This is a genomic window from Ensifer sp. Root558 (assembly GCF_001427045.1).
GTDB classification, from domain to species: Bacteria; Pseudomonadota; Alphaproteobacteria; order Rhizobiales; family Rhizobiaceae; genus Ensifer; species Ensifer adhaerens.
Window position 1 is genome coordinate 286155 of record NZ_LMGC01000033.1, and the last position, 186346, is coordinate 472500.

Genomic DNA, 186346 nt, shown 5'->3' on the forward strand with positions numbered 1-186346 from the left:
ACGGCCAGCGCCAATGCGCCGAACAGCGCAAAGCCCGCCAGCGACGCGATCTGTCGCCAAACGAAGGTGGTTAGCACGAACCGGTTGGAACGGCTGTCAAGCGCTGCCGGATTGCTTCTGCTCATGTTGCCTGCTGCCCGTCTCGATCTTCACGGCGCATTGCGCGCCATGGAATCAACCTAAGCGGTGTACGGTTAATGCGACATTAACCATGCGTAGTTGGCGCTAAAATAGCAGTCGCAGCCGGACCGATCGGCACGAAAAAGGCCCGGAGCTTCCGATCCGGGCCAAGGGCGATCCGCGTGGGGCGGATCGCGACGGGACTGTAGGCGGCGCCGGATTGCCGGCGCCGCGATCCGCTTAGCTGTGGTAGGCGGCTTCACCGTGCGACGAGAGGTCGAGGCCCTCGCGTTCGGCTTCGACGGAGACGCGCAGGCCGACGATCGAGTCCACCAGCTTGTAGAGGATGACGGAGACGACGCCGCACCAGACGATGGTGATGGCAACCGCGGTCAGCTGGGTCATGAACTGGCCGCCCATGGTGACGCCGTCGGCATAACCGATGCCGCCGAGCGACGAGGAGGCGAAGATGCCGGTGGCAAGCGCACCGAAGAAGCCGCCGACGCCGTGGACGCCGAAGACGTCTGCCGTGTCGTCATAGTGGAACTTGTTCTTCACGACAGAGACGAAGAAGTAGCAGAGCGGCGAGACGAGCACGCCCATGACGATCGCGCCCATCGGGCCGGCAATGCCGGCGGCGGGCGTGATGGCGACGAGACCGGCGATCATGCCCGAGGCGGCGCCCAGCATCGAGGCCTTGCCGCGGGTGAAGGTTTCGACGGCCGACCAGGAAAGGATGGCGGCTGCGGTTGCAAGGAAGGTGTTGACGGTCGCGAGCATGGCGCCGCCCGAGGCTTCGAGGTTCGAGCCGGCGTTGAAGCCGAACCAGCCGAACCAGAGCATGGCAGCACCAACCAGCGTCAGCGTCATCGAGTGCGGTGCCATCATGTCGCGGCCGTAGCCGGTGCGCTTGCCGACCATGATCGCGCCGATCAGGCCAGCCACGCCGGCATTGATGTGAACGACGGTGCCGCCGGCGAAGTCAAGCGCGCCCATGCCGAAGAGCAGGCCGTTGCCGTCCCAGACCATGTGGGCGATCGGGAAGTAGACGAAGGTCGCCCAGAGTACCGAGAAGAGCACGGCTGCGGAGAACTTGATGCGCTCGGCAAAGGCGCCGACGATCAGCGCCGGGGTCAGTGCCGCGAAGGTCATCTGGAACAGCATGAAGATGTATTCCGGAATGACGACGCCTTCCGAGAAAGTGGCCGACGTGCTCTCAGTGGTGACGCCGGCGAGGAACATCTTGGCGAAGCCGCCGAAATAGGGGCTGGTCGAGCCGCCGAAGGCGAAGGAGTAACCGTAGACGACCCAGACGATCATCATCGTCGCGCCGATCACGGTGCACTGCATCAGCACCGAGAGCATGTTCTTGGCGCGCACCAGGCCGCCGTAGAACAGCGCGAGGCCCGGGATCAGCATGAAGAAGACGAGAAGCGTCGAGATGAACATAAAGGCGGTATCGGCCTTGTCCGGCACCGGTACAGCTGCGGCCGCCGCCGGTGCCGCTTCCTGCGCGAAGGCCACGGCCGGCGCAAGCAGGGCGGCGGTCATTGCGCCCAGGCGTCCAAGAGAGGTGGAAAGCTTAAGTGATGACATCGAGGTAGTGCTCCCTGAACGGCGTGGTTTACAACGCTTCTGAATCGGTTTCGCCGGTGCGGATGCGCACCGCATGGTCAATGGCGTAGACGAAGATCTTTCCGTCGCCGATCTGGCCGGTCTTGGCGGCTGCGGCGATCGCTTCAACGGCCTTGTCGACGAGTTCTGAAGGAACGGCGATCTCGACCTTCAGTTTCGGCAGGAAGCTCACGGCATATTCGGTACCGCGGTAGATTTCGGTATGTCCCTTCTGGCGGCCGTAGCCTTTGACTTCGGTCACGGTCAGGCCCTGGATGCCGACAGCAGTGAGGGCTTCGCGAACCTCATCGAGCTTGAACGGCTTGATAATGGCCATCACAATTTTCATCTGGTTTCATCCTTGTTCGCCTCCGGCGGAGGCCGTCTCTCCTTGCTGCGGAGCGCCAGAGCGCCGTGCAACCGAACCATGACATTCAAGGGGCGTGCCAGATTCTGACGCTCGACTTAAAGTAATGAAAACAAATAGAAAAAAAGAAAGCCGCAGCACGATTGCTGCGGCGCATCAAAAAATCGTCACTTTAGAAGATTAAAAAATAGGCAGAACGAAGATTCTGCTTATTTCCTATTCAGATGCCTTTTTCCGGATCAACCCTTCCTGGGCGACGGAGGCGATCAGCACACCGGAACGCGTAAAAAGGCTGCCTCTGGTCATCCCGCGGGCACCATGCGCACTCGGACTGTCCTGGGTATAGAGCAGCCAGTCGTCCATCTTGCAGGGCCGGTGGAACCACATGGCGTGATCCAGGCTCGCCACCTGCAGGTTCCGGTCGAAGACCGAAGTGCCGTGCGCATAGAGCGAGGTGTCGAGCAGGGTCATGTCGGAGAGATAGGCAAGGATCGCTGCCTGGATATGGCGCTCGTCCGGAACCGTGCCGACGGCCTTGACCCAGACATCCTGGATCGGCTTGCCGTCGTTGCGGGTAAAATAGTGCTGCAGCGACGCCGGCCGGATCTCGATCGGCCGCGGCCTTTCCCAATAGCGCCGGATTGCTTCGGGCGCGTGGACGAGAAACTTCTCTTTGAGTTCCTGTTCGCCCGGAAGCGTCTCGGGCATGGCGAGATCAGGCATGTCGATCTGGTGGTCGAAACCATCTTCGTCATACTGGAAAGAGGCGGACATCGAGAAGATCGCCTTGCCGTGCTGGATGGCGACCACCCGCCTGGTGGCGAAGCTCGAACCGTCGCGGATGCGGTCGACTTCATAGATGATAGGTACGGAAGGATCGCCCGGCCGCATGAAATAGGCGTGCAGCGAATGCACGTAACGCCCCTCATCAACGGTTCGCTGCGCGGCGACCAGCGCTTGGCCGATCACCTGGCCGCCGAAGACGCGCTGCCAGCCGACCTGCGGGCTACGGCCGCGGAACAGGTTTTCCTCGAGCTTTTCGAGATCGAGAATGGCCAGCAGCGCATCCATGGGGGTGGCGGTCTCGGTGGGGCGCGACATTTCGGCTTTCTCCGATGGTAGGAACGTCGATGGCATTGATCTATATAGACATAAAACGATGCTCAAGTGCGACGGAGAAAGCCGATGCTCGATGTCTTGATTGCCGGTGGCGGCTATGTCGGCCTTTCGCTCGCGGTTTCGCTGAAGAAGGCGGCGCCTCATCTCGACGTGATGGTGATCGACGGCGCGCCGGAAGGCGCCTGGAAGAAGGACCAGCGCGCTTCCGCCGTTGCGTCCGCGGCCGAGCGCATGCTCGACGTGCTTGGCGTCTGGGATGAGATCGCGCCGGAGGCCGAGCCGATCCGCCGCATGGTGATTACCGATTCGAAGGCGGCCGATCCGGTGCGGCCTGTGTTCCTGACCTTCGACGGTGACGGCGGCGAGGGTCGTCCGTTTGCCCATATGGTGCCTAATACGGCGATGGTCGGCGCACTGCGCGGTGCCTGCTCGGCGCTCGGCGTGGTCAATCGCCAGTCGACCATGGTCGAGAGCTTCAAGAGCGGCGACCACGCAGTTGCCGTTACGCTTGCCGGCGGCGAAGAACTGGAGGCCCGTCTTTTGGTTGCCTGTGACGGCGTGCGCTCCAAGCTGCGCGATGCCGCCGGCATCAAGACCGTCGAATTCGACTATGGCCAGTCCGGCATCGTCACCACCGTCGAGCATGAGCGGCCGCACGAGGGCACGGCGGAGGAGCATTTCCTGCCGGCCGGGCCTTTCGCCACCCTGCCGCTCAAGAACAATCGCTCGTCACTGGTCTGGACCGAGCGCACCGAGGACGCCGAACGCCTGGTCAAGGGCGACGATTTCCTGTTCGAGGAAGAACTGGAGCGCCGCTTCGGCCACAAGCTTGGTCACCTGAAGGTGGTCGGCGGACGGCGGGCCTTTCCGCTCGGCCTGACGCTTGCCCGCGATTTCGTGAAACCACGCTTCGCGCTTGCCGGTGACGCCGCCCATGGCATTCACCCGATCTCGGGGCAAGGGCTCAATCTCGGCTTCAAGGATGTGGCAGCACTTGCCGAAACCATCGTCGAGGCGGATCGTCTCGGGCTCGACATCGGTTCGCTCGCGGTGCTTGAGCGCTACCAGAGCTGGCGGCGTTTCGACACGTTCCGCATGGGTGTTACGACCGACGTGCTCAACCGGCTGTTTTCCAACGACATCACCCCGGTCCGGATCGCCAGGGATTTCGGCCTGGGCCTCGTCGACCGGCTGCCATCTCTCAAGAGCTTCTTTATCCGCCAGGCGGCCGGTATTGCCGGGGAGACCGATCCGCGGTTGTTGTCGGGTCAGCCGATCTGAGGCTTTACGGTTGGGGTTGCCCCTCTCCTCGGGTTAAACCCGAGGACTAGCCCTCTCCTCGCAGGATGGGAGAGGGGACGCCTCGCTGCGTTTGCGGGGAGAAGGTGGCCGGCAGGCCGGATGAGGGGCAGTCGAGAACTCTACGGGTAACGGGCCGACGCGGCCCTCAATCCTCGATCTTGCGTGCTTCCGAGATCAGCATGATCGGTACGCCGTCGCGGATGGGATAGGCGAGGCGCGCCTTTTCCGAGATCAGTTCATTGGCTTCGGCGTGATAGCTGAGGCGTCCCTTGGTCAGCGGGCAGACGAGCAGTTCGAGCAGTTTCGGATCGACCTTGCTGGCGTTGATATCCATCTATCCGTTGCTCACTGCAAAATGCTGTCCATATCGCCGAAGTCGCGCGCAAGCACGATTTCGGTGATGGCGATCAGGGTTTCGGCGCGGGTCTTGAGATCGGGAGCCTCGAGCAGCGCCTGTTTCTCCGCCGGGCCATAGGGCGACATCATCGCCATGGAGTTCACGAGCGTGCGGTTGCTCGCCCGCTCGACGCTTTCCCAGTCGGCTTTCAGCTTGTTGGCTTCGAGATAGGCCTTGAAGGCGGCCAGAAGCGCTGCCCGGTCGACGAGGGTCTCGTCGTCGCGGTTTTCGAGATCTGCCGCAAAGGGGCCGATACGGAAGCGACGGTAGCCGCGGGTGCCCCCGACTTCCGAAAACAGCCGGTAGCGGCAGACGCCTGTGAGCGAGGTGATGTAGCGGCCGTCGCCGGTCTCGGCAAAGGAGGTGATGCGGCCGATGCAGCCGACCTCGCAGAGCGCCTGCATCGGTCCGGTGGCGGTGTCGTTGCGGCCCTCGCAGAAGGACGGCTGTACGATGCCGATCAGGCGGTTGCCGGAAAGGGCGTCATCGAGCATGGCGAGGTAGCGCGGCTCGAAGATGTTGAGGGGAAGCTGGGCGCCGGGAAGCAGCAATGCACCGGTCAGCGGAAACACCGGAATGATCTCCGGCAAGTCCTTCGGACCGAGATAGCGTGCATTTCCGACGTGCATTTCCGATAGACCCTGCCGGTATTCGCTTTGCCCCGCCAAGGAAGCGTGGTCAACCAGATCAAAAGATGGTGCGCTGCTTGAAAATCTCAAGGGACGAGCCCGTCGATCTTCACAGGTGAAGATGGATCGTGATCGGATCCGCTTACGAAAAGGGGCGCAGATAGCGCCCCTTTCAAAAACATGTCTGACGGCTCAGGAGAACAGGATCGACGAGAGCTTGCGTCGCGCGGCGATGGTTGCCGGATCCTTCGGGCCCCAAACCTCGAAGAACGAAAGCAGCTCGCGCCGCGCGCCGTCGTCGTCGTAAGCCCGGTCGCGCTTCATGATCGTGAGCAGATGGTCGGCCGCAGCCATCCGGTCGCCCTCGACGTTGCGGATTTTGGCGAGCAGCACGCGCGCCTCGTGATCATCGGGGTTTGCGGCGAGGCGCCGTTCGAACTCGTTGGGATCGCCGAGCTTGCGGGCTTCCTCGATCTGGTCGAGCTTTTTGCCGATGGCGGCAATGCCGGCATCCTTGGCAAGATCTTCCGGTAGGCTGGACAGCGCCTCGCGGGCCTCGGCAAGCTGGCCGAGCGCGATCATGCAATCGACCATGCCGGCGATCGCCAAGACATTTTCCGGGTCGGCCTGCAGCACGGCGCCATAGAGGCCGGCGGCGTTCTCGGCATCGCCGGCATCGATGAGCGCCTTGGCGTCGGCGAGAACCGCCTCGATCTCGGCCTTGCTGTCGTCAACGGCGGGACCGGCGATCTTTTCGATGAACTGCTTGATCTGGCTTTCCGGAACTGCGCCCATGAAGCCGTCGACCGGGCGTCCGCCGACGAAGGCGATGACGGCCGGGATCGACTGGATGCCGAGCTGGCCGGCGATCGAGGGATGATCGTCGATGTTCATCTTGACGAGCTTGACGCGGCCTGCGGCTTCCGTGACCACCTTTTCGATGACAGGGGTCAGCTGCTTGCAGGGACCGCACCAGGGCGCCCAGAAATCGACGAGAACGGGCTGCTGCCTGGAGGCTTCGAGCACGTCCTTGGTGAAGTTGGCAGTGGTGGTTTCCTTGATCAGGTCACCGCCCGACGCGGCCGCCGGCGCCGGCTGGCCGAAGGAGGCCGAAGCCGTCATCTGAGTGCCGAAAGACCCTGCATAGGGATTGTCGCTGCCCGTCATTCTTCTCTCCTCGCCGGCTCGTCCGCCAGCTTACTGCATTCGCGCCAAAGATCGTATGTCAGGCCGTGACTTTCAAGACAAGCGGTTCGTGTCCGGTCGCTTCCATGAAGCGCAACAGATCCTTCGAAGCGATCGAGGTCGTTGCGTCGTTGGAAAGCGGGTGGCAGTTGACGATATCGAACGTCATCAGCGCCTCGTCGAGGATGACCTTGACGTTGCCTCCGGTGTCGTTGATCGCGCCGAAGGCGGTTACGGCCCCCGGAATGACGCCGAGATACTCCATCAGCTTCTCCGGCTTGCCGAAGGATACCTTGCTTGCCGCGCCGATCACCTGGTGCACGGTCTTCAGGTCCACCGTCGCGTGCTCCTCGACGGTGAGCAGGAAATAGTTGTCCTTCTTGTCCTTCACGAAGAGGTTTTTCGTGTGGCCACCGGGCATCTCGTCACGAAGCGCCACCGATTCGGCCACGGTGAAAACCGGAGCGTGGTTCTTCGTCTTATACTCGATTCCAAGTCCATCGAGAAAATTGAAGAGGTCTTCGGCGGTTTTCGGCTGTGATTCACGCATGATTCTCATCCCCACGGCGTTCGTTTCGTCTCTGCTTTAGGGGAGAAGGCCGTCAGGACGCAATCTCACAGGCGGCGAGGCCGGCCGAAAACGCGGCATTTCCGGGCTTTGCGAAGGGTGTCCAAAAAAATATTCGATTTCTCGTCATTTCCCTGTTGCATTCCAAAATCGCTTAGGCCATATACCGCCCGTCGCCGCAAGACAGCGCCGACGCCACGGTCCACCGACTACCCCCGGACCTTGGATGATGAGCGGGTGTAGCTCAGGGGTAGAGCACAACCTTGCCAAGGTTGGGGTCGGGCGTTCGAATCGCCTCACCCGCTCCAATTTCTCCCAACCACTTCATTTCACAGTCATTTCTGGAATGAAACGGCATTTGCCGTCAGGCATTCCATGCGCCGATAGTGCCGTCCGCACCATGTGGTTCGGACCGCCGAGACGGCTCCTTTTGCATTTTGCCTTTGTTGGTAAAGCCGGTCGCCGTTTCCGCGCTCAGCTCTTCATGAACACGTAGTCCGTCTCCTGCCGGCGGATCTCGGCGGGGCGAAGTACCGCGTTCGGGAAGCCGGCGTGGTTGGCCGCATCCGGCCAGATCTGGGTTTCGAGACAGAAGCCGGCAAAGGCGCCGTAACGGCGGCCCTCGAGGCCGGGGACGGGGATGTTCAGCTTTGCGCCGGTATAGAGTTGCACGCCGGGCTCGGTCGTCAGCACTTCCATCGTGACACCCGAATCGATGCTGCGAGCAAGCGCCACCGAATGTTTCGCCATGCGTTCGTTCGAAAGGCAGAAATTATGGTCGTAGGCGATACGCTCGCCTTCGGTCTGGCGGCTGAGCCGCGTCATTTCCCGCAGATCGAAGGCAGTGCCCTCGACCGGGCGGATCTCGCCCGTCGGCACCTGGCGTTCGCTGGTGGGCAGATAATGGTCGGCAGCGATCATGATGTCGTGGCCGAGGGCGTCGGCGCTGCCGTCGAGATTGAAATAGCTGTGCTGGCAGACATTGGCGAGCGTCGCTTGGTCGGTTTCGCTCTCGTAGACGACGCTCAAGACGCCGCCGGGCTTCAGCTGGTAGGTGCAGGTGACCTTGCAGTTGCCGGGATAACCGGCGCGGCCATCCGGGTCGGTAATGGCGAGCGTGATGCTGTCGGGCGTCTGCTTTAGGATCGTCCAGTTGCGCTTGCCGATATTGTCGCTGCCGCCGTGCAGATGCGTGACGCCCTTCTCGTTCAGTTCGAGCTGGTAGGCCTCGCCATCGAGCGTGAAGCGGCCGTTGCCGATGCGATTGGCGCAGCGTCCAGGCGTGGCGCCGAGATAGGGCGAATGGGCGAGATAGCTTTCGAGATCGGTGAAACCGAGCACCAGCGGCGGCTCATGGCCTTCCAGGCGCAGGTCCTGGATCACCGAGCCCCAGGTCAAGACATGGGCGGTGAGGCCGCCACCGGAGAGCACCACACGATGGACCGGCTCGCCGGATGGCAGGTGGCCGAAGATTTCCGTGTTCTGATGCATATTCACCGCTGGCTCCCACTACAGCGCTGCGCGTCTCCCCAGACGCACAAAGGTCGCCGTACACTTTTGAATTGCTGCATGTTTTGTCCTTGGCTCGGTTAGGATCCAAGGAAACATGCAACGGTGCGATCGCAGCAACCTGCGTCATTTCCAAAGGCACGGCAACCGGAAAATCATACTAAATGCGGCCTGGCGCCGTCTCCGGCCTGAGAGCGAAAACATCCAGCTATTCAAGGTGCTACAGCGACCTCTCGGCAGACATGTCAGCGCGACAGCTGCTTGGTGGCCTCCTGCAGGCCGGCGAGCGTCAAGGGGAACATGCGTCCCTCGAACAGGCTCTTCACCATCGTGATCGACTGGGTATAGCCCCAGTGCTGCTCGGGCACGGGATTGAGCCAGATGGAGCGCGGAAAATGAGCCGTCAGACGAGAGAGCCAGAGGGCGCCCGCCTCATCGTTCCAGTGCTCCACCGAGCCGCCGGGGTGGCTGATTTCATAGGGGCTCATCGAAGCGTCGCCGACGAAGATGGCGCGATAGTCGCCGCCGTAGGTGCGCAGCACTTCCGTCGTACGGGTAATGTCGACACGGCGGCGGCGATTGTCCTTCCACAGGCCCTCGTAGACGCAATTGTGGAAGTAGAAATGCTCCATATGGCGGAACTCGCTGCGGGCCGCTGAAAACAACTCCTCGACGATGCGGATATGATCGTCCATCGATCCGCCGATATCGAAGAACATCAGAAGCTTCACCGCATTGCGGCGCTCCGGCCTCGTCACCACGTCGAGATAGCCGTGTTCGGCGGTGGCGCGGATGGTGCCGGAGAGGTCGAGTTCGTCGGCGGCACCCTGGCGCACCCAGCGTCGGAGCCGCTTCAGCGCAACTTTGATGTTGCGCGTGCCGAGCTCGATCGTGTCGTCATAATCCTTGAACTCGCGCCGGTCCCAAACCTTGACGGCGCGGCGGTGGCGCGACTGGTCCTGGCCGATCCGCACACCCTCGGGATTGTAGCCATAGGCGCCGAAGGGCGAGGTGCCGGCGGTACCGATCCATTTTGAGCCGCCCTGATGGCGGCCCTTTTGCTCCTGCAGCCGCTGGCGCAAGGTCTCCATCAGCTTGTCGAAGCCGCCGAGTGCCTCGATCAGGCGTTTTTCTTCCTCGCTCAGATGCTTCTCTGCGAGCTTGCGCAGCCAATCCTCGGGGATGACCGCCTCTTCGCTCGCTTCCATCGGGTTGACTGCTTCGAGACCCGAAAAGCAGTGCTGGAACACCCGGTCGAAGCGGTCGATATGGCGTTCGTCCTTCACCAGTGCCGTGCGCGCCAGATAGTAGAAGGCTTCGACGTCGAAGGTGGCGATGCCCGCCTCCATCCCCTCGATCAAGGACAGGAATTCCCGGAGCGTGACCGGGACCTTCGCTGCCTTGAGTTCGAGGAAGAAGGGAATGAACATCTGACCTCAGCTTTTCCCGGTGCCGATCTCCGCGAGATCGTAGGGCGTCGTCTGGTACATCTCGTTGATCCAGTTGCCGAAGAAGAGATGTGCATGGCTGCGCCAGCGGTTCTGCGGCGGCAGGGTCGAATCGTTGTGCGGGAAGTAGTCGTGCGGCATCTTGATCGGCACGCCCGCATCCACGTCGCGGAAGTATTCGTCCGACAGCGAGGTCGAATCATACTCCACGTGGTTGAACATGTAGAGCCGGTTGCCCTTTTTCTCGTGCACGAGGCAGACGCCCATCTCCTTCGATTCCATCAGGATTTCGAGGCTCGGCACCTTGTCGATGTCGGCGCGGCGCACTTCGGTCCAGCGCGAAACGGGGACGGCGAAATCGTCGGAGAAGCCGTTGAGATAGACGGAGGAGCGGTTGAGGTTCTGGTGACGATAGACGCCGAAGGCTTTTTCCTTCAGCGGATACTTCGGCACGTCGTGGAAGTGATAGATTGCCGCCATCGCGCCCCAGCAGACGTTGAGCGTCGAATGCACGTTGGTCTCGGTCCAGTCGAGGATGCGCTTCAGCTCGTCCCAATAGGTGACGTCTTCGTATTCGAGCGTCTCGACCGGGGCGCCGGTGATGATGAAACCGTCGAACTTGCGGCCCTGCACTTCTTCCCAGGTCTCGTAGAAGGAGAGCAGGTGATCTTCCGAGGTGTTCTTGGCGCGGTGCGCGCCGATGCGCACCAGCGACAGTTCCACCTGCAGCGGCGAAGCGCCGATCAGGCGCGCCATCTGGATCTCTGTCTTGATCTTGTTCGGCATGAGGTTCAGGAGCCCGATCTGGAGCGGGCGGATATCCTGACGGATCGCCACGGTCTCGGTCATCACCCGCACGCCCTCATGCGCGAGGGTTTCGAAGGCGGGCAGCGTATCGGGAATCTTGATGGGCATGGGCTTCCACTCGATCAATACAAAAAAACCGGCAGCGATTGATCGCGACCGGTCCTCGGAAATCCAACTTTCCTCGGCCCTTTAGCGACTTGTTTAACGTGGCTGCAAGCCGGCCGGCCAAATCACCACGGAGAATTTGATAGCGCGAGTGGGCCGCGGGGGTCAAGAAAAACGATTCGCGTTGGGGGCGGCTGCCCCTCATCCCGCTGCTGCGACTTCTCCCCGCTGGCGGGGAGAAGTGGCCTTGCCGCACCCGATCGTTCCACGAGTTAAGCTCAGCGGCCGTTCGGCCCATCTTGGTAGCCGGGTTCGCTGTCGGCACGTCTCGGCTTGGGGGCAGCCGTCGTCCTCGTCCCCTCTCCCCGCCTGCGGGGAGAGGGTCAGGGAGAGTGGCTGGTCTGCAGCAGGCGTAGAGCATCCCGCATGCCATAACCCAGCCGGCGGTCAGCCTGATCGATACCGAGCCAAAAGAAACGAAAGCGGATCGGGTCACCGCCGCCAAAGGGCGTCATTTCCTGATGTATCCAGGTCTGCCGTTGCTCGCCGGCAAGGGCGATGTGGAAGTAGTGCCGCCGATGACAGATCGTCCTGCCGTCCTTCGGGTAGTGGTAGTCCTGCGTGACGAGATGGGTGAGTGCTTCCGGCGGCGTCAGCCCGGTTTCCTCGATGAATTCCCGCTGAGCCGATGTCTCCGGGCTTTCGCCTGGTTCCATCGTACCGCCGGGCACCTGCAGCTCGATGTCTGGGAAATCCGGCTCGTCGAAGACCAGCAGGCGGTCCTGCCAGGTGGCGTAGATCAGGACCTTGTGCGCGTCCGGCCTCATCCGTCGCGGCGGGCCATGAAGGCGAGGCGCTCGAAGAGGTGCACGTCTTGTTCGTTCTTCAGGAGCGCACCATGCAGCTTCGGCAGCATGGTCTTGGCATCGGCCCTGAGGTCGGCCGGATCGACCTCGTCGGCGACGAGCAGGCGGATCCAGTCGAGCGCCTCTGACGTGGAGGGCTTCTTCTTCAGGCCCGGCACCTGGCGGATGTCGTAGAAGGCGGCGAGCGCCGCCGAAAGCAGCGTCTTGCGGATGCCGGGATAATGCACCTCGACGATGCGGGCGAGCGTGTCTGCATCGGGGAAGCGGATATAGTGGAAGAAGCAGCGGCGCAGAAACGCGTCCGGCAGCTCCTTCTCGTTGTTGGAGGTGATGATGACGATCGGCCGGTGACGCGCGCCGATCATCTCGCCGGTCTCGTAGACATGGAATTCCATGCGGTCGAGCTCCTGCAACAGGTCGTTCGGAAACTCGATGTCGGCCTTGTCTATCTCGTCGATCAGAAGCACCACGCGGCGATCGGCCTCGAAGGCCTGCCAGAGCTTGCCCTTGCGGATATAGTTCCGGACCTCGTTGACACGCTCGTCGCCGAGCTGGCTGTCGCGCAGCCGCGACACGGCGTCATATTCATAGAGGCCTTGCTGTGCCTTGGTCGTCGACTTGACGCTCCATTCGATGAGTTCGAGGCCAAGGGCGGCGGCGATCTGGCGGGCAAGCTCGGTCTTGCCGGTGCCGGGCTCGCCCTTGACCAGCAGTGGGCGCTCCAGCCGGATCGCGGCGTTGACGGCGATCATCAGGTCCTTGTCGGCGATATAGTCGGCGGTGCCTTGAAATTGCATGGGCGTCTTCCGGTTCAGCGTAAGTCAGGCGAAGTCATGCCCTATGGACTATCGCATAATGGCTTAAATCGGAATCGTTTTGAGGGTGGGCGCGATCAAGGGGTCAGCCGCGAAGCGCGGTGACCTCGATCTCGATCAGCATTTCCGGGCGGATCAGGTCGCAGACGATCATCGTTGCGGCCGGGCGGATTTCGCCGAAGACTTCGCCGAAGATCGGGAACACCCGGTCGGCGAAGCTGGCATCAGTGACGTAATAGTGGTTGCGCACCACGTCCTTCATCGAGAAGCCCGCTTCCTTCAGCGCGCCCTCGATCGTCTTCAGGCAATTGCGCGCCTGCTCTTCCACCGTCTCGGGCATGGTCATGGTGGCGTAGTCATAGCCGGTCGTGCCGGAGACGAAGCACCAGTCACCCATCGCGACGGCACGCGAATAGCCTGCCGTCTTTTCGAAGGGCGAGCCCGAGGAGATGAGCTTGCGCGCCATATCTTCGTTTTAAGCCCAGGGGCGCGCGGCGCCGACCGTCTTTTCGAAGCTGTCGATGGCGGTTGCCTTTTCCAGCGTCAGGCCGATGTCGTCGAGGCCGTTCAGCAGGCAGTGACGCTTGAAGGCGTCGACCTCGAACTTGACCGAACCGCCGTCCGGACCGGTGATTTCCTGGGATTCCAGGTCGACCGAGAGGATGGCGTTGGAGCCGCGCGAGGCGTCGTCCATCAGCTTGTCGAGGTCAGCCTGGCTGACGACGATCGGCAGGATGCCGTTCTTGAAACAGTTGTTGTAGAAGATGTCGGCAAAGGACGTGGAGATCACGCAGCGGATGCCGAAGTCGAGCAGCGCCCACGGAGCATGCTCGCGCGAGGAGCCGCAGCCGAAGTTATCGCCGGCAACGAGAATGCTGGCGTTCTGGTAGGCCGGCTTGTTGAGCACGAAGTCGGGGTTGACCGAGCCGTCTTCATTGTAGCGGGCTTCGGCGAAGAGGCCCTTGCCAAGGCCGGTGCGCTTGATCGTCTTCAGGTAGTCCTTCGGAATGATCATGTCCGTGTCGATGTTGACGACGGGGAGGGGGGCAGCGACACCGGTGAGCTTGACGAATTTTTCCATAACTTCAGGCCTTCGATTTCAGAAGAATGTTGCGCTAGCGTTTAGATGAGTTTTGCGCCGAAATGAAGGAAAATCTGTTCAAATACGCTTCGCCGGGCGGGTGAAAATGCCCGCCCGGCGAGAGCTTCGTCCGGATCTCGATTGTCTGCAGGGACTTAGCTTGCCTTCACCGGGCTGTTCATGGCCCAGAGAACGCCGAAGGGATCGCGGAGCTGGCCGTAGCGGTCGCCCCAGAACATCACCTCGATCGGCATCACGACCTCGGTGCCGGCGGCAACCGCACGGTCCCACCAGGCATCGATGTCGTCGACGGTGAGCGTCAGGGTGAAGGCCTGCGGCTTTTCCAGCGGATGGCCGTATTCCGGATAGGCATCGGCGAGCATCAGCGAGCTGCCGTTGACATAGAGGTGGATGTGCATCGTGCGGCCCTGCTCGTCGAGCGGGTGCCGGCCCACTTCCTTGGCCCCGAAGGCGCGCTGGTAGAATTCGGACGCCTTGGCGGCGCCATCGACCTGAAGATAGGGCAGAAGGCCGTTGAGGACCGGTGCCGGCTGCTGCGTCTGGGTATCCATATCGTTCTCCATCCTGTTCGAAGAGCCAGGACCGTGCTGGCCTGCCTCAAGGACGGACATGGAATCTCCGATCCGACATGGGGTCGAAAAAAAATCGCGGCCGGCTGCATGACGGTTTTTGAAGGCCACCAACAGGGTTCGAGCCGATCACGGATCGGCCCGATTGCAATGATCGCCGGGGATCGATTCCGACGCCCGGGGATCGATTTCGACACCCAGGGGGATCAGAGGTCGATGATCGTGCCGCGGCCGTCGTTCCAGATGCGCATCTCGCGCTGGCTCTGGGTCGCACCTGCGGCAGCCGGGCGCGCGGTGGCGCGGGCAGGCCTGAAATTCAGCCGGGTGGCAATGGCGCTGCCGACCACGACGACGGCGGCGATGCCGGCCAGTGCCAGCGCCAGCGAGGCGGTAAGCACAAAGGCCGCGAACGTGATGGTCAGGGCTGCGGCCGTAAAGAGAACAGAGCGAATGCTTTGCATAATCGTCACCTTTCTGATGGCGATGTGGGGGCGCGCCTTCGGACTTGCAAGAGGCGGGCTTTCGAAAGGGGTGCGGCGGTTCGCCTCGTCTTGCGGAACGCGGCAAAGGCGGGCACAACTGAAGCATGAACAAATCGAGCGAACATCACCCTGTACGCCTGCGCCGCTCGGTGCTTTGCGTGCCGGCCGACAATGCCCGCGCGCTTGCCAAGGTCGCGGAACTCGCGACGGATGTCGCGATCTTCGATCTCGAGGATGCGGTAGCGCCCGAGCGCAAGGTGGAAGCGCGTGCGGCGCTTGTGCAGTATCTGACGGCGAGCCGGCCGGATTGCGAGATTGTCATTCGCATCAATGCGATCGGCTCCGACTATGGTCAGGGCGATCTTGCTGCGGCGCTTGCGGCCAATCCCGACGCCATCCTGTTGCCGAAGGTCGAAAGCCCGGCGGATATCCAGGCGGCGGCCGACTGGCTCGACGAGAACGATGCGCCGGAGACGCTGCGCCTCTGGGCAATGATCGAGACGCCACGCGGGGTGATCAACGCGCCGGCAATCGCCGAGGCCGGCCGTACCTTCAGTGGCAGGCTCGATTGTTTCGTCGTCGGCCTCAACGACCTGCGCAAGGAGACCGGCGTTCCGGATCGTCCGGGCCGGCCCTATCTCATCCCCTGGCTGATGCAGATCCTGCTTGCCGCGCGCGGCGGCGGGCTCGATGTCATCGACGCCGTGTTCAACGATTTCCGCGATGGTGCCGGTTTCGACGAGGAATGCCGGCAGGGCCGCGACATGGGCTATGACGGCAAAATGCTGATCCATCCAGCGCAGATTGGCCCGGCGAACGAGCGCTTCGGCGTCGATCAGATCGCCGTCGACGAGGCGCGCGCGATCATCGCCGCCTTTGCGCTGCCCGAAAACGTCGGCAAGGGCGTCATCAACCTCAGCGGGCGGATGGTCGAGCGGCTGCACCTCGACCAGGCCGTCACGCTTGCCGCCAAGGCGGACCTCATCGAAAAACGAAAGACAAGATCTTGAAACTCTTCTGCTTCCTGACCGGCCCTGACGACGCTTCCTTCTGCCACAAGGTGACGGCGGCGCTAAACCAGGGCTGGAGCCTGCATGGCTCGCCCACCTATGCTTTCAATGCCGACACGCAGCACATGCAGTGCGGCCAGGCGGTGGTCAAGGAGGTCGAAGGCAAGGAATACACCCCGGATATCAAGCTGTCGGAGCAGTAGTCGAGGCTGTTTGCCGTCGTGCAGGTTTGCCCCTCTCCTCGGGTTTAGCCCGAGGACTAACCCTCTCCCTGCAGGCGGGGCGAGGGGACGCGGTTGATGCTCACAATCGGCGTGTGAGGCCTGCTTTCTGGAATCGGTCGTGCTCCGATTGGGATGCGTATCGCGAGTTTCCTTCGCCCCGCCTGCGGGGAGAAGGTGCCGGCAGGCGGATGAGAGGCTTCCTCACCGCGCGATGATAGGCAAATGAAGTGTCAGCCGCCGACGTGCTCGACGCTGGCCTCGATCCGTTCCATGTCGTCGTCGGAGAGGCCGAAATGGTGGCCGATCTCGTGGATCAGCACGTGGGTGATGATGTCGCCCAGCGTCTCCTCGTTCTCCGCCCAATAGTCGATGATCGGGCGGCGGTAGAGGGTGATGCGGTTCGGAAACTGGCCGGTTTCCATGGTGAAGCGTTCGCTGATGCCGCGGCCTTCGAAGAGGCCGAGCAGGTCGAAAGGCGTTTCCAGCGCCATGTCCTCGAAAACGTCGTCGCTCGGGAAGTCGGCAACTTCGATGATAAGGTCGGTCGTCAGCTGGCGGAATTCCTGCGGCAGGTGGCCATAGGCCTCCAGCGCAAGCTGCTCGAAAGTGGTAAGCGTCGGTGCGTGGCGTTCCCGCCAATCATCGGTCTGGTCAATGCGGGCCATAGGCACTCCTTGTTGCCCTCCATATAGCGATTTTGCCTTTGTTTTTCGAGTGTTGAATTCCTTGACCACAGGGACAGGAATAAATTCTTAGAATTGGCTGTTGACTCATTTAGGAAGCTCTGGAATCTAATAGAACATAACATGAACATTCTGATGGGAGTTGACCGTCATGGCCGACACAGCCGTGCAGCGGGAGACGGTACTTTCGCTCCGAGAAACCATAGCCAGGATCGAAAACCGTCGGCTTCCGGGCGTCGTGCGCGCCGCCAAGGCGGCCGATCCCGGCGGCTTCCGTCAACGGGAAGAAGACGAGCCTGGCCGCAAGGCGCTGGCGCTCGGCGTTCCCGATCTGGACGATCTTCTCGAAGGCGGCCTGCCGCTCGAAGGCATGACGGAAATCCGCAATGCCGAGACGCGCGATGCCGGTGCAGCCGCCGGTTTTGCCGCAGCACTCAGCGTGCTCTGTCAACGGGCGCGGCTTGAAAAGGGCGAGCCGGCCGCCCCCGTTCTCTGGATCAGCCAGTCGATGGCTTCCACCGAGGCGGGCATGCCCTATGGGTTGGGTCTGAAGGCCTTTGGTCTCGATGTCCGCGGCCTCGTCTTCAGCCTGCCACGCACGATAAAGGATGCGCTCTGGATCGCCGAGGCCGCGCTTTCCGTGCCGAGCTTCTGTGCCGTCATCCTTGAAATTCGCGGCAACCCGGCTGCCCTGGCACTCAGCGAGAGCCGACGCCTGCATGTGCGCTCGCGCGCTGGCCACGTCCCCCTTCTGCTTCTGCGCCAATCCGGACACGAGGAGGCGAGCAGCGCCTTCTTCCGCTTCCTCGTCGAGCCGGCACCGGCGCGTGAGCGACCGCTACCGGATGGATCGATGCTTCGCGGCAGCATCGGCCATCCCGTCTTTCACGTCATTGCCGAGAAGAGCAGGGCTCCTGCGCCGCTCGGCTTCTTCCTGGAGTGGAACCCCCATGACCGCCGCCTTTACCCCGTCGAGCCCCTACCAGCCGCTGCTGCGGCAGATCCAGAATCAGCGCATTCTGTCGCTCGCCTTTCCGCATCTTCCGGCCGATCGGGTCGCGCGCAAGCGCTGGGGGAACTCGTGGCTTTCCCGCGGGCGTCCTGAGCATCCGCCCGTCGTCTTCGCCGACAAGGTGAAGAGCGCAATGCGTCTCGTTGCGCTCGATGGTTTCGCTGAAAAGCGTGGGTTTCATATCGGCCAGGGTGTCGCCGAAGCGCGGGCCATGTGTCCCGAGATCGACGTGCTGCCGGCCGATCCCGCCGCCGACCGGGCGCTGCTTGCAGGGCTGGCGGCCTGGTGTTGCCGCTACACGCCGCTCGTCGCGCTCGATGGCGACAGCGGCCTCTTTCTCGACATCACCGGCTGCGCCCATCTTCTCGGCGGGGAAAAAGCGCTGCTCGACGATCTGCTCGCTCGCCTCTTTCATCTGGGGGTCGAGGCCCGGGCGGCGATCTCTTCGTCCGCCGGGCTCTCCTGGGCGGTGGCGCGTTTCGGCTCCGACGCTATCCTTGCCGAGGACGAGGCGGTGCGAGCGCTGGCACCCTTGCCGATGGCGGCGCTGCGGCTGCCGCAGGAAACGATCGAAACACTCGGCCGGGTCGGGCTCAAGCAGATCGGCGACCTGATCGAGGCGCCGCGCGCACCGCTCGCCCGCCGGTTCGGCGCAACCCTGCTTCTGCGTCTCGACCAGGCGCTCGGGCGCGAGGACGAGCCGCTGTCGCCACGGTTGCCCGTCGCTGCCCTTTCGGCAGAGCGGCGGCTCGGCGAGCCGGTCCAGGGTGAAGACGATATTTTGGGCCTGACGGAAGAACTGGCGTTGCGGCTGAAACCGGAACTGGAGAAGCGCGGCGAGGGCGGGCGCCTGTTCGAACTGCTGCTTTTCCGCGTCGACGGTGCGGTCTTTCGCATCGCCGCCGGCACGTCCTCGCCGCTCAACGAGCCGCGTCGCGTCGCGGGTCTCTTCCGCGAACGCCTGCAGGCGGTGCACGAAGATCTCGATGCCGGCTTCGGCTTCGAAATCCTCAGGCTTTCGGTGCCGAAGAGCGAAAAATACGAGGTGATGCAGGAGGATTTCTCTGGCACGCCGGATCGCGAGCGTCCGCTTGCCGCCTTCGCCGACCGGGTCATGGCGCGCTTCGGCGCAGAAAGCCTCATGGTGCCGGCGCTCTCGGAAAGCCATGTGCCGGAGCGGGCGGCAAGCTTCCGGCCGCTCACGGATCTGGCGCTGATCGGCAAGGCAGAGGAACCGGGTAACAACATCCCGGCGCCCCTGCTTGCTGCCGCCGCCCGGCCGCAGCGGCTCTTTCCAAGTCCCGAACCGGTGGAGGCGGTGGCCGAAGTGCCGGAGGGGCCGCCGAGAAGCTTTCGCTGGCGGCGCACATTGCACCGTATCGCGCGCGCTGAGGGGCCGGAGCGGATCGCCGGCGAATGGTGGCTTGATGGCGAGCCGGCGCTGGAGCGTGATTATTTCCGGGTGGAGGACGATAGCGGCCGGCGGTTCTGGCTGTTTCGCGAGGGGCATTATGGCGCGAGCGCTCCGCCGCGCTGGTTCATGCATGGAGTCTTCGCATGAGCGACGCTACCCCCTATTTCGAGATCGGTGCCTGGTCGAATTTCTCCTTCCTCGAAGGCGCTTCCCATCCGGGTGAGATGGTCGTTGCGGCGAGCCGCCTCGGTATTGGCGGCCTCGGCATTGCCGATCGCAACACGGTCGCCGGCGTGGTGCGCGCCCATGCGCAGGCCAAGGTGGAGAAGTCGGCTTTCCAGCCCGGTGCGCGGCTCACCTTTGCCGAAGACCTGCCCGACGTGCTCGCCTATCCCTTAAACCGCCGCGGCTGGGGCAATCTCTGCCGAATGCTGAGCGCCGGAAACCTGCGGGCCAAGAAGGGCACCTGCACGCTCTACGAGACCGATCTCATCGAATGGGGCGAGGATTTGCTTCTCGCGGTGCTGCCGGGTCCTGTCATCGGCGCGCCGGAGGCAACCCTGCTTGCCGATTTTCTCAAGCGACTGAAACCGCATTTCGCCGATCGGCTCTATCTGGCGCTGGTGCCGCGTTACGATGGCTTCGATCAGTTCGCCTTTGCCGGGCTTGCAACCATTGCCCGCCATGCGTCGGTCAGGCTCGTCGCCACCAACAGTCCGCTGTTTCATGCCGCCGGCCGCCGGCCGCTTGCCGATGTCGTTACAGCCATCCGCGAGCATGTGACGATCGCGACCGCAGGCTATCGGCTGCATGCCAATGCCGAGCGGCATCTGAAGACGCCCGCCGAAATGATCCGCATCTTCCGCGACTATCCGGAAGCGATCGCCAATACCGGGCATTTCTTCGAGAGGCTGAAGTTCTCGCTGTCGGATCTCGAATATCAATATCCGGATGAGAGCATTCCGGGCGAGACGCCGACGCAGACGCTGCGGCGGCTGACGATGGAGGGCGCGCGCGAGCGTTATCCCGAAGGAATTTCCGAACAGGTTTCCAGGCAGATCGAATACGAACTCGGCCTGATCGCAGAGAAACGCTACGAGCCCTACTTCCTGACAGTGCGCAACATCATGCAGTTCGCGCGCGGCGCCGACATCCTGTGCCAGGGCCGCGGGTCGGCGGCGAATTCCACCGTCTGCTATTGCCTTGGCATCACCGAGGTAAATCCACTTAAGACCACCCTGCTCTTCGATCGCTTCCTTTCGACCGAACGGGACGAGCCGCCGGATATCGACGTCGATTTCGAGCATGAGAAGCGGGAAGAGGTGATCCAGCATATCTACCGCACCTACGGCAAGGAGCATGCGGGACTGACGGCGGCTGTCATCAGCTACCGGGCGCGCTCGGCCGGCCGAGAGACCGCCAAGGCCTTCGGGTTCTCAGAAGACGTGCAATCGGCGCTTGCCGGTTCCGTCTGGGGCTGGTCGGTCGCCGATCTCTCGGAGCGCGAGGCGCAGGCGGCCGGGCTCGATACGAAGGATCCGACGACGGTGAAGGTGCTCGATTACGCCACCGAGCTGATGAGTTTCCCGCGCCATCTTTCCCAGCATGTCGGCGGCTTCGTGATGACCCGCGACCGGCTCGACGAGGTGGTGCCGATCATGAATACGGCGATGCCCGACCGCTACATGATCGAGTGGGACAAGGACGACCTCGACACGCTGAAGATCCTGAAGATCGATGTACTGGCGCTCGGCATGCTGACCTGCATCGCCCGTGCCTTCAAGCTTCTCGACCGGCATTACAACGAGCAGAAAACGCTGCATCAGCTCTTCAAGGATGACCAGAAAGACGTCTACGACATGATCTGTCGCGCCGATACGATCGGCGTCTTCCAGATCGAGAGCCGGGCGCAGATGAGCATGCTGCCAAGGCTGAAGCCGCGCATCTTCTACGATCTCGTCATCGAGGTGGCGATCGTCCGGCCCGGGCCGATCCAGGGCAACATGGTGCATCCCTATCTGAAGCGGCGGGAGCAGCGGGATAAAAAAATTCCCATCGAATATCCAAGTCCTGAACTGGAGGCCGTGCTGAAGCGAACGCTGGGCGTGCCGTTGTTCCAGGAGCAGGCGATGCAGATCGCGATTACCGCCGCAGGCTTCTCGCCCGGCGAGGCTGACCAGTTGCGCCGGGCCATGGCGACCTTCAAGCGCACCGGCACCATCCATACCTTCCACGAAAAGATGATCGAAGGCATGGTCAGGAACGACTATCCGCGCGATTTTGCCGAGCGTTGCTTCAAGCAGATCGAGGGTTTCGGCGAATACGGCTTTCCCGAAAGTCATGCCGCGTCCTTTGCGCTGCTCGTCTATGTCTCGTCCTGGCTCAAGACCTATTACCCGGATGTCTTCTGCGCGGCGCTCTTGAACTCGCAGCCGATGGGGTTTTACGCGCCCGGTCAGTTGGTGCGCGATGCGCGCGAGCATGGGGTCCGGGTGCTGCCTGTCGATATCAACCACTCGGTCTGGGATGCGGATCTCGAAGAGGGGGGGCTCGACAAGAGGGCCATCGAGCCGCGCCACCGCGAGATGGAGACTGTGATCAGGACGACGAAGGCGATGCGCCTCGGCTTCAATTCGATCAAGGGGCTGAACCAAAGGGAACTCGAGGACAAGCTCGTCGCCAATAGGGGGGCCGGTTACGGATCGGTTCGCGATCTCTGGCTGCGCTCCGGCCTCTCCCGTTCCGCGCTCGAAAGGCTTGCGGATGCGGATGCCTTCCGCTCGATTGGGCTCGATCGTCGCAAGGCGCTCTGGGCGGTGAAGGCGCTCGACGAAAAAAGTGCGGCCGAGCGGCTGCCGCTTTTCGAGGGGGCTGCGAGAGAGGAGTTGCGGCCGGAGCCCGCGATGATCTTGCCGGAGATGCTGGCAGGCGAGCAGGTGATCAACGACTATCGTTATCTCTCCTTCTCGCTGAAGGCGCATCCGGTCTCCTTCCTCAGAGACACGCTTGCCGCGCAAGGGATCGTCCAGAGCCGCATGCTTGCGACCGCTCCGGTCGGGCGGCGGGTGACCGTTGCCGGGCTGGTGCTCGTCCGCCAGCGCCCGGGTTCGGCCAAGGGCGTCATCTTCATGACGATCGAGGACGAGACCGGTGTTGCCAATGCGATCGTCTGGCCGAAGGTGTTTGCGACCTATCGGCCGGTGGTCATGGGTGCGCGTCTCGTGAAGATCCGCGGCCGGCTGCAGCGCGAAAGCAGCGTCATCCATGTGGTCGCCGAGCACATCGAGGATATCACGCCGATGCTCGGGTTGTTGCGCAAGGAAGCGCGGCGGTTCGGCGCAAGCGAGCGTGCCGATGAGGCACTGAGACCGACCGGCGACGCGCGCATGAAGCGGGCGCAAGGCGACCAGCGCCTACCGATCCCCCGCCATTCCGGCAGCAGTTCCAGCAACCCGGATCGAGCGACAGCCGAGGTGGCCGACGTGATGCCGAAGGGGCGCAATTTCCATTGAAAGCCCGACCCGGCTTTGCTGTCTCCCGATTGTGTGGGGCGGTTTGGCGAAGGGACGGCCAGATACGTCGGAGGGATTCCATGGAATGCTTCCGGCGCGGGGTCATGGGCAGGGTTTCCCGCCGTCGCGACCGGAGGTGTGTAAAAATGTCGCAGGCTGTGCGCCTCATGACCCATTCAGGGTTTGCAGGCGCAGTCGCTCAGGAATCTCTAAAATTCTGAAAAGGCGAAGTTTTTTGTCAAGTTTAGAGTCGTTCTAATCCACCCGCAACTTCCGCTCGCGGAGTTTTTAGTTGACACTAAATGTCCTGTTTTGCTTTATGCGCTGATACAGGGCGTTGCGTACGACAGGCGAGACGACATGCTGGTTTGCAGCTGCAATTTCATCACGGAAAAAGAGATCGAGGACACGATCATTGGTCTCCTCGACGAGGACTGTTGGCAGCTGATCGTGCCGGCGAAAGTCTACCACGCGATGGAAAAACGCGGCCGTTGCTGCGGCTGTTTCCCCAATGTCGTCGACATCATCATCCGCACCACCGAGCAATATCACGCGCACCGCGACTCGACGGACGCAGAGATATTTGATTTCATGACCCGCCTCAGACAATTCCACGACGACAACCGGAGGGCGGATCTTGAAAGGCGACAAAAAAGTCATCGAGCAGCTTAACGAAGCGCTCTATCTCGAACTCGGTGCCGTCAACCAGTATTGGCTGCACTACCGCCTCCTCGAAGACTGGGGCTATACGCTTCTCGCCAAGAAGGAGCGGGCCGAATCCATCGAGGAGATGCAACATGCCGACAAGCTCGTCGCGCGCATCATCTTCCTTGAAGGCCATCCCAACCTGCAGACGGTCGCGCCGCTGCGCATCGGCCAGAACGTCAAGGAAGTGCTGAAGGCAGATCTCGCCGGCGAATACGACGCCCGCACCGCCTACAAGAAATCCCGCGACATCTGTCATGCCGCCGGAGACTACGTCTCCATGAAGCTCTTCGAAGAGCTGCTTGCCGACGAGGAAGGCCATATCGACTTCCTCGAAACCCAGCTCGAGCTGCTCGACAAGATCGGCGAAGAGAAATACGGCCAGCTCAATGCCGCTCCGGCCAACGAGGCCGAAGCCGACTGAGCCTGGTAAAAGCTTGCAAACATAAAGGCCGGCGATATCGCCGGCCTTTGTCGTTTCAGGAACGGGCAGGTCCGGTTCACGGCGCCAGATGCGCGAAAGCCGCAACCACTTCCTCGTAGACCTTGCGCTTGAACGGCACGATCAGCTCCGGCAGGTCGCGCATCGGCTTCCATTCCCAGGCGTCGAACTCCGGCTCATGTCCGCCCGGCGGCGGGTTGATGGCGATCTCGTTTTCCTCGCCTTCAAAGCGGAAGGCATACCAGCGCTGCGTCTGGCCGCGATACTTGCCCTTGAGGCCGATACCGATCAGATGTTCGGGCAGGTCGTAGTTGATCCAGCCGGGCGCTTCGGCCAGCAGCGAGACGGTGCTCATGCCGGTCTCTTCGTAAAGCTCGCGATAGGCGGCCTTCAGCGGATCCTCTCCCTTGTCAATGCCGCCCTGCGGCATCTGCCATTGCTGCGGCGAGCCGTCATATTCGGAATTGCCGACGGCGATACGATGACCGGCCCAGACGAGGCCCGCCCGGTTCAGCACCATCACCCCGACACAGGGGCGATAGGGAAGGTCATCCGCCTTCAGTTTCTTGTCCTTGCTCATCGGCTGCCTCTTCTGTGCAAACGTTCATTGGTCCCGTGGGGACGGCTTTAAGCTAGTTCTGTTGCGGATCCTTGACGAGCGCGGAAACGCCGACGATCTCGATGCCGCGCCCCTGCGCTTCACCGATCCAGGAGGCAATCGCGCCGACGCTCTCGTCGAAGGCAGAAGCGACGCCAATGGCGGTACCGTTGCGGCGCGCGATGCGTTCGAGTTCATCAAGCTTCTTCAGGATCGCGTTGCGGCTGAGTTCGCTGTCGAGCGTCAGGTCGGCAAAGCCGTGCGGCACGTCGAAGGCGCCGGCAAGCTTGCCGGACAGCGACTGCGCCGAGGTGCCATCGTCGAGGAACAGCAGGCCGCGCTTGCCGAGATCGCGCATGACCGGCTCCAGCGCATCGGCATCGGACAGGAAGCGGCCGCCAAGATAATTCATGACGCCGGTATAATTGGTGATCTCGGCGAGGTTGCGGTGCAGTTCCGCGAGGTTCTTCTTTTCGCCGAGGCCGACGCGCAGCGCATTGGGGCCTGGATCGTTGGCCGGATAGTCGAACGGCTCCATCGGAAGCTGCAACAGGATCTCATGGCCGCTGCGGCGCGCTTCCTGCATCCAGCGCTGCAGGCTGTTTCCAGCCGTGGCAAAGCCGAGCGTCACCTCACCCGGCAGGTCGCGGATCGCCTTCTGGGTTCCCGTCTGGCTGAGGCCGAGCCCGCCGACGACAAGTGCGATGCGTGTGCCGCGCGCGCCCGACCAGGGGCGCGCATATTGATCGAGCGGCCGCAGCCCGTCGGGACCGATGATCGGCAGGCGTCCGGCGGGGCTTTCTTCCAGCAGGTCGTCATTGGGCATCGCCGCCATGCGCGGATCCTGGCCGCGGATCGGACCGACATTGATGAGGGCCGGTCCCTTGCCGTCGCGGCTGCGCGGCGAGAACGTCGTGACGGTGGAGCCGTCGTCGGTAAGCGTGCGCTCGACATCGGCGCCGGAATAGGCCGTTCCCGGTGCCATCGTTCCGGAGCCGACGCCCGTCTGGCCGCTGGCCGGGTTGGATGCCTTGTCGCCTGGGCTCTTCGCTTTCTCGGCCGTTACGACCGGCGATGCGGAATCACGCCGCAAACCGTCCGGCGAAAGCGTGTTCCAGGCGGAAATGCCAATCACCGCGGCGATGCAAAGGCCGGCAAGAGAAAACCCGAGCGTTCGCTGGGGATTGCGCTTCGACACTGGCTTGGCCCGCCGGTTCTGGCCGAGCGGAGCATTGAGATCAGTTCCCAAACGAAGCCTCGGTCGAGCTGTGGGATGTTGCCGCTAGAGCGAGGCCGGCGCCAGGACGCGTGCCGATCCTCTCCCGTCGCACGCCGTATGCCTTCGAAAGAATCAGTGGCCGCGGCAGCGCTTGCTAACCCTATAATTTAGTGGCGAAGGCTTGACCAGTGCATCGGCCGGCCGAGTCATGGGGCCAAATGCGAAGCGCCGCATGTTCGGGTGAACATGCGGCGCTTCGTTTCGTGTCTGTGAGGCTTATTTCTTCAACTGTGCCTGCTCGGGGCTCGCCGGGAAGGACGGGTCCGTCTTCTTGCCGCGCAGAAGGTCGAGCGCGTAGTTCAGCTGCAGGTCGTCCTTGGCTTCCGGCGGCACATAGGCGACCGAGCCGGAGCCTTCGTCGGTCTCGCTCTGGCCTTGGATGTGGCCGCGCAGATCGGACTCGCCCTGAGCCTCGACCTTGCCGAGCAGTTCCGGCGGCAGCGGCTGTTCGACCTTGATGTCGGGCGTAATGCCCGTGCCTTGGATCGATTTGCCTGACGGCGTGTAGTAGAGCGCCGTCGTCAGACGCAGCGCACCGGCTTCGCCGAGGGGGATGATCGTCTGGACCGAACCCTTGCCGAAGGAGCGCGTGCCGAGCACGGTCGCGCGCTTCAGGTCCTGCAGGGCACCGGCGACGATTTCCGAAGCGGAGGCCGAGCCGCCGTTGACCAGAACGACTACCGGCTTGCCATCGGTCAGATCGCCCGGCGTGGCGTTGAAGCGACGGGTCTCGTCCGGGTTGCGGCCGCGGGTCGAAACGACTTCGCCACGTTCCAGGAAGGCGTCGGAGACGTTGATCGCCTGATCGAGCAGACCGCCCGGGTTGAGGCGCAGGTCGAGCACGTAGCCCTTCAGCTTATCGGCCGGCACTTCGGCCTTGATCTTCTCGATGCCCTTCTTCAGGTCGTCATAGGTCTTTTCAGTGAAGGATATGACGCGCAGGTAGCCGACGTCGCCTTCGGTGCGGAACTTGACCGCACGAACGGCGATGACGTCGCGGACGATCGTCAGTTCGATCGGCTTGTCCGCGCCCTTGCGCAGGATCGTCAGCTTGATCGGGGTGCCGATGGCGCCGCGCATCTTTTCGACGGCGTCTTCGAGCTTCAGTCCGCGAACATCCGCACCGTCGATCTTGGAAATGAAGTCGCCGGCAAGCACGCCGGCGCGGGCCGCAGGTGTGTCGTCGATCGGGCTCGTGACCTTGACGAGGTCGTCTTCCATCGTCACTTCGATGCCGAGGCCGCCGAATTCACCGCGCGTCTGGGTGCGCATGTCCTCGGCATCGGTCGAGTTCATGTAGCTCGAATGCGGGTCGAGCGAGGAAAGCATGCCGTTGATCGCGTTCTCGATCAGCTTGTCGTCCTGCGGCGGCGTCACGTATTGCGCCCGCACGCGTTCGAACACGTCGCCGAAGATTGCCAGTTCGCGATAGGTCGAGGTGTTGGCAGCGACGGCCGGAACGACAGCCGAATAAACCACGCCCATCGCGGTCGCGCCCATCAGCGCCCCGACCAGAACAAGTGAAGCCCTACGTATCATTTCGCGCCTTTCCAACCTCTGCTGCGGTCCACCATGGTCGGGAATCAACCGGTTTTCCGTCTTTTCGGAATTCAATGTAAAGCGTCGGCCGGTCCGTTTCCAGCGCCAAGGCCGCAGCGCTCGCCACTCTTTTTGCGCCCATCGTCGCCAGCGGTTCTCCGGCGACGACGAACTGCCCAGTCTGAACGCTCACCTTCTCCATCCCCGAAAGCACGACGTGGTAGCCGTCGCCCGGGTTGAGAATGATCATCTGCCCATAACTGCGGAAATTGCCTGCATAGACGATCCAGCCATCTGACGGCGCAGTCACCAGCGCGCCGGGATTGGTTTCCAACATGATCCCTTGCAGGGAATGCCCCGTGCCGTCTGCATCGCCGAATTTGCGCAACAGCGATCCCGCGGCCGGATAGGCAAGCTTGTTCCTCAGCTCCGAAAACACATATGCGGGCGCAATGCGGTTTTTGTCAGGCACCGCATTGCGGGCGAGTTCCCGCGCCGCCTCGCGCTCTGCCTCGCTCATACGACGGCGTTCTTCCTCCTGCGCGCGCGCCGCTTCGGCAGCCTCGCGAACGGAGGAGATCTGGTCCTCGAGCGAGCCGATCAGGCCCTGGAGATTGGTCGCCTGCGAGGCCAGTTCCTGCGCCTTGCGCTGCTCGGCCGCAAGTTCGCTGGCGCTCGTCTGGCGCAGCTTTTCCTTTTCGGCAACCAGCATCGACATGCGGCGCTCTTCCTCGACATTGGCGGTCATTGCCGCAGTCAGGTCCTCGCGCTGCCGGTCGATGCCGGTGCGGATGTCGGCGAGCGCCTTGAGGTCGGCCACCAGGTTTTCGGTTTCCTTGCGCAGGCCGGGCACGACGGCGCCAAGCAGAATGGCGCTGCGCACGGAGCCGAGCGCATCCTCAGGCGTCACCAGGATCGCCGGCGGCGGGTTGCGTCCCATCCGCTGCAGGGCGGCGAGCACCTCGGCAAGCACGCCCCGGCGTGAGCGCAGCGAGCGACGGACCGTGTCTTCCTTGGTTCTAAGGTCGCTCAGCTTCTTCTCGCCATCGACGATCTGCTGTTCGAGATCCTGGCGTTTCTTTGCGGACTCGACGATTGCGGCGCGCAGCGTCTCGTTGGTCTTGTCGATTTCGGCAATGGTTTCCGTCAGCGCATTGGCGCGCTCCTGGGAAAGCGTGATCGTCTTGGAGAGCGCATCCAGTTCGCTGCGCGTACTGTTGCGGCGAAGCGTGAGGTCGGCGGCGGGGTCGGGCGGGCCCTGCTCCTGACCGGTCGCGGCGGCGGGCGGCGTGGCCTCCTGGGCGCTCGCCGGCAGGCCGATCGCAAGCGCAAGCGCAAAGGCCGCCGCAGTACGGGCAAGCCGTCCTGCGTCGTCTCTTCCCATGCCGAAAACGCTGGTCCTGCCTCGGGGCGTCATCCGTTGCGTGCGTCCATCCGAAAATATGAGGAAAAAACCTAATCTGATTTGGCGCGCACGACCAAGCATATTCTCGTTATCGCCGCGTGTACCGGGAGAGGTTGCCCGAAAAGCAGCCCCGCCGCTTCAGACCCGATGATAGGGGTGGCCGGAGAGAATGGTGACGGCCCGATAGAGCTGCTCGGCGATCAGGATGCGCACGAGCTGGTGCGGCCAGGTCATCTTTCCAAGGTTCAGCACCGCATCGGCGCGGGGATGAAGGCTCGGATCGAGACCATCGGCGCCACCGATCGCGATCATCAGGTCACGCTTGCCGCTGTCGCGGAACGTGCCGAGAAGCGATGAGAAGCCTTCCGAATCCAGCGCCTTGCCGCGTTCGTCCAAGAGCACGAGCAGACTGCCTTCGGCCAGTGCCTTTTCGAGCTGTGCGGCTTCCTCGCGCTTGCGCGTCTCGGCGTTCGAAGCACGACTTTCGTTGACTTCGACGACGCGGGAAAGCTCAAGCCCGATCGCCGGACCGGCCTTGGAGAAGCGATCGAGATAACGGGCCGCAAGATCCTTTTCCGGCCCCGCCTTGAGGCGGCCGACTGCGAAAAGTCCGATACGCATGACCTTGTCCGTCCTCGCTTGCGCTGCAACGCGCACTGCATAGTTCCTGAAATCGGGTCGATTCAAGGAGAATCTTATACCGCGTTCCTGGAGCCTTGCAGCGTCGTTGCGCGCCTTGTCCGGTTGACGGGCCTGCAGGTTACGATCAGTCGCAACAAATATCCGGCTGACAACGCCGCCCAAGGCGGCGCCAGCCCTTCACATTCATGCATGACCGCAACTCGGCTCGTCCGGCATTCAGCTGCGCGGCGACCCGGTCGGTCTCAATGCAAGGTGCCGTCCTCGATCTCGGGAGCCGCCCACATCTTCTCGATGTTGTAGAACTCCCGGATTTCCGGCCGGAAGATGTGAACGATCACATCACCGGTGTCGATCAGCACCCAGTCACCGCCTTCCAGACCTTCGACACGGGCATTGCCAAAGCCCCCGTCTTTCAGGTCGGTCGTCAGGTGATCTGCAATGGCCATCACATGCCTGTTCGATCGCCCGGAGACAACGACCATGAAGTCTCCCAGCGCCGACTTTCCGGCAATGTTGATGCTGACGATGTCTTCTGCCTTCGAGTCCTCTAGGCTCTCGAGGACCAGTTGAAGCGCACGGACAGCGGCTTCGTCGCTAGATCCCGTGCTGCGCGGGAATGCGGTAACCGCATATCCCTTGGCGTGTGCTGTTGTCAGGGTCTTTCCTTTCCACATGAACAGAACAGGCACTTCCGATTCGAACAAAGATCGAACCGTCCATGAATGTAGGCATCAAACCGTAGCTGTTTCAAGACAGCAGAACTGAATCCCTGGAAATCATACTCCACCGGCGGCGCGAAGCGCCGTCGAACTCATCGATGAGCGCGGTCCATGGATGAAGGTCCAGGCTGGCGCGCGGTGGAAGGGGAGGCGCCGCGCGTCGTCCTCGTCGATGCGAGCATAGTCGAAGGTTTTCGCCATGCGTGAGGAGAGATAGGCGAGCGTCGAGCCCGGCCGATCGATGACGGCGATCGGAAAAGTGCGGGCGATCTTCTGCCAGTTCTGCCAGCGATGGAAGCTCTTCAGGTTGTCGGCGCCCATGATCCAGACGAAGCGAATGTCGCGGTTTCGCGCCTGCACGATTTCGAGCGTGCGGGCGGTATAGCTCTGCCTCAACGCCTTTTCGAAGGCCGTCACCTTGATGCGCGGGTTGTGCGCGATCGCTTCGCTCATGGCGATGCGGTCGGCAAGCGGCGCCAGATTGTTGTGGTCCTTCAGCGGATTGCCGGGGGTCACCATCCACCAGAGCTGGTCGAGCCCGAGCCGTTGGATCGCCGTGTCGGCAACGAGCACATGGCCCTCATGCGGCGGGTTGAAGGATCCGCCGAAGAGGCCCACCACCATGCCGGCTTCGACATGGGGCATGCGCAGGTAGCGGGTGTTCACCCTGCCTGCCGTCACCTCAGGGCCTGACCTGTCCAGCACCACGCACCCGATACTTGAAAGAGGTCAGCTGTTCGACGCCGACCGGTCCGCGCGCATGCATCTTGCCCGTGGCGATGCCGATTTCACCGCCCATGCCGAATTCGCCGCCATCGGCAAACTGGGTCGAGGCGTTATGCAGCAAGATCGCGGAATCGATCTCCGAGAAGAAACGCTCGACGACCTCGGGATCCTCAGCGATGACGGCCTCCGTGTGGGCCGACGACCAGGTCCCGATGTGCTCGATCGCACCGGCGATCCCGTCAACCAGCTTCACGGAGATGATGGCGTCGAGATATTCCGTTGCCCAATCCTCGTCGGTCGCTTCCTTCAGGCCGTCGACCGCGCCTGAGAGCTCGTCGGAGACGCGTACTTCGCAGCCCGCTGACAGCAGGGCGTTCAGCAACGGCTTGACCAGTCGGTCGGCGTCGTTGCGGTCGATCAGCAGTGTTTCGGCAGCACCACAGATACCGGTGCGGCGCATCTTGGCGTTGACGACGATCTTTTCCGCCATGGCGAGATCGGCAGAGGCATCGACATAGATGTGGCAGAGGCCTTCGAGATGGGCAAAGACCGGCACGCGCGCTTCGTTCTGCACCCGGGCAACGAGGCTCTTGCCCCCGCGCGGTACAATCACATCAATCGTGCCGCCAAGACCCGAGAGCATGGCGCCGACGGCCGCGCGGTCAGAGACCGGCACCATCTGGATCGCATGTTCCGGCAGGCCGGCGGCTTTGAGGCCTTCGACGAGGCAGGCATGGATCGCGCTGGAGGAATGGAAGCTGTCGGAGCCGCCGCGCAGGATCACGGCGTTGCCGGCCTTGAGGCACAGCGCGCCGGCATCAGCCGTCACGTTCGGCCGGCTTTCATAAATGACGCCAATGACGCCGAGCGGCGTGCGGACGCGCTCGATGTGCAGGCCGTTCGGCCGGTCCCATTCGGCAATGATGTCACCGACCGGATCTTTGAACTCGGCAATCGCGCGAATGCCGTTTGCCATGTCGCGGATGCGGCCTTCGCTCAGCGTCAGGCGGTCGATGAAAGAGGCGGCGACGCCGCTTTCTCGGGCGTTTTCAAGGTCGATCGCATTGGCCGCCAGGATCTCGTCCGTGCGGGCGACGATCGCATCGGCCATGGCGATCAGGGCGGCGTGCTTGCGTTCGGCGCTGGCGATGGCAAGCGGTCGGCTGGCGGCCTTGGCGTTGCGGCCGATCTCCAGCATGACGGTCTCGACGTCGCCCTTGTTTTTCACCTCGTCAAGCATGGACTTCATCCTTCCGGCTGCCCTCGGCCTCAGCGCGTTTTCCGGTCATCACCATATCGTCGCGGTGCACCATGGCGGCGCGGCCGGCATAGCCGAGGATCGCGGCGATCTCGGCCGATTTCTTGCCGGCGATCTGGCGGGCTTCGTCGGCATCGTAGCCGGCAAGACCACGGGCGATCTCGCGGCCGGAGGTGCCGAGAATGGCGATGGTGTCACCGCGGCTGAAGCTGCCCGTCACGTCACGGACGCCGGCCGGCAGCAGGCTCTTGCCCGAGCGCAGCGCCTCTTCGGCACCGGCATCGACGGCAAGCGTTCCGGCCGGCAGCAATTGCCCGGCAATCCAGGTCTTGCGCGCGGTCACCGGCGAGCCTGATGGTGCGAACCAGGACGAACGGGCACCGTCCTCGATCGCCGCCAGCGGATGGTTCGGCTTGCCTGAGGCGATGATCATGGCGCAGCCGGCGGTCGTGGCGATCTTGCCGGCATCGATCTTGGTGCGCATGCCGCCGCGCGAAAGCTCGGATGCCGCACCCCCGGCCATGGCCTCGATCTCAGGGGTGATCTCGGCGATCGTTTCGAGGAAGCGGGCGTTCGGGTCGAGATGCGGCGGGGCCGTGTAGAGCCCATCGATATCGGAGAGCAGCACCAGCAAATCGGCGCCGACCATAGTGGCGACACGGGCGGCGAGACGATCGTTGTCGCCATAGCGGATTTCTGTGGTCGCGACCGTATCGTTCTCGTTGATGATCGGCACGGCGCCGAGTTTCAGCAGCTGGTTGATGGTGGCGCGGGCGTTGAGGTAGCGGCGGCGCTCTTCCGTGTCGCCGAGTGTCAGCAGCACCTGGCCGGCGACGATGGCATCGGTCGAAAGGCTCTCCGACCAGGCGCGCGCGAGCGCAATCTGGCCGACGGCGGCGGCCGCCTGGCTCTCTTCGAGCTTCAGGGCACCTGCCGGCAGGTTGAGCACGGTACGGCCGAGCGCGATCGCGCCCGAGGAGACGACCAGCACTTCGACGCCCTTGGACTTCAGGCCGGCGATGTCGGCGCACATGGCGTCAAGCCAGGCCTTCTTCAGCCCGGTGGCGCGGTCGACCAGCAATGCCGACCCGATCTTGATGACGACCCGGCGATACTTCAAAAGCGGCTTGCGGGTCTTGGTCATCTCAGAGGTTCTCCTCGCCATAGCCTTCACCGGCCTTGGCGGCGACGATGACGCTGCGCAACGCTCGCAGCGCTTCGGTCATGCCCTTGCCGACGGCGGCAGAGAGCAGCAGGGGCTGCTCGCCGCAGGCCTTGGCCAGCGCCTTGGCTTTTATCTTCAGCTCGTCCTCGTCGAGCACGTCGATCTGCGACAGTGCGATGATCTGCGGCTTGTCTTCCAGCCCGCCGCCATAGGCTTCGAGCTCGTGCCTGACCGTCTTATAGGCCTTGGCGACATCTTCCTCCTGGGCGGAGACGAGGTGCAGCAGCACACGCGTGCGCTCGACATGGCCGAGGAAGCGGTCGCCGATGCCCACACCTTCATGCGCACCTTCGATCAGGCCGGGAATGTCGGCGATAATGAACTCGTTGCCGTCGATGGTGGCGACGCCGAGATTGGGATGCAGCGTCGTGAACGGATAGTTGGCGATCTTCGGGCGAGCGCGCGTGCAGGCGGCAAGGAAGGTCGACTTGCCGGCATTCGGCAGACCGACGAGACCGGCATCAGCGATCAGCTTCAGCCGCAGCCAGAGCGTCTTCTCGTCGCCCTCGAGACCGGGGTTGGCCCAGTTCGGCGCCTGGTTGGTCGCGGACTTGAAGCGGGCGTTGCCGAAGCCGCCATTGCCACCGGCGGCCAGCCGATAGCGCTGGCCCTCGGCGACCATGTCGACGATCAGCGTCTCGTTGTCTTCCTCGAAGATCTGGGTGCCGACCGGGACCTTCAGCGTCACGTCGTCGCCGCCGGCGCCGGTGCGGTTGCGGCCCATGCCGTGCTGGCCGGTCTTGGCCTTGAAGTGCTGTTGGTAACGGAAGTCGATGAGCGTGTTCAGACCGTTGACGGCCTCAACCCAGACGTCTCCGCCACGGCCGCCGTCGCCGCCGTCCGGTCCGCCGAACTCGATGAACTTCTCGCGCCGGAACGAGACGGCGCCTGCGCCACCGTCGCCGGAGCGGATATAGACTTTCGTTTCGTCGAGAAATTTCATTGGGCTGCCATCTGTTCGGTGTAAGTGCGCGGTCTTAGAAAGTGTTACAGCGACCTTTGCAGGTCCTAAAGGATGCGCGGCGCTGTAATTTGCCGCCATCGATATAGGCGGTTTATTCGGAGGTCAAAGAATATCGTGCGGTTCGTTAGCTACAACATCCAATACGGCATCGGCCTCGACGGTCGCTTCGATCCCGAGCGTATCGCCGCTTCGATCGGGGACGCCGACATCATCGCGCTTCAGGAAGTGACGCGCGGCTTTCACCGCAACGGCCATGTCGATCTCGTCACCCGCTTCGAAAAGCTGTTTCCCGGCCATTTCTCCGCCTTCCACGCGCCTTGCGACATCGACATCGGTTCGGCGATCGAGGATGGACGCGCCGTCAGCCGGCGCTTCCAGTTCGGCAACATGATCCTGTCGCGCTGGCCGATCCTTGCAACCCGGCTCATCCCCTTGCCGCGCACCCGCACGATCAGCCCGATGAACCTGCAGCGCGGGGCGACGGAAGCGCTGGTCGCAACGCCCGACGGTCCGCTCCGGGTCTATTCCGTGCATCTCGATCATGTGCTGCCGGCCGAGCGTATTGCCCAGATCCGTTATCTCAAGGAGCGGCTGCTCGGTTATCCGCTCGAAGGCGGCGCGATCACCGGGGCGGCCGATTTCGGCATGGCCGAGCCGCCGCATCCGGAGGACTTCGTCGTCATGGGCGATTTCAACATGGAGCCGGAGACGCCGGAATACTGCGCGATGACCGGCTCGCGCGACGCCTTCTACGGCCGTTCGCTGCGGCTTGAGAATCCGGTCGATGCGCTTGCCCATCTCGGCCGCCTGACGCCTGAAAGCTATAGCTGGATCCATCCCGAAAACCCCGAAAAACGCATGCATCTCGACTATTGTTTCTTGAGCGCCGGCCTTGCGTCTCGTCTCACCGATGCCTGGACCGACTATGAGGCCAAGGGTTCCGACCACCTGCCTGTCGGTTTCACGCTCGCATGACAAAAAAGGTCCCCGCGAAGCCCGAGCTTCGCGGGGATGTTCTCTAGTGCGGTCGGCGCAGATCGGCGGCGGTCAGCCGCGTCTCGATATGGGCGACCATGGCGTTGCGCGCGAGCGCATAGACCTGGGCGCAGCCGGTGATCTGGAAGCCGATCTTCTCCTGCACCTTCAGCGATCCCGGATTGTCGGCAAAGACGCCGGAATGCAGGGTCGTTTCGGGCATGCGGCGGAAGAAGCGCTCGACCGCCGCATAGGTCGCCTCCGAGGCAAAGCCCTTGCCCCAGTAGAAGCGGTTCAGCCAGTAGCCGACATGCCATTGGCCGTGGCGGAGCTCGATGCCGACGCAGCCGATGTGCACGTCGTCACCGGTGGTGACGGCGAAGGTCCAGTCGGGCGTCAGCCCCGAAGTCTGCGCCGTCAGCCAGTCGAGCGCGTCCTGCTGATCGTAGGGCGCGGGAACGCGCGCCAGCATGCGCGCCACCTGGAAATCGCCGAGCGACTGGGCGATCGCCTCGGCGTCGTTTCGCCGATGCGGGCGCAGGACCAGGCGCTTGGTCTCGATGACCGGGCAGGGGCCGGGACCGGGGCGGGCAACGATCCGCTGGCGTTCGGAAGCGAGCGCGTTCATCGCATGCCTCCCCAGCTTCTCAAGGAGACCCAGGTCTTGCGGTCGAGCCGGTACCATTCGACGGCGATCGAGCCGCCGAGCGCCAGGCTGCCGACCATGCCGCTGCCCTGGAACTGGAAACCGCACTTCTGGATGACCCGGCGCGATGCCAAGTTCATGACCCGGCAGCGCGCATCGATCTGGTCGATGTCGCGGGTGCGGAAGGCCATGTCGGTCAGGACCTGGGCGGCCTCGGTGGCATAGCCCTGGTTCCAATAGGGCTCGCCCAGCCAATAGCCGAGCTCCGCCGTCTTGCCATCGGGATGCGGCTCGATACCGCAACAACCGAGAAATGCGCCATTGTCCGCTTTGGTAATCGCGTAGACGCACTTGCCAATCGTGCCGGCTTTCGCGCGTCGCACGAAGTCGGCGGCATCGGCCGTCGTATACGGGTGCGGCATGCGCGAAACCATGGTCGCGACATTGGCATTGTTGGCAAGATGGGCAAGGGCGTCGATATCGTCTTCATGGGGCGCGCGCAGAACGAGCCGGGGTGACAACAATATCGGGCAATCGGTCCTTGACCGTTGGGGCCTCAGCCTCTGCTCGGGAGACCGGGATTGGTCTTCCCTCAACAACTCGGTTTGCATGGTTTCCTCCAGAAACGAAAAAGGGGAGTTGGGTATTGCCCCATCTCCCCTTTGAAGTCTGGCTTGGAACCATCAGGTGCGTCAGCCGGGTCGATGAGACGCCGGCTGTTTTAGAGCGCTACCGGCTTATTCCGCTGCTTCGGCTTTCGGCATTACAGACACGTACACGCGGCCATTGGCCTTCGTACGGAAGTCCACGTTGCCGGCCGTAAGTGCAAAAATCGTGTGGTCCTTACCGAGGCCGACATTGGCGCCCGGATGCCACTTCGTACCGCGCTGGCGCACGATAATGTTGCCTGCAATGACGTTCTCGCCGCCGAACTTCTTCACGCCAAGGCGCTTGGACTCAGAATCGCGACCGTTACGCGACGAACCGCCAGCTTTTTTGTGTGCCATTGGTGTTCTCCTTTAAACCTTAGATCCCTGAACTCAGTTTGCAGCGGCTTCAGCGGCAGCTTCAGACTTCTTCGAAGCCTTCTTTGCCTTGCCACCGGCAGCAGCGATGTCCAGGATGCGGACGGTCGTCTGGTGCTGGCGGTGACCGCGCGAGCGCTTGGAGTTCTGGCGGCGACGCTTCTTGAAGGCGATGACCTTCTTGGCGCGACCCTGCTCAACAACTTCAGCGCTGACAACGGCGCCTTCGACAAACGGAGCACCGATGGTTGCATCGGCGCCAACGCCGACCATCAGGATCTCGGTGAATTCGATCTTGTCGCCTGCAACGCCTTCCAGCTTTTCGATGGTGAGGACGTCGTTGGCGGCCACGCGGTACTGCTTACCGCCGGTCTTGATGACTGCGAACATTTTTTATCCTTTCATGTTCGATCCGGCTCTCTGCCCGAAGACAAGGCCGTCTTTTTCTCAGTCGACAGTTGAGTGGATCTCCTTTTCGGATATCCACCGGTGAAAGGGCGCAAATCACACCCGCTGCGGTGAAGCTAGGCCACACCACTTCATTGCGCGGATTACAAGGATTTGCACAGGCGTGTCAAGGCGAAAGCAACGAGGCCGTTACATATTCTTCAAACAAGGCCCTTGCCAGCACCCGAATCTGCCGCTATGAACCCGACCGCGCCGAACAAGCGCCGACCAGCAAAGCGGAGAGGTGGCTGAGTGGTCGAAAGCACCGCACTCGAAATGCGGCGTACGGGCAACCGTACCGTGGGTTCGAATCCCACCCTCTCCGCCATAATCTATCTCACCACCATGTGCTATGCGAAGCAGCCCGACTTCAGGGCGGTTCACGGAAGCTTCCGGGGTTCGTTGTTTAAACGCGCGTCTCTATCAACTCGACTTCGGCGTCCAGGAAACAAAATCGCCAGCAGGCTCGATATCTGTTTCAGGATGGGGGCGGGCACGTCCCTGTTGTGTCGGAGGCGGGGCGATCGATCGTTCTCCTTGCCAGCGGTCATCCGGCGCTTCCGATAGCCCACCCTGATATGGCGATCGCGGGTCGTGCGCCGCGTCAAAGGGTGACCCATCTGACAACGATGTCGCGGCGTTGTCGCCAGCGATTGCGGTTTGCCGAACTATAGCCATCGATGCCGTTGCGAACCGGGCAAGGGCGTCGGCGGCCGGGCTGACGGCACGTTCGTGCTTCCGCGGCGAAACGCAGCTGCCTAGGCGACTTTCAGCGCCGCGGAAATTTCCGACAAGGTGGCCTTCTCAGCATCGCTGACAGCGACGCCGCCGAAGCCCAGGAAGCCGCCTTCCTTGGCGGCTTCCGCCACCTTCTGGCTGATCTGGTATAGCCATGTGCTGAAGGCTGCGACATCACCCTGCGCCTTGGTCTCGACGAGTGTCCGGGCCTGATTCAGCGTTTCAATGCACCTGGCCTTCATGTCCTCCGGCTTGGCACCCTTGAGTTTCGTCTGCAGCCCATCGCGAGCGGCGGTCCGGCCCTCCGAGGTTTCGAAGTCGGCGACCAGCGCCTTGACGAGCGGGCTTGCTGCGGCATCGGCTTTTGCCTGCAGAAGTGCGCTGCTGTTGGCGATGCCTTCCTTCATCATCCCCCAGAGGCCGCTCGGCTCCGCGGCCGTCACGGCAATGCCGGCCATCATCACGCTCTCCAGGAGCAGCGTCCATTCTTCCGGGGTGAATGTCGATTTGTCGGCCATGGCCGTCTTCCTTCCTATCCGGTTTCGTCGATGACAATCGCCAACGGTCCGTGCGGAATGCAGGGCCGGCAGCTCATGCTTGGGCTGGTTCTTCAGGTCGCCAGTGAGGCGAGCTTGGTCTTCAATGCATCGATTGCGGGTTTCACGATGTCGGAAGCGCCGGGTATCGCCAGCACCTTGTCGAAAAGCCCGTTGAGCGTTGGCATCATCGGCCCGACGAGCGCGGAAAGGGCTGCCTTCTGTTCGGCAGACAGTTGCCCGGTGGCGCCCGTGACTTTGTCGAGCCCGGCTGAAATCTCCTCCAGTTTCGGCAGGGCGGCCGTGGCCGAGGCGGCGTCCGTGACACCGGTCAGCGTTGTCTGCAGGCTCGCCATGCTGTCCTGGACCTGCCGGCCGATGTCGACCCCGCCGACCGTCAAGCTTTGCCCCGCCGTGCCAGCCTGTGGCGCGACCTCTCCGCTCGGTCTGCCGAACAGATAGAAGAGCACGGCTGCAAGCGCGAGCACGGCAATCACCCAGTAGAGCCAGTTGCGCGACCCGGACGGCGTCGCCGCCTCGGCTGCGCGCTGACCGGCTCCACCGACGGACGAAGCCGCTGTCGCGGCGTTGCGGGCGACCTGGCTCGCCGAGGCCGCGGCAGACTGTGCCGAAGCGCCGAGCCCGCCGAGCAAGCCTGTTCCGCCAAGCAGTTCTCTTGCGCCGGAGGGCAGGGCGGCCGCGATGTTGTCCTTCTGGCTCGCGAGCAGTCCGGCAATGCCATTGGCGCTGAGATCGCCGCCGCTCTGCCGGGCAAGGCCACCCAGCACGAGGGGAGCAAGCGTCGCCAGCAACGAACCGCTCGCCCGCGGGTCCATGCCGGAGATCCCGCCGATGGCGCTTGCCAGCGCACTGCCGTCCTTTGCCCCGAAGATTGACGAAATGATCTGTGACCCGTTCTGGCTAAGCGTCGCCTGATCGCCTCCCTGAAGCATCCCGATGAGACTGTCGAGCGATCCGCCTTGTTGACTGGCGGTATCGGCGATCTTCTGCGCCCCGCCCGGTTGCGCGGCGACACCCGTCAGTCCCGCCAGCACCGCGGGAATGGCGGCGCTGACGGCGCCCTGCACCTTGCTGCTGTCGAGCCCGAGCGCCGAAGCGATGCGTGCGATCATGTCAGGGGTAAGCATCTGCGCGATATACGAAACAAGATTGCTGGCCATTGGCTTTTCCTCCACGTTGATGTCGTCGGACATCGACGGCGCTCATGGAGCGGTCGTCCGACGGCGCGGCAATTGGCTGCAAGCAATTCGCGTTTATCTGATTGTCGGTCGCGAGGCGGGTTCCTCTGGAACCTTCGGCCCAAAAATATTAGCACTTGTGGATGTAAATGGCCAGTTCTCGGCAACTTGCGGAAACGGCAGAACGTGGCGCATTGAACACGCGCGCTAGTGCGCCAGCATGTTGAGCGGCCCGTGACCCGGCAGCCGAGGCAGGAGGGAAGCAGGCGGACCGTCGGCCGCAGGGCCGGTTTAAGGGTCGCGACGACAGCGCCGCAGGATGCTTGCGGTCACGCGCGGGCCGGCCTGACCTGATGCCCGCACCCATAGTCTGATCCCCAGCCGCGAGGCCAGGGATCCCGTCGGTTTCGCGTTACTTCTTCGGCGATTTCTCCGCCGGCGACGGTGCCGCCTGCAGGTTGCCGAGCAGCGACGAGATCGCATTTTCGCCGTTGAAGCCTGCTTCCTTCAGCAGTTGGTCGACGATCGGCTTGTTGGCCTGGTAGGACAGGAGCTGGCCCGCCAACCCGTCGCCAAGGCCGATGCCGTTGGCAGCACCGTCGCCGCCGCCGTTGCGGCCGAGCATGCCGCCGGTGTCGAAGATGCGGATGTCGGAGATCTTCTCGATCGGCTTGACCGCTTCTGCCAGCGCTTCGGGAATGATGCGGATGCGTTCGCGCAGGATCTCGAATTCAATGATGGCGGAGCTCAGCTTGTTGCGGGCCTCGTTGAGCAGCGCCTCGCTCTCGGCTGCGGCCTTGCCGGTTTCGAGCACGCCCTTCGCCTTGATGATCGCGGCGTCGGCCTCGGCGGTGGCCAGCGTCTTGATCGCATCGGCCTGGTCGAGGGCCGCCTGCTTTTCGGCTTCGGCGCCGACGGTCACGGCGGTCGCTTCGGTTTCGGCGTTCTTGCGGGCGTCGATGACGGCGATCTGGCGTTCGCGTTCGGCGATTTCCACGGCCTTTGCCGTCTCCACCTTTTCTTCCGCGGCGATGGCGAGCGCGCGGGCGGTTTCAGCCTGGGCCTTCGCCTCGGACTCTTCCCGGCTCTTGTTGGCAACCGCGATGGCGCTTTCCTGCGAAACGATCTGCAGGTCGCGGCGGGCTTCCGTGTCGCGCTGCTGCACGGCGCGGGTGGCGTCGATGTTGGCGCTTTCACGCGCCTGCTTGGCAAGCGCCTCGCGTTCGGCGATCGCCTGCTCGGCGGCGATGCGAGCTTCTTCCTCGGCGCGCTTGGCCGCCTGTTCCTGCTGCGCGGTTTCGGCGCGGGTGGCGGCCGACTTGTTGGCGATGTCGCGTTCCTGGTTCAGCTCCGCCTCGCGCTTGGTGCGCTCGATCGTCAGCGATTGCTGGCGGGCTTCCAGATCCTTCTGGGCGATCGCGACTTCGGTATCGCGCACGATCTCGTTGCGCTCCTTCTTGCGGCCCTCGGTAATGCGGGTCAGCGCCGCAAGACCATGCGCGTCGAAGAAGTTGTTGGCGTTGAAGTGCTTGATATCCGTCTGGTCGAGACGGGTCAGCGAAACGGATTCGAGTTCGAGACCGTTCGACTGCAGGTCGGCGCCGACCGCTTCCTGCACCGCCTTGACGAAATCCATGCGCTGTTCCTGCAGCGCGTCGAGGCTCATGGTGGCGGCGACCGAGCGCAGACCGTCGACGAACTTGGCCTCGATCAGCACGCGCAGCTGTTCGGCATCGTTGGTACGGTCGCCGAGTGTCTGGGCTGCAAGCGCGATCGAGGAGGCATCGGGCTTCACGCGGACATAGAATTCCGCGCCGATATCGACGCGCATGCGGTCCTTGGTGATCAGCGCGTCGCCTTCGCCACGACGGACTTCAAGGCGCAGCGTCTTCAGGTTGACGCGGGCGATCGAGTGGAAGATCGGCAGCACGATGGAGCCGCCGTCGAGGACCACCTTCTGGCCGCCAAGGCCCGTGCGCACATAGGCTTCGTCGCGGCTCGAGCGGGTATAGAGCGATGCAAGAACAAAGCCGATGCCGAGGATCAGGACGATGCCGATGCCGGCCGGCACCAAGAGTTCATAAAACATGGTTGCTCCGTGAGACTTTAAGACGTGGGAATTTTAAGGATTGGGCGGCGTCAGCAGGTCTGCCGGCGCCGATATCGCAATGAAAATGTTGGAAACGCGATCGACGACGAGCACCTGCGCGCCGATGGCGATCGGTTGCTCGTTGCGGGCGGCGCGCGCGCGCAGCACATGCCAGTTGCCGTGGCGATCCTTGAGGCGGATGCGTCCCGGCAGGCCCTGGTCCAGTGGGCCGACGGTGACTTCGCCGCTGCGGCCGACGAAATCGCCGAGATCGACGGCATAGCTTTCGTCACGCGGCACGATCTTTGCCACCCATCGGCTCGACATCCGAACTGCGGGCAGCGAGACGGCGAGTGCCGGTAGCGCCGCGACAAGGGCAGGCAGCGGCACCCACAGGGCCCCGGCCACCGCCTGGATGACAAAACCGATCATCGCGAAGAGGCCGAGGAAAAGCATCAGCAGCACGAGCAGCGGTACGCCGCCGACATTGAACCAGGACATCAGCCCGCCCAATGCGTTGTGGTCGTCCAGCCAGGCCTTGTCGATCGCCTCACCCAGTGAGAAGCCGAGCAGCAGGCAGAGGAGCTCGATGCCGGTGAAGGCGGCCAACATCACCGCCGCAACCGCGAAGGGTAGGGATTCCGGGGCGAGGAAGAACAGCATCGGCGTCAGTGCTGCTTTGCCTTGAGTGCGGCCAGTCTCGCGTCGATCGCCCGATCGCGATGCAGGCGGTCGAGTTCGTCCAGCTCGGCGCTGTTGCCGTGTTCTCCGCCCGGTACGCCCGTGGCGCGGGAGACGGCGGCAGCGGCGCGGGCGGCACCGTCCACCGGGCTGGGCTTCGCCAGGCCCGAAACCTTGCTCTCGGGGAACTGGGCGATGCTGCGCTTGAGATCGGCGAGCCGCGCCTCGGCCTCGCGGCGGGTGGCAAGCACCGCCTGCAGCGCCTGCTGGCCCTCTTCGAGATCGGTGCGGGCGCCGGCGAGCGCCTTGTCCAGGGCGGCGAGCTGCGATTCCAGGTCGATCTGGCGGGCGACGCCGGCCTTGGCAAGGTCTTCCCGGGCGGCAGAGATGGCGGTGCTGATCTTTTCGTCCAGCTTTTCGAGATCGGCGCCGATTTCGTCGCGGCGGCTGAGGATGCGATACTCCTCGGCGCGTGCCTGGCCGATATCGACCCGGGCCTCTTCAGCCGCCGCGTCGATTTCGCGGAGTGCCTGTTCGACGATCACGATCTTGTTGCTGCCTTCCGCCTTGTCGACGGCGGCATTGGCGAGACCGGCGATCAAGCGGCCCATACGGGATAGGATGCCTTCATTCGTCATCATTTTCTTCTCCGTTCGGTCGGAATGCGTGGTGACGCCAATGTGGATCTGATAGCCGCCGTGCTGTGCAACGAGCTGGGCGGCGAAGATATTCAGAGTGCCCGGCGAATAGCCGGCGACGTCGTATGGGATCGCGACGCGACCACGCACGGTGGCGACGGTCAGATCCGACGGTCCCTTGATTGCGAAAAGCTTGTCGTCCAGCGGCAGCCTTTCGGCATTGGCCTGCTGTCCGCGGTTTGCCGCGAAGTCACGCAGTCCAAGCGTGACCATGCGCGCCGGAAGCCCGGTGCGCTCCCGGACCGTTTCGTAGGCAAGTTCATGCAACGTTACGAGATTGGCGCCCGCCTTTTCGCCGGCGAGTTCATCGAGCATCGCCAGCATGTCGCCGTAGGCAACGAAGGTTTCTTCCAGCGCACGTCTGGCCTCCGCGTCCGGCGCGAGATCGTAGTACAAGATCGACGTGTGGTTGCCCTGAGCCATGAGCAATAACATAAAGCACCACTTTCGTGCTTTCAAGGATTGGCTCAGGTTTAAGTTGCAATTTTCTTCTGCTGAACGCGCGCAACGGTCGCGCGCCGGCAATGCGGGTTGCAGCGGGCGGAAGAGGGGCGCGTTGAAAGCGGACGATTGTCCGGCGGGTTCACTCCGCCGCGTTGTTGCGCAACCAGGTTTCCAGCGCGGCAATCACCGAGAGCCGCAGGCTTGCGCCCTTGGACAGGGCGCGGGTGAGGGACAGGTCGTCGCCGGCAAATCCCATCTCGGCCATGATGTCGTTCGCCCGCATCCGGCGGCGATTCATGATCGTGCGGATTTCGGCGATCGTTTCGGGGAGCAGGTAGCGACCGCTGGCAATCGCGGGGGGCGCTGCGAGCGGCGGATCGATATGAGCGTGTGGGGCAAGCCCGTCCGGGCCGCCATTGCTGCTCAGCCACTTGAGGAACGTTTCACGCTCGGTGGGGCTTGCCTTGGTCCAGGAATTCTTGAGCTTGTCGAGGCGCGTGCGCTCGTCCTTAAGCCCTGCCGCGATAAGCGCCTTGCGTAGCGACGGGATGCGGCCGGCGATCAGATCCGCATGGATGTCGGGAAAATCGAGTTTCAGGCGCTGCACGTCCGCGGTTTCGTCGCTCTTGGTTTTCTTCGACATGCTCATTCCCGCGTCGTTCGTCGGCGACATGCTCTAGCGTGCTCGTGCGCCCGGCGCGAGCGAAATAGGTCGCTATCCTCTATCCTTTGTCGGTCGACCCCGTTAGGGAGCGCATGGAGAATAACGCGACGCTGCGTGCTGTGCCCTTCGCCTGATGTCATGCATCCAGCTTTACGCAAGTCCCTTCGCCTATAGTCACCTCAATGGCCGGGATGTGACACGGCGAATGAAGGACAATGATATGTCAAACGATATCGAGCATTACCGCGACCCATCCGACACGATGGTTGCCCTCTATCTCGCGAACAATGACGGCGACGAACTGACCGATGTCTTGGTCGCCGCGCTTGAAGATGCCTTCCGCATCCTCCGTGACGAGATCTCCGGCGAAACGATGCATTGAGCGGAGCGCGTCTCCTCCACGAACTATTTTTCGAACGTAATCCACCATCGGTTGCGAATCGAATCAGGGATGTCCTGTTCTGACCGGGTTTCAATCGGCGACGCGTCGGATGTCGGGAGAGTTCGCGGCCACGTATCGCTTGCGCTAGGGGAGACGCACAAGCATGACATTTTCTATCTGGCATACGGTCATCGGCGTACCGGTCTGGCTGATCCTTCAGGCCTCGAAGCGCTCACGCTAAAGCGCGTCGCAGATCAAGTCTGCTTCATCGCATATCGCTGTCGCAAAATCGGCGCGCACATCGCTCGGCATGCTTGGCGCATCAAGGCGCGAGCAATTGGCCGTAGAGAACAAGGCGTTGCGGAGTTCCGATTTCAACGGGATCCATGCCCGCTTGATGTCCTTCGACGACGACTGCCGAACCGGACTGCTTGCAGGCTGGTGTTTCATTCGATGACCATCGGGCGCGCCGTTCAAGCTTCCTGAAGCAGCGCCTCGGCTGAAAGGGCTGACGCCAGTACGGTCGCATCGGTTCCGTTTCTCCCAACCAGCATCAGTCCGGCCGGCCGCACAAGGCCCGGCATCGGCAGGGTGATAGCGGCGAGATCGAACTGGTTGGCGACCTGGCAGTTGCGCAGCAGCAGGCTCTCCACGCGGTCGTATTCCGCCGCGTCGGTGTCGACGCTTGCGATGGACACGGCCGCAATCGGCGTCGTCGGCAGTGCGATGAGATCGTAGGGCGAGAGCCGCTCGTCCATGGCGGCAGCGAGCGCATGCCGGGTTTGCAGCAGGGCCGAGATCGTCGCGTCGGGCACCAAAAGGCGGCGGCGAAGCGAGAACTTGACCCTTTCGTCGACTGGGACGGCCGCATCACCCAGCCATCCGGCGTGGATACGGCTTGCCTCCAGGCCCGCAATCGAGCCGATCCGCGTCGCTTGGCCGAGCTTCTCGATCAAGTCATCGATGGTGCAGTCGACGATCTTGGCACCCGCTTTGGCCAGTCGGTCGAGGCTTGCCGCAAAGGCGTCGGCGACTTCGGGGGAGAGGTCTTCAAACAGCCTGCCACGGGGGATGCCGATACGAAGATCTGCGACAGGACGGGCGACAAGCGGCCTTGGCTGCTCGCCGGCCATCACAGCATCGGTCGCTGCACAATCGGCCGCGGTCCGGGCGAGCGGTCCGAGCGAATCCAGAACCGGCGAGAGCGGAAAGGCGCCATCGAGCGGGATGCGGTTCGCCGTCGGCTTGAAGCCGACGATGCCGTTCAGCGCCGCGGGGATGCGGATCGAGCCACCGGTATCTGAACCGATGGCAATGTCACAGGTGCCTTCTGCTGCCGACACGCCAGCGCCCGAGGATGAACCGCCGGGGATCAGGCTTTCGTCTGTGGCGTTTCCGGGCACGGGGTAGTGCGGATTGAGCCCGACGGCCGTAAACGCGAATTCGGTCATATGCGTCTTGCCGATAATGACCGCACCGGCAGCACGCAGCCGCTGGACAACGAGCGCGTCTTTTTGGGCCGGCGGCGCGTCGCGGCGGATGATGGAGCCGGCAAGCGTCGGTTCGCCGGCGATATCCAACAGGTCCTTGATTGAAACGATCTTGCCGTCGAGCGGCCCAAGGCTGTCCCCCGCCCGCCGGCGGTGGTCGGCCGCGTCTGCCTCGCTCCGCGCGCGCTCTTCGTAGAGCCGGACAAAAGCCTTTTCCTCGTGCCGACGATTGTTGAGCCGGCTCAGGATCTGTTCCAGGCGGTCGCGGACGGAGACGTTGGCGGCATGGGACACGATGATCACCTGTCGATTTGTGTGGCCACCGAACGGGGGCAGGAGGCGGGTTCGTTGCCCGGATTCACCAAGGCCAACGCTGATCGCCTTTGATAACAGCATTGGCGGCGTTTGCCATCGTCCCATTGTCGCCGCGGCCAGCTCCGGCCTTCACCGAACTGTCGCCAAACCGTTCAAATAGTTTCATGCGCCTGTTACGTCGCTGACACCCAGATGACCAAAGGTCCGGCACGCGCGGTGGCGCTGCCGAATCGGAGGTCTGTTTGGCCGATATCCTCAAGACGCTTTCGAGGCGTTCTTTCCTGCTTTCCGCCGGTGCCGCGGGCTTCGTGGCCTCATCCGGTCTTGCGACACCCTTTTATGCACGCGGCTACGGCCGGCCGGAATTCATTCACGGCGTGCAATCGGGCGATGTCGATACGTCCTCCGGCATGATCTGGACACGGGTGGATCGCCCGTCGAAGGTGTCGGTCGAATACTCGACCACCGAGAGCTTCTCTAACCCCCTTCGCCTTTCCGATCTGACGGCGACGCCGCAGACGGATTGCGCGATCAAATGTTCGCTCGACGGGCTGCTGCCGGACCAGGATATCTTCTACCGCTTCACCGCCACGGATCTCTACGACGTCAACCGCGTCTCCGCGCCGGTCACCGGCCGGTTTCGCACCGCGCCCTTGCGCAAGCGCTCGATCCGCTTCGTCTGGTCTGGCGACACGGCCGGGCAGGGCTGGGGCATTGATGATGTCGGCATGAAGACCTATTCGACCATGCGCCAGCACGAGCCGGACTTCTTCATTCATTCCGGTGACACGATCTATGCCGATAACCCGATCCCTGACGAGATAGCGCTACGTGATGGCGGTGTCTGGAAGAACCGCGTGGTGACGCATGAGAAGCGCGACGTGGCGCGGACGCTGGAAGAATATCGCGGGCAATGGAAATACAATCTGCTCGACGAGCATGTGCGGCAACTCAACGCCGTGTGCCCCACTTTCTATCAATGGGACGACCACGAGGTGCTGAACAACTGGTCGGCCTCGACCGACCTGCGCGACGACGCGCGCTATCCGGAAAAGGATGTTGCCGTCTATGCGGAGCGGGCGGCGCGGGCGTTCAACGAGATGACGCCGATCCGCATGCCGGCAACGCAGCCCGGCCGCATCTTCCGCAAGATCGGCTATGGTCCGTTGCTCGACGTGTTCTTCGTTGACCTCAGATCCTATCGCGGCGCCAACCAGGGAGAAGACGGCGGCGGCGCCCTGTTCGGCTGGCGGCAGGTCGACTGGCTTAAGCGCGAACTTGCTGCCTCGCGGGCCACCTGGAAGGTGATCGCCTGCGACATGCCGATCGGTCTCGTCGTCTGGGACGATTACACCAACCGGCGCGGCTCGGACGCGATCGCCAACGGCGACAACGGTCCGCCCGCGGGGCGCGAACGCGAATTTGCCGATCTCCTGCGCTTCGTCCGCGACAACGGCATCGACAACCTCGTCTGGCTGACGGCGGACGTGCACTACACCGCCGCGCATCACTACGATCCGGGGCGCGGCGCATTCAAGGATTTCACGCCGTTCTGGGAGTTCGTGTCCGGTCCACTGCATTCCGGCACCTATGGGCCGAAGGACCTCGACATGACCTTCGGGCCGGAGGTTCGCTTCATCAAGGCATCCGGCGGCGGCATCGACCAGAACCTGCCGCCATCAGCTGGTCTGCAGTTTTTCGGCATCGTCGATATCAACGGCCAGACGCAGCAGATGACGGTGCGGCTGATGGACCGGCAGGACCAGGAACTCTGGCGCGTGACGCTCGATCCGGCCGCAATTGCATGAGGAATTCGGTCGCGGCCAACAGCTTTGCAAACGGCGTTCGCGAGACCCCTGACGAGTGCAAACCCATGGCCTACCGGCATTTGAACACGACGCTCATGCGCGCGCCCCCCTTTCGCAATCGCAAAAAAACCTGTATGAGCGCGACCATTGAAAAAGCGGCGTGGCCCATCGGGGCTTGCCCTGAACCTTCCGAGACGAAAAATGAGCATTCGTAACATCGCGATTATCGCGCACGTCGACCATGGGAAAACGACCCTTGTTGACGAGCTCCTGAAGCAGTCGGGCTCGTTCCGCGAAAACCAGCGCGTTGCCGAACGCGTCATGGACTCCAACGACATCGAAAAAGAACGCGGCATCACCATCCTCGCCAAGGCGACTTCGGTCGAGTGGAAGGGCGTGCGCATCAACATCGTCGACACCCCTGGCCACGCCGACTTCGGCGGTGAAGTCGAGCGCATCCTGTCGATGGTGGACGGCGCCATCGTTCTCGTCGACGCTTCCGAAGGCCCGATGCCGCAGACGAAGTTCGTTGTCGGCAAGGCGCTGAAGGTCGGCTTGAAGCCGATCGTGGCGATCAACAAGATCGACCGTCCGGACGGTCGCCACGAAGAAGTCATCAACGAAGTCTTCGACCTCTTCGCCAACCTCGACGCCTCCGACGAGCAGCTCGACTTCCCGATCCTCTACGGTTCGGGCCGCGATGGCTGGATGAACGTCAACCCGGAAGGTCCGAAGGACCAGGGTATGGCGCCGCTGCTCGACCTGGTGCTGCAGCACGTGCCGGAGCCGACGGTTGCCGAAGGCCCGTTCCGTATGATCGGCACGATCCTCGAAGCCAACCCCTTCCTCGGCCGCATCATCACCGGTCGCGTTCACTCGGGCACCGTCAAGCCGAACCAGGCCGTCAAGGTTCTCGGCCAGGATGGCAAGCTGCTTGAAACCGGCCGTATCTCGAAGATCCTCGCCTTCCGCGGCATCGAGCGTCAGCCGATCGAAGAAGCGCAGGCAGGCGACATCGTTGCGATTGCCGGCCTTACCAAGGGCACCGTCGCCGACACCTTCTGCGATCCGTCGGTCGCCGAAGCGCTGACTGCGCAGCCGATCGACCCGCCGACCGTCACCATGTCCTTCATCGTCAACGACAGCCCGCTTGCCGGCACCGAAGGCGACAAGGTCACGAGCCGCGTCATCCGCGACCGCCTGTTCAAGGAAGCCGAAGGCAACGTTGCGCTGAAGATCGAAGAATCCTCGGAAAAGGACTCCTTCTTCGTATCGGGCCGCGGCGAACTGCAGCTTGCGGTTCTCATCGAAACCATGCGTCGTGAAGGCTTCGAGCTTGCCGTTTCGCGTCCGCGCGTTGTCATGCACAAGGATGACAACGGCCAGATGCTCGAGCCGATCGAAGAAGTCGTGATCGACGTCGACGAAGAGCATTCGGGCGTCGTCGTGCAGAAGATGTCCGAGCGCAAGGCCGAGATGGTCGAACTGCGTCCGTCTGGCGGCAATCGCGTCCGTCTGGTGTTCTTCGCTCCGACCCGCGGCCTCATCGGCTACCAGTCGGAACTTTTGACCGACACCCGCGGCACGGCGATCATGAACCGCCTGTTCCACGCCTACCAGCCCTACAAGGGCGAGATCGGTGGTCGCGTCAACGGCGTTCTGCTTTCGAACGACGCCGGTGAATCGGTTGCCTACGCGATGTTCAACCTGGAAGACCGCGGCCCGATGATCATCGACGCCGGCGAGAAGGTCTATGCCGGCATGATCATCGGCATCCACACCCGCGACAACGATCTGGAAGTGAACGTGCTCAAGGGCAAGAAGCTCACCAACATGCGCGCTGCCGGCAAGGACGAAGCTGTTCGCCTGACGCCGCCGATCCGCATGACGCTCGAGCGCGCGCTCTCCTGGATCCAGGACGACGAGCTGGTCGAAGTGACGCCGAAGTCGATCCGTCTGCGCAAGCTGCACCTCGACCCGAACGATCGCAAGCGCTTCGAAAAGGCCCGCACGGCTGGCGCTGCCTGATCGATCCTGATCGATCCTACGACTTTCAGAAAAACCCCGGAGCGATCCGGGGTTTTTTGCTGTGTGTGCCACCGATGGGCGACTTGCGGATAAAGTTAAAAAGGCGTTAACCTTCCATTGGGTGCCGTTAAAGTTGCCTGTGGGTTAACGCAGGCTGGCAACCGGGCGGGATTCCTGTTCGCCTTGTGTGTGTTTAGAGTCGCGAGTCATGAAGACTGTTTCGATAGAGATTCGGCCCGGAGAGCCGCAGGAAGCGTCGGCAATTGCCGATGTGCACCGCGTTTCGTGGCTGCAGACCTATGGCGGTCTCATTCCCCATCGTCCGCTCGTTCAGATGGTCAATCGCCGTGACGAGACCTGGTGGCGCAAGGCGACCCGCGGTCCTGCCACGCTGCTCGTCGTCGACGTCGCCGGAACCATCGCCGGCTACGCAACGCTCGGCCTCAGCCGCGCCAAGGCCCTGCCGCAGGAAGGCGAGATCTACGAGATCTACCTGAGGCCGGAATACCAGGGCATCGGCCTCGGGCGCATTCTCTTCGGCGAGGCCAAGAGCCTGCTGCGTTCGCTCGGCTGCCGTGGCCTCGTCGTCTGGTGCCTCGAAGACAGCGAGCATGCCTACCAGTTCTTCCAGGGTGCCGGCGGCACCGATATCGCCGAAGGCATGGAAGATTTCGGCGACAAGCACCTGAAGAAGGTCGGCTTCGCCTGGAACTAGGCCCGACGCCTCCGCGACACTGAAATCAAAGACTTACTCAGGCAGTTCGTTGTTGGGATCGGCCGCCTTGTCGCCCCGCGTGCCGTGATAGGCGGGCTTGTCGACGCCGCAGCGGAAGGTCGGTGCCACCTCGTCGGCGATCTTGCGGGCGAACGCATTCGGATCGGGATTGGCAAGCGCATCGACATAGCCGGCGACGCAGCCCTTGCCGTCATCCTTCTCGGCCACCTTGGAAATGACGAGCACCTGCCCCTGAAGTGCAGGAACCGAAGCGCCGGACTCGTCCGTGTTCTCGATGAACCAGCGCAGGATCGTCGCTACGGCCTTGCCATCCTTGGCAACCCGCCACTCCACGGTCGTGCCGGCGTGGTTGAATGGAATGAAACTCTCGAAAGCGTCGTCGGCATAGCGCTGGTTCAGGTGACCGAACGAGACACTCTGGCGGATGTCGGCTTCCTTGAAGCGAACGGGATAGTCCGCATGACCAGGGCAAGTCATCAACGCGTACATGCCCTCTTCTTCGGCGATCGTCTTGCACTTGTCGCGGCCGATGTCGGTATAGACGCTCTCATTGGCCAAGACGGGGCCGGCGGACAAAAGCACCAGCGCCAGGCATGCAACCCTTCCGTTCATACAAAACTCCCTCAAACGCGATTGGCAGACCTGTAGAGGTCGATGGGCAGGCGCAAAACGACCGGTTGAATCTGCGCTACGGACGAAAGTTATGTTGCATCGCGGCATGTTTCCCTTTATCCGACGGGCAAACTTCTCAAACCGACCCTGGAGTAGATCCATGCGCATCGACGCGATTTCCATCGGAAAGAATCCACCAGAAGATGTCAACGTGATCGTTGAGGTTCCCGTCGGCGGCCATCCGATCAAGTACGAGATGGACAAGGAAGCCGGCACGCTGGTCGTCGACCGCTTCCTCTATACGCCGATGACCTATCCGGGCAACTACGGCTTCGTGCCGCATACGCTCTCGGACGATGGCGATCCGATCGACGTTTTGATCTGCAACACCCGTCCGCTGGTTCCGGGCTGCGTCATCAATGTGCGCCCGATCGGCGTGATGATGATGGAAGACAATTCCGGCCAGGACGAGAAGATCATCGCCGTTCCGTCGGGTCACCTGACGCAGCGATACGACAAGGTTCACGAGTACACCGACCTGCCGGAAATCACGCTGAAGCAGATCGAGCACTTCTTCGAGCACTACAAGGATCTGGAGCCCGGCAAGTGGGTGAAGATCTACGGCTGGAAGGATGCTTCCACCGCCCGCCAGCTGATCAAGGAAGCCGTCGAGCGCGCCAAGGGCGCCAAGTAAGCTTTATCTGCCGGCCAGTTCGGCAAGGCGTTTCATCAGCTCCTCCGGGTCGCTCTCGATCCGGAGGATTTTTTTGCGCTGCGTTTCGCCTGAGATGAGGGAGAGCTTGCTCTTGGCAAGCCCGAGCGTCTTGGCAAGAAAGGCAAGCAGTGCCTGATTGGCCTTGCCTTTCTCCGGGACCGCGCGGACGCGCACTTTCAGATATTCTTCGCCATCAGCAGCCGCTTCCAGCCCGTCGATGGCATCACGGCCGCCGTTCGGCGTCAGGCGCACCGTCAGGCGAACATGGTCGCCATGCGCGGTGAAGGCCGTGCTACTCACCCTGCACCTGGCCGGCCGTCGTCAGCCCAGCAAGGCCGGCGCGATCGTCGTGTTCAGGAAAAGCTGGATGAAATAGAGGATTACCAGAACGACCAGCGGCGAAAGGTCGACGCCGCCCATGTCGGGCAGGATGCGGCGGATCGGGCGGTAGAGCGGCTCGGTCAACTGGTAAAGCGAGCGGCCGATCATGTTGATCGCCTGGTTGTTCACGTTGATGACATTGAACGCGTAGAGCCAGGAAAAGATGGCCGACGCGATGACCAGAAACCACGCGATGTTGATGATGAAGTTCAAGGTGCCGATAACAGCAAGCATGCCGGTCTCCAAATCGTTATTGACAGACATGTAGACATTGAGACCTAAACGAGCAAGTACGCCGGTTTATCGGGCGCGATCATGTTTAACGTGTGGCCGCTCGACAGTCGGTGCCGACGAGAGCATGTCGCGATCCTTCAGATGCGCTGCCTGCCTTTTGAATATTGACGTTTCACTTGTCGTTATCGCAAAACCGCGACCCAGTTTTGCGCGACCCGCTTCAGGAGCGACTTCCTCATGTCCGCCGTCCATGCCTCGCATCGTTTTGCCGCGTTTCGGCATGTCGGCTATCGTCGCTACTTCTTCTCGCGCTTCCTCGCCTATTTCGCGATCCAGATCATCTCTGTCGCCGTCGGCTGGCAGATCTACGATCTGACGCGCGATCCCTTCGATCTTGGCTTGATCGGCCTTTTCCAGTTCCTGCCATCGCTGGTGCTGATCCTCGTCACAGGATCCGTGGCCGACCGCTACAACCGGCGCATGATCATGGGCGTCTGCATGGTGGTCAGCACGCTTTGCGCAGCGGCGCTGCTCGCGCTGACAGTTACCGGGCTGTTTTCGCCGTGGCCGGTTTATGCGGTTCTCGTGGTCTTCGGCATCGAGCGTGCATTCCTTGCACCCGCGTCGCAATCGCTGGCGCCAAACCTGGTGCCGCCGGAAGATCTGCCCAACGCGATCGCCTGGAACTCCACCTCCTGGCAGATCGCGATGATCGTCGGCCCGGTCGCGGGTGGTCTCATCTACGCGCTTGGCGCGGTCTTTCCTTATGCCATCGGCTTCTGCTTCTTCCTCGCCTCCGCATTCATGGTCTTTGCCATTCCGAAGCCGGCGACGCGCACCCAGGCCTCGGCGCAAAGCTGGCAGACGATCACCGCCGGCTTTCGCTACATCAAGGCGGAGAAGGTGGTGCTCGGCGCCATATCGCTCGACCTTTTTGCAGTGCTGCTCGGCGGCGCCGTGGCGCTGATGCCGGTCTTTGCCCGCGATATCCTCGACCTCGGCCCCTGGGGGCTCGGCCTGTTGCGCGCGGCCCCGGGTGTCGGCGCCGTTGCCATGGCGGTCTGGCTGGCGGCGCACCCGATCCGCCATCGCGCCGGTTTCTACATGTTCATCGGCGTGGCGCTCTTCGGTCTCGGCACCGTTATCTTCGGCCTTTCAGCGACCCCCTGGGTCTCGATCGCGGCCCTCGTCGTCATGGGTGCTGCCGACATGGTCTCGGTCTATGTGCGCGAGACGCTGATCACGCTCTGGACGCCGGACGAACTGCGCGGCCGGGTCAACGCCGTCAACATGGTCTTCATCGGCGCGTCGAACGAACTTGGCGAATTCCGCGCCGGCATGATGGCGTCCGGCTTCGGCGGGGTCTTTGCCGTCGTCTTCGGTGGCATGGGCACGCTGCTCGTCTCAGGGCTTTGGGCGCTTGGCTTTCCGCAATTGCGCAAGATCGATACGCTCGACGTGCCCGATCACCACAAGTAAGCGGTGCGAGCGGACAGCACGTTACGCGCTTTCCGCCCTTTCTCCCGGCCGTTCATCGCGCAGGAAGATCAGTTCCAGGAAGTTCTCCATCCAGGTGCGCAACGGCCCGTCGTGCTGCATGCGGCCGTCGAGATGGGCCTTGCCCACCTGGGCACCGGGCATCTCGAAGCGATGGGCGCCGTGCACCACCCAGCGATGCATCATCGCGCGAGTGAGTTCGCCGTGGAACTGGATGCCCCAGGCATTGTCACCGTAGCGGAAGGCCTGGTTGGGATAGGTGTCGCCGGTTGCGAGCAGCTCGGCGCCGGAAGGCAGGTCGAAGCCCTCGCGGTGGAAATGGTAGACCATGGCCGGCCAGTCCATCAGCGCCTTGCCCGCTTCGGTCGCAACCAGCGGATACCAGCCGATCTCGGTCATGCCTTCGTGATGGGGTGCCACCGAGCCGCCGAGGTTGCGCGCGAGCATCTGCGCGCCGAGGCAGATGCCGAGATAGGGCTTGTTTTCCTTGAGTGGCACGGAAAGCCAGTCGATCTCGCGGCGGACGAACTCTTCCTCGTCGTTGGCGCTCATCGGACCGCCGAAGACGATCGTGCCGCTGTGCCGTTCCAGCGTTTCCGGCAGATCGTCGCCGAGCGCCGGACGACGGATGTCGAGCCCAAAACCCTTCTGCTCGAGTATCTGGCCGACGCGGCCGGCGCTCGATCGCTCCTGATGCAGGATGATCAGGACGGGTTTTCGGGCGCTGTCGTCGGGCATCGGCATTTCAGTTATCCTGTTGTGACTCGGCTTTCTCGACCGTGTCGCTTCTGGCCGCCGCCTCCTGGCGCTGCAACACCCGGTCGCGACCGGAAACGCCGAGCAGATCGGCAATACGCCAGATCACGTGATCTTCCATCTCACTGCGCTCGCCATCGGCATAGACAACGTCCCAGAGCATGCCGACGAGTTCGACGCGTTGCTCCTCGGAGAGGTGACGCTTGAGCTCGGCAGTGAATTGGTAGAAGTCGATCGCCTCGCTCTCGGCAGTCTCGCCGGCTTCGATCAAAGCGGAGAGCGAGGCATCGTCGAGCTTGTAATGCTCCTTGATGACCTTGCGCATCTTGCGCCGCTCGGACGCGAGGATCCGGCCGTCGGCCTCCATCACCTGGAAACAGAGAGCGATGACCGCCACGCGCGGATCGCCATGCTCTATGCGCTTCGCCGGGCCGGTCAGACCATCGAGAAACGTCCGTAAGCGTTCAAACATGTATTTTGCCACAGCCCCTTGAGAACTCAGAACAATCGGAAAGTCGTCTTTTCCGGCGCCTTCTCGCCAGCGGCCGGATCGCGCACGCCGGGGTCATCCGGCGGGCGGCCGAAGAAGGGATCGGGCCTGTGCTCGCCATTCGCGCCCTCTTCCTTCTCCGCCTTGACCGGAGGCTTGTCGGCAACCGGTTCCGGCGCCTTGCGCTCGGCGACCTTGATCGGCTGCGGTGCCGGACGCGGCTCCTCGCGCTCGGCCTCGAGGATCACGGGCGTCTCGCTGCGCCGGGCCGCGGGTGCGGGCTGGTGCACATGCGCCTCCACCACGGCGGGCAGGCTGCGGATCGCCTCGTCGGCGTTCGACTGGTCGTGGTCGACGGTGGCCGAAAGCGTATGCGGCGGGGCTTTCCATTCGAAGGCATCGAGCCGGCCGCTCACCGGCGAGACCGGCAGCCAGGTCGGCGAGGTCACGCCGTCGGCGGTCCAGGCCGGATCGCGCGGGCTCTTCAGCGCCTGCGCCATCCAGTGACGGATGCGGCCCTCGTCGCCGGTGTCGGCCTCTTCGATGTCGGCAAGCAGCAGGAAGATGCTCTCGGTCGGGTCGAGCCGGGCGGCGGCTTCCGCCTTGGTGCGAGCCAGAAGCAGTTCGCGCGCTTCGAGTGCGGCTTCGGCGACGGCAGCCATCGCCACGGCATTGTTGGGCTTCAAGGCTTCGAGCTTGCGCGCCCGTTTCAACCGGTCGACCGCAGTGTCGCCGCCGCGGGCGCGCACGTAGAGCCGGGCCACGTCCGGATGCGGCTCGTGCTTCCAGTTCTTCTCCAGGATCGAGGTGCCCTTGCGCAGGTTGTCCTCGCGAAACAGCGCCTTGGCGGCCGTCAGCGCCGCCGGCACGAGATGTTCGTCGAGCTTCAGCGCGGCAAGCGCATCGTCCCGTGCACCTTTCACGTCGCCCTCGAGCTTCGTCATTGCGCGCGCCGTCAGCAGCACTGCCTTCTTGCGATCGGCTTCCTTGCGATCGACCACGTGGGCGATGCGGCTCTGGTCGAGCAGACGCAGGGCATCGTCCCATTGACCGGCCTGGCTCTGGCTGTCGAGGGTTGCAAGCGCTGCCCAGGGCAGGTGCGGCGCCTTTTCGGCGGCGCGCTCGGCATATTGCCGCGCGGCCTCGTGGGCGCCGAGCCGCTTGGCCTCGAGATAAAGGCCGCGAAGCCCGAGTTCGCGCGTCTCCGGATCGTCGGCCATCAGCTCGAACTTGCGGCGGGCGTCGTCGTACTTGCCTTCGATCAGTGCGGTCTGGGCTTCGAGCAGGTGGATCAGCGGTTCCTGGTCGGCGCTGATCAGGCCGCGGGTGCGGGCGGTCATCTTGCGGGCAAGATTGGCGTCACCGGCGCCGGCGGCGATCAGGCCGGTCGACAGCGCCTGGTAGCCGCGGTCGCGCTTGCGGGCGCGGAAATAGCGGGTGACCGTGTGCGGCGAAAGCCAGATGGTGCGCACCAGCCAGACGACGATCAGCACCGCGGCAATCAGCGAGATCAGCAGCGATGCCGCGCGCATCAGGCTCATCTCGATCAACTGGCCCTGCCAGACGACCGAGAGTTCACCCGGCCGGTCGGCGAGCCAGGCGAAGCCGAGGCCGAGACCAAGCACGATCAGGATGAAAATCAGAATGCGGATCATATCTGGTTCCCTCAGCCTTCCGTGCCTGGTTTTGCCATCGTCGCAGCGACGGCGGCATCGATCGCGGCTTCGACCCGCAAACGCTGGTCGAGCTTGGCCTTGAAAGCCTCGCCCGCCGGCTTGGCGGTGTCGGGCAGACCATTCCATTCCAGAGCGGCGCCCTTGAGGTCGCCATTGTTCAGCTTGTCCTCGATCCGGGCGATGACGGCTTCGGGCGTTTCACCCTCGACGCTGCCGACGGGACGCACGCGAATGCCGGACATGGCGCTGGACACTAGCCGGTCGAAGATACCCTCGTTCGGGTCGGGCTGGTTGAGAGCGTCGAGCATGGCGTCGGCGGTTTTCGGGAACTCGCGGCGCAGATCCGTGCGGGTCGGCACGCCGACCTGGGCATCCTGGGCGAGCGCGGCGACGGCCTGTTCATCCGGCGCGATGCTGCGCAGCGCGTCGAGTTCGGCGAGGAAAGGCCCGCCGCGATCGATCGCCGACTTCAGTGCAGTGACCGCAACGGCTTTCGCCATCTGGATATCGTTGACCGGCTCGTTGAGCTTCTGCTCGGCGGTCTCGATGCGGCTCGTCAGTTCCGCCTTCTCGGCGGTTGCCGACTGCTGCGCATCGGCGAGCGCCGTCTTCAGGCCTGCAAGCTCCTTGGTGAGATTGTCGACTTCCGCCTTCAGCGTCTCGACCTCGGCGCTCGGCGCGCCGCTCGCAGCCGGTTGGGAGGCCGACTGTTCGAGCGCGGCGATACGACCTTCGAGTGCGGTGTTGTCGACGACGGCTGCGGGGGTGGGCAGCGCCGCGATCTGGTCGCGCAGGGCCTGCAGTTCGCCGGAAATGTTCTGCTCGACGCCGCGGGTCGGCCCAAGTCCAGGCACGATGCCGGCATATTGCAGGCCGCCGAAGCCGAGCAGCGTCACGAGACCGCCGACGATGCCGGCTGCGAGCGCACCGGAGTTCGATACCGGCTTCTGCGGCGGTGCCGGTTCGGGCTCGCGGGCCACATGCGGCGGCTCTTCGGCGAAGACGGCCGCGGCCGCGTCGGCGGCGGCATCGGCGCGCTGCTCCTCGATTTCTTCGTCCAGGCGGGATCCGGCGGCGCTGTCGTCGCTGGTGTCCCTTATCGGCTCATCCGTCTCGGCTTTGTGCGCTGTGTTCTCGGCCGCAGCGTCTGCCAGCGTCTCGCCGGTTGCTTCCGGGCCGGCCGGTTCCGCAACGGTTTTCTCCGCTTCGAGGTCGATCGTCAGCGGTTCCTTCTCGGACTTCGAGCGGCGCGGCGGGTTTTCCGATACCATGGTGACCTCTTACCGTTAGTGCCTGTCGGCTCTTCCTTCAAACCTAGTCAGCCGGAACGGTGAGGGAAAGCCCCTCCGTTCCGTTTTTGGATGAATTCGATGTTAGAGAAGACTGAAAAGGCTGTCTTCATCGGGCCTTGCGGCGGTCTCCGCCACGACGTTACCCGGCAGCGCCTCGGCCACCACGGGGCTGAGGCAGAGGTAGCGCGGCGCAAAGGAAGCAGCATCGACACCGGCTTCGGAAAGCAGGCGAACGAACTGTCGCGCGGTCTCTCGCGAGTATAAAAGCACGGCGTCGGGACGGCTGCTCCGCCGCAGATCTTCGATCGCGGCGCGCGAATGGGCGATCGGCTCCATGCGGTAGCACTCGACCGTCCGGTGCTCTATGCCGCGTTGTCTCAGCCCCTTTTCCAGCCCTTCGGAGCGCGGCGTTCCTGCCAGATAGAGCAGGGGAAGTGGCGGCAGCGTGTCGATGGTCGCGCCGATCAGTTCCGCCAGGGACTGGCCGGTACCCTCCGCTATGCGCAGATCGGAGAAACCGAGCCCGGCTGCTGCTTGCGCCGTGGCGGCGCCCACGCAGAAGCACGGGGTCGCCAGATGCTGTGACAGGTCTGCATCTGACGATACGAGCATCCGAATGGCTTCGGCGCTGGTGAGCACGATCGCCGCATGCGGCACTTCAAGCGCGGCAACGGAGACGGCAGCAAGATGTGTCGCCTGCATCAGGGGCAGCAGGATCGGCCGGTGGCCGGCGGCTTCCAGCCGGCGTACCGTCGCCTCGGCGGCGGGAAGCGGCCGGGTGACGAGCACGCGCATGGCTTTAAGTCCAGCTTGCAAAGAAGCCGGGGCCGGCCTTGGCGCGGATCTCTTCGCCGGCCTTTTGCCCAAGCGCTTCGGCGTCGGTGGCCCTGCCCTCGATCGTAACCCGGTGATGGGTCTGGCCGTCGGGCGTGAGGATCATGCCGGAAAAGCTGAGATGGGTGCCGTCCGAGGTGGCGAGACCGGCGATCGGCGTGCGGCACGAGCCGTCGAGCGTCGCGAGGAAGCCACGCTCGCAGGCGACTGCCTCATGGGTGCGGGGATCGTCGATGGCTGCGAGCAGGTCGTTGATGCGGCTGTCGCCGATGCGGCTCTCGATGCAGATCGCGCCTTGGGCCGGCGCCGGCGGGAATTCCTGGGGGTCGAGCAGTTCGGTCGGAACGTCGGTCATGCCGAGACGCTTGAGGCCCGCATAGGCAAGCAGTGTGGCATCGACCTGGCCCTCGGCGAGCTTTCTCAGCCGTGTTTCCACCTGGCCGCGATAGGTGATGACATTGATATCCGGACGCAGCCGGCGGATCAGCGCCTGGCGGCGCAGCGACGACGAGCCGACCGTCACGCCCTGCGGCAGTTCCAGCAGTTTTTTTGCCGTCCGACCGATGAAGGCATCTCGAATGTCCTCACGCGGCAGGAAGGCGGAAAGACAGAGGCCGTCAGGCAGTTTCGTCGGCATGTCCTTGGACGAATGCACAGCGAAATCGAGTTCGCCCGACAGCAATTGTTGCTCGATCTCTTCGGTGAACAGGCCCTTGCCGCCGATCTCGGCGAGCGAGCGGTCGGTGATCCGGTCGCCCTTGGTCGAGAGGATGACGACCTCGAACATTTCCGGCGCCAGACCATGCGCCGCTGCGAGGCGATCGCGCGTTTCATGGGCTTGAGCGAGCGCCAGCGGGCTGCCGCGCGTGCCGATCCGGAAAGGTTTTGTTTGCATCAAAGGCTATCCATTGTTACCGGAGTTCCGTGTACCCACCTTTCGGTGCGACCGCAATCTTTGAGTAGTTCCCGATGTCTCCGCCCCTGCGCATCCTCGGCATAGAAACAAGCTGCGACGAAACCGCCGCTTCCGTCATTTTGCGCGATTCCGGCGGTAAGGGCCATATCCTCGGCGACGTGGTCTTAAGCCAGCTGGAAGAGCACAGCGCCTATGGCGGCGTGGTTCCGGAGATCGCGGCGCGCGCCCATGTGGAGGCGCTCGACACGCTGATCGAGGAAGCGCTGCTCAGGGCCGGCGTCACGCTTTCCGACATCGACGCCATTGCTGCGACAAGTGGTCCCGGTCTGATCGGCGGCCTGATCGTCGGGCTGATGACCGGCAAGGCGATCGCGCGCGCAACCGGCAAGCCACTCTATGCCGTCAATCACCTCGAAGGCCACGCGCTGACCGCGCGGCTGACCGATGGGCTCTCCTTTCCCTATCTGATGCTGCTCGTTTCCGGCGGTCACACGCAACTGATCCTCGTCAAGGGCGTCGGCGAATACGAACGCTGGGGCACGACGATCGACGATGCGCTCGGCGAAGCCTTCGACAAAACGGCCAAGCTGCTCGGCCTCCCGTATCCGGGTGGTCCGGCGGTCGAGCGGGCAGCACTTGCCGGCGATCCGCAGCGTTTCGATTTTCCGCGACCGCTCGTCGGTGACGCCAGGCTCGATTTTTCCTTTTCGGGATTGAAGACGGCGGTGCGCCAGGTGGCGCAATCGCTGGAGCCGGTAACGGAGCAGGACATCGCCGATATCTGCGCCTCGTTCCAGCGGGCGATTTCCCGCACGCTCAAGGATCGGGTCGGGCGCGGCCTGAAGCGCTTCAAGGCGGAGCATGGCAGTGTGGCGCGCCCGGCGCTGGTGGTTGCCGGCGGTGTCGCCGCCAATCAGGTGCTGCGCTCGACGCTGCAGGCCTTGTGCGCGCAGTCCGGTTTCGACTTCATCGCGCCGCCGCTTTCGCTCTGCACGGACAACGCGGCAATGATCGCCTGGGCCGGTGCCGAGCGGCTGGCGGCAGGCATGGCGGCCGACGGCCTCGATGTCGCGCCGCGCTCGCGCTGGCCGCTCGACGCCCAGGCGCAGGCGCTGCTCGGTTCGGGCAAACGCGGCGCCAAGGCGTGACAAGATCTAAAGCATACGGATAGAGCATGAGCGACATTTCCAAGAACGGGCCGAAGATCGTCGTGGTCGGCGCAGGCGCCTTTGGCACCGCGCTCGCCGCGGTTGCCGCCTCGACCGAAGGCAGCGACGTGACGCTGCTTGCCCGTCGTCCGGAGATTGCCGAATCCTGCCGCGACACCGGCCGCAATGAGGACGCCCTGCCGGGCATCGACCTGCCGCCGGCGCTGAAACATACGGCCGATGTCTCGGTTCTTGCCGATGCCGAGGTCGTGCTCTTCGTGATGCCGTCGCAGGCGCATAGGGATGCGGCGAGACAGTATGGTCCTCATATCAATGCGGCTGCCACGATCGTCACCTGCGCCAAGGGTATGGAGCAGGCGACGGGACGGTTGCTGACCGACGTGCTGGCGGAGGAGCTGCCCGGCCATGCGGTCGGCGTGCTCTCCGGTCCGGGTTTCGCCGCCGATATCGCCAAGGGCCTACCGACGGCTATGGTGGTCGCCGCGGCCGATGGTCAGACGGCGACGATGCTGGCCGAGGTGCTCTCGGGTCCGACCTTCCGGCTCTATCCCTCGCAGGATCGCATCGGCGTGCAGCTCGGCGGCGCGCTGAAGAATGTGCTGGCGATCGCCTGTGGCATCGTCGAGGGCGCAGGCCTTGGCGACAGCGCCCGTGCCGCGCTGATCTCGCGTGGCCTTGCGGAGATGTCGCGCTTCATTGCTGCCGAGGGCGGCGAGGCCGATACTGTGCGCGGTCTCTCCGGCCTTGGCGATCTGGTGTTGACGGCGACCAGCCACCAGTCGCGCAACCTGCGTTTCGGCATCGCGCTCGGCAAGGATGGTCGCGCCAGCGGACGCAAGGGCGAACTGGTCGAAGGCGCGTTCGCCGCATCGGTTGCTGCCCGCGTTGCCCATGATCTCGGCGTCGAAATGCCGATCACCGAAGCGGTGGCGGCGATCATCGACGGCAAGCTCGATGTCCGCACCGCGCTCGAACAGTTGATGACCCGCCCGATCACTCAGGAATGAAGGGAGCGGCGATCTTCCGCCCGCATCCCGCACCAACGAAAACTCTAGGAGGAAGCATGCTCTTCGCACTTCATTGTACCGACAAGCCAGGCGCGCTGCAGCTTCGGCTCGATACCCGCCCTGATCACGTCGCCTATCTCAACGATCTTAACGCCAAGGGCATTTTGAAGATGGCCGGTCCGTTCCTCGGCGACGACGGCAAGCCGACCGGTAGCCTGGTGCTCGTCAAGGCAGAGACGATCGACGAGGCGCGTGCGATCGCCGAAGCCGATCCCTATGCCAAGGCCGGGCTCTTTTCCAATGTCGAGATCAAGGCCTTCAACTGGGTCTTCAACAATCCGGAGGCTTGAGACCAAGATGGCGCATTGGCTCTACAAATCCGAACCGTTCAAATGGTCCTGGCAGATGCAGAAGGATGCCGGCGCCAAGGGCACCGAATGGACCGGCGTGCGCAACTATCAGGCGCGCAACAACATGCGGGCGATGCAGATCGGCGACAAGGGCTTCTTCTACCACTCGAACGAAGGGCTTGAGATCGTCGGCATCGCCGAGGTCTGCGCGCTGTCGCATCCGGATTCGACTGCCGAGGGTGACGCCCGCTGGGACTGCGTCGATATCCGCGCGGTTGCCGACATGCCGCGGCCGGTGACGCTGAAGGAGATCAAGGACAATCCGAAGCTCGCCAAGATGTCGCTCGTCACCTCCATGCGCCTGTCGGTGCAGCCGGTGACCGAGGACGAATGGCTCGAGGTCTGCCGCATGGGCGGGCTCGACAATCCGCCGCGCTAGTCTTGTTTTCCGCCTGTCCGGGACGCTCGGGCAGGCGCGGAGAGTTTTGTGAAGACCGATCCGGAAAGCTTCATCCTCGAAAACACCGATGTGCTCACGCCGCCGCATGTGCCGGAGATCCGTCTGCATCTGGCGACCGAAGCGCATGAGCTCTGGCTGAAGACCGAGGAAGAGCTGCAGGAGATCGGCCTGCCGCCGCCGTTCTGGGCCTTCGCCTGGGCCGGCGGGCAGGGGCTCGCCCGCTACATCCTCGATCACCCCGAAGCTGTGCGCGGCCGCCGTGTCGTCGACTTTGCCTCCGGTTCGGGTCTGGTGGCGATCGCGGCGATGAAGGCGGGTGCAGTATCGGTGCTGGCCGCCGATATCGACCCCTGGGCGGAAACGGCCGTCCGGCTCAATGCCGCACTCAACGGGGTCACGCTTTCCTATACCGGCGAGGACATCACTGGCCGCGATCTTGAAGCCGAGGTCTATCTCGCCGGCGACGTCTTCTACGACAAGGCTTTTGCCGACCGGTTGAAACCGTGGTTTTCGGGACTTGCCGCGAACGGCGCCTCGGTGATCGTCGGCGATCCCGGACGTTCCTATTGCCCGCGCGAGATGATGACGGCGCTTGCCACCTACGAGGTTCCCGTCACCCGGGCGCTGGAGGACAGCGAGGTCAAGCGCACCACCGTCTGGCGCTTCGGCACCACCTCCTGCAATTGACGATGCCTGCACTTCCGACGATGCGCCCGATCATCGAAGCCGTTGGCCTGACGGGCTGATATCGCTGTAGCCGCGATTACCGGCGGATGACGCAGACGCCGTGTTCGTAGGCGCAGGAACCGTTCATGGTCTGTGGCGTGACGTTGATGATCTTGCCGCGTTTCGCCTCGGGCGGCGGCGCAGTATCTGCCTCATCCGCATAGCCGTAGTCGCCTTCCTGGCTGAAATAGATGCCATTGCCGACGTCGACATAGGCCGAAATGCCGCCGACATAGGTGCCGATACCAGGAATGATGTCCGGATATTCATCACCGCCGTAATAGCTCGGGCGATAGTCTCGGCCTTGGTTGCTCGATGTCCAGATCTCGCGCCCGGCCTGATCGCGCCCCCATCCACCGCCATTGCCCCACCGCTCGGGATAGGCCCGATATTGCGGCAGGCGGACATGGCGGGTGCGGGTCGAGACCTGCGGCGGCACGTCATAGATGCCTGGGCGACCGTCGTGCCTGCGGGCGTCGGATGTCCAGTAGTCGCGACCGGCTCCGTCGCGCACCCATCCGCCACGCTGCTCCCACCGTCCGGCATAAGCGCCGGGGTAGGGGCGGTAGCGCGGCAGGCGAACGTGCCGGGTGCGCGTGTTCACTTCCGGCGGGCCACCGTTGGACGCCCAGTCGCGGCGCGGTCCGCGATGGCGGTCCCAGTCGTTGCGATAACCCATGCGATCGAAATCGTGACGAGGATAGAAACGATCGGCATTCATCCTGACATGGCGTGTTCGCGTCTGCGCCTCCGGCAGTCCGCCCCGGTCTCGAGCTTCCATCGGAATGTAGCTGGTGGCGATGACCAGGCCGGCAAGCGCTAGCACTTTGGTCGCATGGATTGCCCTGAACAGAATCATTCTGCCCGCCCTCCGGGTGACGCTTAACAAATCGTTAAGGGCACTCTGGGCCACATCGTCGGGAAAGTCACGGAATTGCTTGGCTTTTTGTCGCTATCGTTAACGCCGGCCCATGTCTCCGGCTGGCAGGAAAATGGCGCAATTCGTCTAATCGATTAAATTGATTTTGCACCGCAAACACACTTGTCGTTAAGCTTTATGGTGATTAAAGGTCCGAATGACTGAATTGCGCACAATCAGGTGCGATACCGGACTAAAATCGTCCAGTTTTTTGGGCGGAAATCCGGGCATTCCGTGAGGTTCCGATGACGAATGTCACAAGAAGCCGGCCACTCTCGCCGCATCTTCAAATCTATAAACCTATCCCGACGATGGTCATGTCCATTGTGCACCGCATCACCGGTGGTGCGCTCTACTTCGGGACCATCCTCGTCGCCTGGTGGCTGATCGCCGCTGCGTCGGGTGCTGCCTATTACGACTGGGTCAGCTGGCTGTTCGGTACGCTGATCGGCAAGCTGGTGCTGTTCGGCTATACCTGGGCCCTGGTGCACCACATGCTCGGCGGCTTGCGCCACTTTGCCTGGGATCTCGGCTACGGCTACGAGAAGCACTTCGCCACCAAGATGGCCAAGGCAACGATCATCGGTTCGGTGGCGCTGACGCTGCTGATCTGGGTGGTCGGCTATCTCGTTCGCTGACTGAGGGAGAATACTCATGGATATGCGCACTCCTCTCGGCAAGGTTCGCGGTCTTGGCTCGGCCAAGGAAGGCACGGATCATTTCTGGCGCCAGCGCCTGACGGCCGTCGCCAACGTTCCGCTGTTGATCTTCTTCGTCATCTTTCTCGTTCGCTACGCAGGCGCGCCCTATGCGGATGTCGTCGCCGCGCTCGCGAACCCCTTCGTCGCCGTCGTCATGGCGCTCGTCGTGCTCTCGGGCCTCGTTCACATGCGGCTCGGCATGCAGGTGATCATCGAAGACTACGTGCATGGCGAAGGCATGAAGATCGTGCTTCTCATGCTCAATACATTTTTCACGATCGCGGTTGGCGGGCTCTGTCTCTTCGCCATCCTGAAGATCGCTTTTGCAGGGTAATTTCGCCATGGCATCGAACAGTTCACCCGCTGCAAACGGCAAGGCCTATCAATATGTCGATCACGCCTTCGACGTCGTCGTCGTCGGCGCCGGCGGTGCGGGCTTGCGCGCGACGCTCGGCATGGCCGAGCAGGGTCTGAAGACCGCCTGCATCACCAAGGTCTTCCCGACCCGCTCGCACACGGTTGCCGCCCAGGGCGGCATTGCCGCCTCGCTGCAGAACATGACGCCGGATAGCTGGCAGTGGCACCTCTACGACACCGTCAAGGGTTCCGACTGGCTCGGCGACGTCGACGCCATGCAGTATCTCGCCATGGAAGCGCCGAAGGCGGTCTATGAGCTCGAGCACTACGGCGTGCCGTTCTCGCGTAACGCGGAAGGCAAGATCTATCAGCGACCGTTCGGCGGCCACATGCAGAACTACGGCGAAGGCCCGCCGGTCCAGCGCACCTGTGCTGCTGCCGACCGTACCGGCCACGCGATCCTGCACACTCTCTATGGTCAGTCTCTGCGCAACAACGCCGAGTTCTTCATCGAGTATTTCGCGCTCGACCTGATCATGTCGGATGACGGCCGCTGCACCGGCGTCGTCGCCTGGAACCTCGACGACGGCACGATCCATCGCTTCTCCGCCAAGATGGTGGTGCTGGCGACCGGCGGTTACGGCCGCGCCTACTTCTCGGCGACCTCGGCGCACACCTGCACGGGCGACGGCGGCGGCATGATTGCACGCGCCGGCCTGCCGCTGCAGGACATGGAATTCGTCCAGTTCCATCCGACCGGCATCTACGGTGCGGGCTGCCTGATCACCGAAGGCGCACGCGGCGAAGGCGGCTACCTCGTCAACTCCGAAGGCGAGCGCTTCATGGAGCGCTATGCGCCGTCCGCCAAGGACCTTGCCTCGCGTGACGTCGTCTCGCGCTGTATGACGATGGAAATCCGCGAAGGCCGCGGCGTCGGCAAGAACAAGGACCACATCTTCCTGCACCTGGATCACCTCGATCCGGCCGTCCTGCACGAGCGCCTGCCGGGCATCTCGGAATCGGCGAAGATCTTTGCCGGTGTCGACGTGACCCGGGAGCCGATCCCGGTTCTGCCGACGGTGCACTACAACATGGGCGGCGTGCCGACCAACTACTGGGGCGAAGTCCTGAATGCCGACAGCCAGAACCCGGAGCGCATTGCGCCCGGTCTGATGGCCGTCGGCGAAGCCGGCTGCGCCTCGGTGCACGGCGCCAATCGCCTCGGCTCCAACTCGCTGATCGATCTCGTGGTCTTCGGCCGTGCCGCCGCCATCCGCGCCGGCCAGGTCATCGACCGCAACGAGCCGGTGCCGGAACTCAACAGGGCCGCCTGCGAACGGATCATGGACCGCTTCGACCGCCTGCGTAACGCCAATGGCTCCACGCCGACCGCCGTGCTGCGCGAAAAGATGCAGCACGCCATGCAGGAAGACGCGGCCGTGTTCCGCACCCAGGAATCGCTGGAATCGGGCTGCAAGCGCATTTCGGCGATCTGGAAGGAGATGCCCGACATCAAGGTCACCGACCGCTCGATGATCTGGAACTCGGACCTCGTCGAGACGCTGGAACTCGAAAACCTCATGGCCAACGCCATCACGACGATCTACGGCGCCGAAGCGCGCAAGGAGAGCCGTGGTTCGCACGCCCGCGAGGACTACACCGAGGGTCCGCTCGGCGGCCGCGACGACGTCAACTGGCGCAAGCACACGCTCGCCTGGGTCAACGAGGCCGGCGACGTCAAGCTCGACTACCGCCCCGTCCATACCGACCTGATCGCCGACGGCATCGATCCCAAGAAGATCGAGCCGAAGGCCCGCGTCTATTGATCTTGAGGAACAAGCCACATGGTTGAACTCGCTCTCCCCAAGAACTCGCAGATGACGGAAGGCAAGGTCTGGCCGAAGCCTGCCGGCGCGACCAACGTTCGCGAATACCGCATCTATCGCTGGAACCCGGATGACGGTGCCAATCCGCGCATCGATACCTTCTACATCGATGTCGACGATTGCGGCCCGATGGTGCTCGACGGTCTGCTCTACATCAAGAACAAGATCGACCCGACGCTGACGCTGCGCCGCTCCTGCCGCGAAGGCATCTGCGGGTCGTGCGCCATGAACATCGACGGCACCAACACGCTCGCCTGCACCAAGGGCATGGACGAGGTGAAGGGTGCGGTAAAGGTCTATCCGCTGCCGCACATGCCGGTCGTGAAGGACCTGGTTCCTGACCTCACCAACTTCTACGCCCAGCACCGCTCGATCGAGCCCTGGCTGAAGACGGTATCGCCGACGCCGGCCAAGGAATGGAAGCAGAGCCACGAGGACCGCCTCAAGCTCGACGGCCTCTACGAGTGCATCCTGTGCGCCTGCTGCTCGACCTCCTGTCCGAGCTATTGGTGGAACGGCGACCGTTACCTCGGTCCGGCGGTTCTGCTGCAGGCCTACCGCTGGCTGATCGATAGCCGCGACGAAGCGACCGGCGAGCGCCTCGACAACCTCGAGGATCCCTTCCGCCTCTATCGTTGCCACACCATCATGAACTGCGCCCAGGCCTGTCCGAAGGGCCTGAACCCGGCCAAGGCGATCGGCGAGATCAAGAAGATGCTGGTCGAGCGCCGTGTGTAATCGGCCGGACCGGACATGAAGTTTTGGAAACGGCGGGCCCTGGCTCGCCGTTTTCTGTTTTGCGCCTCTCCAGGGCGGCGGACAATTCGTGATTGTGCCGATGCGGGAGAGGCGGGCCGACGGCAGGAGGCGATGATACGCAGCGAGGACGTGGCGCGCGATCCGGCCCTGCGGACGTTTCAATCCTGCAACAGGTCGCCAGGAATCGTCGTCCCTTGATTTGTCAGGTGGATTTGCTGTATTTCGGCCTATATTATCGCGTTGCATCATGGTTCGCGGACACGAACAGGAGTAGGGATATGCGGGTAATTCATGCGGCGGCGGGGCTGGCGGTTGTGCTTGCGCTGGCCGGATGCCAACGGACGTCGATGGGCGGTTTCAGCTCCCAGGACGCCTCGCCCGCTCCCATCCAGGCCGCACCGGTCCCTTCGGTTTCGTCGAACCAGCTTCCGGCACCAACCGGAAACACGTCGCAATTCCCGGCTGCACCGGCGAGCGGCACGGCGGTTGCCGGCGGCGCTGTCCAGCAGCCCGGCACGCAGGTCGCCGCGGCTGCAGGTGGCGGGCTCGACGTCACCAAGGAAGCGATGGTTGGCAACTGGCGCGTCTCCAGCGCCGGCAGCTCCTGCGACATGTTCCTGACGCTCACCAATCTTGGTTCTGGTTCGCGCGGCGGCACCCGCGGTTGCGCCGGCGAGCTGACGACCATGGGCTCCTGGGAAGTGGCCGGCAAGCAGGTGGTCCTCAAGGACCGCAGCGGCAATGCCATCGCCCGCCTCTACAAGACGGCCGACGCGCGTTTCGACGGCTCGACCAATGGCGGCCAGCCAGTCAGCCTCAGCCGCTGACGCTTCTCCAGCCCGGTCTCGTGCCGGGCTTTTATTTTCCGTCCCATCTCGGGTGAGACGTGCTCAATCCTGACGACAGCATTTACCGCAAGCTCGAAGCGCTCGTCGCGAACGGCGAGCGCAAGCGTGACCCGGCGCAGTTTACGATCGCGCGGCGGTTCGATCATCTCTCGGCCGAGCTGCTCGCCAGCCGCCCGTCGCGCAAGACCAATGCGCTCGGCTGGCTGTTTGCCTCGCGCAAGAAGGACCATCCGCCGGTCAAGGGTCTCTACATCCACGGCGGCGTGGGGCGCGGCAAGACCATGCTGATGGACATGTTCTTCGAGGCGGTGCCGATCCAGCGCAAGCGCCGGGCGCATTTCCACGAGTTCATGGCCGATGTGCACGAGCGCATCTACAAGCACCGGCAGAAGCTGAAGAACGGCGAGACCAAGCAGGCCGATCCGATCCCGCCCGTCGCCTCCGAGCTCTTCGGTGAAGCGCGGCTGCTCTGCTTCGACGAATTCTCCGTGACCGACATCGCCGATGCGATGATCCTCGGCCGCCTGTTCGGCGAACTCTTCGCCAAGGGCTGCGTGCTGGTTGCCACCTCGAACGTGGCGCCCGACGATCTCTATCGCGATGGCCTCAACCGCAGCCTGTTTTTGCCGTTCATCGAACTCCTTAAGGCAAATGCCGAGGTTATCTCGCTGGACACGGACACCGACTACCGGCTGACGAAGACCGACGGCAGCCCGGTGTGGCTCTCGCCGCTCGGGCCTGAGGCGGATGCGGCGATGGCGCGCGCCTGGGCCCATGAGACCCGCAATGCGCCGGCCGCTCCGGCGGACGTGCCGCGTAAGGGGCGCAAGATCCCCGTACCGGCCGCGTCCGGAAAGAGTGCCCGCTTCAATTTCGCCGACCTCTGCCAGCAACCGCTTGGGGCTGCCGATTATCTCGCCATCCTCGAGCGCTATTCGACGATCTTCGTCGACCACGTACCGCATCTCGGTCCGCATATGCGCAACGAGACCAAGCGCTTCATCCTGCTGGTCGATACGCTCTACGACAACGGCGCCCGGCTCTTTGCCTCGGCGGCGGCAGAGCCGCAGGATCTTTTGACCCAGAAAAAGGGCACGGAAGGCTTCGAGTTCGACCGCACGGTTTCACGTCTGATCGAGATGCAAAGCGAGGAATATGCCGCTGCGCATCCCGCAAATGTTGCTGTTTCGTGACGCAGATGTGGCGCAAACTCTTACGTTTACGTAAGAATTTTATGATCTAACCGATTGAAATTGTTCCACCAAAAAGTATCGATTGATATTTTACCGATTGCCGTTTAATGGCTTCCGGCGAAGGTTTGGCGTTTGCCGCGTTTCAGGCCTTGATCATATTGGGATCACAAAGGAAGCACTTTCATGGCTCGCAACAAGATCGCACTTATCGGTTCAGGGATGATTGGTGGCACGCTGGCGCATCTCGCCGGCCTGAAGGAACTGGGCGACATCGTCCTCTTCGACATCGCCGACGGCATTCCGCAGGGCAAGGGTCTCGACATCGGCCAGTCCTCCCCGGTCGAAGGCTTCGACGTGAACCTGACGGGTGCGAGCGACTATTCCGCCATCGAAGGCGCTGATGTCTGCATCGTCACCGCCGGCGTCGCTCGCAAGCCGGGCATGAGCCGCGACGACCTGCTCGGCATCAACCTCAAGGTCATGGAACAGGTCGGCGCCGGCATCAAGAAGTATGCCCCGAACGCCTTCGTCATCTGCATCACCAACCCGCTCGACGCCATGGTGTGGGCGCTGCAGAAGTTCTCGGGCCTGCCGAAGAACAAGGTCGTCGGCATGGCCGGCGTTCTCGATAGTTCGCGCTTCCGCCTGTTCCTCTCGCAGGAATTCAACGTCTCGGTCCAGGACGTCACCGCCTTCGTTCTCGGCGGCCACGGCGACACCATGGTGCCGCTCGCCCGTTACTCGACCGTTGCCGGCATCCCGCTGACCGACCTCGTGCAGATGGGCTGGGTCACCAAGGAACGCCTCGAAGAAATCATCCAGCGCACCCGTGACGGCGGCGCCGAAATCGTCGGCCTGCTCAAGACCGGTTCGGCCTACTACGCACCGGCCGCCTCGGCGATCGAAATGGCTGAAGCTTACCTCAAGGACAAGAAGCGCGTTCTGCCCTGCGCGGCACACCTGACCGGCCAGTACGGCGTCAAGGACATGTATGTCGGCGTTCCGACCGTTATCGGCGCCGGCGGCGTCGAGCGCATCATCGAGATCGATCTCAACAAGGCCGAGAAGGAAGCGTTCGACAAGTCCGTTGCTTCGGTCGCCGGTCTTTGCGAAGCCTGCATCGGCATTGCGCCGAGCCTCAAGCAGTAATCGCCTCCCGTCGGGCGGACGCTGATCCGCTCGACCTCATTGTTTTTGCCGCATTGGTGCGGGTAGGTGCCCCACCTGCCCGCACAATGCTCAGACAGGAAAAACACCATGAACATTCATGAATATCAGGCCAAGGCTCTCCTGAAGAGCTATGGCGCACCGGTCGCGGAAGGTGTCGCGATCTTCTCGGCTGACGAAGCTGAAGCTGCTGCCAAGTCGCTCCCGGGCCCGCTCTACGTGGTCAAGAGCCAGATCCATGCGGGCGGCCGCGGCAAGGGCAAGTTCAAGGAACTGTCCGCCGACGCCAAGGGCGGCGTTCGTCTTGCCTTCTCGATCGACGAAGCCAAGGCCCATGCCAAGGAAATGCTCGGCAACACGCTCGTTACTGCCCAGACCGGCCCGGCCGGCAAGCAGGTGAACCGCCTCTACATCGAGGACGGCGCCGACATCGACCGCGAACTGTATCTATCGCTGCTCGTCGACCGCTCGGTCGGCCAGGTTGCCTTCGTCGTTTCGACGGAAGGCGGCATGGACATCGAGGCTGTTGCGCACGACACGCCGGAAAAGATCGTCAACGTAGCGATCAACCCGGAAGCCGGCGTCACCGCCGCTGATCTTGCCAAGCTCACCGCGGCCCTGAAGCTTGAAGGCGAAGCCAAGGCTGACGCTGAAAAGCTCTTCCCGATCCTCTACAAGGCCTTTGTCGAGAAGGACATGAGCCTGCTCGAGATCAACCCGCTGATCGTCATGAAGAACGGCCGCATGCGCGTTCTCGACGCCAAGGTCTCGTTCGACGGCAACGCGCTCTTCCGCCACGACGACATCAAGGCTCTGCGCGACGAGACCGAAGAAGACGCCAAGGAAATCGAGGCCTCGAAGTGGGATCTCGCCTATGTCGCGCTCGACGGCAACATCGGCTGCATGGTCAACGGCGCCGGCCTTGCCATGGCGACGATGGACATCATCAAGCTCTACGGCAAGGAGCCGGCGAACTTCTGTGACGTCGGCGGCGGCGCCGGCAAGGAGAAGGTTGCGGCAGCCTTCAAGATCATTACGGCCGACCCGAAGGTCGAGGGCATCCTCGTCAACATCTTCGGCGGCATCATGAAGTGCGACGTCATCGCTGAAGGCGTCGTTGCCGCCGTGCAGGAAGTCGGCCTCAAGGTTCCGCTGGTCGTTCGTCTCGAAGGCACGAATGTCGAGCTTGGCAAGAAGATCCTGAACGAATCCGGCCTGGCGATCACCGCCGCCGACGATCTGGACGATGCTGCCAAGAAGATCGTCGCCGCGATCAACGGCTAACTGAAGGACCAGACCACATGTCGATTCTCGTCAACAAGAACACCAAGGTCCTCGTTCAGGGCCTGACCGGCAAGACCGGCACCTTCCATACCGAACAGGCGCTTGCCTATTACGGCACGCAGATGGTCGGCGGCATTCACCCGAAGAAGGGCGGCGAAACCTGGACCGGCTCCAAGGGCGAAAGTCTGCCGATCTTCGCCTCGGTTGCCGAAGGCCGTGAAAAGACCGGCGCGGACGCATCCGTGATCTACGTTCCGCCGGCAGGTGCCGCGGACGCGATCATCGAGGCGATCGATGCGGAAATCCCGTTCATCACCTGCATCACCGAAGGCATCCCGGTTGCCGACATGGTACGCGTCAAGGCTCGCCTCGACCGCTCCAAGTCGCGTCTGCTCGGCCCGAACTGCCCCGGTATCCTGACGCCGGAAGAATGCAAGATCGGCATCATGCCGGGCTCGATCTTCCGCAAGGGTTCGGTCGGCATCGTCTCGCGCTCCGGCACGCTGACCTATGAAGCCGTGTTCCAGACCTCCAACGAAGGCCTCGGCCAGACGACGGCCGTCGGCATCGGCGGCGACCCGGTGAAGGGCACCGAGTTCATCGACGTGCTCGAGATGTTCCTGGCGGACGAAGCCACGACCTCGATCATCATGATCGGTGAAATCGGCGGCTCGGCCGAAGAGGATGCTGCACAGTTCCTCATCGACGAAGCCAAGAAGGGCCGCAAGAAGCCGATGGCCGGTTTCATCGCGGGCCGTACCGCTCCGAAGGGCCGTACCATGGGTCACGCCGGCGCTGTCGTTTCCGGCGGCAAGGGCGATGCGGAATCCAAGATCGCTGCGATGGAGCAGGCAGGCATCCGCGTATCGCCTTCGCCGGCTCGTCTCGGCAAGACGCTGGTCGAAGTCCTCAAGGGCTGATCTCAAACCATTTGTCCGGGCCGGTCGATCCGGCCCGGACAACGTGCCTGCCGCCTGTTTCCTTGGCTGATTGAAGATCAGGACATGCGGCAATGACTGCCACGGTGACCCAGCGCGTCCTGACGATGCGCGGCGCCGTAGGAAAAAGGCCCGGCGCCCGGACGCGCCGAACGAACATGAACGACCGGGATACCCGGCAACCCAACTTCAGTCAGGAGGCGGACAGATCAGTCCGCGTGAGACCATGACAAGGCAAGAGGCCAACGAGCAATTCCAGCTCACTTCGTTTCTGGACGGCGCCAACGCCGCCTATATCGAGCAGCTCCATGCACGCTACGAGGCGGACCCGGCGTCCGTGTCGGCTGAATGGCAGGCCTTCTTCAAGGCGCTCGCCGACCGGCCGGAAGATGTGGTGAAGGCAGCCAAGGGCGCCTCCTGGAAAAAGAACAACTGGCCGATCCCGGCCAATGGCGAACTGGTCTCGGCGCTCGATGGCGACTGGGGCACGGTCGAGAAGGTCATCGAGAAGAAGGTCAAGGCGAAGGCCGAGGAAGCGGCGGCCGCCACCGGCACCGTCGCCAGCGCTGCCGACATCCACCAGGCGACGCGCGATTCCGTCCGCGCCATCATGATGATCCGCGCCTATCGCGCCCGCGGCCACCTGCATGCCAAGCTCGACCCGCTCGGCCTGGCTGCCCCGGTTGAAGACTACAACGAGCTTTCGCCCTCGAACTACGGTTTCGAGGACAAGGATCTCGACCGCAAGATCTTCATCGACAACGTGCTCGGTCTTGAATACGCGACCCTCCGTGAGATGGTCGAAATCCTCGAGCGCACCTACTGCTCGACGATCGGCGTCGAGTTCATGCACATGTCCAACCCGGAAGAGAAGGGCTGGATCCAGGAGCGCATCGAAGGTCCGGACAAGGGCGTCGACTTCACGCCTGAAGGCAAGAAGGCGATCCTGCAGAAGCTGATCGAGGCCGAAGGCTTCGAGCAGTTCATCGACGTCAAGTACAAGGGCACCAAGCGCTTCGGTCTCGACGGCGGTGAGTCGCTCATTCCGGCGCTCGAGCAGATCATCAAGCGCGGCGGCCAGGAAGGCCTCAAGGAAATCGTGCTCGGCATGGCCCATCGCGGCCGTCTGAACGTGCTTTCCCAGGTCATGGCAAAGCCGCACCGCGCCATCTTCCACGAGTTCAAGGGCGGCTCCTACGCGCCTGACGACGTCGAAGGTTCGGGCGACGTGAAGTACCACCTCGGTGCGTCTTCCGACCGCGAATTCGACGGCAACAAGGTTCACCTGTCGCTGACGGCAAACCCGTCGCACCTGGAAATCGTCAACCCTGTGGTCATGGGCAAGGCACGCGCCAAGCAGGACCAGATGGCGACCGTCTTTGAAGGCGACATCATTCCGCTGCGCGAACGCTCCAAGGTCATGCCGCTGCTGCTGCATGGTGACGCCGCTTTTGCCGGCCAGGGCGTGATTGCTGAAATCCTCGGGCTTTCCGGCCTGCGCGGTCACCGCGTTGCCGGTACGGTCCACTTCATCATCAACAACCAGATCGGCTTCACCACCAATCCGGCCTTCTCGCGCTCGTCGCCCTATCCGTCCGACGTCGCCAAGATGATCGAAGCGCCGATCTTCCACGTTAACGGCGACGATCCGGAAGCGGTTGTCTACGCGGCCAAGATCGCCACCGAATTCCGGATGAAGTTCCACAAGCCTGTCGTCATCGACATGTTCTGCTATCGCCGCTTCGGCCACAACGAAGGCGACGAGCCGGCGTTCACGCAGCCGAAGATGTACAAGGTCATCCGCGCCCACAGGACCGTCGTCCAGGTCTACTCCGACCGCCTGATCGCCGAAGGCCTGATTTCCGAAGGCGAAGTCGAGAAGATGAAGGCCGACTGGCGTGCGCATCTCGAACAGGAGTTCGAGGCCGGCCAGTCCTACAAGCCGAACAAGGCCGACTGGCTTGACGGTGTCTGGTCGGGCCTGCGCTCGGCCGACAACCAGGACGAACAGCGCCGCGGCAAGACCTCGGTGCCGATGAAGCAGTTGAAGGAAGTCGGCCGCAAAATCTCCGAGATCCCGGCTGGTTTCAGCGCGCACCGCACGATCCAGCGCTTCATGGAAAACCGCGCCAACATGATCCAGACCGGCGAGGGTGTCGACTGGGCCATGGCTGAGGCGCTCGCTTTCGGCACGCTGGTCACGGAAGGCACCAAGATCCGCCTGTCGGGTCAGGACTGCGAACGCGGCACCTTCTCGCAGCGCCACTCGGTGCTCTACGATCAGCAGTCGGAAGAGCGCTACATCCCGCTCGCAAACCTGTCGCCGACCCAGGCGCGCTACGAAGTCATCAACTCGATGCTTTCGGAAGAGGCAGTTCTCGGCTTCGAGTACGGCTACTCGCTCGCCCGTCCGAACGCGCTCACCCTCTGGGAAGCTCAGTTCGGCGACTTCGCCAACGGTGCGCAGGTCGTCTTCGACCAGTTCATCTCGTCGGGCGAACGCAAGTGGCTGCGCATGTCGGGTCTCGTCTGCCTGCTGCCGCACGGCTATGAAGGCCAGGGTCCGGAGCACTCGTCTGCTCGCCTGGAACGCTTCCTGCAGCTTTGCGCGGAAGACAACATGCAGGTCGCCAACGTCACGACGCCGGCGAACTACTTCCACATCCTGCGCCGCCAGGTGAAGCGCGACTTCCGCAAGCCGCTGATCCTGATGACGCCGAAGTCGCTGCTGCGTCACAAGCGTGCGATCTCCAGCCTGTCGGAAATGGCCGGCGAGAGCTCGTTCCACCGCCTGCTGTGGGACGATGCCGAGGTGATCAAGGACGGCCCGATCAAGCTGCAGAAGGACTCGAAGATCCGTCGCGTCGTGCTCTGCTCGGGCAAGGTCTACTACGACCTGCTCGAAGAACGCGAAAAGCGCGGCATCGACGACATCTACCTGCTGCGCGTCGAACAGCTCTATCCGTTCCCGGCCAAGGCGCTCATCAACGAGCTCAGCCGCTTCCGCAACGCGGAGATGGTCTGGTGCCAGGAAGAGCCGAAGAACATGGGCGCTTGGTCGTTCATCGACCCGTACCTCGAATGGGTTCTCGCCCATATCGACGCCAAGTATCAGCGCGTGCGCTACACCGGCCGTCCGGCTGCCGCATCGCCGGCGACCGGCCTGATGTCGAAGCACCTGGCGCAGCTTGCCGCCTTCCTCGAGGACGCGCTGGGGGGCTGATGCTCCCCACGCTCTGAGCCAATAGAAACAGATATCTGATCAACGGAACAAAAATCATGGCAACAGAAATCCGCGTTCCCACCCTTGGCGAATCCGTCAGCGAAGCGACCGTCGGCACCTGGTTCAAGAAGGTCGGCGACGCCATCAAGGCCGATGAACCCCTGCTCGAACTCGAAACCGACAAGGTGACGATCGAAGTTCCGGCTCCGGCCGCAGGCACGCTCTCTGAAATCGTCGCCCAGGCCGGCGAGACCGTCGGTCTCGGCGCGCTGCTCGGCCAGATCGCTGCAGGTGCCGCTGGCGCCGCAGCGGCCGCTCCGGCTGCTGCCGCCGAAAAGAAGGCCGAGCCGGCTGCTGCCGCTCCGGCTGCCCCGGCCGCTGCTGCAGCACCGGCTGCTTCGTCGATGCCGCCGGCACCGTCGGCTGGCAAGCTGCTTGCCGAAAACAACCTCTCGGCCGATCAGGTCGACGGCTCCGGCAAGCGTGGCCAGGTGCTGAAGGGCGACGTCCTTGCAGCCGTCGCCAAGGGCATCTCGACGCCGGCCGCTTCCGAGCCAGCCAAGGTCCAGGCCCGTGCGCCGTCGACGGCTGAAGACGTCGTTCGCGAAGAGCGCGTCAAGATGACCCGCCTGCGCCAGACGATTGCCCGTCGCCTCAAGGATGCGCAGAACACTGCCGCCATGCTCACCACCTACAACGAGGTGGACATGAGCGCCGTCATGTCGCTGCGCAACAAGTACAAGGACATCTTCGAGAAGAAGCACGGCGTGAAGCTCGGCTTCATGGGCTTCTTCACCAAGGCCGTCACCCACGCGCTGAAGGAAATCCCGGCTGTCAACGCCGAGATCGACGGCACCGACATCATCTACAAGAACTACTGCCACATCGGCGTCGCCGTCGGCACGGACAAGGGTCTTGTGGTTCCGATCGTTCGCGATGCCGACCAGATGTCGATCGCCGAGATCGAAAAGGACATCGGTCGCCTCGGCAAGGCTGCCCGTGACGGCGCGCTGTCGATGGCCGACATGCAGGGCGGCACCTTCACCATCTCCAACGGTGGCGTCTACGGTTCGCTGATGTCTTCGCCGATCCTCAACGCGCCTCAGTCGGGCATCCTCGGCATGCACAAGATCCAGGAGCGTCCGGTCGCCATCGGCGGCCAGGTCGTCATCCGCCCGATGATGTACCTCGCGCTCTCCTACGATCACCGCATCGTCGACGGCAAGGAAGCCGTGACCTTCCTCGTGCGCGTCAAGGAAAGCCTGGAAGATCCGGAACGCCTGGTTCTCGATCTCTGATATCCGGAAACAGCGGGGGCGTCCTTCATGCCCCCGCCGTTCGCCGTCCGCGATCACGCGCGGCGAAAACCGTCTCTGCGGCCTGGCCGGAGAGATTGGCCGTCAGGGCCGATGATGTCGATCCGAACCGCTCCTGCGATTGCGAGGGATGATGGAAGCCGCCGCAGCGTCGACTGAAATCTGGGTGCTTGGCTGGAGCGTGGTGTTCCTGATCGTGCACATCCTGGTGCAGGCGCTGTCGCTCGATCTCGCCGGCGATCTCGGTTTCAAATATCTGCTCGGCCCCCGCGACGAACAGCGCGTTTCGAAGAGCATCGTGGCAGGACGTTTGCTGCGGTCGCTTCGCAACATGCTGGAAACCTATCCGGCCTTCGTTGGGCTTGCGCTCGCCCTGGCGGTGACCGGCAAGACCGGCGGTCTCGGCGCCATCGGCGCAGTGACCTGGCTTCTGGCACGGCTGGCTTACACCGTTCTCTACGCGGCCGGCGTTCCCGTGCTGCGCACCCTCGTCTGGTTCGTGTCGATCATTGCGCTGTTGCTGATGGTCGTCCGGCTCATGGCATAGCATCCTGGCGACAAGGCAAGAGGAGACTGGCATGGCATTCGGACCCGACGTTCCGCCGATCCAGGCGCATATCTGCGTCAAGGACGGGCTTGCCGCCATCGCCTTTTACGCCAAGGCGCTCGGTGCGGTGAATACATTCCACGCGATGGCCGAGGACGGCAAACGCGTCATGCACGCCAATCTGGCGATCTACGGCGGCGAGGTGATGCTGCACGACGAATTCCCCGAATTCGGCGGCAGCGTGCTTTCGCCGAACACGATCGGCGGTACCGGCGTTGCGATCAGCATCAACCTGGCGAAGCCTGCCGATGTCGACGCAGCCTACGACAAGGCGGTGGCCGCCGGGGCATCGACAGTTCTGGAGCCGCAGGATACCTTCTGGCACGCACGCTACGCGCGCATCCAGGATCCCTTCGGCCACGTCTGGGCCTTCAACGCACCGGTCGCAAACCCATGAGCCAGTATTTCTTCGAACTCGCATCGCTGATGGCGATCTTCGCCTTCGCCATCGTCTCGCCCGGCGCAGACCTCGCGATGGTCATGCGCCAGTCGATCGTGCATGGCCGCCGTCCGGCGATCATCACGTCCTTCGGCATCGGCACGTCGCTGATGTTCCATGTGACCTACACGATCCTCGGCCTCGGCCTGATCATTTCGCAGTCGATCTATCTGTTCAACATCGTCAAATGGTGCGGCGTCGCTTACCTGATCTATATCGGCATCAAGGCGCTTCGCGCCGGCCAGACGGAGATCAACGTCGACCACACGGAAGGCAACCGGTCGATCAAGGGCCAGTCGGCGGCCAAGGCCTTCGGCCTCGGCTTTGCCGCCAACGCGCTCAACCCCAAGCCGGTGTTCTTCTTCCTGTCGATCTTCTCGACGGTCGTTCACGCCCATACGCCGATGATGATCAAGTTCGGCTACGGCCTTGTCATGGCGACCTGCCTGATCGCGTGGTTCGTCGGCGTCAGCCTGTTCATGACGACGCCGCGCATGCGTGCTGCGTTTACCCGCGCCAGCAAGTGGATCGACCGCGCCAGCGGCGTGGTCTTCATCGCGCTCGGCCTCAAGCTCGCGACGGAGAAGGCTGCCTGATCATGCGCTCCGGTCGTCTCCTTTCAGCCCTGTTCGGTCTTGCCTTTGCCGCGCCGGCGATTGCCGCCGACTGCAAGCAGTCGCACGCGATCTACGGCGACCGCGACGGAGCCTACGAGCTGCGTTTCGAACCGGTCGGCTCGGCAAGCGCCGCGACCAGCAACCACTTCAAGGTGGCGGTTCTCAAGCCCGGCCTGCTGCTCGATGGCGTCGTCATGCCGGCGGGCGAGCCGGAACGGGCGACCGGGCTGATCATGCACAATTGCCCCGAGGGGGATGCGACCGGCGAGGAACTGCGCGCCTGTACTGTGTGGCAGGGTGTCGTCTACGCGCTCGACAAGGCCGGCGCGATCAGCGAGATCCCGCAAGAGAGCGAGACGGCGGCCGAGCAACTGCTGCTTCCCGACTTCGGTCCGTCGCTTCGCGCTTCGACCGCCTGGGGCAAGGGCAAGGCCGAGGCCGACAGTTGGGATGCCTTCACGTTCAAGGGATGCGCCGCATGAGTGCGAGCCCTGTTCTTCTCGTGACCGGCGGCAGCCGCGGCATCGGTGCTGCAATCTGCCTTGGCGCTGCAAAAGCCGGCTGGCGGGTCGCTGTCAACTATGCGTCGAACCGCGATGCGGCCGATGCGGTTGTCGGCGCGATCGAGCGGGCTGGCGGCACGGCGATCGCAGTTCAGGGCGATGTCGGCTCCGAGGCGGATGTCCAAGCGATCTTTGCTGCCGTCGATTCGGCTTTCGGCCGGCTGGACGGGCTCGTCAACAATGCCGGCATCGTCGGACAGACGGCACGGGTCGACGAGATGTCGCCCGAGCGGCTTGAGCGCATGTTCCGCATCAACGTCACCGGCTCCATCCGCTGTGCAGCGGAAGCCGTCCGGCGCATGTCAACACGATACGGGCACCAGGGCGGTGTCATCGTCAACATCTCCTCGGTTGCCGCCACGCTTGGCTCGCCGGCGCAGTATGTCGATTACGCCGCCTCGAAAGGTGCGATCGACACCTTCACGACAGGGCTTTCGCGCGAGGTCGCGACCGAAGGCATTCGCGTCAACGCGATACGGCCCGGCATCATCGATACCGAGATCCACGCCTCCGGCGGCTTGCCGGACCGGGCGCGTGATCTCGCCTTCACCATACCCGTTCAGCGACCCGGCACGGCCGAGGAAGTCGCTGACGCGGTTCTCTACCTCCTGTCGGATAAGGCGACTTATGTGACGGGGGCAATTCTCAATGTCAGCGGCGGACGGTAACCGTCCTGAAGGAAGGATATTCTAATGGCTTATGATCTCATCGTTATCGGCAGCGGCCCCGGCGGCTATGTCTGCGCGATCAAGGCGGCCCAGCTCGGCCTGAAGGTCGGCGTCGTCGAAAAGCGCGCCACCTACGGCGGTACCTGCCTCAACATCGGCTGCATCCCGTCGAAGGCGCTGCTGCATGCTTCCGAGATGTTCCATCAGGTTGCCCACGGCGTCGACGCGCTCGGCGTCGAAGTCGCGGCACCGAAGCTGAACCTCGAAAAGATGATGGCCCACAAGGACGCGACCGTTAAGGCCAATGTCGACGGCGTCTCGTTCCTGTTCAAGAAGAACAAGATCGACGGCATCCAGGGCACCGGCAAGGTGCTCGGCCAGGGCAAGGTCTCCGTCACCAACGACAAGGGCGAGGAACAGATCCTCGAAACCAAGAACATCGTGATCGCCACCGGCTCCGACGTCGCTGGCATCCCGGGCGTCAAGGTCGATATCGACGAGAAGGTGATCATCTCGTCGACGGGCGGCATCGCGCTCGAGAAAGTTCCGGCCAACATGATCGTCGTCGGTGGCGGCGTCATCGGCCTCGAACTCGGCTCGGTCTGGGCCCGCCTCGGCGCCAAGGTCACCGTTGTCGAGTATCTCGACACGCTTCTCGGCGGCATGGATGGCGAGGTTGCCAAGCAGTTCCAGCGCATGCTCGCCAAGCAGGGCATGGACTTCAAGCTCGGCGCCAAGGTGACCGGCGTCGTCAAGGACGGCAAGGGCGCCAAGGTGACGTTCGAGCCGGTCAAGGGCGGTGACGCCCAGACGCTCGATGCCGATGTCGTGCTGATCGCCACCGGCCGCAAGCCCTACACCGACGGTCTTGGCCTTGCGGAAGCGGGCGTCGTCATGGACCAGCGCGGCCGCGTCGAGATCGACAATCACTTCCAGACAAGCGTCGCCGGCGTCTACGCGATCGGCGACGTCGTGCGCGGCCCGATGCTCGCCCACAAGGCGGAAGACGAAGGTGTTGCCGTTGCCGAGATCCTCGCCGGTCAGGCCGGCCACGTGAACTATGACGTCATCCCCGGCGTCGTCTACACCCAGCCGGAAGTCGCCTCCGTCGGCAAGACCGAGGAAGAACTGAAGGCGGCTGGCGTCGCCTACAAGGTCGGCAAGTTCCCATTCACGGCCAACGGCCGCGCGCGGGCGATGCAGGCGACCGACGGTTTCGTCAAGATTCTGGCTGACAAGGAAACCGACAAGGTGCTCGGCGGCCATATCGTCGGCTTCGGCGCCGGCGAGATGATCCACGAGATCGCGGTTCTGATGGAATTCGGCGGTTCGTCGGAAGACCTCGGCCGCACCTGCCACGCGCACCCGACCATGTCGGAAGCGGTCAAGGAAGCGGCACTTTCGACCTTCTTCAAGCCGATCCACATGTAAGGATCATGCAGGGGGCTGCGATCACGCGGCCCCCTGTTTCCGGCCGCGTTTCTGCGTGCCGGCTGGCCCTTGTGGCCATTGCTCACCTTATCGGCGTCAGCGCCCGCATTGCCGCTATCGGCGTTTCCGGTCGCCAAGCGACCGTATCATTCTTCTGAAGCAGACCTGAGGGCGTGGAAACGCTCCTCGAACTCGCGCCTCAGGCTGCGCCGGGCCTCGGCAGCGCGCTGCCGGCGTTTGCGGTCGGCCGTGTCGGTGACAAGGGTCGGAACCGGAGTCGGGCTGCCGTCGGCATCGACGGCGACCATGGTAAAATAGCAGGAATTGGTGTGGCGGCGCTCGCCGCTCCTGATGTTCTCGGCCTCGACCCGGATGCCGATTTCCATCGAGGTGCGGCCGGCATTGTTGACGGCTGCACGGAAGGTGACGAGCTCGCCGACATGGATCGGCTGGCGGAAGGTGACCTGGTCGACCGAGAGCGTCACGGCATATTGCTGAGAATAGCGCGAGGCACAGGAGAAGGCCACGCGATCGAGGAGATTGAGCAGCGCACCGCCATGGACCTTACCGCTGAAGTTCGCCATATCCGGCGTCATCAGTACGACCATCTCGAGTTCGCGTGTGTCGTAGCTGGTTTCCATTGTCCATCTCCAGATTTTGCAGCGTCCCGCCTGAGTTATGCAGCTTGCCGGAGCGAAGGGAAGGGGTGGAGGGCGGAGGATCTGGAAGAGGGGATGTGACGATTGGCCCGAGGGCTGCGACAAGCGGTCTTCTGTCCAGGCACGGGGGAGGGCGCGATCATGTCTGCAAGGACAGACGACGCGCGCGTCAGGAGGAAAGATGAAACCGAGAGCCGTGGCCATATCGTTGCCGAGCCGGCATCTACCGAATGCCGATTGGGCCGACCGCTTCGAGCTTGCCCTTGATGGCAAGGGCGTGACCGCGGCGGAAGCCGCCGAACGTTCGCTTGGCCGGTCGCCACGATGGGTCCGCATGTTGCTGCGCCTGCGCAACCGCATCGTCTCGATCATCGGCCTGAAGTCGGCGGCGCCGTCCAGCCGTCTGGGACTGATCGGGGCGTTTCCTGTCGTTTCGAAGAGTGATGACGAAGTGGTGCTCGGTTTCGATGACAAGCATCTCGATTTCCGCATCGTCGTCGATGTCCGGGCGGGGTCGGCGGTCAATCAGATCGTCGGCGTCACCACGCTTGTGCGCAGGCACAACACGCTCGGGCGGGTTTACCTCATGGCCGTCACGCCGTTTCACAAGGCGATCGTGCCGACACTTCTGGCGCGGGTGGCAGGTCCCGGCGGTTAAGTCCGGGGTTCAATTTTCAGTCCGGACAAAAGCAGGTCGAGATTGTCGCGTGCGCTGGTGAGGCGCATGGCCGGATCGTCCGCCTCGGCAATCCAGAGCGCCGCATCGGAGAGTGCGCCATTGATCAGCCGCGCCAATGTCTCGGCATTTCCCGGACGTACGACGCCCGCGGCGATCATCGCCGAAAGCCTGGTGGCAAGCGACGCGAGGCATTGGCGCCGGCTCGGTTCCAGCACGCTTGCGCCGAGTACGGCCGGCGCATCCTTCAACACGATCTGTCGGATTTCCGGTTCGAGCGCCATTTCCAGATACAGCCTGCAGCGGCGCACGAAACCGTCCCACGGGACCGGGGTCGCGGAGGCTGCGTCGAGCCGTGCGTCCATCTCGCCGTCCAGAGTCTCCACGACCGCACGCAGCAGGCCCTTCTTGTCGCCGAAATGATGATAGAGCGCGCCACGCGTGAGCCCGGCCAAGGCGGTGAAATCGTCCATCGAAGTCTCCGCATATCCGCGTTGCCTGAACGCTTCCCGGGCGGCGGCGATCAGCTTTGCCTTCGTTTCCGCGATCATGTCGCTGCGCGCGCGCCTTGTCATTTGCAGCTCCTCCTTTTGCATACGGTTCGTATGTTAATTGACATGCGAAGCGTATGTCAATATCACTGCCATACGCAGCGTATGTTAATGACGCGACGCTCAGACATGTATTGCAGGAGTTTTCATGGCCAATCCCTATGCACAGATCTTTGCTGCCAAAGGCACGGTGGGCTTCACCTTGGCGGGATTGGTGTCACGGTTGCCGTTGTCGATGATGGGCATCGGCATCATCACCATGCTGGCCCAGTCCCGCGGCAGCTACGGGCTGGCTGGCGGTGTGGCCGCCGCCTTCACGCTGGCCTCGGCGCTGCTGGCGCCGCAGGTTTCCCGGCTCGTCGATCGCTTCGGCCAGAGCCACGTCCTGCCGGTCGCCGCGGCACTCAGTCTTCTCGGCAGCTCGGCTCTCCTCGTCTTCACCCATTGGCGGGCGCCGGATTGGACACTCTTCGTCTTTGCCATTCTTGCCGGGTGCACGCCCAGCATGTCGGCGATGACCCGGGCGCGATGGACCGAGCTCTATCGCGGCCGTCCGGAGCTGAAGACCGCCTTTTCGCTCGAATCGGTCTTCGACGAGATCTGCTTCATCGTCGGGCCGCCGATCGCCGTGGGCTTAAGCGTCGGCCTGTTTCCCGAGGCCGGACCGCTGGCGGCTGCGGCATGCCTGGCCATCGGGGTCACCGCCTTCGTGCTGCAGAAAGGCACCGAGCCACCGGTCAAGCCGGCCGAGACGATGGCGCCCGGTTCGGTCCTTCGTTACCCGGCGCTGCGCGTGCTGATTGTCGCGCTTGCCGGCATGGGCATCATTGTCGGCACGATCGACGTGGTCAGCGTCGCCTTTGCCGAGGCCGAAGGGCGACCAGCGGCGGCGAGCCTCGTGCTCTCCCTCTATGCCCTCGGTTCCTGCATCGCCGGTCTGGCGTTCGGTGCGGTCCGGATCGGCCTGCCTTTGGCGAAGCTGTTCATGATCGGTGCGGGCATGACCGCCGCCAGCACATTGCCGCTGCTCTTTGCCGACGGGATCGGCAGCCTTGCGACGATGATGTTCATTTCGGGCGTGTTCTTTGCGCCGACGATGATCGTCGCCTTGAGCATCGGCGAAACCGCCGTGCCGCCGTCGAAGCTGACGGAAGGGCTGACCTGGCTGACCACCGGTCTCGGCATCGGTGTTGCGGCGGGCGCGGCGGTGTCAGGCGGCGTGGTCGCGCGCTTCGGCGTTCAGGCCGGCTTCACCATTGCGCTCGCCGCCGGGGCCTTGATCCTTGCCGCAGCGTTCTGGGGTTATCGCCGTCTGTCGTGGATCGAGAGTGATTCTACCACTGCGCGCGCGTCCGAGGTCGTTTCCCGTGCCGGTGCGCAAGGCTGAGAAGGGAGCGTCGTGCCGGCGGGCGCTCGCTGACGGCCGGCCCGTCAGTTGGCGCGCGTGACCGTAAAACCCTGGGCGCGAAGCAGTTCGACCAGACCTTCCTTGCCCGGCAGGTGCAGTGCGCCGACCGCCATGAAGGCGCCGCCGTCCTTGAGGATCGGTTCGGCGCGCGTCGCCATGGTTTTGTTGCGGTCGACGATGATGCGCTGCTCGAAATCGGCATAGCCGAAATCCTCGGCGCTCTTGTCCGAAACGGCTTTCATCATCGGCATGATCATGCCGGTGTCGCCTACGAGATAGAGATCGGTCATCGTCGCGAAGACGTCGTCGATGGTCTTGCCGAGCGCGAGCGTCTCGATGAGGGCGCGTAGATGCAGTTCAGTCGGCAGCGAGTCCATGGCGGCGAGCTGCTCGACCAGCGTTTCCAGCCCCTTCAGCCTCTTGCCCTGACTGACGGCATCCTCGGCGATCTTCTTGTCGAGGAAGGAGGCGCCTGCAGCCTTGCGGCTCATTTCGCAGGCGGGCAGCGCGACGAAGCTCGCGATCATCCAGGGCTTCATGCGGGAAACCAGGGTCAGCGGAATGCCGCGTGCCTTGAGGCCTGTTTCGAGCTGTTCGCGGTCGTCGGGCTTCAGGAAGTCGGCGATCGTCTTGTTGTCCGGAAGCATGGTGAGATCGGGCCGCATCAGGATCGCGGCGGCCGACTTCTTCTCGTCGATGATCTCGTCCGATTCGACGATGACGGTCGAGGCTGCCTCAAAGGCGGCGGGCGCCTCAGTCGGCAGGGCCAGCACGCGCGGATCGGTGACATGCATCGTGCCAAGCAGCCAGGACGGCGCGACACCGTCCTTCTCGATCTTCCAGAAGATGCCCTTGCTGTTCGGGATGGCGGCAGCTTCCGCTTCGAGTGCGGCCAGTTTCGTCGGGTCGGATTTTGCAAGCGCGGTCAGAACATTCGCGCCGCCACATTCGACCTCCGTGGCATCAGCCTCGGCGACGAAGACGAGAGCGACGAGGAGGCAGGCGGCGAGCATGACATGGAGCAGGGCGGCCAGCCAAAGTGCGCCATCGGCGAGCCGCGCAAGCAGGTGCCGCGGCAGGTTTTGCTGAGGTCTCGCAAAGGCGGTCATCGTTCTTCCCTGACAGTCGCATGGTCGATAGTCGACCCTAGGCCCGGGTCGGTCACGGCTTCCTTAACGGGCATGGTTAATCCGCTCTTTCGCCGAAAATCAGGCGCGCGGGTGGGCGCGGTCGTAGATTTCCAGAAGCCGAGCCGAATCGACGCCGGTATAGACCTGGGTGGTCGACAGGCTGGCATGGCCGAGCAGTTCCTGAATGGTCCTGAGATCGCCGCCGCCGGCCAGCAGATGGGTGGCGAAGGAGTGGCGCAGCGCATGCGGCGTTGCCGTCTCGGGCAGGCCGAGCGCCCCGCGCAGCTTCTGCATTTCGCGCTGGATGATCGCCGGCTGCAGCTTGGCGCCGCGCGCGCCCAGGAACAGCGGCGCATCGGCCGCGATCGGATAGGGGCAGAGCTTCAAGTAGGTGGCGACGGCCTCGCGCGCCGCTTCGATCAGCGGCACGATGCGGGTCTTGTCGCCCTTGCCGACGATGCGCAGCGACGAGGGCGCGCCGGCAAATGCTGACGGCGTGAGGCCGAGCGCCTCGGAAATGCGCAGGCCGCAGCCGTAGAGCAGGGTCAGCACCGCTGCGTTGCGCGCCGCGATCCAGGGTTCCTCGGCAAGTTGCGCCTCGGACGTCACGACATTCAGCGCTTCGCGATCGGTGAGCGGCTTCGGCAGGGATTTGGGCTGTTTGGGCGAACGCACCGCAGCCGCACCGGCCGCATTGGCAAGGCCGTTGCGTTCGAGATAGCGCAGGAAGGAGCGAAGCCCGGCCAGCCCGCGGCCGAGCGTGCGGGCGCCGGCGCCGCCCTTGCGACGCTGGGCGAGGAACCCGCGAAGGTCGGCCGGCCTCAGCGTGCGGATATCGGAAAGCCGTGGCGGCCCGGCGAGATGGCCGGTGAGAAATGTCAGGAATTGCCGGGTGTCGCGCTCATAGGCCTCGACGGTATTGTCGGAGAGGCGGCGCTCCCGCATGAGCCCGTCCAGCCAGCGCTGACGCTCGGCAAGTAGCTCGGGATGGCCGATGACGAGGAACTCGTTCATTGTCGTTTTCCTGAGTTTGTCGGTCCGCGACAATGCCCTGACGCATCTTAGGTTTTTGCTAATGCACCCTTGGAATCTGTCATCCTTCGATCATATAGAATTGCGATGGTCAGCCGCAAACAAACGGATCGGACTATGGCGGGACGGGATTCGGTGAACGGATTCGCGCATTTTGCAGAAGTAATCACCCTGGTCTCCCAGGGGCAGCCTGGCCACATCGTCGATACCCTGATCGCGGAGCGTGGCCAGCGGATCGTCAAGAGCCCGCTATGGCCGCTGATGCGGCCCTTTCTCTACACGTTGCTGAACTATCGCAAGGCGCACGAGTTCGCCGATGCCGTCGCCAATATGCCGGGATTCCAGGCCTTCGAGCACCTGAGCTCGCTGCTTTCGCTGGAGGTGCGGGTCGACCGGGCCGAGCGCATTCCCGCCAAGGGCGGCTTCCTGCTCGTCAGCAACCACCCGACCGGCATTGCCGATGGGATCGCCGTTTTCGACCTCTTGAAGAGCCGGCGGCCGGACATGATGTTCTTCGCCAATCGCGACGCCATCCGCGTCAATCCGCGCTTCGTCGAAATGGTCATCCCGGTCGAATGGCGCGAGGAACACAAGAGCAAGCTGAAGGCGCGTGAGACGCTGCAGGTGACCAACCGGGCGATCGGCGAGGGTAAGGCGACGGTGCTCTTCCCCTCGGGACGCATCGCCTACTGGGCCGAAGGATGTCTCAACGAGCGGCCATGGAAGACATCGGCCGTGGGCTTTGCGCGCAAATACGGCCTGCCGATCCTGCCGGTGCATATGAGCGCCCGCAATTCCGGCCTGTTCTACTGGTTCGCCAAATGGTCGACCGAGCTGCGCGACATGACCGTGTTCCACGAACTGCTGAACAAGAAGGGCGATCTTTTCGACTTTCGCATCGGCAACCTCATCCCGCCGGAGGCGCTGGAAGGTGAAACGGGCGAGGTGACGAAGGCGCTCGAACGACACACGGTCTTCGATCTGGCGCTGGATGCCGACGCGGCCTTCAAGCCCCGGCTGCAAACGGCGGCCGCGCTCTAGCGACTGTCGTGGCTTACGGAAACGCTGGCGGGCTTCACCCCGCGCGGCGGATCGGCTAGGTCTGAGCCATGCAGCTTCAATCCATGTTTGCCGAAAACTACCGTTCGCTGAGGTCGATCCGCATGGATCTGACCGGGGTCAACCTGTTCATCGGCGAAAACGGCGTCGGCAAGTCCAATCTCTACCGGGCGCTTCAACTCGTGCAAGCCGCCACGCGGGGCACTTTGGCGCGCGAGATTGCCGAAGAGGGCGGAATGTCGTCGGCGCTCTGGAGCGGCCGCCGGCGTGCCGACAAGCCGGCGCGCATAAGGCTCGAAACCGAGCTTCTGGACGAGGAGCGGGCCATCACCTTCCGCTACCGCATCGAGGCCGGGCTGCGTCCGCCGAAGGCTGCGGCCGGGTTCGCCTATGAGCCACAGGTCAAGGAAGAGGAACTGACGGTCGAAACCGGCCGCCGCCCGGTGACGATGATGAAACGCGTGGGCCCCGGCATCTTCGTGCGCGGCGAACGCGGGCGGATGGAGGATTATCCGGAGCAGGCGCTGACGTCCGAAACGGCGATCTCGCTGCTCGGCGATGCCGGCCATTATCCGGAGGTCGGCACCTTCCGCCGAGCGGTCGAGCAGTGGCGCTTCTTTCACGGCTTCCGCACCGATCGCGATTCGCCGTTGCGGCTGCCCTGCCTTGCGGTGACCGCGCCGATGCTCGACGAGACCGGCGTCAATATGGCGGCCGTCTTTGCAACGCTCCGCCACACGCGCGAGGACACGGTCGATCTCGACCGGGCCATTGCCGATGCGTTCGGCGGCGCTTACCTCGATGTTCCCGAACCTGGCCAGTTCGCCGAATTTTCGCTGGTCTTTCCGGATTTTCCCAACAGACCGTTTTCGCCGCGCGAGCTTTCCGACGGCCAGATGCGTTTTCTGGCGCTGGCGGCCGCACTGCTTTCCTATCGCCGGCCGCGCTTCATCGCGCTCAACGAACCGGAGACGAGCCTGCACCCGGACATGCTGCCGGCGCTTGCCGACATGATCGCCAGCGCGTCGCGCGAAAGCCAGATCTGGATCGTCACCCATTCGGAGCGGCTGGCGCAGGAAGTGCGTCAACGCTCGGGCATTCGTCCGCGGCGAGTGATCCGCAAGGACAGCGCCACCTGGATCGACGGCATGCGGCTGACAGGGCTGATGGACGATGACGAGTAGGCAACAAAAAAGCCCGGCGCGGTGGCCGGGCTCTTTCTGAACTTTCCTGAAAGTATCAGGCGATCTTCTGGCCGGTCTTGGCCCAGTCGGCCAGGAAGGTTTCGAGGCCCTTGTCGGTCAGCGGGTGCTTGACCAGCGCCTTCAGCGTTGCCGGCGGTGCGGTGACGACGTCCGCGCCGATGAGGGCGGCTTCCTTGACGTGGTTCACGGTGCGGATCGAAGCTGCAAGGATTTCGGTCTCGTAGCCGTAGTTGTCGTAGATGTGGCGGATCTCGCGGATCAGGTCCATGCCGTCAAACGCGATGTCGTCGAGGCGGCCGACGAAAGGCGAGACGAAGGTCGCGCCGGCCTTGGCGGCGAGCAGCGCCTGGTTGGCCGAGAAGCACAGCGTCACGTTGGTCTGATGACCGTCAGACGTCAGCGCCTTGCAGGCCTTGAGGCCGTCGAGCGTCAGCGGCAGCTTGATGCAGATGTTGTCGGCGATCTTCGAGAGAACGGCGGCTTCCTTCATCATCTCGGCGTATTCGGTTGCGGTCACTTCAGCCGAAACCGGGCCTTCGACGATGCCGCAGATTTCCTTGGTGACTTCCGTGATGTCACGGCCCGACTTCAGGATCAGCGACGGGTTGGTGGTGACGCCATCGAGAAGGCCGAGATCGTTCAGCTCACGGATTTCCTTGACGTCGGCGGTATCAACGAAAAATTTCATGGGGTCACTCCCTTGGGGCACGATTGCCGTTCGGCGCATATCTACCGGGGAGGAATTCCGTTGGCAGAGATCGCGCGCGTTGAAACTCTGGTGGAACCGTGACAAACCCTGCGGCCTGCAAGGCTGCGGTTCGCAGCGCAGTTTTCTTTAACCGAAACACGTGGCAAGGTCACGGCAAAATGACTCGCGATTCAACCGATTTATTCGGCGATTTGCTCGGGCCCGTTTCGGCCCGTCGCGTCGTGCCGGTCCTGGTGCCCTTGCCGGCGCCGAAAGCCTATTCCTATGCGGTTCCCGACGGCATGGCGGTCGAACCGGGCTCGATCGTGCAGGTGCCTCTGGGCCCCCGTCTCGTCGTCGGCGTGGTCTGGGATGGCGATGATGACGGGAGCGTCGATGCCAAGAAACTTAAGACGATCGAGAAGGCTTTCGACTGCCCGCCGCTGACGCGCGACATGCGGACCTTTCTCGATTGGGTGGCCGCCTATACCGTCACGCCGCCGGGGCTGGTGGCGCGTATGGCGCTCCGCGCACCGGCGGCGTTCGATCCTGAACCGATGGTGGAGGCACTGCGTCTCACCGAGATGCGGCCGGAGCGCATGACGGCTGCGCGCGAGCGCGTAATCGCTGCCGCCAGTGACGGTTTTTCCTGGACGCGCTCGGGGCTGGCGCATGCCGCCGGCACGTCGTCGAGTGTGATCGAAGGGCTAACCCAGCAAGGCGTATTCGAGACCGTCTTCATGGCGCCGCCGCCTGTCGTCGCCTTGCCAGATCCCGATTTCACCGCGCCCCGGCTCGAAGGCCCGCAGAAGGATGCGGCCGCCGATCTGCTGGCAGCGGTAGAGGAGGGCGGCTTCTCGGTGTCGCTCATCGACGGCATCACCGGATCCGGCAAGACCGAGGTCTATTTCGAGGCGATCGCTGCGACCCTTCGCGCCGGCAAGCAGGTGCTGATCCTGCTTCCCGAAATCGCGCTGACGTCGAGCTTCCTCGAGCGCTTCCAGGATCGTTTTGGCGCCAAGCCCGCCGAGTGGCATTCGGACTTGGCTCCCCGCACCCGCGAAAAGGTCTGGCGCCAGGTGACGACAGGCACCGTCCGCGTCGTGGCCGGCGCCCGCTCGGCGCTGTTCCTGCCCTTCGAGGAACTGGGCCTCATCATCGTCGACGAAGAGCACGACCCCGCCTACAAGCAGGAAGATCGCGTCTTCTACAATGCGCGCGACATGGCGGTCGTTCGTGGTCGCATCACCGGCTTTCCCGTCGTGCTCGTCTCGGCGACGCCGTCGCTCGAAAGCCGGGTCAATGGCGATGTCGGCCGTTACAAGCCGATCCACCTGCCGACCCGTTTCGGCGATGCGGCGCTGCCGCGGCTCGGCGTCGTCGACATGCGTCAGCACCCGCCGGCACGCGGCGGCTTTCTGTCGCCGGTGCTCTTGAACCAGGTCGGCAAGGCGGTCGAGCGTGGCGAACAGGCGTTGCTCTTCCTCAATCGTCGCGGCTACGCACCGCTGACGCTCTGCCGCGTCTGCGGCCATCGCTTCCAGTGCCCGGATTGTTCGAGCTGGCTCGTCGAGCATCGCTTCCGCGGGCAGATCCAGTGCCACCAGTGCGGCTACTCCGAGCGCACGCCGGAAGCCTGCCCGGAATGCGGCACGCTCGATCATCTGGTGGCCTGCGGGCCGGGGGTCGAGCGCATCGCCGAAGAGGTGGAGCGGCATTTCCCCGAGGCGCGCACCATCGTGCTTTCTTCCGACCTGATGGGCGTCAAACGGTTGAGGCTGGAGCTTGAAGCCATCACGCGTGGCGAAGCCGATATCGTCATCGGCACGCAACTCGTCGCCAAGGGACATAACTTCCCCCTGATGACACTGGTCGGCATTGTCGATGCGGATCTGGGTCTTGCGAACGGCGATCCGCGTGCGGCGGAGCGGACCTTCCAGCTGCTCTCGCAGGTGACGGGTCGTGCGGGCCGAACGGGTCTCAAAAGCCTCGGCTTGCTGCAGACCTATCAGCCGCAGCATCCGGTGATGCAGGCGATCGTTTCCGGCGATGCCGACGCCTTCTACGACCGCGAGATCGCCGAGCGCGAGAAAGCGCTGCTGCCGCCTTTTGGCCGGCTTGCCTCGCTGATTGTTTCGGCCGACACGCGCCAGGATGCCGAGGGCCACGCGCGCGGCTTGCGGATGGCCGCCCCCCGCACCGAGGGTATCAGTATTCTCGGTCCGGCCGAGGCGCCGCTGGCGCTGGTGCGCGGGCGGCATCGCTTCCGGCTGCTGGTGCATGGCCGGCGTAACAGCGACATGCAGGCCTTCGTCAAGGCGATGATCGCCGCCGGTCCCAAGGAGCGCGGCTCGATCAGCGTCCAGCTCGACATCGATCCGCAGAGCTTCCTGTAGTTCAAGTTTCCTGTGATCGCCGCATTCTGAAGCCCGTGGGCGATTCACAACCGGGGCGACATGCGCTAGAGGTCAGGGACGCATTGCTCCGGCCGACGACGGGGCAGCATGACAACGGGCTCATCTGCGGGAACGGGCATGGAGTTTTATATTCCGACGGAAACCGGCGAGTTCCTCGCCTTCTGCGCGGCGGCGGTAGCAGCGTTGATCGGCGTCGTCATGCTGTTTGCTCCGCGGCTGACCTTTCGCGCAGCCGGCATCGGTATTGCCGAGGGGCGGCGCGGCGGCCTTGCCGAGGCGCGCTCGACCATGGGCGGCATGCATGTGGGGCTCGGTCTTGCCGCCATTCTGCTCGCCCAGCCGATGGTTTATCTCGCTGTCGGCGCGGCCTTTGCGCTCGCCGCCTTCGGCCGAATCCTCTCGATGATGAGCGACAACGGCAGCACGCTCTACAACTGGGCGGCGCTCATCGTTCAGGCGGCACTCGCCATCCTTCCGCTCGCCTATGTCTTCGGCATGATCTGATTGCGATTGCGGGCTTCCCCGCGATTCACAGCGCAGGACCGAATTTACGGCAAAATTCGGCCAAAGGTGGCCGACTTATGCCGCATTCCTGCCCTTCGCGTGTTGCGAGTCCAAACATCCTATGCTAGACGAACCGCGAATTGCGGGGGAAGTGGGTCGCCAGGCCTCGATATCCTGCAAATTATTGCAGCAAATTCAAGATTTTAAGTTGACGGCCCACCGCCAGCGCAGTTCTTGGATGAAATTGAGAGAAGCTTGTGCCCGTGGCAGACACATCCCAGCTTATTTCCGGTGTTGCAGAAAGATATGCGTCCTCGCTTTTTGAACTCGCGCTCAGCGCCGGTTCGGTCGAGGCAGTCGGTGCGGATCTTACCCGCGTCCAGGCCCTGATCGACGGCAGCGACGATCTGAAGCGGCTGATCGCCAGCCCGGTCTTTTCTGCAGACGACCAGTTCAAGGCCATTTCGGCAGTTGCCGCGAAGGCTGGCATCTCCGGGCTCGTCGGTAACTTCCTCAAGGTCGTTGCCCGCAATCGCCGCCTCTTCGCGCTGCCGGGCATGATCAAGGCGTTCCGCCTGATCGCCGCGCGCCATCGTGGTGAAATTTCCGCCGACGTCACGTCGGCCCATGCGCTCTCCGCGGCGCAGGAAACTGAATTGAAGGCGACGCTGAAGAGCGTCACCGGCAAAGACGTGGCGGTCAACGTCACCGTCGACCCGTCTATTCTTGGAGGTCTGATCGTCAAGGTCGGGTCCCGCCAGATTGACACTTCCCTTCGCACCAAACTCTCTACCCTTAAGCTTGCACTGAAAGAGGTCGGCTGATGGATATCCGCGCCGCGGAAATTTCCGCAATTCTCAAAGATCAGATCAAAAATTTCGGCCAGGAAGCAGAAGTCTCCGAAGTCGGTCAGGTGCTTTCCGTCGGTGACGGTATTGCCCGCGTCTACGGCCTCGACAATGTCCAGGCAGGCGAAATGGTCGAATTCCCGGGTGGAATTCGCGGCATGGCGCTGAACCTCGAAGCCGACAACGTCGGTGTCGTTATCTTCGGTTCGGACCGCGACATCAAGGAAGGCGACACCGTCAAGCGGACTGGCGCCATCGTGGACGTTCCGGTTGGTCCGGAACTGCTCGGCCGCGTCGTCGACGCGCTCGGCAACCCGATCGACGGCAAGGGCCCGATCAACGCCAAGCAGCGCTCGCGCGTTGACGTCAAGGCTCCGGGCATCATTCCGCGCAAGTCGGTGCATGAGCCGATGTCGACCGGCCTCAAGGCCATCGACGCCCTCATCCCGGTTGGCCGTGGCCAGCGCGAACTCGTCATCGGCGACCGCCAGACCGGCAAGACCGCGATCATCCTCGACACGATCCTCAACCAGAAGGCCATTCACGACAATGGTCCGGAAGGTGACAAGCTGTATTGCGTCTACGTCGCAATCGGCCAGAAGCGTTCGACCGTTGCCCAGTTCGTGAAGGTTCTGGAAGAGCGTGGCGCTCTGCAGTACTCGATCATCGTTGCTGCGACCGCTTCCGACCCGGCTCCGATGCAGTACCTCGCACCGTTCGCCGGTTGCGCGATGGGCGAATACTTCCGTGACAACGGTAAGCATGCCCTGATCGGCTACGACGACCTGTCGAAGCAGGCTGTTTCCTACCGCCAGATGTCGCTCCTGCTGCGCCGCCCGCCGGGCCGCGAAGCTTACCCCGGCGACGTTTTCTACCTGCACTCCCGTCTGCTCGAGCGCGCTGCAAAGCTGAACGACGACATGGGCGCTGGCTCGCTGACGGCTCTGCCGGTCATCGAAACGCAGGGTAACGACGTTTCGGCGTTCATCCCGACCAACGTGATCTCGATCACCGACGGCCAGATCTTCCTCGAAACCGACCTGTTCTACCAGGGCATCCGTCCGGCCGTTAACGTCGGTCTGTCGGTTTCGCGCGTCGGCTCGGCTGCGCAGATCAAGGCGATGAAGCAGGTTGCCGGCTCGATCAAGGGCGAACTCGCCCAGTATCGCGAAATGGCCGCCTTTGCGCAGTTCGGCTCGGACCTCGACGCCGCTACGCAGCGCCTGCTGAACCGCGGTGCCCGCCTGACCGAACTCCTGAAGCAGCCGCAGTTCTCGCCGCTGAAGACGGAAGAACAGGTCGCTGTCATCTTCGCAGGCGTCAACGGTTACCTCGACAAGCTGCCGGTCAACCAGGTCGGCAAGTTCGAGCAGGGCCTGCTTTCGTACATGCGTTCGGAAGGCAAGGACATCCTGGAAACCATCCGCAAGGACAAGGCGATCTCCGACGACGTCAAGGGCAAGCTGAAGGCTGCAATCGACAGCTTCGCCAAGTCTTTCGCCTGAGCGGATTTCATTTAGGACGGATAACGGATGCCTTCACTTAAGGATCTGAAGAACCGGATCGCCTCCGTCAAGGCGACGCAGAAGATCACCAAGGCGATGAAAATGGTCGCCGCGGCGAAGCTTCGGCGCGCGCAGGAGGCGGCCGAGGCCGCCCGGCCTTACTCGCAGCGTATGGCTGCCGTTCTCGCCAACATCGCCCAGGCGGTTGGCGCGGACGACAGCGCGCCTGCGCTGATGACCGGAACCGGCAAGGACGATACGCACCTTCTGGTCGTCTGCACGGCTGAACGCGGCCTTTGCGGCGGCTTCAACTCGCAGATCGCCCGTCATGCCCGTGACCACGTTCGCAAGCTGCTTGCAGCCGGCAAGACGGTCAAGATCATCTGCGTCGGCAAGAAGGGCTTCGATATTCTGCGCCGCGAATACGCGTCGCTGATCATCGATCGTGTCGACCTGCGTGAGGTCAAGAAGATCGGCTTTGAAAACGCCGACCAGATTGGCCACAAGATCATCGCGCTCTTCGAAAAGGGCGAGTTCGATGTCTGCACGCTGTTCTATTCTGAGTTCAAGTCCGTTATCGCCCAGATTCCGACGGCTCAGCAGCTGATCCCCGCTTCGGCCGGCCCGGTCGCAGCGGAAGCATCGGATGCTTCGGCTGTCTACGAATATGAGCCGGACGCGGGCGCGATCCTCAGCGATCTCATTCCGCGCAACATTTCGGTGCAGATCTTCCGGGCCTTGCTCGAGAACGTCGCCGGCGAAATGGGCGCCAAGATGAGCGCGATGGATAACGCGACGCGCAATGCTGGTGAGATGATCAACAAGCTGACGCTGAACTACAACCGTCAGCGCCAGGCTCAGATCACCAAGGAACTCATTGAAATCATCTCGGGCGCGGAAGCGCTCTAAGGTCACGAGAAGAGGGTAAGGATTATGGCTAAGGCAGCTACCCCGAAAGAAACCGCAGCGGAGAAGAAGCCCGCTGCACCGAGGAAGGCAGCTTCCGCCAAGACCGCAGCAGCAGCCGCAACCGGCGCTGTCGGTCGCGTAACGCAGGTCATCGGCGCCGTCGTCGACGTCGCGTTCGATGAAGGCCAGCTTCCGCAGATCCTGAACGCGCTGGAAACCGACAACAACGGTAACCGCCTCGTTCTCGAAGTCGCACAGCACCTCGGCGAAAACGCCGTCCGTACGATCGCCATGGACTCGACCGAAGGTCTCGTCCGCGGCCAGTCGGTCACCGACACCGGCGCACCGATCACGGTTCCGGTTGGCGACGAAACGCTCGGCCGCATCATGAACGTCATCGGCGAGCCGGTTGACGAAGCGGGCCCGCTCGTCACCTCGGGCAAGCGCGCCATCCACCAGGAAGCGCCGTCCTACGTCGAGCAGTCGACGGAAGCGCAGATCCTCGTCACCGGCATCAAGGTCGTCGACCTTCTCGCTCCTTACGCAAAGGGCGGCAAGATCGGCCTCTTCGGCGGCGCAGGCGTCGGCAAGACCGTTCTCATCATGGAACTGATCAACAACGTCGCCAAGGCGCACGGTGGTTACTCGGTGTTTGCAGGCGTGGGTGAACGTACCCGCGAAGGCAACGACCTTTACCACGAAATGATCGAGTCCGGCGTTAACAAGCACGGCGGTGGCGCAGGCTCCAAGGCTGCCCTCGTGTACGGCCAGATGAACGAACCGCCGGGCGCCCGCGCTCGTGTCGCTCTGACGGGTCTGACGATCGCTGAAGACTTCCGCGACAAGGGCCAGGACGTTCTGTTCTTCGTCGACAACATCTTCCGCTTCACCCAGGCAGGTTCCGAAGTGTCGGCTCTGCTCGGCCGTATTCCGTCGGCCGTGGGTTACCAGCCGACGCTGGCGACCGACATGGGTCAGATGCAGGAACGCATCACCACGACGACCAAGGGCTCGATCACCTCGGTTCAGGCCATCTACGTTCCGGCCGACGACTTGACCGACCCGGCACCGGCAACCTCGTTCGCCCACCTGGACGCAACGACCGTTCTGTCGCGCTCGATCGCCGAAAAGGGTATCTACCCGGCCGTTGACCCGCTCGACTCGACCTCGCGCATGCTCGACCCGATGATCGTCGGCGAAGAGCACTACGAAGTGTCGCGTAAGGTGCAGACGACCCTGCAGCGCTACAAGGCGCTCCAGGACATCATCGCCATCCTGGGCATGGACGAACTGTCTGAAGAAGACAAGCTGGCCGTTGCCCGCGCTCGTAAGATCGAACGCTTCCTGTCGCAGCCGTTCTTCGTCGCCGAAGTCTTCACGGGTTCGCCGGGCAAGCTCGTCGCTCTCGAAGACACGATCAAGGGCTTCAAGGGCCTGGTCAACGGCGAGTACGACCACCTGCCGGAAGCTGCCTTCTACATGGTTGGCTCGATCGAAGAAGCGATTGAAAAGGCCAAGAAGCTGGCTGCCGAAGCCGCTTGATAGCACTGTTAAGCCTCGGCGCTGCACAAGCGCCGAGGCTTTCATCCTGTCCTTTCGCAAGGATAGGGAAGACATGCACAGCCGCCTCTCAGGTGGCGCGCCCACAAGAAGTGAATGGTCATGGCCGATTTCAACTTTGAGCTTGTTTCCCCCGAGCGCCTGCTCGTCTCCGAAAAGGTGACGGAAGTCGTCATTCCGGCGACCGAGGGCGAGATGACCGTGATGGCCAATCACGCGCCGACGATGACGACGGTGAAGCCCGGCGTGGTCACGGTGAAGCTGGCCGACGGCAAGACGGAGCGCTTTGCGGTGTTTGGCGGCTTTGCCGACATCCTGCCGACCGGCTGCACGCTGCTCGCCGAATCCGCCGTTCATGTCGATGAACTCGACCGCACGGCTCTCGAAAGCCGTATCGACGCGGTTCGTGCCGAGCTGGAAGGCGCCGGCGACGAAAAGAAGACCCGTCTGGAGCAGTTCGTCGCCGAACTGACGAAGCTCGGCGAGATCGTGATCCCGGCCTGAAAGGGACACCCGGAAGGGTGAAGCGAATGAGAAAGCCCCGCCTTCGAGCGGGGTTTTTTGTTGCCTGTTTTGCCCGATCTTGTAACCAATAGCAGCCGGACCGGCCGCTTTAGCCATTCTTCATTAGAGCTGCTGTACTGAGCCGGCATCGTTCAGCCTAGGAAGAGAGACCGCTGGCATGACGTCGAAGATTGTTCCTGTCATCATGGCCGGCGGAAAGGGCACCCGACTGTGGCCGCTCTCGCGCTCAGCCGCGCCCAAGCAGTTCCTGCAGATTCTTTCCGAGCGATCGCTGTTCCAGCAGACGCTCGAACGCGTGGGCGACCGCACGCGATACGAGCCGGCCATCGTCGTCACCAACAGCGACTTTCGCTTCATCGTCGCCGAGCAGGCCCGTACGATCGAGGCTGAGCTCGGCGACATCCTCTTGGAGCCGGTGGCGCGCAACACCGCACCGGCCCTTGCGGCCGCCGCCTTTGCAGTCCTTGGGCGCTACGGCGAAGGGGCGATCATGCAGGTGCTCGCCTCCGATCACGAGATCGATGCCGGCGTCCTCTACGAGGACTGCATCCTGAGAGCGCAGGCGGCCGCCGGGCGGGGAGAGCTGGTGACCTTCGGCATCACGCCGACCGAGCCGGCCACCGGTTACGGCTATATCGAGTGTGGCGACGAGCTGGCCGAAGGTACGAACCGGGTGGCGCGTTTTGTCGAGAAGCCGGATCGGGCGAAAGCCGAGGCGATGATCGCGACCGGGCGCTATCTCTGGAACTCCGGCCTGTTCATGCTGCCGGTGACGCTCTTTCTCGACGAGTTGAAGCGCTTTGCGCCCGAAGTCTTCGACGCAGCGAAGGCTGCCGTCGAAGGTGCCTACAAGGATCTCGATTTCACCCGGCTGCACGGCGAGAGCTTCGCAGCCGCTCCGGATATTTCCGTCGACTACGCCGTGTTCGAAAAGACCGACCATGCAGCCGTTGTGCCGTCGTCCTTCCCCTGGTCGGATCTCGGAAGCTGGGATGCGGTGTGGAAGACCGGGCGCAAGGATGACGACGGCAATGTCGTCACGGACCGGGCGACGGTGTCGAACACCCGCAACTCGCTGGTTCTGTCACGCGACATTCACCTGGCGGTGCAGGGGTTGGAAGACGTGGCCGTCATTGCCGGCGAGGACGCCGTCTATGTCGGGCGGCTGGACGACAGCCAGAGCGTCGGCCATATCGTCAAGGCGCTGGCGCGTTCTCCCAAAACCGCGGCGCTGACGGAGGTGCACCCGACCTCCTACCGCCCCTGGGGCGCGGTGGCCGCGCTTTCCGACGGCGAGCGCTTCTCGGTGAAGCGGCTACGTGTGACGCCCGGCAAGAAAATCTCCCTGCAGAAGCACCATCACCGCGCCGAGCACTGGATCGTCGTGCGCGGCACGGCGGAGGTCACCATGGGCGGCGAGACGCGGCTCCTGCACGAGAACGAGTCGGTGTTCATTCCGCAGGGCACGGTGCACCGGCTGCACAATCCGGGCAAGATTCCGCTGGAGCTGATCGAGGTGCAGACCGGCTCCTATCTCGGCGACGACGACACCGTTCGCATCGAGGACGAATTCGGCCGCAACTAAGCGCATCGCATCGTTGGCGGACCGTGAAACGAAAAATACCCGGGCTGAACCCGGGCATTGAAGTCGGCGCATCAGGACTGATTGGCTCAGCCGGCGACGCGCGCGCTCTCGCCCTTCTGGGCGTAGTAGTGACCGAAGCGGTTGGCGAGGAAGGTGTCGAGGCCGATGTCTTCCTGACGAACGAAACCCTTCTGGGCGATCTTGCCTTCGGCGAGCAGATCGAGCACGGCGCAGATGCTGCCGGCCGTGGTGATCTGGATGCCGCTCTGCATGCGACCGGCAACGACGCCGCTATAGACCTTGTTGGCGTAGGTTTCCTGGATCAGGCGACCGTCGCGGAAGCCCGAAACGGTAACGAAGATCACGACGACGTCCTGGGTGGTGGTCGGCAGCGAATTTTCGAAGATGTCCTTGAGGACTTCGCGGCGGTGACGCAGGCCGAGGTCGTTCAGCAGCGCCTTCATGATGGCGGCGTGACCCGGGTAGCGGATCGTCTTGTAGTTCAGCGTGCGGACCTTGCCCTTCAGCGTTTCGCAGAGCGTGCCGAGGCCGCCCGAGGTGTTGAAGGCTTCGTAGGTGACGCCATCAAGCGAGAATTCTTCGCGTTCTTCCATGGCCGGAACTTCGATCAGGTTGCTCTCAACGATCGCCTCGCAGGGCTCGATGTATTCGTTGATGACGCCGTCGGTGCTCCAGGTGAGGTTGTAGTTCAGAGCGTTCGACGGGTACTGCGGCAGGGCGCCGACGCGCATGCGCACGCTTTCCAGCGTCTGGAAGCGGCTGGCGAGATCGTTGGCGACGATCGAGATGAAGCCCGGTGCGAGGCCGCACTGGGGGATGAAGGCGGTGTTCGCCTTGGCGGCGATCGCCTTGACCTGGCGGGTGGATTCGACGTCTTCGGTAAGATCCAGGTAGTGGATGCCGGCTTCGGCAGCGGCTTCGGCGATTGCGACCGTCAGGTGGAACGGAGCGGCGCTGAGCACGGCGAACTTGCCGGAGAGAAGGGCGACGAGCGCCTTCTTGTCGCCGATGTCGACGGTTGCCGTCGTGATCGCGGCATGCTTTTCGACCTGTTCCAGCTGCTCGGCGGCGCGGTCGGCGACGCAGACGCTGTAGTCGCCGGTGTGGGCCAGCATGCGAGCGATGGTGGAGCCGATCTTGCCTGCTCCGATGACGACGATATTCTTCATTCTTTCCCCCGGGGTATGAGAACTGTTTGTGTCTCTATTGTCGAGGGAGGGGCCGTTGATTTGAAGCGCTAATATGACTAAATCGCCTATCTAAATTCGGCAGATTGCCCAACAGGACAGACGAAATGCAGATCACCGACAAGGATCGCGAGCTTCTCGCCATCTTGAGCGAGAACGCCCGCATGCCGACGGCGACGATTGCCCGAAGGCTTGGTCTGTCGCGCACGACGGTGCAGGCCCGTATCGAGCGGTTGGAGCGCGAAGGCATCATCGCCGGCTATGGCGTGCGCCTCTCGGAAAGCTACGAGAAGGGGCTGGTCAAGGCGCATGTGCTGATCACCATTGCGCCGCGGGCGCTCTCGCGCGTGACCCCGGAACTGAGCGCCATCCGGGAAATCCAGACGCTGCATTCGGTCAGCGGCAGCTTCGACCTGATCGCCGTGGTCGCCGCGATGTCGATCAGCGAACTCGACCTGCTGATCGATCGGATCGGCGAAATCGACGGTGTCGACCGGACGCTGTCGTCGATCATCCTCTCGACGCGGATCGACCGCTAGGCCGTCCTTCGGCTCAAGCGACAAGCGACGCGGCCGTCAGGGTGGGCTAACGGACGGCGCGGATTCCTCTTTGTTGCTACCCGTTCCGTCGGGCACCTTGGCTGGAGCGTTCCAGGCGCTCGGTCCCCGAACGAAACTGCGCAGGCTGCCATCGCCATAGGCGAGCCACTTGCTGCGGTCGAAATATTGTTCGGCAATGTTCTTCGGGCGGGCGCGGGCGGGTTGATTGGCGAGGAAATTGTAGCGCTGCGTCTCCTCGTCGGATTCACGCTTGAGCTGGATGCGGCTGCCGAAGCGCTTGAGGTCGAATTCCCTCAGCGCCTGGATCTGCAAGGTGACGCTGGCCGCATCCGCCCAGCGCACGTGGTCGAGGAACACGGATGCCGCGCGCGCCGCCGCCGTCGTCACCGCCTGGCTGTCCTCCTGGCGCTCGATGTTGAGCTTGACCCGGAACGATGAGATCTCTTCCTCGCCGCTGCCCTTGACGAAGATGAAGATCGAGGAGGGTTTGTCCTCGCCCGGCCGGGGGAAGGAAATGAGCGAGGAGCATTCCCATTGAGCCTGTTCGCCGGCGCTCGATTTCCATTCGAGTTCCCGAAAGCCGGCGTCGCGCAACTCGTCGCAAAGCGCCTTGGGGTCGCTGCGGATGGCGCGCAGGAACGGCTGCTCCGGCGTCTGCAGATCCTGGAAGGTCCAGGCGGGCAGGGCGATGCGCGGTGGCACGCGCCTCGCGCGCTTCGTGCCCGTCGTCTCGTCTGGCTTTCCCCGTTCGAGGAAGGTCGTCGGCAGGCCGAATGCGAGCAGAACCCTTTTCAGATTGCGCTGCTCGTTGGCGAGCAGGGCCGTCGCGACGATGGCGGTGACGATCAGCAGCAGGGCCACGATGAAGAAGCGCAGACCGGTGCTGCGGGCCGGCTTGCCGGCGGGCGTCTTGCCCTTGGCCGTGCTCATGCAGCCTCGCCCGCCCGATGATGGGCGATGAGCTGCGGAGCCTCCAGCGAAGGGCGATCGGTCTGCCGGGTTTCCATGATCTCAGGCTAGCAAGATGTCCAAGCTTTCTTCATCCTCGAAATCCGTCGCGGCGGCAATATGCAACCGCCGATAACCGCGCGGCGACTGTTGCATCTCGGCACAACGCGCCGGTGAATGGTTGTCGGCGTGAACTAAAAAGTTGAAATCCGGAAGCGATTGCATAGCTTGCGTCCGCAGACATTCAAACGGGGCGTACGTTCGTCATGACAGAGCCGACATCCGCAACTCCCTCGATCGACGTACCACTGGTGCACCGGCTGCTCGCGGCGCAGTTTCCGCAATGGTCGGAACTCGACGTACGGCCGATCGACCCGGGCGGCTGGGATAACCGGACGTTTCGCCTCGGCGACCGGATGACCGTCCGGTTGCCGAGCGCCGAACACTACGTTCTGCAGGTCGAAAAGGAACATCGCTGGCTGCCGCTGCTGGCGTCGCAACTGCCGCTGCCCATTCCGGTGCCTCTCGGCAAGGGCGTGCCGGGAGAAGGTTTTCCCTGGCCCTGGTCGGTCTATCGTTATCTCCCCGGGCAAACACTGGCTGTCGAGCGGGTCGACGATGTCAGTCAGGTGGCGAAGGACCTGGCGCGGTTCCTGCGCGCGCTGATGCAAGCGGATGCCATCGGGGCACCCTTGCCCGGCGATCACAATTTCCATAGCGGCGGACCGCCCGCCTTCTATGATGCGCAGACGCGTCAGGCGCTCACGCTGCTTGCGGACAATGTCGATACGACAGTGGCAGCAGAGGTGTGGGAGGCCGCACTTGCCGCGCCTTTCGAAGGAGCGCCTGTCTGGTTTCACGGCGATATCGCCTGGGGCAACCTGCTGGTCGAGAACGGCAGCTTGAGCGGCGTCATCGACTTCGGCACCTCCGGCGTCGGGGATCCGGCCTGCGATCTGGCGATCGCCTGGACGTTTTTCGACGGCGAGAACCGCGAGGTTTTCCGCGACGGCATGGCTCTCGATCGCGGCGCCTGGGCGCGCGGCCGCGGCTGGACCCTGTGGAAGGCGCTGATCGTCCTTGCCGACATGACTGGCGCGCCCGCGAGCGAAAAGGCAAAGCAGCGCGTGGTGATCGACGAGGTGCTTGCGGATCACCGTCGCTACGGCTGAGACCGGTTGGGCGGCGGCCAAGCGCCGACTTGACCCCGGCGCAAATTGCCTCTAGGTCAGGCGCACGCGGGACGACCCGCGTCGGTGTTTCGCCTGGGGACGGCCCCATTATCTCGACCGAGATATTGGAGACGATCGTACCATGCAGCCCCGTAGCCCGCGGCACGTCCGCGTGACCAATTCCTTCATCGAGCAGCCCGATTGCCCCGCCGGAAGCCATCGTTTCGTGGAACGATCTCGGCCGCCGATCGCTTTCCCAACATATTGAAGCGCGCAGGTGGCCGCCTGCGCGCGCCGCCGACGTTTCGTCACCAACGCACGAGGTTGATGATGGCCGGACCCATCGAACAATTTGAGATCAAGTCGCTCTTCCCGATCGCCGAAGTCGGCGGCTACCAGATCAGCTTTACCAACTCGGCCGCCTACATGGTGCTGACGATCGCGATCGCCAGCCTGTTCCTGATCCTGTCGACCAGGAGACGCGGCCTCGTGCCGAACCGGGCGCAATCGGCGGCCGAAATCCTCTACGAGTTTGCGGCGAAAACACTGCGCGACAATGCCGGCGAAAAGGGCATGCGCTTTTTCCCGCTGGTCTTCTCGCTGTTCATGTTCATCCTGACCGCCAACCTGATCGGCATGTTTCCCTATGCCTTCACGGTAACGAGCCATATCGCCGTCACCTTCGCGCTGGCGATGCTGGTGTTCCTGACGGTCACGCTCTACGGCCTCTACCGGCACGGCCTCGGCTTTCTCAGGCTGTTCATGCCCTCAGGCGTGCCGTTGATCCTGGCACCGATCATCATCCCGATCGAGGTGGTCTCCTACCTGTCGCGCCCGGTCAGCCACTCGGTCCGTCTGTTCGCGGTCATGCTCGCCGGTCATATCACGCTCAAGGTTTTCGCCGGCTTCGTCGTGGGCTTGAGCGGTTTCGGCGCGCTGGGCATTCTGGCGGCGATCATGCCCCTGCTGATGACGGTGGCGTTGACGGGGCTGGAGCTGCTGATGGCCCTGATCCAGGCCTATATCTTCACCATGCTGACCTGCATGTATCTCAACGACGCGCTGCATCCGAGCCACTGAAATAAGGCAAGGAGGCTCCCCGCCAAGGGGAGCCTTTTTTTCATTCGGCCGCCACGCGCCGGGCTTCGTTTCGGTAGGTCCGCCAGGACGACCAGGCGAAGGCCATCAGGAACATTGCGGTCATCAGGAGCACGATGGTCGGCGCCGGCGCGCTGTCGATGAAGAAGGACAGATAGACGCCGGTGAAGGACGCCGTCATCGCGATCAGCACGGCGACGATGAGCATCATGCCCATTGTCCGGGTTATCAGGAAGGCGATGGCGCCGGGCGCGATCAGCATGGCGATGGCGAGGATCAGCCCCACCGCCTTCAGCGCACCGACAATCGTCAGCGACAGGATCGCCAGCAGCCCATAGTGCAGCCAGTTGACCGGCAGGCCGACCGCCTTGGCCTGGGCCGGGTCGAAGGCATGCAGCAGGAAATCCCGCCACTTGACCGCGAGGATGCCGGCGGCGACGAGCGCGATCACGCCGGTCTCGACAATGTCCGGCCAGCCGATGCCGAGCATGTCGCCGAAGAGGATGTGATCGAGGTGCACGTCGCTCTGGATCTTGGTGTAGAGCACCAAGCCGAAACCGAACATGCCGGAGAAGACCACGCCCATGACCGTATCCTGCTTGATGCGGCTGTTTTCCTTGAGATAGCCGGTGAGCAGCGCGCAGGACATGCCGGCGGCAAAGGCACCGACGGCGAGCGGCAGGCCGACGATGTAGGAGATCACCACGCCGGGAAAGACGGCATGTGAGATCGCATCGCCCATCAGCGACCAGCCCTTCAGCACCAGGAAGCAGGAGAGCATCGCGGTCGGGATCGCCACCAGCACCGAGATCAAAAGCGCGTTGCGCATGAACTCGAATTCGAACACGGCAAGCATCATGTCGAGCGAGATCATCGGCCGGCCTCCACCGGTTCGGCGCCGCGCCGGCGCGCGGCCAGAAGCCCGTGCTTCGGGGCAAAGACGAAGGCCGTCAGGAAGATCAGCGTCTGCAGCACGATGATGATGCCGCCGGTGGCGCCATCGAGGAAATAGCTGAAATAGGCGCCGAAGAAGCTCGTCAGCGTGCCGATGGCGACGCTGATGAGGATCAGCCGCGGAAAACGATCCGTCAGCAAATAGGCGGTGGCGCCCGGTGTTACGACCATGGCGATGACGAGAAAGGCGCCGACGGTCTGGAGGGCCGCGACCGTGCAGGCCGAAAGCAGCGTGAAGAACAAGACCTTGAGGAAGGTCGTCGGGATGCCGATCGAGCGGGCGTGGCTCTCGTCGAAGAAGGTCACCATCAGGTCCTTCCACTTGGCCGTCAGGATGATGAGCGAGACGATGCCGATGATCGCCAGTTGCAGCGTGTCGGCGGGCGTGATCGCCAGGATGTTGCCGAGCACGATTGTCTGGATGTTCACCGACGTCGGCGACAGCGAGACCATGAAGAGGCCGAGGCCGAAGAAGGAGGTGAAGATCAGCCCGATGATCGTGTCTTCCTTGAGCCTTGTGCGCTGATTGAGAAACAGCATGGCGCCGGCGGCAAGGGCGCCGGAGAAGAAGGCGCCGAGCGAGAAGGGCAGGCCGAGCATGTAGGCGCCGGCAACGCCGGGCACAATCGAGTGCGAGAGCGCGTCGCCGATCAGCGACCAGCCTTTCAGCATCAGATAGGAGGACAGGAAGGCGCAGACGCCGCCGACCAGTGCGCTCACCCACATGGCGTTGAGCATGTAGCCGTAGGTGAAGGGTTCGGAGAGCGTGGCGATCATTTGCCGTTCTGTTCCCCGTTGGTCTCGGGCTTTGCCGGCTGCGCTACCATGCGGTCCTTGTCGCCATACATGACGAGCGGACGCTCGTCGTCGGTGATGACGGCAAGCTGGCGGGGATCGGCGTCGTCGTGCAGGCTATCGCCGCCGAGCACGAAGTGCCGCAGCACGCCGCCGAAGGCCAGCTCGAGGTTCTCGCGGGTGAAGGTCGTCTCGGTCGGGCCATAGGCGAGCACGGTGTTCTTCAGAAGCACGGTGCGGTCGCAGAATTCCGGTACGCTGCCGAGATTGTGGGTCGAGACCAGCATGACCCGGCCCTCGTCGCGAAGGCCGATCAAAAGCCGAATGATCGCGTCCTCGGTCTTGACGTCGACGCCGGTGAAGGGTTCGTCGAGCAGGATGACCTTGCCGTCCTGGGCAAGGGCGCGTGCGAGGAAGACGCGCTTCTTCTGGCCGCCGGAGAGTTCGCCGATCTGGCGCTTGCGGTAGTCGCTCATGCCGACGCGGGCAAGGGCTGCCTCGACCGCTTCGTGATCGACTTTCTTCGGGATGCGCAACATGTTCATGTGGCCGTAACGGCCCATCATGACCACGTCCTCGACCAGCACCGGGAAGTTCCAGTCGACTTCTTCGGCCTGCGGCACATAGGCGACGAGGTTTTTCTTCAGCGCGTCCGGCACGGAAAGACCGAGGATCGCGATCTCGCCGCGCGACAGGCGGGCAAAGCCCATGATCGCCTTGAACAGCGTCGACTTGCCGCTGCCGTTGACGCCGACGAGCGCAGTGATCGTGCCGGTCGGGATCTCGAAGCTGGCGTCACGCAGCGCCCGCAGGCCGTTGCGGTAGGTGACGGTGGCACCCGCGACGCGGATGCCGCTTCCTTGCTCACCGGAAGAAGGTGCTGGCCCGGAGCGCGTCTTCACCTGAAGGTTCATTGTGCAAGACCCTTGGCGATGGTTTCCGATGTGACGCGCAGCAGGTCGACATAGGTCGGAACCGGGCCGTCCGCTTCGCTCAAGGAATCAACGTAGAGCACACCGCCGTATTTTGCACCGGTCTCGCGCGCCACTTGTTCTGCCGGGTCCGGCGAAATCGTGCTTTCGGAGAAGACGACCGGGATATGGTTCGCCCGGACGGCGTCGATCACCTTGCGGACCTGCTGCGGGGTACCCTGCTGGTCGGCGTTGATCGGCCAGAGATAGAGTTCCTTCATTCCGAAATCGCGGATCAGGTAGCTGAAGGCGCCTTCGCTCGAGACCAGCCAGCGCTTGTCCTCGGGGATCTTGGCGATCTCGGCGCGGATCGGTGCAATGGTCGCCTCGATCTTCTGCTTATAGGCCTCGGCATTGGCCTTGTAGGTCTCGGCATTATCAGGGTCATACTTCACGAAGGCGTCGCGGATGTTGTCGACATAGATCAACGCGGCCGATGGCGACATCCAGGCATGCGGATTGGGCTTGCCGGTATAGGGGCCCTCGGCAATGCCCATGGGGTCGATGCCGGTCGAGACGACGACACCGGGAACATCGTCGAAGTTCTGGAAGAATTTCTCGAACCAGCGCTCCAGGTTCAGGCCATTCCAGAGGATCAGCTTGGCGTCATGCGCCTTCAGGATATCGCGCGGCGTCGGCTGGTAGTTGTGGATCTCGGCGCCCGGCTTGGTGATCGATTCGACGATGGCCGCGTCGCCCGCGACGTTCTTTGCCATGTCGGCAATGACCGTAAAAGTCGTCACTGCCTTGAATTTCTCCTGCGCGTAAGCGGCGCCTGGAACGAGCGCAATGGCTGCGACGGCCGTCATTGCCGCCAGGATCGCGCGCCTCGTCTGATCGATCATTCTTTACTCCCAGATGTTGATGCTCACAGGAGTAGGGGAATGATTTGCATAAGTCAATGCAAATGAGAAGCATTCGCAACTGGCTATTTTCAAAGGCCGTGCCCTTGGCTAGTGTACGACCATGAAACAGAACAAGAATCGTGTCGAAGAACTGGAAGGCGTGTTGAGGGATGGCGGCGTGCGCGTGACGCGCCAGCGTGCCGCTATTCTGAAGATCCTCGCCACCGCCGAAGACCATCCGGATGCAAACGAACTGCATCGCCGGGCGAAGGAAATTGACGCCACCGTCTCGCTATCGACCGTCTACCGGACGTTGTCTGCGCTTGAGCAACAGGGCGTGGTGCAGCGCCATGCCTTTGAGAGTGCGACCGCTCGCTTCGAGACCGCCGACGCGCCGCATCACGATCATCTGATCGACATCGACACCGGTGCGGTGATCGAGTTCCGCTCCGACAAGATCGAGCAGCTTCAGGCGGAAATCGCCGCCGAACTCGGCTATGACCTCGTACGTCACCGGCTGGAACTCTACTGCCGCAAGCGCAAGGACTGAGGCGTCGGCAATGGCGCGCCAGACGGCGCGCGCAATCTCTTCTCTTTATCCGTAAGTGGCCTCAGCCGCGGTCGGCGATCGCGTCGCCGCGTCGCCGCGCCGGAATGGTCATGGCCGCGACCCCGACGATGACGCAGCCAAGGCCGATCCAGGCGGTGTCCGACAGCCGTTCGCCGAGGAAGAGCGCGCCGATGGCAACGCCGATCGGCACGCGCAGATAGGCCTGTGCCGTGGCGCCGACCGAGCCCAGTGTCTGGATCAGCCGGAAGTAGATGGCAAAGGCAAAGGCGGTCGAGAAGACGGCGAGGCCGAGCAGTGCCAGCAGCGACTCCGTCGACGGCGCAAGCGTCCAGGGCCTGTCGACGACGAGGCTTACCGGGATCAGCAGGGCAGCACCTGCGATCAACGAGCCGGCGGCGGGCATCATCGGGTCGAGTCCCTTGAAGCCGCGACCGAAGATGGCGGCGCCCGCGTAGCAGACGGTGGCGAGCACCACGGCCAACTGTGGCAGCAACTGTTCCCCGAGGCCGCCGAAGGCCTCCATGCCGATGATCAGGCTGATGCCGGTCATGCCGGCGACGATGCCAACGAGCTTGCGGGCCGTGACCGCTTCGTGGCGGGTGATCAGCGCCGTCATCAGGAAGGCGAAGATCGGTGTCGTCGCATTGAGGATCGAGGCGATGCCGGCATCGATCGTCTGCTCGGCCCAGGCGATCAGCGTGAAGGGCACAACGCTGTTGAGGCAGGCCTGGAACAGGAAGCGCCGCCAAGTCGCCGCGTCACGCGGCAGGCTGAGACCACGCCAGCGCAGAACGGCAAGAAGAAGCGCGCCGGCAATCAGGGTGCGGGCGGCGATCAGCGTGACCGGCGGAATGGTCTCGATGCCGATCTTGATGAAGGTGTAGGAGGCGCCCCAGAGCGTTGCGAGCGCAAGAAGCAGCAGGAGTTCGAGAGAAAGGTTGGTCTTGGCCATCGGGATCGCATCCTTGTGTCGTCATTGTTGCCATCGTTCTAGCGCGACGCTTACGGCGGATGCTTCGTTGGCGATCGAAGTATCGGGATCCTCCGAGATGTGGAAAAGCGAAACCCCAGCTTTCGCGGGCCGGGGTTCCGTGATTGCGGGTGGCTCAATGGCTGTCGGCGAGCTTGGCCGCGTTGACGCTGGCTGTGCTTTCGAAGCTGAGGCCATTGAAGAAGGCGTTGAGCACGACGGCCGAGATCGAGGCAAGCACGATGCCGGACTCGATGATCGGGTGGATCGCATGCGGCAGCCAGATCAGGAAGTTCGGCGCGATCAGCGGGATCAGGCCGAAGCCGACCGAGACGGCGACCACGAACAGGTTGTTGCGCGACGACTTGAAATCGACGGTCGACAGGATGCGCACGCCGGTCGCAGCGACCATGCCGAACATCACCAGGCCGGCGCCGCCGAGCACGAAGGTCGGAACCGCTTCGACCAGTGCGCCCATCTTCGGGATGAGGCCGAGCGCGATCATGATGACGCCCCCCATCACGCAGACGTAGCGGCTCTTGACGCCGGTGACGCCGACAAGCCCGACATTCTGCGAGAAGCTCGTGTAGGGGAAGGTGTTGAACAGGCCGCCGATCATGGTGCCGAGGCCATCGACCCTGAGCCCCGCCGTCAACTGCTGCCGCGAGACTTCGCGATTGGTGATTTCGCCGAGTGCCAGGAACATGCCGGTCGATTCGATCATCACGACGATCATCACCAGCGACATGGTGGCGATCAGCACCGGATCGAAGATCGGCATGCCGAAGCGCAGCGGCGTGACCACGGCAAACCAGCCGGCATCGGCCACCCGGTCGAAATGCATCATGCCGAGTGCTGCGGCGACGACGCAGCCGACGACGACGCCGGTCAGCACCGCGATGTTGCTGATCAGTCCGCGGCCGAAGCGGGCGATCACGAGAATGGAGAGGAGCACGAAGCCGGCCAGCGCGATGTGGCTCGGCTCGGCGTAAAGCGGGTTCGGCACGCTGGCGCCAAGCACCAGGCCGTCCGGTACCGCCGGGCCTCCGGTGGCCGCGGCCTTCTTGAGCTCCGCCAGCCATTCCGCATGGCTCGGATCGACGAGCTTGGGTGCGGTCGGACCGAAGGGATTGCCGAAGATCCAGTTCACGCCGACGCGCATCAGCGAAACGCCGATGACGAGAATGATCGTGCCGGTGACGACGGGGGGGAAGAACCTCAGAAGCCGGCCCATGACCGGCGCGAGCAGGAGCGCGACGAGGCCGGCGCCGATGATGGCGCCGAAGATCATCCGGGCACCCTCTTGCCCGGGTGTCATCGCCGCCATCGAGACCATCGGGCCGACTGAGGCGAAAGTAACGCCCATCATGACCGGAAGCCGGATGCCGATGCTGCGGCCGAGGCCAAGCGACTGGATGATGGTGACGAGGCCGCAAACGAAAAGATCGGCGGAAATCAGGAAAGCGACGTCCTGGGGGCTGAGCTGCAAGGCGCGGCCGACGATCAGGGGCACCGCGACGGCGCCGCCATACATGACAAGGACATGCTGCAACCCGAGGGTCGCAAGTCTGCCCACGGGCAGCATCTCGTCCACCGGGTGTATGCTGGAAACGTCGCTCATGGTTCCTCCTCCCATTACATCGACCAGTCCGGCCCCCCGTCCTCCAACAGGGGAAACGCTATCTTCGGTTGTCGAGACAGAATGTCGCAAGTATCGCCGGAACGAAAACACTTTCCGGATTTCGGGGGAAGTTGTCGAGGGGTGATCGGGGCGGGAAAGGTTCGGATTTGACCGTCGAACGGCGCCGACCGGGCAGGTATTGCCGAAGAAGGCCTCAAGGCGCGCCAACGAACAGCTTGATCCTAGCAACGATGCAACGTTGCTGCAATGCGAAGCGACGATGGTTCGTCGCGCCGGGTGCGAAGGCTCCGCCGCGGTTCGTTTGGGATCATGTCGATGAATTCTTGCAGAGTGGCCTTTTCGTCTCCCTGCCGTGCGCTTTTCGTGCTGCTGATCGTTCTCTGGCCGGCGGTCGCCGGGGCGAGCGGCGTCAGCTTCCAGGGGCAATGGCAGCAGGTCACGTCCGGCGCCGGTGACTGCGAGAGCTGCTCGGTCGAGATCCGGCGGAACGGCCCCGTGCTGAAGGTGACGGGGAGGGATGGATGGTTCGCGGTGACCCATCTCGGGCGCGTCGGCGGCGGTTCGAGCGCTGCGGGCATCGGGCGCTGGAACGAGGACGGCGCCGGCCGCTATCGCGGCAAGCCGTTCGACATCCGCATCACGATCGTCGATGAGCATCTCCACATGGATATGAGCGTGCGGATGGATGATGGCTCGACGCAGGCGGTCAGGGCCATCTTCGACAAGCGACGATCCGAGAAATCCGGACGCTTGCGGCTTGCCCACATGTAGGCGCGACAGGTCCTTTCACGCCTATGGGCAAAGAAATACCGGGGCCGTTGCCGACCCCGGTGCCGCATCTCCCGAGGAGATGAGGGCCGCCCGTTTTGCAGGCGGCCGTTGGTTTCTTACTTCTGCCAGCTCTTGACCAGATCGTCGTAGTTGACGGTCTGCGGCTTTTCCTTCTCGTTCTCGATCTTCAGCTGCGGAGCGAGGTTGCCCTTGGAAACGGCATCCTTGTTCCAGTACTCGAGATCGTGCTCTTCGGCGAGCTTCGGACCGATGTCGCCCTGAACGCCCGAGCGTTCGAGACGGGAGAGAACCTTCTCCTGCTCGGCGCACAGCGAGTCCATGGCTTCCTGAGCGGTCTTGGCACCCGAGGATGCATCGCCGATCGCCTGCCACCAAAGCTGAGCCAGCTTCGGATAGTCAGGAACGTTCGTGCCGGTCGGCGACCACTGCAGGCGGGCCGGCGAACGGTAGAACTCGATCAGACCGCCGAGCTTCGGAGCGCGGTCCGTGAAGCTCTTGTGGTCGAGCGTCGACTGGCGGATGAAGGTGAGGCCGACATGGCTCTTCTTCACGTCGACGGTCTTCGAGGTGACGAACTGCGCATAGAGCCAGGCGGCCTTGGCGCGGTCGTCAGGCGTGGACTTCAGCAGCGTCCAGGAACCGGCGTCCTGGTAACCGAGCTTCATGCCGTCCTTCCAGTAGACACCATGCGGGCTCGGAGCAAAACGCCACTTCGGCGTGCCGTCCTCGTTGACGACGGGCAGGCCCGGCTTGACGAAGTCGGCGGTGAACGCCGTGTAGGTGAACATCTGCTGGGCGACTTCGCCCTGCGACGGAACCGGGCCGGATTCCGAGAAGGTCATGCCCTGCGCAGCTGCCGGTGCGTAGGCCTTCATCCAGTCGAGATACTTCTGGATGGAGTAGACAGCGGCCGGGCCGTTGGTGTCGCCACCGCGGGCAACGCAGGAGCCGACCGGGCGCGAGTTTTCGTCGACCTTGATGCCCCACTCGTCGACCGGCTTGCCGTTCGGGATGCCCTTGTCGCCGTTGCCGGCCATCGACAGCCAGGCGTCGGTGAAGCGCCAGCCGAGCGACGGGTCCTTCTTGCCGTAGTCCATGTGGCCATAGACTTTCTTGCCATCGACTTCGCGACCGGTGAAGAACTCGGCGATATCCTCATAGGCCGACCAGTTGACCGGAACGCCGAGGTCGTAGCCGTACTTCGCCTTGAAGTCCGCCTTGTTCTTCTCGTCGTTGAACCAGTCGTAGCGGAACCAGTAGAGGTTCGCGAACTGCTGGTCGGGAAGCTGGTAGAGCTTGCCGTCCGGTGCTGTCGTGAAGGACTTGCCGATGAAGTCGTCGATGTCGAGGTTCGGGTTGGTGACGTCCTTGCCTTCATTGGCCATGAAGTCGGTCAGGCTGCGGGCCTGCTGGTAGCGCCAATGGGTACCGATCAGATCCGAGTCGTTGATGTAGGCGTCATAAACGTTTTCGCCCGACTGCATCTGAGTCTGCAGCTTTTCGACGACGTCGCCTTCGCCGATCAGGTCGTGGGTGATCTTGATGCCGGTGATGTCGGAGAAGGCCTTGGCCAGGGTCTTCGATTCGTATTCATGAGTGGTGATCGTTTCGGAAACGACCTTGATTTCCATGCCGGCAAAGGGTTTCGCCGCATCGACGAACCACTGCATTTCGGCTTCCTGGCCGGCGCGGTCGAGCGAGGACATGTCGCCGATCTCGCTGTCGAGGAATTTCTTGGCTTCGTCCATGCCGGCAAAAGCGCTGCCGGTGAAAGCCAGCAGCATAGCTGCCGTCGTAGTCAAAAGATGCCGTCGCATAATTCCCTCCCTTAGGTTTGCGAATGCGGTTCTTTATCTTTCGAGGGGCCGCCCGTCTGGCGGCCCCTCAAATCGGTTCGCCTCAGACGTAGCGGAAGACGCCGACGGCATAGACCAGGGAGAGCGCGAGCGCCCACCACAGGTTCTGCCCGCCGACGAAGCCGAGCCATGCGAGGTGAATGAAGGCGCTGCCGAGCAGTGACACGAAGAGGCGATCGCCCCGTGTCGTCTCGAAGCGCAGGATGCCGACGCGCGGGTTGCCGCCGGGCGAGGCATATTCCCAGACCGCCATCATCGACAGCAGTGCGAAGATCGTCAGGAAGAACATGGCCGACGGAAACGACCAGGCCATCCAGCCACCGGGGATGAGCGGCGCGAACCAGTCGCGCGCGCCGTCCTTGATGGGCAGCATGCTGAAGAGCAGCCCGGCAACGGCGGCGTAGACGACGAGAACGGCGGCAAACGGCAGTTGCCAGCGGGCGTTGCGAACGGGTTGAGCGGTCATCATACCCTCCCCAGGGCAAAGCCCTTGGCGATGTAGTTGCGAACGAAATAGATCACGAGTGCGCCCGGAATGATGGTGAGCACGCCGGCGGCCGCCAGCACGCCCCAGTCGAGACCGGAGGCGGAGACCGTGCGGGTCATGGTGGCGGCGATCGGCTTGGCGTCCGTGGTCGTCAGCGTGCGGGCAAGCAGCAGTTCGACCCAGGAGAACATGAAGCAGAAGAACGCAGCGACACCGATGCCCGAGGCGATCAGCGGCATGAAGATCTTCACGAAGAAGCGCGGGAACGAGTAACCGTCGATATAGGCGGTCTCGTCGATCTCCTTCGGCACGCCCGACATGAAGCCTTCCAGGATCCAGACCGCGAGCGGCACGTTGAACAGGCAGTGCGCAAGGGCAACCGCGATGTGCGTGTCGATCAGGCCGAAGGCCGAATAGAGCTGGAAGAAGGGCAGCGCGAAGACGGCCGGCGGCGCCATGCGGTTGGTCAAGAGCCAGAAGAACAGGTGCTTGTCGCCGAGGAAGCGGTAGCGCGAGAAGGCGTAGGCCGCCGGCAGCGCTGCCGTCACCGAGATCACCGTGTTCATGACGACGTAGATGATCGAGTTGATGTAGCCGTTGTACCAGGAGGGGTCGGTGAAGATCACCTGGTAGTTCCGGAGCGTCGGATTGACCGGCCAGAGCGAGAAGGTGCTCAGGATCTCGCTCGTTTCCTTGAAGCTCATGTTGACGAGCCAATAGATCGGCAGGAGCAGGAAGACGATGTAGACCGTCGGCACCAGCCAGGAGAGGCGTTCGGTAAGTGGTTGTTTTTGCATTTTGTTTCTCCTCCCGCCTTTGTCAGCCCTGCGCGTCGCTCGTGGTCATCACGGTGTAGAAGATCCACGAGAGCAGCAGGATGATGAGGAAGTAGATGATCGATAGCGCTGCCGCCGGACCGAGGTCGAACTGGCCGATGGCCGTCTTGACGAGGTCGATGGACAGGAAGGTTGTCGAGTTGCCGGGACCGCCGCCGGTGACGACGAAGGGCTCGGTGTAGATCATGAAGCTATCCATGAACCGCAGCAGGAAGGCGATCAAAAGCACGCGCTTCATCTTCGGCAGCTGGATGTAGCGGAACACCGACCAGCGCGAGGCGCCGTCGATCTTGGCCGCCTGGTAATAGGCGTCGGGGATCGAGACGAGACCGGCATAGCAGAGCAGGACGACGAGGCTCGTCCAGTGCCAGACGTCCATGACGATCAGCGTGACCCAGGCGGCAACGGGGTTCTGCACGTAATTGTAGTTGATACCGATCGCTTCGAGCGTACGGCCGAGCAGGCCGATGTCGACGCGGCCGAAGACCTGCCAGATGGTGCCGACGACGTTCCACGGGATCAAGAGCGGCAGCGCCATCAGGACGAGGCAGACCGGTACGCCAAGACCCTTCTTCGGCATGTTGAGCGCGATGATGATGCCGAGCGGGATTTCGATCGCCAGAATGATCGCCGAGAAGATCAGGTTGCGGCTGAGCGCGTCCCAGAAGCGGTCCGACGTCAGCACCTGCACGTACCAGTCGGTGCCGGCCCAGAAAAACTGGTTGTTGCCGAAGGTGTCCTGGACCGAATAGTTGACGACGGTCATCAGCGGGATGACGGCCGAGAAGGCGACGAGCACGAGGACCGGCAGCACCATGAACCAGGCCTTGTTGTTCCAGGTTTTCTCCATGGTCAGGCCTCCTCGCCGACGCGCCAGGAATCGGCGTAGATGTTGATGGCTTTCGGATCGAAGGTGACGCGCGGCTCGGCGGGGATCTCGCCGTCCTCATCGACGATGATCGAGATCGGCTGGTCGGCAAAACGGGCGCGCACGATCTTGTGGCGGCCGATATCCTCGACCTTGGTGATCGCGACCGGCATGCCTTCGCGACCGAGCGAGACGAATTCCGGGCGGATGCCGAGCTCGGTCTTGGCGCCGGCCTTGACCTTGGGTTGGAAGGTGAGGCCCAACTGCTCGCCGCCGATCGTCGCGGTGCCGCCGTCGAGCTTGACCGGCAGCACGTTCATGCCCGGCGAGCCGATGAAGTAGCCGACAAAGGTGTGGCGCGGGCGCTCGAAGAGTTCCGCCGGCGTGCCGATCTGCACGATCTGGCCGTCATACATGACGACGACCTTGTCGGCGAAGGTCAGCGCCTCGGTCTGGTCGTGGGTGACGTAGACCATGGTGAAGCCGAACTGCTTGTGCAGGCGCTTGATCTGTGAGCGCAGCACCCACTTCATTTCCGGATCGATGACGGTCAGCGGTTCGTCGAAGAGGATCGCGCTGACGTCGTTGCGCACGAGGCCGCGGCCGAGCGAGATCTTCTGCTTCTGGTCGGCGGTGAGGCCCCGAGCCGTCTTCTTCGCCCAGCCGCCAAGGCCGATCATCTCGATCGTTTCCTTGACGCGGCGGTCGACCTCGGCCTCCGGCACATGCCGGTTGCGCAAGGGGAAGGCCAGATTATCGTAAACCGTCATCGTGTCGTAGATGACCGGGAACTGGAACACCTGGGCGATGTTGCGTTCCTGGGTCGACAGATGCGTCACGTCCTTGCCGTCGAAGAGGATCTCGCCTTCGGACGGGTTGATCAGGCCAGAGATAATGTTGAGCAGCGTGGTCTTGCCGCAGCCGGAGGGCCCGAGCAGCGCATAGGCGCCGCCGTCGTTCCACTCGTGGTGCACTTCCTTCAGCGCGTAGTCGTTTTCCGACTTCGGCTTGGCGCCATAGGCGTGGCGGATATGGTTGAGATTGATGCGTGCCATGTTTTCCTCCCAGCGCCTCCTTTAGGCCGTGCCGCCGATGGCGCGTCCGTCCGGCCCGAAGGCCATGAGATGGCGGGTATCGACGAAGACCTCGAGGGTTGCGTCGGGTTCGATGTCGTGAATGCCCGGCGCCAGCATCACCCAGCGCGCATTGGCAAAACCGACGTGAATGAAGCTTTCGGAGCCGGCAATTTCGGAGATCGCCGTCTTCACCGTCAGGGCATCGCCGCCACCCTGCGGGCGGTCAAACGACAGGTGATGCGGCTGGAACGCGACGGTGCAGGGACCGTTGCCGATGCCAGCCAGATGTGCCGGGACGGTGAGCACAGACTTGCCGTCGAGCGTGAAGGCCGAGCCCGCTTTGACCAGCTCGATGCAGTTCAGCGGCGGATCGGCGAAGGTGCGGGCGGTGATCAGGTCGACCGGGCGGCGATAGACGTCGATTGTCTTGTCGAACTGGGTGATGCGGCCCTGGCTGAGGGCTGCGGTGTTGCCGCCGAGCAGCAGCGCTTCCGAAGGCTCGGTCGTCGCATAGACGAAGATGGCGCCGGAGGCGGCGAAGATCTTCGGCAGTTCCTCGCGCAGTTCCTCGCGCAGCTTGTAGTCGAGGTTGGCGAGTGGCTCGTCGAGCAGCACCAGATCGGCGTTCTTGACGATGGCGCGGGCAAGTGCCGTGCGCTGCTGCTGGCCACCTGAGAGGTTCAAGGGCGTGCGGTCGAGATAAGGCGTCAGCTTCAGCAGATCGGCCGCCTTGCGCACCTCGCGGTCGATGGTGGCGGTGTCGGCGCCGCTGATGCGCATCGGTGAGGCGATGTTTTCGTAAACGGTCATCGCCGGATAGTTGATGAACTGCTGGTAGACCATGGCGACCGAACGCTTCTGCACCGGCAGGCCGGTGACGTCGGCGCCGTCGAAAAGGAGCGAACCGGAGGCGGGCTTGTCGAGACCGGCCATCAGCCGCATCAGCGACGTCTTGCCGGAAAGGGTCGGGCCGAGCAGAACGTTCAGCGACCCCCTCTCCAGCACCAGGTCGGTCGGGTAGATATGCGTCTCCCCGCCTACGACCTTGGATATCTTCTTCATTTCAAGCATTGAATTCTCCACCCAGCCTGTCGGCAGTCCGAGCGTTTTCCACCCCAGCGCGGAAACGCTCTATCTCATCGGTTTTCTGCATTTCCGGGCGCGCGCGCCCGTGTTGGAAATGCATTGAATGCGAGCGTTGTCAGGCGGCTGCGTTGGCCGCGCCTCGCATGTATTCCTCCAGCGCTGCCGCCTCGCCCGGCGTCAGCTTCAATCCCAATTTCGTGCGCCGCCACAGCACGTCCTCGGCGTGCCGCGCCCATTCCTGCGTCATCAGCCACTTGACCTCGGCCTCGTAGAGATCGGCGCCGAAATGGTGGCCGAGACCGGCCTCGTTCGACGCCGAACCCAGAAGTGCTGCGGCGCGCGTGCCATAGAGGCGCACGAGGCGACGCGCATGCTGGGGCGCAAGGAAGGGATATTGCTTTCGCAGTCTTGCGACTTCGTCGGCATAACCCTGGGCGGGAAAATCGCCGCCCGGAAGCCTGGAGCCGGCGGTCCATTTCGAACCCTTGACGCCGATCGCCTCGCCGATCTTTTCCAGCGCGGATTCGCCGAGGCGGCGATAGGTCGTGAGCTTGCCGCCGAAGACGTTGAGCAGTGGTGCCGCACCCTTGTCACCCTCGACCCGCAGCACGTAGTCGCGCGTCGCTTCCTGCGCCTTGCTGGCGCCGTCGTCGTAAAGCGGGCGAACGGCCGAATAGGTCCAGACGATGTCGTCCTTTTCCACCGGCTCAAGGAAATACTCGCTTGCTGCCCGGCAGAGATAGTCGACCTCCGCGTCGCTGATGCGCACCTCGCCCGGATTACCGGTGTAGTCGCGGTCGGTGGTACCGATCAGCGTGAAGTCTTCTTCGTAAGGGATGGCGAACATGATGCGGCCATCCGGGTTCTGGAAGAAATAGGCGCGCGGATCGTCGAACTTCTTCTTCACGACGATGTGGCTGCCCTGAACGAGGCGGACATTGTGCACGTCGTTCTTGCCGAGCGCGCCCGAGAGAACCGCGTCGACCCAGGGGCCGGCGGCATTGATGAGCATGCGGGCCTTGAGCGTCTTGCGTTCGCCGGTTGCCTGGTTCTCGGTTTCGATGGCCCAGAGCCCACCGTCGCGACGTGCAGCGACGACGCGGGTACGGGCCATGATGACGGCGCCGCGGTCGGCAGCGTCGCGGGCATTCAAGACCACGAGGCGGGCGTCGTTGACCCAGCCGTCGGAATATTCGAAGGCCTTGTTGAACAGGCGCTTCAGCGGTTTGCCGGCGGGATCGCGGTTCATGTCCAGCGTCGCCGTTGCCGGCAGCAGCTTGCGGCCGCCGATATGGTCATAAAGGAAGAGGCCGAGGCGGATGAGCCAGGCCGGGCGCAGGCCGCCCTTGTGATAGGGCAGCACGAAGCGCATCGGCCAGATGACGTGCGGCGCCATTGCCCACAGCACCTCGCGCTCCATCAGCGCTTCGCGCACGAGGCGGAATTCGTAATGTTCGAGGTAGCGCAGGCCGCCGTGAATGAGCTTGGTGGAGCCGGAGGACGTGCCGGAAGCGAAATCGTTCATTTCGGCCAAGGCGACCGAGTACCCACGGCCGACCGCGTCGCGCGCGATGCCGCATCCGTTGATGCCGCCGCCGATGACGAAGACGTCGTAGATTGCCTGCTCTGACACTGCTGTTTCCCCTCCACATTTCGCGATGCACAAATTGATGCATAAGCGAAAGTGAAATCAGTTAAAACGAAAACATATCGAATGTCAAACGAATGCTCCCCGAATCTTTAGGGGTGGCTAAATCTCCCGTGTCAGGCGTCGGTTTCGATCAGGCGAACGTCCTGTTCAACACAGATTTTCCTGACGTTTTCGAGCGTGCAGCGGTCGGTGATGAAGGTCTGGACCTGCGATATATGGCCGATGCGAACAGGCGCGGTTCTTTCGAATTTGGTCGAGTCGGAAACCAGAATGACATGGCGCGCATTGGCGATGATCGCCTGGGCGACTTTCACTTCGCGAAAATCGAAATCCAGCAGCGCGCCGTCATGGTCGATCGCCGAGGCGCCGATGACGGCGAAGTCGACCTTGAACTGCTTGATGAAATCGACGGCGGCCTCGCCGACGATGCCGCCGTCCGAGCCGCGCACGACGCCGCCGGTGATCACCACCTCGATCGAGGGGAAAACGCGTAAGCGATTGGCGACATTGATGTTGTTGGTGATGACCATCAATTCCTTGTGGTCGAGCAGGGCCTCGCCCACAGCTTCGGTGGTGGTGCCGATATTGATGAACAGCGACGCGTTGTCGGGGATGAGTTCGGCGGCGGCCTTGCCGATCGCCTGTTTCTCCGGTGCCGCGATCTGGCGGCGGGCGTCGTATTTGACGTTTTCCTTGCCGCTCGGGAAGATCGCGCCGCCATGAATGCGGTTCAGGATCTTGGCGTCGCAGAGGTCGTTCAGGTCCTTTCGGATGGTCTGCGGCGTGACAGAAAAGCGCTGCGCCAGCTCCTCGACCAGTACCCGGCCCTCGCTTTTTGCCAGTTCCAGGATCTCCTCCTGCCGACCGGTCAAATACATTCCATCCTCCCCATTTTCGTTTTGTTTCATAATATGCAAAAACGAAAGCCGCGCAATTTCAGAATCGGCGTTTGCGGCGAAATCGCTTTCGCAGCGGGTCCAGGGTGTCGGCGCGCGTTGCATTCGCTACGGCGATAGGCGACCCTGCCTTAGGAGTGAAGAGGGGAAAGACATGTTTCATCCGGCCTTGTTCAAGGGCATGACCGTCGTGATCACCGGTGCCGGGCGCGGCATCGGGCTCGAGGTTGCCCGGCAGTTCCTGGATTGTGGCGCGCATGTACTCGTCCATGCCGGCCGGTCGATCGGCGACCTGCCCGATTTTCTCGAATCTGCGGCGACGGAAGGCCGGGCCTATGTGGCGACGGCGGATTTTCTCGCGCCGGATGGTGTCGAGGGGCTGGCCGACGTGGTGCGCAGCCGCTTCGAGAGCATCGATATCCTCATCAACAATGCCGGCACGATGGTCGGCCGCTTCCCGGCGGCGGAGCTGTCCGACGAGCAGTACCAGACCGTCGTCCAGCTCAACCAGACCGCGGTCGTCGAGATGACGCGGGCGATGCTGCCGCTGTTGCGCAAGGGTACGCATCCGGCGATCGTCAACACCGTCTCGATCTCTGCGGTTACCGGCGGCAGCGCCGGATCGTCGATCTATTCAGCGACGAAGGCGTTCGTTTCCACCTATTCCAAGGCCTTGGCGCGGGAACTCGCGCCCGATGGCATCCGTGTCAACTGCGTTTCGCCGGGGACGATCACCACCGAATTCCACGAGCGCTACTCATCGCCGGAGAAGCTGGAGGCGACCCGCAAGACCATTCCGCTTGGTCGGCTCGGGACGGCGGAAGACTGCGCGCCCGCCTATCTCTTCCTCGCCTCGCACGCGCTGTCGGGTTACATCACCGGGCAGGTGCTGGAGGTGAATGGCGGGCAGCTGATCGTTTGAGCGGTAGATGAAGTCGGCTGCCCCTCATCCGCCTACCGGCACCTTCTCCTCGCTTGCGGGGAGAAGGAAGGCTGCGGCGCCCGCTCGCGTCCCCCACTCCATTCGGGGCCTGCATCATGAAGGGGCGACCTCGCGAAGCGCCACGTCCCGCGAGCGGGAGAGGGTTAGGGTGAGGGGCAGAGCCACAACAACTGAAGGCCGGACATGATCGACAAGCTGGAAATGTTCCTCGTTCTCGCCCGCGAAAGGCATTTTGGTCGCGCGGCGGAGGAGTGTGGGGTGACGCAACCGACGCTGTCGGCGGCCATCCGCCAGCTTGAGGATCAGCTCGGCGTCATGCTCGTCAGCCGCGGGTCGCGCTTTCAGGGCCTGACGCCCGAGGGCCAGCGCGTACTCGAATGGGCGCGGCGCATCGTCGGCGATACCCGCACCATGCGTGAGGAGATGCGGGCGGCGCGCAAGGGTCTTTCTGGCCATATCCGGCTGGCCGCGGTGCCGACGACACTTGCCATGGTGCCGATGATCACGGCGCCATTCCAGGAAAAGCACCCTGATGTCACCTTTTCCGTGCTCTCGACGACGTCGGTGCAGATCCTGGCGCTGCTCGAAAATCTCGAGATCGATGCGGGGCTCACCTATCTGGAGAACGAGCCGCTCGGCCGGGTGACGAGCGTTCCGCTCCAGGTCGAGCGCTATCACCTCGTCACCGCCGCCGGAACACCGCTTTCGGAGCGGGAAAGCGTGACGTGGAAAGAGGTTAGCGACGTTCGGCTTTGTCTATTGACGGCCGATATGCAGAACCGCCGCATCATCAACCAGCATTTTTCGGAGGCCGGTGCCGTCGCCAAACCGACGCTCGAATCGAACTCGATGATCGTGCTTTTTTCGCATGTGCGCACCGGCCGCTGGGCCAGCATCATGCCATTCAACGTCGCGAAATCATTCGGTTTTCACGAAGATATCCGGATGATCCCGATCGTCGATCCGGACGCTCGTCACACGGTCGGCCTGGTTGCGACGCATCGTGAGCCGTTTACGCCGCTGGTGTCGGCCTTGCTGCACGAAGCACGCATTCTCGGCGAGCGAAATCAGGCTCGATAGATTTTTTCTATCGATCGACGGAACAGCCTTATTGACCCATGCGGCCATAAGCGCGAAGCTTTTTGATCATGGCCGGAGACCGCCGAGGAACGGCCTTCGCCAGAAGTGAAATGTCGGCTGGGCCGGTCGTCCGTTTCGGGTGCTGCCGCCTCGCCCATGAGCCGGGAGGGCTCCCGTTGAACATCCATCAGCCGCGCGCCGATATCGCGGAAACCACGCTCGCCATCGTCGAGGAGCTGAAGAGGCTGGAAGGGCCCTTGCTGCCGATCCTGCACGAACTGCAGGAAGAGTTCGGCTATGTGCCGCAGGAATGTCTTCCGGTGATTGCCCGCGAACTCAACCTCTCGCGCGCCGAAGTCTATGGGGTGATGAGCTTCTACCATGATTTCCGCGATCACCCCGCGGGGCGCCACGTGCTGAAGCTCTGTCGCGCCGAAGCCTGTCAGTCGATGGGCGGCGACCAGCTGGCCGAGCGCGCGAAGCGGCTGCTCGGCATCGATTTTCACCAGACGACCCCGGATGGCGCGGTGACGCTGGAGCCGGTCTACTGTCTCGGGCTCTGTTCCTGCGCACCCTCCGCCATGCTGGACGGAGAGGTGCATGCCCGGGTCGATGCCGCCGATCTCGAAGCGCTCGTTCAGGAGGCGCGTCGATGACCGCAAAGATCTACATTCCGCGGGACGCCGCGGCCGTGGCGCTCGGCGCCGACAAGGTAGCCAAGGCCATGGCCGAGGCGATCGGCGCACGCGGCCTCGACGCCACGATCGTGCGCAACGGTTCGCGCGGCATGCATTGGCTGGAGCCGCTGATCGAGGTGGAAACGGCTGACGGCCGCGTTGCCTATGGCCCGGTCAAGGCACATGACGTTTCCTCACTGCTCGATGCCGCCCTGCTCGACGGCGGCGATCATGCCCTCTGTCTCGGGAAGACCGAGGAGATCCCCTTCCTGAAGCAGCAGACGCGGCTGACCTTTGCCCGCTGCGGTATCATCGATCCGCTTTCGCTCGACGATTACCAGGCCCATGGCGGGCTCGCCGGTCTGCGCAATGCCATTGCCATGGCGCCGCAGGACATTGTCGCGCAGGTGACCGAAAGCGGCCTTCGCGGCCGTGGCGGCGCAGGCTTTCCGACCGGCATCAAGTGGAAGACCGTTCTCGATGCGGCGGGTGATCGGAAGTACATCGTCTGCAACGCCGACGAGGGCGATAGCGGCACCTTTGCCGACCGGATGATCATGGAAGGCGATCCCTTCGTGCTGATCGAGGGCATGGCGATCGCCGGCATCGCGACCGGCGCGACCAAGGGCTTCATTTACACCCGCTCCGAATACCCGCATGCGATCGCGGCGATGGCTGAGGCGATCGAGATCGCCCGCAAGGCCGGCGTGCTCGGCACCTCGGTGCTCGGTTCCGGTCGGGCCTTCGATATGGAAGTGCGCGAGGGCGCAGGTGCCTATGTCTGCGGCGAGGAAACGGCGCTGCTCAATAGCCTCGAAGGCAAACGCGGCATCGTGCGGGCCAAGCCGCCGCTTCCCGCGCACAAGGGCCTCTTCGACTGTCCGACCGTGATCAACAACGTGATCTCGCTCGCCTCCGTCCCCATCATCATGGACAAGGGCGCCGCCTATTACCGCGACTTCGGCATGGGCCGGTCGCGCGGCACGATCCCGATCCAGATCGCCGGCAACGTCAAGCATGCCGGTCTCTACGAAACCGCCTTCGGCCTGGCGCTCGGCGAGATCATCGATCACATCGGCGGCGGCACGGCGAGTGGCCGGCCGGTCAAGGCCGTGCAGGTCGGCGGTCCGCTCGGCGCCTATTTTCCCCGTGCCCTGTTCGATACGCCGTTCGACTACGAAGCCTTTGCCGCGCGTGACGGTCTGATCGGCCATGCCGGCATCGTCGTCTTCGACGACACCGTCGACATGCTGCACCAGGCGCGCTTTGCGATGGAATTCTGCGCGGTAGAAAGCTGCGGCAAGTGCACGCCCTGCCGCATCGGTTCGACGCGCGGTGTCGAGGTGACCGACAGGATCGCCGCTGGCATCGAGCCGGAGAAGAACCGCGAACTGCTCGCCGATCTTTGCAACACGATGAAGTTCGGTTCGCTCTGCGCCCTTGGCGGCTTCACGCCCTATCCGGTCATGAGCGCCATGACCCATTTCCCGGATGATTTTCAGCCGGCACCGCGCGTTCAAGCGGCGGAGTGAGGAAAAGACCATGTCTCTCATTCATGAAATCGACTACGGCACTCCGGCCTCCAAGTCCGAAAAACTGGTGACGCTGACGATCGACGGACGCGAGGTCACCGTGCCCGAGGGCACTTCGATCATGCGCGCGGCGATGGATGCCGGCATAGAAGTGCCGAAGCTCTGCGCTTCCGACATGATGGATGCCTTCGGCTCCTGCCGGCTCTGTCTCGTCGAGATCAAGGGACGCGCCGGCATGCCGGCCTCCTGCACGACGCCGGTTGCAGCCGGTATCGAGGTCTCCACCCAGACGCCGCGGCTGAAGGACGTGCGCCGCGGGGTGATGGAGCTCTACATTTCCGACCACCCTCTCGACTGTCTGACCTGTGCTGCCAATGGCGATTGCGAGCTGCAGGACATGGCCGGCGCAGTCGGCCTGCGCGACGTGCGCTACGGCTATGAGGGCGAGAACCACGTCACGGCGCGCAACAATGGCGAGATCAACGCCAAGTGGATGCCGAAGGACGAGTCCAATCCCTATTTCACCTACGATCCGGCCAAATGCATCGTCTGCTCGCGCTGTGTGCGCGCCTGCGAGGAAGTGCAGGGCACCTTCGCGCTGACGATCGGCGGCCGCGGTTTCGACAGCCGCGTTTCGGCCGGGATGGCGGAAGACTTCATGTCGTCGGAATGCGTCTCCTGCGGCGCCTGCGTCCAGGCCTGCCCGACGGCGACGCTCATCGAAAAGTCGGTGATCGAGATCGGCCAGCCCGAACATTCCGAAGTGACGACCTGCGCCTATTGCGGCGTCGGCTGCTCGTTCAAGGCGGAAATGCGCGGCGAGGAACTGGTGCGTATGGTGCCGTGGAAGGATGGCCAGGCCAATCGCGGCCATTCCTGCGTCAAGGGCCGCTTCGCTTACGGCTATTCCAACCACAAGGACCGCATCCTCAACCCGATGATCCGCGAGAAGATCTCCGATCCCTGGCGCGAGGTCACCTGGGAGGAGGCTTACGCGCATGTGGCCTCCGAGTTCCGGCGGATCCAGTATCAGTACGGCCGCGATTCCGTCGGCGGCATCACCTCGTCGCGCTGCACCAATGAAGAGACCTATCTGGTGCAGAAGCTGGTGCGCGCCGGCTTCGGCAACAACAATGTCGATACCTGCGCCCGCGTCTGCCATTCGCCGACCGGCTACGGCCTCGGCCAGGCCTTCGGGACCTCGGCCGGTACGCAGAACTTCGACAGTGTCGAGTTCACCGACGTCGCCGTCATCATCGGCGCCAACCCGACCGACGGCCATCCGGTCTTCGGCTCGCGACTGAAGAAGCGGCTGCGCGAAGGCGCCAAGCTGATCGTCATCGATCCGCGCCGCACCGACATCGTGCGCTCGCCGCATGTGGAGGCCGCCTATCACCTGCCGCTCCAGCCCGGCACCAACGTCGCGATCTTGACGTCGATCGCCCATGTGATCGTCACCGAAGGCCTCGCCAACGAACAGTTCATCCGCGAGCGCTGCGACTGGTCGGAGTACGAGGATTGGGCCGCCTTCGTCGCCGAGCCCTACCATAGCCCGGAGGCGACCGAAGCCTATACCGGCGTGCCGGCCGATCTCGTGCGGGGCGCGGCCAGGCTCTATGCCACCGGCGGCAACGGCGCGATCTATTACGGTCTCGGCGTCACCGAGCACAGCCAGGGATCGACGACGGTCATGGCGATCGCCAACCTCGCCATGGTCACCGGCAATATCGGTCGGCCGGGCGTCGGCGTGAACCCGCTGCGCGGCCAGAACAACGTGCAGGGTTCCTGCGACATGGGTTCGTTCCCGCACGAGCTGCCGGGCTACCGTCACATCTCCGACGATGCCACCCGCGAGACCTTCGAGAAGCTCTGGGGCGTCGAGATCTCCAACGAGCCGGGTCTGCGCATCCCCAACATGCTCGATGCCGCGGTCGACGGCACCTTCAAGGCGCTCTACATCCAGGGCGAGGACATCCTGCAGTCCGACCCGGACACCAAGCATGTGGCAGCCGGCCTCGCCGCGATGGAATGCGTCGTCGTGCACGACCTGTTCCTGAACGAAACGGCCAACTACGCGCACGTCTTCCTGCCCGGTTCGACCTTCCTCGAAAAAGACGGCACCTTCACCAATGCCGAGCGCCGCATTAACCGCGTGCGCAAGGTGATGACGCCGAAGAACGGTTATGCCGACTGGGAGGTCACGCAGAAGCTCGCCCAGGCCATGGGCCTCAACTGGAACTACCGCCATCCGTCCGAGATCATGGACGAGATCGCCGCGACGACGCCGAGCTTCGCGCTGGTTTCCTACGATTATCTCGAAAAGATGGGCTCGGTGCAGTGGCCCTGCAACGAGGCGCATCCTGAGGGTTCGCCGATCATGCATATCGACGGTTTCGTGCGTGGCAAAGGCAAGTTCATCCGCACCGAATATGTGGCGACGGATGAACGCACCGGCCCGCGCTTCCCGCTGCTTTTGACGACCGGCCGCATCCTTAGCCAGTACAATGTCGGCGCCCAGACGCGACGCACCGACAACGTCGTCTGGCATGCGGAAGACCGGCTGGAGATCCACCCGCACGACGCCGAGCAGCGCGGCATCCGTGATGGCGACTGGATCCGGCTCGCAAGCCGCGCCGGCGAGACGACCCTGCGTTCGCTGATCACCGATCGCGTCGCGCCCGGCGTCGTCTACACCACCTTCCACCACCCGACGACGCAGGCAAACGTCATCACCACCGACTTCTCCGACTGGGCCACCAACTGCCCGGAATACAAGGTGACGGCGGTGCAAGTGATGCCGTCGAACGGCCCGTCGGACTGGCAGGTCGACTATGACGAGCAGGCCCGCCAGTCGCGCCGGATTTCCGGTAAGCTGGAGGCGGCGGAGTAATGCCTTTCGCTGCGACCGATCATGGCGACGTTTAGGACATCCAAGACCGTTCCCGAGGCCGCCCGCCGCAACGGCGCGCTTCGGGACGGTGCGCGCGCCGTGCCGGAGGAGACGCCGGTCGCTTTCAGCTATGGTGGTTCGACCCATGCGGTGATGATGGCGACGCCCGGCGATCTCGAGGATTTCGCCGTCGGCTTCAGCCTGACCGAAGGCATCATTACCGATCCCGGCCAGATTGAAACGGTCGAGGTCGTCTCCGAGACGGTCGCCGGCAATCTCGGCATCGACTTGCAGATCGTGCTTCAGGACGAAGAGAACGACATGCTGCGTCAACGCCGACGGCACATGGCGGGGCCGGTCGGTTGCGGTCTTTGCGGCATCGAATCGATCGAGCAGGCGGTACGGCCGACGCCGGACGTTTCCCGTTCGAGACTGACGTTGTCGCAGGAGGACGTGGTTTCGGCCGTAGCGCTGCTCAATGGCCAGCAGCCGCTGCATTTCGAAACGCGCGCCGTGCACGGTGCCGCCTTCTATGTGCCGGGCCGCGGGCTGATCGCTGTGCGTGAGGATGTCGGCCGCCACAATGCGCTCGACAAGCTGGTCGGTGCCGCCGCACGCGCCGGCTTCAAGGGCAGCGAGGGCGCCGTGGTCGTCACCAGCCGCGTGTCCGTCGAGATGGTGCAGAAGACGGCAGTCGTCGGCAGCCCTGTGATCATCGCCATTTCGGCGCCGACGGCGCTTGCCATTCGCACGGCGGAAGCTGCGGGCATGACGCTGATTGCGCTCGTGCGCGGCGACGAATTCGAGATTTTCACCCATGCCGAACGCATCAAGTCCGGAGCTGCCGTCGATGTCGCATGACAATACCAACGCCAAGCTGATCTATATGGCGAACCAGATCGCCACCTTCTTCAAGAGCCAGCCCGAGAGCGAGGCGGCGCAGGGCGTTGCCACCCATATCAACAAGTACTGGGAGCCGCGCATGCGGCGCAAATTGTTCGAGCATATCGACAATGGCGGCGAGGGGCTGACGCCGCTGGTGCTGGAGGCGGCCGCAAAGATCAAACGTCCGGAAGCGGCCTAGCCTGCATTCCTTACCCGCCAGCGCTTTCTGCGCGCTCATCGAGAGTGTTTTCCTAAGCGGGCACTCTCCTGAAAAGATTTAAGGGAAGGCGGCTACCGGTCGCCGCCTTCCCCATTCCCGAGCGCGGGGTGCAGGGATGTGCGCTCAGAAATTCTGCCAGCCATCCGCGGCCGGTGCCGCGGCCAGGCTTGTTCGTTGTCCGCCGCGCATGGCGCGGGCGGTGGCATGCAGGCGTGATGGCTGCGCGCGATCTTCGAGGTGGCGGTTCGCGTCGACGACCTGGGCCTGCTCGCCGTAGCGGAACTGGCGGAGCAGTTCGTGCAGGGCTTCGGCCTCGCGGGCCATGGCGTGGCTTGCGGCCGTGCTTTCCTCGACCATCGCGGCGTTCTGCTGGGTCGCCTGGTCCATCGAGTTGACCGCCTGGTTGATCTCCTTGAGGCCGGTCGACTGTTCCCGTGCCGCTTCCACGATCGCCGAGACGTTGGCGTTGATCTCCTGGACCTGGACGAGGATTTCCTCAAGCGCCGCCCCGGTCTGGCCGACCAGCGACACGCCGTTCTTGACGTGTTCGGTCGAGGTGCCGATCAGCGACTTGATGTCCTTGGCGGCACTGGCGGAGCGTTGGGCCAGTTCACGCACTTCCTGGGCGACGACGGCGAAGCCCTTGCCGGCTTCACCGGCGCGCGCCGCCTCGACGCCGGCGTTCAGCGCCAAAAGGTTCGTCTGGAAGGCGATGTCGTCGATCACGCCGATGATGTTGGAGATTTCGCGTGACGACTGTTCGATCTGGTCCATGGCGCCGATCGCGCTCTTGACCACATTGCCGGAGCGTTCGGCACCGGCCTTGGTCTTGGCGACCAAGCCTCCGGCCTCCTCGGCGCGGCGGCTGGAGTCCGAGACGGTCGTGGTGATCTCGTCGAGCGCTGCGGCGGTCTCTTCCACGGAAGCGGCCTGTTGCTCGGTGCGCTTCGACAGGTCGTCGGCGGCGGCCCGGATCTCGCGGGCGCCGGAGGCGATCGCGCTGGCATTGTCGCCGACGGTTCGCATCGCCCCGCGCAGCTTTGCGGTGGCATCGTTGAAGTCGATCCGCACCGCTTCCATGCTTGGTACGAAGGGCGTGTCGAGGTTGCGCGTCAGATCGCCTTCGGCGAGCGCCCGCAGGCCCGCGCCGAGGCTGTTGATGGCGCTCATGCGCTCGCTGACATCGGTCGCGAACTTGACGACCTTGTAGACCTTGCCGCTGAAGTCGCGGATCGGGTTATAGGCCGCCTGGATCCAGATCTCCTTGCCACCCTTGCCGTAGCGCACGAACTCGTTGGAGAAGAACTCGCCGGCGGCGAGCCGCTTCCAGAAGTCGGCATATTCGGCGGTGCGGGCATAGTTGGGCTCGCAGAACATGCTGTGGTGCTTGCCCTGGATTTCCTGGAGGCTGTAGCCGAGCGCGGCGCAGAAGTTTTCGTTGGCGGTCAGGATCTCGCCCGATGGGGTGAATTCGATTACAGCCTGGGAGCGGGAGATCGCGTCGAGCTTGCCGGCATCTTCCGTGGCCCTTGCCTTGGCGGCAGTGATGTCGCTTGCGAACTTGACCACCTTGTAGGGCTTGCCGCCCCGAAGCACCGGGTTGTAGGTCGCCTGGATCCAGATTTCGCGGCCGCCCTTGGCGACACGCTTGTAGGCATTGGCGTCGAATTCGCCGCGGCCGAGCCGGGCCCAGAAGTCGCGGTATTCCTGCGTCTGGGCGTAGTCGGCGGGGCAGAACATGCGGTGGTGCTGCCCGACGATTTCGCTGAGGTTGTAACCGAGTGCCTGGCAGAAATTCTCATTGGCGGTCAGGATCTTGCCGGTCAGGTCGAACTGGATGATAGCCTGCGACTTCGAGAGCGCGGCGATGATCTGGTTCGCGTCTGCAATTTTTCCGAGAGCGAACATTGTAACCCTCTTCTCGTTTGTTGGCTCAAGCCGGGGGCTTCGTGCCTTCTTTGACAGGGTTTGCGGAGCCGAAGCGGCGCAAACTCCCGGACTAAGACAAATGCCGGCCTGCCGAAACATGTCTGGTCGTCCCGCGCCGGCCCACCGGGTCAGCGATTTAGTGCTTCGTGAGGGGAGTTCGAACTGGCGGGCTTCATGCCCAGGCGCCGTGTTTATGCAATCTAGGTTAGTGATAGGACTATTAAGCAGGTGTTAAAATAGCAACTATCAAATTTCAGTTGTAAGAACTCGTAGATCCCAATTTTAGTTGAATTAGTTTCTCCTGTTTTTCTAAAGTATTGCCCTCTGGCTGAGCAAATAACCAACAAAAAAGCCGCCCGACGAGACGTCGGACGGCCTTGAATATCGCTGAGCTGTTGCTTTAGGCGGCCAGTTCCTCGACCTCGCGTTCCTTGAACATGCGGGCAAGGTTCAGGAAGCAGATCATGCCGGTTTCGTTGGCGATGATGCCTTCGGCGAAGCTCTTGTCGAAGGAGGCCGTCACTTCCGGCACCGGCTGCACCTGGCTGCCCTGGACCGTGAGGATATCCGACACGCGGTCGACGACGAGGCCGATGACCATGTTGTGCACTTCGGCGACGACGATGGCGCTGCGCTCGTTGGCGGTGGTCGATTTCATGCCGAGCTTGTGGGCGAGGTCGATGATCGGGATCACCGTGCCGCGCAGGTTCATGACGCCGATCACTTCCGGCGGCGAATGCGGGATAGGCGTCGAGGGCGCCCAGCCGCGGATTTCACGGATCGTCGTCGTCTTGACGCAGAATTCCTGATCGTGGAGGCGGAACGCAATGATTTCCAGCGTCTCGCCGTCGAACCCGGCCGTCCTGAGTGTGCTTGTCATCGAAGGTCCTTCCAGCTTTCCGGTCGACGCCTCTGGGCGCGACACCGCCATACTCCAGATCTCTCCGCATGGCTGACGGCGCATCAGGCGCGGTCAATGATCCGTAAAGGAGAGATCCTTCCAGTCCGCCGATCACATCCGGCAGGGCGCAGCTGCATCATGCGCGGAGGAACCGCTTTGCGCTTTGGGAAAGGACTATAGGCCGGGATTCGTTAAGACTTGCTTTTGCAAGTGCTTACGAAGATCTCGCCCCGGGCGTGACCCCGGGGCGGAAGCGATTTGCGATCAAGCGGAGGCGAGAACCCTGGCAAACTGTTCGACCGCCCAATCCACCTGCTCGGCGGTGATGACGAGCGGCGGCGCGATGCGGATCGTGTCGCCGTGGGTGTCCTTGGCAAGGATGCCGAGCTGCTTCAGCGCTTCGCAATACTTGCGCGCGCCGCCGGCTTCCGGCACCAGTTCCACCGCCAGCATCAGGCCGCGACCGCGCACTTCCTTGATGATGTTGGAACGGATGTCGGTGAGGCCCTTCTGGAAGCGCTCGCCCATCTTTGCCGAGTTCTCGATCATGCCTTCCTCGGTCAGCGCCTTCAGCGCCGCGCGGGCAATGGCGCAGGCAAGCGGGTTGCCGCCGAAGGTCGAGCCGTGCTGGCCGGGCTTCAAGACGCCGAGCACTTCGGAATTCGAAAGCACCGCAGAGACCGGATAAAAGCCGCCGGACAGAGCCTTGCCGATCAGCGTCACGTCGGCTTCGATCGCCTCATGCTCTTCGGCAAGCAGCTTGCCGGTGCGGCCAAGCCCGGTCTGGATCTCGTCGAGGATCAGCGTGATGCCGTGCTTGGTGCAGAGCTCGCGCACCGTCGTGAAGTAGCCGACCGGCGGGACGATGACGCCGGCTTCGCCCTGGATCGGCTCGACCAGGAAGGCGACGGTGTTTTCGTTGATCGCCGCACGGAAGGCGTCGATGTCACCGAAGGGTACGACCTTGAAGCCCGGCGCAAACGGGCCAAAGCCGGTGCGGGCGTCCGGATCGGTCGAGAAACCGACGATACCCATGGTGCGGCCGTGGAAGTTGTTGGAGCAGACGATGATCTCGGCCTTGTTCTCGGCCACGCCCTTGACCTCGTAGCCCCACTTGCGCACGGCCTTGACGGCGGTCTCGACGGCTTCGGCGCCGGAGTTCATCGGCAGCACCTTGTGCGAGCCGGTCAGCGCAGCGATCTCTTCGTAGAAATGCGCCAGCTGATCGTTGCGGAAGGCGCGGGAGGTCAGCGTCAGCTTCTGCGCCTGCTCCATCATCGCCTTCAGGATCTTCGGGTGGCAATGGCCCTGGTTCACGGCAGAATAGGCCGAGAGACAGTCGAGGTAGCGGTTGCCTTCCATATCCCAGACATAGACACCTTCGCCGCGCGAAAGCACCACGTCGAGCGGCTTGTAGTTATGGGCGCCGAGCCGGTATTCGGTTTCGATCAGGGCAGCCGTCGTGTTCATATATCGTCCTCCGGTGTTTCTTTGTCTGAGCGGGAAGAGGAAAAGTGTGCGCGGTTTTCCGCCCGCATCCCGCTTAGACTTATGAGAGCCGTTCACGCTTATGATCTTGGATCCAGTCGACCCAAGATCTCCGTGATCTAGGCGCTGCGGGTCGGCCGGTCGAGAACACGGCGGCCGAAGAGGCTCGCCGTCAGTTCGACCAGGATGCGCGCGCTCTTGCCGCGATCGTCGAGGAAGGGGTTGAGCTCGACGACGTCGAGCGAGGAAACGAGCCCGCTTTCCCAGAGCACTTCCATGATCAGGTGCGCCTCGCGGAAGGTGGCGCCGCCCGGAACGGTGGTGCCGACGCCGGGCGCCAGTTCTGGATCCATGAAATCGACATCGAGGCTGACATGCAGCAGGCCATTGGCGGCGCGGACCTCTTCGAGGATCTGGCGCATGATGTGAGCCATGCCGAGTTCGTCGACGGCGCGCATGTCGAAGACGCGCACGCCATGTTCTGTGATCTCTTCGCGCTCGCGGTCGTCGACCGAGCGGATACCGACCTGGAAGACCTTCTTCGGATCGACGAGCGGACGGTCCGACGGCAGGATCGGGGCGAATTCGGCCTGGCCGCAGAAGAAGGCGACCGGCATGCCGTGCATGTTGCCGGAGGGCGAGGTCGACGGCGAGTTGAAGTCGGCATGGGCGTCGAGCCAGAGCACGAACAGCGGCCGGCCGACGTCTGCGGCATGGCGCGCCATGCCGGAGACGCTGCCCATCGAAAGCGCATGGTCGCCACCCAGAATGATCGGGAAATGGCCCTTGCGCACGGTGTCGTGCACGGAATCATGCAGGGCGCGGGCGAAGGCTGCGACGATCTGCAGGTTGTTGGCGCCGGGATGGTTGGCGAGATCGCGCGCCGGCAGCGGCTTGACGTCGCCTTCGTCGTGAACCGTATGGCCGAGATCGCGCAGCACCGTGTCGATGCCGGCGATGCGCAGGGCCGTCGGACCCATGGCCGCGCCGCGTCGTCCAGAACCTTCCTCGATGGGTGCGCCGATCAGCGTGATAGTCGTCATGTCCGCCCGATTCCTTCTCAAGATAATTCCGATGTGACCCAGTCCGGGATGTGTGGATTATGGCCAAAATGGGCGTCAGCAAAAAGATGGAAAACTGCCGATTAGTGAGCTAGATTCGATAGATTGCTAAGTCCGATTTTACAAAGTGGCAGGCTATGGATGATCTCGACCAGGCGCTGATAAGCGCTCTGCGCCAGAATGCGCGCATTCCCGTTTCGACGCTATCGGAAATGACGGGCGTGTCGCGGGCGACGGTGGCGGCCCGTATCGACAGGCTGGTGGCCAATGGTACGATCGCCGCCTTCACCATCCGCACCGGTGCCGAAATCCCGACCTCCGGGGTGCGCGCCGTGGTCATGATCGAGGTGCACGGCAAGATGGCCGATCGTGTCGCCGAGCAATTGCGCGGACTGCCGCAGGTGCGGGCGCTGCACAGCACCAATGGCCGCTGGGACTTCATCGCCGAGCTTCAGGACCGCGATCTCGTCTCTTTCGACGAAACGCTGCGGCGCATCCGCCTGATCGACGGCATCACCGTTACGGAGACGAATATCCTGTTGAAAACCAGTAAGATGACCGGGGCGTTCTGAGCATTTCTGGCCGCCCGAAGCGGTGAGGAAATTGCCTCTCAGAGTCGAATTGTTCTTGCTTTGTTCTAGTACTTCGCTATGATGGCCGCCTCACCCAAGATGGAGGATGTCATGGTTGCCAATGGCGGCAGGCTTGCCGATCGGCAGATCTGTGTGAAGCTGTTCGTCAGGCATGGCGACGAGGATCGCGCCATCGCCTTCTATCGCGAAGCACTCGGCGCCGAACTGCTGCAAAGGCATGAATGGCCGAGCGGCATTCTGACGAGTGCGGATCTGAGGATCGGGGAATCGGTGTTCCGTATTGCCGGGGCCAATCCGCGCCGCGATGCGGAACCCAAGCTCGGCGGGCCGCGCTCGCCGCATGCGCTCGGCACCACGGCGGTGATCCTGGAGCTGCATGTGCGCGACGTCGATCGCGTCATCGGCCGAGCGATCGGCGCAGGCGCAAGCCTTCGCAATGCGGCCGAAACCTTGTCGACGGGCGATCGCGTCGGCGCCTTCATCGACCCCTTCGGCCACATCTGGGCGTTGTTCAACGCTATGGAAGATGCCGACGTCGTCGATCTGAGCATCGAGGCCCGCAACGCCGCCTGAGGCGTTGCGGGCCCTTTCGCTGCCCGGGCATGTGCTCTGGGTGGATTTTATGCCTGCTGCCTGACGATCAGAAGAACTCGTCGAGCAGGCAGTAGAAGTCACGTTTCTCCGAATCGTCCTTGTCGAGGCCATAGCGGGTCAGAAACGGCTGAACCCACTCCTCGCCGAGATTGTGGACGATGCTGCGGCAGGCAAGAGCGATGTCCTGGTAGGGGTCGGCGACGCCCAGCCGGCTGCAATCGATGAAGCCGGAAAACCGGCCGTTCTTCTCGATGATGTTCGGCAGGCAGGCGTCGCCATGGGTGACGACGAGTTCGCCGGGTTGGGGCACGCGCGCCTGCAGTTCGGCAAAGAGATCCGCCGCCGTTCGGCCGAGCCGCGTCTCGTCAAAGTCGCTTTCATCGATCACGCCTGCCTGGGTGCGCGCCTTCGCGATGGCGATGCGCTCTTCGATCCGGTGATCGAAGGGGCAGTTGGCGATATCCAGCGCATGCAGTTGCTTCAGCGCGTCCGCGAGGATGACGATCTGGTCCTTGGGCGAGAGCGTCGTGGAGGCGAGGTCCGTCCCTTGCACTGCTTGCAGCAGCAGCCAGTTCGTCTCCGCGCCGAAGGCACGAGCGATCACCCGCGGGCAGGGCAAGTCCTTTGATGCCAGCCAATCAAGCCGCGCCGCCTCGTCGACGAACTCGCTGAACGGGCCGGCTTCCTCGAGCTTCAGCACCAGCATGGGTCGATCGGGCGCCTTTAGAAGAAAGATGCTCGAGTCGGATTGCCCGAGCAGATCACGGTTCCACTGATAGCCAGCGACAAGAGGGCGGAATGGTTCGGGCAGTTCGGGACGCGGAAAAGAAGAGGGCAAGGCAATCACCTGAAAAAAGGAATGAAACAACGGGGCGCGCGGTCGCGCCTGGATGCCGATGTAGGTTTGGCAAAGTGGCATTTCCACGGAGCGGTCCCGCAAGTTTTGACGGCGCGTGCCGGTAAATCGCCTTTCACGGTGCGTCTTCGCCAAATCTCCATCAAAGCTTCGCAAAGCCCGCTCGGGTCGACCGCAAAGTCACCTTTTTAGAAGTGTTTCGAAGAGGTGCTCATGGGCGTGAACCACAATGAACTGCTGTCGGCGGCCGAATGCGCCGACCGTCTTGGCCTTACCATCCGCGCTCTCAAGGTCTATGAGGACCGCGGCCTGATCACGCCGCGGCGGACGGAGAAGAAGTGGCGGCTCTATGGTGCGGTCGAAATCGCGCGGCTGACCGAAATCATGGCTTTGAGGCGGCTTGGCCTTAGCCTCACCCGGATTACCGAAATGCTCGCCGGTACTGCGCCGGCCCTCGGACAAACGCTAGCCGTCCAGCAATCGGCGTTCTTGGACCTGCGCGACCGTGTCGAACACAGCCTGTCCTTGATCGATGCGGCGCTCCAGAAGATCGAGCGCGGCGATGCCCTGTCGATCGACGAACTCCTCATGCTCGCCCGAAAAACCGAGATGACCGGCCTGTCACCTGACGCCGTCGCATGGAACCGCTACGAGCTGACGCGCCCACGCCGCGAGGTCTCCTTCGTCCCCGAGAATGGCTGGGCCTGAAACAGGCGCAAGAAGGGCAGCGCGCTCCGCGCCGATGACATGCGACCGATCACGGCTTCAGACGCCGCCGGTGCCTCCAAAAGACCATAGTGAGTTTGCTGTCGAGCGGGCAACACAGGGGCTCTGGAGCCGGTGGATCGCGATCGACCCACCGGCTTCCTTGTCATGCGGGCGGGACAGGCGTGTTTACGCCCGCCGCCGCTCAATATTCCTTTTCGAAGAAGACGCCGCCCGAGGCCGAACCGTCGCCGGCGGCCGAGCCCTTGAGCTTCACGCCCTTGCCGACATCGAGATTGATGACCGCCTTGCTGGAGGCGGAATCGGAGCCCTGCTGCAGCTCGATATAGGTGCGGTCGTTGAGATACTTGCCGGCGCGCACGGAGGCGCCGCCATTCTCGTCGGTGGTGACGTCGAGATCGTCGACGCCGAGCTTGTTGCGCAGGCCGTCGAGCAGCGAGGTCGATCCGCCACCGGCAAGCTGGCTGACGGCCGAGGCGAGCTGGGCGATCTGGAAGGCCGAGAGGTTTGACAGCGACCGGTTGAAGATCAACTGCGCCAGGATTTCGTCCTGCGGCAGCGCCGGGGAGGAAGAGAAGGCGATCTGCGGATTGTTGGCGAGGCCCGCGACCGCGACGGTGATGGTGGTCGCGCCGACGCTGGAGGTCGCCTTGAGGTCGAGCGTCGGGATCAGGTCACCGCCAAAGCCGATATTGCCGTCGGTGAAGGTCAGGCGCTTGCCGAGGATTTCGAGCCGTCCGCGACGCATCTCAAAGCCGCCGGAAACAATTGGCTGCACGGCGGTGCCACGGATCGTCAGGTCGCCGCCAAGCTCCGCGTCGATGCCGCGGCCGCGCACGAAGATCTGGTGGGCGTTGACGCCGAGATCGAAGGCAATCACGCCGCTGGCATTGGCACCTGCGGCCGGCACTTCGTCCTTGCGCAGGTCCTTGACCATCTTCCGCACCTTGGGCGGCGCATTCTTGTGCTTGATGTCGATGGCCGAAAGCGACGTCGGCAACTTCTCCGGAATGGTGATCGATGCCTTGCGGATCGTCACCTTGCCGCCGAGCGTCGGGGTCGCGACCAGGGGACCGGTCAAGGTCATCTCGCCGGCAACGTTGGCGTTGAACAGGGTGCCATCGACGTAGGTCGCGTTGTTCAGCTTGATCGTCAGGTTGGCCGGGAAGCCGGAACCGGGTACGGTGCCGACGGTACCGCTGGCTTCGACCGAGCCGCCGGTCGCGAGATTGGCCGAGAGCCTGGAGATCGTCGCCTGCTTGCCATCGAGCGCGACATTGGCGGTCAGGTCGTTGAGCGCCAGGTTGCGACGCACGTCGACGAGGCGCCCGCCTGACGTGGTGATCGTGCCGGCGATCTGCGGCGCCTTCGCGGAACCGGAGATTGCCACATCGACATTTGCCTGGCCCGTCAGCGTGAAGCCTTTCTCCGCCATCAGGTTGGCGATGAGGGCGAAGGGGACGTTGCCACTGAACTTCATCGCGATCGGCATGTTGCCGCCGATGTCGACATTGCCGCCGCCCTTGAAGGAAAGTCCGCCGGCGCCCGAAAGCGTCGTATCGAGCGTCACTTTGTTGTTGGCAAAATTGCCGTCCGCCGTGACATCGAAGGCCGCAACGCCCGCGGTGCGGGCTGCCGCGAGCGAGGCGCCCGACCATTTGAGGTCGTAGGCGACGACCGGGGCAGACGCTGCGCCCTCGACATCGACGGTGCCGGCGATCGTGCCCTCGGCGCCAAGATCCGGCGCAAAGGCGTTGACCAGTGCTGCGGGCAGGGCGTTGAGCTTCGCAGTGATGTCGAGCTTTTCGCCAGCCGTGCCGTTGACGGCGATCGTACCTTTCGATGCCTGGATCGTCAGCGCGTTGAGACGGACGGTGCCGCTTTCGATGGCAATCACCGTCGGCTGCGCCAGTTTCAGGGCAATGCCCTTCGGCGTTGCGCCAAAGGATGCGAGGCGGATTTCCGTGCGGCCCTTGGCGCTCGCAAGGTCGCCCTTCACCGTCAGCGGTCCGCCGTCAAATTTGCCGTCGACGGCAAAACCGGTGCGGCCGGCTCGTTGCTCGAAATCGACGGCAAGTCCGGAAACACGGTTTTCGCCCTGCGCCACCGTTTCGGCGCGGATGCTGCCCTTGATCGCCAGGGCCGCGAGGTCGGCGATGGTGATGTCGGCGGTCGGCCTGGAGATGGTCAGCTGGTCGCGTTTGATGCCGCTGCCGCCGGCCTTGACGACGACGGAGGTGATGCCGTTTTGGGTCTTGATGGCCGCCGAGCCGTTGAGGTCGCCGGAGGCCTTCTGCCCGGCCATGGCGGCCAAGAGGCCGAGATCGGGCAGGTCGAAGCTGACCGTGCCGTCCGGCTTGAAATCGGGGGTGAAGCTGATTGCCCCGGTCAGCTTGTTCTCGCCGATCCTGGCCTCGAGCACCGGGATTGCGGTCTGGCCATCCTTCGAGACGACGTCGGCCTTGACGTCGATGGCCTGGCCGTCGAGTGCACCGGTCGCCGTCAGGCTTGCCTGCGGGCTCGAAGGGTTGGCCTTGGCGTCGGCCTTGACGTTGAGGTCGCTGAGCGTGCGTCCGGCCAGTGTCGCGCCGCTCGACGTCAACTCGGCCTTGATGCCGAGTTCCGAAAGCGGGCCGGTCACGGCGGCGGTAAAGTCGGCCTTGCCCTTGGCATCGGCAAGCAGCTTGCCGAGATCAGGCAGGGTACCCCTAAGGTCGGCCGTCAGGTTGCTCTGCGCGAGCGCAACGGTGCCGGCGGCCTCGATCGTGCCCGACTTGAGCTCGAGGCCCTCCACGGTGACGCCGCCGTCGGTTGCCGTCTTCACTTCGCCCGAGAGTGCGATCGTGCCATCGAATTTCGCGGCGGCCGCCGGCGGCAACGCGTCCGGAATGGCGAAGAGCTTGAAGGCCGCGAAAACCGTGTTCTCGTCGCGATAAAAGGCGCCGGTGAGCGAACCGCCGATACCGGGGCTTTCGATCGTCACCGGGTTGAAGGCGATGTTTTCCTTCGTCACGGAGAGGATTGCGTCCACCTTCAGCGGCACCTGGACCAGGCGGGCGAGGTTGGGGTCGTTGAAGCCGGCTTCGCCCACCTCGATTGCCGCCTTCACCGGACCGGATTGCGCCTGGAGATTGAAGCCGTCGCTGCGTGCCGAAAGCTTGACTGCGCCAAGCGCCACGTCGGGCACCGCCAGGGAGGTGACGTCTGCGGTGAGATCGAGGATCGCGGCTTGCGCGTCGCCGATCAGCGAGAAATCGACGGCATTGATCTTGGCCTGCGCTTCACCCTTCTGCAGCGGCCAGCGGAAGTCGACAGGGCCGTTGGTGCCGGCAAGCCTGGCCTTGAGGTTGTTCTCGCCCTTGCTGTCGTAAGTACCGAAAGCGGCAAAGGAGAGCGCGCCCGTTGTCACATGAGCCTTGTCGACCTGAACCAGCCCCTGGTCGTTGAACGCGGCGGCGATGTCGAGACTGGTGTCACCCTCGAACATCGGGCGCAGCGCCGGCGGCATCAGCGAGCCGAAACCGCCGCCGCCGTTAACGGTCAGCCGGTGCATTCCGTCGGGCGTCTGGACGTGGCGACCGTCGAGCTTGAGAATTTCGCTGCCGTCGAGTGCGGCCGTGGCGCTGCCGACCCAGTCGGAAAGCGGGCCTTCGCCGGTCAGCTTGATGTTGACTGCGGGCTCGTTGGGCAGGCGAAGCAGCTTTGCCAGCACGCCGTTGTTGGGCTCGTCCACGGTCGCCTCGAGCTTCAGCTCGTTGCCTGCCGGATTGAAGACGATATCGGCAACCGCGCGCGCTTCCGGCCGGTCGCGCTGGGCGGCCGCAAGCTGAAGGGCGATGCTTTCGTTGGTCGCGTTCACCTTGCCGCTGGCGGTCAGGAACTGGTCCTCGCCGGCGATCGCCTTGCCGATGATGATCTCCTTGAGATCGATCGCGTCGATCTTGACGTCGACGGGAAGCGCAAAGGTCGAGCGGACTTCCTTGGTCTCGGTGGAGGGGATCGGCAGGCGCTCGACGCGCACCGAGCCGGCCGAGAGCGCCGCGGCTTCGAAGCGGAAGGAGAGAAGGGCGGCGGGCGACCAGGTGAGATCGAGGTCGCGCACTTCGGCATAGACGCCCTCGCCATCGAACAGCGTGATGCTTCCGGCCGTGAACTTGCCGGTCAACAGCGCGCTCGGATCGGCGATCCGCACGATCTGGTCAGGGGTTGCCGCATACTTCTCGATTGCCCAGGCGACGAGCCTTGCGCCGGGTGTGGTGAAGCCCACGAAGGCGACGAGAAGAAGGGCAACGACCGCAATCACGCCAAGCACACGAAGGCCATAGCGCAGCGTCGCGCGAAGGAAGCGGACGACCTGATTCATGATCTACCCATAACGCAAGTTGCTCCCAAGCGGAATCTCCGCCGGCAGAAACTATCCGGCAATGGCGGCGATTTGCCGGTTCTGATGGAAGAAACGGCCCGGATCAGAAGGATTGGCCGATACCGGCATAGATGCCGTACTTGGTGCCGCCGGGATATTTGTTAAGCGGAACGGCAAAGTCGAGGCGGATCGGGCCGAAGGGCGTGGCGTAACGCAGGCCGATGCCGGCGCCGGCGCGGATGTCGGAGAAATCCGGCGTCGTCTTCGCAGACACCGTACCGGCGTCGATGAAGGGAACAACCCCGATCGTGTCGGTGATGGCGATGCGGGCTTCGAGCGAGGCGTTGACATAGGAACGTCCGCCGGTCTCCTCGTTGTCGGAATTGCGCGGGCCGATCTCCTGGTAGGAATAGCCGCGTACCGAGCCGCCACCGCCGAGGTAGAAGCGGCGGTTGGCAGGAATGTCTTCGAGCCCGCTGCCGCCGACGAGTATGCCGGCGCCGATCTTGCCGGCAAGCACGAAGCGCTTCTCGTCGCCGAGCGCATGGTAACCGGATGCCGAGGCTTCGAAGGACGAGAAGAAGGTCTGCCCCTTGATTTCGTAGCTCGGCTTGGCGTTGATCATCGCCCGGTAGCCTTCGGTCGCGTTCAGCTTGTCGTTGCGGGTATCGCGCACATATTCGAGCGGGATCGCGGCCGTCAGATAGGAGTTCGAGCCGAAGGCGTCGTCGATGTTGGCCCAGCTGAGCTCGCCGCCGCCTGAGACGGTGTCGGTGTCCGAGAGCTCGAAGGTGGCGCCGGCCGCTGCCGTCAGGATCTTGGCGCGGTAGGCGTCTGGGTCCTGGATGTTGGCCTTGACGCTCGCGGTAAAGGTGGAAGCCGGGCCGAAGGCACCGGGTTTGGCAAACAGGATGCCAACCGAATAGTCGAGCTTGTCCAGTTCCTTGGTCTCGCCGATGCGGTCGACCGATCCTTCGATGCGCAGCGATTCGGCGCGGCCGAAAAGGTTGCGGTGTCCCCAGTAGCCCGAAAGCCCGAGGCCGTCGGTGGTCGAGACCTGGGCGCCGAAGCCGAAATACTTGTGCTTGCCTTCGGACACCTCGATCTTCATCGGGAGAGATCCATCGGGCGAAAGCGCATTGGCTTCCTTGATGGTGACGCTCGAGAAGACGCCGAGCTGGCGCAGGCGCTCGGAGGCTTTGCGGATGTCCGCGGGCGAATAGGGACGGCCTTCGTTGAGGCGTGAGTAGTCGCGCACGAAACCCGGGTCGACGGTCTTCGTTCCGTCGACGCTGACTTCGCCGACTGGGGCAACCGGGCCGCCGCTGGCGCCGATGACGATGTCGACGGTCGAGTTGGCGTGGTTGGCGACAGCGCTGCGTTCGGTGAGCTTGGCCAGGGGGCGACCCTGCTCGCGCAGATCGTTCACGACCTTTTCGCCGGCCTTGATGATCAAGGTGGAATCGGCACGCGCGCCGCCGGGCAGGCCGTAATCAGCGGGACTGAAACCGGCCGCATCGCCTTCGAACTTGACGGAACCGACGTTGAAGACCGGACCCGGCGTCACGGTGACGGTGACCGGAATCGGCTTGCCATCCGGGAAAGACGGATCCGGCGGCAGACTGTCGATATCCTGGCCGTTGATGCGGATCGCGATGGTGCCGCCGTAGCGGGCCTTTTCGTAGAGTGCGGCAAGCAGCCGGTCGCGGTCGTCACGCGCCCGAATTGCCAGGCCAAGATCGCCGGAGACAGGCTTTTCCTGGCCCTGCACGAGCTGCGAGCTGTTTTCCAGCGCTTCCTTCAGTTCCTTGTCTTCGGTGCCGGCGTCGAAGGTGAGGGTATAGTTGACCGGGTCGATGACCGGCGCCTCTTCCTCGTCGCTCTCGAAAAACTTCATGCCGAAGAGCTTGAAGGCATAGGCCTTCTCGGCGGAAAGCGGGCCGAGCGCGCACGAAAAGGCAACAGCAAGCGAAGTCGCTGCCTTCCAGTACGCAATACTCGACCGTGGTGGGGACATTCGCTTCCGCATCCCGTCTTCAGGCGACCCAATACAAACTGCCTGCTTATGCGGCTGGGTCACTATCGCATGCCTAAGGTTTTCCATCTGTTAACGATGACGATCCGCTGCATCCACCCCTGATGCCGAATTTCGGTGCCGATTCCGTCGAAAAAGCGCGGAAATGTTGTCGGCGCAGCACAACCACCGCCGACAACCAGCAGGGCGCTGCGCCTTTTGGGAGGCTTAAATGCCGCCTTGTCCGCTGTATCGAGCCGCTACGCGGCCTCGGGCAGCGCCCGCAATTGCGGTACGCCGGAAGCGATGATGACGAGGAACTGGATGAGGAAACCGACCGCTGCGACGGCAAGGCACGCCTCGACGCCGAAGCGTGTGGCGACGACGGCGCCGAGCGCTGCACCGATCGGCCGGGCGCCGAAGGTGGCGGTGGTGATGAAGGCCGATACGCGCCCGAGCATCGCATTGGGGGTGACGGCCTGCCGCAAAGTGAGCGTGGCGATCGACCAGAGCACCGGGCCGGCGCCGAACAGGAAGAAGCTCAGACCGGCAAGGGCGCCTGAGGGAATCCAGATGGTCGAGAGCATCACGGCCGCAGCCGTCAACCCGCCGAGCGGGCCGAGGGCGATCATCAGGCCGAAGGGGATCCGGCGCGCAATGGCGGGGGCTGCGAAGGCGCCGATCATCATGCCGGCGCCATAGATGCCAAGCGTGATGCCGACGCCGGTCGCCGTCAGCCCGAGGGTCTGAATGGCATAGGCGACATAGACCGCCTGCAGCACGAACCAGGCCGTGTTGAAGACGATGGCGGTCACCAGAATGGGCCTGAGCAGCGGGTGGCCGCCCAGGAACCGGGCGCCTTCGGCGAGATCCTGAAGGAGGTTGCGCCTGGGAGCGGTCGGTTGCTGCTGGTCGCCAAGGCCGGCGAGCAGGACGACAGAGAGAAGGGACAGGGATGTGGCGGCGACATAGGCGAGCGATGCGCCGGTCCATGCGACGATCGCGCCGCCGATCGCCGGTCCGCCGGAATAGGCGAGACTGCGGGCGAGCTCCAGCCAGCGATTGGCGTCGGCGAGTTGGTGACGGGGCACGATCGCCGGCACCAGGGCTGGGGCGGCGACATTGTAGCAGACCGTGCCAATGGCGCCGACGAAGCCCATGACGGCGAGCAGCGGCAGCGACAGCAGGCCGCCGAGCATCAGCAACAGCGTGGCAACCAGCGACAGCGCGCGCAGCATTTCCGAGGAGACCATCAGCCTGCGCCGCGATGCGCGGTCGGCAACGAGACCGGCGGGAATGGAGAGCAGAAGGAATGGCAGCGTCTGCGCCATCTGCAGCCATCCGGTTTCCGCAGGGCCTGCGGCGAGCAGAAGCACGGCGGCGAGCGGAGCGGCGGCCAGCGCCATCTGCTCGGAAAACTGTGCGAACAGGTTGGACCAGCCGATGCGCTTGAAGGCCGGTGGCAGGGTGTCGCGTGGTGGGTTTGGCATGGAAGAACCTCGATCATGAAACGTCGAGGTCAGCAGACGAGATTGCTTCGGCGGTTGCCACCCGATTTCGGCGCCTTCGTTGGCCGCTGCGCGTTGTGTGCGGCAGAGGATGCGGTTGCCGCAACGAAAAACCCCCTCAGGGCGGTCAGCCGTGAGGGGGAAACATCAAACCAGACCGTCGGGCGGCTCAAGCTGCAGCCGACGGCAGGCTGCCTGTCGCCTTAGCGCGGGCAGGAGTCGATGTAGCGGCGGCCGTAGCGGTCGCGATAGTAGCACTGGCCGGGCTGCTCGGTGACGTTGCCGATGACTGCGCCGGAAACACCGCCGATTGCCGCGCCGACTGCAGCGCCACGGACGTCGCCGGTAACAGCGCCGCCGATGATCGCGCCGGAAACGGCACCGATGCCGGCGCCCTTTTCCGTCTGGGTGCAGCTTGCGACCGCCAGGGCGACCAGCACAAGTGCGATGGCTTTCTTCATGTTGTTCTCTCCGATGTCTACGGATCTCAAGCCTATCGCTCAGTCCGTCCCGTGGATGATGGCGAAGCCGGGAACATCCCGCTCCACCGGAACTTGCGGTTCGGAAAATACGCGGTCCCCATCGAAAGTCTACGGGAGCGCTGCGGTTTCTTCCTGCCGGCAAGATAATGATATCGTTCCTGAACGGGACATGAAGGCAGTTCCCTTCGGCACAACCGGCGTGGAAAAATTTTGTCGTTCGGCGGGCAGGGGCGGTTGCGGCATTCCAAAAAAAGACAAATGATACAAACAAGCCTGCGAAAATCCGGAGGAGCGGATCCGTGGGCGACGGGCATCGATATCAGTTGGCGCGTACCCTAGTCGCGTGAACCATCTCACCCGACTTTCCGGCCGCGCTCGTGTTGGCATTGACCGACCCCGGAGGAGCGAAATGGCGAAAGTAACAATGACGGTCAACGGCCGTCAGGTGAGCGGTCATTGCGACGACCGCACATTGCTGGTGCAATTCATACGCGAAAATCTCGGACTGACCGGCACCCATGTCGGCTGCGATACCTCGCAGTGCGGCGCCTGCGTCATCCATATGGACGGAAAGTCGGTCAAGAGCTGTTCCATCCTCGCCGCGCAAGCCGCAGGCTCTACGATCACCACCATCGAAGGGCTGGCGGCCGATGGCGAACTGCATCCGGTGCAGGCGGCCTTCAAGGCCAATCACGGCCTGCAATGCGGCTTCTGCACGCCCGGCATGGTGATGACGGCCGTCGACATGATCCGCAGGCATCAGGGTCAATTGGACGAGGCGACGGTGCGCGCCGAGCTCGAAGGCAACATCTGTCGTTGCACCGGTTACCACAACATCGTGAAAGCGATCCTTGCCGCCGCCGCCGAGATGAGCGGCGCCCGTGTGGCCGCAGAATAGCGGCAGAACGGGGGCGGGATCTCGCCCCTGACGCATGTCACTCAGGACCGATGCATGGCCGTCGGGACTGTCGCTGGATATCTCGGGAGGAGATAGGCAATGGGCGTTGAAGGCATTGGCGCGCGCGTGGCGCGCAAGGAGGACAAGCGGTTCCTGACCGGCAAGGGCCGCTATACGGACGACATGTCCGTGCCGGGGATGAAATATGCGGTGTTCGTGCGCAGCCCGCATGCGCATGCGAAGATCCTCAAAGTCGACGGGTCGGCGGCGATCGGCATGCCAGGCGTGATCGGCGTGCTCGACGGCAAGCAGTTGCTCGCCGATGGTATCGGCAACCTGATCTGCGGCTGGATGATCCATTCCAAGGACGGATCGCCGATGAAGATGGGCGCCTGGCGGCCGCTCGCGCACGAGACCGTGCGATACGTCGGCGATGCTGTGGCGATCGTCGTTGCCGACAGCGTCGCCGAGGCGCGTGATGCTGCCGAAGCCGTCGTCGTCGAATACCAGGAGCTTCCCGTCGTGATCGACGCCTCAAAGGCGCTTGAGGCGGGACAGCCGCAGCTTCACCCGGAAGCGCCTGGTAACCTGATCTTCGACTGGCAGATCGGCGACGAAGCGGCGACCGACAAGGCGATCGGCGCTGCGGCGCATGTCACCGAAATCACCATCCACAACAACCGGCTTTCGCCCAACCCGATGGAGCCGCGTGCGGCGCTCGGCATCTACGACGCCGGAGACGACCACTATACCTGCTACACGACCAGCCAGAACCCGCATGTGGCGCGGCTGGTGATGAGCGCCTTCTATAATGTCGCGCCGGAAAACAAGCTGCGGGTGATCGCGCCCGATGTCGGCGGCGGCTTCGGCTCGAAGATCTACATCTATCCGGAGGAGATCGTCTGTCTCTGGGCGTCGAAGCGCACCGGCGTGCCGGTCAAATGGACGTCGGACCGCACCGAAGCGTTCCTCACCGATGCGCATGGTCGCGACCATGTGTCGAAGGTGAAGATGGCCTTTGACGCCAACAATCGCATCATCGGGCTCAAGGTCGATACGATCGCCAATCTCGGCGCTTACATGTCGCTGTTCTCCTCGGCGGTGCCGACTTATCTCTATGCGACGCTGCTCTCCGGGCAGTACGACATCCCGGCGATCCATGCGAATGTGCGCACCGTCTATACCAACACCGCGCCCGTCGACGCCTATCGCGGTGCCGGGCGGCCGGAGGCGACCTATCTCTTGGAACGCACGATGGAGACGGCGGCCCGCGAACTCGGCGTCTCGCCTGCCGAATTGCGTCGGGTCAATTTCATCCGCTCCTTCCCGCACCAGACGCCTGTCATCATGAACTATGACGCCGGCGACTACGACGCTTCGCTCGAAGCGGCGATGAAGGCGGCCGACTGGAACGGCTTTGCCGGTCGCAAGGCGGAAGCCGCCGGTCGCGGCATGAAGCGCGGCATCGGCATGAGCTGTTACATCGAGGCCTGCGGCATCGCACCGTCGGCAGCGGTGGGTTCGCTCGGTGCTGGCGTCGGTCTTTGGGAATCGGCCGAAGTGCGGGTCAACGCCGTCGGTACGATCGAGGTCCTGACCGGCTCGCACAGCCATGGCCAGGGCCACGAGACGACCTTTGCCCAGCTTGTCGCCGACCGCTTCGGTGTGCCGATCGACAGCGTCAACATCGTGCATGGCGATACCGACAAGGTGCAGATGGGCATGGGCACCTATGGTTCTCGTTCCGGTGCCGTCGGCATGTCGGCCGTCGTCAAGGCGCTCGACAAGGTCGAAGCCAAGGCGAAGAAGATCGCCGCACATCTGATGGAAGCGGACGAAAGCGACATCGTCATCGAAAACGGCGAACTGAAGGTCGCCGGCACCGATAAGGCCGTGCCGTGGTTCCAGATGGCGCTTGCCGCCTATACCGCCCACAATCTGCCGGCCGGCATGGAGCCGGGGTTGAAGGAAGGGGCCTTCTACGACCCTGCCAACTTCACCTTCCCGGCCGGCTGCTACATCTGCGAGGTGGAGGTCGATCCGGAAACGGGCCGAACCAAGATCATCCAGTTTGTCGCGGCCGACGACTTCGGCAACATCATCAACCCGATGATCGTCGAGGGACAGGTGCATGGCGGCATTGCCCAGGGCATCGGCCAGGCGCTGCTCGAGGGCGTGCACTACGACCCATCCGGCCAGCTGCTGACGGCGAGCTACATGGATTACGCCATGCCGCGCGCCGACGATCTGCCGTCATTCCAGGTCTCGACCTCGAACACGCCCTGCCCGAACAATCCGCTGGGCATCAAGGGCTGCGGCGAGGCCGGCGCCATCGGCTCGCCACCGGCGCTGATCAACGCCATCACAGATGCCATTGGCAACAACGCACTTACCATGCCGGCGACACCGCAGAAGGTGTGGGCGGCGGCGCACGCGGCCAAGTGAACGGGAGGACACCTCATGTACGAGACCCAATATCACCGGGCGTCCTCGGTTCAGGACGCCGTCAGCCGAATGGATGCGGCCGGCGAAGGCAAGTACGTCTCCGGCGGCATGACCCTCATTCCGACGATGAAACAGCGGCTGGCGTCGCCGAGCGATCTGATCGACCTTCGGCACATCGCCGAGATGCAGGGCATCTCAGTCAACGGCCGATCCGTGCGGATCGGCGCGGCCACGACCCATTATGACGTCGCCTCGTCGGCGGCGCTCAAAGCCGTCTGTCCGGCGATCTGCAGCCTTGCCAGCCATATCGGCGATCCGCATGTGCGACACATGGGCACGATCGGCGGCTCCATCGCCAACAACGATCCGGCGGCGGATTATCCGGCAGCGATGCTCGGGCTCGGCGCGACGATCGTGACCAACCGGCGGGAGATCGCGGCCGACGATTTCTTCACCGGTCTGTTCGAAACGGCGCTGGAAGACAGCGAGATCGTCGTCGCGGTCAGCTTCGACGCCCCGGCAAAGGCCGCCTACCAGAAGTTCGCCAACCCGGCCTCGCGCTACGCGATGACCGGTGTCTTCGTCGCCAAGCGCGACAATGGCGAGGTCCGGGTCGCGGTCACGGGTGCGGGCGCAAATGGCGTTTTCCGTCAGGCGGAGATGGAGGCAGCCCTTGCTGCCAACTGGACGCCGGATGCGCTTGGCAATATTAGCGTCGATGCCTCGGAGCTGCTCTCCGACATTCACGCGGATGCGGCCTATCGCGCCAATCTGGTGAAGGTCATGGCCAAACGCGCCGTTGCGGCGGCATGACCAGCCTTCGCCGTCACACCAACATCGAAAAAGGGCGGCTTCGGCCGTCCTTTTTTCATCCTTGCTTGACTTCGATCAAGCTTGACGTGATGAACATGCACTAAGGCTTTCTTTGGAATGTTTCAAAACTAGGGCTGTTCCCGTTGAAACGGTTTCAGTGAAAGCAGCGAAGATGCTCAGGCTCAAAAATGCTAGATCATCTCGGATGCACTCGCTGGGAAGGCAGCGCGTCAAGGGCCTTTTGCCGCAGTTGGCAGATGCCGGGCATTCCGAGGTTGACCCCAGGTCGCTTTGATTGAAGAAAGCGGCCGGGCACTGGAGAAAATGATGGATTTCGAGAATTTCTTTAAGAACGAGCTGGACGGGCTGCATCAGGAAGGCCGCTACCGGGTTTTCGCAGACCTCGCCCGTCATCGCGGCCAATTCCCGAAGGCCGCGCGCCATACGGCTGAAGGCGTTCAGGAAGTCACCGTCTGGTGTTCGAACGACTATCTCGGCATGGGCCAGCATTCTGTCGTCACCGAGGCGATGAAGCGCGCCATCGACGAATGCGGCGCCGGCGCCGGCGGCACCCGCAACATTTCCGGTACCAACCATTACCACGTCCTGCTTGAGCGCGAGCTCGCGGACCTGCATGGCAAGGAATCGGCGCTGCTCTTTACTTCGGGCTACGTGTCCAACTGGGCCGCGCTCGGAACGCTCTGTTCCAAGATTCCCGGTGTTATCGTCTTCTCGGACGCCGGGAATCACGCTTCGATGATCGAGGGGATCCGTCACTCCAAGTGCGAACGCGTCATCTTCAAGCATAATTCGGTCGCTGACCTCGAGGCCAAGCTCGCTGCCGCCGATCCGCGTGCGCCGAAGCTCATCGCTTTCGAGTCCGTCTATTCGATGGATGGCGACATCGCGCCGATCAAGGAATTCTGCGACCTCGCCGACAAGTACGGCGCCATGACCTATCTCGACGAAGTGCATGCGGTCGGCATGTACGGTCCGCGCGGCGGCGGCATTGCCGAGCGCGAAGGCCTGATGCACCGCCTGACGGTGATCGAAGGCACGCTCGGCAAGGCTTTCGGCGTGATGGGCGGCTACATCACCGGCTCAGCCGCACTCTGCGACTTCATCCGCTCGTTTGCCTCCGGCTTCATCTTCACGACGGCGCTGCCGCCGACGCTTGCCGCCGGTGCGCTCGCCTCGATCCGCCACCTGAAGGAAAGCCAGGTCGAACGTTTCGCGCACCAGGAGCGTGTGCGTCGTCTGCGCTCGCTGCTCGACCAGCGCGGCATTCCGCACATGCCGAACCCGAGCCATATCGTGCCGGTCATGGTTGGCGACGCTGCCAAGTGCAAGTGGATCTCGGATCTCCTGCTCGACAATTTCGGCGTCTACGTGCAGCCGATCAACTATCCGACGGTGCCGAAGAAGACCGAGCGCCTGCGCATCACCCCGACGCCGCTCCATTCGGATGCCGACATCGACCATCTCGTCGGCGCGCTGCATTCGCTGTGGTCGCGCTGTGCGCTGGCCCGCGCTGTCGCGTAAGGCCAATCTTGCCGGCGCCATGCGCGCCGGTCAGAAAGCTCTGAATTACCGAAGCAGCCCGGCCGCCAAGTGCCGGGCTTTTTCGTCGGCGGCAAAGACGTCGTCCATCGTTGCGGCCGCCGGCAGGTCGGCAAGCTTGTCCATGACCTTTTCGACGATCTCTGCCATGGCGAGAAAGCCGGTGCGGCCGGCGATGAACGCGTCGAGCGCGGTTTCCTTGGCGCCGTTGAGGACCGCACCCTGCACGCCGCCTTCGACCATGGCGCGCCGCGCCAGGCGGATGGCAGGGAAGCGCACTTCGTCCGGCGCCTCGAAATCGAGGCGCGACAGCTTGGCGAAATCGAGCCGCTCGATCGGCAGGCTGCAGCGGCTCGGATAGGAGAGCGCATAGCCGATGGCGGTGCGCATGTCCGGGCAGCCGAGCTGGGCGAGCACCGATCCGTCGGTATAGCCGACCATCGAGTGGATCACCGACTGCGGGTGCACGATCACCTCGACCTGCGCGGGTTCGAGCGCGAAGAGGTGCTTTGCCTCGATCATCTCCAACGCCTTGTTGAACATAGAGGCGCTGTCGATCGAGATTTTCAGCCCCATCGACCAGTTCGGATGGGCGCGCGCCACGTCCGCCGTCACGTGACGCATTTCTTCCAGCGACTTGGTGCGGAACGGGCCGCCGGAAGCGGTCAGGATGATACGCTCGACCGCATGGCGCTGGTGTTCTTCCAGAACCTGGAAGATGGCATTGTGTTCGCTGTCGACCGGAAGCAGCCGACCGCCGCCTTTCTTCACCGCGTCGATGAACAGACTGCCGGCGGAAACCAGGCACTCCTTGTTGGCAAGCGCGATGTCGGCGCCGCGGCGGGCCGCGGCAAGCGTCGGCGCCAAGCCGGCATTGCCGACAATCGCCGCCATCACCCAGTCCGCGTTGCGCTCGGCCGCCTCGATCAGGCCGCTCTTGCCGGCGGCAACCTGAATGCCGGTGCCGGCGAGCGCGGCCTTCAGGTTTTCGTACTGGCTATCGTTGGCGGTGACGGCGAGTTCGGCGCGAACTTTCACGGCCTGCTCGGCGAGCAGGGGAATGTTGCCGTTGCCGGTGACGGCGACGACGTCGAAGCGCTCACGGCCGCCAAGGCGCTCGATAACGTCGAGCGTGTTGGTGCCGATCGAACCGGTCGAGCCGAGGATCGTCAGTCGGCGCTTCGCACTGTCGTGGGATGCCATGCCAATACCCATGTTCTTCTTTTCGGACGGAATGCCCGGCTGAGCCTTCGCCGCGGGCGCATGATCTTCACGAGATCGATCCGAGTCTTTTATGTTGTTTGCTAGGCTCTACAGGCGAAATCCGCCGGCAACAAGGGTGCGGTCTTCATTCCGTCTCGTCCGCAGGCTAAGAATTGGGTGCCTTGAGTCGGGGTCCGGAGGAGTTCGCGATGCTGAAAATCATAACCGCCGTTTCCTGCGCCTGTGTCGCGATCGAAATGGCATCGATGCAGCCGGTTGCGGCGGAAAACGTGCCGCCGCAGCTCGTCGCCACCTGGCTTGCCGAAGATATCGGTGGGGGTGGGGTCATCGACAATCTCCAGTCGACCCTGGAGATCCGCGAGGACGGGACCTATGGCGGCATGGCCGGCTGCAACCATTTCACCGGTACTTTCAGTCTCTCCGGCTCGAAGATCACCTTCGGCCCGGCGGCATCGACACGCAAGATGTGCGTGCCCGCGGTGATGAACCAGGAGCAGAAGTTCCTCAAGGCGCTCAGCAACGAGCTTTCCTGGTCGGTGGAAGGATCGAAGCTCGTGCTTGGCAAGGCCGGCGGCGGCATCGCCCTGAAACTGGCGTCTATGACGGCAGCGTCTGGAGGCGCCGACGTGACGATCCGCGTTCCCGGCGCCGATGCGGTGGACCGGCAATCGGTCCGCTACGACTGCGGCGGCAAGGCGATCGAGGCGGAATACATCAATGCCGGCCCGGTTTCGCTGGTGACCTTCACCATCGACGGCACATTCGTCGTTGCCTCAAACGTGATAGCTGCGTCCGGAGCCAAATATGCCGGCGGGCAATATGTCTGGTGGACGAAGGGCGAGGAAGCAACGCTGTATGATGCCACCAAAGGCGACGAGGATCGGGGAACCGCCTGCAAGCCGGCATCCTGAGCCGGCTTCTCGCCTGAGCGGAAACACCAGGCTCGGCCTGCGCCTGGGTGAACGAGTGGCATAAGTTGTCGCCTCGATTGGAACTTTTTCCTTCGCGTCCTAGTTACAATCCCGACGCCATCGCGGCGCTGTTGTGTGAAAATGGGAGTGTTCCATGGGGCTGCTTATCGGAATTCTGATTACCTTCCTCGTCATCGTGCTGGTGCTCTATCTCGTCCAGCGTCTGCCGCTCGACGCGCGCGCCAAGCAGATCGTCCAGATCATCGTCATCATCATCGGCATCATCTCTCTGTTGAAATATCTCGCCGTCTTCTGATGTGTCGCCTTCCAGCCAAAGGCCGCCGGATCGCAAGGCCCGGCGGCCTTTGGCTGTCCGGTTGATGCTGACAGGATCTGACAGCGGCAGTGCCTAGGGTCCGGGCATCGAAAAGGAGACCCGACGATGCTGTCACCGAACCTCATCCTGCTCTATGTCGAAGACCCAACCGGAAGCGCTGCCTTCTATACCGGCCTGCTTGGACGCGAACCTGTTGCATCCTTCCCGACCTATGTCGCCTTCCAACTCGAAAACGGGCTGACGTTCAGTCTCTGGTCCACCGGTGCACGGGATTTCGTTTCGTCGGGAAGCGGTCACCGCTCTGAAGTCGCCTTCATGGTGAAGGACGATGTCGAGGTCGAGCGCCTTTATGCGGAATGGCGCAGCAAAGGGATCACGATCGAGCAGGAGCTGAAGACGGCGGTCTTCGGCCGCACCTTCGTCGCGCTTGACCCGGATGGCCATCGGCTGCGCGTGTGCAGGCCCGATGATTGAAATCATCAGGTTTTGGTGGACCGAACGCGGATAGCAACGCTTATTGCGCGGCCGTCGGCGCTCTGCGGTCAAGGATGGCCTGGAACAGGGCGGCCTGACGCTCGGTCGCAGCGCGGATCGCGCTGAGCTGCCGCAGCATCGAGCCGAAAGCCGCGAGAAGTATGCCGCTCAGGATCGCGCTCAAGGCCCAAGGGAGCATGACGAGCGCCCGAAGCTGCGCCGTTGCCGGATCGGCAACGAGCAGCGCGATCGCGGCGGCCAGAGCGGCCAGGATGATGACGATGCCGATGATTTGCAGAAGCTTACCCATGGTGTCCTCCCGTCATGCGCGCACCGTCAGGCAGACTGCATCTCCTGTCAAGCCAGCCGCCCAGCGCGGCAACCTTGCGATCGTGATCGAAGGAACGGGACCGGCCCAACAAAAAAGGCCGGGGCAAACCCGACCTTCCTCATCACCTTCCGTCGATGCCAGTTCATCCGTGGTCATCAGGAAGATGTGAGTGTTGTTTAGCTGTCGTTCGTGACAGGCGCATGACGTCAGCGCGTTTCTTTTCCCCTGCGCTGCTCTGCGCCAGCAACGGGCGCTCCCACTCTACCATTTGCCCAGATGCGCGCCGCCGTCCACGTTCAGCACCTCCCCGGTTATGCGCGGCGCCCTGGTCAGGAACAGGACGGCATCCGCGATCTCGGCCACGCTGGAAATGCTGTGCATCGGCGAGAGCGTGTTCAGGAAATCCCGCGGGTTGTCCTTGTGGAGCGGCGTGTCGACGACACCGGGGGCCACGACGTTGACGCGGATTCCGTCCCTTGCGTATTCCATGGCGATGTTCTTCGAGATCGCGTTGATGCCGCCCTTGGTCAGCATGGCGACCGAAGCGTTCATGCCTGCAATCGGTCTGTCGGCAAGGGGTGTCGTGATGCTGACGATGCTGCCGCCTCTTTTCTGCGAAAGCATCTGCTTGATCACAAGCTGGGTCGTGTGGAGGAATCCCTCGATGTTGGTGGCGCTCAGCTGCCGGTAGTCTTCGGCGGTGTAGTCGACGAAGGGCTTGGTGAAGAAGATGCCGGCATTGTTGACGAGCGCGTCGATCGAGCCGAACCGGGCGATCGCGGTTTCGACCACGCGTTTCGCCGTCTCCGGATCGCCGATATCGCCGTCGACCCGGGCCAGCCGGTCCGATTCGGTGATTTCGCGCGATTGGCTGACATTGCGCGAGGTTGCGACGACGCTGTAGCCCTCTGCCAGAAAAGCGTTTGTGAGGCCCGCGCCGATGCCCTGGGATGCACCGGTGATGATGGCGACTTTGTTTGTCATCTGATCTCTCCGTGGATGGACGGTTTCGGTGAGATCAATATGGCTGCTGCCAGATTGTGCGATTAGGCGGAAATATCTGGAATTACTTTTCCAACGATGCAAAAATCTTCCCATGGTCGATCTGAACGATATCGCGGTCTTTGCGGCCGTTGCCCAATTCGAGAGTTTCAGCCGGGCGGCACGTTCGCTCGGCATGCCGGTCTCCACCGTCAGCCGCAAGGTCACGGCGCTCGAGGAGCAACTGGGCGTCACGCTCATCCAGCGCACGACGCGCAAGCTCAGTCTCACGGCGCAGGGGCGCGCCTATTATGCGGAATGCGGCGAACCGCTGAAGCAGCTTCGCGACGCGGAGCGGGTGCTGAGCGAGGCGCAGAGAAGACCGGAGGGGTTGCTGCGGGTCACCGTTCCCATGACCCTCGGGCAGCCGCCCTTCTTTGATTTCCTGTCCGCATTTCTGAAGACGTATCCCGAGATCGAGGTCGATCTGCTCGTCACCAATATGTTCATGGACCTCGTTGCCGAAAACATCGACGTCGCAGTGCGGTTCGGAGACTTGCGCGATTCGTCGCTTGTCGCGCAGCGTTTGGGTCGAAGCACCCATTTCCTGGTGGCCGCACCCGGCTATCTCGACAAACATGGCACCCCATCGCGACCCGAAGACCTGAGTGGCCACCGCTGTGTCCTGGTCAATGCCCGGGGCAACGAGGCCGAATGGCATCTGGTAAAGGGTGGCGAAGCGGCCAGCCTGCGTGTGACCGGGGCGGTGTCGGTCCACGATATCCAGTCGGCGAGTGCCATGACCGAGCGCGGCCACGGCATCGGCCGGCTCCCGCCGATCTTCTGCGACAGCCTGCTTGCGAGCGGCAAGCTTCTGCGCGTGCTTCCGGGATGGTCCGCGCCGGATGTCTTTGTGCATGCGGTCTATCCGACGCGGCGCTTCCTGCCATCGCGGCTGCAGGTGTTTCTGCAGGAACTCAAAGCCTGGCGCGGCCCGGCGTGGCAGCCGCTTCGGTGAGCGTGCGTTAGGGCATGATCTCCTCGAGCTTCTGCGCAAAGGCGCTGAAGCCGGCGCGGCGATAGGTAGCCTGCGCCTTCGGGTGATCCCATTCGTCCGTATGTAGCCAGATCCGGTTTGCACCTCGGTCCCAGACGGCGCGCAGCGCGCTATCGAGCAGAAATGGCCCCAGCCTTTGGCCGTAAACATCCGGGATCAGGCCGAAATGGGTGAGCTCGACATCCTCGGTATCGGCGCGGTCGAATTCACAGAGCCCGACTGCGCGGCCATCCAGCCGGAGGATGTAGAGGATCGTGGAGGCGCTTCTGAGAAAGTTGTCGAGATCGGCCGTCGGCATGCGCAGCCGCTGATCCCAGCGCAACGGTTCGCCGACGGCGCGATAGAGCGAAAGAAACGCAGCGGCATCCGGACGTTCGGACGCGACCACCGCTTGCGCGATCGGTGCCGGAAACGCATCGTCCGCCGGACGTTCGAGCATTTCCATATAGGTCACGAGCAGATGAACCGTGTTTTCTCCGGAGGGGGTTGCTTTGCTGTCATCCACGGCGTCAGCACGGCGTGCGCCGCGTCCAATTCGATTAAGGGGGGTCTTGGAGAATGGTGATCCCGCCGCGATTCGAACGCGGGACCCCCAGATTAGGAATCTGGTGCTCTATCCTGCTGAGCTACGGGACCACTTGAATAGCACCCATACAAAAGCAAGGGCTCTTCGCCAAGTGTTTTCGCGTGCGTGCCCGAGGAAATGCAGGCGGCGGCGAGCTTGGGTGGTCTCGTCCGGGTGGTGTCCCGACGCGGACCGGCAGGCTTGAAAACGACGATGAAACGGGGGCTGGTCTTCCATGTCCTCCGAATGCTAAGCAAAGCAAGCGCCGGCCCGAGGAAGCTGGCGCTCCCCATTGAGTCCTTCATCAGAGACCTGATCCACATATGTTCATCGGAATAGATTGGGGCGGCACGAAAATGGAAGTCATCGCGCTTGGCCGCGATGGCGAAACACGCGCCCGTCATCGCGTCTCGACCCCGACCAGCGGCTATGACGATTGCATCCGCGCCGTTCTCGATCTCGTTGCTGCCGCCGAGCAGACGGCGGGCGAACAGGGCTCGATCGGCATCGGCATTCCCGGCAGTCCCAATCCGCGCACCGGAATCGTGCGCAATTCCAATGCGGTGCTGATCAATGGCAAGCCCCTTGGGCGTGACCTCGAAACGGCGCTTGGCCGCCCGGTCCGGCTTGCCAACGACGCCAATTGCCTGGCGGTCTCGGAGGCGGTCGATGGCGCCGGCAAGAATGAGCATGTGGTCTTCGGCGTTATCGTCGGCACTGGCCATGGCGGCGGCCTTGCGATCGACAAGAAGGTGCACGCCGGCTACCAGGGCGTTGCCGCCGAGATCGGCCATTATCCGCTGCCCTGGATGACGCAGGACGAATATCCTGGCCACAAATGCTGGTGCGGCAAGCACGGTTGCCTCGACATGTATGCCTGCGGCACGGGTGTCGAGCTCGACTATCGCCTGACGACCGGCGTCGAGAAGCGCGGGCGCGATATCATCGAGGCGAAGCGGGCGGGCGATCTGGTTGCAACGGGCGTCTATGAGCGCTTCGTCGACCGGCTGGCGCGCAGCCTGGCACTGCTCACCAACATCGTCGACCCGGATGTCTACGTGCTTGGCGGCGGCATGTCGAATGTCGACGAGATCTACCAGGACGTGCCGCCACGGGTGGTCAACTACCTCTTCGGCGACACGTTCGAAACCCCCATCCGCAAGGCCCTGCACGGTGACAGCTCCGGCGTGCGCGGTGCGGCCTGGCTCTGGAAGGACTGACCCCCATGAATATCGACAAGGACCTCGCCCGCATCGCGCGGCAGGAACAGGAATTGCAGTTCGAGCGCTTCGATCTCGATGCGGCGTGGGAGCTTGGCTCACTGCTGCGCAAGATGGCGGCCGAGCGCAAGCTTGGCGTCGTCATCGACATCACGCTCTTCTCGATGCAGGTGTTCTATGCCGCGCTCGACGGGGCGACGCCGGATAATCCGAACTGGGTGCGCCGCAAGCGCAACACCGTGTTCCGCCTGTTCAAGAGCAGCTATGCCACCGGCCGCGAGCTGGCCAAGGCGCAGACCAATCTGCAGGCCAAGCTCGGCCTTGCCGATGCGGATTATGCGGCGCACGGTGGCAGCTTCCCGATCGTCGTCAAAGGTACCGGCTGTATCGGTGCCGTCACCGTATCCGGCCTGCCGCAACGCGAGGACCACAACATGGTGGTCGAAGCGCTCTCGGCCCTGCTCGGCAAGGATCATGGCGCCTTGAAGCTCGAGGACTGAGAATTGGCATTGGATATAATTTCGCGATCACGCGTGCTGTCGGATTGGCTGGCAGACAAGGCCCTGCCGCTCTGGCGCGACAAGGGTGTCGATCATTCAGGCGGCTTCGTCGAGACGATCGATATGGCAGGCGAGCCGACCCGCGCCAACCGGCGTGCACGCGTTCAGCCGCGGCAGGTCTACTGTTTCGCCGAGGCCGGGCGGCGCGGCTGGTCCGGTGATTGGCGCGGTGCCGCCGAAGGCGGGCTTGCCTATTTCGATCGCATTTTCAAGCAGCCGAGCGGCTTTTACGGCGCGCTCGCCGATGCCGACGGCATTCTGCTCGATCCGTCCTTTGACCTCTACAACCAGGCCTTCGCGCTGCTTGCCTTCGCCTATCTGGGCGAGGTCGTGCCGGCCCGCAAGGCCGAGATGATCGAGCGCAGCAATGACCTTCGCTCGCGGATCGAGGCGCATGTCAAGCATCCGGTCGCCGGCTTCGAGGAAGACAATCCCTCGCGCCTGCCGCTCTGCTCCAATCCGCATATGCATCTTTTTGAGGCGTGCCTGGCGAGCGAGACGGTCGAGGGCTTCGATCGGGTTGGCTGGGCGAACCTCGCCGACGAAATTGCGCATCTGGCGATGGATTATTTCATCGATGCCGAGAGCGGTGTGCTGCGCGAATTCTTCGATCACGACTGGGCGCCGATGGCAGGCGAAAAGGGCCGGATCGTCGAGCCTGGACATCTGTTCGAATGGGCGTGGCTGCTTTTGCGCTGGGCGGAGCGCCGCGGCAGCGCCGAGGCGATCGTCAAGGCCCGGCGGCTGTTCGATATCGGTGAGGCCCACGGCATCTGCGCGAACCGCAACGTCGCGATCATGACGCTTCTCGACGATCTGTCGGTGGCCGATCCGATCGCGCGGCTTTGGCCGCAGACCGAGTGGCTGAAGGCGGCCGTCCGCTTTGCCGCACTCACCAATGGTGCCGAGCGCGAGCGTTATCTTGCTTCGGCCGCGCGAGCAGCGGCGGCCCTTCAGACGTTTCTGGCGACGCCGGTTGGGGGCCTTTGGCGCGACAAGCAGAAGGCCGACGGCACCTTCGTCGAGGAGCCGGCGCCGGCGAGCAGCTTCTACCATATCCTCTGCGCCATTTATGAAACCGAGGACTGCCTAGCCCGGATCTGATTTGCCGATCCAGAGTATCGCTTTCGTTAAGGCCCGTCGCGATTGCGGCGGGCCATTTTCTTTGCTCCGAGGGGTAAATGTGATTGCTGCATATGTTGACATAAAGATATCTTTATGTGATTGACTTGCCCTAGTGTTTGTCGTTTTCAGAACGGGAGATTTCCCATGTCCGCCATCGACGCCCTTTTCGGCGATGTTTCCTCCAAGCCGGATGGCTCCGAGATCAAGCGGGCGCTGGCCCAGGCTGCGCGCGAACGCATCCTGATCATGGATGGCGCGATGGGCACGGAGATCCAGCAGCTCGGCTTTGTCGAGCAGCATTTCCGCGGCGACCGATTCGGCGGCTGCGCCTGTCATCAACAGGGCAACAACGACCTTCTGACGCTGACCCAGCCGAAGGCGATCGAGGACATCCATTACGCCTATGCGATCGCCGGCGCGGATATCCTTGAAACCAACACGTTCTCTTCGACCCGCATCGCCCAGGCCGATTACGGCATGGACGACATGGTCTATGATCTCAACCGCGATGGTGCCCGAGTGGCTCGGCGCGCGGCCAAGCGGGCCGAAGCCGCAGACGGTCGCCGCCGTTTCGTCGCCGGCGCGCTCGGGCCGACGAACCGCACGGCGTCGATTTCGCCCGACGTCAACAATCCCGGTTATCGCGCCGTCACCTTCGACGATTTGCGCGTCGCCTATGCCGAACAGATCCGCGGTCTGATCGACGGCGGCGCCGACATCATTCTGATCGAGACTATCTTCGACACCCTGAACGCCAAGGCGGCGATCTTCGCGACCAAGGAAGTCTTTGCGGAGAAGGGTATCGACCTGCCGGTCATGATCTCCGGCACGATCACCGACCTCTCGGGCCGCACCCTGTCCGGCCAGACGCCGACCGCCTTCTGGCACTCGGTGCGCCATGCCGAGCCTTTCACCATCGGGCTCAACTGCGCGCTCGGCGCCAATGCGATGCGCGCCCACATCGACGAACTTTCAAGCGTTGCCGATACCTTCGTCTGCGCCTATCCCAATGCCGGCCTGCCGAACGAGTTCGGCCAGTACGACGAAACGCCGGAGCAGATGGCCGCCCAGGTGGAAGCCTTTGCGCGCGACGGGCTGCTCAACATTGTCGGCGGCTGCTGCGGCTCGACGCCGGCCCATATCAGCGCGATCGCCAAGGCCGTTGCCAAGCATCCGCCGCGCGAGATCCCCAAGGTCGAGCCGCTGATGCGGCTCTCCGGGCTGGAGCCCTTCACGCTCACCTCCGACATTCCCTTCGTCAACGTCGGCGAGCGCACCAACGTCACTGGCTCGGCGAAGTTCCGCAAGCTGATCACTGCCGGCGATTATTCGGCCGCTCTCGACGTCGCGCGCGACCAGGTGGCGAACGGCGCCCAGATCATCGACATCAACATGGACGAGGGCCTGATCGATTCGAAGCAGGCGATGATCGAGTTCTTGAACCTCGTCGCCTCCGAACCCGATATCGCCCGCGTTCCCGTGATGATCGATTCGTCGAAGTGGGAAGTGATCGAGGCGGGCCTGAAATGCGTTCAGGGCAAGCCGCTGGTCAATTCCATCTCGATGAAGGAAGGCGAAGAGGCGTTCCTGCATCACGCCAGGCTTTGCCGCGCCTACGGTGCCGCCGTCGTCATCATGGCCTTCGACGAGGTCGGCCAGGCCGACACCCAGGCGCGCAAGATCGAGATCTGCACACGCGCCTACAAGCTCCTGACGGAACAGGCGGGCTTCCCGCCCGAAGACATAATCTTCGATCCGAACATCTTCGCCGTGGCGACGGGCATCGAGGAACACAACAACTACGGTGTCGACTTCATCGAGGCGACGCGCGAGATCATCAAGACGCTGCCGCACGTCCATGTGTCGGGCGGCGTCTCCAACCTCTCCTTCTCGTTCCGCGGCAACGAGCCGGTGCGCGAGGCAATGCACGCGGTGTTCCTCTACCACGCCATCCAGGCGGGCATGGACATGGGCATCGTCAACGCCGGCCAGCTCGCCGTCTATGACGCCATCGATGCCGATCTGCGCGAGGCCTGCGAGGACGTGGTGCTCAACCGCCGCGCCGATTCGACCGAGCGCATGCTGGAGATCGCTGAGCGCTATCGCGGACAGGGCGGCTCGCAGGGCCGCGAGAAGGATCTTTCCTGGCGCGAATGGTCGGTGGCAAAGCGCCTCGAACATGCGCTGGTCAATGGCATCACCGAGTACATCGAGGCTGATACCGAGGAGGCTCGGCTTGAGGCAGCGCGGCCGCTGCATGTCATCGAAGGCCCGCTGATGGCCGGCATGAACGTCGTCGGCGACCTCTTCGGTTCGGGCAAGATGTTCCTGCCGCAGGTGGTCAAATCCGCACGCGTTATGAAGCAGGCGGTCGCCGTGCTCTTGCCGCACATGGAGGCGGAAAAGCTCGCCAATGGCGGCGAGGCGCGCGAAAGTGCCGGCAAGATCCTGATGGCGACGGTCAAGGGCGACGTGCACGACATCGGCAAGAACATCGTCGGCGTCGTGTTGGCCTGCAACAATTACGAGATCATCGATCTCGGCGTCATGGTGCCCTCGGCGAAGATCCTCGAAGTGGCGCGCGAGCAGAAGGTCGACATCATCGGCCTCTCCGGCCTGATCACGCCCTCACTGGATGAAATGGTGCATGTCGCCTCAGAGCTTGAGCGCGAAGGCTTCGATGTACCGCTGCTGATCGGCGGCGCGACCACCAGCCGCGTGCACACTGCCGTCAAGATCAATCCGCGCTACGACCGCGGCCAGACGGTCTATGTCACCGATGCCAGCCGCGCGGTCGGCGTCGTATCGAGCTTGCTCTCGCCCGAAGCGCGCGACAATTACATGGAGACGGTTCGGGCGGAATATCGCAAGGTCGCCGACGCGCATGCGCGCAACGAGGCGGAAAAGCGCCGCCTTCCCCTGTCGCAGGCACGCGCCAATCAGCATCGGATTGACTGGTCGAGCTACCAGGCAAAAGCCCCGTCCTTCCTCGGCAGCCGCGTGTTCGAGAGCTGGGACCTGGCCGAACTCGCCCGATATATCGACTGGACGCCGTTCTTCCAGACCTGGGAGCTGAAGGGCGTCTATCCGAAGATCCTCGACGACGAGGCGCAAGGTGCGGCTGCCCGCCAGTTGTTCGACGATGCACAGGCGATGCTGAAAAAGATCATCGAGGAGAAGTGGTTCGCGCCGAAGGCGGTCGTCGGCTTCTGGCCGGCGGGCACGGTCGGCGACGATATCCGGCTCTTTACCGGAGAGGATCGGGCCGCTGAACTTGCGACCTTCTTCACGCTGCGCCAGCAACTCAGCAAGCGCGATGGCCGTGCGAACGTGGCCCTTTCCGACTTCGTCGCGCCTGTTGATAGCTGCTCCAACGACTATGTCGGCGGTTTCGTTGTCACAGCCGGCATCGAGGAAGTGGCGATCGCCGAGCGGTTCGAGCGCGCCAACGACGATTACTCCTCGATCATGGTGAAGGCGCTGGCCGATCGTTTCGCCGAGGCCTTTGCCGAGCGCATGCATGAATATGTGCGCACCGAACTCTGGGGTTATGCGGCGGACGAGACGTTTACGCCCGTGGAGCTGATTGGGGAGCCCTATGCCGGCATCCGCCCGGCGCCGGGTTATCCGGCCCAGCCCGATCACACTGAAAAGGCAACGCTCTTCCGGCTGCTTGACGCAGAAGCAACGATCGGCGTCAGCCTCACCGAGAGCTATGCGATGTGGCCGGGTTCGTCGGTTTCCGGCCTCTACATCGGCCATCCCGAAGCCTATTATTTCGGTGTCGCCAAGGTCGAGCGCGACCAGGTCGAGGACTATGCGACACGTAAACGCATGCCGGTGCGCGAGGTCGAGCGCTGGCTGTCGCCGATCCTCAACTACGTGCCGATGCCGGAGACCGAAGCGGCCGAGTAGCGTCGCTGGAGGGCGTGATGACGAGCCGACAAGGGCTCGTCACTGCCGTCATTGCGCGTCGCCTTTGGGCTCGTCTTCGAGTGCGACAAGGAAAGCCGTGAGCGCGGCATTGAAGCGGTCGGGCCGCTGCAGCGGGGCGAAGTGGCTGACGCCGTCGAGAAGGATGAACGCGGCGCCGGGAATGCTGCGGGCGAGATGGTCAGCATGCTCGTGTTTGATGAACTCGTCGTTTTCGCTTTGGACGATCACGACCGGCACGCGGATCTTGCCGAGATCTTCTGCCGTGTAGTTCGGCTCGGTTCTCTGCATTTCGCTGACGGCGTCGACGAAGGCGCTGAAATCGTCCGGCGTCGCCGACAGCGCGCGGTAGTCTTCGGCATGACGGCTAAAGCAGCGGTCGAGCACCGGGCTCGGCTCGATGTCCTTCGTTCCGCTCGGGTCCATGTTGCAGGCGAAGAAGAAGACGCCGCTGACGCGTTCCGGCGTCTGTGAGGCGAGGGTAAGTGCGATGCAGGCGCCATCGCTCCAGCCGGCAAAGGCGGCCTTCTGAATATCCAGCCTGTCCATCACGGCAAGCACGTCCGCCGCCATCAGTTCGTAGGTGTAGGGCTTTCGGTCGCGGGTGCTGCGGCCATGGCCGCGGCTGTCGATCAGGATGACGCGGTGGCCAGTGTCAAGCAGGGCCGGGACTTGAAAGCCCCAGTTGCCGCTGTGGCCAAGGCCGCCGTGCAAGAGGATAACCGGTTCGCCCGATCCATAGGTCGCATACCAGATTCGTGCGCCGTCACGCTCGACACGGCCTTCAACCGTTGCCGCGGGCAGGGGCGTTGCGCCATGCTCGGCGAAGGCCGCAAGGTTGTCATCGCTGTGTTCCATGCATGCGGCCTCCGCTGCCAAATTCGCGGCACGCCTAGTTTACCGGCTGCGGCTCGGGAAAGTGCCAGGTTCCGTCGAGGATTTCCTTGCGCGGCCGGTAGAGCCGCACCGTATAGTTCCAGCCGTCGACCACGGGCAGGCAGTTGGCGATCTTGCCGTCGCAGCCGCCGAACTGGATCGAGACGCTGCCATCGTCGCCCTTCTTGGCGGTGATGTTGTTGATCGCGTAGGCATTGTAGGCGTTTTTTTCGTAGAAGCCTTGCGCGTCGTAGACGCTGACCGACCAGAAGGCATCGACCGGTACGTCCTTGACGTCGAGCTTGTAGATGGTCTTGCCGTCGTTCTTGGCGGGCGTGACGTTGAGATAGGTCGCATCCTTGTCGGGGTTGCCGCCCCAACCGGTCGCGGTGCCGATCAGATGGCGGATCGGGTCGACGTCGGCCTTGGTGCCGAAGGCCTTCTTGAAGTCCGGCATAGTGGCGCCGAGCGCAAGCAGGGCTTCGCGCACCTTCTTCTGGCTGGCCGGGTCCCAGGCCGGGATTTCGAACGTGCCTTCCTTCTGCTGGGTCACCTTGATCGCATCCTGCAGGGCGTGGACTTCGGCGATATCCTTCTGGTCGGTCGGATCGACCAGGGTGCGGACGCCGACGACGGCGTAGCGTGTGCCGACCTTTTCCTTGGTCAACGTCACCTCTCCGGCGCCGTAGACGACCTCCGGCACATAGTGGTCCTCATTGACCACCTGCAGCGACATGAAGCGTTCTCCCGCGTCCGGCATGGTGACCGTAACCGGGCCCGCGTCGAGATCGAACACGGCCGATGAATAGAGCGTATCGCGGTTGAGGCGAATGACGGTCTGATTGTCGATCGAAGCCGGTTCGCGCCGATGCACGAATTTGCCGAAGGCGCCGTCCTTGACCATGGAGGCGAGGTACATGTCGCTCTCGGCACGAACGAAGTTGTCGACACCGACGGTTACGGGGTCGGCGGCGCTTGCCTGGGTTGCGGCAGCCATCGCCAGTGCACTGGCAATGAGGAACGAACGATAGTGTTTCATATTCAAATCCTCGTTGATCAGTTGGCGCGCCGCATCGGCGGCGCTTTCCATTTTCCGTCCAATGCGTCCGGCTTTGGCCAGTAGAGCCGCATGGCGGTGAAGAACGGGCCGCTCGGCGCCGGCAGCCAGTTTGCTTCCTTGTCAGGCCCAGGGCTCTCGTGCTGGACGTAGAGCGTCACGCCGCCATCGGCGTCCTTTTGCAGGTTCGGTAGCATCGGCGAGTTGATGAGATAGCGGTTAAGCGGATTGGCGTAGAGCAGGCTCGACGGCAGTTCGTAGAGGGTGAGCGACCAGAAGGCGTTGACCGGCGGCAGTTGCCCGGGTTCGAAGCGCAAGGTGTAGTGGCCCGACCCGATCAGCGGCTTCTTCTGGTCATCGACGAAATAGGCGGGATAGAGAGCTTCGTCCTTCGAGTTGCCGTAGATACCGAGAACCGCGCCGGACATGCGCTGCATATAGTCGTTCTTCAGGAACTCCCGCGTGCCGAACGCGTCGGCACTCGAAGCCTTGCCGGTGTCGATTTCGGTTTCCTTGTGTTCCTTGAACGCCGCCCAGGCGTCCGCCATGCCGTCAGTGATCGCCTTCTGGATCTCCGGCGAGAAAGCCGTGATGTCGAACGTCTTGCCCGCACCGATGTTCAGATCGGCGAAACGCTGCATCAGCGCCGTTTCGGACGGGTGCGTCGGGCAGTACTGCAGGATAAAATTCAGGACCCTGTAGAAGTCAGGCGAGGTCTTTTCGTCAGCCGCGCTCAACGGGGTGATAAAATCGACGGCCGCGGCCGGTGCCGGAGCCGGCTGACCAAGGAAGCTCGACAGCGGCTCGACCCTGTAGCCCGCCTGGATCTTCTTGACGTTCTCGATGTCGGCGGGATCAAACATCTGCGTGCGGTAAAGCACGAAAGCGAATTCCGTTTCCGACCGGATCACCGCGTTGATCCCGGGCGGGGTTTCACCCTTCCAGCCCGGTCCCGCCAGCAGGAAGGTGCCAGCCTCGCTGCCGGTGGCGCGACTTCCGACATAGGCGAAATTGAACGTGTACATGTCGACGAACTGGAGCGAGTAGTAGCGCTCCTTCTCGACCGCCGGCACGGTCAGGACCAGCGGCTCGGCGCGCAGGTCCGCGCCCAGGAAGGAGTAGGGCGTATCGGAATTTGGCGTCTGGATAGCCTTGTCGTCAGGCGTATAGACCCGCGCGGTATTGTTGAGCGTATTCCAGCCGCTCTTGAACTCGGGATTGCCGTGATCGACGAAATAGGAATGCTGCACCCTGTAGCTGTCGACCAGCGGGAAACCGTAGATATAGGCGTCTTTGGCAATGGCGCGCGCCTCGTCCGCCGTGAGTGCGGAATCGGCGGCGCCTGCCCGCGTTACCTTGAATGCCGGCAGTGCCGTTGCAAGGGCGCCGAACATCAGCAGTGACCGTCTTTTCAGCATGGCACATTCCCTCAGATGATCGCCTGTAATCGTGGCACTTCAGCGAGGTCCTGCAAGTACGTAACGGTTACGGCCTGGTCGACGCGTCTCATCCATGCGTGCCGATGGCGCCGCCCGCCAAGCTGCGGTACCATTGCCGCTGGAGTACATCGCACGTTGAGAGCCCGTCGATGGAGCGCCGTCTCGCAGCCGTCCTGATCGCGGATGTCGTCGGTTACAGCCGCTTGAGCCGGCTGGACGAGGAAGGGACGCGCTTGCGATTCCAGTCGGATCTCGGCCATATTCTCGAGCCGCTTTTCCGCGAGCATCACGGGCGTCTGGTGAAGACGATGGGCGATGGCCTGCTCGTCGAATTCCGCAGCGTTGTCGACGCGACCCAATGCGCAGTCGAGATCCAGCGGCGCAAGGCGGAGGCGGAAGCCGACAAGGCGCCAAATGGCGAGAGGCTGGACTTCCGCATCGGCATCAATCTTGGCGACATCATCGTCGAGGGTGACGACATCCATGGCGACGGCGTCAACATCGCCGATCGGGTCCAGGGACTTGCCGAGCCGGGTGGTATTGCGATCTCCGGCACGGCTTACGACCAGGTCAGCTCCAAGCTGAAAGTCGGATTTGCGTCCCTGGGTCAACAGACGGTCAAGGGGCTTGCCGAGCCGATCCGGGTTTACCGGGTCCTCCTCGATCCGGGGGCCGCCGGCAGGACGGTTGTCGAGAAGCCTCGACGCAATGCGGCCTGGGTGAAGGGATCGGTCGTTGGTCTCGTCGCGATTGCGCTGTCGACTGCGGTCGCCTGGTGGCAGCCGTGGACGTGGATCGGGCAGGAGGGGATGGCGCAGCGTTTCGCCTATCCGCTGCCGGACCAGCCTTCGGTTGCCGTGCTGCCCTTCATCAATGTCAGCGGCGACAGCGATCACGACCATTTGGCCGAGGGGCTGACGGACGATCTCATCACAGAACTCTCGAAAGTGTCCGGCCTCTTTGTCATCGCGCGCCATTCGGTGTTCGCGCTGAAGGGCAGTACCGACAAGATCCAGGACGTGGCCGCCGAGCTTGGCGTACACTATGTGCTGGAGGGCACGCTGCAGCGGGCGGACCAGCGGTTGCGCATCAACGTCAAGCTGATCGATGCGATGAGCGGTCTTTCGCTCTGGGCCGAGCGCTACGATCGGCAATACGCCGACCTCTTTGCGGTTCAGGACGACGTGATCGGCAAGATCATCGCAGCGCTCGAGGTCAAGCTCAGCGAGGGCGAACGCGACCAGCTGGCGCGCATTCCGACGGACAATCTCGAGGCCTACGACAACTACATGCGCGCCGAGCAGCAGGGCTTGATCTGGCGCGACGTCGACACCTATCGCCAGACGCTTTCCTATTATCAGCGGGCGATCGATCTCGATCCGAAATTCGCCGATGCGCATGCCGGTATCGCCCGGGTCGCCGTCGACGTCTGGCGCAACGACTACAACTATCTCTGGTCCGCGGCCGTGGCGCGCAAGATCGCCTATGATGCGGCGGGACAGGCCCTGAAGCTCGACGCCAACAACGCCCGCGCCCATACCGTGCTGGCGCTGCTGCAGCTGGTGGACGGCCGTCCCCTTGAGGCAAAGGAATCAGCGCTTCGAGCCGTCTCGGCGCAGCCGGGGGATGCCGAGGCGCTCGCCAATCTGGCGCTGATACTGGCCCAGACCGGTGAACACGAGCAGGCGCTCGACGATATCGAGCGGGCGCTGAGGCTTGATCCGTCGCCATCTTCGAGCCTGCAACTGCTTTCGGGCATCGTCTATTACACGACGCGTCACCTTGAGAAGGCGATCCCGCTGATCGAAGCGGCCGGCGCATCCTTGCCAAAGGCGGAGGCGGTGCGGGAGTATCTGGCGTCGGCCTATGCCCAGCGCGGCGACCAGCAGAGTGCGGCCGCCGAAGCGGCCGAGCTGTTGAAGCTCTTCCCGGACACGAACCTGAGCTACTACGGCTATCTCTACGACTACTGGCGCGAAGAGGATCTCTATCGCCACCTCTTCGGCCTTCGCGTCGCCGGTATTCCGGAATGGCCCTTCGGCTTCGTCGGCGCCGCCAGCGACCGGCTCGGCCCGGCCGAGCTGAAACAACTGACCACCGACAAGACCTGGGTCGGCGTGCACAAGAACGGCACGGGCTTTGCGCAGTTTTTCGACATGGACGGCAACACCGCCTATCGCACCAGCAACACCAACATCACCGGTCGGATTGAAGTGAAGGGCAACCAGCTCTGCGAAAAATATGACGGCTATTTTCTCGACCGCATGGTCTGCGGCTATGTCTACCGCAATACGGCAAAGGGCGAGCGCACGGCGGACTACATCAATGTCACGCCGCAGTCGCTGAAGTTCTTCTCGATCGAGAAGTGACGGTTGTCATCGCCGAGCCGCCGGCCTTCAGGGCCGGGGCTGCGTCCAGTTGATGTTCGCCTTCTCGGTGAGCAGCGTCTGCTCGACCTCGGACCAGAGCTTGCGCGAATCGACCACCTTGTTCGGGTTCTTCACCAGTCCGTCGGCTGCGCCCGGATCGTAGCTGAGATAGAGCTTGTCCTTGATGATGCGCCAGGCCTTGGGATCGATGTTGGTCGTGACCGTGCCGAAGGAGACGCCATCGGCGCAGTAGCCGCCATATTGCGGCGCATAGCGGGTGGGCTCCTTGATGAACTGGTCACGGTGTTCGGCGCTGGCAAACTGCCAGGTGGCGCCGAGCCAGCGATAGCTGAATTCGGGTGATCCTTCGACAGCCTTGTTCTCGGTGAAATAGGCGACCGGGTCGTAACCCTTGATCGCCACGTCACCGAAGTAGCCGGTGTTGACGGGCTCTTCTGCCAGTGACGGGACGGCCGGCGCAAGGAACGCCGCTGTCGCCGCGATTATAAATCGTATGGAGTGTCGAGACATGCCGTTTCCTCCGTTTCCGGATCTATTGACGTTTCGTGCATTCGCCGTAGAGCCATTCGCCGACAAGCTCGGCCTTCTGGCAGGTGGCGCCGGCCTTCAACAGAAGTTCGGCGGCCGGCCAGTAGGACCGCCAGCCGGCCTGGGTGAGCGGCGTATAGCCATTGCGCTCCTTGGCTTCGATGTCTGCCTTGTTGGCAAGCAGGAAGGCGACCACTTCGGCGTGGCCCTCTTCGGCCGCCGCATGCAGCGGCGACATCTTGTAGAAGTTGGCGACGTCGTTGACCGCCGCGCCCTTGGCGACGAGTAGTTTGACGGTTTCGAGATTGCCGCCATAGGCCGCGGCGTGAAGCGCGGTGAGACCGCCCTTGTTGCGGATCTCGATGTCGTTGCCGCGGTCGATGAGAAGGGCGACGACCTCGGCGCGACCCTTGAGAGCGGCAATCAACAGCGCCGGTTCACCGGCCGCATCCGGCTCGGTTATATCGGTTCCCTGATCGAGCAACTGTTTGACGCGTTCCGTGTCGCCGTCCCGTGCCGCGTCATGCAAAGGACCCGCGTTCGCCGCCGCGGCGAAGAACGCCACCGCGACCAGCGAAGCAAAGAGAGATTTCATCGCGTAACCTCCGCCCCAGCTTCGGTCTCGCCAATTAGGAAGGGCGAAAATACCACAGGGCGGCCGGCGGAAACAGGCATTAGCGCCGCCCGATCCATACTCCTTTTGGGTGTCTGCGATGAGGAATGCCTGTCAGGCGGCGACCTGCATCAGGTCGAGCATGCGGCCGATTGCGCTCGGGATGGGGGCGATAATCGGCGTCGAAAACATCGGCTGGAGCTCGTCGGCCGCCTGGCCGAGCGGGCCGCCGCCGATGATGACGGCCTCGGCGCCGTCGAGCTCGATGCATTGGCGGACCGCCTCGCCGAGAGCCGAAAGCAGCCGATCCGGGTGGGCGGAAAGCGCCAGCGGATCACCCGAAGTGCAACGGATGCCGGTATATTGTTCCCAGACGCCGAGATCGCGGGCGCGGTCGTCGATCGCCTGGATCAGTTCCGGCGTCGTGGTGGCGACGCCGAATTTGCGGCCGCCCTGTGAGGCCTCGATCATCGAGGCCTCACAGATTCCGATGACGGGGATATCGAGCCGGTGCTTGAGCGCGGCAAGGCCGGGATCGCCGAAGGCGCTGACGACGATGCCGAGGCATCCGACCTCATGCTTTTCGCCGATCTCGACGACCTCGGCAGCGGATGCGTCCAGCTGCTCCGGTGTGACGATCATCGGCGGGTTCCGCATGGCCGTGGCGACTGCCACGGCCATGCGTCCTGATGCTGCCCGGCGTGCGATGGCGACCATCATGTCGCTGGTGGCACGCGAACTGTTCGGGTTGATCAGAAGGATATGTGCGCTCACGTTCTCAGTTCCACGCCGACTTTGATTTCAGAAGTGTCAGCCTTTGCCAGGTCGGCATCGGCAGGCTGGGTGAGGTCTTCCATCGACATGCCGTAGGTTTCGGGGCCGAGCTGGATGCAGAAGGCAAAGACCGCATACATGCCGGCGGCAAGCCCGAAGACACCGACCATGCCGTAGACGTCGAAGAGGGCGCCGGCGATGGTGGGGACGAAGGAACCCGCGGCCGAACCGGTTGCCAGGATCAGCGCCACGCCGAAGGCGCGGATGCGGGTCGGAAAGAGTTCGGGCGCATAGATCCAGATCGAGGTGTTGAGCAGCAGCACGAAGAACTGGAAGATCGCGCCGAACATCAGCACCAGATAGATGTTGGTGCCGAGATAGGCGATCGAAACCGCCGCAAGGCAGGCGAACACGGCGCCGAGCGTCAGCACCTTCTTGCGCGGGAAGTAGTAGCCGAACATCGAGGCGGCGATGGCACCAAGCACGCTGCCGCTCTGGATGATCATGCTGTAGAGCAGGCTGCCCTGCAGCGTATAGCCCATGGAGACGAAGATGATCGGCATCAGCGTCAGCACCGAAAGCTGGGCGCCGTAGCTCATCAGGATGGCGATGGCGACGGGGATCGTGCGGCCGATGAAGGGCGCGCGGAAGAGTTCCTTCCAGTCGCTCTTGGCCGGCTCTTCGTCTTTCAGGTGATCCTTGGTCAGATACTCCTGGACCTTGAGATTGCGCGGGCGTAACGAGCCGGAGGCAAGGATGGAGAGCACCTTGTTGGCTTCGTCGATCTTGCCCTGTGAAGCCAGGAAGCGCGGGGTCTCCGGCACGAAGCGGCGATAGAAGACGACGAGCAGAGCCGGGAGCGCGAGGGCGGCGAAGAGCCAGCGCCAGCTGTTTTCACCCGGGAAGAGGGTGAAGATCATCAGGCCGAAGGCGGGCGCCAGGAAGTTGCCGAAGCCGCCGGCGCCGACATTGACGAGGCCGGCCGCCGTGCCGCGGAATTTCGGCGAGCAGAATTCCGACAGCATGGTAACGGCCGTCGAGATTTCGCCGCCGACGCCGAAGCCGACGATGGCACGGGCAAAGCAGAGCGTGGCGAAGTTCGGCGCCATGGCGCAGGCGGCCGAGCCAATGGTGAAGAGCAGGAGGTTGATGGTCAGCATCACGCGTCGGCCGTAGCGGTCGCCGAGGATGCCTGAAAGCAGGCGGCCGATCGCCGCGCTGCCGAAGGTGATGGTGTTGAGGAAACCGATGTCGGTGCCGGTAAGGCCCCAATGTTCTTTCAGGATCGGGCCGGCAACGCCGATGGTGTTCTGTTCGAAGCTGTCGAACAGGCAGCCGATGAGCACGAGGGCGAGAATTTGCTTGTGGGCGCCGGTGACGCCGATCTTGGTGAAGGCTGATTCCAACTGTCTGATGACCGGCGATGACCTGCCGGACGGTACCATATTTTCCGCTGCCATGGTTCGTTCCCCTTTATGGCTTAACAACGTGAAAATGTGAAAATTCAGTTTCATGAAATCTACAGCATGAAATCTGAGTTTCATAGGAGATTCTATGACGCGCTGCGAAAGGAAATGGCCGCTCGCAACCCAGGCTATGGAATGCAGATTTCGTGCCACTCGGTGGGAAACGAAAGTTTCTCGTTTGCCGTCAAAAGCTTGGCGACAAATTGCACTCTAACGGGCGGTTGAAACCCAGATTTCTTGTGCTCGAAAAATGTTCTGCCGTTTCAGGCAAATGCCCAATCGGCGCTCACAATTCGTCGAGCGCGTCGTTGATCGCCTCGATGCCGCGCAGGCGGTTTCGGCCGGCGGGACCGGCGATTTCGATGCAACGCGTGGTGAGCAGATGGCAGAGCGCCATCACAGAGACGTGGTTGAACAGGGGCCCCGGCGCTAGCGTCTGGCAGCGGAAATGCCATTCTGCCTGGTTGAGGAAGGGAACGCCTTCGTCGGTGATATAGAGCAGCCTTGCGCCCGATTTTTCGAGCTGCGCGAGGATCGGTTCCATCAATGTGACGCGCCGGCGCAGGCCGAAAAGGATGACGACGTCGTCGTTGTTGATGCTGACCAGATGTTCGCCGAGCGTCTGGCCGCCGCCGGGAATGGCCGAGATGTGCTCGACCACCTGTGTCATCTGCCATTGCAGATAGGTGGCGAAGGAATGGCTGGCGCGAAAGCCGATGACCCAGACTTTGCGGGCGCCAAGGATGGCGGTTGCCGCCGCCGTCACCTGGGTTTCGGAAATGGCGAGAAAGGTCGCTTCGATATTGGCCACGCCCTGCGCCACATGGGACGTGAGCGACTGCTCGCCGCCGCTGTCGGTGGCGGTTGCAAGGAACAGGCGCGAACCGGTCTGCTTGTCGGCGCGGGCATGCCGACGCGCTTCTTCGTAATTGTCGTAGCCGAGCCGCTGGATGAAGCGAGAGACCGTCGCCTTCGACACATGTGCGAGCGCCGCCAGTTCCTGGGCTGAGTAGCTGGCGACCTCGCCTGGAAAATCGCAGAGGAAGTCGCCCAGCCGCCGCTCGGCCGGATGCAGTTCCGGCAGCACTTGGCGAACACGGGTGAGGAAGGAACGTTCTTTCGGGCTCATGCGATGTCCATGAAACTGGCGTTTCACGGCAATCTCTGATTTTCGCGGGGATATTGCAAGCGAGGCGGGCGGATGCCGCCTTGCTTTCAACGGCTGCAGACGCGGGCAGTTGCCCGCGTGCGTCAGTATTTCGACGGCACGTAGAGTTCCGGCGGCAGAACCTTGCGCTCGTAATCCGGGTTGAAGACGCGTTCCGGTAGGGAGATTTCCTCGTGCGGCACGTCCTCGTAGGGGATCTGCCTCAACAGGTGGTCGATGCAGTTCAGACGGGCGCGCTTCTTGTCGTTGCCTTCGACGATATGCCAGGGCGCTTCCGGGATGTTGGTTCGGGCGAAGGTCTCCTCCTTGGCCTTGGTGTAACCTTCCCAGCGCACCCGCGACTGCAGATCCATCGGCGACAGCTTCCACTGCTTCAACGGGTCGTGAATGCGCACCAGGAAGCGCATCTGCTGCTCCTCGTCGGTGATCGAGAACCAGTACTTCACCAGCCGGATGCCGGAGCGAACCAGCATGCGCTCGAATTCCGGCACGTCGTCGAAGAACTGCTCGACCTGGTCCTCGGTGGCGAAGCCCATGACGCGCTCGACGCCGGAGCGGTTGTACCAGGAGCGGTCGAAGAGCACGATCTCGCCGCCGGCCGGCAGGTGCGGCACGTAGCGCTGGAAATACCATTGCGTCTTTTCGCGGTCGGACGGTGCCGGCAGCGCGACGACACGCACGACGCGGGGATTGAGCCTCTGGGTGATGCGCTTGATGACGCCGCCTTTGCCAGCGGAATCGCGGCCCTCGAAGATCACCACCACCTTTTCCTTGTGATGGACCACCCAGTCCTGAAGTTTGATCAGCTCCGACTGCAACTTCAGCAGCGAGCGGAAGTAATCGATGCGCGGGATCGATGGCGGGTGGTTCTTGCGGTAGATCTTGCGGATCTCTTCCGACAGCGCCGGTTCGGAAAGCTCGAGTTCGTAGTCCTCGTCGAGCGTGTCGGCCAGTTCTGCTTCCAGCCAGTCCTGCGTTTCGATCTCGTCGTTCGACCTGTTCATCTGACCCTCCGGATTGCGTGTGTTCGACGACAACTTTGCGTGATGCCATCGTTAGTCGGCTTATTTCACAGCCGCATGAAGGGAATTTGACGCTGACCTCCACGCCCCGATCGGCGCTATCCCTTGATGTACCAGCCCCAGGGCTCGTCGGCGTCGAAACTGGTGATCTGCTTGGTCTCCAGATAATTGGAGAGGCCCCAGCGGCCGAGCTCACGGCCGATGCCCGATTGCTTGTAGCCACCCCAGGGTGCTTCGGCGAAGGTCGGCTGCGAGCAGTTGATCCAGACGATGCCAGCGCGAAAAGCGCGGGCGACGCGCTCGCAGCGGTCCCTGTCGGCCGACATGACGGCGGCTGCAAGACCGAAGCGGCTGTCGTTGGCCATGCGGATCGCGTCGGCCTCTTCGCCAAACGGCTTGACGCAGACGACCGGACCAAAGATCTCCTCGCGCCAGACGTAACTGTCTTCGCGCATATCGGTCAGCACCGTCGGTTCGATGAAGTAGCCGCTGTTGAGGCCGGCCGGGCGGCCGCCGCCGGCAGCCACCGTGGCGCCGTCCTGGCGGGCGCGGTCGATCGCGCCCATGATCTTGTCGTACTGCCCCTTCGAGACGATCGGCCCGAGCAGGGTGCCGTCTTCCAGACCATTGCCGATGGTGATCTTCGCCGCTTCTTCGCAGAGGCGCTTGACGACGGTCTCGTAGATTGACTCCTCGACGAGCACGCGCGAGGTCGCCGAGCAGACCTGGCCCTGGTTCCAGAAGATGCCGAACATGATCCATTCGACGGCCTTGTCGATGTCGCTGTCGGCAAAGACGACGAAGGGTGACTTGCCGCCGAGTTCGAGGCTGACATTCTTGATGTCCTGGGCACCGGCCATCATCACCTTGCGGCCGGTGACGACGGAGCCGGTGAAGGCAAGCTTGTCGACCAGCGGATGCTCGGTCAGCGGCTGGCCGGCGTCCTGGCCGGTGCCGGTGAGGATGTTGAGCACGCCGGCCGGCAGCCCGACTTCCTCGGCGATGACGCCGAGCTCAAGTGCTGTCAGCGGTGTCAGCTCCGACGGTTTGAGCACGATGGTGCAGCCGGCGGCCAGCGCCGGCGCCACCTTCCACGACACCATCAGCAACGGATAGTTCCACGGGGTGATCGCGCCGACGACGCCGAGCGGTTCGCGCACGGCGCGTGACGTGAAGCGGCTGTCGCCGACGGCGATCGCCTCCTCAGGGCTGGTGTCCAGTTCCTCGGCGAGACCGGCATAATAGCGGAAGCAGCCTGCGGCATCGTCGATGTCCCACAATGCTTCCGGCAGCGGCTTGCCGTTGTCGGCGACTTCGAGCCGGGCCAGCGAGTGGCGCTTTTCCTCGATCTTGGCGGCGATTGCACGCAGATAGGCGGCGCGCTCGTTGCCCGAAAGTTTTGGCCAGGGGCCGCTGTCGAAGGCGATGCGGGCCGCTTTTGCGGCCCTGTCCACGTCTTCGTAGGTTGCCGCAGGCGCACGATGGATGATCTCCTCCGTCGCCGGATCGATCACGTCGAGCGTGCCGCCGCGCCGCGGTTTTTCCCATTTGCCATCGATGAACAACCGGTCCTGCATGCAATACCCCTTTATAGCCCGGTGCGAGTATGGCCAGTCAAAGCGAAACACGCCAGCCGTAAGTTACGGCTGGCGTTGATCTTTTTGCCGCGAGACACTGCTCTGACGGTCGGTCGCCGACCCGCGCCACGCGAGGAACGGCAGAACCGGAAGCACGACGCAGGCGCTGGCAAAGAGCCAGAACTGCCCGAGGGTCACGAGATTGCTGGTATAGAAGGCTCCCGAGACGATGCCGGCGATCAAGCAGGCATCCATGAGTGGCAAGCTCACGGCGTAAAACACTGCCTGGCGCTCCAGGGACAGGCAGCGTTGCAGGAGGGTAAAGTAGGTAGCGAAAGCGATCATCTCCGGTATGCCGCCGACGATCAGCAGTCCGCTGGCCACCAGGGAGTTGGGGGCAAAAATCAGCGCGAAGGACGAAAGGCCTTCGAGCAGGCTGGAGAGAAGATAGGCGCGAAGCAGCGCCTGCGTACTGGTCAAAGCTCCCGCCAATCGGTGCGAGACGACAGCACCAATCAGGGCGCCGGCGCCCTGTGCCGCCAGAAGCAAGGTCCACATCTCCGGGCCGAGATGAAACTGGTCACGACTGAGCCAGAACAGGAACGGCTGCAGTGTCCCGAGCGAGACCATGTAGCCGAAGGCCGGGAGCAGCAAAGCCCAGAGCAAGGGGTTTTCGCGAAACATCGCAAGGGTTTCCCGTCCGAAGCCCGATGCGTGCGAGGGTGCCGCGTTCTCTTGCCCCGGCTTGTCGCGTGGTTGAAGCACCAGCAGAAGGGCTGCCCCGATCTGGGCAAGGGACAGCGCAAGAAGGGTTGTCACGATCGAGGTGGAGGCAGCTGCCAGACCCGCCGCCGGCGGACCGAAAATCTTGGCGAAGCGGTCGATCGCCTGGAAGGCGGTGTTGGCCTCCATGTTGCGGCCGGCTGGAACGACGGCGGCGCGCAGCATCAACAGACCCGGCGTGACCACCGCGTCCGCAGCGCCGATGACCAGGACGATCACGTGCAATGTCATTGCGTCCGGCGCGAACGCAAGGCCGGGAATGGCGATGGCGGTCACCGACAGGCAGCACAGCACCGGAAGCTGCGGGCCGCTGCGCCGTAGGAGCGAGGCGACGATCGGCGCAAGCAGGAGGCTCGGCAGCAGACGCAAGGCAAGACTGCCGACCAGTTCCGCACCGGCGCCGAAGCGGCGTGCAACGACGAGCGGCAGCGCGGCGACGAGCATCCAGGAGCAGAAGGAATCGACGGTGAGGACGAGGCTGATGCGCCGGAAGGCGGCAACGCCCCAAAGATTGGATTTGTCCATAGGAGAGCCCGATGAGACGCAATCGATCTCGGGTCTGCTGTATTGGGCAGGTTTGATGAGATCGAACGCGAACAGGATAAGCCCGCGCAAGAGGCGGACGGTTCTGGGCTCACAGATGCAAACCCCGCCTTGCGGGGCAAATCAGGCCATCAAATGGGGTTCGCTCGACATGGTCAGCCATTTACCATGGGTGCTTCTCAGGTGACAAGCGGCAGCCTTGATCGTCATGGCTGCCGCTGCCGAGATGCGGCTCTGTGCTATCGCGGCGCGTTGGCCAAGGCCGGCGTGACATTGGCGATCTGGGTGATCACCATGCCGCCGACGATGAAGAACAGGCCGGTCAGCCGCGCCGCATTGACCGGCTTTTGCGGGAAACCCATCAGGCCGTAGTGATCGATCAACATGGAAATGGCCATCTGGCCGGCGATGACGGCGACAATGAAGCTTGCCGCGCCGAGCTTCGGCGCAAGGAGGAGAGCCGCGGTGATGTAGATCACGCCGGCGAGGCCGCCGATCCAGATCCACCACGGACCCTTGAATGCCACAGCCAGGCTGGGCAACGGCGCCCGGAAGGCAATCAGCATCGGCAGGATGAGCGCGAGACTGACGCCGAGCGAGACGACCGTCGCCCAGAGCGGATGGCCGAGGAGGCGGCCAAGGTTGGCATTGGCGCCGGCCTGGAGGGGGACGACGGCGCCGGCGAAGATCGCCACGGCAAGCAACAGGAGGGAGGAGAGATTGGGCATTGTTTTTCCTTTTTGTTGCGGCGATCCTCCATCATCTATCTTGGGAATGGAAATTCCAATTTTTCACGTGCTATATTCGTATGATGAATAATCTCGGCGCAATCGACCTGAACCTGCTCGTGGTGCTCGACGCGCTCCTGGCGGAGCGCCACGTCTCGCGCGCGGCTCTGCGGTTGAACAAGAGCCAGCCTGCCGTCAGCCATGCGCTGGCGCGGTTGCGCGCTCTGTTCGACGATCCCTTGCTGGTTCGCCATGGCGGCCAGCTCGAGCCGACGGTGCGGGCGCTGGAGATCGCGCCGCAGCTTGCCGAAGCGCTCGCGCATATGCGTCTGCTCATGGGGTCTCATCCGTTCGATCCGGCGCGCGAGCCCCACGTCTTCCGGCTGGCGATGTCCGACTACGCTGCGCTTGTGCTGCTGCCGCAACTGATGACCGTGCTGCGCCGGCAGGCGCCGAACGTCGATCTCCTCGTCAGCCAGGCAAGCCGCGAAGTGATGATGGCACAGGCCGTCGACGGCGAAATCGATCTGGCGCTCGGGGTTTTCCCGACGCTTGCCGAGGATCTGAGGACATCATTGCTGTTCGAGGAGCACTTCGCCTGCCTGGCCGATCGCGCGAGCCTCGGCGGCGAAAAGACGATGGAACTTTCGGCCTATCTGCAGCGGCCGCATATTCTCGTCTCCCTGCGTGGCGATACCGGCAACGAGATCGACCTTGCGCTTTCGGCTATTGGACACAAGCGCCGCATTGCGCTGGCCCTGCCTCATTGGAGTGCGGCGCCGGGTCTCGTTCCCGGAACCGATCTCGTGCTTACGGTTGCGCGCCGGATCCTGCCCCGCGACGGGGAGATCGGGCCGCTCGCCATCTTCGCGCCACCCTTCGCGATCCCGCCCTTCGCCTTCCGGCAGATCTGGCACCGGCGGCGCGACGGCGACCCCGCCCATCGCTGGCTGCGAGATCTGATCACCGGCATCCTCGCGCCGCCGACTGGGGCCCCCGCGGCCGTGTGATTGGACAAGCCTGAAAACGGAAAGGCCCGGTGCGGAGATGCCGACCGGGCCTTTTTTATAGGCTTTGCTGCGCGTCAGTCGTGGCTGACGCCCTGGATCGCCGAAACCTGCCATTCGGAACCCGGCTTGCGCACGAAAGTCCAGAGCTCGACGGCTTCCGTGAGATTGTCCGGATCGCCGCTGATCACCTTGCCGGTGGTGCGGTCGCGCATGACGTCGATGCTCTCGTAGCGCATGGCGACGGTCGCAAATTCGGTTCCGTTTTCCGACCAGGCTTCGGCGACGTCGCCCTGAACGAGGTGCACGTCGCGCACATCGTTCTTGACGCCGCTCGTGGCGTTGTCGCTGAGCTCTTCGGCTAGGTACGACATGGCTTCCGGCGTCGTCAGGCGACGCAGCGTGCCGTAGTCTTCCGCGGCGTAAGCCGCCTGCACGTCTTTCAGCATCTTTTCGAACTGCTCGAGGTCAGACCCCTGGACGCCGATTTCATCGGCCGGGCCGTCGGTGACGGGCGCCGCCTGAGGGGCTGCCTGGGGTCGAGCCTGCGCCTGACCGCTTGCCTGGCCGCCGCCGATGCTCGGGATCTTGAACGACGGCATGCCGTTCGATGGCTGCTGGCCCGACGAGCGCTCGGACGGGCCGGCATAGGCTGTCTGCTGGCGGTTGCGGTTAAAGAAGCGCATGGCGAGCATGATCAGGCCACCGATCAGGAGCATCTGCACGATCAGGCCGAGGAAGCCGGCAGCACCGCCGAAACCGCCGCCCATCAGCATGCCGATGAGGCCGCCAACCATCAGGCCACCGAGCAGCGAACCGCCGAAGCCGCTGAGGAAGCCCGGACGGGCGTTCGGCTGGGTGGCGTTCGGGCGCGTCTGGCCGGCTGCCGGATTGGTTGCGGCCGGGCCTGCGTCCTGGCGCGGCGTCATCGAACGGTCGATCGGTGCCGCGTTGGTCGGCGCGGTACGGGTGACCGGCGGCTGCGAGAAGGTGCGGGTGCCGCGGCTACCGAAGCCGCCGCCCGAACGCCGCGCTTCGGCGACGTCCACAACGGTCAGCGCAACGACCATGCCGATCGCCATCATTGCCAGAGTTCGTCCAAAACGCCCAAATCGCTGCATTGCCATCACAACCCCTAAATCTTGCTTGGGCTCAAACCGAGCCATCAGGACCTGATATAGGGGCTCAACGCCTGAGATTTAAGCTTTTCGCGTCGCTTTTCGGCCAGTTTACCGTTATCCGACACCGCTAGCTGGCCGAATCCGGCGTGGAATCAGCATCTTCGGCGGACGCCCGAGTGCAGCCCGCCCTTGCCGCTGACACCTAGCGATTGACTGCCAGGATCATCGTCGCCGCCTTTTCGGCGATCATGATCGTCGGCGAATTGGTGTTGCCCGAGGTGATCGTCGGCATGACCGAGGCGTCGGCGATGCGCAATCCCTTCAGACCGCGCAGGCGCAGTTCCGGATCGACGACGCTCTCCGGATCGGCGCCCATGCGGCAGGTCCCAACCGGATGGAAGATCGTCGTGCCGATATCGCCGGCCGCGCGCTTCAGGTCCTCCTCGGTCTCGTAGGACGGGCCCGGCTTGAACTCGACCGGGTTGAAGCGGGCGAACGAGGGTTGCTTGACGATTTGCCGCGTCAACCGGATGGCGCTGACCGCGACATCGCGGTCGGCCTCCGCCGTCAGGTAGCGCGGCCTGATGTCCGGCGCGGCGGCAAAATCCGGACCCTTCAGATGTACCGATCCGCGGCTTTCCGGGCGCAGATTGCAGACGCTGGCGGTGATTGCCGGGAAGGAATGAACCGGCTCGCCGAACTTGTCGAGCGACACCGGCTGCACGTGATACTGCAGATCCGGCGTTTCCTTTTCCGGCCCGGAGCGGGTGAAGATGCCGAGCTGGCTCGGCGCCATTGCCATCGGCCCGGAACGCTTCAGCAGATATTCGAGCCCGATCGACGCCTTGCCGAACAGCGAGTTTGCCTTTTCGTTGAGCGTCGGCACGCCGGTGACCTTGTAGGCCATGCGGAGCTGCAGATGATCCTGCAGGTTTTCGCCGACGCCGGCGCGTTCGTGGCGAAGCTCGATGCCGTTTGCCTGCAGCACGTCACCACGGCCGATGCCGGAGAGTTCGAGGATATGGGGTGAGCCGATCGCGCCGGCGGAGAGCACAGTTTCGCGGGTTGCGCCGGCGCGCTTGACTGTGCCGTCATGCTGGAATTCAACGCCGGCGATGCGATCGCCCTCGATGATCAGCTTGCGCACATGCGCCTTGGTCAGAACTGTGAGGTTGCCGCGCTTGTGCGCCGGGCGCAGGAATGCCTTTGCGGTGTTCCAGCGGATGCCGGAACGCTGGTTGACATCGAAATAACCGGAGCCTTCGTTGCTGCCGCGGTTGAAATCCGGCGTCTCGGGAATGCCGGCTTCGCTTGCCGCCTTCTGAAAGGCGTCGAGCACGTCCCAACGCACGCGCGCCTTTTCCACCCGCCATTCGCCGCCGGCGCCGTGCATCTCGTTGGCACCGCGATAGTGGTCCTCGGATTTCCTGAAGAGCGGCAGCACGTCGTCCCAGCCCCAGCCGGTACAGCCGAGCTGGCGCCAGTGGTCGTAGTCCTCAGCCTGGCCGCGCATATAGATCATGCCGTTGATCGACGAGCAGCCGCCGAGCACCTTGCCGCGGGGATAGCCGAGCGAACGGCCGTTCAGGCCCTCTTCCGCTGCGGTCGTGAAACACCAGTCCGTGCGCGGATTGTTGATGCAATAGAGATAGCCGACCGGAATGTGGATCCAATGGTAGTTGTCGCGGCCGCCGGCTTCGAGCAGCAGCACGCGATGCCCCGGGTTTTCCGAAAGGCGGTTGGCAAGCACGCAGCCGGCGCTACCTGCCCCAACGACGATGAAGTCGTATATGTCCATGGTTCTCCCTCGATATGTACGGCGCGACCCTTCAGATCCCGGGTTCGGGCGACATCGCTCCTTCAGCCGCGCCCCGGCGCCGCATTCTTGAGCTTCGTCATCTTGTCTTCGTCCTGAACCGCCAGCCGCCGCGAACGAACGCAGGAATACTCCGGCGCCGGATGGTGGCCGCCGGGGGCGTTCGTTTCGGTCTGTTCATATTTGGCCAAACATGCTCCTCAGATGTCCGCTCTGACGCGTACAATCGGGAAAAAACCGCTTGGATGCAAGCGTCCGGAACCGTAAATTGCAAAACAGGATCTGTTCATTTTCGGACAGACGGGGAGTAAGCATGAATCCGAATTTCACCTGGGACGATCTGCAGTTCTTTCTGGCGGTGGCCCGCACCGGGCAACTGTCGACGGCGGCGCGGCGCTTGAGGACCAGCCATGCCACGGTGTCTCGTCGCATCGACAGGTTGGAGTTCGCGCTCAAGGTCAAGCTGTTCGAGCGCAATCCGCGCGGCTACGTCTTGACCGGCATGGGCCAGCGCTTCGTCGAAACCGCCGAGCGGATCGAGCGCGAGACCGAACAGTTGCAGCTCGACATCAATGACGGTCTGACGGCGCAACGCGGCGTCGTCCGTCTCAGCACACTCGAAGGCTTCGGCAACTTCTTCCTGGCCGACCGGCTGGCGGACTTTGCGGCGCGCTATCCGAACGTCTCCCTGGAGATGCTGGCGATCCAGCAGATCATGTCTCTGTCGCGCAAGGAGGCGGATATCCAAGTGGCGCTGACGGCGCCGAAGGCTGGGCCCTACCAATCCGAGGTGCTGACGCCCTATACGCTGCATGTCTATGGCGCGCGCAGCTATCTCTCGAAGCACCCGCCGATCACCGGGCGCAACGATCTCGCCGCACACCGCTTCGTCGGATACATCGACGACATGATCTTCGCGCCGGGTCTGGATTACCTGGGGGAGCTGCAGCCGGGCCTGCATGCCCATTTCCAAAGTTCGAGCATCCTGACGCAGTTGAAGGCCGTGCGGCAGGGGCTGGGTCTTTGCGTCTTGCCGCACTTCATCGCGCAGCAGGAAGAGGACCTGGAGATCGTTCTGCCGGAAGAGATCGAGCTCAAGCGCACCTACTGGCTGGTTTGCCATAGAGACCTGGTTGCCGTCCCGCGGGTAAGGGCGGTGCGCGAATTCCTGATGCAGAGCGTCAGGGAAAACCGCGGCCATTTCACCCGCGAAATGGCACTGCCGACCACAGACGTTAGGCACCTATCGCGCTCCTAAATGCTGCCTGATTGTGGCGATATATGATCTTGCAACCAAGGGCAGTGATTTGCGGACCGAAAGACCGTGGTCTCGCGGATCAAAATCGACCTAGTTTATCAACAGCTGGAATTATTGTGTAAATTCAGAGAGTTGTCGATTTTTGAAGTTTTTTTGAACGTGGCTGTT

178 protein-coding genes, 3 tRNA genes and 1 riboswitch (1 of these 182 running past the window's edge) are annotated in these 186346 nt (G+C 63.3%); of the genes, 81 read left to right on the plus strand and 100 right to left on the minus strand.

The features are described from left to right. From ASD63_RS25295 to tesB, 4 genes are all read right to left on the minus strand, one after another. On the minus strand, positions 1 to 125 hold the start of the coding sequence (locus tag ASD63_RS25295) for a DNA translocase FtsK (RefSeq protein ID WP_060529998.1). Its footprint begins 2533 nt before the window's first position; 125 of the gene's 2658 nt are visible here — the first part of the coding sequence; it begins with the start codon at positions 123 to 125; the stop codon falls past the left edge of the window. 235 nt (positions 126 to 360) lie between these two features. Continuing rightward, positions 361 to 1716, minus strand: coding sequence for an ammonium transporter (locus ASD63_RS25300; protein WP_034802768.1), 1356 nt, complete (start codon positions 1714 to 1716; stop codon positions 361 to 363). 28 nt (positions 1717 to 1744) lie between these two features. Continuing rightward, the gene (locus ASD63_RS25305; protein WP_034802765.1) at positions 1745 to 2083 is read right to left on the minus strand and encodes a P-II family nitrogen regulator; all 339 of its coding nucleotides are present in this window, start codon (positions 2081 to 2083) and stop codon (positions 1745 to 1747) included. Positions 2084 to 2317: 234 nt separating this feature from the next. Next, a complete protein-coding gene (gene tesB, locus ASD63_RS25310) occupies positions 2318 to 3202 on the minus strand; it encodes an acyl-CoA thioesterase II (RefSeq protein WP_034802762.1) in 885 nt (294 codons plus the stop codon). An 84-nt stretch (positions 3203 to 3286) separates the two neighbouring features. Here tesB and ASD63_RS25315 point away from each other — a divergent pair, with 84 nt between their 5' ends. Further along, positions 3287 to 4501 (plus strand): ubiquinone biosynthesis hydroxylase, encoded by a 1215-nt coding sequence (locus ASD63_RS25315; protein WP_034802758.1) that lies wholly within the window; start codon positions 3287 to 3289, stop codon positions 4499 to 4501. A gap of 166 nt (positions 4502 to 4667) precedes the next feature. On the opposite strand, the gene ASD63_RS25320 is transcribed toward ASD63_RS25315, so the two are convergent. The 4 genes from ASD63_RS25320 to ASD63_RS25335 all read right to left on the minus strand — a co-directional run bounded on the left by ASD63_RS25320 (position 4668) and on the right by ASD63_RS25335 (position 7283). Beyond that, positions 4668 to 4856: a Trm112 family protein gene (locus ASD63_RS25320; RefSeq protein WP_034802755.1), complete on the minus strand. Its 189-nt coding sequence runs from the start codon at positions 4854 to 4856 to the stop codon at positions 4668 to 4670. Positions 4857 to 4867: 11 nt separating this feature from the next. Then, on the minus strand, positions 4868 to 5548 hold the full coding sequence (locus ASD63_RS25325) for an LON peptidase substrate-binding domain-containing protein (RefSeq protein ID WP_034802753.1): 681 nt from the start codon (positions 5546 to 5548) through the stop codon (positions 4868 to 4870). Between the two features lie 192 nt (positions 5549 to 5740). Further along, positions 5741 to 6715, minus strand: coding sequence for a thioredoxin (gene trxA, locus ASD63_RS25330; RefSeq protein ID WP_034802750.1), 975 nt, complete (start codon positions 6713 to 6715; stop codon positions 5741 to 5743). A gap of 58 nt (positions 6716 to 6773) precedes the next feature. Then, entirely contained in the window at positions 6774 to 7283 is a 510-nt protein-coding gene (locus tag ASD63_RS25335; protein WP_082572987.1) for a prolyl-tRNA synthetase associated domain-containing protein, read from the minus strand. A gap of 251 nt (positions 7284 to 7534) precedes the next feature. Between ASD63_RS25335 and ASD63_RS25340 the strand changes: the two genes are divergently transcribed. After that, positions 7535 to 7609 (plus strand) — tRNA-Gly (locus ASD63_RS25340). A 166-nt stretch (positions 7610 to 7775) separates the two neighbouring features. On the opposite strand, the gene ASD63_RS25345 is transcribed toward ASD63_RS25340, so the two are convergent. From ASD63_RS25345 to ASD63_RS25385, 9 genes are all read right to left on the minus strand, one after another. Next, complete coding sequence (locus ASD63_RS25345; RefSeq protein ID WP_060529999.1) at positions 7776 to 8792, minus strand: aldose epimerase family protein; 1017 nt, start codon at positions 8790 to 8792, stop codon at positions 7776 to 7778. Positions 8793 to 9055: 263 nt separating this feature from the next. Further along, a complete protein-coding gene (locus ASD63_RS25350; RefSeq protein WP_034802741.1) occupies positions 9056 to 10240 on the minus strand; it encodes a VWA domain-containing protein in 1185 nt (394 codons plus the stop codon). A 6-nt stretch (positions 10241 to 10246) separates the two neighbouring features. Beyond that, positions 10247 to 11173, minus strand: a complete 927-nt coding sequence (metA, locus tag ASD63_RS25355; RefSeq protein ID WP_034802737.1) for a homoserine O-succinyltransferase — start codon at positions 11171 to 11173, stop codon at positions 10247 to 10249. Between the two features lie 61 nt (positions 11174 to 11234). Beyond that, positions 11235 to 11312, minus strand: a riboswitch (SAM riboswitch). A gap of 241 nt (positions 11313 to 11553) precedes the next feature. After that, positions 11554 to 11997 carry an NUDIX domain-containing protein gene (locus ASD63_RS25360; protein WP_034802734.1) on the minus strand — a complete coding sequence of 148 codons (444 nt, stop codon included), beginning with the start codon at positions 11995 to 11997 and terminating at the stop codon, positions 11554 to 11556. Further along, the gene (locus ASD63_RS25365; protein ID WP_034802731.1) at positions 11994 to 12833 is read right to left on the minus strand and encodes a MoxR family ATPase; all 840 of its coding nucleotides are present in this window, start codon (positions 12831 to 12833) and stop codon (positions 11994 to 11996) included. Before ASD63_RS25365 ends, ASD63_RS25360 begins: the two co-directional genes overlap by 4 nt. Before the next feature lie 103 nt (positions 12834 to 12936). Next, on the minus strand, positions 12937 to 13317 hold the full coding sequence (locus ASD63_RS25370) for a RidA family protein (RefSeq protein WP_034802728.1): 381 nt from the start codon (positions 13315 to 13317) through the stop codon (positions 12937 to 12939). A gap of 9 nt (positions 13318 to 13326) precedes the next feature. Next, positions 13327 to 13932 (minus strand): 3-isopropylmalate dehydratase small subunit, encoded by a 606-nt coding sequence (gene leuD / locus ASD63_RS25375; protein WP_034802725.1) that lies wholly within the window; start codon positions 13930 to 13932, stop codon positions 13327 to 13329. A 155-nt stretch (positions 13933 to 14087) separates the two neighbouring features. Beyond that, entirely contained in the window at positions 14088 to 14504 is a 417-nt protein-coding gene (locus ASD63_RS25380; RefSeq protein WP_034802718.1) for a glyoxalase/bleomycin resistance/extradiol dioxygenase family protein, read from the minus strand. Positions 14505 to 14728: 224 nt separating this feature from the next. After that, on the minus strand, positions 14729 to 14983 hold the full coding sequence (locus ASD63_RS25385; protein WP_034802715.1) for a hypothetical protein: 255 nt from the start codon (positions 14981 to 14983) through the stop codon (positions 14729 to 14731). Between the two features lie 125 nt (positions 14984 to 15108). Here ASD63_RS25385 and ASD63_RS25390 point away from each other — a divergent pair, with 125 nt between their 5' ends. Next, positions 15109 to 16014 carry a CoA ester lyase gene (locus ASD63_RS25390; protein WP_034802712.1) on the plus strand — a complete coding sequence of 302 codons (906 nt, stop codon included), beginning with the start codon at positions 15109 to 15111 and terminating at the stop codon, positions 16012 to 16014. Continuing rightward, on the plus strand, positions 16011 to 16217 hold the full coding sequence (locus ASD63_RS25395) for a DUF1737 domain-containing protein (protein ID WP_060530000.1): 207 nt from the start codon (positions 16011 to 16013) through the stop codon (positions 16215 to 16217). The genes ASD63_RS25390 and ASD63_RS25395 overlap by 4 nt, the downstream gene beginning before the upstream one ends. A 251-nt stretch (positions 16218 to 16468) precedes the next feature. Here the strand turns inward: ASD63_RS25395 and ASD63_RS25400 are convergent, their stop codons facing one another. Then, positions 16469 to 16903: a metallopeptidase family protein gene (locus ASD63_RS25400; protein WP_034802708.1), complete on the minus strand. Its 435-nt coding sequence runs from the start codon at positions 16901 to 16903 to the stop codon at positions 16469 to 16471. Between the two features lie 169 nt (positions 16904 to 17072). Between ASD63_RS25400 and ASD63_RS35520 the strand changes: the two genes are divergently transcribed. The 5 genes from ASD63_RS35520 to bfr all read left to right on the plus strand — a co-directional run bounded on the left by ASD63_RS35520 (position 17073) and on the right by bfr (position 23988). Next, positions 17073 to 18026, plus strand: coding sequence for a hypothetical protein (locus ASD63_RS35520; RefSeq protein WP_034802706.1), 954 nt, complete (start codon positions 17073 to 17075; stop codon positions 18024 to 18026). Further along, positions 17941 to 19494: a DNA polymerase Y family protein gene (locus tag ASD63_RS25410; protein ID WP_244495302.1), complete on the plus strand. Its 1554-nt coding sequence runs from the start codon at positions 17941 to 17943 to the stop codon at positions 19492 to 19494. Before ASD63_RS35520 ends, ASD63_RS25410 begins: the two co-directional genes overlap by 86 nt. Beyond that, positions 19491 to 22859 carry an error-prone DNA polymerase gene (locus ASD63_RS25415; RefSeq protein ID WP_060530001.1) on the plus strand — a complete coding sequence of 1123 codons (3369 nt, stop codon included), beginning with the start codon at positions 19491 to 19493 and terminating at the stop codon, positions 22857 to 22859. Before ASD63_RS25410 ends, ASD63_RS25415 begins: the two co-directional genes overlap by 4 nt. 360 nt (positions 22860 to 23219) lie before the next feature. Beyond that, positions 23220 to 23531, plus strand: coding sequence for a (2Fe-2S)-binding protein (locus ASD63_RS25420; RefSeq protein WP_034803108.1), 312 nt, complete (start codon positions 23220 to 23222; stop codon positions 23529 to 23531). Further along, positions 23497 to 23988 (plus strand): bacterioferritin, encoded by a 492-nt coding sequence (bfr, locus tag ASD63_RS25425; RefSeq protein ID WP_034802698.1) that lies wholly within the window; start codon positions 23497 to 23499, stop codon positions 23986 to 23988. Before ASD63_RS25420 ends, bfr begins: the two co-directional genes overlap by 35 nt. Positions 23989 to 24064: 76 nt before the next feature. On the opposite strand, the gene ASD63_RS25430 is transcribed toward bfr, so the two are convergent. From ASD63_RS25430 to obgE, 10 genes are all read right to left on the minus strand, one after another. Continuing rightward, a complete protein-coding gene (locus ASD63_RS25430) occupies positions 24065 to 24586 on the minus strand; it encodes an RNA pyrophosphohydrolase (RefSeq protein WP_034802695.1) in 522 nt (173 codons plus the stop codon). A gap of 52 nt (positions 24587 to 24638) precedes the next feature. Then, positions 24639 to 25853, minus strand: a complete 1215-nt coding sequence (locus tag ASD63_RS25435; RefSeq protein WP_034802692.1) for a divergent polysaccharide deacetylase family protein — start codon at positions 25851 to 25853, stop codon at positions 24639 to 24641. A 246-nt stretch (positions 25854 to 26099) separates the two neighbouring features. Beyond that, positions 26100 to 27422, minus strand: a complete 1323-nt coding sequence (locus ASD63_RS25440; protein ID WP_034802677.1) for a S41 family peptidase — start codon at positions 27420 to 27422, stop codon at positions 26100 to 26102. Continuing rightward, a complete protein-coding gene (locus tag ASD63_RS25445; RefSeq protein ID WP_060521429.1) occupies positions 27412 to 28806 on the minus strand; it encodes a murein hydrolase activator EnvC in 1395 nt (464 codons plus the stop codon). Before ASD63_RS25445 ends, ASD63_RS25440 begins: the two co-directional genes overlap by 11 nt. Positions 28807 to 28965: 159 nt before the next feature. Continuing rightward, positions 28966 to 29448: a 23S rRNA (pseudouridine(1915)-N(3))-methyltransferase RlmH gene (gene rlmH / locus ASD63_RS25450; protein WP_034802670.1), complete on the minus strand. Its 483-nt coding sequence runs from the start codon at positions 29446 to 29448 to the stop codon at positions 28966 to 28968. A gap of 263 nt (positions 29449 to 29711) precedes the next feature. Further along, complete coding sequence (rsfS, locus tag ASD63_RS25455; protein WP_034802667.1) at positions 29712 to 30143, minus strand: ribosome silencing factor; 432 nt, start codon at positions 30141 to 30143, stop codon at positions 29712 to 29714. A gap of 102 nt (positions 30144 to 30245) precedes the next feature. Beyond that, positions 30246 to 30854, minus strand: a complete 609-nt coding sequence (locus ASD63_RS25460; RefSeq protein ID WP_034802664.1) for a nicotinate-nucleotide adenylyltransferase — start codon at positions 30852 to 30854, stop codon at positions 30246 to 30248. Positions 30855 to 30870: 16 nt separating this feature from the next. Then, positions 30871 to 32154 carry a glutamate-5-semialdehyde dehydrogenase gene (locus ASD63_RS25465; RefSeq protein WP_034803104.1) on the minus strand — a complete coding sequence of 428 codons (1284 nt, stop codon included), beginning with the start codon at positions 32152 to 32154 and terminating at the stop codon, positions 30871 to 30873. Continuing rightward, positions 32147 to 33316 (minus strand): glutamate 5-kinase, encoded by a 1170-nt coding sequence (proB, locus tag ASD63_RS25470; RefSeq protein ID WP_034802661.1) that lies wholly within the window; start codon positions 33314 to 33316, stop codon positions 32147 to 32149. Before proB ends, ASD63_RS25465 begins: the two co-directional genes overlap by 8 nt. Before the next feature lies 1 nt (position 33317). After that, entirely contained in the window at positions 33318 to 34340 is a 1023-nt protein-coding gene (gene obgE, locus ASD63_RS25475; RefSeq protein WP_034802658.1) for a GTPase ObgE, read from the minus strand. A gap of 135 nt (positions 34341 to 34475) precedes the next feature. On the opposite strand from obgE, the gene ASD63_RS25480 reads away from it, so the two are divergent. Continuing rightward, the gene (locus ASD63_RS25480; RefSeq protein ID WP_034802655.1) at positions 34476 to 35336 is read left to right on the plus strand and encodes an endonuclease/exonuclease/phosphatase family protein; all 861 of its coding nucleotides are present in this window, start codon (positions 34476 to 34478) and stop codon (positions 35334 to 35336) included. A 43-nt stretch (positions 35337 to 35379) separates the two neighbouring features. Here the strand turns inward: ASD63_RS25480 and ASD63_RS25485 are convergent, their stop codons facing one another. The 4 genes from ASD63_RS25485 to rplU form a co-directional block, all read right to left on the minus strand. Then, entirely contained in the window at positions 35380 to 35964 is a 585-nt protein-coding gene (locus tag ASD63_RS25485; RefSeq protein ID WP_034802652.1) for a GNAT family N-acetyltransferase, read from the minus strand. After that, positions 35961 to 36593, minus strand: a complete 633-nt coding sequence (locus ASD63_RS25490) for a GNAT family protein (RefSeq protein ID WP_034802649.1) — start codon at positions 36591 to 36593, stop codon at positions 35961 to 35963. The genes ASD63_RS25485 and ASD63_RS25490 overlap by 4 nt, the downstream gene beginning before the upstream one ends. A gap of 126 nt (positions 36594 to 36719) precedes the next feature. Then, the gene (gene rpmA, locus ASD63_RS25495) at positions 36720 to 36989 is read right to left on the minus strand and encodes a 50S ribosomal protein L27 (RefSeq protein WP_034802646.1); all 270 of its coding nucleotides are present in this window, start codon (positions 36987 to 36989) and stop codon (positions 36720 to 36722) included. A gap of 33 nt (positions 36990 to 37022) precedes the next feature. Further along, positions 37023 to 37397, minus strand: a complete 375-nt coding sequence (gene rplU, locus ASD63_RS25500) for a 50S ribosomal protein L21 (protein ID WP_034802644.1) — start codon at positions 37395 to 37397, stop codon at positions 37023 to 37025. 295 nt (positions 37398 to 37692) lie between these two features. Here rplU and ASD63_RS25505 point away from each other — a divergent pair. After that, positions 37693 to 37782, plus strand: a tRNA-Ser gene (locus tag ASD63_RS25505). A 430-nt stretch (positions 37783 to 38212) separates the two neighbouring features. Here the strand turns inward: ASD63_RS25505 and ASD63_RS25510 are convergent. From ASD63_RS25510 to ASD63_RS25535, 6 genes are all read right to left on the minus strand, one after another. Further along, complete coding sequence (locus tag ASD63_RS25510; protein ID WP_034802641.1) at positions 38213 to 38710, minus strand: hypothetical protein; 498 nt, start codon at positions 38708 to 38710, stop codon at positions 38213 to 38215. A 92-nt stretch (positions 38711 to 38802) separates the two neighbouring features. After that, complete coding sequence (locus tag ASD63_RS25515; RefSeq protein WP_159415406.1) at positions 38803 to 39909, minus strand: DUF937 domain-containing protein; 1107 nt, start codon at positions 39907 to 39909, stop codon at positions 38803 to 38805. Between the two features lie 430 nt (positions 39910 to 40339). After that, positions 40340 to 42016 (minus strand): flotillin domain-containing protein, encoded by a 1677-nt coding sequence (locus ASD63_RS25520; RefSeq protein WP_034802635.1) that lies wholly within the window; start codon positions 42014 to 42016, stop codon positions 40340 to 40342. 33 nt (positions 42017 to 42049) lie between these two features. After that, entirely contained in the window at positions 42050 to 42679 is a 630-nt protein-coding gene (locus tag ASD63_RS25525; protein ID WP_034802632.1) for an OB-fold-containig protein, read from the minus strand. A 5-nt stretch (positions 42680 to 42684) separates the two neighbouring features. Further along, the gene (locus ASD63_RS25530; RefSeq protein ID WP_234798715.1) at positions 42685 to 43830 is read right to left on the minus strand and encodes a PspA/IM30 family protein; all 1146 of its coding nucleotides are present in this window, start codon (positions 43828 to 43830) and stop codon (positions 42685 to 42687) included. Positions 43831 to 43978: 148 nt separating this feature from the next. Beyond that, positions 43979 to 44482, minus strand: a complete 504-nt coding sequence (locus ASD63_RS25535) for a hypothetical protein (protein WP_034803102.1) — start codon at positions 44480 to 44482, stop codon at positions 43979 to 43981. A gap of 241 nt (positions 44483 to 44723) precedes the next feature. Here ASD63_RS25535 and ASD63_RS35780 point away from each other — a divergent pair, with 241 nt between their 5' ends. After that, a complete protein-coding gene (locus ASD63_RS35780; RefSeq protein ID WP_089044398.1) occupies positions 44724 to 44885 on the plus strand; it encodes a hypothetical protein in 162 nt (53 codons plus the stop codon). Between the two features lie 473 nt (positions 44886 to 45358). Here ASD63_RS35780 and ASD63_RS25545 read toward each other — a convergent pair whose 3' ends face one another. Next, positions 45359 to 46669, minus strand: a complete 1311-nt coding sequence (locus ASD63_RS25545) for an amidase (RefSeq protein WP_034803099.1) — start codon at positions 46667 to 46669, stop codon at positions 45359 to 45361. Between the two features lie 263 nt (positions 46670 to 46932). Here ASD63_RS25545 and ASD63_RS25550 point away from each other — a divergent pair, with 263 nt between their 5' ends. The 3 genes from ASD63_RS25550 to ASD63_RS25560 all read left to right on the plus strand — a co-directional run bounded on the left by ASD63_RS25550 (position 46933) and on the right by ASD63_RS25560 (position 51241). Then, complete coding sequence (locus tag ASD63_RS25550; RefSeq protein WP_034802625.1) at positions 46933 to 48498, plus strand: alkaline phosphatase; 1566 nt, start codon at positions 46933 to 46935, stop codon at positions 48496 to 48498. Between the two features lie 201 nt (positions 48499 to 48699). Continuing rightward, complete coding sequence (typA, locus tag ASD63_RS25555; RefSeq protein WP_034802622.1) at positions 48700 to 50526, plus strand: translational GTPase TypA; 1827 nt, start codon at positions 48700 to 48702, stop codon at positions 50524 to 50526. A gap of 208 nt (positions 50527 to 50734) precedes the next feature. Beyond that, entirely contained in the window at positions 50735 to 51241 is a 507-nt protein-coding gene (locus ASD63_RS25560; protein WP_034802619.1) for a GNAT family N-acetyltransferase, read from the plus strand. A 33-nt stretch (positions 51242 to 51274) separates the two neighbouring features. Here ASD63_RS25560 and ASD63_RS25565 read toward each other — a convergent pair whose 3' ends face one another. Next, positions 51275 to 51874: a hypothetical protein gene (locus ASD63_RS25565; protein WP_034802616.1), complete on the minus strand. Its 600-nt coding sequence runs from the start codon at positions 51872 to 51874 to the stop codon at positions 51275 to 51277. A gap of 160 nt (positions 51875 to 52034) precedes the next feature. Here ASD63_RS25565 and ppa point away from each other — a divergent pair, with 160 nt between their 5' ends. After that, the gene (ppa, locus tag ASD63_RS25570) at positions 52035 to 52568 is read left to right on the plus strand and encodes an inorganic diphosphatase (RefSeq protein ID WP_034802613.1); all 534 of its coding nucleotides are present in this window, start codon (positions 52035 to 52037) and stop codon (positions 52566 to 52568) included. A 3-nt stretch (positions 52569 to 52571) separates the two neighbouring features. Here the strand turns inward: ppa and ASD63_RS25575 are convergent, their stop codons facing one another. Further along, the gene (locus ASD63_RS25575) at positions 52572 to 52889 is read right to left on the minus strand and encodes a DUF167 domain-containing protein (protein ID WP_034802611.1); all 318 of its coding nucleotides are present in this window, start codon (positions 52887 to 52889) and stop codon (positions 52572 to 52574) included. Between the two features lie 21 nt (positions 52890 to 52910). Next, positions 52911 to 53204, minus strand: a complete 294-nt coding sequence (locus ASD63_RS25580) for a YggT family protein (protein ID WP_089044330.1) — start codon at positions 53202 to 53204, stop codon at positions 52911 to 52913. A 237-nt stretch (positions 53205 to 53441) separates the two neighbouring features. On the opposite strand from ASD63_RS25580, the gene ASD63_RS25585 reads away from it, so the two are divergent. Then, positions 53442 to 54683, plus strand: coding sequence for an MFS transporter (locus ASD63_RS25585; protein WP_034802606.1), 1242 nt, complete (start codon positions 53442 to 53444; stop codon positions 54681 to 54683). Positions 54684 to 54704: 21 nt separating this feature from the next. Here ASD63_RS25585 and ASD63_RS25590 read toward each other — a convergent pair whose 3' ends face one another. The 6 genes from ASD63_RS25590 to hemC form a co-directional block, all read right to left on the minus strand. After that, on the minus strand, positions 54705 to 55439 hold the full coding sequence (locus tag ASD63_RS25590; protein WP_060530015.1) for a glutamine amidotransferase: 735 nt from the start codon (positions 55437 to 55439) through the stop codon (positions 54705 to 54707). A gap of 7 nt (positions 55440 to 55446) precedes the next feature. Continuing rightward, positions 55447 to 55929: a TerB family tellurite resistance protein gene (locus ASD63_RS25595; RefSeq protein ID WP_034802604.1), complete on the minus strand. Its 483-nt coding sequence runs from the start codon at positions 55927 to 55929 to the stop codon at positions 55447 to 55449. Positions 55930 to 55955: 26 nt separating this feature from the next. Continuing rightward, positions 55956 to 57602 (minus strand): heme biosynthesis protein HemY, encoded by a 1647-nt coding sequence (locus ASD63_RS25600; protein WP_034802602.1) that lies wholly within the window; start codon positions 57600 to 57602, stop codon positions 55956 to 55958. A gap of 11 nt (positions 57603 to 57613) precedes the next feature. Next, positions 57614 to 58894: a mitofilin family membrane protein gene (locus tag ASD63_RS25605; protein ID WP_034802600.1), complete on the minus strand. Its 1281-nt coding sequence runs from the start codon at positions 58892 to 58894 to the stop codon at positions 57614 to 57616. A 102-nt stretch (positions 58895 to 58996) separates the two neighbouring features. Continuing rightward, the gene (locus ASD63_RS25610) at positions 58997 to 59710 is read right to left on the minus strand and encodes a uroporphyrinogen-III synthase (RefSeq protein WP_034802598.1); all 714 of its coding nucleotides are present in this window, start codon (positions 59708 to 59710) and stop codon (positions 58997 to 58999) included. Between the two features lie 4 nt (positions 59711 to 59714). Further along, positions 59715 to 60644, minus strand: coding sequence for a hydroxymethylbilane synthase (gene hemC, locus ASD63_RS25615; protein ID WP_034802595.1), 930 nt, complete (start codon positions 60642 to 60644; stop codon positions 59715 to 59717). A gap of 74 nt (positions 60645 to 60718) precedes the next feature. On the opposite strand from hemC, the gene tsaD reads away from it, so the two are divergent. The 5 genes from tsaD to ASD63_RS25640 are packed head-to-tail and all read left to right on the plus strand — an operon-like array spanning position 60719 to position 64338. Next, a complete protein-coding gene (tsaD, locus tag ASD63_RS25620; protein ID WP_034802592.1) occupies positions 60719 to 61813 on the plus strand; it encodes a tRNA (adenosine(37)-N6)-threonylcarbamoyltransferase complex transferase subunit TsaD in 1095 nt (364 codons plus the stop codon). Between the two features lie 26 nt (positions 61814 to 61839). After that, positions 61840 to 62841 (plus strand): NAD(P)H-dependent glycerol-3-phosphate dehydrogenase, encoded by a 1002-nt coding sequence (locus ASD63_RS25625; protein ID WP_034802589.1) that lies wholly within the window; start codon positions 61840 to 61842, stop codon positions 62839 to 62841. A gap of 56 nt (positions 62842 to 62897) precedes the next feature. Then, entirely contained in the window at positions 62898 to 63191 is a 294-nt protein-coding gene (locus ASD63_RS25630) for a YciI-like protein (protein WP_034802587.1), read from the plus strand. 7 nt (positions 63192 to 63198) lie between these two features. Then, the gene (locus tag ASD63_RS25635) at positions 63199 to 63630 is read left to right on the plus strand and encodes an EVE domain-containing protein (RefSeq protein WP_034802584.1); all 432 of its coding nucleotides are present in this window, start codon (positions 63199 to 63201) and stop codon (positions 63628 to 63630) included. A 48-nt stretch (positions 63631 to 63678) separates the two neighbouring features. After that, on the plus strand, positions 63679 to 64338 hold the full coding sequence (locus ASD63_RS25640; RefSeq protein ID WP_034802582.1) for a methyltransferase: 660 nt from the start codon (positions 63679 to 63681) through the stop codon (positions 64336 to 64338). A gap of 76 nt (positions 64339 to 64414) precedes the next feature. Here the strand turns inward: ASD63_RS25640 and ASD63_RS25645 are convergent, their stop codons facing one another. Next, on the minus strand, positions 64415 to 65236 hold the full coding sequence (locus tag ASD63_RS25645) for a hypothetical protein (RefSeq protein WP_051659629.1): 822 nt from the start codon (positions 65234 to 65236) through the stop codon (positions 64415 to 64417). 305 nt (positions 65237 to 65541) lie between these two features. On the opposite strand from ASD63_RS25645, the gene sdhC reads away from it, so the two are divergent. The 17 genes from sdhC to lpdA all read left to right on the plus strand — a co-directional run bounded on the left by sdhC (position 65542) and on the right by lpdA (position 83293). Next, the gene (gene sdhC, locus ASD63_RS25650) at positions 65542 to 65934 is read left to right on the plus strand and encodes a succinate dehydrogenase, cytochrome b556 subunit (RefSeq protein WP_034802580.1); all 393 of its coding nucleotides are present in this window, start codon (positions 65542 to 65544) and stop codon (positions 65932 to 65934) included. A 16-nt stretch (positions 65935 to 65950) separates the two neighbouring features. Continuing rightward, positions 65951 to 66331: a succinate dehydrogenase, hydrophobic membrane anchor protein gene (gene sdhD, locus ASD63_RS25655; protein ID WP_034802578.1), complete on the plus strand. Its 381-nt coding sequence runs from the start codon at positions 65951 to 65953 to the stop codon at positions 66329 to 66331. A gap of 7 nt (positions 66332 to 66338) precedes the next feature. Beyond that, entirely contained in the window at positions 66339 to 68180 is a 1842-nt protein-coding gene (gene sdhA, locus ASD63_RS25660) for a succinate dehydrogenase flavoprotein subunit (RefSeq protein ID WP_034802575.1), read from the plus strand. An 18-nt stretch (positions 68181 to 68198) separates the two neighbouring features. Then, a complete protein-coding gene (locus ASD63_RS25665; protein ID WP_034802573.1) occupies positions 68199 to 68978 on the plus strand; it encodes a succinate dehydrogenase iron-sulfur subunit in 780 nt (259 codons plus the stop codon). Positions 68979 to 69277: 299 nt separating this feature from the next. Beyond that, the gene (locus tag ASD63_RS25670) at positions 69278 to 69826 is read left to right on the plus strand and encodes a protease inhibitor Inh/omp19 family protein (RefSeq protein WP_034802570.1); all 549 of its coding nucleotides are present in this window, start codon (positions 69278 to 69280) and stop codon (positions 69824 to 69826) included. Between the two features lie 59 nt (positions 69827 to 69885). Beyond that, positions 69886 to 71040, plus strand: a complete 1155-nt coding sequence (gene zapE, locus ASD63_RS25675) for a cell division protein ZapE (RefSeq protein ID WP_034802567.1) — start codon at positions 69886 to 69888, stop codon at positions 71038 to 71040. Between the two features lie 183 nt (positions 71041 to 71223). Further along, positions 71224 to 72189 carry a malate dehydrogenase gene (gene mdh, locus ASD63_RS25680; RefSeq protein WP_034802565.1) on the plus strand — a complete coding sequence of 322 codons (966 nt, stop codon included), beginning with the start codon at positions 71224 to 71226 and terminating at the stop codon, positions 72187 to 72189. Positions 72190 to 72297: 108 nt separating this feature from the next. Next, complete coding sequence (sucC, locus tag ASD63_RS25685) at positions 72298 to 73491, plus strand: ADP-forming succinate--CoA ligase subunit beta (RefSeq protein WP_034802562.1); 1194 nt, start codon at positions 72298 to 72300, stop codon at positions 73489 to 73491. A 17-nt stretch (positions 73492 to 73508) separates the two neighbouring features. Next, complete coding sequence (sucD, locus tag ASD63_RS25690; RefSeq protein ID WP_034802559.1) at positions 73509 to 74411, plus strand: succinate--CoA ligase subunit alpha; 903 nt, start codon at positions 73509 to 73511, stop codon at positions 74409 to 74411. A gap of 244 nt (positions 74412 to 74655) precedes the next feature. After that, positions 74656 to 77652 carry a 2-oxoglutarate dehydrogenase E1 component gene (locus tag ASD63_RS25695; protein WP_034802556.1) on the plus strand — a complete coding sequence of 999 codons (2997 nt, stop codon included), beginning with the start codon at positions 74656 to 74658 and terminating at the stop codon, positions 77650 to 77652. Between the two features lie 56 nt (positions 77653 to 77708). Then, positions 77709 to 78950 (plus strand): 2-oxoglutarate dehydrogenase complex dihydrolipoyllysine-residue succinyltransferase, encoded by a 1242-nt coding sequence (odhB, locus tag ASD63_RS25700; protein ID WP_034802554.1) that lies wholly within the window; start codon positions 77709 to 77711, stop codon positions 78948 to 78950. 151 nt (positions 78951 to 79101) lie between these two features. Then, the gene (locus ASD63_RS25705) at positions 79102 to 79515 is read left to right on the plus strand and encodes an MAPEG family protein (RefSeq protein ID WP_060521399.1); all 414 of its coding nucleotides are present in this window, start codon (positions 79102 to 79104) and stop codon (positions 79513 to 79515) included. Positions 79516 to 79546: 31 nt separating this feature from the next. Further along, the gene (locus ASD63_RS25710) at positions 79547 to 79972 is read left to right on the plus strand and encodes a VOC family protein (RefSeq protein WP_034802552.1); all 426 of its coding nucleotides are present in this window, start codon (positions 79547 to 79549) and stop codon (positions 79970 to 79972) included. Beyond that, positions 79969 to 80610: a LysE family translocator gene (locus tag ASD63_RS25715; RefSeq protein ID WP_034802549.1), complete on the plus strand. Its 642-nt coding sequence runs from the start codon at positions 79969 to 79971 to the stop codon at positions 80608 to 80610. The genes ASD63_RS25710 and ASD63_RS25715 overlap by 4 nt, the downstream gene beginning before the upstream one ends. A gap of 2 nt (positions 80611 to 80612) precedes the next feature. Beyond that, entirely contained in the window at positions 80613 to 81113 is a 501-nt protein-coding gene (locus tag ASD63_RS25720; RefSeq protein ID WP_034802547.1) for a hypothetical protein, read from the plus strand. Next, positions 81110 to 81862, plus strand: a complete 753-nt coding sequence (locus tag ASD63_RS25725; protein ID WP_034803090.1) for an SDR family oxidoreductase — start codon at positions 81110 to 81112, stop codon at positions 81860 to 81862. Before ASD63_RS25720 ends, ASD63_RS25725 begins: the two co-directional genes overlap by 4 nt. A 24-nt stretch (positions 81863 to 81886) precedes the next feature. Next, complete coding sequence (gene lpdA / locus ASD63_RS25730) at positions 81887 to 83293, plus strand: dihydrolipoyl dehydrogenase (RefSeq protein ID WP_034802544.1); 1407 nt, start codon at positions 81887 to 81889, stop codon at positions 83291 to 83293. Positions 83294 to 83439: 146 nt separating this feature from the next. Here lpdA and ASD63_RS25735 read toward each other — a convergent pair whose 3' ends face one another. Next, positions 83440 to 83934, minus strand: coding sequence for an acyl-CoA thioesterase (locus ASD63_RS25735; RefSeq protein ID WP_034802542.1), 495 nt, complete (start codon positions 83932 to 83934; stop codon positions 83440 to 83442). Between the two features lie 199 nt (positions 83935 to 84133). Between ASD63_RS25735 and ASD63_RS25740 the strand changes: the two genes are divergently transcribed. Continuing rightward, positions 84134 to 84610: a DUF2867 domain-containing protein gene (locus ASD63_RS25740; protein WP_034802540.1), complete on the plus strand. Its 477-nt coding sequence runs from the start codon at positions 84134 to 84136 to the stop codon at positions 84608 to 84610. On the opposite strand, the gene ASD63_RS25745 is transcribed toward ASD63_RS25740, so the two are convergent. Then, the gene (locus tag ASD63_RS25745; protein WP_034802538.1) at positions 84607 to 85203 is read right to left on the minus strand and encodes a TetR/AcrR family transcriptional regulator; all 597 of its coding nucleotides are present in this window, start codon (positions 85201 to 85203) and stop codon (positions 84607 to 84609) included. The two genes, ASD63_RS25740 and ASD63_RS25745, sit on opposite strands and share 4 nt — an antisense overlap. Before the next feature lie 124 nt (positions 85204 to 85327). On the opposite strand from ASD63_RS25745, the gene ASD63_RS25750 reads away from it, so the two are divergent. Further along, a complete protein-coding gene (locus tag ASD63_RS25750) occupies positions 85328 to 86566 on the plus strand; it encodes an MFS transporter (protein WP_034802536.1) in 1239 nt (412 codons plus the stop codon). Between the two features lie 44 nt (positions 86567 to 86610). Here the strand turns inward: ASD63_RS25750 and ASD63_RS25755 are convergent, their stop codons facing one another. Further along, positions 86611 to 87696, minus strand: a complete 1086-nt coding sequence (locus tag ASD63_RS25755) for a TraB/GumN family protein (protein WP_034802533.1) — start codon at positions 87694 to 87696, stop codon at positions 86611 to 86613. A gap of 99 nt (positions 87697 to 87795) precedes the next feature. Next, positions 87796 to 88731, minus strand: a complete 936-nt coding sequence (locus tag ASD63_RS25760) for a tyrosine recombinase XerC (protein WP_034802532.1) — start codon at positions 88729 to 88731, stop codon at positions 87796 to 87798. A 135-nt stretch (positions 88732 to 88866) separates the two neighbouring features. Between ASD63_RS25760 and ASD63_RS25765 the strand changes: the two genes are divergently transcribed. Together ASD63_RS25765 and ASD63_RS25770 are read left to right on the plus strand one after the other, a co-directional pair. Next, a complete protein-coding gene (locus tag ASD63_RS25765) occupies positions 88867 to 89790 on the plus strand; it encodes a GNAT family N-acetyltransferase (protein ID WP_034802530.1) in 924 nt (307 codons plus the stop codon). Positions 89791 to 89858: 68 nt separating this feature from the next. Continuing rightward, positions 89859 to 90992 carry an AAA family ATPase gene (locus tag ASD63_RS25770; RefSeq protein WP_034802522.1) on the plus strand — a complete coding sequence of 378 codons (1134 nt, stop codon included), beginning with the start codon at positions 89859 to 89861 and terminating at the stop codon, positions 90990 to 90992. Positions 90993 to 91047: 55 nt separating this feature from the next. Here the strand turns inward: ASD63_RS25770 and fsa are convergent, their stop codons facing one another. Continuing rightward, complete coding sequence (fsa, locus tag ASD63_RS25775; protein WP_034802519.1) at positions 91048 to 91701, minus strand: fructose-6-phosphate aldolase; 654 nt, start codon at positions 91699 to 91701, stop codon at positions 91048 to 91050. Positions 91702 to 91880: 179 nt separating this feature from the next. Here fsa and ASD63_RS25780 point away from each other — a divergent pair, with 179 nt between their 5' ends. The 8 genes from ASD63_RS25780 (at position 91881) to ASD63_RS25815 (ending at position 101554) form a co-directional block, all read left to right on the plus strand. Further along, the gene (locus ASD63_RS25780; RefSeq protein ID WP_034802515.1) at positions 91881 to 94097 is read left to right on the plus strand and encodes a primosomal protein N'; all 2217 of its coding nucleotides are present in this window, start codon (positions 91881 to 91883) and stop codon (positions 94095 to 94097) included. Between the two features lie 138 nt (positions 94098 to 94235). Then, positions 94236 to 94622, plus strand: coding sequence for a hypothetical protein (locus tag ASD63_RS25785; protein WP_034802512.1), 387 nt, complete (start codon positions 94236 to 94238; stop codon positions 94620 to 94622). A 257-nt stretch (positions 94623 to 94879) separates the two neighbouring features. After that, positions 94880 to 95446 carry a F0F1 ATP synthase subunit delta gene (locus tag ASD63_RS25790; protein WP_034802509.1) on the plus strand — a complete coding sequence of 189 codons (567 nt, stop codon included), beginning with the start codon at positions 94880 to 94882 and terminating at the stop codon, positions 95444 to 95446. Beyond that, entirely contained in the window at positions 95446 to 96975 is a 1530-nt protein-coding gene (gene atpA / locus ASD63_RS25795; protein ID WP_034802507.1) for a F0F1 ATP synthase subunit alpha, read from the plus strand. The genes ASD63_RS25790 and atpA overlap by 1 nt, the downstream gene beginning before the upstream one ends. A gap of 27 nt (positions 96976 to 97002) precedes the next feature. Further along, complete coding sequence (locus ASD63_RS25800) at positions 97003 to 97884, plus strand: F0F1 ATP synthase subunit gamma (protein WP_034802504.1); 882 nt, start codon at positions 97003 to 97005, stop codon at positions 97882 to 97884. A 24-nt stretch (positions 97885 to 97908) separates the two neighbouring features. After that, positions 97909 to 99426: a F0F1 ATP synthase subunit beta gene (gene atpD / locus ASD63_RS25805; protein ID WP_034802502.1), complete on the plus strand. Its 1518-nt coding sequence runs from the start codon at positions 97909 to 97911 to the stop codon at positions 99424 to 99426. A 120-nt stretch (positions 99427 to 99546) separates the two neighbouring features. Continuing rightward, positions 99547 to 99948, plus strand: coding sequence for a F0F1 ATP synthase subunit epsilon (locus ASD63_RS25810; protein WP_034803086.1), 402 nt, complete (start codon positions 99547 to 99549; stop codon positions 99946 to 99948). Positions 99949 to 100126: 178 nt separating this feature from the next. Then, positions 100127 to 101554: a mannose-1-phosphate guanylyltransferase/mannose-6-phosphate isomerase gene (locus ASD63_RS25815; RefSeq protein ID WP_034802500.1), complete on the plus strand. Its 1428-nt coding sequence runs from the start codon at positions 100127 to 100129 to the stop codon at positions 101552 to 101554. Between the two features lie 86 nt (positions 101555 to 101640). On the opposite strand, the gene ASD63_RS25820 is transcribed toward ASD63_RS25815, so the two are convergent. Beyond that, a complete protein-coding gene (locus ASD63_RS25820; RefSeq protein WP_034802496.1) occupies positions 101641 to 102744 on the minus strand; it encodes a saccharopine dehydrogenase family protein in 1104 nt (367 codons plus the stop codon). Between the two features lie 125 nt (positions 102745 to 102869). On the opposite strand from ASD63_RS25820, the gene ASD63_RS25825 reads away from it, so the two are divergent. After that, positions 102870 to 103301, plus strand: a complete 432-nt coding sequence (locus tag ASD63_RS25825; RefSeq protein ID WP_034802493.1) for an Lrp/AsnC family transcriptional regulator — start codon at positions 102870 to 102872, stop codon at positions 103299 to 103301. Between the two features lie 36 nt (positions 103302 to 103337). Here the strand turns inward: ASD63_RS25825 and ASD63_RS25830 are convergent, their stop codons facing one another. Beyond that, the gene (locus ASD63_RS25830; RefSeq protein ID WP_051659628.1) at positions 103338 to 104252 is read right to left on the minus strand and encodes a DUF6030 family protein; all 915 of its coding nucleotides are present in this window, start codon (positions 104250 to 104252) and stop codon (positions 103338 to 103340) included. Positions 104253 to 104333: 81 nt separating this feature from the next. Next, positions 104334 to 104495, minus strand: coding sequence for a hypothetical protein (locus ASD63_RS35285; RefSeq protein WP_156553009.1), 162 nt, complete (start codon positions 104493 to 104495; stop codon positions 104334 to 104336). 41 nt (positions 104496 to 104536) lie between these two features. Here ASD63_RS35285 and ASD63_RS25835 point away from each other — a divergent pair, with 41 nt between their 5' ends. Further along, complete coding sequence (locus ASD63_RS25835) at positions 104537 to 105442, plus strand: aminoglycoside phosphotransferase family protein (protein ID WP_034802488.1); 906 nt, start codon at positions 104537 to 104539, stop codon at positions 105440 to 105442. 330 nt (positions 105443 to 105772) lie between these two features. After that, entirely contained in the window at positions 105773 to 106522 is a 750-nt protein-coding gene (locus tag ASD63_RS25840) for a F0F1 ATP synthase subunit A (RefSeq protein WP_089044351.1), read from the plus strand. Between the two features lie 40 nt (positions 106523 to 106562). Here ASD63_RS25840 and ASD63_RS25845 read toward each other — a convergent pair whose 3' ends face one another. The 4 genes from ASD63_RS25845 to ASD63_RS25860 are packed head-to-tail and all read right to left on the minus strand — an operon-like array spanning position 106563 to position 110105. Next, entirely contained in the window at positions 106563 to 107414 is an 852-nt protein-coding gene (locus ASD63_RS25845) for a metal ABC transporter permease (protein WP_034802483.1), read from the minus strand. After that, positions 107411 to 108271, minus strand: coding sequence for a metal ABC transporter permease (locus ASD63_RS25850; RefSeq protein WP_034802481.1), 861 nt, complete (start codon positions 108269 to 108271; stop codon positions 107411 to 107413). The genes ASD63_RS25845 and ASD63_RS25850 overlap by 4 nt, the downstream gene beginning before the upstream one ends. Then, positions 108268 to 109203 carry a manganese/iron ABC transporter ATP-binding protein gene (locus ASD63_RS25855; protein WP_034802478.1) on the minus strand — a complete coding sequence of 312 codons (936 nt, stop codon included), beginning with the start codon at positions 109201 to 109203 and terminating at the stop codon, positions 108268 to 108270. Before ASD63_RS25855 ends, ASD63_RS25850 begins: the two co-directional genes overlap by 4 nt. Continuing rightward, a complete protein-coding gene (locus tag ASD63_RS25860) occupies positions 109200 to 110105 on the minus strand; it encodes a metal ABC transporter substrate-binding protein (protein WP_034802475.1) in 906 nt (301 codons plus the stop codon). Before ASD63_RS25860 ends, ASD63_RS25855 begins: the two co-directional genes overlap by 4 nt. Before the next feature lie 121 nt (positions 110106 to 110226). Between ASD63_RS25860 and ASD63_RS25865 the strand changes: the two genes are divergently transcribed. Beyond that, positions 110227 to 110655, plus strand: coding sequence for a Fur family transcriptional regulator (locus ASD63_RS25865; RefSeq protein ID WP_034802472.1), 429 nt, complete (start codon positions 110227 to 110229; stop codon positions 110653 to 110655). Positions 110656 to 110716: 61 nt separating this feature from the next. Here the strand turns inward: ASD63_RS25865 and ASD63_RS25870 are convergent, their stop codons facing one another. After that, positions 110717 to 111628 carry an EamA family transporter gene (locus ASD63_RS25870; protein WP_060530003.1) on the minus strand — a complete coding sequence of 304 codons (912 nt, stop codon included), beginning with the start codon at positions 111626 to 111628 and terminating at the stop codon, positions 110717 to 110719. Between the two features lie 154 nt (positions 111629 to 111782). Next, entirely contained in the window at positions 111783 to 113267 is a 1485-nt protein-coding gene (locus ASD63_RS25875) for a nucleobase:cation symporter-2 family protein (protein ID WP_034802466.1), read from the minus strand. A gap of 336 nt (positions 113268 to 113603) precedes the next feature. Between ASD63_RS25875 and ASD63_RS25880 the strand changes: the two genes are divergently transcribed. Continuing rightward, entirely contained in the window at positions 113604 to 114059 is a 456-nt protein-coding gene (locus tag ASD63_RS25880) for a hypothetical protein (protein ID WP_143106236.1), read from the plus strand. A gap of 116 nt (positions 114060 to 114175) precedes the next feature. Here ASD63_RS25880 and ASD63_RS25885 read toward each other — a convergent pair whose 3' ends face one another. The 8 genes from ASD63_RS25885 to ASD63_RS25920 all read right to left on the minus strand — a co-directional run bounded on the left by ASD63_RS25885 (position 114176) and on the right by ASD63_RS25920 (position 122818). Continuing rightward, positions 114176 to 115897, minus strand: coding sequence for an ABC transporter substrate-binding protein (locus ASD63_RS25885; protein WP_034802459.1), 1722 nt, complete (start codon positions 115895 to 115897; stop codon positions 114176 to 114178). Between the two features lie 82 nt (positions 115898 to 115979). After that, on the minus strand, positions 115980 to 116402 hold the full coding sequence (locus ASD63_RS25890; protein WP_034802456.1) for a DUF2160 domain-containing protein: 423 nt from the start codon (positions 116400 to 116402) through the stop codon (positions 115980 to 115982). Then, positions 116402 to 117220, minus strand: a complete 819-nt coding sequence (locus tag ASD63_RS25895) for a carbohydrate ABC transporter permease (RefSeq protein WP_034802454.1) — start codon at positions 117218 to 117220, stop codon at positions 116402 to 116404. The genes ASD63_RS25890 and ASD63_RS25895 overlap by 1 nt, the downstream gene beginning before the upstream one ends. A gap of 22 nt (positions 117221 to 117242) precedes the next feature. Beyond that, positions 117243 to 118109 carry a sugar ABC transporter permease gene (locus ASD63_RS25900; protein WP_034802451.1) on the minus strand — a complete coding sequence of 289 codons (867 nt, stop codon included), beginning with the start codon at positions 118107 to 118109 and terminating at the stop codon, positions 117243 to 117245. A gap of 2 nt (positions 118110 to 118111) precedes the next feature. After that, positions 118112 to 119182 carry an ABC transporter ATP-binding protein gene (locus ASD63_RS25905; RefSeq protein WP_034802449.1) on the minus strand — a complete coding sequence of 357 codons (1071 nt, stop codon included), beginning with the start codon at positions 119180 to 119182 and terminating at the stop codon, positions 118112 to 118114. A gap of 21 nt (positions 119183 to 119203) precedes the next feature. Continuing rightward, positions 119204 to 120274, minus strand: a complete 1071-nt coding sequence (locus tag ASD63_RS25910; protein ID WP_034802446.1) for an ABC transporter ATP-binding protein — start codon at positions 120272 to 120274, stop codon at positions 119204 to 119206. Positions 120275 to 120404: 130 nt separating this feature from the next. After that, positions 120405 to 121922: a glycerol-3-phosphate dehydrogenase gene (gene glpD / locus ASD63_RS25915; protein WP_034802443.1), complete on the minus strand. Its 1518-nt coding sequence runs from the start codon at positions 121920 to 121922 to the stop codon at positions 120405 to 120407. 131 nt (positions 121923 to 122053) lie between these two features. Next, positions 122054 to 122818, minus strand: a complete 765-nt coding sequence (locus ASD63_RS25920; protein ID WP_034802440.1) for a DeoR/GlpR family DNA-binding transcription regulator — start codon at positions 122816 to 122818, stop codon at positions 122054 to 122056. Between the two features lie 172 nt (positions 122819 to 122990). On the opposite strand from ASD63_RS25920, the gene ASD63_RS25925 reads away from it, so the two are divergent. The 7 genes from ASD63_RS25925 to ASD63_RS25955 all read left to right on the plus strand — a co-directional run bounded on the left by ASD63_RS25925 (position 122991) and on the right by ASD63_RS25955 (position 131042). Continuing rightward, entirely contained in the window at positions 122991 to 123758 is a 768-nt protein-coding gene (locus ASD63_RS25925) for an SDR family oxidoreductase (RefSeq protein WP_034802437.1), read from the plus strand. 204 nt (positions 123759 to 123962) lie between these two features. Next, positions 123963 to 124859: a LysR family transcriptional regulator gene (locus ASD63_RS25930; protein WP_034802435.1), complete on the plus strand. Its 897-nt coding sequence runs from the start codon at positions 123963 to 123965 to the stop codon at positions 124857 to 124859. Between the two features lie 176 nt (positions 124860 to 125035). Continuing rightward, complete coding sequence (locus ASD63_RS25935; RefSeq protein ID WP_034802432.1) at positions 125036 to 125515, plus strand: formate dehydrogenase subunit gamma; 480 nt, start codon at positions 125036 to 125038, stop codon at positions 125513 to 125515. Then, a complete protein-coding gene (locus ASD63_RS25940; RefSeq protein ID WP_034802429.1) occupies positions 125512 to 127068 on the plus strand; it encodes an NADH-quinone oxidoreductase subunit NuoF in 1557 nt (518 codons plus the stop codon). The genes ASD63_RS25935 and ASD63_RS25940 overlap by 4 nt, the downstream gene beginning before the upstream one ends. A gap of 10 nt (positions 127069 to 127078) precedes the next feature. Next, entirely contained in the window at positions 127079 to 129958 is a 2880-nt protein-coding gene (gene fdhF / locus ASD63_RS25945) for a formate dehydrogenase subunit alpha (protein WP_034802427.1), read from the plus strand. A gap of 21 nt (positions 129959 to 129979) precedes the next feature. After that, the gene (fdhD, locus tag ASD63_RS25950; protein WP_034802424.1) at positions 129980 to 130819 is read left to right on the plus strand and encodes a formate dehydrogenase accessory sulfurtransferase FdhD; all 840 of its coding nucleotides are present in this window, start codon (positions 129980 to 129982) and stop codon (positions 130817 to 130819) included. Continuing rightward, positions 130809 to 131042, plus strand: coding sequence for a formate dehydrogenase subunit delta (locus tag ASD63_RS25955; protein ID WP_034802422.1), 234 nt, complete (start codon positions 130809 to 130811; stop codon positions 131040 to 131042). Before fdhD ends, ASD63_RS25955 begins: the two co-directional genes overlap by 11 nt. Positions 131043 to 131186: 144 nt before the next feature. On the opposite strand, the gene ASD63_RS25960 is transcribed toward ASD63_RS25955, so the two are convergent. The 4 genes from ASD63_RS25960 to rocF form a co-directional block, all read right to left on the minus strand. Beyond that, the gene (locus ASD63_RS25960; RefSeq protein ID WP_034802419.1) at positions 131187 to 132971 is read right to left on the minus strand and encodes a PAS domain-containing methyl-accepting chemotaxis protein; all 1785 of its coding nucleotides are present in this window, start codon (positions 132969 to 132971) and stop codon (positions 131187 to 131189) included. 421 nt (positions 132972 to 133392) lie between these two features. Then, complete coding sequence (locus ASD63_RS25965; protein WP_034803080.1) at positions 133393 to 133872, minus strand: chemotaxis protein CheW; 480 nt, start codon at positions 133870 to 133872, stop codon at positions 133393 to 133395. A gap of 285 nt (positions 133873 to 134157) precedes the next feature. After that, positions 134158 to 135363: an ornithine--oxo-acid transaminase gene (gene rocD / locus ASD63_RS25970; RefSeq protein WP_034802416.1), complete on the minus strand. Its 1206-nt coding sequence runs from the start codon at positions 135361 to 135363 to the stop codon at positions 134158 to 134160. 137 nt (positions 135364 to 135500) lie between these two features. Then, the gene (gene rocF, locus ASD63_RS25975) at positions 135501 to 136424 is read right to left on the minus strand and encodes an arginase (RefSeq protein WP_034802414.1); all 924 of its coding nucleotides are present in this window, start codon (positions 136422 to 136424) and stop codon (positions 135501 to 135503) included. A 155-nt stretch (positions 136425 to 136579) separates the two neighbouring features. On the opposite strand from rocF, the gene ASD63_RS25980 reads away from it, so the two are divergent. Further along, on the plus strand, positions 136580 to 137014 hold the full coding sequence (locus tag ASD63_RS25980) for an Lrp/AsnC family transcriptional regulator (protein ID WP_034802411.1): 435 nt from the start codon (positions 136580 to 136582) through the stop codon (positions 137012 to 137014). A 111-nt stretch (positions 137015 to 137125) separates the two neighbouring features. Beyond that, positions 137126 to 137608, plus strand: coding sequence for a VOC family protein (locus ASD63_RS25985; RefSeq protein WP_034802409.1), 483 nt, complete (start codon positions 137126 to 137128; stop codon positions 137606 to 137608). A 67-nt stretch (positions 137609 to 137675) separates the two neighbouring features. Here the strand turns inward: ASD63_RS25985 and ASD63_RS25990 are convergent, their stop codons facing one another. Next, entirely contained in the window at positions 137676 to 138467 is a 792-nt protein-coding gene (locus tag ASD63_RS25990) for an APH(3') family aminoglycoside O-phosphotransferase (protein WP_034803077.1), read from the minus strand. Positions 138468 to 138698: 231 nt separating this feature from the next. Between ASD63_RS25990 and ASD63_RS25995 the strand changes: the two genes are divergently transcribed. Continuing rightward, positions 138699 to 139193, plus strand: a complete 495-nt coding sequence (locus ASD63_RS25995; RefSeq protein ID WP_051659627.1) for a MerR family transcriptional regulator — start codon at positions 138699 to 138701, stop codon at positions 139191 to 139193. Between the two features lie 202 nt (positions 139194 to 139395). Here the strand turns inward: ASD63_RS25995 and ASD63_RS26000 are convergent, their stop codons facing one another. The 4 genes from ASD63_RS26000 to ASD63_RS26015 form a co-directional block, all read right to left on the minus strand. Next, positions 139396 to 143574 (minus strand): translocation/assembly module TamB domain-containing protein, encoded by a 4179-nt coding sequence (locus ASD63_RS26000; RefSeq protein WP_034802407.1) that lies wholly within the window; start codon positions 143572 to 143574, stop codon positions 139396 to 139398. Positions 143575 to 143677: 103 nt separating this feature from the next. Further along, positions 143678 to 145591, minus strand: coding sequence for an autotransporter assembly complex family protein (locus ASD63_RS26005; protein ID WP_082572989.1), 1914 nt, complete (start codon positions 145589 to 145591; stop codon positions 143678 to 143680). 257 nt (positions 145592 to 145848) lie between these two features. Continuing rightward, the gene (locus tag ASD63_RS26010; RefSeq protein ID WP_034802403.1) at positions 145849 to 147078 is read right to left on the minus strand and encodes an MFS transporter; all 1230 of its coding nucleotides are present in this window, start codon (positions 147076 to 147078) and stop codon (positions 145849 to 145851) included. 221 nt (positions 147079 to 147299) lie between these two features. Further along, positions 147300 to 147557 carry a glycine zipper domain-containing protein gene (locus ASD63_RS26015; protein ID WP_034802400.1) on the minus strand — a complete coding sequence of 86 codons (258 nt, stop codon included), beginning with the start codon at positions 147555 to 147557 and terminating at the stop codon, positions 147300 to 147302. 430 nt (positions 147558 to 147987) lie between these two features. Between ASD63_RS26015 and ASD63_RS26020 the strand changes: the two genes are divergently transcribed. The 4 genes from ASD63_RS26020 (at position 147988) to hemA (ending at position 153276) form a co-directional block, all read left to right on the plus strand. Beyond that, positions 147988 to 148476 carry a (2Fe-2S)-binding protein gene (locus ASD63_RS26020; RefSeq protein WP_034802397.1) on the plus strand — a complete coding sequence of 163 codons (489 nt, stop codon included), beginning with the start codon at positions 147988 to 147990 and terminating at the stop codon, positions 148474 to 148476. Positions 148477 to 148575: 99 nt separating this feature from the next. Continuing rightward, a complete protein-coding gene (locus ASD63_RS26025; protein WP_034802395.1) occupies positions 148576 to 150921 on the plus strand; it encodes a xanthine dehydrogenase family protein molybdopterin-binding subunit in 2346 nt (781 codons plus the stop codon). A gap of 15 nt (positions 150922 to 150936) precedes the next feature. Beyond that, positions 150937 to 151734: a xanthine dehydrogenase family protein subunit M gene (locus tag ASD63_RS26030; protein ID WP_034802393.1), complete on the plus strand. Its 798-nt coding sequence runs from the start codon at positions 150937 to 150939 to the stop codon at positions 151732 to 151734. A gap of 327 nt (positions 151735 to 152061) precedes the next feature. Continuing rightward, positions 152062 to 153276, plus strand: coding sequence for a 5-aminolevulinate synthase (hemA, locus tag ASD63_RS26035; protein WP_034802389.1), 1215 nt, complete (start codon positions 152062 to 152064; stop codon positions 153274 to 153276). A gap of 45 nt (positions 153277 to 153321) precedes the next feature. Here the strand turns inward: hemA and dxr are convergent, their stop codons facing one another. Further along, positions 153322 to 154497 (minus strand): 1-deoxy-D-xylulose-5-phosphate reductoisomerase, encoded by a 1176-nt coding sequence (gene dxr / locus ASD63_RS26040; protein WP_034803071.1) that lies wholly within the window; start codon positions 154495 to 154497, stop codon positions 153322 to 153324. A gap of 209 nt (positions 154498 to 154706) precedes the next feature. Here dxr and ASD63_RS26045 point away from each other — a divergent pair, with 209 nt between their 5' ends. The 3 genes from ASD63_RS26045 (at position 154707) to ASD63_RS26050 (ending at position 156240) form a co-directional block, all read left to right on the plus strand. Next, positions 154707 to 155429 (plus strand): META domain-containing protein, encoded by a 723-nt coding sequence (locus ASD63_RS26045; protein ID WP_034802387.1) that lies wholly within the window; start codon positions 154707 to 154709, stop codon positions 155427 to 155429. 154 nt (positions 155430 to 155583) lie between these two features. Beyond that, positions 155584 to 155745: a Thivi_2564 family membrane protein gene (locus ASD63_RS35785; RefSeq protein ID WP_089044368.1), complete on the plus strand. Its 162-nt coding sequence runs from the start codon at positions 155584 to 155586 to the stop codon at positions 155743 to 155745. Positions 155746 to 155871: 126 nt separating this feature from the next. Continuing rightward, a complete protein-coding gene (locus ASD63_RS26050; RefSeq protein WP_034802384.1) occupies positions 155872 to 156240 on the plus strand; it encodes a VOC family protein in 369 nt (122 codons plus the stop codon). Between the two features lie 40 nt (positions 156241 to 156280). Here ASD63_RS26050 and ASD63_RS26055 read toward each other — a convergent pair whose 3' ends face one another. Further along, the gene (locus ASD63_RS26055; RefSeq protein ID WP_034802382.1) at positions 156281 to 156550 is read right to left on the minus strand and encodes a hypothetical protein; all 270 of its coding nucleotides are present in this window, start codon (positions 156548 to 156550) and stop codon (positions 156281 to 156283) included. A gap of 282 nt (positions 156551 to 156832) precedes the next feature. Next, complete coding sequence (locus ASD63_RS26060) at positions 156833 to 157555, minus strand: SDR family NAD(P)-dependent oxidoreductase (RefSeq protein WP_034802380.1); 723 nt, start codon at positions 157553 to 157555, stop codon at positions 156833 to 156835. A gap of 112 nt (positions 157556 to 157667) precedes the next feature. On the opposite strand from ASD63_RS26060, the gene ASD63_RS26065 reads away from it, so the two are divergent. After that, the gene (locus ASD63_RS26065) at positions 157668 to 158570 is read left to right on the plus strand and encodes a LysR family transcriptional regulator (protein ID WP_034802377.1); all 903 of its coding nucleotides are present in this window, start codon (positions 157668 to 157670) and stop codon (positions 158568 to 158570) included. Positions 158571 to 158577: 7 nt separating this feature from the next. Here the strand turns inward: ASD63_RS26065 and ASD63_RS26070 are convergent, their stop codons facing one another. Both ASD63_RS26070 and ASD63_RS26075 read right to left on the minus strand, forming a co-directional pair. Then, positions 158578 to 159114 (minus strand): GNAT family N-acetyltransferase, encoded by a 537-nt coding sequence (locus ASD63_RS26070; protein WP_234798714.1) that lies wholly within the window; start codon positions 159112 to 159114, stop codon positions 158578 to 158580. A 54-nt stretch (positions 159115 to 159168) separates the two neighbouring features. Then, positions 159169 to 159245: transfer RNA gene (locus ASD63_RS26075), tRNA-Arg, on the minus strand. Between the two features lie 252 nt (positions 159246 to 159497). On the opposite strand from ASD63_RS26075, the gene ASD63_RS26080 reads away from it, so the two are divergent. From ASD63_RS26080 to metH, 4 genes are all read left to right on the plus strand, one after another. Next, the gene (locus ASD63_RS26080) at positions 159498 to 160394 is read left to right on the plus strand and encodes an ROK family protein (protein WP_034802372.1); all 897 of its coding nucleotides are present in this window, start codon (positions 159498 to 159500) and stop codon (positions 160392 to 160394) included. Positions 160395 to 160399: 5 nt separating this feature from the next. Continuing rightward, the gene (locus tag ASD63_RS26085; RefSeq protein WP_034802370.1) at positions 160400 to 160894 is read left to right on the plus strand and encodes a heme-degrading domain-containing protein; all 495 of its coding nucleotides are present in this window, start codon (positions 160400 to 160402) and stop codon (positions 160892 to 160894) included. 3 nt (positions 160895 to 160897) lie between these two features. Next, the gene (locus tag ASD63_RS26090; protein ID WP_090426259.1) at positions 160898 to 162058 is read left to right on the plus strand and encodes an AGE family epimerase/isomerase; all 1161 of its coding nucleotides are present in this window, start codon (positions 160898 to 160900) and stop codon (positions 162056 to 162058) included. 165 nt (positions 162059 to 162223) lie between these two features. Further along, entirely contained in the window at positions 162224 to 165994 is a 3771-nt protein-coding gene (gene metH / locus ASD63_RS26095; protein ID WP_034802365.1) for a methionine synthase, read from the plus strand. Between the two features lie 48 nt (positions 165995 to 166042). Here metH and ASD63_RS26100 read toward each other — a convergent pair whose 3' ends face one another. Genes ASD63_RS26100 through ASD63_RS26110 form a run of 3 tightly spaced genes read right to left on the minus strand, consistent with a single transcriptional unit; the run spans position 166043 to position 169339 of the window. Then, positions 166043 to 166870 carry an alpha/beta hydrolase gene (locus ASD63_RS26100; RefSeq protein WP_034802362.1) on the minus strand — a complete coding sequence of 276 codons (828 nt, stop codon included), beginning with the start codon at positions 166868 to 166870 and terminating at the stop codon, positions 166043 to 166045. 34 nt (positions 166871 to 166904) lie between these two features. After that, on the minus strand, positions 166905 to 167927 hold the full coding sequence (locus ASD63_RS26105) for a DUF1254 domain-containing protein (RefSeq protein WP_034803068.1): 1023 nt from the start codon (positions 167925 to 167927) through the stop codon (positions 166905 to 166907). 17 nt (positions 167928 to 167944) lie between these two features. After that, positions 167945 to 169339 carry a DUF1254 domain-containing protein gene (locus ASD63_RS26110; protein WP_234798765.1) on the minus strand — a complete coding sequence of 465 codons (1395 nt, stop codon included), beginning with the start codon at positions 169337 to 169339 and terminating at the stop codon, positions 167945 to 167947. 194 nt (positions 169340 to 169533) lie between these two features. On the opposite strand from ASD63_RS26110, the gene ASD63_RS26115 reads away from it, so the two are divergent. Continuing rightward, positions 169534 to 171753, plus strand: coding sequence for an adenylate/guanylate cyclase domain-containing protein (locus tag ASD63_RS26115; RefSeq protein ID WP_034802358.1), 2220 nt, complete (start codon positions 169534 to 169536; stop codon positions 171751 to 171753). A 27-nt stretch (positions 171754 to 171780) separates the two neighbouring features. Here ASD63_RS26115 and ASD63_RS26120 read toward each other — a convergent pair whose 3' ends face one another. The 9 genes from ASD63_RS26120 to ASD63_RS26160 all read right to left on the minus strand — a co-directional run bounded on the left by ASD63_RS26120 (position 171781) and on the right by ASD63_RS26160 (position 180976). Next, the gene (locus tag ASD63_RS26120; RefSeq protein ID WP_060530004.1) at positions 171781 to 172284 is read right to left on the minus strand and encodes a YHS domain-containing (seleno)protein; all 504 of its coding nucleotides are present in this window, start codon (positions 172282 to 172284) and stop codon (positions 171781 to 171783) included. A gap of 22 nt (positions 172285 to 172306) precedes the next feature. Further along, on the minus strand, positions 172307 to 172897 hold the full coding sequence (locus tag ASD63_RS26125; RefSeq protein WP_034802356.1) for an ankyrin repeat domain-containing protein: 591 nt from the start codon (positions 172895 to 172897) through the stop codon (positions 172307 to 172309). Between the two features lie 132 nt (positions 172898 to 173029). Next, positions 173030 to 173689 (minus strand): aspartate/glutamate racemase family protein, encoded by a 660-nt coding sequence (locus tag ASD63_RS26130; protein ID WP_034802354.1) that lies wholly within the window; start codon positions 173687 to 173689, stop codon positions 173030 to 173032. Continuing rightward, positions 173686 to 175149 (minus strand): MFS transporter, encoded by a 1464-nt coding sequence (locus ASD63_RS26135; protein ID WP_034802351.1) that lies wholly within the window; start codon positions 175147 to 175149, stop codon positions 173686 to 173688. Before ASD63_RS26135 ends, ASD63_RS26130 begins: the two co-directional genes overlap by 4 nt. A gap of 292 nt (positions 175150 to 175441) precedes the next feature. After that, positions 175442 to 176284 (minus strand): MurR/RpiR family transcriptional regulator, encoded by an 843-nt coding sequence (locus ASD63_RS26140; protein ID WP_034802348.1) that lies wholly within the window; start codon positions 176282 to 176284, stop codon positions 175442 to 175444. 122 nt (positions 176285 to 176406) lie between these two features. Beyond that, positions 176407 to 177327, minus strand: a complete 921-nt coding sequence (gene ppk2, locus ASD63_RS26145) for a polyphosphate kinase 2 (RefSeq protein WP_060530005.1) — start codon at positions 177325 to 177327, stop codon at positions 176407 to 176409. A 116-nt stretch (positions 177328 to 177443) separates the two neighbouring features. Then, complete coding sequence (locus tag ASD63_RS26150) at positions 177444 to 178922, minus strand: aldehyde dehydrogenase family protein (RefSeq protein ID WP_034802338.1); 1479 nt, start codon at positions 178920 to 178922, stop codon at positions 177444 to 177446. A 63-nt stretch (positions 178923 to 178985) separates the two neighbouring features. Beyond that, positions 178986 to 180230 carry an MFS transporter gene (locus tag ASD63_RS26155; protein ID WP_034802335.1) on the minus strand — a complete coding sequence of 415 codons (1245 nt, stop codon included), beginning with the start codon at positions 180228 to 180230 and terminating at the stop codon, positions 178986 to 178988. 257 nt (positions 180231 to 180487) lie between these two features. Continuing rightward, positions 180488 to 180976 (minus strand): DMT family transporter, encoded by a 489-nt coding sequence (locus ASD63_RS26160; protein ID WP_034802333.1) that lies wholly within the window; start codon positions 180974 to 180976, stop codon positions 180488 to 180490. An 80-nt stretch (positions 180977 to 181056) separates the two neighbouring features. On the opposite strand from ASD63_RS26160, the gene ASD63_RS26165 reads away from it, so the two are divergent. Further along, the gene (locus ASD63_RS26165) at positions 181057 to 181986 is read left to right on the plus strand and encodes a LysR family transcriptional regulator (RefSeq protein ID WP_234798713.1); all 930 of its coding nucleotides are present in this window, start codon (positions 181057 to 181059) and stop codon (positions 181984 to 181986) included. A gap of 74 nt (positions 181987 to 182060) precedes the next feature. On the opposite strand, the gene ASD63_RS26170 is transcribed toward ASD63_RS26165, so the two are convergent. The 3 genes from ASD63_RS26170 to ASD63_RS35295 all read right to left on the minus strand — a co-directional run bounded on the left by ASD63_RS26170 (position 182061) and on the right by ASD63_RS35295 (position 185111). Then, a complete protein-coding gene (locus tag ASD63_RS26170) occupies positions 182061 to 183110 on the minus strand; it encodes a Tim44 domain-containing protein (RefSeq protein ID WP_034802330.1) in 1050 nt (349 codons plus the stop codon). A gap of 196 nt (positions 183111 to 183306) precedes the next feature. After that, positions 183307 to 184902 carry a GMC family oxidoreductase N-terminal domain-containing protein gene (locus ASD63_RS26175; protein ID WP_034802327.1) on the minus strand — a complete coding sequence of 532 codons (1596 nt, stop codon included), beginning with the start codon at positions 184900 to 184902 and terminating at the stop codon, positions 183307 to 183309. A 62-nt stretch (positions 184903 to 184964) separates the two neighbouring features. Further along, entirely contained in the window at positions 184965 to 185111 is a 147-nt protein-coding gene (locus tag ASD63_RS35295) for a hypothetical protein (protein WP_156553007.1), read from the minus strand. A 122-nt stretch (positions 185112 to 185233) separates the two neighbouring features. Between ASD63_RS35295 and ASD63_RS26180 the strand changes: the two genes are divergently transcribed. Beyond that, positions 185234 to 186178 (plus strand): LysR family transcriptional regulator, encoded by a 945-nt coding sequence (locus ASD63_RS26180; RefSeq protein ID WP_034802325.1) that lies wholly within the window; start codon positions 185234 to 185236, stop codon positions 186176 to 186178. Positions 186179 to 186346: the final 168 nt, after the last annotated feature.

What these genes read in the sequence shown, in the direction of transcription:
- ASD63_RS25300 (WP_034802768.1), bottom strand. Translation starts at nt 1,716, where the DNA reads ATGTCATCACTTAAGCTTTCCACCTCTCTTGGACGCCTGGGCGCAATG.
- ASD63_RS25305 (WP_034802765.1), bottom strand. Translation starts at nt 2,083, where the DNA reads ATGAAAATTGTGATGGCCATTATCAAGCCGTTCAAGCTCGATGAGGTT.
- tesB (WP_034802762.1), bottom strand. Translation starts at nt 3,202, where the DNA reads ATGTCGCGCCCCACCGAGACCGCCACCCCCATGGATGCGCTGCTGGCC.
- ASD63_RS25315 (WP_034802758.1), top strand. Translation starts at nt 3,287, where the DNA reads ATGCTCGATGTCTTGATTGCCGGTGGCGGCTATGTCGGCCTTTCGCTC.
- ASD63_RS25320 (WP_034802755.1), bottom strand. Translation starts at nt 4,856, where the DNA reads ATGGATATCAACGCCAGCAAGGTCGATCCGAAACTGCTCGAACTGCTC.
- ASD63_RS25325 (WP_034802753.1), bottom strand. Translation starts at nt 5,548, where the DNA reads ATGCACGTCGGAAATGCACGCTATCTCGGTCCGAAGGACTTGCCGGAG.
- trxA (WP_034802750.1), bottom strand. Translation starts at nt 6,715, where the DNA reads ATGACGGGCAGCGACAATCCCTATGCAGGGTCTTTCGGCACTCAGATG.
- ASD63_RS25335 (WP_082572987.1), bottom strand. Translation starts at nt 7,283, where the DNA reads ATGCGTGAATCACAGCCGAAAACCGCCGAAGACCTCTTCAATTTTCTC.
- ASD63_RS25345 (WP_060529999.1), bottom strand. Translation starts at nt 8,792, where the DNA reads ATGCATCAGAACACGGAAATCTTCGGCCACCTGCCATCCGGCGAGCCG.
- ASD63_RS25350 (WP_034802741.1), bottom strand. Translation starts at nt 10,240, where the DNA reads ATGTTCATTCCCTTCTTCCTCGAACTCAAGGCAGCGAAGGTCCCGGTC.
- metA (WP_034802737.1), bottom strand. Translation starts at nt 11,173, where the DNA reads ATGCCCATCAAGATTCCCGATACGCTGCCCGCCTTCGAAACCCTCGCG.
- ASD63_RS25360 (WP_034802734.1), bottom strand. Translation starts at nt 11,997, where the DNA reads ATGAGGCCGGACGCGCACAAGGTCCTGATCTACGCCACCTGGCAGGAC.
- ASD63_RS25365 (WP_034802731.1), bottom strand. Translation starts at nt 12,833, where the DNA reads ATGCAATTTCAAGGCACCGCCGACTATATCGCCGACAAGGACCTGATG.
- ASD63_RS25370 (WP_034802728.1), bottom strand. Translation starts at nt 13,317, where the DNA reads ATGGCGCGCAAGCTCATCTCCTCGGGCTCGCCCTTCGAAAAGACGGCA.
- leuD (WP_034802725.1), bottom strand. Translation starts at nt 13,932, where the DNA reads ATGGAAAAATTCGTCAAGCTCACCGGTGTCGCTGCCCCCCTCCCCGTC.
- ASD63_RS25380 (WP_034802718.1), bottom strand. Translation starts at nt 14,504, where the DNA reads ATGGATACCCAGACGCAGCAGCCGGCACCGGTCCTCAACGGCCTTCTG.
- ASD63_RS25385 (WP_034802715.1), bottom strand. Translation starts at nt 14,983, where the DNA reads ATGCAAAGCATTCGCTCTGTTCTCTTTACGGCCGCAGCCCTGACCATC.
- ASD63_RS25390 (WP_034802712.1), top strand. Translation starts at nt 15,109, where the DNA reads ATGAACAAATCGAGCGAACATCACCCTGTACGCCTGCGCCGCTCGGTG.
- ASD63_RS25400 (WP_034802708.1), bottom strand. Translation starts at nt 16,903, where the DNA reads ATGGCCCGCATTGACCAGACCGATGATTGGCGGGAACGCCACGCACCG.
- ASD63_RS35520 (WP_034802706.1), top strand. Translation starts at nt 17,073, where the DNA reads ATGGCCGACACAGCCGTGCAGCGGGAGACGGTACTTTCGCTCCGAGAA.
- ASD63_RS25415 (WP_060530001.1), top strand. Translation starts at nt 19,491, where the DNA reads ATGAGCGACGCTACCCCCTATTTCGAGATCGGTGCCTGGTCGAATTTC.
- ASD63_RS25420 (WP_034803108.1), top strand. Translation starts at nt 23,220, where the DNA reads ATGCTGGTTTGCAGCTGCAATTTCATCACGGAAAAAGAGATCGAGGAC.
- ASD63_RS25430 (WP_034802695.1), bottom strand. Translation starts at nt 24,586, where the DNA reads ATGAGCAAGGACAAGAAACTGAAGGCGGATGACCTTCCCTATCGCCCC.
- ASD63_RS25440 (WP_034802677.1), bottom strand. Translation starts at nt 27,422, where the DNA reads ATGATACGTAGGGCTTCACTTGTTCTGGTCGGGGCGCTGATGGGCGCG.
- ASD63_RS25445 (WP_060521429.1), bottom strand. Translation starts at nt 28,806, where the DNA reads ATGGGAAGAGACGACGCAGGACGGCTTGCCCGTACTGCGGCGGCCTTT.
- rlmH (WP_034802670.1), bottom strand. Translation starts at nt 29,448, where the DNA reads ATGCGTATCGGACTTTTCGCAGTCGGCCGCCTCAAGGCGGGGCCGGAA.
- rsfS (WP_034802667.1), bottom strand. Translation starts at nt 30,143, where the DNA reads ATGTGGAAAGGAAAGACCCTGACAACAGCACACGCCAAGGGATATGCG.
- ASD63_RS25465 (WP_034803104.1), bottom strand. Translation starts at nt 32,154, where the DNA reads ATGCTTGACGAGGTGAAAAACAAGGGCGACGTCGAGACCGTCATGCTG.
- proB (WP_034802661.1), bottom strand. Translation starts at nt 33,316, where the DNA reads ATGACCAAGACCCGCAAGCCGCTTTTGAAGTATCGCCGGGTCGTCATC.
- obgE (WP_034802658.1), bottom strand. Translation starts at nt 34,340, where the DNA reads ATGAAATTTCTCGACGAAACGAAAGTCTATATCCGCTCCGGCGACGGT.
- ASD63_RS25485 (WP_034802652.1), bottom strand. Translation starts at nt 35,964, where the DNA reads ATGAACGCGCTCGCTTCCGAACGCCAGCGGATCGTTGCCCGCCCCGGT.
- ASD63_RS25490 (WP_034802649.1), bottom strand. Translation starts at nt 36,593, where the DNA reads ATGCAAACCGAGTTGTTGAGGGAAGACCAATCCCGGTCTCCCGAGCAG.
- rpmA (WP_034802646.1), bottom strand. Translation starts at nt 36,989, where the DNA reads ATGGCACACAAAAAAGCTGGCGGTTCGTCGCGTAACGGTCGCGATTCT.
- rplU (WP_034802644.1), bottom strand. Translation starts at nt 37,397, where the DNA reads ATGTTCGCAGTCATCAAGACCGGCGGTAAGCAGTACCGCGTGGCCGCC.
- ASD63_RS25510 (WP_034802641.1), bottom strand. Translation starts at nt 38,710, where the DNA reads ATGGCCGACAAATCGACATTCACCCCGGAAGAATGGACGCTGCTCCTG.
- ASD63_RS25515 (WP_159415406.1), bottom strand. Translation starts at nt 39,909, where the DNA reads ATGGCCAGCAATCTTGTTTCGTATATCGCGCAGATGCTTACCCCTGAC.
- ASD63_RS25520 (WP_034802635.1), bottom strand. Translation starts at nt 42,016, where the DNA reads ATGTTTTATGAACTCTTGGTGCCGGCCGGCATCGGCATCGTCCTGATC.
- ASD63_RS25525 (WP_034802632.1), bottom strand. Translation starts at nt 42,679, where the DNA reads ATGCTGTTCTTCCTCGCCCCGGAATCCCTACCCTTCGCGGTTGCGGCG.
- ASD63_RS25530 (WP_234798715.1), bottom strand. Translation starts at nt 43,830, where the DNA reads ATGTTATTGCTCATGGCTCAGGGCAACCACACGTCGATCTTGTACTAC.
- ASD63_RS25535 (WP_034803102.1), bottom strand. Translation starts at nt 44,482, where the DNA reads ATGTCGAAGAAAACCAAGAGCGACGAAACCGCGGACGTGCAGCGCCTG.
- ASD63_RS35780 (WP_089044398.1), top strand. Translation starts at nt 44,724, where the DNA reads ATGTCAAACGATATCGAGCATTACCGCGACCCATCCGACACGATGGTT.
- typA (WP_034802622.1), top strand. Translation starts at nt 48,700, where the DNA reads ATGAGCATTCGTAACATCGCGATTATCGCGCACGTCGACCATGGGAAA.
- ASD63_RS25560 (WP_034802619.1), top strand. Translation starts at nt 50,735, where the DNA reads ATGAAGACTGTTTCGATAGAGATTCGGCCCGGAGAGCCGCAGGAAGCG.
- ASD63_RS25565 (WP_034802616.1), bottom strand. Translation starts at nt 51,874, where the DNA reads ATGAACGGAAGGGTTGCATGCCTGGCGCTGGTGCTTTTGTCCGCCGGC.
- ppa (WP_034802613.1), top strand. Translation starts at nt 52,035, where the DNA reads ATGCGCATCGACGCGATTTCCATCGGAAAGAATCCACCAGAAGATGTC.
- ASD63_RS25580 (WP_089044330.1), bottom strand. Translation starts at nt 53,204, where the DNA reads ATGCTTGCTGTTATCGGCACCTTGAACTTCATCATCAACATCGCGTGG.
- ASD63_RS25585 (WP_034802606.1), top strand. Translation starts at nt 53,442, where the DNA reads ATGTCCGCCGTCCATGCCTCGCATCGTTTTGCCGCGTTTCGGCATGTC.
- ASD63_RS25590 (WP_060530015.1), bottom strand. Translation starts at nt 55,439, where the DNA reads ATGCCCGACGACAGCGCCCGAAAACCCGTCCTGATCATCCTGCATCAG.
- ASD63_RS25595 (WP_034802604.1), bottom strand. Translation starts at nt 55,929, where the DNA reads ATGTTTGAACGCTTACGGACGTTTCTCGATGGTCTGACCGGCCCGGCG.
- ASD63_RS25600 (WP_034802602.1), bottom strand. Translation starts at nt 57,602, where the DNA reads ATGATCCGCATTCTGATTTTCATCCTGATCGTGCTTGGTCTCGGCCTC.
- ASD63_RS25605 (WP_034802600.1), bottom strand. Translation starts at nt 58,894, where the DNA reads ATGGTATCGGAAAACCCGCCGCGCCGCTCGAAGTCCGAGAAGGAACCG.
- ASD63_RS25610 (WP_034802598.1), bottom strand. Translation starts at nt 59,710, where the DNA reads ATGCGCGTGCTCGTCACCCGGCCGCTTCCCGCCGCCGAGGCGACGGTA.
- hemC (WP_034802595.1), bottom strand. Translation starts at nt 60,644, where the DNA reads ATGCAAACAAAACCTTTCCGGATCGGCACGCGCGGCAGCCCGCTGGCG.
- tsaD (WP_034802592.1), top strand. Translation starts at nt 60,719, where the DNA reads ATGTCTCCGCCCCTGCGCATCCTCGGCATAGAAACAAGCTGCGACGAA.
- ASD63_RS25625 (WP_034802589.1), top strand. Translation starts at nt 61,840, where the DNA reads ATGAGCGACATTTCCAAGAACGGGCCGAAGATCGTCGTGGTCGGCGCA.
- ASD63_RS25630 (WP_034802587.1), top strand. Translation starts at nt 62,898, where the DNA reads ATGCTCTTCGCACTTCATTGTACCGACAAGCCAGGCGCGCTGCAGCTT.
- ASD63_RS25635 (WP_034802584.1), top strand. Translation starts at nt 63,199, where the DNA reads ATGGCGCATTGGCTCTACAAATCCGAACCGTTCAAATGGTCCTGGCAG.
- ASD63_RS25645 (WP_051659629.1), bottom strand. Translation starts at nt 65,236, where the DNA reads ATGATTCTGTTCAGGGCAATCCATGCGACCAAAGTGCTAGCGCTTGCC.
- sdhC (WP_034802580.1), top strand. Translation starts at nt 65,542, where the DNA reads ATGACGAATGTCACAAGAAGCCGGCCACTCTCGCCGCATCTTCAAATC.
- sdhD (WP_034802578.1), top strand. Translation starts at nt 65,951, where the DNA reads ATGGATATGCGCACTCCTCTCGGCAAGGTTCGCGGTCTTGGCTCGGCC.
- sdhA (WP_034802575.1), top strand. Translation starts at nt 66,339, where the DNA reads ATGGCATCGAACAGTTCACCCGCTGCAAACGGCAAGGCCTATCAATAT.
- ASD63_RS25665 (WP_034802573.1), top strand. Translation starts at nt 68,199, where the DNA reads ATGGTTGAACTCGCTCTCCCCAAGAACTCGCAGATGACGGAAGGCAAG.
- ASD63_RS25670 (WP_034802570.1), top strand. Translation starts at nt 69,278, where the DNA reads ATGCGGGTAATTCATGCGGCGGCGGGGCTGGCGGTTGTGCTTGCGCTG.
- mdh (WP_034802565.1), top strand. Translation starts at nt 71,224, where the DNA reads ATGGCTCGCAACAAGATCGCACTTATCGGTTCAGGGATGATTGGTGGC.
- sucC (WP_034802562.1), top strand. Translation starts at nt 72,298, where the DNA reads ATGAACATTCATGAATATCAGGCCAAGGCTCTCCTGAAGAGCTATGGC.
- sucD (WP_034802559.1), top strand. Translation starts at nt 73,509, where the DNA reads ATGTCGATTCTCGTCAACAAGAACACCAAGGTCCTCGTTCAGGGCCTG.
- ASD63_RS25695 (WP_034802556.1), top strand. Translation starts at nt 74,656, where the DNA reads ATGACAAGGCAAGAGGCCAACGAGCAATTCCAGCTCACTTCGTTTCTG.
- odhB (WP_034802554.1), top strand. Translation starts at nt 77,709, where the DNA reads ATGGCAACAGAAATCCGCGTTCCCACCCTTGGCGAATCCGTCAGCGAA.
- ASD63_RS25705 (WP_060521399.1), top strand. Translation starts at nt 79,102, where the DNA reads ATGGAAGCCGCCGCAGCGTCGACTGAAATCTGGGTGCTTGGCTGGAGC.
- ASD63_RS25710 (WP_034802552.1), top strand. Translation starts at nt 79,547, where the DNA reads ATGGCATTCGGACCCGACGTTCCGCCGATCCAGGCGCATATCTGCGTC.
- ASD63_RS25715 (WP_034802549.1), top strand. Translation starts at nt 79,969, where the DNA reads ATGAGCCAGTATTTCTTCGAACTCGCATCGCTGATGGCGATCTTCGCC.
- ASD63_RS25720 (WP_034802547.1), top strand. Translation starts at nt 80,613, where the DNA reads ATGCGCTCCGGTCGTCTCCTTTCAGCCCTGTTCGGTCTTGCCTTTGCC.
- ASD63_RS25725 (WP_034803090.1), top strand. Translation starts at nt 81,110, where the DNA reads ATGAGTGCGAGCCCTGTTCTTCTCGTGACCGGCGGCAGCCGCGGCATC.
- lpdA (WP_034802544.1), top strand. Translation starts at nt 81,887, where the DNA reads ATGGCTTATGATCTCATCGTTATCGGCAGCGGCCCCGGCGGCTATGTC.
- ASD63_RS25735 (WP_034802542.1), bottom strand. Translation starts at nt 83,934, where the DNA reads ATGGAAACCAGCTACGACACACGCGAACTCGAGATGGTCGTACTGATG.
- ASD63_RS25740 (WP_034802540.1), top strand. Translation starts at nt 84,134, where the DNA reads ATGAAACCGAGAGCCGTGGCCATATCGTTGCCGAGCCGGCATCTACCG.
- ASD63_RS25745 (WP_034802538.1), bottom strand. Translation starts at nt 85,203, where the DNA reads ATGACAAGGCGCGCGCGCAGCGACATGATCGCGGAAACGAAGGCAAAG.
- ASD63_RS25750 (WP_034802536.1), top strand. Translation starts at nt 85,328, where the DNA reads ATGGCCAATCCCTATGCACAGATCTTTGCTGCCAAAGGCACGGTGGGC.
- ASD63_RS25755 (WP_034802533.1), bottom strand. Translation starts at nt 87,696, where the DNA reads ATGACCGCCTTTGCGAGACCTCAGCAAAACCTGCCGCGGCACCTGCTT.
- ASD63_RS25760 (WP_034802532.1), bottom strand. Translation starts at nt 88,731, where the DNA reads ATGAACGAGTTCCTCGTCATCGGCCATCCCGAGCTACTTGCCGAGCGT.
- ASD63_RS25765 (WP_034802530.1), top strand. Translation starts at nt 88,867, where the DNA reads ATGGCGGGACGGGATTCGGTGAACGGATTCGCGCATTTTGCAGAAGTA.
- ASD63_RS25770 (WP_034802522.1), top strand. Translation starts at nt 89,859, where the DNA reads ATGCAGCTTCAATCCATGTTTGCCGAAAACTACCGTTCGCTGAGGTCG.
- fsa (WP_034802519.1), bottom strand. Translation starts at nt 91,701, where the DNA reads ATGAAATTTTTCGTTGATACCGCCGACGTCAAGGAAATCCGTGAGCTG.
- ASD63_RS25780 (WP_034802515.1), top strand. Translation starts at nt 91,881, where the DNA reads ATGACTCGCGATTCAACCGATTTATTCGGCGATTTGCTCGGGCCCGTT.
- ASD63_RS25785 (WP_034802512.1), top strand. Translation starts at nt 94,236, where the DNA reads ATGGAGTTTTATATTCCGACGGAAACCGGCGAGTTCCTCGCCTTCTGC.
- atpA (WP_034802507.1), top strand. Translation starts at nt 95,446, where the DNA reads ATGGATATCCGCGCCGCGGAAATTTCCGCAATTCTCAAAGATCAGATC.
- ASD63_RS25800 (WP_034802504.1), top strand. Translation starts at nt 97,003, where the DNA reads ATGCCTTCACTTAAGGATCTGAAGAACCGGATCGCCTCCGTCAAGGCG.
- atpD (WP_034802502.1), top strand. Translation starts at nt 97,909, where the DNA reads ATGGCTAAGGCAGCTACCCCGAAAGAAACCGCAGCGGAGAAGAAGCCC.
- ASD63_RS25810 (WP_034803086.1), top strand. Translation starts at nt 99,547, where the DNA reads ATGGCCGATTTCAACTTTGAGCTTGTTTCCCCCGAGCGCCTGCTCGTC.
- ASD63_RS25815 (WP_034802500.1), top strand. Translation starts at nt 100,127, where the DNA reads ATGACGTCGAAGATTGTTCCTGTCATCATGGCCGGCGGAAAGGGCACC.
- ASD63_RS25820 (WP_034802496.1), bottom strand. Translation starts at nt 102,744, where the DNA reads ATGAAGAATATCGTCGTCATCGGAGCAGGCAAGATCGGCTCCACCATC.
- ASD63_RS25825 (WP_034802493.1), top strand. Translation starts at nt 102,870, where the DNA reads ATGCAGATCACCGACAAGGATCGCGAGCTTCTCGCCATCTTGAGCGAG.
- ASD63_RS25830 (WP_051659628.1), bottom strand. Translation starts at nt 104,252, where the DNA reads ATGAGCACGGCCAAGGGCAAGACGCCCGCCGGCAAGCCGGCCCGCAGC.
- ASD63_RS35285 (WP_156553009.1), bottom strand. Translation starts at nt 104,495, where the DNA reads ATGCAATCGCTTCCGGATTTCAACTTTTTAGTTCACGCCGACAACCAT.
- ASD63_RS25835 (WP_034802488.1), top strand. Translation starts at nt 104,537, where the DNA reads ATGACAGAGCCGACATCCGCAACTCCCTCGATCGACGTACCACTGGTG.
- ASD63_RS25840 (WP_089044351.1), top strand. Translation starts at nt 105,773, where the DNA reads ATGGCCGGACCCATCGAACAATTTGAGATCAAGTCGCTCTTCCCGATC.
- ASD63_RS25845 (WP_034802483.1), bottom strand. Translation starts at nt 107,414, where the DNA reads ATGATCTCGCTCGACATGATGCTTGCCGTGTTCGAATTCGAGTTCATG.
- ASD63_RS25850 (WP_034802481.1), bottom strand. Translation starts at nt 108,271, where the DNA reads ATGATCGCCACGCTCTCCGAACCCTTCACCTACGGCTACATGCTCAAC.
- ASD63_RS25855 (WP_034802478.1), bottom strand. Translation starts at nt 109,203, where the DNA reads ATGAACCTTCAGGTGAAGACGCGCTCCGGGCCAGCACCTTCTTCCGGT.
- ASD63_RS25860 (WP_034802475.1), bottom strand. Translation starts at nt 110,105, where the DNA reads ATGATCGATCAGACGAGGCGCGCGATCCTGGCGGCAATGACGGCCGTC.
- ASD63_RS25865 (WP_034802472.1), top strand. Translation starts at nt 110,227, where the DNA reads ATGAAACAGAACAAGAATCGTGTCGAAGAACTGGAAGGCGTGTTGAGG.
- ASD63_RS25870 (WP_060530003.1), bottom strand. Translation starts at nt 111,628, where the DNA reads ATGGCCAAGACCAACCTTTCTCTCGAACTCCTGCTGCTTCTTGCGCTC.
- ASD63_RS25875 (WP_034802466.1), bottom strand. Translation starts at nt 113,267, where the DNA reads ATGAGCGACGTTTCCAGCATACACCCGGTGGACGAGATGCTGCCCGTG.
- ASD63_RS25880 (WP_143106236.1), top strand. Translation starts at nt 113,604, where the DNA reads ATGAATTCTTGCAGAGTGGCCTTTTCGTCTCCCTGCCGTGCGCTTTTC.
- ASD63_RS25885 (WP_034802459.1), bottom strand. Translation starts at nt 115,897, where the DNA reads ATGCGACGGCATCTTTTGACTACGACGGCAGCTATGCTGCTGGCTTTC.
- ASD63_RS25890 (WP_034802456.1), bottom strand. Translation starts at nt 116,402, where the DNA reads ATGACCGCTCAACCCGTTCGCAACGCCCGCTGGCAACTGCCGTTTGCC.
- ASD63_RS25895 (WP_034802454.1), bottom strand. Translation starts at nt 117,220, where the DNA reads ATGCAAAAACAACCACTTACCGAACGCCTCTCCTGGCTGGTGCCGACG.
- ASD63_RS25900 (WP_034802451.1), bottom strand. Translation starts at nt 118,109, where the DNA reads ATGGAGAAAACCTGGAACAACAAGGCCTGGTTCATGGTGCTGCCGGTC.
- ASD63_RS25905 (WP_034802449.1), bottom strand. Translation starts at nt 119,182, where the DNA reads ATGGCACGCATCAATCTCAACCATATCCGCCACGCCTATGGCGCCAAG.
- ASD63_RS25910 (WP_034802446.1), bottom strand. Translation starts at nt 120,274, where the DNA reads ATGCTTGAAATGAAGAAGATATCCAAGGTCGTAGGCGGGGAGACGCAT.
- ASD63_RS25920 (WP_034802440.1), bottom strand. Translation starts at nt 122,818, where the DNA reads ATGTATTTGACCGGTCGGCAGGAGGAGATCCTGGAACTGGCAAAAAGC.
- ASD63_RS25925 (WP_034802437.1), top strand. Translation starts at nt 122,991, where the DNA reads ATGTTTCATCCGGCCTTGTTCAAGGGCATGACCGTCGTGATCACCGGT.
- ASD63_RS25930 (WP_034802435.1), top strand. Translation starts at nt 123,963, where the DNA reads ATGATCGACAAGCTGGAAATGTTCCTCGTTCTCGCCCGCGAAAGGCAT.
- ASD63_RS25940 (WP_034802429.1), top strand. Translation starts at nt 125,512, where the DNA reads ATGACCGCAAAGATCTACATTCCGCGGGACGCCGCGGCCGTGGCGCTC.
- fdhF (WP_034802427.1), top strand. Translation starts at nt 127,079, where the DNA reads ATGTCTCTCATTCATGAAATCGACTACGGCACTCCGGCCTCCAAGTCC.
- fdhD (WP_034802424.1), top strand. Translation starts at nt 129,980, where the DNA reads ATGGCGACGTTTAGGACATCCAAGACCGTTCCCGAGGCCGCCCGCCGC.
- ASD63_RS25955 (WP_034802422.1), top strand. Translation starts at nt 130,809, where the DNA reads ATGTCGCATGACAATACCAACGCCAAGCTGATCTATATGGCGAACCAG.
- ASD63_RS25960 (WP_034802419.1), bottom strand. Translation starts at nt 132,971, where the DNA reads ATGTTCGCTCTCGGAAAAATTGCAGACGCGAACCAGATCATCGCCGCG.
- ASD63_RS25965 (WP_034803080.1), bottom strand. Translation starts at nt 133,872, where the DNA reads ATGACAAGCACACTCAGGACGGCCGGGTTCGACGGCGAGACGCTGGAA.
- rocD (WP_034802416.1), bottom strand. Translation starts at nt 135,363, where the DNA reads ATGAACACGACGGCTGCCCTGATCGAAACCGAATACCGGCTCGGCGCC.
- rocF (WP_034802414.1), bottom strand. Translation starts at nt 136,424, where the DNA reads ATGACGACTATCACGCTGATCGGCGCACCCATCGAGGAAGGTTCTGGA.
- ASD63_RS25980 (WP_034802411.1), top strand. Translation starts at nt 136,580, where the DNA reads ATGGATGATCTCGACCAGGCGCTGATAAGCGCTCTGCGCCAGAATGCG.
- ASD63_RS25985 (WP_034802409.1), top strand. Translation starts at nt 137,126, where the DNA reads ATGGTTGCCAATGGCGGCAGGCTTGCCGATCGGCAGATCTGTGTGAAG.
- ASD63_RS25995 (WP_051659627.1), top strand. Translation starts at nt 138,699, where the DNA reads ATGGGCGTGAACCACAATGAACTGCTGTCGGCGGCCGAATGCGCCGAC.
- ASD63_RS26000 (WP_034802407.1), bottom strand. Translation starts at nt 143,574, where the DNA reads ATGAATCAGGTCGTCCGCTTCCTTCGCGCGACGCTGCGCTATGGCCTT.
- ASD63_RS26005 (WP_082572989.1), bottom strand. Translation starts at nt 145,591, where the DNA reads ATGTCCCCACCACGGTCGAGTATTGCGTACTGGAAGGCAGCGACTTCG.
- ASD63_RS26010 (WP_034802403.1), bottom strand. Translation starts at nt 147,078, where the DNA reads ATGCCAAACCCACCACGCGACACCCTGCCACCGGCCTTCAAGCGCATC.
- ASD63_RS26015 (WP_034802400.1), bottom strand. Translation starts at nt 147,557, where the DNA reads ATGAAGAAAGCCATCGCACTTGTGCTGGTCGCCCTGGCGGTCGCAAGC.
- ASD63_RS26020 (WP_034802397.1), top strand. Translation starts at nt 147,988, where the DNA reads ATGGCGAAAGTAACAATGACGGTCAACGGCCGTCAGGTGAGCGGTCAT.
- ASD63_RS26025 (WP_034802395.1), top strand. Translation starts at nt 148,576, where the DNA reads ATGGGCGTTGAAGGCATTGGCGCGCGCGTGGCGCGCAAGGAGGACAAG.
- ASD63_RS26030 (WP_034802393.1), top strand. Translation starts at nt 150,937, where the DNA reads ATGTACGAGACCCAATATCACCGGGCGTCCTCGGTTCAGGACGCCGTC.
- hemA (WP_034802389.1), top strand. Translation starts at nt 152,062, where the DNA reads ATGGATTTCGAGAATTTCTTTAAGAACGAGCTGGACGGGCTGCATCAG.
- dxr (WP_034803071.1), bottom strand. Translation starts at nt 154,497, where the DNA reads ATGGCATCCCACGACAGTGCGAAGCGCCGACTGACGATCCTCGGCTCG.
- ASD63_RS26045 (WP_034802387.1), top strand. Translation starts at nt 154,707, where the DNA reads ATGCTGAAAATCATAACCGCCGTTTCCTGCGCCTGTGTCGCGATCGAA.
- ASD63_RS35785 (WP_089044368.1), top strand. Translation starts at nt 155,584, where the DNA reads ATGGGGCTGCTTATCGGAATTCTGATTACCTTCCTCGTCATCGTGCTG.
- ASD63_RS26050 (WP_034802384.1), top strand. Translation starts at nt 155,872, where the DNA reads ATGCTGTCACCGAACCTCATCCTGCTCTATGTCGAAGACCCAACCGGA.
- ASD63_RS26055 (WP_034802382.1), bottom strand. Translation starts at nt 156,550, where the DNA reads ATGGGTAAGCTTCTGCAAATCATCGGCATCGTCATCATCCTGGCCGCT.
- ASD63_RS26060 (WP_034802380.1), bottom strand. Translation starts at nt 157,555, where the DNA reads ATGACAAACAAAGTCGCCATCATCACCGGTGCATCCCAGGGCATCGGC.
- ASD63_RS26065 (WP_034802377.1), top strand. Translation starts at nt 157,668, where the DNA reads ATGGTCGATCTGAACGATATCGCGGTCTTTGCGGCCGTTGCCCAATTC.
- ASD63_RS26080 (WP_034802372.1), top strand. Translation starts at nt 159,498, where the DNA reads ATGTTCATCGGAATAGATTGGGGCGGCACGAAAATGGAAGTCATCGCG.
- ASD63_RS26085 (WP_034802370.1), top strand. Translation starts at nt 160,400, where the DNA reads ATGAATATCGACAAGGACCTCGCCCGCATCGCGCGGCAGGAACAGGAA.
- metH (WP_034802365.1), top strand. Translation starts at nt 162,224, where the DNA reads ATGTCCGCCATCGACGCCCTTTTCGGCGATGTTTCCTCCAAGCCGGAT.
- ASD63_RS26100 (WP_034802362.1), bottom strand. Translation starts at nt 166,870, where the DNA reads ATGGAACACAGCGATGACAACCTTGCGGCCTTCGCCGAGCATGGCGCA.
- ASD63_RS26105 (WP_034803068.1), bottom strand. Translation starts at nt 167,927, where the DNA reads ATGAAACACTATCGTTCGTTCCTCATTGCCAGTGCACTGGCGATGGCT.
- ASD63_RS26110 (WP_234798765.1), bottom strand. Translation starts at nt 169,339, where the DNA reads ATGTTCGGCGCCCTTGCAACGGCACTGCCGGCATTCAAGGTAACGCGG.
- ASD63_RS26115 (WP_034802358.1), top strand. Translation starts at nt 169,534, where the DNA reads ATGGAGCGCCGTCTCGCAGCCGTCCTGATCGCGGATGTCGTCGGTTAC.
- ASD63_RS26120 (WP_060530004.1), bottom strand. Translation starts at nt 172,284, where the DNA reads ATGTCTCGACACTCCATACGATTTATAATCGCGGCGACAGCGGCGTTC.
- ASD63_RS26125 (WP_034802356.1), bottom strand. Translation starts at nt 172,897, where the DNA reads ATGAAATCTCTCTTTGCTTCGCTGGTCGCGGTGGCGTTCTTCGCCGCG.
- ASD63_RS26135 (WP_034802351.1), bottom strand. Translation starts at nt 175,149, where the DNA reads ATGGCAGCGGAAAATATGGTACCGTCCGGCAGGTCATCGCCGGTCATC.
- ASD63_RS26140 (WP_034802348.1), bottom strand. Translation starts at nt 176,284, where the DNA reads ATGAGCCCGAAAGAACGTTCCTTCCTCACCCGTGTTCGCCAAGTGCTG.
- ppk2 (WP_060530005.1), bottom strand. Translation starts at nt 177,327, where the DNA reads ATGAACAGGTCGAACGACGAGATCGAAACGCAGGACTGGCTGGAAGCA.
- ASD63_RS26150 (WP_034802338.1), bottom strand. Translation starts at nt 178,922, where the DNA reads ATGCAGGACCGGTTGTTCATCGATGGCAAATGGGAAAAACCGCGGCGC.
- ASD63_RS26155 (WP_034802335.1), bottom strand. Translation starts at nt 180,230, where the DNA reads ATGGACAAATCCAATCTTTGGGGCGTTGCCGCCTTCCGGCGCATCAGC.
- ASD63_RS26160 (WP_034802333.1), bottom strand. Translation starts at nt 180,976, where the DNA reads ATGCCCAATCTCTCCTCCCTCCTGTTGCTTGCCGTGGCGATCTTCGCC.
- ASD63_RS26165 (WP_234798713.1), top strand. Translation starts at nt 181,057, where the DNA reads ATGATGAATAATCTCGGCGCAATCGACCTGAACCTGCTCGTGGTGCTC.
- ASD63_RS26170 (WP_034802330.1), bottom strand. Translation starts at nt 183,110, where the DNA reads ATGGCAATGCAGCGATTTGGGCGTTTTGGACGAACTCTGGCAATGATG.
- ASD63_RS26175 (WP_034802327.1), bottom strand. Translation starts at nt 184,902, where the DNA reads ATGGACATATACGACTTCATCGTCGTTGGGGCAGGTAGCGCCGGCTGC.
- ASD63_RS26180 (WP_034802325.1), top strand. Translation starts at nt 185,234, where the DNA reads ATGAATCCGAATTTCACCTGGGACGATCTGCAGTTCTTTCTGGCGGTG.